Source organism: Cellulomonas gilvus ATCC 13127, assembly GCF_000218545.1.
GTDB lineage: Bacteria > Actinomycetota > Actinomycetes > Actinomycetales > Cellulomonadaceae > Cellulomonas > Cellulomonas gilvus.
Window position 1 is genome coordinate 1,253,014 of the sequence record NC_015671.1, and the last position, 228,337, is coordinate 1,481,350.

The window sequence follows — 228,337 nt, forward strand, 5'->3', positions numbered from 1 at the left end:
CGCCCGCGCAGATCGTCGAGGGCTTCCTGCTCGCGGGGAGCGCGGGTTTCGTCGGGGAGTTCGTCACGGCGCGCGAGTACCTGACCGGTGAGGCGCGCCAGTCCTGGCAGCCGCGCGACGGCGTCGTCGTCACGGGGTCGTTGCCCGCCCCGGTGGTCGAGGAGCAGCGCGTGACGTACGAGGTGCCCGTGGTCGCGCGCATCGACGCGGACGGGCGCTACACCGAGGCGCCCGCGGGTGCGCAGGAGTCCGTGACGTACGAGCTCGAACGGACCGTGGCGGGGGAGTGGCGGATCGCCACCGCACCGCAGGGCCTGCTCCTGGCGCAGGCGGAGTTCGACCGGCAGTTCCGCGCCGCGCCGCTGTACTTCCTGTCCTCGGACGCGCAGTTCCTGGTGCCCGACATCCGGTGGTTCCCGGCGCTCAACCAGCAGACGTCGATCGCGCGTGCGCTGCTCGCGGGCCCGTCGCCGTGGCTGCGGGACGCGGTCGCCACGGCGATCCCGGAGGGCGCCCAGCTCAACGCGCAGACCGTCGTGATCGGCGACGACGGCGTGGCCCAGGTGGACCTCGAGCTCGCGAGCACCATGACGCTCGACGCGCGTGCGCTCATGCTCGCGCAGCTGCAGGCGAGCCTCGGCGGCGTGCCCGGGGTCCGGTCGGTCCAGGTCACCGCGGACGGCGTCCCGATCGACGGCCCCGCGACGCTCGAGCGCGGCGGGCTGCCGGACGGTCCGGTGGAGATGGTCCGGGACGGCGTGCTGACGACGCTCGACGCCGACGGCCTCGCGCCGGTCCCGGGCGTGGCCGCGCTCACGCCCGGTGCGCACGCTCCGGCGCGTGACGAGTCGGGTCAGGTCCGCGTCCTGCTGGACGCGAGCGGTGACCTGGTCACGGTGGCGCGGGAGGACGACGAGCCCGCGGTGCTGCTTGAGGGCGGCCCGCTGCTGCCGCCGTCGGTGGACCGCTTCGGGTGGGCGTGGACCGCACGCCCCACGCAGGGTCTGGTGGCCGCGCGCGAGGGTGCCGAGCCCGTCGCGGTCACCGCGGAGTCGCTCGACGGGCGCACGGTCGTCGCGGTGCGCATGGCACGCGACGCGACTCGGCTCGCGGTGGTCTCGCGCGGTGCGGACGGCGTGTCGGTCGAGGTGTACGGCGTCGTCCGGGACGCGTCCGGCACGCCGCAGCGCGTCGGCGAGCCGGTGCGGGTGGGGGCGACGCTGGTCGAGGCGGGCGAGGTCGTGTGGCTCGACGAGTCGCTGCTCGGCGTGATCGGGCGCAGCACGGGCGCCACCGCCGTGCACCGCGTGCCCGTGTCGGGACCCACGCGCGCGCTGCCCGAGGTGCCGGACCTCGTCGCGGTCGCGGGCGGCAAGGTGCTCTACGCGGCCTCGGGCGACGGCCTGCTGCACAAGCTGGTCGGCGCGACGTGGGTCGCGGTGCCGGGCGCGGAGGAGATCAGCGACCCGGCGTACCCCGGCTGACGGTCCGACCTCAGCCCACGCGGTGCGCCGACGGTGCCCCCCGTGCGCGCGGTCGGCTGCGTGGGCCGCGGGCTCCGCGCAGCATGGGCAGGTATGAGCACGCATCCGCCGGCGCCGGGCCGGGGACGGCGCGCGCGCCTGCTGCGCGCCGCCGGTCACGAGCTGCTCACGCTCGTCCTGCCGGTCGAGTGCGCGGGCTGCGGTCGCCCGGACGTGGCGTGGTGCGTGCCGTGCCGGGCGTGGCTCGAGGGTGAGCCGTGGCGCTGCGAGGAGCGCGCGGGGCGGCTGGTCAGCCTGGTCCAGGACGCCCCGGTGATGCCCGTGCTGACCCTCGCGGACAACGTCGGTGCGGTGCGCGCGTCGGTGGTCGCCTGGAAGGAGCGGGGGCGCCGCGACCTCACGCCCGGCCTGGCCGCGGGCGCGCAGGTGCTCGGGCGGCACGTCGCGGACGCGCTCCCGCCCGGAGCGGGCGAGGTGCTCGTGGTGCCCGCGCCCTCCACGTCCGCCGCGCGACGACGCCGCGGCTTCGCGCACGTGGAGGCGCTGGCCTCAGGTGTCGTCACGGGCCTGGCCCGGGCCGGTGTGCCGGCGCGGGTCGCCCCCGTCCTGCGACGCGCCGCCGGTGAGCAGGTCGGCCTGGGCGTGCGTGACCGCGGGCGCCTGGTCGGGCGGGTGCACGTCGCACGCGGCACGGCCCCGCTGGTGGGGCGGACGGCCGTGCTGGTCGACGACCTGCTGACCACCGGCGCGACGCTCGCCGCGGCCGCACGCGCACTCGTCGACGCGGGTGCGTTCCCGGCCGCGGCCGTGACGCTCGCGACGACACCGGGCCCGGGCGACCGGACGCACGCGGGGGCCGGGTCGCCGGGGTCCGGGCTCGCGGCGCCCGACGCGCCGATCACCTCCTGGACAGTGGAAACACGACCGCCGCGGGGTTAGCGTGAGCATCCGAGCCGACGGCGTCGCACAGGCCGATCGGGGGCACGGCCCCCGTCTGTCCTGGGGGCGTGTGAGGAGGTGGTGCCGACCGGGCCCGCGTGGCCCCGACCGAACGCACCGGGCGGCCTGCGCCGCCCCTCACCTCCCAGGAGGCTCACATGGAGATCGTGGTTGCCGGCCGGCACACCGAGGTGTCCCCGAAGTTCCGGGCACATCTGACGGACAAGCTCGCGAAGGTGGAGCAGCTGGCCCCCCGCGCCCAGCGGATCGACGTCCTCGTCTCGCACGAGACCAACCCGCGGCAGTCCGACAGCTCGGAACGCGTCGAGCTGACCGTCGTGGACAAGGGACCCGTCATCCGCGCCGAGGCGTGCGCCGACGACAGGTACGCCGCGCTGGACCTCGCGCTGGGCAAGCTGCTCGAGCGCCTGCGCCGCACGCGCGACCGGCGCAAGGACCACCGCAACCACGCCCCGATCCCGCCGGTGGACGTGCGTCCGCCCGCGGACGAGCCCGTCGACGAGCCCGCAGCGGCGCCGTCCGCGGACGGCGCCGTGGAGACCACGCTCGGCGACTCGCCCGTCGTCATCCGCGAGAAGGTCCACGAGGCGCTGCCGATGACCATCGACGACGCGCTGTACGAGATGGAGCTCGTGGGACACGACTTCTACCTGTTCGTCGACGCCGAGACCGCGCAGCCCGCGGTCGCGTACCGGCGTCGGGGCTGGAGCTACGGCGTGATCAAGCTCGACACCCCGGTGTCCACGGGCATCGCCGCCCGGACCGGGGGACAGGCCGCCGACGACGAGGTGCGCGTGGGCTGACCGCCCACCGGACGACGTCCGGGACCGACGACGCCCGGCCGGTGCACCGCACCCGCCGGGCGTCGTCGCGTCGGGCGGCGTCGGGTCACGTGCCGCGTCCGGCCGCGCGCCCAGTGGGCCACGTGCCGTGTCGGACGTGCGCGGCAGGATGTGGCGCGTGGTCACACGCGTCTTGCCGTCCGAGCGGTACACCCTGTCCCAGGCCCGGCGCATCGCGCTCGCGGCGCAGGGCCTGCACCGGCCCCGACCGCCCCGCTCGGGGCCCGCGACCGCACGGCACCTGCAGGCCGTGGTCGACCGGGTCGGGCTCCTGCAGATCGACTCCGTCAACGTCCTGGCGCGTGCGCACCTCATGCCCCTGTTCTCGCGGCTCGGCCCGTACGACCCGGCGCTGCTCGACCGCGCGGCGGGCCGGGCACCGCGCCGCCTCGTCGAGTCGTGGGCGCACGTCGCGTCGTACGTGCCGCCGTCCACGTACCGGCTGCTCGAGTTCCGGCGCCGTGCGGATCGCGTGCGCCTGGGCGCGCACCCGGTCGTCGACGGCGTCCCGCTGCGGGACTCGCCCGTGCTCGAGGAGGTGCGCGCGGTCGTCGCCGAGCTCGGACCGGTCTCGTCGGTCCAGGTGCACGAGCGCTTCGAGCACCGGTTCCCGCGCAGCGGTTCGGACTGGGGCTGGAACTGGACGGTCGCCAAGAGCGCGCTCGAGCTCATGTTCATCGCGGGTGACCTCGCGGTCGCGGGACGGACGTCGGCGTTCGAGCGCCTGTACGACCTGCCCGAGCGTGTGCTGCCCGCGGACGTGCTCGCCGCGCCGCCGCCGGACGACGCGGACGCGGTGCGTGAGCTGGTCGCGATCTCGGCACGTGCGCACGGCATCGGGACACCGCGCTGCCTGGGCGACTACTTCCGCCTGGGCATCGCGGCGACCCGTCGTGCGATCGACGAGCTCGTGGAGGCCGGCACGCTCGTGCCGGCGAGCGTGGTCGGCTGGGAGCGGGAGGTGTACCGGCACGTCGACGCGGCGCTCCCGCGCAGGGCGACCGGTGCCGCGCTGCTGAGCCCGTTCGACCCGCTCGTCTTCGAGCGCCGGCGTCTCGAGGAGCTGTTCGGCCTCCGCTACCGCATCGAGATCTACGTCCCCGCGGCCCAGCGGCGGTGGGGGTACTACGTGCTGCCGTTCCTGCTGGGCGACCGGATCGAGGCGCTCGTGGACCTCAAGGCCGACCGGGCGGGGCGGCGGCTCCTGGTCCAGGCGGCGCACCGGGCCCCGCGCGGACCCGAGGCGGCCGTCGTGCGGGGCTCGGCCCACGCCTCGGACGTGGAGGTCGCGCACGCGCTCGCGGGTGAGCTCGTGCTCATGGCCCGGTGGCTCGGGCTCGAGCGGGTCGTCGCGGGACCTGACGGGCTGGGCGGTGACCTGCTGCCCACGCTGCTGGACGCGCTGCGCACCCACGTGGACGGTGCGGCAGGATCGTCGGGGTGACACGTCGGGGCGACTTCGCGCTGGTCGCGGTCGCGGGCGTGCTCTGGGGGACGGGCGGCCTGGCGGGCGCCGAGCTCGCCGACGCCGCCGGGCTCTCGTCGGGTGCGGTGGCATCGTCCCGGTTGCTCGGGGGCGGGGGGCTCCTGCTGGTGACCGTCGCGCTGCGGGGTGGGCTGCGGCGCGTCCCCCGCACGCGTGCCGCGGGCGTCCAGGTGCTCGCGACCGCGGTGCTGATCGCGGTGTTCGAGGCCGCGTACTTCGCCGCGGTGGCACGTGCGGGCGTCGCGGTCGCGACGCTGGTCACGCTCGGCGCCGCACCCGTCCTCGTCGCGACGCTGTCCGCGGTGCGCGCCCGCACCTGGCCGGCACCCCGCACGGTGCTGGCGCTCGTGCTCGCGCTCGTGGGCCTCGCCGCTCTCGTGCTGGGGCGCGGTGCGCACGGGTCGGCCGACGTCGGCGGGATCCTCCTCGCGCTCGGTGCCGCGGTCGCGTTCGGCGGGCTCACGCTCGTCAACGCGCGCCCGGTCGACGGGCTGGGGGTGAGCAGCCTCACGGCGCTCGCGTTCACGCTCGGTGGTGCCCTGCTCGTCCCGTACGCGATGCTCGGCCCCGGCGGGTTCGCGCTGCCGCACGACGGTGCGGGCTGGTGGTGGCTCGTCTACCTCGCGGCGGTCCCGACCGCCGCGGCGTACGTCGCGTACTTCACGGGCCTGCGGACCGTGCCCGCCACGGTCGCGACGCTGCTGTCGCTCCTCGAGCCCGTGACCGCCGCGGTCCTCGCGACGCTCGTGCGCGACGAACGGCTCGGCGCGGCGGGCGTGCTCGGTGCGGCATCGCTGGTGGCGGCTGTGGTCGTCCTGCGCCCACGCGACGCACACTCGCCTACGATGGTCCGGCCCGGCGACGCCGCCGAGCACTCGCGCCACCCCGCGCTGACCGAGCACGGGGCGTCTATCCCAGGAGTCATGCGTGTCAGCGATCCTCGAGAAGGTCCTGCGGCTCGGTGAGGGCCGGATCCTCAAGAAGCTGTCGGGCATCGCCCAGCAGGTCAATGCGCTCGAGGACGCGTTCGAGGCGCTCTCGGACGCCGAGCTCCGTGAGGAGACCGACCGCTTCAAGGCGCGCCTCGCCGAGGGGGAGACGCTCGACGACATCCTCGCGGAGGCGTTCGCGGCCGTGCGGGAGGCGTCGCGCCGCACGCTGGGCCAGCGGCACTTCGACGTGCAGCTCATGGGCGGCGCCGCGCTGCACCTGGGGAACATCGCGGAGATGAAGACCGGTGAGGGCAAGACCCTCGTCGCAACCGCGCCCGCCTACCTCAACGCGCTGTCGGGCAAGGGCGTGCACGTCGTCACCGTCAACGACTACCTGGCCGAGTACCAGAGCGAGCTCATGGGCCGCGTGTACCGGTTCCTCGGTCTGACCACGGGCTGCATCCTGTCGTCGCAGACGCCCGCCGAGCGGCGCGAGCAGTACGCGGCCGACATCACGTACGGCACCAACAACGAGTTCGGGTTCGACTACCTGCGCGACAACATGGCGTGGAGCACCGACGAGCTGGTGCAGCGCGGCCACAACTTCGCGATCGTCGACGAGGTCGACTCGATCCTCATCGACGAGGCCCGGACGCCGCTCATCATCTCCGGCCCCGCCTCGGGTGACGCCAACCGCTGGTACGGCGAGTTCGCCAAGGTCGTGCGGCGCCTGCAGGCCGAGCGCGACTACGAGGTCGACGAGAAGAAGCGGACGGTCGGGGTGCTCGAGCCGGGCATCGCGCGCGTCGAGGACTACCTCGGCATCGACAACCTCTACGAGTCGCTCAACACGCCGCTCATCGGCTTCCTCAACAACGCGATCCGCGCCAAGGAGCTGTTCAAGCGCGACAAGGACTACGTCGTGATGAACGGCGAGGTGCTGATCGTCGACGAGCACACGGGCCGCATCCTGCCCGGGCGTCGCTACAACGAGGGCATGCACCAGGCGATCGAGGCGAAGGAGGGCGTGGCGATCAAGGCCGAGAACCAGACGCTCGCCACGATCACGCTGCAGAACTACTTCCGTCTCTACTCGCGCCTGTCCGGCATGACCGGTACCGCCGAGACCGAGGCCGCGGAGTTCCAGGGCACCTACGAGCTCGGCGTGGTGCCGATCCCGACCAACCGCAACATGCAGCGGATCGACCAGAAGGACCTCGTCTACAAGAGCGAGGCCGGCAAGTTCGACGCCGTGGTCGAGGACATCGTCGAGCGGCACGCCAAGGGTCAGCCGGTGCTGGTCGGCACGACGAGCGTCGAGAAGTCCGAGCTGCTCTCGGCCAAGCTGCGCAAGCAGGGCGTCCCGCACGAGGTGCTGAACGCCAAGCAGCACGCGCGTGAGGCCTCGATCGTCGCGCAGGCGGGGCGCAAGGGCGCCGTCACGGTCGCGACGAACATGGCGGGCCGTGGCACCGACATCATGCTCGGCGGCAACGCCGAGTTCATGGCCGTCGCGGACCTGGCCGAGCGTGGGCTCGACCCGGCGGAGAACCCCGAGGAGTACGAGGCCGCGTGGCCCGCCGCGCTCGAGAAGGCGCGTGAGGCCGTCGCGGCCGAGCACGACGAGGTGGTCGAGCTCGGCGGCCTGTACGTGCTGGGCACCGAGCGTCACGAGTCGCGCCGCATCGACAACCAGCTCCGTGGCCGGTCCGGCCGGCAGGGCGACCCGGGCGAGTCCCGGTTCTACCTGTCGCTGCAGGACGACCTCATGCGCCTGTTCAACTCGGGCATGGCGGAGTCGATGATGACGCGCGCCGGGTTCCCGGAGGACCTGCCGCTCGAGTCGAAGATCGTCACGCGCGGCATCCAGTCCGCGCAGTCGCAGGTCGAGGCGCGCAACTTCGAGATCCGCAAGAACGTCCTGAAGTACGACGACGTGATGTCCCGGCAGCGCGAGGTCATCTACGAGCAGCGTCGCCGCGTGCTCGAGGGTGAGGACCTGCACGAGCAGGTCGCGCACTTCCGCACGGACGTGCTCACCGCGTACGTCCAGGGCGCGACCACCGAGGGCCGTCCCGAGGACTGGGACCTCGAGGCGCTGTGGACCGCGCTGCGCGCGGTCTACCCCGTGACGATCACGCCCGAGGAGGTCCTCGAGGAGGCCGGCGGTGCGCAGCGGCTCACGCAGGAGCTGCTGCTGCGCGAGCTGCTCTCGGACGCGGAGGTCGCCTACGCCGAGCGCGAGTCGACCATCGGCTCGGCGAACATGCGGCAGCTCGAGCGGCGCGTGACGCTGTCGGTGCTCGACCGCAAGTGGCGCGAGCACCTGTACGAGATGGACTACCTCAAGGAGGGCATCGGCCTGCGCGCGATGGCGCAGCGTGACCCGCTCGTGGAGTACCAGCGCGAGGGGTACCAGCTGTTCAACGCGATGACCGACGCCATCAAGGAGGAGACGGTCGGGTTCCTGTTCAACCTGCAGGTGCAGGTCGGCGAGCCCGAGGACGCGCAGGACGCCCCCGTGGTGAGTGCGGACTCCGCCGCGGCCGCGGCGGGCTCCGGCCCGCGTCTGATCGCCAAGGGCATCGACGGGCCCGAGCAGCGCGCACCGCTGCAGTACTCGGCGCCGTCGGTGGATGGCGACGCGAGCCCGCTGGCGGACGCGGTCGCCGAGCCCGGCGACGTCGCCCCGCAGGCCGCACCCGCGGCGGCGAGCAACCGCGAGGAGCGGCGGCGCGCGGCCAAGCAGCAGCGCAAGCACTGAACCGGGCGGCCACGGGCCGCGCGACGACGAAGGCCGGGGCGCCCGTCCCGGCCTTCGTCGTGCCCGTGCCCACCGCCCGTGCCCACCGCCCGTGCCCACCGCCCTGCCCACCGCCCTGCCCGCAGGAGCCCGCGCCTGCCGAGCCGGTCGTCACCAGGTCGCGCGCGCCGGGCGAGGGGTCAGCCGATCTCCAGCGCCGTGACGCGCCAGGCGCGGCGGTGGACCTCCAGGCGCATCGCGACCGCCCGGATGCGGACGCCGTCGTCGACCACCGCGGTCGCCTCGACCACGCACGGCTCGATCCGGCACGTCCGCACGGTGCGCACGGCGACGCCCCGGCCGCTCACGCGGGGGCCGATCGCGCGCACGGTCACGTGCGCCCGGGCCTGCAGGAGGTCGAACACGCCGGGAGCGAGCCACCGCGCGAGCTGTGCCACCGGGCGTCGGCCCACGAGCGCCTCGACGCTCGCGAGCGCGAGCGTGCGTGCCAGCACGCGCGGGTCGCCGTCCGGGGGTGCGGAGACGGGCTCGTCGTCGCGCAGCGCGGCCTCGACGGGCGCACGATCGGCCGCGCGCAGCACCGCGATCCTGGTCCGGAGCGTGTGGGCCGGCGCGGGCGCCCCGGCGGACGACGGACGTGGCTGGACGGCCGGCTCCGGATCCACGAGCGGACGCACGCGGGGGAGCGAGGGGCGCGTGGGCGGCCCCGGGCGGACCCGGCCCGTGCGCAGGTCGTGCGCGAGCGCGCGCTCCAGCGGACCGACGGGCGCGACAGCCAGCGCGCTCATCGGGCGGCCTCCGCCGGGACCTGCAGCACCTGGCCGGGCCGGATGACGTCGGGGTCGGACCCGATCGTCTCCCGGTTGGCCTCCCACCACGCCGGCCACGCCTCGGCGATGCGCTCCGGCGTCGCGTCGTCGCCGAGGTGCGTGGCGGCGATCGTCCACAGCGACTCGCCCGCGCGCACGCGGTGCACCTCGCCGCGTGCGTCGGCGTGCGCCGTCGCGCGGAGGTGGCCGGGTGCGTCCGTGCGCGACTCCCCGTCGGTCACCGCGACCGACCACCCGAGCGCGGGCCCGTCCGCACCGCGCAGGTCCGCGGCGCCCGTCCCGGGCGACCACACGTGCGCGGTCGCGACCGTCCCGACCGAGGGGCCGGACGAGACCAGCGGCGGCGCCGTGGCGCCCGCACCGGTGGCCACGAGGCCCACGCCGATGCCGGCCCCCGCCACACCGGCCACCACCCGGCGCACCACCGCGGGAGCGCAGCGGCGCAGCGCGTCCTCGCCCGCGCGCCATCGCGCTCCGAGCACGCGGCCCGCGACGCACGCCGCGCCGAGGCCGCACGCGAGCGCGAGCCACGCGCACACGAGCGCTCCGAGCACGGCGACCGCGACGAGCACCACGTCGTCGACCCGCAGCGGGCCGCCGGAGCCGAGGCCTGCGCGCGCTGCCAGGCCCAGTGCCACGGCGCACGCCGCTGCGGATGCGCCGGCCAGCGCGAGAAGTGCGCCGGTGGTGGCGCCTCGTGTCCGGTGATGCATGAGGACCCCCTGAACGTTCAGATGATGCCGTTTGATGACGTTACGTGCGCCTAGGTGTACCGACATCTGAGCGGTATGTCCAGTGCCGAGGTCCGACGGCCTCGGTCGAACGGCCGACCCGTACGGTGGTCGGGTGCGATGGGAGTCGTTGTTCGCGGACATGGAGGCGCAGCTCGACGCGGCACGTGAGCAGGGGCTGCGTGACGAGGTCGCCGAGCTGACCCGCGCCGAGCGGGCTCAGGTCACGCTCGTCGACCGCCTGCGCGCGACGCGCGGAGGCACGTTGCGGGTGCTGCTCCGCGACGGTCAGACGGTGGGCGGCGCGGTGGTCGAGGCCGCGCCCCAGTGGGTGCTCGTGGCGTCCGACGCGACCAGGCGCGTGCTCGTGCCCGCGACGGCGGTCACGGGCGTCGTCGGCCTCTCCGCGCTCGCGGCGCCCCCGCCGGGCACGGCCGAGCGTGCGCTGTCGCTGGGCCACGCGTTGCGCGCGCTGGCCCGCGACCGTGCCGAGGTGCGTGTGGACGCGCTGGGGGTGCGTGTGGCGGGTCGGGTCGAGCGCGTCGGGGCGGACCACGTCGACGTGCTGCCGGCCGACGCGGGTCCGGGCGGCGCCGCGTGGGCGCTCAGGTTCGACGCGCTGATGGCGGTGCGGTCAGGCTGAGGCCTGCGCGTTCACTCCTCCTCGAACGACGCGCCGCTCGCGATGCGCTCACGCGTGCGCGCCTTCTGGCGGTCCACGTACGCGTCGAGGTCCTCGACGCCCACGCGCCAGATCTTGCGCCCGCCGAGCTGGAACGCCTCGAGCTCGCCCGTGGTCACCATCGAGCGGACCTGGCCCACGGAGACGCCGAGGATCTCGGCCACGTCGGCGAGGGAGAGGTACTGCTGCGGCATGCCCGCAGTCTGGCACGGGGGCGGACCCGCACCCGCTTCATCCACAGCGGCGCGGACACCCCTGATGTCCGGGTTGCCCGGTACGGCAGGATACGGGGGCCGGGACGTGCGCCGTAAGGGGGCGGCGTCCACGCGACGACGAAGGAGCCCGACGTGGACACTGCGCTGCTCGACCTCCCGGCGCCCACCGCGGCGCGGCTGCGCCGGCCCGGCTGGCGTGACCCGCGGCTGCTGGCGGGGATCGCGATGGTCGCGGCGGCCGTGGCGCTCGGCGCGTGGGCGGTGCGGACCGCGCAGGCCACCGTCGCGGTGTACGCGGTGCGGGACACGCTCGTGCCCGGCGCCACGCTGGATGCCGACGACCTCCTGGTGGTGGACGTGCGGGTGCCCGACGCGGCGCTCGCGGGCTACCTGCCCGCCGACGAGGCCGTGCCGCAGGACGCGGTGCTGCTGCGGACGGTCGGCGCGGGGGAGCTGCTGCCGCGTTCCGCCGTGGGTGCCGCGGCCGACGTCGCGGTCCGGCCGATCGCGGTACCCGTGGACTCGCGCCCGTCGGACGAGGTGGTCCCGGGTGCGGTGGTCGACGTGTGGTTCACACCCGCAGCGCCGACGGGTTCGGCCGCGCGGGACGCCGAGCCCGGCGCACCGCGCCTGCTGGCGGCGGGCGTCACGGTCGCGGAGGTCGCCACGCCCGACGGCGCGTTCTCCGCGGGCGGGTCGAGCGTCGTGCACGTGCTGGTGCCGCAGGACGGGCTGCCGGACCTGCTGACCGCCCTCGCGGCCGACGGCACGCTCGTGACCGTCCCGGTCCCCGGCTCGGGGCGCTGACGCGTGGCCACGACGGTGGGCGTGCTGTGCGCGGTCCGCGGCCCGGCCGAGGTGCTCGTGGTGCGCGCGCTCGACGACGACGCCGGCCTGCACGTGACGCGCCGGTGCGCGGACCTCGCCGAGCTGCACGCCGCGGCGGAGGCGGGCCTCGGCCGGGTCGCGGTCGTCTCGGGCGACCTCGACCTGCTCGACCTGACCGCCGTGGCCACGCTCAGGTCCGCGGGGGTCGCGCTCGTCGCGCTCCTGGACCCGGAACGCTCGTCGTCGGCGGACCGCGCACGCCTGGCGGGCGCTGACCTGGTCCTCGACCTGCCGACGGACGGGGCGGCCGCACGTGCGCTGGTCGAGCGCGTGCTCGCGCTCGCGGCCGAGGCGCAGACCGCCGGCCCGGACCCGTGGGACGCCACACCCGCACCGGCCGCCCGCACCGAGCGGGGCCGGGTCGTCGCGGTGTGGGGACCCACGGGTGCGCCCGGCAGGTCGACGGTCGCGCTGCACACGGCCGCCGAGATCGCCGCACAGGGGGTCCCGACGCTCCTGGTGGACGCGGACACGTACGGCGGCTGCCAGGCGCAGCTGCTGGGCGTGCTGGACGACGCACCGGGCCTCGCGGCCGCGGCGCGCAGCGCGGGGCAGGGCGTGCTCGACCTGGTGACCCTCGCGCGGGTCGCGCCGTACGTCGCGCCCGACCTGCGGCTGCTGTCCGGCATCCAGCGGCCGGACCGCTGGCCCGAGCTGCCCGGTCCGGCGCTCGACGCCGTGTGGGTCGTCGCGCGCTCGCTCGCGGCCGTGACCGTGATCGACTGCGGCTTCAGCCTCGAGCAGGACGAGGTGCTGAGCTACGACACGCGCGCGCCGCGCCGGAACGCGGCGACGCTCGGCGCGCTCACGGTCGCGGACGACGTGGTCGTGGTCGGCGCGGCGGACCCCGTGGGCATCCAGCGGCTCGTGCGGGCGCTCGGCGAGCTCGCCGAGCTGGGCACCGGTGCGCGGCGCCACGTGGTCGTCAACCGCGTGCGGGCGTCGGTCGCGGGTGCGCAGCCGGCCCGCGCGGTGGCGCGGGCGCTCGAACGGTACGCGGGTGTGCACGACGCGGTGCTGGTCCCGGACGACCAGGCGGGGCTCGACGCGGCGGTGCTCGAGGCCCGCACGCTGCGTGAGATCGCGCCGGGCTCGCCCGCTCGTCGCGCGCTCGCGGAGCTGGCCGGGCGGCTGGTCGCTCCCCGCACGCCCGCGCAGGAGACCGCGCCCGGCCTGGCCGGGGTCGCTCGGGCGTGACGACCGACGCACGCTGAGCGCGGCGCCCGGCCCGGTGCCGGGGGAGCGGGCAGGATGGACGCGTGCGCCTCTACCTGCCTGCGACCCTCGACGAGCTGACCGCGACGACCGAGGGCGACGCGCTGCTCGCCGGACGCACCGCGCACGCGGTGACGCAGGCGCTGCGCGCCGCGCTGCCCGACGAGGACGAGGAGGGCTGGGAGTTCGCCGCCCACCTGGCCGCGGCGGACGACAGCCTGGACCTGCTCCGGTCGCGGCCGGAGGCTCCCGCCCTGCGGCTCGTCGTCACGGTGGACGTGCCCGACGACGCGGTCGGCGTCGGGCCGCAGCCGGGCGCGACGCCCAGCGCGGTGCTGCTGACGCGTGCCGCGACCCTCGCCGAGGTCGCGTGCGTCCACGTGGACGAGCCGGCGGTCGCCGGCGACGTGCGGGCGGCGCTGTCGGGCGACGTCGCGGCGGACGAGCGCGTCGCCGAGGCGGACCTGCTCTGGTACGACGTCTCCGAGATCGGCGACATCCCGACCTGAGCCTCCGCGCCGGTGCGGAGCGGTCCACGAACCGGCGGGTTTGGTCGCAGGCAGGCGACCAGGTATCGTTCTCGGCCGGTACGACGTCCCATTCACGGGCCCTCCGGGGTCACGGAATAGGGGGACGGAATACCTCTTGGGGTATGGTGTAATTGGCAGCACGACTGATTCTGGTTCAGTTAGTCTAGGTTCGAGTCCTGGTACCCCAGCGCGAGCACCGCTGACCTGCGAGTTCGGAGCAGTCCGAAGGATCAGGTAGAGTGTTCACTCGTCCGCGAGGCCCCCGGGTCCCGCAGGCTGACAGGCCCCCGTTGTGTAGCGGCCTAGCACGCCGCCCTCTCACGGCGGTAGCGCCGGTTCGAATCCGGTCGGGGGTACGTCGAAAGGCCCGGTCACCCAGGTGACCGGGCCTTTGTCGTCGGTGGGTCCGGGACGCCCTGGGGCCGCCCGCACGGCGTGTGAGATGCGTCTCCCGGAGACGACGGAGGCCCGCCCGCACGTCGCGGACGGGCCTCCGGGGTCGGGACGGGCGGTCAGTCCGCGGTGCGGCGCAGCACCTCGGTCAGCCGGTTGGCGGCCGAGACCACGGCGGCGGCGTGCAGGCGCCCCGGCTGCCGGGTGAGCCGCTCGAGCGGCCCGGAGACCGAGACGGCCGCCACGACGCGCCCGGACGGGCCGCGCACGGGTGCGGACACCGACGCGACGCCCACCTCGCGCTCGGACACCGACTGCGCCCAGCCGCGGCGGCGCACGCCGGACAGGATCGTCGCGGTGAACTTGGCGCCCTGGAGACCGCGGTGCAGCCGGTCGGGCTCCTCCCACGCCAGCAGGACCTGGGCCGCGGAGCCCGCCTGCATGGTCAGCGTCGCGCCCACGGGGATCGAGTCGCGCAGGCCGATGGGACGCTCGGCTGCGGCCACGCAGATGCGCTGGTCGCCCTGGCGGCGGTAGAGCTGTGCGCTCTCGCCGGTGTGGTCGCGCACGGCCGCGAGCACCGGGCCCGCGGCGGCCAGGAGGCGGTCCTCGCCCGCCGCCGTCGCGAGCTCCGACAGGCGCGGCCCGAGCACGAACCGCCCCTGCATGTCGCGTGCGACCAGGCGGTGGTGCTCGAGCGCGACGGCCAGGCGGTGGGCCGTCGGGCGGGCAAGATGGGTGGCGGTCACGAGCTGCGCGAGGGTGGCCGGACCCGCCTCGAGCGCGCTGAGAACGGATGCGGCCTTGTCCAGCACGCCGACTCCGCTAGAGTTGTCCATAGGCCGATATTGGCGTCTCGCAGGCTGAGATGCAAGTACCGACGCGCGAACACCGCCCCGCAGGGCGGAACGACCCCGGGACAACCCCCACCCGGACGAGCAGAACAGGACCGCACAACATGGCCGGCACCTTGGCGGAGAAGGTCTGGGACGCACACGTCGTGCGACGTGGCACCGACGGAGCTCCCGACCTCCTCTACATCGACCTCCACCTCGTGCACGAGGTCACCAGCCCCCAGGCCTTCGAGGGCCTGCGGCTCGCGGGTCGGCCCGTGCGGCGGCCGGACCTCACGCTCGCGACCGAGGACCACAACACGCCGACGCTCGACATCGACCGCCCCATCGCGGACACCACGAGCAGGACGCAGATCGAGACGCTGCGCAACAACGCGCGCGAGTTCGGCGTGCGCATCCACTCGCTCGGCGACGCGGACCAGGGCATCGTCCACCAGGTCGGCCCGCAGCTCGGGCTCACGCAGCCGGGCCTGACGGTCGTGTGCGGCGACAGCCACACGTCCACCCACGGCGCGTTCGGTGCGCTCGCGTTCGGCATCGGCACGTCCGAGGTCGAGCACGTGCTCGCGACGCAGACGCTGCCGCTGGCCCCGTTCAAGACGATGGCGATCACGGTCAACGGCACGCTGCCGCAGGGCGCCACGAGCAAGGACATCATCCTGGCGATCATCGCCAAGATCGGCACGGGCGGCGGCCAGGGCTACGTCCTGGAGTACCGCGGCGAGGCGATCCGCGCGCTGTCGATGGAAGCCCGCATGACCGTGTGCAACATGTCGATCGAGGCGGGGGCCCGCGCGGGCATGATCGCGCCCGACGAGACCACGTTCGAGTACCTCAAGGGCCGCCCGCACGCACCCGAGGGCGCCGACTGGGACGCGGCGGTCGAGTACTGGCGCACGCTGCGCTCGGACGACGACGCGCAGTTCGACGTCGAGGTGGTCCTCGAGGCTGCGGACCTCGAGCCGTTCGTCACGTGGGGCACCAACCCCGGCCAGGGCCTGCCGCTCTCGGCGTCGGTGCCCGTCCCGGAGCAGATCGCGGACGAGAACGAGCGCGTCGCCGCGGAGCGCGCCATCGAGTACATGGGCCTGACGCCGGGCCAGCCGCTGCGCGAGATCAAGGTCGACACGGTCTTCATCGGCTCGTGCACCAACGGGCGCATCGAGGACCTGCGCTCGGTCGCCAAGGTGGTGCGGGGCAAGCGCAAGGCCGACGACGTGCGCGTGCTCGTCGTGCCGGCCTCGGCGCGCGTGCGCCTGCAGGCCGAGGCCGAGGGGCTCGACCAGATCTTCCTCGACTTCGGCGCCGAGTGGCGCAACGCGGGCTGCTCGATGTGCCTCGGCATGAACCCCGACCAGCTGGCTCCGGGCGAGCGTTCGGCGTCGACGTCCAACCGCAACTTCGAGGGTCGTCAGGGCAAGGGCGGCCGCACGCACCTGGTCTCGCCCCTGGTGGCGGCGGCGACCGCGATCCGCGGCACGCTCTCGTCGTACGGCGACCTCGGCACGGGCCTGCCCGCGCCGGACGGCACGCCGCTGACGGACCCCGCGGACCTCCAGACGGTCTGACCCGACGAGACGAGAGAGACAGACCCATGGAGAAGTTCACCCAGCACACCGGCGTCGGGGTCCCGCTGCGCCGCAGCAACGTCGACACCGACCAGATCATCCCGGCCGTCTACCTCAAGCGCGTGACGCGCACGGGGTTCGAGGACGCGCTGTTCGCGGCGTGGCGGGGCGACCCGGCGTTCGTCCTGAACCAGGACGCGTACCGCACCGGCTCGGTGCTGGTCGCGGGCCCGGACTTCGGCACGGGCTCGTCGCGTGAGCACGCCGTGTGGGCGCTCAAGGACTACGGCTTCAAGGTGGTGCTGTCCGCGCGGTTCGCGGACATCTTCCGCGGCAACTCGGGCAAGCAGGGGCTGCTGGCGGCGCAGGTCGCGCAGGAGGACATCGAGCTCATCTGGAAGATCCTCGAGACGCACCCCGGCACGGCCGTGACGGTCGACCTCGACGCGCGCACGGTGACCTGCGACGACGTCGTCGTGCCGTTCCAGGTCGACGACTACACGCGCTGGCGCCTCATGGAGGGCCTCGACGACATCGGCCTGACGCTGCAGCACGTCGACGAGATCCAGGCGTTCGAGGAGCGGCGTGAGCCGTGGCGTCCCGCGACGCTGCCGGCCAAGCACCTGCCGCCCGTCGAGATCAAGGCCGCGCGGCCGGTCGAGGTCGCGATCGGCACGCGTCCCGCCTGATCCGGGACCGCGGCTCGCACGGCTCGTGCGTGCGTGTCGTCGATCACGTCCCGCCCGGTCGTCCACGTCCCTGACGTGGGCGGCCGGGCGTCGTGCGTCGCGCGGGCGCCGCGGCCGCGGACGGTGCGACCGGTCCGGGGGAAGAAAGCACCCACCCGGTGACGCTGCACCCACGGGACCTCCGGCCGCGACGGACCCGGTGGGCTGGCGCGCGGCCGGTTGGTCTGTGAAGGTGTCGTGCGGACGCCTGCGCGAGCACGCGCATCGGCGCGCACGGCCCGTGACGTAGGCAAGGATGGGCGCGTGAACGATCTGCTGTACGTGAACGGTGGCACCCCGCTGCGGGGCGAGATCACCGTGCGAGGTGCCAAGAACTTCGTCTCCAAGGCGATGGTCGCCGCGCTGCTGGGCGAGACGCCCAGCGTGCTGCGCAACGTGCCGCAGATCCGGGACGTCGCGGTGGTGACGGGCCTGCTCGAGCTGCACGGCGTGCGCGTGGACGCGGACCCGGTGGCGGGCACGCTGCACCTGGACCCGACGGACGTCGAGACCGCGCACGTCGCGGACATCGACGCGCATGCGGGCTCGAGCCGCATCCCGATCCTGTTCTGCGGGCCGCTGCTGCACCGCCTGGGTGAGGCGTTCATCCCGGACCTGGGCGGCTGCCGGATCGGCGACCGGCCGATCAACTACCACCTGGACATCCTGCGGCAGTTCGGCGCGGTGGTGGACAAGCGGCCGCAGGGGATCTACCTGAGCGCCCCGCGCCGGCTGCAGGGCACCAAGATCGCGCTGCCGTACCCGAGCGTGGGCGCGACCGAGCAGCTCCTGCTCACGGCCGTGCGCGCGGAGGGCATCACCGAGCTCGCGGGCGCCGCGATCGAGCCCGAGATCATGGACCTCATCAACGTCCTGCAGAAGATGGGCGCGATCATCTCGGTCGACACCGACCGCGTGATCCGCATCGAGGGCGTCGAGCGGCTCGAGGGCTACCAGCACACCGCGCTGTCCGACCGGATCGAGGGCGCGTCGTGGGCCTCGGCGGCGCTGGCCACGGGCGGCGACATCTACGTGCGCGGGGCGACGCAGCCCGAGATGACGACGTTCCTCAACACGTTCCGCAAGGTCGGCGGCGAGTTCACGGTCGACGACGAGGGCATCCGGTTCTTCCACCCCGGCGGCGACCTGCGCTCGATCCAGCTCGAGACGGACGTGCACCCGGGCTTCATGACGGACTGGCAGCAGCCGCTCGTCGTCGCGCTCACGCAGGCCAAGGGCCTGTCGATCGTGCACGAGACGGTGTACGAGAACCGCTTCGGGTTCGCGGACGCGCTCGTCGGGATGGGCGCGACCATCCAGGTCTACAAGGAGTGCCTGGGCGGACGGCCGTGCCGGTTCGGGCAGCGCAACTTCTACCACTCCGCGGTGATCAGCGGCCCGACGCCGCTGTCGGCCGCCGACATCGAGGTCCCGGACCTGCGCGGCGGGTTCAGCCACCTGATCGCGGCGCTGACCGCCAAGGGGACGTCCGCGGTCCGGGGCATCAGCCTGATCGACCGGGGCTACGAGCACTTCATGGACAAGCTCGAGGCGCTGGGCGCCGAGTTCAGCCGCGACTGAGCATCGCGTGCACCGACGCCGGGGGCGGGCGCCCGGCGTCGGTGCCGCGGCCAGCAGGTAGCCTGCTCGTCGTGCGTCCCCCTGCCCGTTCCAACCGTGCCTACCGCAACGTCGCGCGCATCGTGCGGCCGCTGCTCAAGGCGATGACCACGCCCGACTGGCACGGCACCGAGCACTTCCCGGCCGGTCGCGGCTTCATCGTGGCGTCGAACCACATGACGAACATCGACCCGCTGACGTTCGCGCACTTCCTGTGGGACAACGGCGTGGCGCCCAAGATCCTGGCGAAGTCGTCCCTGTTCGGCGTCCCCGTGGTCGGTCCGGTGCTCCGCGCGACGGGGCAGATCCCGGTGTACCGGAACACGAGCGCGGCGGGGGAGTCGCTCAAGGCCGCGGTCGACGCGATCGACGGCGGCGACGTCGTGGCGGTGTTCCCCGAGGGCACGCTCACGCGTGACCCCGACCTGTGGCCGATGGTCGGCAAGACGGGCGTCGCGCGCCTGGCGCTCACCACGCGGGCGCCCGTGGTGCCCGTCGCGCAGTGGGGTCCGCAGCGGCTGCTCGGCCGGTACGCCAAGCTGCTCAAGCCGATCCCGCGCAAGCGCATCACGATCGTCGCCGGACCGCCCGTCGTGCTCGACGACCTGTACGACCGGCCGCTGGACGCCGTGACGCTGCGTGAGGCCACCGAGCGCGTGATGGACGCCATCACGGCGCTGCTCGAGGGCGTGCGCGGGGAGCAGGCGCCCGCGGTGCGGTTCGACATGCGCAAGCCCGACGAGCGCGCCGGCGGGGCGCCGCGCCCGGAGCAGCCGTGACGGCGACCTCCGGGGCGCCGCTGCGGGCGACCGTGCTCGGCACGGGCAGCTGGGGCACGACGTTCGCGGCCGTGCTGGCCGACGCGGGCTGCGACGTGACCGTGTGGGGGCGCAGCGACGCCGTGGTCCGCCAGATCGCCGACGAGCACCGCAACGAGGCCTACCTGCCCGGGATCGACCTCCCGGCGGGGATCACGGCCACCACCGACGCGCTCGCGGCCGTCGTCGACGCCGACCTGGTCGCGGTCGCGGTGCCGTCCCAGGTCGCGCGCGCCACGCTCGCGCCGCTCAAGGGTGCGCTGCGGCTCGACGCGGTCGCCGTCTCGCTGATGAAGGGCGTGGAGCTCGGCACGGACCGGCGCATGAGCGAGGTCATCGCCGAGTCGCTCGACCTCCCGGCGGAACGCGTGGCCGTGGTCTCGGGCCCCAACCTGGCGCGTGAGATCGCGCGGCGCCAGCCCACCGCCACGGTGGTGGCCGCGACGTCGGACGCGACCGCGCGGCTCGTGTCGGGGGCCGTCGCGTCGTCGTACTTCCGCCCGTACACCAACCCCGACGTCGTCGGGGTCGAGCTGTGCGGTGCGGTCAAGAACGTCATCGCGCTCGCGGTCGGCATCTCGCAGGGCCGTGGCCTGGGCTACAACACGATGGCCACGGTGATCACGCGCGGGCTCGTCGAGATCACGCGCCTGGGTCTCGCGCTCGGCGCGGACCCGGCCACGTTCCCGGGGCTCGCGGGGATGGGCGACCTCATGGCGACGTGCGCGTCGCCGGACTCGCGCAACCACACGCTCGGCGGCCACATCGGCCGTGGCATGGGCCTGGAGGAGGCCATCGCCGCCACGGGCGGGACCGCCGAGGCGGTCAAGACGTGCCGGCCCGTGCTCGAGCTGGCGCGCCGCCTCGACATCGACATGCCGATCACCGAGGCCGTGGTCAACGTGCTGTACGAGGGCCTGCCGGTGGACCAGCTCGCTCCGACGCTGCTGTCCCGCCCGCGCCGGTCGGAGGCCGTGCAGCGCTGACGGCCGCGGCGTCGGGCGACGCGCTCAGGCGAGCGCGTCCAGCCCCTGGGCCAGGTCGCGCCACAGGTCCTCGACGTCCTCGATCCCGACGCTGAGGCGCAGCAGGTCCTCGGGGACCGTGACCGACTCGGTGGCGAACCGCCGCCGCCGCTCGAGGCTCGACTCGACGCCCCCGAGGCTGGTCGCAGGGACCCACAGCCGCAGCGAGGCGACCAGGGCATCGCCGGCGTCCACGCCGCCCGCCGGGCGCAGGCCGATGATCGAGCCGAACCCGTCCATGAGCCGCGCCGCGCGTGCGTGGCCCGGGTCCTGGGGCAGGCCCGGGTGGCGCACGTGGGCGACCGCCGGGTGCGCCGCGAGACGGCGGGCGAGCTCGAGGGCCGAGGCCTGCGCGCGCTCGACGCGCAGCGCGAGCGTGCGCAGGCCACGCAGCGCGAGCCACACCTCGAACGGCCCGGCCACGGCGCCGTGCAGCGTGCGGTAGGCGTGCAGGCGCGCGTGGAGCGCGGGGTCGGCCGCCATCGCGGCACCCAGGACCACGTCGCTGTGTCCCGCGAGGTACTTGGTGACGGAGTGCACCACCACGTCGGCGCCGTGCTCGAACGGGCGCTGCACCAGCGGTGTGGCGAACGTGTTGTCCACCGCGACGAGCGCGCCCGCCGCATGCGCGCCCGCGACGAGCGCGGGCAGGTCCGCGACCTCGAGCATCGGGTTGGTGGGGGACTCGACCCACAGCAGGTCGGCCGGTGGGGTCCCGTCGCCGCCCCGCACCGCCGCGAGCACGGCGTCGGTGTCGTCGACGTCCACGAGCTCGACGCGGACGCCGCTGCGCTCGGCGAGGTCACGCGCGTAGCCGAGCGTCACCTGGTAGCAGTGCCGGGGCAGCACCAGCCGTCCGCCCGGGGGGACCAGCGAGAGCGCCGCGGCGATCGCCGCCATGCCCGAGCCCAGCACGAGCGCGGGGTGCGGGCAGCCCTCGAGCGCACCCAGGGCCTCCTCGAACGGGTGCCACGTCTCGGTGTCCATGCGCGCGTACAGCGGCTCGCCCGGCGCCGGGACGCCGCGTGAGACGTACGTCGAGGACAGCACGACGGGCGGGTTCACCGGCGCACCCTGCTCACGGGCCGGGCGACCGGCCGCGACGACGAGGGTGGCGGGCTGCAGCGGGTGGGCGGTCGGCTCGGGCACGAGCGCCAGGGTACGCGCGGCACGGCGACGGGTAGGGTGCTGCCCGATGAACGCCGTGCCGTCCCCCCAGTCCCTCGACGACGCCGTTCGTCGCCCCCGCGTCATGGTCCTGTTCGGGGGCAGGTCGGGCGAGCACGCGATCAGCTGTGCGACCGCGGGCGGCGTCCTGCGTGCGCTGGACCGTGAGCGCTACGACGTCGTGGCCGTGGGCGTCACGCCCACGGGTCGGTGGGTGCTCGCGGACGACGACCCCGACCGCTGGGCCATCACCGACGGGCGCCTCCCGCAGGTCGAGGACACCGCGTCGCACGTCGTGCTGCCCTCGGACACCGGCGACCGTGACGTCCTGGTGGTGCAGGACGGCGGCGCACCGCGGTCCATCGGCGAGATCGACGTCGTCTTCCCGCTCCTGCACGGGCCCTTCGGCGAGGACGGCACGCTGCAGGGCATGCTCGAGCTCGCCGACGTCCGGTACGTCGGCGCGGGTGTGCTCGCGTCGGCCGTCGGCATGGACAAGCACATGATGAAGGTGGTGTTCGAGGGTCACGGGCTACCGGTCTCGCCGTTCGTCACGGTGCTGCCCGGCGCGTTCGCACGCGACCCGGAGGGCATCACCGCGCGCGTCGCGGCGCTCGGGCTCCCGGTGTTCGTCAAGCCCGCTCGCGCGGGGTCGAGCCTGGGCATCTCCCGGGTGACCGACCTGGCCGACCTGCCGGCGGCGATCGCCGCGGCGCACGAGCACGACCCGAAGGTCGTCGTCGAGGCCGCGGTGGTGGGCCGGGAGATCGAGTGCGGCGTGCTGGGCGGACGGGGCGGTCGGCGACCGCGCGCGTCGCTGCCCGGCGAGATCGTCGTGGACCACGGCAAGCACGCGTTCTACGACTTCGAGGCCAAGTACCTCGACGAGTCGGCCGTGCGGCTCGCGTGCCCCGCCGACCTGTCGCCCGACGCGGTCGCGCGCGTGCAGGAGGTCGCGGTGCGCGCGTTCGAGGCGCTGGGCTGCGAGGGCCTGGCGCGGGTCGACGTGTTCGTCACCGAGGACGACCAGGTCGTCGTGAACGAGATCAACACCATGCCGGGCTTCACGCCGTTCTCGATGTACCCGCGCATGTGGCAGTCCTCGGGCCTGAGCTACCCCGAGCTGGTCGACGAGCTGGTGCAGCTCGCGCTCGAGCGGCCCACCGGGCTGCGCTGAGCCCTCACAGGCAGCCGCGCTCGCGCTCGGTGAGCTGTGCGGCGCGGCCCAGCCGGTCGAGGAACGACGACGGGTGCGTGCGCGCGATCTCAGCCGGCACCTGGACCTCGATCGCCGGGATGCGCCCGTACGTGGTGAACGTCCAGTCGCTCGACTGCTCGTCGTCCGGGTCGGACGCGACGATCACCCAGTCGACGGACGTGCCGTCGGCGGCGTCGACGGTCTGGCAGCGATCGGTCGTCGGTCCCAGGGGCTCGACGCCGCACCGCAGCACGACGGCCGCGCCGTCCGTCCCCCACGCGGTCGTGGCCTGTGCGGTCGTGTCCCGGCGCGGCAGGTCCTCGGCGAGCTCGTCGGGTGTGGCGAGCACCACCTGCGCGCACACGGGGTCGGTCGCGTACGGCCCCGGTGCGGTGCCGACGGCCGACGCGCAGCCGGCGAGCACGAGGCACAGCAGCGGGCCGAGGACCAGAGGGGTGGTGCGCACCGGTCCACGGTAGCCAGCGTGTGCCCGGCGCCGGTCCCGCGGGCGTGTGACGTGCGTCCACGTGCCGCGTGCGCCCGGCGGTCGACGAGGCGGCTAGCGTGGCCCGGTGCGCGTCGCCGACCTGACCGAGGAAGAGCTGCTGGCCCGGATCGTGCCCGAGCTCCCGGGGGGCGACGCGACGCTCGTCGGCCCGGGCGACGACGCGGCCGTGCTGGCCGCACCCGACGGTCGTTACGTGGTGACGACCGACGTGCTGGTCGAGGACCGGCACTTCCGGCGCGCGTGGTCGAGCGGTGCGGACCTCGGCCGGCGTGCCGCGGTGCAGAACCTCGCCGACGTCGCGGCCATGGGGGCCGTGCCCACCGCGCTCGTCGTGACGCTCGCCGTTCCGGGCGACCTGGCCGTGGACTGGGTCGTCGGGATCGCCCGCGGGCTCGCGCACGTGTGCGCGCCGCTGGGGGTCGGTGTGGTGGGCGGCGACCTGTCCGGTGCGCCGGTGGTCGTGGTGGGCGTGACCGCGCACGGCGACCTCGCGGGTCGCGCGCCCGTGCTGCGCTCGGGTGCGCGCCCCGGGGACGTGGTCGCGCACGCCGGCGTGCTCGGCCGATCGGCGGCGGGCCTGGCGCTGCTGGACGGGTCGGTCGCCGACCCGGACCCGGCACTCGTCGCGGCCTACCTGCGGCCGTCCTCACCGTTGGCGGCGGGTCCCGCCGCCGCTCGAGCCGGGGCGACCGCGATGCTCGACGTGTCCGACGGCCTGCTGAGGGACGCGGGGCGGCTCGCCCGCGCGAGCGGCGTCCGCGTGGACCTCGCGGCGTCCGCGCTGGGTGGCTCGGTCGACGAGCTCCGCGAGGCGGCCCGGCGGGTGGGTGCCGACCCGTGGGCCTGGGTCCTCGGCGGGGGAGAGGACCACGGCCTGCTCGCCGCGTTCCCCGCGGACGTGCCGCTCCCGGACCCGTTCCGGGCGATCGGCACGGTCGTGCCCGCGGATCCCACGGCGGCCGACGTCACGGTGGACGGTGCGCCGGCTCGCGTCGGTCCCGGGTGGGACCACTTCGCGGGCGGTCAGCCCCGGCGGTAGCGCACCTCGAGGAGGTCCTCGCCGCCGACGTCCTCGTACCGTTCCACGCCGTCGGGCTGGAAGCCGTGCCGTCGGTAGAAGTGGCGCGCGCGCTCGTTGGCCGCGAGCACCCAGAGCGTGAGCGGCGTCTGCTCGCCCGACTCGTTGATGAGCGTGCGCATGAGCTCACGCGCGACGCCGTGGCCCCACGTCCCGGGGTCCAGGTAGATCGAGTACACCTCGAGGTCACCGCGCCGCGCGTCCTCGTCGCGGCTCGGCCCCACGGACGCGAAGCCCAGGAGGCGCACGCCGTCCTGCGCGATCCAGGTCCGGACGCCGTCGTCGGGTCCGCGCTCGAGGTACCCCTGCCAGGTGGCCGTGCGCGCCGTCGCGTCGAGCGACGCGAGGTACGACGCGGACACGATGCCCGCGTACGCCTCCTGCCACGAGCGGATGTGCACCGCGGCGATCGCCCCTGCGTCGGCAGGACCCGCCGGGCGGATCGTCAGCTCGCCGATCTGCTCTGCCATGGGGTCACCCTGCCACATGGCAGGCACGACGCAAGGCCCGCGAGGTGAATCCTCGCGGGCCTTGCGATGATGCTGGGGTGTGCCGCGGGCGGCGGCTCAGCCGACGCGTCGACGCGTACGTCAGACGGCGCGCTGGACCTTGCCGGCCTTGAGGCACGAGGTGCACACGTTGAGACGCTTGGGCGTCCCGGCGACGACCGCGCGGACGCGCTGGATGTTCGGGTTCCAGCGACGCTTCGTGCGGACGTGCGAGTGCGAGATGCTGTGCCCGAAGCTCGGGCCCTTGGCGCAGACGTCGCAGGTGGCGGCCACGGTCTTCTCCTGTTGCTCTGGCGGGTCGTACATGGACAGCCGCGAAGGATCGCGGCCGAAGTCGGGGAGGGGGCAGTCCGTACGGCAGCCTCGCGGCATGCGGCGTCTCGTCCTGCATCTGGTCCCAGGCGCGCCCGAACCCGTCGGGCAACCGGTCAAGACTAGCCCATGCGCGGGGGCGTCCCAAATGTGGGCGGCGTGCGGCAGGGTGATGTGCGCCGCACCAGGATGGGACCGCGATGCAGCAGCGCTGCCGCTGAGCCGGTGCCCGCCGGCAGGTGACGGGCGTGGACGACGACGAGGGAGGCGCGCGTGGCGCTCGGGACGGCCGAGGTGACGGCGTGGGTGCAGGGCGCCCGCGCGGGGCTCGGCGACGCACGCGGGCGCATCGACGCGGTCAACGTCTTCCCCGTGCCGGATGCGGACACGGGCACCAACGCGTGGCTGACGATCGAGGGCGGGGTGCGCGCGGTCGATGCGCTGGACGCCCCGGGAGACGTACCGGTCGCGGACGTGCTCACCGCGCTGGCCCGCGGTGCGATGGTCGCGGCGCGCGGCAACTCGGGCGTGATCCTCAGCCAGTGGCTCGCGGGGTTCGCGCACGGCGCCACCGGCGCGGGGGGCGTCGGCACGGCCGACGGCGTGGCACCCGGACGCGTCGACGCCCGCGGGATCGCGCTCGCGCTGGGCTCGGCGGCGCGCGCGGCCCGGCTCGCGCTGGCCGATCCGCAGGAGGGCACCGTGCTCACGCTCGCGGACGAGGTCGCGCAGGCCGCGGCCGACGCGGCCGACGCGGGCGGGGACGGCACCGCGGTCGCCGCGCAGGCCGCCGCCGCGGGACATCAGGCGCTCGCCCGGATCTCCGCGTCGCACCCCGTGCTGCGCCGCGCGCACGTGCCGGACGCGGGCGCGTGCGCGCTCCTCGTCGTGATCGACGCGCTCGCGCTCGCGGCCGCGGGTGCGACGCGCGCCCCGGTCACCGACTGGCTCCCGGACCGGCACCCGGCACCCGGGCACGCGCAGGCGTGCGACGAGGCCACCGCGGGAGCCGCGCAGGGCGGTGCGTTCGAGGTCATGCTCGTGGTGCGGGACACCGCGCCCGGGCCCGCCGTGGGCGATCGGCTGCGCGCGGCGCTGGCAGCGGTGGGCGACTCGGTCGCGGTGGTCGGCGCCGACGGCTGGTGGCACGCGCACGTGCACACCGACGACCCGCAGGTCGCGATCGACGCATGCGCCGTGGGTCGGCGTGAACAGGTGGTGGTCCGGCGGCTCGACGTGCTCGAGGCGCCGCAGGACGCGGGCGCGGACGACTGGGGACTCGTGGTCGTCACGCGGTCCGCGGGCCTGGCGGCGTGGTTCGCCACGGCGGGCGCGGTGGTCGTGGTGCGCTGCCCCGAGGAGCCCGTGACGGCCGCGCACGTGCGCCGCGCGGTCGAGGACGCGGCGGCCCCGCACGTGCTCGTCGTGCCGGGTGACGCGATCACGCCCGACGAGCTCGCGACGGTGCAGGACGACCCCGGCGTCGAGGTGCTCGGTGCGGACGACGAGGCGCGCGCCGCGGTCGCCGTCCTGGCGTTCGTCACCGCGGGCGGTGCACCGGGCGTGCATGCCGCGGCGCTCGCCGCGGGGCGCGCGCGCGTCGCGGCGATCGACGTGGCCGGCGGTCCGGGCCGGGGCGTCGGAGCGCGCGCCGCGGACGTCGAGCACGCGGTCGCGTCGCTGGTCGCGTCCCCCGCGCCGCGGGGTGAGAGCCTGACGGTCGTGGTGCCGGGCACCGCCGACGATGCGGTCGTGGCCGAGGTCGAGCGGTGCGCCGCGCGGCACGGGCTCGAGCCGACGGTGCTCGGGGGTTCCGCCGGCCGGGCGGTCCTGGTCGCGGTCGACTGACGCGCCCGGGGTGACGGTGGTGACGACGAGTGGAGGACCGGCGGTGCGGTACGCGGACGGGGTCGCGGCGGCGGACGGCGCGCTGGACCGGCCGATCGGCAAGGTCGCGCCGCGCCTGGGCCCCAAGTTCGAGGCGCTCGGTGTGCACGTGGCGGGCGACCTGCTGCGCTACTACCCGCGGCGCTACGCGGACCCGAGCCGGCTGACGGACATCGCGGGGCTCGAGATCGACGAGAAGGCCTCGATCGTCGCGGAGGTGCGCTCGAGCTCGGGCGTGCTGCGCGCGCGCACGTCGGGCAAGCTCCGCGTCGAGGCGCAGGTCACCGACGGCCACGCGGTGCTGCACCTTGCGTTCTTCGCGCAGCGCGAGGGCATGGCCAAGGCGTTCGCGGCGCAGATGCGGCCCGGCCGGCGCGGTCTGTTCACCGGCAAGGTCGGCTGGTTCAACGGCCGCGCGCAGCTGGCCAACCCCGCGGTGGTGTGGTTCGACGCCGACGACGAGGGCGCCGCGATCGAGCACGCCGAACGCCCGATCCCGGTCTACCCGGCCAGCGCGACGCTGGACAGCGCCAAGATCGCCACCACGGTCCAGGTGGTGCTGGACGGCCTGCGGGACGGCGACGTGCCCGATCCCGTCCCGGCCGAGGTGCGGCAGGAGCGCGGGTACGGCGAGCTGCTGCCCGCGCTGCGCCGGCTGCACCGGCCCGAGACCGAGCAGGACTGGCGCGTCGCGCAGCAGCGGCAGCGGTACGAGGAGGCGTTCGTGCTGCAGGCCGAGCTCGCGCGGCGGCGCGTGCGGGCCGCGGCGCAGGCGGCAGTCGCGCGGCCACCGGTCCCGGGTGGCCTGCTCGACGCGTTCGACGCGCGCCTGCCGTTCGCGCTGACCGCGGGGCAGCGCGAGGTCGGGGAGCAGATCGCGCAGGAGATCGCCCGGCCCGTGCCCATGCAGCGGCTCCTGCAGGGCGAGGTCGGCTCGGGCAAGACCGTGGTCGCGCTGCGCGCGATGCTGCAGGTGGTGGATGCGGGCGGCCAGGCGGCGCTGCTCGCGCCCACCGAGGTGCTGGCCGCGCAGCACGCGCGTTCGCTGCGCGCGCTGCTGGGCGACCTGGCCGAGGGGGGCCTGCTGGGCGGGGCCGAGCACGGCACGCGCGTCACGCTGCTGACCGGCTCGGTGACGGGTGCGGCACGGCGCACGGCGCTCCTGGACGCGGCGTCGGGGGCCGCGGGCATCGTCGTGGGCACGCACGCGCTGCTGGAGAAGAACGTCCAGTTCGCCGAGCTGGGGCTCGTGGTGGTCGACGAGCAGCACCGGTTCGGGGTCGAGCAGCGCGACGCGCTGCGCGCCAAGGCGGCTGCGCAGCCCCACCTGCTGGCCATGACGGCGACGCCGATCCCGCGCACCGTCGCGATGACGGTGTTCGGCGACCTCGAGACGTCGGTGCTGCGTGAGCTGCCCGCGGGCCGGTCGCCGATCACGTCGTTCGTCGTGCCGGCCGACCTCCCGGCGTGGATGGCGCGCACGTGGGTGCGCGTGCGCGAGGAGGTGGACAAGGGAGGCCGCGCGTACGTGGTGTGCCCGCGCATCACGGGCGACGACGCGGACGGTGCCGACCTGGTCGAGCCCGGCGCCGCGACGCTCGGCGACCAGGGTGCCGCGGCACGGCGACCGCCGCGCGCGGTGCTCGAGGTGGCCGACGAGCTGCGCGGCCTGGACGAGCTCGCGGGCGTCGGCATCGGCGTGCTGCACGGCAAGCTCCCGCCCGAGGACAAGGACCGCGCGCTCGCGGACTTCGCCGCGGGCCGGACGCCCGTGCTGGTCTCGACCACGGTGGTCGAGGTCGGCGTCGACGTGCCCGAGGCGACCGCGATGGTGATCCTGGACGCGGACCTGTTCGGCGTCTCGCAGCTGCACCAGCTGCGCGGCCGGGTCGGCCGCGGGACGGCGCCCGGTGTGTGCCTGCTGGTCTCGGGCGCGCGCCCGGGGACGCCGGGGGACGACCGCCTGCGGACGGTGGCCGAGACGCTCGACGGGTTCGCGCTCGCGCAGTTCGACCTCGAGCAGCGGCGTGAGGGGGACGTGCTGGGTGCGTCGCAGTCCGGCGCCGCGTCGTCGTTGCGGCTGCTGCGCGTCGCGCGTGACGGCGACCTCATCGAGCAGGCACGCACGGATGCGCGTGCGGTGGTGGAGGCCGACCCCGAGCTGGTCGGGCACCCCGCGCTGCGTGCCGCGATCGACCAGCTCCTGGCGGGCGAGCGCGACGAGTTCCTGGACCGCGCATGAGCACGCCGGGGTCAGGGTCGGGGCACCGCCGTGAGAGGGTCGCAGCCGTGACCGGATCGAGGGCGGCCGCGTGACGCGGATCGTGGCGGGCAGCGTCGGAGGACGAGTGCTCACGGTCCCGCGCGCCGGCACGCGCCCCACCAGCGAGCGCGTCCGTGAGGCGCTGTTCTCGCGGCTCGAGCACCTCGACGCGGTCGACGGCGCCCGTGTGCTCGACCTGTTCGCGGGGTCCGGCGCGCTCGGCCTCGAGGCGGCGAGCCGGGGTGCGGCGGCCGTCACGCTGGTCGAGGCCGCGCGCTCCGCGGCGGACGTCTGCCGGCGCAACGTCGCGGCCCTCGGGCTCGCGGGCGTGGTCGTCGTCGCCACCGAGCGGGCCGAGCGGTTCGTGGAGCGCCCGGTGACCGCGTCCTGGGACCTCGTGCTCGTCGACCCGCCGTACGACCTGGCGGAGGCCGACCTCGCGGCGGTCCTGGCGGGGCTGACCGGAGCGCTCGCGTCCGGAGCGGTCGTCGTGGTCGAGCGGTCCACGCGTGCGCCGGAGCCCGCCTGGCCCGCGGGGCTGCACCGGTTCGACTCCCGCAGCTACGGCGAGACCGCGGTCTGGTTCGCCGAGCCCGACGCGACACCGTCTGCCACGGCCGACGACGCCGGGCCCGACGCATGAGGCTCGTCCGACAGGCGGGCCCCGCCGACGCGCCCGCGGTGCGCACCGTGCTGGCCCGCGCGTACCACGACAACCCGCTCATGCGCTGGGTGCTGCCCGACGAGGGCACGCGCGACGACGCGTGCGCGGCGTGGCTCGGTCCCTCGGTGGACCGCTACGTCGCGCTGGGCGGTGTGGACGTGCTCGTCGAGGACGGCGAGGTGCTCGCGGCGGCCGCGTGGCGCGAGCCGGGGCTCGACGCGCAGCACCCCGTGCTCCGCACGCTGCCGACCGGTCCCGGAGTGCTGGCGGCGCTCGTCGGGCGCGCACGTGCCGCGGACGTGCTGGCACGCCTCGGCGCCGCGGCGACGTGGGCGCCCGCGGCTCCCGCGCCGTACCTCAACTACCTCGCGGTCCGGCCCGAGCGGCAGGGCGCCGGCCTGGGTGCACGGCTGCTCGAGCACCGCCTGCGGCGGTACGACGCGGCGGGCGCGGCGACCTGGTTGGGCACCACCGACCCGCGCAACGTGCCGTTCTACTCCCGGCTCGGTTACGCGGTGGTCGGCGAGGCGGAGCTGACCCCGTCGTCCGTCGGCGCCGCCGGCCCGGGTGACGAGACCGCGGCGACCGTGCTGCGCGTGCTGCACCGCCAGCCGGCCGACCCGCTGGCCTAGGGTGGACGCGTGAGCCTCGCCGTGTGCCCCGGGTCGTTCGACCCCGTGACGCTCGGCCACGTCGACGTGGTGCGCCGCGCGCGCACGATGTTCGACGAGGTCGTCGTGGCCGTGGCACGCAACTCCGCCAAGTCGCCGCTGCTCGACGTCGAGAGGCGCGTCGCGCTCGCACGCGGGGCGTTCGCGGACGACGCCGGCATCCGCGTCGAGGTGGTCCCGGGGTTGCTGGCCGACTTCGTCCGGGACGTGGGCGCGTCGGCCGTGGTCAAGGGGCTGCGCGGCGGTGCCGACTTCGACGGCGAGCTGCCCATGGCGCTCATGAACCGGCACCTGTCCGGGGTGGAGACGGTGTTCGTCGTGGGGGACCCGGCGCTCGCCCACATCGCGTCGTCGCTGGTCAAGGATGTGGCGCGGCACGGCGGACCGGTCGGCGACCTGGTGGGCAGCGAGGTCGAGGCGGCCGTGCGCGAGGCCCTGGCCGCACGCGGCTGAGGCACGTGCGAGGCTGGACCACGACGAGAGGAGCGGTCGGTGAGCGAGGCGAACGAGCGGACCGAGGGTCTGACGGGCGTGCTGGACGCGCTCGAGCAGGCGGTCATGGCGGCGCGCAGCATGCCGATGTCGGCGTCGGTCCTGGTCAGCCGGGCCGAGCTGCTGGACCTGGTGGCGCAGGCGCGTGAGGTGCTGCCGGACCAGCTGACGCGCGCGGACCAGGTGCTCGCGGACGCCGACGCCGCACGCGCGGCCGCGCAGCAGGACGCCGAGCGGATCCTGGAGCGGGCGCGGCGCGAGGCCGCCGAGCTCGTGGCGCAGGAGGCCGTGGTCACGGCCGCGCACGAGCGCGCGGCACAGGTCGTCGCGGATGCCGAGCAGGTGGCCGACGAGCTGCGGCGCGACGCCGACGACTACTGCGACCGCAGGCTCGCGGACTTCGAGATCGACCTGGGCAAGGTGCTCGCGCAGGTGCAGGCCGGGCGGGCCAAGCTCGCGGGCAGGCTCGCGCCGGAGGAGTGAGGGTGCGGAACGTCACGTCCGGTGCGCCCGGGACGTGCCCGACGGATTTGGGCGGGCCGCGCGCGGACCTGTAGAGTTGCCCGTTGGTCCTGCCGGTCTGGCGGACCGAGATCCAGGAACTCGACGAGGGGACGGCTGTGCAGCGCCCGGTTCACCTCGATCCCCGTTCGCCGCTCGTGCTCGACACCCTCGAGCTCGGCCGACGTCCGGGATCGACGCGAACGGCCCAGCGCACGGTCGCCGCTCCGGCGGATCTCGGTACCGACGTGATCGGCATCCCCGAAGGGAGCGATCTCGAGCTGGACCTCCGGCTCGAGGCGGTCATGGAGGGGGTCCTGGTCACCGGTTCGGTCCGGGGTCGGGCGGTCGGGGAGTGCGTGCGCTGCCTGGGCGAGGTCGTCGACGACGTCGACGTGTCGCTCACGGAGCTGTACGTGTACCCCGAGCGTGCGACCGCCGCTGCCGAGGCGGGCGACGACGAGGAGGACGTGCGTGAGCTCGAGGGCGACCTGGTCGACCTGGAGCCCGCGCTGCGGGACGCGGTCGTGACGGCACTGCCGTTCCGTCCGTTGTGCCGGCCCGACTGCCCGGGACTGTGCTCCGAGTGCGGAGCGCCCCTGGCGGACGACCCTGACCATTCGCATGAGACGCTTGACCCTCGCTGGTCCGCCCTGAGCGGCCTGGTGAGCCCGGTCGACGAGACGAAAGAGAGCTAGCCGTGGCGGTTCCGAAGCGCAAGATGTCGCGCAGCAACACCCGTGCGCGTCGGTCGCAGTGGAAGACCACTGCCACGACGCTCAGCACCTGCCCGAACTGCAGGGCCGACAAGCGGCCGCACACGGCGTGCCAGTCGTGCGGCACGTACAACGGCCGTCAGTACGCCGAGGCGCTGCGCAGCGAGTTCGACGCCCGCTGACGCGGGTGTCGTTCCTGACGGCGCCGTCGGCCCGCACCACGCGATGAGCGCGGCAGCCACCGACCTTCTCGAGAAGCTCGGGGTCCACCTGGACCCCGAGCTTCTCGTGCTCGCGCTGACGCACCGGTCGTTCGCGCACGAGGCGGGTGGCATCCCCACCAACGAGCGCCTCGAGTTCCTGGGGGACACCGTGCTCGGCCTGGTCGTCACGGAGTCGCTGTACCGCCGCCGCCCCGACGAGCCCGAGGGCGCGCTCGCCAAGATGCGCGCCGCGACGGTGTCGCAGCGCGGCCTGGCCGCGGTGGCGCGCGAGCTCGACCTGGGCCGGTACGTGCTGCTGGGCAAGGGCGAGATCGCCACGGGCGGCCGGGACAAGGACTCGATCCTGTCCGACACGCTCGAGGCCCTGTTCGGCGCGGTGTACCTCACGCACGGGCTCGAGCACGCGCGCACCGTCGTCGAGAAGCTCGTGGGTCCCACCCTCGAGGCCGCGGCCGGGCTCGGCGCGGGCCTGGACTGGAAGACGTCGTTGCAGGAGCTCGCGGCCGCACTCGGGCTCGGGGCACCCTCGTACGAGGTCACGGGGACCGGCCCGGACCACGCGCGGACGTTCACGGCGCACGCGGTCGTGGGCGGTGAGGTGCACGGCACCGGGACGGGCCCGGCCAAGAAGGTCGCCGAGCAGCAGGCCGCCGAGGCCGCGTTCCTGGCCCTGCGCGCGCGGGCCGACGAGCCCTGCCCGCAGGACGCCGAGGTCGAGCAGCGCTCGACGTCGACGCGCTGACGCCGCACGGCACGTGCCCGAGCTGCCCGAGGTCGAGACCGTCCGCGACGGCGTGGAACGCCACGTCGTGGGGCGTACGGTCACGGACGTCGAGGTGCTGCGCGCCTACAGCGTGCGTCGGCACGTGGCCGGACCGGCGGACCTCGTCGGGCGGCTGCGGGGCCGTCGGCTCGCCGCCGCCGTGCGACGCGGCAAGTTCCTGTGGCTGCCGCTGGCGGCCGCGGACGGTGTTCCCGACGAGGCGGTCCTGGTCCACCTCGGCATGAGCGGGCAGCTGCTGGTGCGCTCGGCGGCGACGGTGGGCACCGACCCGCCGCACGTGCACCTGCGTGTCCGCCTGCGGCTCGACGACGGGGGCGCGCTCGACTTCGTCGACCAGCGCACCTTCGGCCACCTCAGCGTCCAGGACCTGGTCCCGACGCCCGACGGCGCGCCGGGCGGTCGCGGCTCGGCGCTCGCCGCGGTGCCCGAGCCCGTCGCGCACATCGCACGCGACCTGCTGGACCCCGCACTCGACCGGGCGGCGCTCGTCGCCGCGGTCCGTGCCCGGCGCACGGGAATCAAGCGCGCGCTGCTGGACCAGACGCTCGTCTCCGGCGTGGGCAACATCTACGCCGACGAGGCGCTGTGGCGCGCGCGTGTGCACTTCGCGCGCCAGACGGGTGCGCTGCGGCGGATCGACGTGCAGCGCGTGCTCGACGCCGCGGCCGACGTGATGACCGAGGCGCTCGCGCAGGGCGGCACGAGCTTCGACGCGCTGTACGTCAACGTCAACGGCGCGTCGGGGTACTTCGACCGCAGCCTGGCGGTCTACGGGCAGGAGGGCCGGCCGTGCCCGCGGTGCGGCACACCCGTGCGCCGCGTCGAGTTCATGAACCGCAGCGCGGCCTTCTGCCCGCGCTGCCAGCCCGCGCCCCGGCTGCCGCGCGCCTGAGCCGACCGCGGCGGGTCACCGGGGGCGCGCCGGGTCGTCAGCCCACCAGGTTGGGCAGCTCCTCGCCCGCGTCGTACGTGCGCAGCGCCGCGGTCAGGAACGCACCCGCGTGCTGCGGCCGTCCGCCGGCCGCGTGCGGGCTCACGAGCACGCGCGGCTCGGCCCACAGCGGGCTCGACGCGGGCAGCGGCTCGCGGTCGAACACGTCCAGCGCGGCGGCCGCGAGCCGGCGCGTGCGGACCGCGTCGAGGAGCGCGTCCTCGTCGAGCGTGCTGCCGCGGCCGACGTTGACGACGACGGCGTGCGACGGGAGCGCGGCGAGCATGGTCCGGCCGATCGCGTGCCGGGTGGCGGCCGTCGCCGGCAGGATGCCGATCAGCACGTCGGCGCCCGGCAGCAGGTCCGGCAGGGCGTCGGGCGTGACGACCGGGACGCCGGCGCGCTCGCCCGCGCTGCGCGCGACGCCCGTGACCCGCGCACCCAGTGCGCCGAGCAGGGGAGCCAGGCGCGCGGCGATGGAGCCGAAGCCCCACACCACGACGTGCGCGCCCGCGAGCGTGCGGAACGCGGTGTCGTGCACCTTCTGCACACCGCCCAGCTCGGACGCCCAGCGGCGCTCGTCCTGCGAGCGCACCATGTCCGGCACGCGTCGGGCGCACGCCAGCACGAGCGCGAGCGTGTGCTCGGCCACCGGGCCGTCGTGCAGCCCCCGGCCGGACGTGACCTGCACGTGCGCGGGGAACCCGGCCTCCTCGACCGCGTCCGTGCCGGCCGCGAGGCACGCCACCCACCGCAGCGACGTGAGGCGTTCCGCGGCCTCCGCGAGGCTCGCGCGCCGGTTGCCCCACACGACGAGGACCTCGGCGTCGGACGCGAACGCGGGCAGCGGCAGGGCCGGGTCGTAGGGCACGGAGCGCCACCCGGCGGGCAGGTCGACGGGCTCCTCGAGCGTGGTGGGCAACAGGATCGTCCTCATGCCTGGCTACGATGCCATCGTGCCGAACCTCGACGCCGGGAAGCAGGGACCGATCACGGTCATGATCGTCGACGACCACGAGGTCGTCCGCCGAGGGATCGCGGAGGTGGTGGAACGCACGGAGGGCATGACGGTCGTCGCGGAGGCCGGTTCCGTGGCCGACGGCGTCCGCCGCGCCACGCTGGTGCACCCGCAGGTCATGCTCGTCGACCTGCAGCTCCCGGACGGGACCGGGATCGACCTCATGCGCCAGGTGCGCGAGACGCAGCCGGACGCGCGGGCGATCGTCCTCACGTCGTTCGACGACGACGACGCGCTCGCCGCGGCGCTCGAGGCGGGTGCGGTCGCCTACCTGCTGAAGTCCGTGCGCGGCGCGGAGATCACGGACGTGATCCGCAGCGTCGCCGCGGGCCGCACGCTGCTCGACGAGCGCACCGTGACGCGCCGCCGCGCGGGCCACGACGACCCGACCGAGAACCTCACGCCGAGCGAGCTGCGTGTGCTCGACCTCATCGGCGAGGGCCTGTCCAACCGGGAGATCGCCGAGCGGCTGGGCGTCGCGGAGAAGACCGTGAAGAACCACATCACGTCGCTCCTGGCGAAGATGGGCCTGCAGCGCCGCACACAGGTCGCCGCGTGGGTCGCGTCGCGCAAGCACTCCGGCTGGCGGGCCGAGCCCGGCCACTGAGCCGGGTCCCGGCGGTCAGCCGAGCGGCGCCTGCCAGGTCAGGAGCGTGCCGTGCCCCTCGGGCGCGGTGCCCAGCGTGAACGTGCCGCCGTGCTGGCGGGCCCGGGACGCGAGGTTGCCCGTGCCGGACCGCCGGTCCCGCACGGCGGGCAGCCCGACGCCGTCGTCCTGCACCTCGACCTCGACGGCGCCCAGGGGACCCTGACCGCGCACGTTGATCCGCACGGTCACCGACGACGCGTGCGCGTGCCGGGCCGCGTTCGCCAGGCCCTCGCGGACCACGGCGACGACGTCGTCGGTCAGCGCGGTGCCCACGCGCTCGTCGAGGCGGTCCTCGTCGAGCCCGTCGTCGGACAGCGGCGCGCCGTCGAGCGTCACGACGAGCGACGGGGCGAACCCGAGGCCCGTGCGGGCCAACGAGGCCTCGCGCCGCAGGCGCTCGGTGAGCGCGGTCGCGGCGTCGGGGTCGCGCAGCGCGTGCACGATCTGACGGATCTGCCGCACTGAGGAGTCGACGTTGTCGAGCGCCTCCTCGACGATCGTCGTGAGCTCGGTCGCGTCGACGCCGCGAGCGGCGCGGCGGCGCACCGTCTCGAGCTGCATGCCGGTGGCGAACAGCTGCTGGATCGCCAGGTCGTGCAGGTCGCGTGCGATGCGCTCGCGCTCGTCGAGCAGCGCGGCGATGTCCTGCGCGTGGCGGGCCTCGGCGAGCACGAACGCGAGCGCGGCCTGCGACGCGAACGACTCGGCGGTGGCCAGGTCGCTCTCCTCGAACGGGAGGCTGCCGATGCGGCGCAGCAGCACCAGGACGCCGACGCCGCGGCCCGAGGTCTGCAGCGGGGCGAACATCGCCGGACCGAACGCCCGCATCTCCTCGAGCTTGACGTTGCGGGATGCGGACAGCGACGGCGTGAGCAGCCCGCGGCCCTCGGTCATCACGGTCCACGCGCGTCCGCCCTGCGGCATCGCGACGCCCACGAGCTTGTCCGCGTCGTGCCCGTCCGCGAGCTCGATGAGCAGCTGACCGCCCATGCCGGGCAGCGCGAGCGCGGCGGTGTCGGCGCCCGCCACGGCGCGCGCGGTCGCGGCGATGTGCTCGAGCGCCTCCTCCTCGTCGATGCCCTCGAGCAGCATCGTCGTGATCTCCTGGCCCGCGCGCAGCCAGTGCTCGCGGCGCGCCGACTCGGCGTACAGCTGCGCGTTGGCCACGGCCACGCCCGCGGCCGCGGCGAGCGCGATCACGGTCTGCTCGTCGGAGTCGGTGAACCCGCCGGCCTTCTCCGAGAGGTACAGCTGGCCGAAGATGTGGTCGTCCACGCGCACCGAGGCGCCCAGGAACGAGCCCATCGACGGGTGGTGCGAGGGCCAGCCCTGGAACGCGGGGTGGTCGGTCAGGTCGTCGAGCCGCAGCGCGCCGATGGCCGGGATCTGGCCCAGCACGCCGCGCGCGTGCGGCGCGTGGCCCATCATGCGGGCCACGGGGGTGGGCACGCCGGTGTAGACGAACGTCGTGGACACGCCGTCGGCGTCGAGCACGTTGATCGCGCCGTAGCGTGCGCCGGTCAGCTCGGCGCTCACCTGGACGAACCGGTTGAGGACCGCGGGCAGGTCCAGCTCGCCCGCGACCGCCAGGATCGCGTCCAGCAGGTCGGTGAGCGCATCACCCGTGAGCGGCACGGGGGACGCGTGGTGGTCGGACATGACGCCGCCCGTGAACGGCGTCCCGGCCACCGGGAACAGGCCTTCGCCGGGCCGCGTGCCGTCGTCGTCCAGGTCCGGCCCGCCGGGGCCCGTCGTCGTGTTGGTCATCGTCCGTCCTCGCGCTCGTGCCGCACGGCCTCACGGTAGCCCGCGTCGTGCGACAGGAGGTGCGCGTGCGACCCGCGCGCGACCACGCGTCCGTGCGCGATGCGGATCACCTCGTCGACCGCGGCCAGGCCCGTGAGCCGGTGCGTGACCACGAGCACGCCGCGCGCGGGATCGCCCGTCAGCGCGTCGAGCGCGGCGTCGGCACCCGCCCGGTCCAGGTGCTCGGTGGGCTCGTCGAGCAGGAGCAGTGGCGCGGGGGAGACGAGCGCACGCGCGAGCAGCAGCCTGCGGCGCTCGCCGCCCGAGACCGTGCGTGCGTCCGGACCCAGGAGCGTGTCGAGCCCGTCGGGCAGTGCCGCGAGCCATGCGCCGAGACCCGCGCGGTGCAGCGCCGCGGTCGCCGCGTCCGGGCCGAGGTCGCCCCGCGCGACGCGCAGGTTCTCGAGCACGGTGGTCCCGAAGACGTGCGCGTCCTCGGGCACGACGACGACGGCGTCACCCGGTTCGCCGTGCAGCGCGGCGCCGCCGAGCGTGAGCCGCCCCGCGCGGGGCGGCAGCAGGCCGCCGAGCGTGAGCAGCAGCGTCGTCTTGCCCGCACCGCTCGGGCCGACGACGGCGATCGAGCGCCCCGGCCGCAGCTCGAGGTCGAGGCCGCTCACCAGGGCGGGGCCACCGGGCCAGCCGACCGTGAGCCCCGTCGCGCGGAGCACCGGCTCGCGCGCCACCACGTCGGCGGGTTCAGCGACCCTGGCGGACGGTCCGGCGCCCGGGTCCGCCGCGTCGTCGTCGGTGCCCGCCGCGTCGTCGAGCAGGGCCAGGACGCGGGCCGCCGCGGCGCGCGACCGGTGCACCTGGACGGCGGCCGCGGGCAGCAGCGACGTGGCCTCGAACGCCGCGAGCGGCGTCAGCACGACGACCGCGAGCAGCACGGGGTCGAGCGAGCCGGCGCCCACCGCGGGCACGCCCGTGACGAGCGCCGCGAGCACCGCCAGGCCGGTGGCCAGCTGGCCGAGCCCCGCGGCGAGAGCGGCGGGGCCCGCACCCGCGTCGACCGCCGCCTGAGCGCCGTCGTCCGCGGCGCGCAGCGCGGCGAGGCGCTCGGGCACGCGACCGGCGACGGTGAGCGGCCCCGCGTCGTCGAGCAGGGCGAGCGCCTCGGCGCCGACGCGGGCGCGTGCCTGCGCACCGGCGCGTTCGGTGGTGCGCGCGGCGCGCCCCGCGAGCCACGGCGCCACGACGCCCGCCAGGACCAGGCACACCGCGAGCGCGGCGGCGGCGGGCGGGAAGAACGCCGTCATCGCACCGACCGTCGCGAGCCCCAGCACGGTCGCGACGGCCGCGGGAAGCAGGCCGCGGACCACCAGGTCGCCCACCGCGTCGACGTCGGCGCCGACACGCGCGAGCAGGTCACCGCGGCGCACCCCCAGCACGGCCCGGCCGCGGCCCGCCGCGAGCCGGTCGTACACCGTGGTGCGCAGCGTCGTCATCCCGGCGAGCGCGAGGTCGTGCGAGACGAGGCGCTCGACGTACCGCAGCACGCCGCGGCCGATGCCGAAGGCGCGCACGCCCACGGTGGCCACCGACAGCGTGAGCACGGGGGGCATCTGCGACGCGCGCGCGATGAGCCACGCGGACGTCGCGGCCAGCGCGACCGCGCAGCCGAGCGCGAGCGTGCCGAGCAGCACGGCCAGCGCCAGGCGGGACCGGTCGACCTCGAGCAGCGCGAGGGCCCGCCGCAGCGTGCCCCGCGGGGGGCGCAGGGGCAGGCTCGTCGTCGTCGGTGCGGTCACGGCGCGACCGCCGCAGCGGTTACGTCGGCCGGCAGGTCCGCGACCTCGACCACCTCGTCGGCGCACGCGAGCAGCGCGGGCCGGTGGGCCACGAGCAGCACGGTCCGGCCCGCCTCGCGCAGCGCCGCGACGGTCTGCAGCAGCACCTGCTCGGCGTTCACGTCCAGGTGCGCCGTGGGCTCGTCGAGCACGACGAGCGCGGCGTCGCCCACCAGCGCACGGGTCAGCGCGACGCGCTGCGCCTGGCCCACGGACAGCCCGTGACCGCCCCGGCCGACCGGTGTGTCCCACCCGTCGGGCAGCTCGTCGACCACGGCGTCGAGCCCGGTGACCCGGGCGGCATGCGTGCGCGCGTCGGCGTCGCCGCCCACCGTGGCCACGAGCGTGCCCGGTTCGATCACGGCCCGCTGCGGGACCCACGCGACCTGGCGCCACAGCGACGCGCGCACCACGTCGGGCGCGCCGTCGGCGTCGGCGACGGTGACCCGCGCGGCACCGTCGTCGAGCGTCACGCGTCCCGTGGTGGGACGCAGCAGCCCCAGCAGCACCTCGACCGTGGTGGACTTGCCCGCTCCGGGCGGGCCGGCGAGCGCGGTGACGCGGCCGGGGGCCAGCGTGAAGGACACGTCGTGCGGGGCGAGCCCGCGTGCCGACGCGACGCTCACGTGCTCGACGTGCAGGCGTGCCGCGCGCAGGTCGGGGGCCGGGCGCGTGCCGTCGTGGTCGTCGGCGGGCTCGTCCAGGATCGCGAACGCCGCCTCGGCGGCGGCGACGCCGTCGGTGGACGCGTGGAACTGCGCACCCACGGCGCGCAGGGGCGCGAAGACCTCGGGCGCGAGCACCAGCACCGCGAGACCGGTCACCAGGTCGAGGTGGCCGTCGACCAGTCGGAGCCCGATGCCGACGGCCACGAGCGCGATGGACAACGTCGTCAGCAGCTCGAGCACCATGCCGGACAAGAACGCGATGCGCAGCGTGCCCATGGTCGCGCGCCGGTGCGCGTCGCCCAGGGACCGCACGCGGGCCGCGGGACCGGCCTCGCGGCCCAGCGCGCGCAGCGTCGGCAGGCCCGCGAGCAGGTCGAGCACCTGGGCCGAGAGCCGCTGCATGGTGGCCAGCCCGCGCTCGGACCTGCCCTGCGTGAGCCGACCGACCAACCACATGAAGATCGGCACCAACGGCAGCACCGCGACCAGGATCACCGCGGACACCCACTCCTGGCCCAGGATCACCAGCAGCGTCGCGGGGGTCACGGTCGCGGCGAGCACCAGCTGGGGCAGGTACCGCACGAAGTAGGGCTCGAGCGCGTCGAGGCCGCGCGTCGCGAGCGCGACGACGTGCGGCCCGCGGCCGTCGCCCAGGCGGCGCGGACCCTGCGCGACGGCGCGCGCCACGACGGCCTCCCGGAGCTCGCCGATCGCGCGGACCGCGGCGCGGTGCGCGTACCGCTCCTGGAGCGTGGTCACGAGCGTGCGCGCGAGCACCACCGCGGCGAGCCAGCCCACCAGGGGAGCGGCCGTCGACCACGCGCCGTCGCCGAGCGCCGCGCCGTCGCTGACCGCGGTGCCGAGCACGCGGGCGAGCAGCAGCGCCTGCGTCACCACGAGCGCGGCCGTGAGCAGGCCGAGCGCGACCGTCAGGGCGAGGTAGCCGCGTGCGGCACGGGCGTACCGCAGCAGGCGGGGGTCGAGCGGCTTCACGCCTCCAGTGAACCCGATGCGCCCGTGGGAGCCGTCGGCGCGGGCTGCGGGCGCGTGAACGTCAGGCCCGTGGGGGCGGGGATGTCCGCGGTCGACAGGCGCTTGCGGAACACCCAGTACGTCCAGCCCTGGTACAGCAGGACGAGCGGCGTGAGGATCACGGCGACCCACGTCATGACCGTCAGCGTGTAGTCGGTCGAGGACGCGTTGTCCACGGTGAGCGAGTTCGCCACGTCGAACGCGGGCATCACGTCGGGGAACAGCGAGCCGAAGATGAGCACGACGGCGGCGACGATCGCCACGGCCGAGGCGATGAACGCCTGCCCCTCGCGGCGCAGCCGGGTCGCGACGACGACGCCGACCAGCGCGACCGCGGCGACCGCCACGGCGGCCCAGGTCCACGCCTGGTCGGAGAAGGCGAGCTGCAGCCAGACCGCCCACGCACCGGCGACGACGACCGTGACGATCGACAGGCGTGCCGCGAGGTCGCCCGCGCGCCGGCGGATGTCCCCGTCGGACTTGAGCGCCAGGAAGATCGCGCCGTGCGTGAGGAAGATGAGCGTGGTCACCGCACCGCCGAGCAGAGCGAACGGGTTGAGCAGCGCCCAGAACCCGCCCACGTACTCGTGCGCCGCGTCGAGCTCGACGCCGCGCACGATGTTGGCGAACGCGACGCCCCACAGCGCCGACGGCAGCCACGAGCCGAAGATCAGCGCGCGGTCGGCCCACGCACGCCACCGGTCGTCGTCGATCTTGCCGCGCCACTCGAACGCGACGACGCGCACGATGAGCGCGACCAGGATGAGGAACAGCGGCAGGTAGAAGCCCGAGAACAGCGTCGCGTACCACTCCGGGAACGCCGCGAACGTCGCGCCGCCCGCGGTGAGCAGCCACACCTCGTTGCCGTCCCAGACGGGGCCGATGGTGTTGATCATGACGCGGCGCTCGCGCTCCTTGTCCTCCTTCTTCGGCAGGATGCCCAGGAGCATGCCGACGCCGAAGTCGAAGCCCTCGAGGACGAGGTAGCCGGTCCACAGGACCGCGATCAGCACGAACCAGACGGTCGTGAGCTCCATGGTGTGGTCTCCGTCTCGGGCTCAGTAGGCGAAGGACAGGGGGGCGTCGTCGTCGGACGCGTCGCTCCGGGCGGCGCGCGCCTCCGGGGACGGGTCCTTCTCGCTCGCGGCCACGCCCTCGATCGTGTAGCGGTGCATGAGCCGGTACCAGGCGACGGCCAGCACGCCGTACAGCAACGTGAAGCCGATCAGCGAGACGAGGATGTTCGTCGCGCTCGCCTGGTCGGAGATCCCGCGCGCGGTCAGCAGCCACACGCCGTCGACGCCCGAGGCGTTCGGGTTCGGCGCGACCACCCACGGCTGGCGGCCCATCTCGGTGAAGATCCAGCCGAACGCCGAGGCCAGGAACGGCGTCGCGATCGCGGCGATGCCGAGCCGGCCGAACCACGGCTTGTCGGTGGTCGAGCCCTTGCGGCGCAGCAGCCACAGCGCGGCGAGCGAGAGCGCGGCCGAGCCGATGCCGAACCCGATCATGAGGCGGAAGGACCAGTAGGTGATCAGGAGGTTCGGGTAGAAGTTCGTGGAGTCGTCGAACGTGGGGGCGACGCCGTTCTCCTGCTCCCAGTCGCTGACCCACTGCGCGTAGTAGTCCTGCAGCTCGTCCACGCCCCGGATGCGGGAGTCGAAGTCGCCGGTCGCCAGGAACGACGTGAGGCCCGGGATCTCGATGACGTGCGTGACGCCGTCGCAGTCGTTCGACAGGTCGCCGATCGCCAGGATCGAGAACGACGCTCCGTCGGTGGACTCGCACAGGCCCTCGGCCGCGGCCATCTTGGCCGGCTGCTGGTCGAACATCAGCTTGGCCTGCCAGTCGCCCGAGAGCGCGACGCCCGCACCGGACACGAGCATCGTGACCAGGCCCAGGATCACCGCGGGGCGGTACACGTCACGTGCGGTCGCGGCGTCACCCGAGCGGACCTTCTTGACCATCCACCAGGCGGCGATGCCCGCGACGAACGTGCCCGCGGTCAGGAATGCGGCGCTGATGGTGTGCGGGAACGCGGCCAGCACGGTCGGGTTGGTCAGCACGGCGCCGATGTCGGTCATCTCGGCGCGACCGGTCTCGAAGTTGTACGTCGTGCCGACGGGGTGCTGCATCCACGAGTTGGCCGCGAGGATGAAGAACGCCGAGAGGTTCGTCGCGATCGCGACCGCCCAGATGCACGCGAGGTGGATCTTCTTGGGCAGGCGGTCCCACCCGAAGATCCACAGGCCCAGGAACGTGGACTCGACGAAGAACGCGGCGAGCGCCTCCATCGCGAGCGGTGCGCCGAACACGTCGCCGACGAACCGCGAGTAGCTCGGCCAGGCCATGCCGAACTGGAACTCCTGGACGATGCCCGTGGCGACACCGATCGCGAAGTTGATGAGCAGCAGCTTGCCGAAGAACTTGGTGAGGCGCAGCCAGCGCTCGTTGCCGGTGCGCAGCCACGCCGTCTGCATGATCGCGACGAGCGGCGCGAGGCCGATCGTCAGCGGCACGAAGATGAAGTGGTAGACGGTGGTGACACCGAACTGCCAGCGGGCGAGGTCGAGGGCGTCCACAGGGTTCTCCGAGCGTGCGAGCGGCGAGCGGGGGTCGTGCCTCACGGGTGTGGCGGGCGGTGCGGGGGCCGGTCGGCGGCGTCTGTACGCGGCACGCGACGTGACCTGAGGGAACGCTAGGAAACCGGCCCCGGTCCGCGGCGGGACCAAGGTCCCGGGTGCTGACGCGGCGTCGTGAACGTGACCGCCGACTCACCCGGTCGTCACGGGGGCCGGATCGGACGCTCTGTGCGATACTGACCGCGGTTCGACGAGCGACCACACCGCGAGGCGAACCCGTGAGCTCGCACCCAGTGCGTCGCGCGCGTCAGCCGCCGCTCGACATCCCCGAGGCCCGAACAGGCCCGTGCGGATGGAGCAGGCGATGGTGCGCGCCGGCCCGGTGTGCGGCCGCGTCCGACGACTTCCGTCGCCACGTGCTGCGTGAGCGATGACCGACCGACCGAGGACCGCCACTGGTGTGGACGGTGGTTCGCGGTACCCAGGAGACGTTCGCGTGACCGAGCAGAGCACCCCCGAGAACGCAGTCCAGGCTGGCACGACCGGCGTCACCGCGGGGGGTGAGCCCACCGCGGCCCCGCCGCGCCGCCGCCGCGCGTCGCGCCCTGCGGCGGCACCCGAGGCCGTCGTGACCGACGCCGCGTCCACCGACGCCGTGGCGTCCGACCAGCCGACCGCGTCGCCTGAGTCCCAGGCGGACGCCCCGCCGGAGGCGGCCCCCGAGGCCGCCAAGGCACCGGCCAAGCGCCGTCGGGCGACGCGGTCGAAGGCCGCGCCCGAGGTCGAGGCAGCCGCGCCCGCGGCAGAGGTCGAGGGCGCTGCCTCCGAGCCGCTCGCCGACGAGGCCGCGCCGGCCGTGCCGACGGAGGCCGTGACGCCCGCTGCCGCCGAGAAGCCCGCGCGCCGCCGCCGTGCCGCGAGCCGCCCCGCGGCGGCGCCGACGGCCGACGACGAGCAGGCCGCGCCGCAGGGTGCGCCCGCCGAGCCCGCCGCGCCGGCGGCCGACGTGCCGGCCGTGGAGGCTGCCGCCGAGACGCCCGCACCGGCCCGCCGCCGCAGCCGCCGCGCCACCACGGCGCCCGCGATCGAGCAGCCCACCCCGGAGCCTGCCGTCGAGGACGCGCCGCAGGAGGTCGCGTCGGCTCCCGTCGCCGAACCCGCCGCACAGCCCGCCGCGCCGGCGCCGAGCACCGGCAGCCCGCGCCTGGCCACGACGGCACTGCTGTTCCAGGCGCCGGACCCGACGCAGGCGCGTCAGCGTCGGCGTCGTGTGACGTCGAGCGCGGGCTCGCCCGAGGAGATCTCGCAGGCGGCCCGCCTCGCGCAGGAGGCCGAGCAGGCCGCCGCGCTGCAGGCCGCTGCCGAGGTGGGCGAGGACGAGCTCGACGAGGCCGCGCTCGCGGAGGCCGAGGCCGCCGCGCCGACCGCGGAGCCCGACGAGCCCGCCGAGGGCACGGACGCGCGTGGCGGTCGCCGGCGCAGCCGCCGCGGTCGCGGTGGCCGCGGTCGCGGCGCGTCCGCCGACCGTGACGAGGACGCCGAGGAGTCCGACGACGCTGCCCAGGCGCAGGGCGCGGACGACGTCGTCGTGCCCGCGGAGGCCGACGAGACGACGGACGCCGACGAGGCCACGGACACGGACGACGAGTCCGACGCGGGTGACGACCAGCCGCGCCGCCGCCGTCGCCGGGGCGGGCGTGGGCGCCGCAAGAACGACACGGACCGCGACGACGAGACGACGGATGCCGACGCGGGCGAGCCCGCGGCGCAGGACGCGCCGGACGACGCGGACGACGAGTCGGGCGAGGGCTCGAGCCGGCGCCGTCGGCGTCGCCGTCGTGGTGCGCGCACGGGTGAGGCCGAGAGCGAGCCGCGTCGCCGCGGTGGCGACGAGGTCACCGCGCTGCGCGGCTCGACCCGCCTCGAGGCCAAGCGGCAGCGCCGGCGCGAGGGGCGCGACGCGGGACGGCGTCGTCAGATCATCACCGAGTCCGAGTTCCTCGCCCGGCGCGAGTCGGTGGACCGCTCGATGATCGTGCGCGAGAAGGCCGGTCGCACCCAGATCGCGGTGCTGGAGGACGGCGTCCTCGTCGAGCACTACGTCTCGAACCAGCAGCAGGCGTCCATGGTGGGCAACGTCTACCTGGGCCGCGTCCAGAACGTCCTGCCGAGCATGGAGGCGGCGTTCGTCGACGTGGGCAAGGGTCGCAACGCGGTGCTGTACGCGGGTGAGGTCAACTGGGACGCGGCGGGCCTCGACGGCCAGCCGCGCCGGATCGAGCAGGCGCTCAAGTCGGGTGACGCGGTCCTGGTGCAGGTCACCAAGGACCCGATCGGCCACAAGGGCGCGCGCCTGACCTCGCAGGTCACGCTCGCCGGCCGCTACCTGGTGTACGTGCCGGGCGGCGGCATGACCGGCATCAGCCGCAAGCTCCCGGACACCGAGCGCAACCGCCTCAAGAAGATCCTGCGCGAGGTCGTGCCGGACTCCGCGGGCGTGATCGTCCGCACCGCGGCCGAGGGGGCGAGCGAGGACGAGCTGCGCGCCGACATCGCGCGGCTCCAGGGGCAGTGGGAGGCCATCGAGAAGAAGGCCAAGACCGCGTCGGCGCCCGCGCTCCTGCAGGGCGAGCCGGACATGGCCATCCGCGTGGTCCGCGACATCTTCAACGACGACTTCGGCGCGCTGCAGGTCCAGGGCGACGAGGCATGGTCGACGATCTCGTCGTACATCGACGAGCTCGCGCCCGACCTCGCGCAGAAGGTCTCGAAGTACACCGGCACGGGTGACGTGTTCGCGGCGCACCGGATCGACGAGCAGCTGGTCAAGGGCATGGACCGCAAGGTCTGGCTGCCCTCGGGCGGGTCGCTGGTGATCGACCGGACCGAGGCGATGACCGTCGTCGACGTCAACACCGGCAAGTTCACGGGTTCGGGCGGCACGCTCGAGGAGACCGTGACGCGCAACAACCTCGAGGCCGCCGAGGAGATCGTCCGTCAGCTCCGGCTGCGGGACATCGGCGGCATGATCGTCATCGACTTCATCGACATGGTGCTCGAGTCCAACCGTGACCTGGTGCTGCGTCGTCTGGTGGAGTGCCTGGGCCGGGACCGGACCAAGCACCAGGTCGCCGAGGTGACGTCGCTCGGCCTGGTCCAGATGACGCGCAAGCGCGTGGGTCAGGGCCTGGTGGAGGCGTTCTCCGAGACGTGCGAGCACTGCCACGGCCGCGGCTTCATCGTGCACGACGAGCCGATCGAGAAGGGTGCCCGCCCCGAGGCGGCGCCGACTCCCGCGGCCGCGGCGGACGAGCCCAAGCGCGCGCGCCGCAAGCGCGGCGCCAAGGAGCCCGCGGCGCCCGCCGCGCACCCCGTGGTGCCCGTGCTGCCCGAGGAGCGCTCGGCGGTCAAGGCGACGCTCGCGACCATCGCGGCGGCCGCGGCGCACGCGCACGAGCTGCACGACCAGCACGCGTCCGAGGCGCCCGAGGCGGACGCGCAGGCCCCCGAGCCCGCGGCGTCGCCGGTCGCGGACGCACCCGTCGACGAGCCCGTCGTCGCGGCCCCGGTGGACGTCCCGGCCGGGACGGAGGCCGTGGTCGCCGAGCCGGTGGCCGAGGCGCCCGTGCTGGACGTGTTCGCGGAGTTCGCGGGCCGCCGTCCCGGGTCCGACGAGCCCGACCAGCTCGAGCTCACGCCGGTCGACCCGTCGGTCTTCGTGACGTTCGACTCGGACGACGACGAGACCTCGGTGTGACGTGCATCGCTCCGCGCCTGGCGCGGGGCGATGACGGGCCGTGGAGTTTGACCCACCGGGTCACGGTCCGTACCCTGGGACGTCGGCGCGCCGCGTGCGCGTCGACGTGCGTGCCCCGCAGTCGACCTCGTCGAGGCCGATGCGTCGGAGCTGACGCGACCCCCTCACTGGCGGCCTCGGCCGAGGTGTGCGGCGGGCGCGCGGAGCCGAGCGGGGTGCACGAGCATTCGACGTGATCTATCGACGAGCAGAGATGAGCAGCAACGTGGTGTACGCGATCGTGAAGGCCGGCGGCCGCCAGGAGAAGGTCGCCGTGGGCGACGTCGTCGTCGTCGACCGTCTCGCCGCCCAGGCGGGTTCGACGGTCGAGCTGCCGGCGCTGCTGCTCGTCGACGGCGAGAAGGTGACGACCGACGCGGCTGCGCTCGCCAAGGTCAAGGTCACGGCGGAGGTCGTCCGGGACGAGAAGGGCCCGAAGATCGACATCCTCAAGTACAAGAACAAGACCGGCTACCGCAAGCGCCAGGGTCACCGTCAGCAGCTGACCCGCCTGAAGGTCACCGGCATCAAGTGATGTCGCGGCCACTGCGATGTGGCCCGCAGCCCCTTTTCTGAGCAACCCGAGAGCAGGTTCGTCATGGCACACAAGAAGGGCGCGAGTTCCTCGCGCAACGGTCGCGACTCGAACGCCCAGCGCCTCGGCGTCAAGCGCTTCGGCGGTCAGGTCGTCAAGGCCGGCGAGATCCTCGTCCGCCAGCGCGGCACGCACTTCCACCCCGGCAACAACGTGGGCCGTGGCGGCGACGACACGCTGTTCGCCCTCGCCGCCGGCGCCGTGCAGTTCGGCACGCGTCGTGGCCGCAAGGTCATCGACATCGTCACCGTCGAGGTCTGATCTTCCCGCTGGCACTCGTCAGCACGCGAAGGGGCGCACCGGTTGGTGCGCCCCTTCGTCATGTAGCCGATCATCGAGTCATCACCGACATCCAGGAGGTCCACCGTGGCGACGTTCGTCGACCGTGTGGTGCTGCACGCGACCGGTGGTGACGGCGGGCACGGCTGCGCGTCCATCCACCGCGAGAAGTTCAAGCCGCTCGCCGGCCCCGACGGGGGCAACGGCGGCAACGGCGGCTCGGTGATCCTCGAGGTCGACCCGCAGGTGACCACGCTGCTCGAGTTCCACCACCTGCCGCACCGGCACGCACCCTCGGGCACGCAGGGGATGGGCGACCACCGCGCGGGCTCCACGGGCGCGGACCTGGTGCTGGGGGTGCCGGACGGCACCGTGGTGAAGTCGCCCGACGGCGAGGTCCTGGCGGACCTGGTCGGCACCGGTGCGCAGTACGTCGTCGCCGCGGGTGGTCGGGGCGGGCTCGGCAACGCCGCGCTCGCGTCGCAGCGCCGCAAGGCCCCCGGTTTCGCGCTGCTGGGCGAGCCGGGGGAGAGCGCGGACATCGTGCTCGAGCTCAAGTCGATCGCCGACGTGGCGCTCGTCGGCTACCCGAGCGCGGGCAAGTCGAGCCTGGTGGCCGCGATCTCCGCGGCGCGGCCCAAGATCGCCGACTACCCGTTCACGACGCTCGTGCCCAACCTCGGCGTCGTCCAGGCGGGCGACGCGCGCTACACGGTCGCCGACGTCCCGGGCCTGATCCCGGGCGCCTCCGAGGGACGTGGGCTGGGGCTGGAGTTCCTGCGGCACGTCGAGCGCTGCGCGGTGCTCGTGCACGTGCTCGACTGCGCGACCCTCGAGCCCGACCGGGACCCGGTGTCGGACCTGGAGATCATCGAGGCCGAGCTCGCCGCGTACGCGGGCGACCTGGGCATCGAGGGCGGACGGGTGCCGCTGACGGAGCGTCCGCGCGTCGTGGTCCTCAACAAGATCGACGTGCCCGAGGCGCGCGAGCTGGCCGATCTGGTCCGCCCCGACCTCGAGGCGCGTGGCATGCGCGTCTTCGAGGTGTCCACCGCGAGCCACGAGGGACTGCGCCCGCTGACGTTCGCGCTCGCCGAGCTCGTCGAGCAGGCTCGGCGTGACGCGCCCGCTCCCGAGGCGACGCGCGTCGTGCTGCGCCCGCGGGCCGTGGACGACGCGGGCTTCACCGTGACGCGCCGCGAGGGCGGCGGCGCGGTCTGGTTCGCGGTGCGGGGCGAGAAGCCCGAGCGCTGGGTCCGCCAGACGGACTTCAGCAACGACGAGGCCGTGGGCTACCTGGCCGACCGCCTCGCGCGGCTCGGCGTCGAGGAGCGCCTGTACGCGGCGGGCGCCGTCGCGGGCGACGAGGTGCGGATCGGCCCCGACACCAACGCCGTGGTCTTCGACTGGGAGCCGACGCTCGTCACCGGCGCTGAGCTGCTGGGCTCGCGCGGCACCGACGCGCGCCTGGACGACCACTCGCGGCCGACGCGTGGCGAGAAGCGCGTCGAGTACAAGGAGCGCATGGACGCCAAGGCCGCGGCGCGTGCCGAGCTGTGGACCGAGCGCGAGCAGGGCGTCTGGACGGACCCCGAGCAGGACTGAGCCGACGGCCTGCGGCCGGGCCCGCGCGCGCGGGATCCCGGTCGCTGGTCGCGGCCACGGCCGCGGGCCCGTGCGGGGCAGAATGCGCACGTGACCGCCGCCGCACTGCAGGAGCGCTCCGAGCTGGCCTCGGCCGCGCGCATCGTCGTCAAGGTCGGGTCCTCGTCGCTCACCAGCCCGGACGGCCGGCTCGACCCCGAGCGCCTGCGCGCGCTGGTCGACGTGCTCGCGGCGCGCCGCGCCGCCGGGGGCCAGGTCGTGCTGGTCTCGTCCGGTGCCATCGCCGCGGCGATCGGGCCGCTCGGGCTCGCCGCCCGGCCGCGTGACCTCGCGACGCAGCAGGCCGCGGCGTCGGTGGGGCAGGGGCTGCTCGTCGCGCACTACACCAAGGCGTTCGCCGACCACGGCCTGCGCGTGGGTCAGGTGCTGCTCACCGCAGACGACACCGTGCGGCGCGGGCACTACCGCAACGCGCACCGCGCGCTCACGAGGCTGCTGGACCTGGGCGTGGTCCCCGTGATCAACGAGAACGACGCGGTCGCCACCGAGGAGATCCGGTTCGGTGACAACGACCGGCTCGCCGCGCTGGTCTCGCACATGGTCCACGCCGACGCGCTGGTGCTGCTGACCGACGTCGACTCGCTCTACACCGGCGCCCCGTCACGGCCGGGGTCGCGCCGCATCGCGCGGGTCGACGGCCCGAGGGACCTCGAGGGCATCGACGTGTCCCGCCGGGGCTCGGCGGTCGGCACGGGCGGCATGGTGACGAAGCTCGACTCGGTGGCGATCGCGACGCAGACCGGGATCCCCGTGGTGCTGACGTCGGCCGCGCAGGCCGCGCGCGCGCTCGCGGGCGAGGACGTCGGGACGTGGTTCTCGGCGACCGGGCGGCGCACGTCCATCCGGCTGCTGTGGCTCGCGCACGCCGCGCACACGCGCGGCCGCCTGCTGCTCGACGAGGGTGCCGTCCGCGCCGTGGTGGACCGCCGCACCAGCCTGCTGCCCGCCGGTGTGACGGGTGTCGAGGGCGAGTTCGACGCGGGGGAGCCGGTCGACCTGGTCTCACCCGAGGGCGTCGTCGTCGCGCGCGGTCTGGTGGCGTTCGGCGCCGACGAGGTGCCGGGCCTGCTGGGCCGCTCGACGCACGACCTGCGTACCGAGCTCGGCGCCGGGTACGACCGGGAGCTGGTGCACCGTGACGACCTGGTCCTGGTGCGCCGCCGCCGCTGAGCCACGCACGGGGAGGCCCGCGCCGGGCCCGGTGAGACGCGGGGCCCGGGCCGGGCGGCCGTGGTTAGGCTGAGCCGCATGAGCGTGGCAGTGGACGATCCCCGGTCGGTGAGCGCGTCGGACGGCGACGACGTGGTCGAGCAGGTCCGGGCGGTCGCGCGTCGAGCGCAGGTGGCCTCCCGCAGGCTCGCGACCGCGACGCGCGCGACCAAGGACGCCGCGCTGCACGCCATGGCGGACGCGCTCGTCGCCGCGAGCGCGCGGATCGTCGACGCGAACGCCCACGACCTCGAGCGGGGCCGCACCCAGCAGATGGCGCCGGGGCTCCTGGACCGGCTCGCGCTGACCGATGCGCGCATCGGCGCGATCGCCGACGCGCTGCGCGAGCTCGCCGCGCTGCCCGACCCGGTGGGGGAGGTGGTCCGCGGACAGACGCTGCCCAACGGGTTGCGGCTCCGGCAGCTGCGCGTGCCGATGGGCGTGGTCGGGATGATCTACGAGGCGCGGCCGAACGTCACGGTCGACGCCGCCGGCCTTGCGCTCAAGAGCGGGAACGCGGTGGTCCTGCGCGGCGGCTCGGCCGCGGCCTCGAGCAACGAGGCCGTCGTCGAGGTGTTGCGGGACGCGCTCGCGGGCGTCGGTCTGCCGCGCGACCTGGTGCAGACCATCGACCCGTGGGGCCGCCCGGGTGCCGTCGCGCTCATGCACGCGCGCGGCCTCGTCGACGTGCTCGTGCCGCGGGGCGGCGCGGACCTGATCCAGACCGTCGTCCGCGAGGCGACCGTCCCCGTGATCGAGACCGGCGTCGGCAACGTGCACGTGTACGTCGACGAGAGCGCCGACCTGGCCGTGGCGATGCCGATCCTGCTGAACTCCAAGACGCAGCGCGTCGGGGTGTGCAACGCGGCCGAGACCCTGCTGGTGCACCGCGCCGTCGCCGACGAGTTCCTGCCCGCCGCGATGGCCGCGCTGGCCGACGAGGGCGTGACGATCCACGCGTGCGACGAGACGCTCGCGCTCGCACCCGAGGAGGCGTCGGTCGTGCCCGCGACCGACGAGGACTGGGCGCGCGAGTACCTCTCGCTCGACCTCGCGGTGCGCGTCGTGGAGGACCTGGACGAGGCGATCGAGCACATCCACCGGTGGAGCTCGGGGCACACCGAGGCCATCGTCACCCGGGACCTGGCGGCCTCGGAGCGCTTCGTCGCCGAGGTCGACTCGGCCGCGGTCATGGTCAACGCCTCGACGCGGTTCACCGACGGCGGCCAGCTGGGCCTGGGCGCGGAGATCGGGATCTCGACGCAGAAGCTGCACGCGCGGGGCCCCATGGGCCTGGCCGAGCTGACGACCACCAAGTGGGTCGTGCACGGCGACGGCCACGTCCGGCCCTGACCCCGTCCACACGGTGTCGTGCGACAATCGACGCCGTTGCGGGATCGCGGTCCCGCTGAGCCCCACCCGTCCCCGACCCCGGAGGAACGCCGTGCACACCGCCCTGATCGTCGCTGCCGAGGAAGCCGCCGAGAAGGCGCACGAGCTGCCGTTCCCCCCGATCGTGTTCGGGGTCGGCGCGTTCGCCGGGCTGGTCGCGATGCTGCTGTTCACGTACGCCTTCCGTCTCGTCGGCACGCGTCACTGAGCACGTGCTAGGCGGCCCGATGACACGTCTCGGGGTCATGGGTGGCACGTTCGATCCCGTGCACCACGGCCACCTGGTGGCGGCCAGCGAGGTCGCCGCACGGTTCGGCCTCGACGAGGTCGTGTTCGTCCCGACGGGCGTCCCGTCCTTCAAGCAGCACCAGGACGTCACGCCGGCCGAGCACCGCTACCTGATGACGGTGATCGCCACCGCGTCGAACCCACGGTTCACGGTCAGCAGGGTGGACGTCGAGCGCGAAGGTGTGACGTTCACGGTGGACACGCTCCGGGACCTCAAGGCGGCCCGCCCCGGAGCCGAACTCTTCTTCATCACCGGCGCCGACGCGATCGAGCAGATCCTCACGTGGAAGGATGCGGAGGAGCTGTTCACGATGGCGCAGTTCGTGGCGGTCACCCGCCCCGGGCACACGCTCTCGGTCGAGGGGCTGCCGGTGGATCGGGTGCACGTCGTCGAGATCCCCGCGTTGGCGATCTCCTCGACGGATGTGCGCGCCCGGTCACGGGCCGGTCAGCCGGTCTGGTACCTCGTCCCCGACGGGGTGGTCCAGTACATCGGGAAACACCAGCTGTATCGAGGTCAGTCATGACGGAACCGGGAGCACGGCCGCGTCGCCGTGACCTCCACCGGAGCGACCAGGGCACCACCGGGTCGACACCGGTCGTGCCCGCGAGCCCGCAGCCGCAGGTGCCGCCGGGTGCGCCCGCCGCCGGCGCCCCGAGCTCACGGCGTGCGTTGCGCGAGCCCACCGGTGCGGGCCCCGAGGCGCCGCGGCCGGCCTGGGCGACGCCGCCCTCGGTGGCCCCCGCCGCTCAGCCCTCCCGCGTGCCGTCCCAGGCACCACCGCCCGCCCGGCCGTCGGCGACGCCGAGCGCCACGCCCCACCCCGGCTACACGCCACCCGCGTTCACGCACCCCGCGCAGCAGCCCGGCTCCGCACGCCCGGCCGCCGGCCCGCAGGTTCCCGGACAGCAGCACGCCGGTCCGCGACCCGGGGCACCGGCCGCCGCACCGCAGGGCCCCGGGATGCCGCGCCCCGCGGCGGTCCCCCCGCAGCAGCCCGCTGCGCCGCCGGCCGCCGCGCGGCGCTCGGCGCGGGACACGATGTTCGACCCGACGAGCTCGCGGTCGGTCGCCGCGCCCCCGGCCGGCGCCCCGCGCCCGACGCAGGCACCCGGCTGGCCCGCCGGGACCGGCCCGGACGCCTCTCCCGAGGTCCCCGCGGCGCGGACCTCCGCGTGGGGCACACGTGCCGACGGCGCGAGCGCGGCCGCGGCCGCACCGCTCGCCGCGGGCGGTCCCGCGCGTGCGCAGCAGGCACCCGCGGGCCAGGCACCCGCGGGCCATGCGCCCGCACCGCAGCAGCCGCAGGCGCGCCCGGTTCCGGTGCGCGGTGCCGCGCAGCCGACGGGCCACCCGGCCCCGGCGGGCCCGGGTCAGGTCCCCGGGCAGCACCCGGCGCAGGGCCCGGGCTGGGCGCCCGGCGGCTCGTGGCAGCCCACGGCCGCGCCCGCGGGTGCGCCGGCGGCGCAGCCGCCGACCGTGGCCCCGTCCGCGGCGTGGCCGAGCACCGACGCACGCGCGGCGGAGACCACCCTCACGCCTCCCGTGACGTCGTCTCCCGCGCCGCAGGCCGCCGCCGCCACGCCGGCGTGGTCGGCGGCCCCGGTGGCGACGCCCGAGCCGGCCGCGGCGGGCGGGGGTTGGAGCCCCACGCCGGTCCCGGCGAGCACCTGGGGCGCACCCGCCTCCTCCGACGAGGACGCGCGGCCGTTCGCCTCCGTCCCGGGTACCGAGGACGACGACGAGTACGACGAGGTCGACGAGCGACCCCGCCACCCGTACACGTGGCTGCACCTGATCGTGCTCGCGGTCGTCGCGTTCGTGCTGGGCTTCCTGATCGTCCTGCTCCTGAGCAAGGCCGGCGACGACGCGGCGGCCGCCGCCGCACCGTCCGTCACCACGACCACCACGCGAGCCGGCCCCAGCGCCTGAGCTCGTCCGCCCCACCCGAGGAGATCCGTGCCCGCCACCGAACGCGCCGTCGAGCTCGCCGTCGCCGCCGCCCGCGCTGCGTCCGACCGCAAGGCGCAGGAGATCATCGCGCTCGACGTCAGTGAGCAGCTGGTCCTGACCGACGTGTTCCTCATCGCGTCCGGCACCAACGAGCGCCAGGTCGGCGCGATCGTCGACGCCGTCGAGGAGGCGCTGTTCCACCTCGGCGCCAAGCCGGTCCGCCGCGAGGGCAAGGCGCAGGGGCGGTGGGTGCTGATCGACTTCGGCGACGTCGTCGTGCACGTGCAGCACGCCGAGGACCGCGTCTACTACGCGCTCGAGCGTCTGTGGAAGGACTGCCCGCTCATCGAGCTGCCCCCGGACGCCCGGGGTGGTGACGGCGCGGCGGAGGACGAGTGACCGTCGGCCGCCTGCTGCTCTGGCGCCACGGCCGCACCGCGTACAACGCGAGCGCGCGCCTGCAGGGTCAGGTGGACATCCCGCTCGACGACGTCGGCCACTGGCAGGCCCGCACGGCCGCCGCGGCCCTGCTCGCGCGGCACACGCCCACGCGTGTGGTCAGCTCCGACCTGAGCCGGGCGGCGCAGACCGCCACCGCGCTCGCGCGGATGGTCGGCCTCGAGGTCGAGCTGGACGCGCGCGTGCGCGAGCGCGGCTTCGGGGACTGGGAGGGCCTGACCGGCCAGGAGATCTCCGCGCGCTGGCCGCAGGACTACGCGCTGTGGCGCGGCGGCGGCGAGCCGAGCCGGGTGGGTGCCGAGTCGCGCGCGGCGGTGGCCGAGCGCACCGCGGCCGCGATCACCGAGCACGCGGCCGCCCTGGACCGGACGGACACGCTCGTCGTCGTCTCGCACGGCGCCGCGATCAGCTCCGCTGTCGCCGCGCTCATGTCCATGCCGGCGGACTGGCGTGCGATCGCCGGCATGCACAACGCGCACTGGGCCGAGCTCGTGCCGTCGTCGGGCTCCGTCGAGCCCGCGTGGCGGCTCGCGGCCTACAACCTGGGGCCGACCGACGCCTCGAGCGACTGGAACGCCGGCCCCGACCGCGACGCCGACGAGACCACGACGACGCGCGACCCCGACTGATCGGCGCAGGCCAGGGAGCCGATTGGCGTCCGGGGGCCGGATCGGCCTAGACTCTCCGAGCGCCCACGGGCGACGGGACACCTCGGTTCCCGTCGGACGGGGGCCGACAACTCAACACGGGGCTGTGGCGCAGCTGGTAGCGCACCTGCATGGCATGCAGGGGGTCAGGGGTTCGAGTCCCCTCAGCTCCACCATGGACGTGGCGGGACATCGTGCAGACGGTGTCCCGCTTCGTCGTCTCCGCGCGCTCCCGGCGGTGCGGGGTCGGCGCGTGCGGCGCATGATGGGGCGCATGGTCGCGCTGGCGCGGGTGTACGACGAGGTCACGGACGCAGGAGCGCTGCGTGTGCTCGTGGATCGGCTGTGGCCCCGGGGCGTGCGGCGGGACGACCCCCGGGTGGGGCAGTGGCTGCCCGAGGTCGCACCCTCGAACGAGCTGCGACGCTGGTACGGCCATCGGGCGGAGGAGTACGACGAGTTCGCGCGGCGCTACGCCCAGGAGCTCGCCGACGGCGACGCACGCATCGCGTTCCACCGGCTGGCGGCGCTCGCGCACGCCGAGCCGGTCACGCTCGTGACGGCCACGCGCGAGGTCGACCTGAGCCACCTGACCGTGCTGGCTGGGCTGCTGGACGCGCGCGACGACGCGTGACGGACGGGCCGCCTCACCCCTGCTCGAGGACGGTTCCCGTCGCGTCGGCGGTCAGGGAGTAGCTGCCGTAGTCGCCGCTGAGGAACACCCGGATCTGCACGGGAGCGCCCTCCTCGAAGCTCGAGCGCTCGACGCCGATGTGCTGGATGTGGCCGTCGAGCTCGTCGGAGGGGATGCCTGACGAGGCCAGCGCCCGCTCGTAGAGGGTGGGCAGCACCGACCAGTCGACCGTGGTGAGGTCGAACTCGTCGGTGGGCTCGGGCTGGATGGTCGCGGGGCGTTCGCGCGTGCTGCGCGTCGCCACGGCCCACCACGAGTCGTACGCGGTGCGGCCCGGCTCGGTGGGCGCCGTGAGGAGCACCTGGTCGTCGTACACGAGCACCTCGGTCACGGTGCTGCCGCCGCTGGCGCCGGTGAACGCCTCGACGGCTCGGGTGACACGGTCGGGGCCGCTGAGGTAGGACGCGTCGCCGTGGCCCACGCCGCCCGAGCGGATCCCCAGCAGCACGTCGTCACGGGCCTGCCACGTCGGCAGCAGCGCGCCGAGCGCTGCGACCAGCACGTAGACGACGACGCGGACGCCACGCCCGCGGCGTCCCGTGGGCAGCAGCGGGCGGCGCCGGCCGGGGACGCGTGCGTCGGGGTCGGCCTTCCAGATCGGGGCGTCGGGTGTGGCGTGCACGCGCACGGGCGGGGCGGGCTCGTCGACCACGACGACGTCGGGGGTGTCGGCGCCGAGCCGGACCACCGCGAGCACCGTGCCGGGCAGGCGTGAGGGCATGCGGGCCGCGTCGATCAGCTCGCGCACGGTCGTCCGGTAGGGGGAGCGGTCGCGCGGGTCCACGAGCAGCTCGAGCTCGTACTGCGGGACGTCGTTGATCTCGGTCCCGGTGCGGCGCAGGTCGACGACCTTCGCTCCCGCGAGGCGCCCGGCGGCCCGGGCGGCCTGGACCGCGGCGGGGTCGGCGGGCGCCATGCCCGCCACGGTGCGCGCGATCGTCAGGATCACGAAGCCGACGACGAGCACGGGCATCGCCGCCATCCACACCCATGCGTACCGGTCGTCCCCTGTGGACCAGTGCAGGACGGCGGCGCCGGAGCCGGCACCGAGGACGAGGGCGAGCAGCAGGCGGATCACGTGCCTCACGGTAACGCGGACGCGGCCTGACCTGCTGTGACGCGTGCGCCACGTCAGCCCGGCGGGCGGTCGCCGATCGCGGGCACCCAGGAGCTGCGCTCCAGGACGCGCAGCTCCACCACGGCGGGACCGTCGGGGTAGAGCTCGTCGTCCTGCCGGATCTTCTCGAACGCCAGGAGGCGTCCGTCCTGCGGGGAGACGATCAGCACCGAGACCTCGGTGGGACCGCCGTCGACGCGCTGCGAGACGTAGCCGACGGCTTCGCCCTCGCGGCCGAGCCGGTCGGTCACCCGGCCCAGGGCGCTCACGTCGTCGTCGGCCGCCAGCGCGGTCAGGAATGCCGCGTCGAGGTCGCCGGGCACCACCTCGACCGCGGCGAGCTCGACGAACGCGGCGCCCACGCACGCCACCTCCTCGGGGCAGGCGTCGCCCGCCTGGGCCAGGACCGTGGAGCGGAGCTCGGCGGCATCGCGTGGCAGGTCGGGGGCGAGCGGCCCGAACGAGCCAGCGGGCAGCTGGTCGACGAGCCGGTCCGTGGTCGTCTCGTCGGGCAGCACCAGGCGACCGGACGGCTCGAACCCGCCGCCGCGCAGCTCGACGGACCGGTAGGCACCATCCGCCTGCAACCACGTCTGCTGCCTGACGGGCTCGATGCGCGCCTCGGTGCCCCCCTGCTCGCCCGTGACGGTCTGGAACCAGTTGACGGACTCGACGTACTGGACCGGGCCGGCGGGGACGTCGGTGCGCGCGCCCGCCGCGTCGGCGAGCTCGAGCAGGACGTCCCGTGCGGGCGGCGTGCTCTCCTCGTGCAGGAGGTCGCCCGGCGACGACTCCTGGAAGTGCAGCATCGGCGGCCGGCTCGCGTACGCGGGCGCGCGGTCGCCGAGCATCGGGCCGACGACGGCGCCGACCGCGGCCAGGAGGCACGCGGCGACCGAGATCGTCGTCCAGCGGCGCCGCGCCGAGCGCCGCGGGACGAGGTGGCGGACGGTCGCGCGCGCGGGTCCCGCTCCGGCCGGGGGAGTCGCGGGCGCACCAGGTGCAGCGGACGCGGCGACCTCGCCCGGCCGGCCGGCCGGATCGTGAGCGGCGGAGGACGCGAGGATCGCGGCCAGGATCGCGCCGTCGCGCGCGTCGTCGTAGGCGTCGGCGGCGGTGGGCGTCGGGTCGTCGGGGACGGCGCCGAGGAGGGCGCGCAGGGCGAGGACGTCGTCGGACGCGTGCTCAGCGGACATCGTCGGCCTCCCCCCGCGTGGTCGTCGCGTCGCCGGACAGGAGGGGCTGCAGCCGTGCCCGGGCCCGCGACAGGCGGGAGGTCACGGCGCTCACCGAGCACGCGAGGCGCTCGGCGGTCTGCTCGACGGACAGGCCGTCGAGCACGACGCACGTCAGCGCGGCCCGCTCGGCGTCGGGCAGCCTGCGCAGGACCTCGACCACCGCGTCGGTGGAGTCGACGGTCGCGCTCGCATCGGGTGCGATGCCCGTGCCCGGCTGCGCGGCCCAGCGGTCGGCGCGCTCGCGCGAGCGCCGCGCGCGCTCGTGCTCCCGGCCGAGCGTGAACCGCGCCACGGTGTACACCCACGCACGGCGGGCGTCGGGCTCGGGCGGGACGGCGTCCCACCGACGCCACACGACCAGGAACGTGTCCGCGACGACGTCGTCCACCGCGGCCGCGTCGACGTGCCGGCGCGCGAACGCGCGGATCTGCGGCGCCATCGTCCGGAACAGGATCTCGAACTGCCTGGCCGGCGGCTCGTCGGTCACGGCGAGTCGCGTCCTCTCCGCGGGCTCGGACGCGCCGACCTGCGACGACGTCAACAGCTGGTCGTGACGAGGATACGCATCGACTCGGCGGGCACGTAGGTGGCGGCTCGTGACTCGTACGGGTCCACGCACGTCCACGAGCCCTGCCCGTCCGGCTCGCTGTACAGACGCGCCGCGAACGGCGTGCGGTTGCGGACGGATCGCGCCACCGCGAGTCCTGTGTCGCGGACCACCGTCGCGTCGGTCTCCGCGAAGGCCCCGGAGTACCGGGTCCCGGACCAGACGCACATGGTCCCCGCGGAGCACTGCTGGGCGGACGCCGGCCCGACGGCCCCGCCGGCCGAGGGCTCCGCACCCGCGGCGGGTGCTGCGGCCGCCGCCAGCGCGCACGCCGTCCAGAACGCGGTCTGGGGGCCGCGCCGACGTCGGGGGGCGGTGCTGCTGCGCATCGCGTCCCATTCTCGCGCACATGGGTGCAGGTGCACGTGCAGGTGCACACGGTCCTGCCATTCGCGATCACCTGACCTGCCCGTGCCAGGGGGAGTGTGGGTGTGAGGCGGGCGCGAGAGGCCCCTTGACTCCCGCGCCCGCCCTCGGTCGGCGTCCCCGCCCCTCCGGCGACGCCCACTGACTGGTACGTGCGCCGAGGGCCACGCGAGGTCACGTCCTCCCGATGTGACCTGCGTCACACTCCGAGACCGGCGAGGAACGCGAGCACGCGGTCCCAGGTCACGCGCGCCTCGACCGGCTGGTACTCGGCCGGGAGGGAGGCGTCGGTGAACAGGTGGCCGCTGCCGGGGTGGTGCAGCACCTCGGCGCGCCCGCCCGCCGCCTCGACGTCCGCCGCGAGCTGCTCGGCGAAGCCCTCGTCGCGCCACGGGTCGTCCACCGTCTCGTGGACCAGGACGGGGACGCCGGGCGGCCACGGGGCGCCCAGGTGCTCCACCGGGATCGCGCCGCCCAGCAGCACCGCCCCACAGACGTCCTGCGGGCGGGACGTGGCCAGGTGCTCGGCCAGGAGCACGCCGTGCGAGAAGCCCAGCACGGCGAACGGTCCGGGTACGGAGCGCGCCTGCTCGACCGTCGCGGCCAGGACGGCGGCGTGGTCGAGTGCCTCGATGCGGGCGACCGCAGCCGTGTAGTCGTCGTCGACCGGGACGCCGGTCGGGTGGAGCACGTGCACCACGTGCCCGTGCTCGCGCAGCAGCACGGCGGCGTCGAGCACGCCTTGCCGGAGGCCGAGGACGGACGGGAGCACCACGACGGTCGTCATGCTGCCGACGGTAGGGGTGACCGCCGACGCACGCACCCGCCCGTCGGCAGGGTGGCCCCGCCGCGGTGGCCGGGCAGGACCGTGGGGGTGGTTCCTCGGGGCAATCGGGTGACCCGTCCGGACGGCCGCGTGATGTGTCCGGATAGTCCGCTAGCCTCCCTGCGGGCCCGGCCGTTCCAGACGGTCGGGAGACACGTACCAGACGAAGGAGCGGATGCATGGGTGTGACGACGGGACTCGCGACGGTCGGTACGGGACGCAAGCGCCTGACGGCGCTGCTGGCGGGCGTGGCGCTGGTCGCGTCGGCCGCGGTGGCCGCGCCCGCGGGCGCGGCTGACGCGCAGCCCGCCGCGGTGACGGCGAGCATCACCATCGCCAGCGCGGTGTCGAAGAGCGCGACCGGGTGCAAGGACATCGTCTACAAGGTCAACCTGTCCGGGCTGGACCCGAACGAGTACTACTCGCTGAGCTCGAAGATCGCCTACGGCTCGGCCACGGTGAACGGCTACGCGGCCTCGACGCTCGTGAACGGTGCGAACCGGGTCGAGGCGTTCGTCTGCTCGTCCACGCTCAAGGCCGGCGCCTACCGCGTCTTCGCCACGATCAAGGCCGGCGGCACGACGGTCGCGACCGCGGCACCCAAGTCGTTCAAGCTCAAGGTCAAGCCCGTGTGGACGAGCCTGAGCGGCAGCGGGGTCGTCGGCGGCGCCGGGACCATCCGCGGCTCGCTCTCGCCGTCGATCGACGTCTCGGGCAAGGTCGTCAAGGTCTACTTCAAGAAGGCGGGCGCCTCCACGTACAAGGCGCTGGGCTCGACGCGCGTCAACAGCTCGGGCTCCTTCACCTGGAAGTGGAGCAAGGCGGCCGTGGGCAGCATGTACGTCAAGCTCTTCGGCAACACGTACGTGAGCACGGTCAAGTCCCCGACGATGGCGATCAAGCGCACCAGCTGACCGCCGCGCACCCACGCCGGCGGCTCGTCGGCGTCCTCCCAGTGGCTCCGGGCTGCACCTGCGCCCGGAGCCACTGGCGTACCCGGGCGCGGGTGCGCGTCGTCGGGCCGCGCGCCCACGGCCTGGACCACGGTCCCTTGACGAATCGTGCGTGGCCTATGTTGAGCGCGTGACAGCACCGCTCCTTCCCCGTGACGTCCCGCGAGGCCTGGCCAGCCATGAGGTGCCGGAGCCCCTGCGCAACGACGTGCGCGTGCTCGGCGAGTTCCTGGGCCGCGTGCTGCGCGAGTCCGTCGGTGACGACCTGCTCGCCGACGTCGAGCGCCTGCGCGAGCTCGCCATCAAGGCGCACGACGACCCGGAGAGCGACGCGCTGGCGCGTGCGGAGGAGCTCGTCGCGGGCTTCACGCTCACGCGTGCCGAGCAGGTGGCGCGCGCGTTCACGTGCTACTTCCACCTGGCCAACACGGCCGAGGAGTACCACCGGGTGCGCGTGCTGCGCGAGCGTGAGGCGCATGCCGACCCGCACGCGCTCACGCCCGACGACTCGCTGCCGGCCGCGCTGGCCCAGCTCTCCGACGAGGTCGGGCCCGACGAGGCACGGCGTCGGCTGCAGGAGGCCGAGTTCCGCCCGGTGCTGACCGCCCACCCGACCGAGGCGCGACGGCGTGCGGTGTCCCGCTCGATCCGCCGCATCGCCGAGCTGGTGGCCGAGCGCGACGTCCGTTCGGTGGGGGGCATGTCGCTCGCGGAGAACGACCGTCGCCTGCTGGCGGAGATCGACACGCTGTGGCGCACGGCGCCGCTGCGCCAGGCCAAGCCCAGCGTGCTCGACGAGGTCCGCACGGTCCTGTCGGTGTTCGAGTCGACGCTCGCGGACGTGCTGCCGGCCGTCTACCGCCGCCTGGACGACTGGATCCTCGACGGCGAGGCCGGCACGACGCCGCCCGTGGTGCGCCCCTTCGCACGCCTGGGCTCGTGGATCGGCGGCGACCGCGACGGCAACCCCAACGTCACGGCCGAGGTCACGCGCGCCGCCGCGCAGCTCGCGTCCGAGCAGGTGCTCGTGGCGCTCGAGCAGTCGGCGCGTCGCACGGCGGCGGGCCTGACGCTCGACGCGACCGGCACGCCGCCGTCGTCCGAGCTCAACGCGCTGTGGCAGCGCCAGCGCTCGCTCTCCGAGGAGATCGCGAGCCGCGTCGCGGCCGACTCGCCCAACGAGCCGCACCGGCGCGAGCTGCTGTTCGTCGTCGAGCGGCTCGGGGCGACCCGCGGCCGGAACGCGGACCTGGCGTACGGCTCGTCGGCCGAGCTCGAGGCCGACCTGCTGGTGGTGCAGCGCTCGCTCGTCGCGGGCGGCGCCACGCGCCAGGCGTTCGGCGACCTGCAGCGCCTGCTGTGGCAGGTGCAGACGTTCGGCTTCCACCTGGCCGAGCTCGAGCTGCGGCAGCACTCGCAGGTGCACGAGGGTGCGCTCGCGGACATCGAGGCGCACGGCATCGACGGCGAGCTCGAGCCGCGCACGGTCGAGGTGCTGGACACGTTCCGCACCATCGGCACGATCCAGAAGCGTTTCGGGCCCGAGGCGGCGCGGCGCTACATCGTGTCGTTCACGCAGTCGGCCGAGCACCTCGCGGCGGTGTACCGCCTCGCGGAGCTCGCGTACGGCGGGCCGGAGAACGTGCCGGTGATCGACGCGATCCCGCTGTTCGAGACGTTCGCCGACCTCGAGGCCAGCGTCGACATCCTGCAGGGCGCGCTCGAGCTCCCGCAGGTGCGCAAGCGGCTCGCGGAGAACGGCCGGCGCGTCGAGGTCATGCTCGGCTACTCGGACTCGTCGAAGGACGTCGGCCCGGTCTCGGCCACGCTCGCGCTCGACGACGCGCAGCGCCGGATCACGGCGTGGGCCCGCGAGAACGACATCGTCCTGACGCTGTTCCACGGCCGCGGCGGCGCGCTGGGCCGCGGGGGCGGCCCCGCCAACCGTGCGGTGCTCGCGCAGCCGCCGGGCTCGGTGGACGGCCGGTTCAAGCTGACCGAGCAGGGCGAGGTGATCTTCGCGCGGTACGGCGACGCGCACATCGCGGCGCGGCACATCGAGCAGGTGGTCGCCGCGACGCTGCTCGCGGGTGCGCCGAGCGTCGAGAAGCGCAACGCGGACGCGGCCGAGCGGTTCGCGGGCCTCGCCGCACGTCTCGACGAGGCGTCGCGCACGCACTTCCACGCGCTGGTCCGGGCCGACGGGTTCCCGCAGTGGTTCTCGGCCGTGACGCCGCTCGAGGAGATCGGCCTGCTGCCGATCGGCTCGCGCCCTGCGCGCCGCGGCCTGTCCGTCTCGAGCCTGGACGACCTGCGGGCGATCCCGTGGGTGTTCTCCTGGTCGCAGGCGCGCATCAACCTCGCCGGCTGGTACGGGCTGGGCACCGCGCTCGAGCAGGTCGACGACCTGGCCGAGCTGCGTGCGGCGTACGCGCAGTGGCCGCTGTTCGGCACGATGATCGACAACGTCGAGATGTCGCTGGCCAAGACGGACGAGCGGATCGCCGCGCGGTACCTGGAGCTGGGGGACCGCGACGACCTGGCCCGCGCCGTGCTGGACGAGATGGCGCGCACGCGGCGGTGGGTGCTGGCGATCACCGAGTCCGACGCGATGCTCTCGCGGCGGCGGATCCTGGGCCGCGCCGTGCAGCTGCGCAGCCCGTACGTGGACGCGTTGTCGCTCCTGCAGCTGCGCGCGCTGCGGGGCCTGCGCACGGGCGACGCGGTCGAGCACGCCGACGACCTGCGCCGCCTCCTGCTGCTCACCGTCAACGGCGTGGCCGCGGGCGTCCAGAACACCGGCTGACGCCGCGCGCGGGCCACGGGCGAGCCGTGGCCCGCGTCAGGCGGGCAGCGACAGGACGGCGGGCAGCGGGTCGCCCGCCGCGAGCGCGTCCAGCACGAGCCGCTCGTGCGGGACGACGTCGGGCAGTGCGCGCAGCGGGAACCACCGCATGTCCGCGTTCTTGTCGGGCTCGCGCCGCGTCGGCTCGCCCTGCCAGCGGCGCGCGACGAAGAACGCGTCCAGCCGCTGCTCGACCGCGGGCCCCGTGCGCTCGAACCGGTGCAGCGCCGTCAGCGGCTCCAGGTCGGCGACGTCGAGCACGACCCCGGCCTCCTCGAGCGCCTCGCGTGCCGCCGCCTCGTGGACGGACTCGCCCGGGTCCACGTGGCCTGCGAGCAGCGCCCACCGCCCGTCCATGTACCCGGTGCCCTCCCGCAGCTGGAGCAGCACCTCGTCGTCGCGCAGCAGCACGACGTAGGACGCGGCCACCAGCAGCGTGCGGTGGCCCAGATGGTCGTCGGTCCGGTAGCGCTCGGTCACGCGACGAGTCTGCCCGGTGCGCCGTGACCGAACCGATGCGGCGATGTTACTCACCGGTAAGACGGTGGTGATCCGCGTCACACACGTGTGCTACACAGGCCCCCATCACGTTCCCGGTCGGACTCCAGCCGACCCCCACGGAAGAGGTGACGGATGACCTCCGCACGCAACCGTCGTCGCGTCCTCGCGACGGCCGCAGGTCTCACGGTCGGTGCCCTGGTGCTCACCGCATGTGCGGGTTCGGGCGACGACACCTCGGACGACCCGTCGGGCGGCGGGGGCGGCGGTGGCGGCTCGCTCACGATCGGCACCACCGACAAGGTCACGACGCTCGACCCCGCGGGCTCGTACGACAACGGCTCGTTCGCGGTGCAGAACCAGGTGTTCCCGTTCCTGATGAACACGCCGTACGGCAGCCCCGACGTCGCGCCCGACATCGCGGTCTCGGCCGAGTTCACCGCACCCACCGAGTACACCGTGACGCTCAAGCCCGGCCTGAAGTGGGCGAACGGCCACGACCTGACGTCCTCGGACGTGAAGTTCACGTTCGACCGCCAGGTCGCGATCGCCGACGAGAACGGCCCGTCGTCGCTCCTGTACAACCTCGACAGCGTCGAGGCGGTGGACCCCACGACCGTCGTCTTCCACCTCAAGTCGGAGAACGACCAGGTCTTCCCGCAGATCCTCTCGAGCCCCGCCGGGCCGATCGTCGACGAGGAGGTCTTCGCGGCTGACGCGCTCACCCCGGACACCGACATCGTCGCGGGCAACGCGTTCGCCGGGCAGTACACGATCACGGACTACGACTTCAACAACCTGATCTCCTACTCGGCGTACGAGGGGTACCAGGGCGTCCTGGGCGCGGCCAAGACCGCCGAGGTCAACGTCAAGTACTACGCCGACGCCTCGAACCTCAAGCTCGACATCCAGCAGGGCAACATCGACGTCGCGTTCCGCAGCCTCACGGCGACCGACATCGAGGACCTGCGCGGGAACGACGACGTGCAGGTGGTCGACGGCCCCGGCGGTGAGATCCGGTACATCACGTTCAACTTCGACACGCAGCCCTACGGCGCGAAGACGGGCGAGGCCGACGCCGCCAAGGCGCTGGCCGTGCGGCAGGCGGTCGCGGACCTGATCGACCGGGACGCGATCTCCGAGCAGGTCTACAAGGGCACGTACACGCCGCTGTACTCCTACGTGCCGGCGGGCCTGACGGGTGCGACCGAGTCGCTCAAGCCGCTCTACGGCGACGGTGCGGGCGGGCCCGACGCGGCGAAGGCCGAGGCGAGGCTCACGGCAGCGGGGGTGACCACGCCCGTGGCGCTGAGCCTGCAGTACTCGAACGACCACTACGGCCCGTCGTCGGCCGACGAGTACGCCATGATCAAGGACCAGCTCGAGGCGGACGGCCTGTTCACCGTGGACCTGCAGACCACGGAGTGGGTGCAGTACTCCAAGGACCGCTCGTCCGACGTCTACCCGGCGTACCAGCTCGGCTGGTTCCCCGACTACTCGGACGCGGACAACTACCTCACGCCGTTCTTCCTGATCGAGAACTTCCTGGTCAACCACTACGACGACCAGGAGGTCAACGACCTCATCCTGCAGCAGGCGGTGACCGCGGACGCCGACGAGCGCACCGCGCTCATCGAGCAGATCCAGGACGAGGTCGCGGCTGACCTGTCCACCGTGCCGTACCTGCAGGGTGCGCAGGTCGCGGTCGTCGGCAAGGACGTGCAGGGCACGGCCGACACGCTCGACGCGTCCTTCAAGTTCCGCTACGGCGCACTCTCGAAGTGACCCCGACGGCCCGCTCCGCACCCGCGGGGCGGGCCGTCCGCCGCCCGAGAACGCCGAGCCACGGGACACCCACCTCATGACCACGACCCATGCGGACGCCACCCCCGCGCCCACGCCCACGCCCGGACGACGACGTCCGGGCGGCGGCCTGGGCAGCTACCTGGTGGTCCGGTTCCTGCTGATCTTCCCGACGATCCTCATCCTGGTGACGACCGTGTTCGTCATGATGCGCGCGACGGGTGACCCGATCACGGCCTCGCTCGGCGGGCGGCTGACGCCCGAGCAGCTCGACGAGCGGATCAGCGCCGCCGGCTACGACCGCCCGATCCTGGTGCAGTACCTCGACTACCTCGGGGGGATCCTGCGCGGCGACTTCGGCACGACGATCTCCGACAACCGGCCGGTGACCGAGGTGCTCGTCACGTACGGCACCGCGACGCTCGAGCTCGCGGTGTACGCGCTCGCGGTCGCGCTGCTGGTCGGCATCCCGCTGGGCCGTCTCGCCGCGGCGCGCCGCGACCGTGGCGTCGACGCCACGCTGCGCGTCTCGGCGGTGGTGGTGTACGCGACGCCGGTGTTCTTCGCCGGCATGCTGCTCAAGCTCGTGTTCTCGGTCTGGCTCGGCTGGCTGCCCGTCGCGGGGCGTGCGTCGACCGGCACGGAGATCGCGATGCAGCGCGACGGCGCGGGCACCGGGATCTACCTGGTCGACGCGATCAGCACGGGCGACCCCGAGGCGGTGTCGGACGTGCTCCAGCACGCCGTCCTGCCGGCGCTGGCGCTCGGCCTGCTCACCGCGGGCGTGTTCCTGCGGCTGGTGCGCACCAACGTCATCGGAACGCTCGCGACCGGCTACGTCGAGGCCGCGCGCTCACGCGGCGTGGGGGAGCGCAGGCTCCTGCGCAAGCACGCGTGGCGCCCGGCGCTCGTCCCGATCATCACCGTGATCGGCCTGCAGATCGCGATGCTGCTGGCCGGGGCCGTGCTGACGGAGACGACGTTCGAGTGGAAGGGGCTCGGCTTCCAGCTCGTGCAGTACCTGCTCGCACGCGACTACGTCGCGGTGCAGGGCATGGTGGCGATGCTCGCGGTGATCGTCGCGCTGACCAACTTCCTCGTCGACGTCGTCGCGGCGCTCGTCGACCCGCGCGTGAGGTACTGACATGGCGGTCGAACCGGTCGGCACGCCGATCCCCGCAACGCCCGAGCACGCACCGCGCTGGAAGCGCCTGCCCGTGGTGCACCAGCTGCGCACCAGCGTCGGTCTGCAGCGCACGATGCTGGTCACGGGGCTGACGCTCACCGCGCTGTTCCTGCTCACCGCGCTTCTCGCCCCCGTGCTCGCGCCGTACGGCTGGGCACAGCTGCGCGCCGACGGCGAGCTGTTCGGTGCGCACCTCGAGCCCGGGGGCGACCACCTGCTGGGGACGACCGTCGCGGGCTACGACGTGCTCTCGCGCGTGATCTGGGGCTCGCGCACCGCGCTGTACACGATCGTCATCGGCGTGATCCTGTCGATCGTGGTCGGCGTGGTCCTCGGCCTCGTCTCGGGGTACTTCGGCGGCTGGCTCGACCGCGTGCTCGTCGTCGTCGCGGACGCGGTCTACGCGTTCCCGTCCCTGCTCCTGGCGATCCTCGCGGCGATCGTGATCAGCGGGGGCCAGTCCTCGATGTGGGGCGGCGTGATGGCCACCGCCGTCTCGATCACGGTGGTGTTCATCCCGCAGTACTTCCGTGTGGTCCGGGCCGAGGTGGTCCGGGTCAAGTCGGAGGCGTTCGTGGAGTCCGCGCGCGTCGTCGGCTCGGGACACCTGCGGATCATGACGCGCCACGTGCTGCGCAACGCGACCCGCACGTTGCCGCTCATCATCACGCTCAACGCGTGCGAGGCGGTCCTCACGCTCGCGGGCCTGGGCTTCCTCGGGTTCGGCATCGAGCCGACCGCGGCCGGCGACTGGGGCTACGACCTGCACAAGGCGCTCGCGGACGTGACCAGCGGCATCTGGTGGACCGCGATCCCGCCCGGCCTCGCCATCGTGCTGACCGCGCTCGGCGTGACGCTCGTCGGGGAGTCGTTGAACGACCTGGCCGACCCGCGCCTGCGCACGCGCCGCCGCGCGGCCGTCGTCGCGGGTGAGGTCGGCTCGACGGTCGCCGTCCCGGGCGGCGTGCTGAGCGCCGGACCGGAGGGCGCCGACGGCATCGACGCGCTCGAGGGGCCGCCGCCCGACGTGGTGCCGGAGGTCGAGCCCTCCGCCGAGCCCGGGACCGCAGGACAGGAGCCCACCCGATGAGCCGTCCGGTCGTCGAGATCAACGACCTGCACGTCACGTTCGACACCGACGCCGGACCCGTGCAGGCGGTCAGGGGTGTGCATCTGGAGGTCGCGCCGGGGGAGGTGCTCGCGGTCGTCGGCGAGTCCGGCTCCGGCAAGACGGTGACCGCGCGCTCGATCCTGGGCCTGCTGCCGCAGACGGCACGGACCACGGGCGCCGTGCTCCTGTCCGGCCCCGGAGGCCAGGAGGCGTTGGACGTCACCACCATCTCGGCGGCGCAGCTGCGCCGCGTGCGGGGCCGGGACGCGGCCATGGTGTTCCAGGAGCCGTCCTCGGTGCTCAACCCGGTCTTCCCGGTCGGCTGGCAGATCGCCGAGGGGCTGCGCGCGCACGGCCGGCTGTCCCGGGCGCAGGCGCGCGAACGCGCGGTCGACGTGCTGCGCCGCGTGGGGATCCCCGACCCCGAGCATCGCGTGGACCACTACCCGCACCAGTTCTCGGGCGGGCAGAAGCAGCGGATCGTCATCGCCCAGGCCCTGGTGCTCAACCCCGGCCTGGTGATCGCGGACGAGCCGACCACGGCGCTCGACGTCACGGTCCAGGCGGAGATCCTGGACCTGCTGCGCATCCTGCCGCGCGAGCTCGACGCAGCGATCCTGCTCATCACGCACAACATGGGCGTGGTGGCGGACCTCGCGGACCGGGTCGCGGTGATGTACGGCGGCGAGATCGTCGAGCAGGCGGACGTGCGCACGCTGTTCGCGCAGCCGCAGCACCCCTACACGCGGCGCCTGCTCGACGCGGTGCCGCGCGTCGGGGGTGCCCGCCTGCGGCAGCGCGCGCGCGAGACGACGGACTCGTCAGCAGCACCCGTGGTCCGGGCGCGCGGGCTCGAGGTCACCTATCCCGGGCGGCTGCGTCGCCCCGGGTTCCGGGCGGTCGCGGGCGTGGATCTGCAGATCGCGCCGGGCGAGGTCCTCGGGCTGGTCGGCGAGTCGGGCAGCGGCAAGACGACGATCGGTCGTGCGATCGCGGGCCTCACGCACGTCACGGCGGGTTCGCTCGAGGTGCTGGGTGTCGAGATGAACGGGGTGCGTGAGCGCCGGTTCCGCCCGGTGCGCAAGCGGATCGGCTTCGTGTTCCAGGACCCGGCGACCAGCTTCAACCCGCTGCTCACGATCGCGCAGTGCGTGGCCGAGCCGCTGCTGGTGCACGGCGCGGCAGGGTCGGTCCGGGAGGCGCGGGCGCGTGTCGACGAGCTGCTCGAGGCCGTGCAGCTGCCGCGGTCGTTCGGGGCACGCTTCCCGCACGAGCTGTCGGGCGGGCAGCGGCAGCGCGCGTCGCTCGCGCGTGCGCTCGCGCTGGACCCCGACCTCCTGGTCGCGGACGAGCCGACGTCGGCGCTGGACGTCTCGGTGCAGGCCAGGGTCCTCGACCTGTTCGCACGGCTGCAGGCGGAGCTCGGCTTCGCGTGCCTGTTCATCAGCCACGACCTGGCGGTGGTGGACCTGCTCGCGGACCGGATCGCCGTGCTGCACCGCGGCGCGCTGGTGGAAGAGGGCACGGGCGACCAGGTGCTGGGCGCACCGCAGCACCCGTACACGCAGCGCCTGCTGGCGTCGCTGCCGGTGCCCGACCCGGTCGAGCAGGCGGAGCGTCGGGCGCGCTGGCTGGAGCTGCGCGGCGGCTGACGCGAGGACGCGGCGGGTCAGGCCTCCGACTTTCGCAGCGCCACGACGTCGCGCAGGACCGCGGTGTCGGCGGCATCCCACCCGTCGGGCGGTGCGATCGCCGCCCACCCGTCGGCGTACTCCAGGTGATAGTTGTGCCCGTGCCCGGCGGGGGCCTGGCCCGCCACGAACAGGTCGATCGTCGTCTGCCAGAACGTGACGAGCGGGACCCACCGCGTCGAGGGGAGCACGTCGGTCCCGCGGGGCTCGGCCAACCAGTCGGGCCGCTCCAGGATCAGGCGCGGCGACCACCACACCACGCCGTCGGACGCGTGCTGGTCGTAGACGACGCGCGGTCGCGACCAGTCGTCGCCGAGGGTCCACAGCTGACGGTCCGCGCCGGATGCGGGGCGGTTGGCGGACCGGACGGTGACGCCCTGGTCGACCACGGGCGCGATCTCGGGCGACCCCGCGTCGCGACCCTCGGTGACCTCACGCCACAGCGGCGTGAACCCCGGCGTGCCCACCCACAGCGCGCCGTCGGTGCGGGCCACCACGTCCTGGACGGAGGAGAACGCGCCCTGGCTGCCGTAGGAGCCGAGCGAGATGCCCGCGACGTACAGCAGCGGCCGGTCGTCCTCGGGCAGCTGCGACCAGCGGGCGTACACGGCCTCGAACAGCGCCTTGCCCGCGGCCGGCGGGGTGGAGCGGTCGCCGACGAAGCTGACCCACGACGGCAGGTAGGAGTACTGCATCGACGCGATCGCGGTGTCGCCGCCCCACAGCAGCTCGAGCGAGTCGGACATCGACGGGTCGATCCACCCGGTGCCGGTGGCCGTCACGACGGCCAGCACCGAGCGGTCCCAGGCGTGCGTCCGGTCCAGCTCGGCGACGACGACCTGCGCGACCTCCTCGAGGTCCTGCCCGGCGCCGAGCCCGGCGTAGACGCGGATCGGATCGACCAGCTCGCGACCGGTGAGGTCCGCGACGCGCTGCCGCTGGTCGAGGGGACGCCCGCCCGCGACGAACGACCGGCCTTGGAGCCCCAGCTCGTCCCACCGGGCGAGGGACGCGTCCGAACCGCTGCGCAGGGGGTCGGTCGGCTGCTCGACGCCGTCGGCGGTGCCGCCGTCCGCCGCCGCGGAGATCGCCCCGAGCGCGGCCAGCCCGCCGCGCACGACCGTGCCGTCGACCACGACGACGGCGAGCCACGCGACGAGCGCGACGGCCACCAGACGCGCCACGGGGGCCGGGACCCATCGGCCCACGACCTTGCCGAGGAGCCACGCGACGCCGCGCGCGATCCGCCGCAGGCCCCGGCCGACCTGCAGCAGGAGCACTGCCAGCACGAGCGCCAGCCCCAGCACGACGACCGGGTGCGACGAGTCCGCGGGCGGCTCGCCGAACAGCTCGAGCAGCTCGTCCTGCCACGTCGCGTTCCAGACCAGCGCGGCGGGCACGACGACCACGGTCGCGCCCAGGAGCGCGCGACGGAACCAGCGACTGCCGCGGCGCGACCACGGCACGCCGACGCGCCGCACGACCCAGGCCAGGAGCACGCCGAGCCCGTAGCCGATCGCGGCGCACACACCGGCCACCGCACCCTGGTAGAGCGCGGCGCGCGGCACGAGCGCGGGTCCGAGCGAGACGCCGAACAGCAGCAGGGCGCCGGCGAGCCCGGGCCCCGACAGCCGGCCGGGCCAGCGGCGCAGGGCGCGCAGCACGCGAGCGCCCACCGTCGGGCGGGTCCGTCCGGTGCTGGGTGCGACGGGGCCGGTCATGGCGTCCTCCCGCTCGGTCGGCGCGGCGGGCGTGCGTGCCCCCGGCCCGACCGTAGCGCTGCGCTGGTCAGCGCGGGGGGTGGTGCGGATCCGGCTGCGCGGTGACGGACCTCTGGTGCGTGTTCTTGAAGCGCCGCTCGACCAGCCAGTAGAAGCCGGCGCACGCGGCGAGCGCGAGGGGCACGGCGCCGAACGTCATGAGCAGGTACTGACCCCACGTCGGCAGGCCCCACCCCACGGTGAGCAGGTTCACGAGCGCGAGCAGCGGGCTGTGCAGCAGGTAGATGCTGTAGGACGCGAGCCCGAGGAGCATCACGGGCCGCGTCTGGAGGAACGCGACGGCGCCCCCGGGCGGCGCGCCGGACTGCGCGCGACGCCCCGCGAGCACGAGCGCGCACGCGACGACGACGCCCGCGAGCGTCTCCGACGCCCAGGGGCGCGAGTGCAGCGGCTGCCACCACAGCAGGAGGCAGAAGGCGCCCGTGGCGCCCAGCACCCAGGTGGTGGTGCGCAGGCCGCGCAGCGGCCAGTCGGTCCGGACCGTGGCCTGCGCGGCGAGCATGCCGCACGCGAAGAGCGCCACGAGCCACGGGTGCACGTGGCTCACGCGGTCGAACCCGAGGGCCGGGGGCAGGACGGTGGCCGCCAGGAGCGCTGCGACGACCACGCCGGGAGGGATGCGCCGCCACAGGGGGAGCAGCACCAGGGGCATCAGGAAGTAGATGTGCCACTCGACCGCGATCGACCACAGCGGGCCGTTGATCTGGCCGATCCAGTCGGGGCGCAGGTCGTGCAGGAGGAGCAGGTGGGAGGCGATGCCGCCGGGGGTCACCGGCAGCTTGGTGTCCCACTGCGTCCCGGAGCGCTCCTGCATGGCGGGGACCAGGGCGATCAGCAGGAGGCTCACGAGCAGGGCCGCGTAGTACGGCGGCAGGATCCGGCGTGCGCGCCGCCTGAGATAGCCGACGGCCCCGCCGGACAGCCGCAGCCCGGGATCGCGCACCACGGGCAGCATGAGCACGTACCCCGACAGCACGATGAACACGGGTACGCCGAGGTAGCCGTAGCCGAGCACCGCGCCGAGCTCGCCGAGGTCGCGGTAGGCGTCACCGCGCATGCCCGTCGAGAGGTACGCGTGGTACAGCGCGACGACGAGCGCGGCGACGCCGCGCAACCCGTCGAGGTAGGGCAGCTCGAGCCGCGGTTCCGGTCCCGGGCGCTGCCCGGCCGGCCGGTCGGCGACGTCCTGGTCGGCAGCCGTCACGGGCGACCCAGGTCGGGGCTCATCGAGGCACCGGATCTCCTCGGTGCCCGGGGCACCGCTCGTCGGTCGTCGCGGGTGCCGGACGGGACCCCCGGGCGCCCCGGCGGAGGGGGACGCGCGTCAGACATGATCGCATCCCCGCGTCCCGCGCCCGTCGCGACCCCGCGCGGAGGCCGCGGCCGTCTAGCGTGGGCACGTGAGCGACACGGGGTACGGCGACTTCGAGTTCGAGCGACGGTTCTGGGTGCGCGACCTGCCCGTCGGGGTCCTCGACGAGCAGCCCGCGGTCATCGTGCAGTCCTACTACCTGGCCGACGAGGGTTACGCGCTGCGCGTCCGCGTGCAGACCTCGGCCGGCGCGCCCGCGCTCGACCCCACGCTCGACCCGCTCGCCGCGCTCGACGCGTACTCCGACCGGTTCGACTTCTGCGCCGTGACCGTCAAGGGTCCGGTCAACGCGGGCACGCGGTACGAGGCCGAGCGTGAACTCGACCTCGACGTCGGCATGCAGCTGGTCCGGCGCGGCGGCGCCCGCATCGCCAAGACCCGGCACTCGGTGTGGCTGGGGACCGACGGCTGGGTGGTGGACGTGTTCGCGGGCGGGAACGCTCCGCTCGTCGTCGCGGAGGTGGAACGTGGCGGGCCCGTCACCGACCTCGTCGTGCCGTCGTTCTGCGTCACGGAGGTGACCGAGGACCCGCGCTTCTCGAACGACGCGCTCGCCCGGACGCCCTACGGCACGTGGGCCGCGGCGTACGAGGCCGAGCTCGACCGCACGGGCCCCCGGTTCCTGCGCGGCCTCGGCACGACGACGCGCGCCGAGGCCGACGACCTCTGACCGACCTGCGGGACGCGGTCAGGCCCGCGGCGCGCCGTGCTCGGCGGGCACGGCCTCGCCGGGCGCGACCGGCCCCGGGGGCGTCCCGTCGCCGAACGGTCGTCCGCCCAGCTCGTCCCGACGGTGTGGCGTCCACCAGCCGCGCAGGTCCGGCCCGCCCGGGATGATCCCGCTCGGGTTCAGGTCGCGGTGCACCACGTAGTAGTGCGCCTTGATGTGCGCGAAGTCGACCGTGTCGCCGAAGCCCGGCGTCTGGAAGAGGTCGCGCGCGTAGGCCCACAGCACGGGCATCGCGGCGAGCGTGCTCCGGTTCGCCTTGAAGTGCCCGTGGTAGACCGCGTCGAACCGGACGAGCGTGGTGAACAGCCGCACGTCGGCCTCGGTGAGCGTGTCGCCCACCAGGTACCGCTGCCGGCTCAGGCGGTCCTCGAGCCAGTCCAGGCGCGCGAACAGCCGTGCGTACGCGGCGTCGTAGGACTCCTGCGTGCCCGCGAAGCCGCACCTGTACACGCCGTTGTTGACGTCCCGGTAGACCAGCCCGGCGACCTCGTCGATCTGGTCCCGCAGCGCGTCCGGGTACAGGTCGGGCGCCCCCGGGCGGTGGTGCGCGGTCCACTGCGTCTCGAGGTCGAGCGTGATCTGCGCGAAGTCGTTGGTGACCACCTCGCCCGTCGGGACGTCGAAGATCGCGGGGACCGTGATGCCGCGCGGGTAGTCGGGGAACCGCCGGAGGTAGGCGTCACGGATGCGCTCGATGCCGAGGACCGGGTCCACGCCGCCGGGGTCGAGGTCGAACGTCCACGACCGCTCGTCGTGCGTCGGACCGCACACACCCATCGAGAGCACCGGCTCGAGGCCCAGCAGGCGCCGCACGATGATCGCGCGGTTCGCCCACGGGCACGCCCGCGCGACGACGAGGCGGTACCGCCCGGCCTCGACCGGGTAGCCGTCGCGGCCGTCGGCCGTGATGCGCGTCGTGATGTAGCGGGTGTCCCGCTGGTACTCGGTGCCCGGCTGCGAGTAGACGCCCGGGGTGTCGTGCGCGGTCATCCGTCGATCATGCCCCGCGACGGCGGGGGCGTCGTGCGGGGCGTCGCGGGGCAGCGACCGCCCGTAGAGTGACCCGACCTCGGACGGGAAGGGCAGCGGGTGCGGCGCAGGGCGGGTGTGGTCGGAGCGGCGGTGACGGGAGCGCTCGTCGTCGCGCTGGGTGTGGGGCTCGCGGTGGTCGCCGCCGACGAGAACGCGCCGCGTGACGCGGCCACCGGTGCGACGAGCACGCGCCCCGGCTCGGCGCGGGCACCGCGCCCGTCGGATGCGACGACGGTCCCGGCGGCGCCGGGCGCGTCGTCGGACCCGGCGGCGCCTCGGCGTGCGGCGCCGGACGACGCGGCCACGGTCCTGCCGGCACGTGACGGGGTCTCCGCCGCGGTGCAGGCCTCGCGTGCGGTCTTCGCGGCGTCGCCCGTCGTGGTGCTCGCGGCGCACGACGACCAGGCGGCGCAGCTCACGGGTGCGAGCGCCGCCGTGGCGCTCGGGGTCCCGCTGCTGCTGACGGACGACTCCGGCGCGGCGGCGACCGAGGTCACGCGGCTCGGCGCGCACGCCGTCCTGGCCGTGGGCGACCTCGGGCCCACCGGCCTGCCCGATGACGTGGTGGTCGCCCGCGTCGCGGCCCGCGCGGGTGCGGGCGAGCTGCGTGCGGTGACCGGCATCCCGTTCGGCCCACGCGTGGCGGTCGCGCCGGGCGCGCACGCGAAGGCGGTGCGCGCGCTGGGCGCCGACCCGGTCCCGGTCCTCGTCCCCCGGGGCAGCGGCGCCGCACCTGCGCCGACGGGCACGGCCGACGTGCTGCCTCGGGTCGTCCGCGCACCGCGCCTGCCCGGCGTCGTCGCGGCCACGGGGGTGGGCGTCGAACCAGTCGCCGCGCTCGCGACCGTGCGCGCCGCGTCCGTGCCCGTGCTCGACCTGCCGGGCGGCGACCCGCGCACGTCGGCTGCGTCCGTGCGTGCCGTGGCCCGCACCGCGCCGCAGCACGTGATCGCGATCGGCACGCGGTTCGGCCCCGCCGACGTCCTGGCCCGGCGCGTGGCGACCGCGGCGACCGGCGTGCAGGCACCGGGTGGCGGCCAGCTCGTGTTCCCGTCCGGCGAGGGCGTCGCGCGCAAGCGGTACGTCGCGCTGTACGGCACGCCGGGATCGGCCGCGCTCGGCCTGCTGGGCGAGCAGGACGTGCCCGCGACGATCGAGCGTGCCCGCGCGTTCGCGGCCAACTACGCCCGTCGCACGCACGACACGGTGGTCCCCGCGGTCGAGGCCATCGCGACGATCGCGTCCGCGGGTCCGGGACCTGACGGCGACTACTCACGCGAGCGGTCGGTCGCGGAGCTGCGCCCGCTCGTCGAGGCGGCGGGCGAGGCGGGTGCCCTCGTCGTGCTCGACCTGCAGCCCGGCCGGACCGACTTCCTCACGCAGGCCAAGCGCTACACCGAGCTGCTGGAGCTCCCGCACGTGGGGCTCGCGCTCGACCCGGAGTGGCGGCTGCGGCCCGACCAGGTGCACCTCGAGCAGATCGGCTCGGTGCGCGTCGACGAGGTCGACGCGGTCGGCGACTGGCTCGCCGACCTGACCGCGCGGAACCACCTGCCGCAGAAGATGTTCGTGCTGCACCAGTTCGCGTCGTCGATGATCAGCGGCCGTGGCCTGCTGGACGTCTCGCACGACGAGCTCGCGGTGGTCGTCCACGTCGACGGCCAGGGCACGCAGCGCGCCAAGCGCGGCACGTGGCGCACGCTGCGCGCGGACGCGCCCGACGTCCACTGGGGCTGGAAGAACTTCGTCGACGAGGACCGCCCGATGCTCACGGTCGAGCAGACGCTGCGCGTCCGGCCCGTGCCGGACCTCATCACCTACCAGTGAGCGCACGTGCGGCCGCGACTACCCTCGACGTGATGGACGAGGCACGCACCCACCGGCCCCCGTGGGAGCGGTGGGCCGTCCGCGGTGCGCTCGCGCTGGTCGTGGTGCTGTTCTCGGCGGCGGTCGGGCTGGTCACCGCGCACACGCAGGGCAGCTTCGGCCCGCACCTGGCCGACTACGCGGTCACCACGGACGGCACGGTCACGGTCGACCTCGGCCCGCTCGGGACGCTCGAGGTCGCGTCGCCCCTGCCGGTGGGGCTCGGGGCGCACGTCACGGTGCAGGAGATCCCGTCGTCGTTCACCGAGGTGAGCGACGCGAGCACGCTCGAGTCGTTGTCCGGCGACCTGCAGGTGTACGTGCAGTTCTTCTCGGGGCCGCAGGCCACGGTGGCCGACGTGACGCAGGGCATCCTGCTGGACGCGCTGCGTCGCGCGGTCGGTGTGCTCACGGCGATCGTGGTGGTGTCGTGGCTGGTGCGCCTCCTGCTGGGGGCGACCCGGCGGGCGGAGATCGCGCGGGCTCTCGAGCCGCACCGCGGGCACGTCGCCGTCGGCACGGTCCTGGTGCTGGTGGTGGTCGCGGCCTCCACGTCGAGCGCCGCGCCCGCGGCGCCCGTCGCGGACACGCGCGCGCTGTCGCACGTCTTCGACGGCACGCCGCTCGAGGGTGCACGCGTGACCGGACGGCTCGGCGGCGTGATCGACACGTACGGCGCCAAGGCGCTCGCGGCCTACCGCACGAACCAGGAGTTCTACGAGCGTGCGGACGCGTCCCTCGTGGCGTCCTGGGACCAGCGCGCGGCGCTCGAGGCCGCGACCGTGCCGCCGCGGCTCGAACCGGCGGCGCCGAGCGCGCCCGCGACCGCGCCCGCGACCGCGCCCCCGACCGGGCCGGGCGGCCCGCCGACCACCACGAGCCCGACGCAGAACCCCACGCCCACGCCTACGACCGCGCCCGAGGACCTCGTCGTCGCGCTCGTCGTGACCGACCTGCACTGCAACGTGGGCATGGCGCGCCTGCTCACGTCGCTCGCGGAGCGGGCCGACGTCGACGTCGTCCTGGACGCGGGCGACACCACGATGAACGGGACCGCGGTCGAGCAGTACTGCGTGACGACGTTCGCGCGCGCCGTCCCGGACGGGGTCGAGCTGGTCACGTCACCCGGCAACCACGACTCGGCGCAGACCTCGGGCGAGTACGCGGCCGCGGGCGCGCGCGTGCTCGACGGCTCGGTGGTCGAGGTCGACGGCCTGCGCATCCTGGGCGACTCGGACCCCAACGAGACGCGCGTCGGTGGCGGCACCGCCTCGCTCGGCGAGAGCCTGCCGGACACCGCCACGCGCCTGGCCGAGACGGCGTGCGACAACGAGGACGGCGTCGACCTCCTGCTGGTGCACACGCCCGAGGTCGGGGAGACCACGCTGGACCGCGGCTGCGCACCCGCACAGGTCTCCGGGCACCTGCACCGGCGGTACGGTCCCGAGCAGATCGGGCTGGGCATCCGCTACATCAGCTCGAGCACGGCGGGTGCGACGCTCGGCCAGCCGACGATCGGGCCGCTGCGGGGTGACGCCGAGCTCACGCTGCTGCGCTGGGACCCGGCTACGCGTCTGCTGGTCGACTACCGGATCGTCACCGTCCGGCCGGATGCGAGCGCGCTGGTCGGCCCCGCGGTGCCGTGGCCCGCGGTGCGCACCGTGCCGGACGAGGTGCCGCGCGTGCCGGGCGGACCCGCGCCGGTCTGACCGGTCCAGGTTCACCCGGGCCGTCCCGCGCGACCGGGCTTACCGTGGAGCGTGGTCGCGCGGCGCACCGGGGTGCCGTGGCGGAGCAGGTCGGCCGCCACGCTGGTGACGCTCGCCCTGACGGCCGTGCTCACCACCGGGCTGGCGCCCGGGGCGGCCGCACCCGCCGCCGCGGCGATCGACCCCACGGACCGCGCGCGCGAGGTGCGCGCACCGAGCCCGTCCCCGGCGGCGCCGGGTGACCGGCTGAGCCCCGGGCAGCGCGTACGCCCGGGGGGTTCGCTCGTCTCGTCGGGCGGCGCGGCCGTGCTGCTGGTGCAGCGCTCCGGCCGCCTCGCGCTGTACGGCGCGGACGGCGGGGTGGTGTGGTCCGCGGACGGCACCCCGGGTGCCGCGCTGGTGCTGGACGCGCGGGGGCGGCTGCGCCTGGTGGCCCCCGACGGCTCGACGGCGTGGGAGCCCGAGGGCGGCCCCGCGGCCCTCGCGAAGGGGCGGCTGCTGCTGCGTGACGACGGCGACCTGGTGCTGCAGGACCCGACCGGCGGCATCGTGTGGGCCACGGGCACCGGTGTGCGCCCGAGCAGGCTCGCTGCGGGCCGCTCGGTGACGGCGGACCGCCCGTTGGCCTCGGCCGACGGGCGGCACGTCCTGCTGGTGCGGCGGTCCGGCGACCTCGCGCTGCTGGGACCCGACTCGCGCGCGCGGTGGGTCGCGCCCACCGCGACGCCCGCCTCGTCGCTCGACCTGGCGCAGGACGGCACGCTCGCGCTGCACGACGACGCGGGCGCCGTGCTCTGGACGCCCGGGACCGCAGCCGTGCCGGGAGCGGAGCTGGTGCTGCGCGACGACGGCGAGCTGGTGCTCGTCGGGCCCGACGGGACGCTCCTCTGGACAAGCGGGACCGCGCTCGGACCCGCGGCGCTGCTGCGGGGTGAGGCGCTCGCCGTGGGTGAGCACCTGGACTCGTCCGACGGGCGCCTGCGCCTGAGCCTGGAGCCGGCTGCGCTGCTGCTGACGTACGACGGCACCGAGGTGTGGCGCGCGCCCGTCGTGCCGGGTGCGGGGGCCACCCTGAACATGCGGGTGGACGGGCGTCTGGTGCTGCGTGACGTGCGGGACCGCCCGGTGTGGTCGACCACGCTGCCCGACGAGCACTGGGCGACGCGTCCGTCGCTGCGGCTCGACCCGCTCGGGATGCTGCTCACGGCGGGCACGGGTCAGGAGGTGTGGCGCGTGGACGTCCCGCCCGACCTCGTGGAGCCCGCCGCGCCGCATGCGGACTGCTCGACGGTCGATGGTCCGGTGCCCGTGGCCGCCACGGTCCTCACCGAGGCGGGCGTCCGGGTGCACGCGTGCCTGGCGGACGCCGTGGACGCGATGGTCGCGGCCGCGCGCGCGGACGGGGTGCACCTGGTGGCCTCGGGCTGGCGGAGCCGTGAGCAGCAGATCGCCGCGCGTGCCCGCAACTGCCGGACCGTGGACGGCCGCGTGCGCTGCCACCCACCCACGGCCGTGCCCGGGCTCTCGCGTCACGAGTGGGGCCTTGCGCTCGACATCACCGACCGCGGCGCGCTGGTGCGGCTCGGCACGCCCGCGTGGGAGTGGCTCGTCGCGAACGCCGGGACGTACGGGCTGACGAACCTGCCGGGGGAGCCGTGGCACTGGAGCATCGACGGCTGGTGAGTCCGCGGCCCGGCGCCGACGCGTGCGGTCGCTGACTAGCCTGGGGCCGTGCCTGCACCCCTGGACCCCTCGTCGGCGCGCGAGGCGACGCCCCCGCTGACCGCCGTCGCGCAGGACTACCTCAAGGTCGTGTGGTCGGCCACGGAGTGGGCGGACGTGCCGGTCACGACGAAGATGCTGGCGGCGCGCCTGGGCGTGGGCGCCTCCACGGTCTCCGAGCAGGTCCGCCGGCTCGCGGACGCGGGGCTGCTCACGCACGAGCCGTACGGGGCGGTGGGCCTGACGGACGAAGGGCGCACGCATGCGCTCGCGATGGTGCGTCGGCACCGCCTGGTCGAGACGTTCCTGGTGGAGGTGCTGGGCTACGGCTGGGACGAGGTGCACGACGAGGCCGAGGTGCTCGAGCACGCGGTCTCCGACGTGTTCGTGGAGCGCGTCGCGGGGCTGCTCGGGCACCCCGTGCGGGACCCGCACGGGGACCCGATCCCGGGGCCCGACGGCAGCCTGCAGGTCCCCGACGCCACGGAGATGTGGGCGGTGGCGCCCGGCGCGTGGCGGATCGCGCGCATCAGCGACGCCGATCCGGACCTGCTGCGCTGGCTCGAGGAGGTCGGGCTGGTGCTCGACGCCGAGGTGACGGTCGTGGAGCGCCGGGAGGCGGTCGGGACCGTCGCGGTGCGGCTGGGCGACCGGCCCGTGGACCTGGGCGAGGTGGCCGCGCGCGCGATCTGGCTGACCTCCGCGGGCTGACCTGGACCGGACCGCGACGACGCGCTCCGCGATGCTGCCGTAGGCTGCCCGCATCCCTCTGGAGTGACGACGGCGCCCTCCGGACCGTGATCGAATCGATACGACGACCGCGTCGAGCGCGCCGCACCCGAGGAGGACCCGTGCGCACCACCGCCCGCAGCCCGCTGCTCCCGCTCGCACCCGGCCCCGCGCGCCTCGCGCTGCTCGCGCTCGCGCTCGGCGGGTTCGGGCTCGGCACCACCGAGTTCGCGACCATGGGCCTGCTCCCGGAGATCGCCGCGGACCTCTCGGCGTCCATCCCGCAGACCGGGTTCGCCATCACCGCGTACGCGCTCGGCGTGGTGGTCGGCGCCCCCACGCTCGCGGCGGTCGGCGCGCGGCTGGACCGCCGCACTCTGCTGCTCTGGCTGCTGGTGGCGTTCACCGTGGCCAACACCGCGTCGGCGTTCGCGCCGGACCTGCCGACGCTCGTCGGCGCGCGGTTCCTGGCCGGGCTGCCGCACGGTGCGTTCTTCGGCGTGGGCGCGGTCGTCGGCACCGCGGTGGTGGGCCCCGAGCGACGCGGGCACGCGGTCTCGATGATGATGGCGGGCCTGACGATCGCGTGCGCCGTCGGCGTGCCGGCCACGGCCGTGGTGGGTCACGCGATCGGCTGGCGGTGGTCGTTCGTGGGCGTCGGCGGAATCGGGCTGGTCACGTTGCTCGCCGTGCGCGCGTGGGTACCCGGCCTCGCGGCCGCCGCGGGGGCGAGCGTGCGGAGCGAGCTCTCCGCGCTGCGCAACCGCGCGCTGTGGATCGCGTTCGCCGCCGGTGCCATCGGGTTCGGCGGCATGTTCGCGGTCTACTCCTACGTCAAGCCGCTGCTGATGGAGGCGAGCGGGCTGTCCGTGGGCGTCGTGCCCGTGGTGCTCGCGCTGTACGGCCTCGGCATGACCGCGGGCACGCTGCTCGGCGGGCGCCTGGCGGACCGCTCGGTGCTGGGCACCGTGGTGCTCGGCATGGTCTCGACGATCGTCGTGCTGGTCGCGATCGCGCTGGTCGGCCGCGAGCCCGTGCCGGCGGTCGTCGCGATCGTGCTGCTGGGCGTGACGTCCCAGGTGCTGGGCCTGTCGTTGCAGACCCGCCTCATGGACGTGTCACCCGCCGCGCCCTCGCTCGGCGCCGCGCTGTGCCACTCGGCGCTCAACCTGGGCAACGCGTCGGGGGCGTTCTTCGGGGGCCTCGTGATCGACGCCGGCCTCGGGTACCTCGCGCCCGCCTGGGTCGGCGCCGGGCTCACGGCGGTCGGGCTCCTCGTCGTCGTGACCGTGGGGCGTGGCGCCGCGCCGGCCGTGCACCCGGGCCCGCAGGAGCACGCCGACGCACCGCACGCGCGCGTCGGCGTCGCCTGAGGCCGGTCACCGGCGCCGCGTGCCGAACACCGAGCGCGTGATCTCCCGGCCGAGCTGCGTGCCGACCGACCGCAGGATCGAGTCGAACGCGCCGCTGGTGCGCCGCGACGTCTTCGCCGCCGCGGACCGGGCCTCCTTCTCGCGCGTGCGGGCGACGCGCTCGGCCTCCTCGGCGCGCTCGGCCGCGTCATGCGCCGCGGCCCGGTCCGCCTCGGCCTGCGCGGCGCGGGCGGTGAGCATCTCGTACGCCGACTCGCGGTCCACCGCTGCGCTGTAGCGGGCCGTCAGCGAGCTCGCCGCGACGGCCGCCGTGAGCGTCGGGGCGGGTGCCGGCTCCATCGACGACTGGGGTGCGCGCAGGCGTGTCCACGCCACGGGCGTCGGGACGCCCTTCTCGCCCAGCACCGTCACGACCGCCTCACCCGTGCCGAGCGTCGTGAGCAGCTCCTCGAGGTCGTACGGCGAGGTCGGGAACGTGCGGGCGGCCGCCCGCAGCGCCGTCGCGTCGTCGGGCGTGTAGGCGCGCAGCGCGTGCTGCACGCGCGAGCCCAGCTGCGCGAGCACGTCCGCAGGCACGTCCTTGGGGCTCTGCGTCACGAAGAACACGCCGACACCCTTCGAGCGGATGAGGCGCACCGTCTGCGTGACCTGCGCCAGGAAGTCCTTCGACGCGTCGCGGAACAGCAGGTGCGCCTCGTCGAAGAAGAACACCAGACGCGGCTTGTCCGGGTCGCCGACCTCGGGCAGCACCTGGAACAGCTCGGCGAGCAGCCACATGAGGAACGTGGAGAACAGCGCCGGCCGGTCCTGCACGCCCGGCAGCTCGAGCGCGCTCACCAGCCCGCGGCCGTCCGGTGCGAGCCGCAGCAGCTCGGCCACGTCGAACGCGGGCTCGCCGAAGAACGCGTCCGCGCCCTGCGCCTGCAGCGCGACGATCTCGCGCAGGATCACGCCCGCGGTCGCCGCCGAGAGGCCACCGATGCCCTTGAGCTCGGCCTTGCCCTCGTCGCTCACCAGGTACGCGATGGTCGACTGCAGGTCCTTGAGGTCCAGCAGGGCGAGGCCCTGCCCGTCCGCCCAGTGCATGATCAGGCCCAGGCTGGACTCCTGCGTCGCGTTCAGGCCCAGCACCTTGGCCAGCAGGAGCGGCCCGAAGTCCGTCACGGTGGTCCGGATCGGCACGCCGGTGCCGATGCCGCCGAGCGTGAACAGCTCGACGGGCGACGCCGTCGCGGTCCAGGCCTGGCCGATGCTCGAGGTGCGGTCGGTCAGCTTGGGCGAGGCGGTCCCGGCCACGCTCAGGCCCGTCAGGTCGCCCTTGACGTCCGCGACGAACACCGGGACGCCCGCGGCGGACAACCCCTCGGTCATGACCTGCAACGTCTTGGTCTTGCCCGTGCCCGTGGCTCCTGCGACCAGGCCGTGCCGGTTGAGCATCGCGAGCGGGAGCCCGACCTGGACCGCGGGCACCGCGGCGCCGTCCTGCACGAGCGCTCCGAGCGGCAGCACCGCGCCGGCGAACGTGTACCCCGCGCGCACCTGCCCGGCGTGCTCGTCGAGCGGCGCGTCGTCGGGGCCGGGGCCGGGGCCGGGTGCCGGTGGGGCGGCCGGTGCGGCGGCCGGATCGGCAGCGGCCGGCGGTGCGTCGGCGGCGGGCTGCGCGGCGGCGGGCGCCTGCCGACCGGCGGCCGCCTCGGCCGCGGCGAGCGCGGCCTGCGCGGCCGCGGCCCGCGCCTCGGCGGCCTCCGCGGCGCTCTGCGCGGCCGCCGCACGCAGTGCGGCGAGCGTCGCGTCGTCGACCGGGGCGGGGCTGCTGGGGACGTCGCTGTCCGTCATGTCGCGATCGTAGGGCGCGGCACCGTCGCGCGCCGAGGGTGCGTGCGGACCGCTGCGCCCGGACGGTGCGACACCGCTCGGGCGCGGCCTGTCGGCTCGGTAAACTCACCGGGTGACCTCGACCCCAGCGACCGCCTCCCAGCCGACCGCCGACCGGGGCGACGACGTCCCGTTCCGGTACACCGCCGACCTCGCGCGCGAGATCGAGCTCCGCTGGCAGGACGAGTGGCAGGAGCGCGGCACGTTCCACGCCGCCAACCCCACGGGGTCGCTGACCGACGGCGACGGCCGCCACGCCGACCCGTCGCGCCGGTCGTTCTTCGTCATGGACATGTTCCCGTACCCCTCGGGTGCGGGCCTGCACATCGGCCACCCGCTGGGGTACATCGCGACCGACGTGGTCGCGCGGTTCCGGCGCATGCAGGGCGACAACGTGCTGCACGCGCTCGGCTTCGACGCGTTCGGCCTGCCCGCCGAGCAGTACGCGGTGCAGACGGGTCAGCACCCGCGCGTCACCACCGAGGCGAACATCGCGATCATGCAGCGGCAGCTGCGTCGCCTGGGCCTGGCCCACGACCCGCGCCGCTCGTTCGCGACCATCGACCCCGACTACGTGCGCTGGACGCAGTGGATCTTCCTCCAGATCTTCGGCGCGTGGTACGACGAGGACGCCGAGCGCGCGGACGGCGGACGCGGCAAGGCCCGCCCGATCACCGAGCTCGAGGCGGAGCTGGCCGCGGGCACGCGGCCGGTCCCGGCGGTCGCGGACGTCCCCGCGGGTGTCGCGTGGCAGGACCTGGACGCCGTGGCGCGCCGCCGCGTGCTGGACGCGCACCGGCTCGCGTACGTCTCCGAGACCCCCGTGAACTGGTGCCCGGGGCTGGGCACGGTGCTGGCCAACGAGGAGGTCACGTCGGACGGCCGCTCGGAGCGCGGCAACTTCCCGGTGTTCCAGCGCAGCCTGCGCCAGTGGAACATGCGGATCACGGCGTACGCGGACCGCCTGGCCGACGACCTGGACCACATCGACTGGCCCGAGAAGGTCAAGTCGATGCAGCGCAACTGGATCGGCCGCTCGTCGGGCGCGCGCGTCCGGTTCGCGGTCGAGGGCGGCAGCCAGGTCGAGGTGTTCACCACGCGTCCGGACACGCTGTTCGGCGCGACGTTCATGGTCGTGGCACCCGAGCACCCGCTGCTCGACGAGGTGCCGCCGAGCTGGCCCGACGGCACGCACGCGGCCTGGACCGGTGGGCACGCCTCGCCGGCCGAGGCGGTCGCGGCCTACCGGGCGGAGGCCGCGGCCAAGACCGCGGTCGAGCGGCAGGCCGACGCGGGCCGCAAGACGGGCGTGTTCACCGGGCACCTGGCGATCAACCCGGTCAACGGGCAGCCGCTGCCCGTGTTCACCGCCGACTACGTGCTCATGGGGTACGGCACGGGCGCGATCATGGCGGTCCCGGGCGGCGACGAGCGCGACTTCGCGTTCGCGCAGGCCTACGAGCTGCCGGTGGTCTACACGACCGCGGGCGACGTGACCGACGCCGCGCGCACGGGCGACGGCGTGGTCATCAACTCCTCGAACGACGAGCTGTCGCTCGACGGCCTGGGCGTGGCCGAGGCCAAGGAGCGCATGATCGCGTGGCTCACGGCCGCGGGCATCGGCGAGGGCACCATCACCTACCGCCTGCGCGACTGGCTGTTCAGCCGGCAGCGCTACTGGGGCGAGCCGTTCCCGGTGGTCTACGACGAGCACGACCTGCCGATCGCGCTGCCCGCCGAGCTGCTGCCGGTCGCGCTGCCCGACGTGCCCGACTACGCGCCGCGCACGTTCGACCCCGAGGACTCCGCGTCGTCGCCCGAGCCCCCGCTCGGCCGCAACGACGAGTGGGTCACGGTGACGCTGGACCTGGGCGACGGCCCGCGGCAGTACCGCCGGGACACCAACACGATGCCCAACTGGGCCGGGTCGTGCTGGTACTACCTGCGCTACCTGGACCCGACGTCCGACGAGGTGCTCGTCGACCCCGAGCTCGAGCGGTTCTGGATGGGCCCGGGCCACAACGGTGACCCGGCCGACACCGTGGGCGGCGTCGACCTGTACGTCGGTGGCGTCGAGCACGCCGTGCTGCACCTGCTGTACGCGCGGTTCTGGCACAAGGTGCTGTTCGACCTGGGCCACGTGAGCGGCGGCGAGCCGTTCCACCAGCTGTTCAACCAGGGCTACATCCAGGCGTACGCCTACACCGACGCACGCGGCGTGCACGTCCCCGCCGACGAGGTGGTCGAGGACGAGGCGTCCCCCACGGGCTTCACGTGGCAGGGCGAACCCGTCAACCGTGAGTACGGGAAGATGGGCAAGTCGCTCAAGAACATGGTGACGCCCGACGAGATGTACGCCGAGTACGGCGCGGACACGCTGCGCGTCTACGAGATGTCGATGGGCCCGCTGGACCTGTCGCGGCCGTGGGAGACGCGCGCCGTCGTCGGGTCGCAGCGCTTCCTGCAGCGCCTGTGGCGCAACGTCGTCTCCGAGGCGGACGGCACGCTCGTCGTGAGCGAGGACGCGCCGTCCGACGAGACGTCGCGCGTGCTGCACCGGACCATCGCGGACGTCACCGAGGACATGGCGGCCATGCGGATCAACACCGCGATCGCCAAGCTCATCGTGCTGAACAACCACCTCACGACCCTGCCTGCCGCACCGCGCGCCGCGGTGGAGGCGCTCGTGCTCATGACCGCGCCGATCGCGCCGCACGTGGCGGAGGAGATCTGGGCGCGCCTCGGCCACGAGCGCTCGCTCGCGTACGAGCCCTACCCGGTGGCCGATCCGGCGTTCCTGGTCGAGGAGACCGTCACGTGCGTCTTCCAGGTCGCGGGCAAGGTCCGTGGCCGGGCGGAGGTCGCGGTGGACTCGTCCGACGACGCGCTGCGCGAGCTCGCGCTGGCCGACGCGGGCGTGCAGCGCGCGCTCGACGGACGCGGCGTGCGCACCGTGATCGTGCGGGCGCCCCGGCTCGTCAACGTGGTGCCGGCCTGATCGGGCGTCGGGGCCGGCCCGCCGACGCGCCCGCGTCGGTCGCGGTCGTCACGGACTCCACCGCCTCGCTCCCGCCCGACGTGGCGCGCCGGTGGGGCGTCGGTGTGGTGCCGCTCGACGTGCTCGTCGGCGCGCAGCGCCACGTCGAGGGCGTGGACCTGACGTCCGCCGGGCTGCTCGCGGCGCTGCAGTCGGGCGCGCGTGTCTCGACGTCGCAGCCGCCGCCCGCGGCCTTCGCGGCCGCCTATGCGGCCGCCGCCGAGGCGGGGGCGCGCGAGGTCGTCTCGATCCACCTGTCCGGCGAGCTGTCGGGGACGGTGCAGGCGGCGCGGCTGGCCGCGCGGGAGGCGCCGGTGCCCGTGCACGTCGTCGACGCCCGCACCACCGTCATGGCGCTCGGCTGGACCGTGCTCGAGGCGGCCCGCTTCGCGCGTGACGTCACCGTCCCCGCGCTGCTCGAGGGACCTCCTGTCGCGCCCGAGCCCCAGCCGCTGGGCTTCGGGCGTCGCATCGGCCGCCTGCTCGCATCGCCCGAGCCCGTGGCGCCGCTGCCGGACGGTGCCGCGGTCGCCGCGCACGCGGGGGCGAGCGCCCGCGGCACGCGCGCCTGGTTCCTGGTGGACTCGCTCGACCACCTGCGCCGCGGAGGACGGCTGTCGGCACCCGCGGCCGCGCTCGGCACGGTCCTGGGACTGCGCCCGCTGCTCACGCTCGGCGACGGGCGCGTCGTGGTGGCCGAGAAGGTCCGGACCCGGCGCGCGGCCCGCGAGCGGCTCGAGCAGGCCGCGCGCACGCATGCCGCAGGCCTGGCGAGGACCCGGGTCACGGTGCACCACCTGGGCCAGGTCGACCTGGCCGCGGAGCTGCTCGCGCGCGTGCGGACGTGGCCGGGCGTGGTCGAGTCCGTCGCCGCCGAGACGAGCGCCGTGGTCGCCGCGCACGTCGGTCCCGGCCTGCTCGCGATCGTCGTCGCCGAGGCCTGACGCGCCACTGCGCAAAGGCGCCGGCGCGCCTCGGTGCGCCGCCCGACCCCAGGCCCGCGGTGGCCGTGGCCCGTCCGCAATGCGTCGGGTGCCGGGCGGGCCGGCCGGGGGCGCGCACCTACCGTGCCGGTCGTGACCCTGACCGAGCGCGACGCACCCCGCGCGGTCCGTGAGCGACTGGCCCGCCTGACCACCACCGACACGTCCCGGCACGGTCCGGGCGCGCCGGCCGCGGCGGCGCCGGGCCTCACGGCCGGGGCGCTCGCGGGCGCGGCGCAGCGCTACGCCGATGCGCACGGCGTGCTGCCGGGTCCCGAACCAGTGCCGCACCGGCTGCGGATCCGGATCACCCCCCGGGGCGTCCTGGTCGTCGCGCTCGCGGTCGCGCTCGTCGCGGGAGCGGTGGCGCTGCGCGCGGCCGCGACCCGTCCGGGCGTCGCGACGCCGCTGCCGGTCCCGGCGCCGTGGGCGTCCGCGTCTCCCGGAGCGGGCGACGGACCGCCCGGGGAACCGACCGGGGCGCCGGCTCCGGCCGAGCTCGTGGTCGACGTGGTCGGCGCCGTCGCGCGCCCGGGCGTTGTGCGGCTGCCGCCGGGCTCGCGCGTGGTGGACGCCCTCGACGCTGCCGGCGGCGCGCTCACCGACGCCGACGTCGCCCGGCTCAACCTCGCGCGCGTGCTCGTGGACGGCGAGCAGGTCGTCGTGCCGCGGCCCGGTGACCCCGTCGTGGCCGCGCCCCCGGACGCGGGCGGGGGAGCGGACGGGGGCAGCCTCGTCGACCTCAACACGGCCGACGAGGCCACGCTCGACACGCTGCCCGGCATCGGCCCCGTGCTCGCGGCACGCATCGTCGAGCACCGGGCGGCCGGGCCGTTCGCGTCGGTGGACGACCTGGTGGACGTGCCCGGGATCGGCCAGGCGCTCCTCGAGGACCTCCGTGACCTGGTCCGTGTCTGACGCGCGCGCACCCCGGGCGGCCGGCACCCGCACGATCGACCTGCGGCTCGCGCCGGCCGCGCTGGGCGCCTGGGCCGCGGCGCTGCTCGCGGTCCGCGTCGCGGCGGACGTGTCGCTCCTGGTCGCAGGCGCGGCGGTCGTGGTGGCGGGCACCGTGACGGCCGCGGTCGTCCGTCGCCGCTGGACGGCGTGGGCGGGCGAGGCGGGCGCGACGGCGTGGGCGCTCGCGCTCCTCGTCGGCGCGCTCGTGGCGCTCCCGACCGCCGCGCAGGTCCAGGGCCGGTCGAGCGGCCTCCTCCCACGGCTCGTGGCCACGGGTGCGGCGGCCGAGGTCACGGGGCGCGTCGTGGCACCGCCCCAGCTGGTGGCACCCGCATGGCCGGGCGCGCCGCCGCGCATGCGGTGGGCGCTGGCTGCGCAGCGCGTCCGGGAGCCGCCCGGTGCCGGAGCGCCGGGCCGGGCCGGGCGGGCCGTCGGCGACGTCGTCGTCCTGGCGACCACCGACCGGCCGGGTGCGGCCGACGCGCGGGGCGCGGGCGCGGACGTGCTCGAGGGGCCCGTGTTCGGCTCCACGGTGACGGTGACGGGGCGGCTGCGACCCGCCGAGCGCGGCGCGCGCGAGGTCGCCGTCCTGCTCGCCGCCGAGACGGTCGTCGTGCAGGGGCCGCGCGCGTGGGACCGCGCGGCTGAACGGGTGCGGCAGGGCGTGCGCGGGCTCGCGAGGGCGCTGCCCGGTGATGCGGGGGCGCTGCTGCCCGGCGTCACGGTCGGCGACACGTCACGTGTCGGCGACGACTTGCGGGGTGCGCTGCGCACGTCGGGGCTGACGCACCTCACGGCCGTGTCGGGCGCGCACTTCGCGCTGGTCGGCGCGCTCGTCCTGGCGCTCGGTGCGCTGCTGCGCGCACCCCCGCGCGCAGCGGCCACGGCGACCGCGGTCGCCGCCGTCGCGATGCTCGTGGTGGTGCATCCGCAACCGAGCGTCGTGCGCGCGGCGGTGATGGGCGCCGTCGGCGTGCTCGGGCTCGCGCTCGGCCGGCCCGCGCGCGCACCCGCGGCGCTCTCGACCGCCGTGGTCGTGCTGCTGGTGCTGGACCCGTGGCTCGCGGCCGAGCTGGGCTTCGCGCTGTCGGTGGCCGCGACGGCGGGTCTCGTGCTGCTGGGCGCGGCACTCACGCGCAGATGGGCGCCTCGCCTCGGCCGGCCGGCGGCCACGGCCCTCGCGGCACCCGTCGCGGCGCAGCTGGCGTGCGGACCGCTGGTGCTCGTCGCAGGTGGCGGGGTTGCGGGCTGGGGCGTGGTGGCCAACCTCGCGGCAGCCCCCGCGGTCGCGCCGGCCACGCTGCTCGGCCTCGCCGCGGCGGTCATCGCCCCGTGGTGGCCGCAGGGCGCGACGGTGCCTGCGGCGCTCGCGGGTGCCGCGTGCTGGTGGATCGGTGCGGTCGCGCGCACGGCCGCGGGCCTGCCGGGTGCGGCGCTGCCGTGGCTCGGGGGCCCGCTCGGCGTGCTCACCCTCACGCTCGCGGGACTCGCGACCGCGCGGCTGCTGCTCCACCGGGCCGGTGACGCGGTGCGCGAGAGGTGATCGCACGGGCACGCGGTGTCCGAGGCGCATGGCACGCTTGACCCGTGCCAGCCGCCACTCGATCCTCCGGAGCGCGCTCGGGTGCGCGCCGCACCGCCGCACCGGGTCTGACCTGGGAGGAGGCCGCTCCGGCGCCCGTGGTGCTGGTGCGCGGACCGGAGGGTCTGCTCGCGGACCGGGCGACGGACCGCGTCGTCGCGCTCGCGCGCGCGGCGGACCCGGACGTGGAGGTCACCCGGCTCGAGGGTGCGCAGTACGCCGCGGGCGTGCTCGGCGTGACCACGAGCCCGTCGCTGTTCGCCGAGGACAAGGTCGTGGTCGTCGGCGGCTTCGAGTCCGGTCCCGACGAGCTGTTCGCGGACGTCCTGGAGTACCTGGCGGCGCCGGCCCCCGGAGTCGTCCTCGTGCTGCGGCACGGCGGCGGTGTGCGCGGCAAGAAGGCCCTCGAGGCCCTGCGCGCGGCGGGCGTGCCCGAGATCGCGTGCGAGGCGGTGACGTCGGACTCGGACAAGACGGCGTTCGTCACCGCCGAGCTGCGCCGGGCGGGCCGACGTGCCGATGCGGGAGCCGTCCGCGCGCTGGTCGACGCGGTGGGCAGCGACCTGCGCGAGCTCGCGTCCGCATGCGCGCAGCTGGTCGCGGACACCACCGGCATGATCGGCGTCGAGGTCGTGGAGCGGTACTACGGCGGTCGCATCGAGGCGTCGGGCTTCCGGGTCGCCGACGCCGCGATCGCGGGTGACGCGGGTCAGGCGGTCGCGCTGCTGCGGCACGCGCTGGCCACCGGTCTGGACCCCGTACCCGTGGTCGCGGCGCTCGCGGCCAAGCTGCGCACGCTCGCCAAGGTCGCCGCGGTCCGCAGCCGTGGGCAGGCGGCGCTGCGCGAGCTCGGCATCGCGCCGTGGCAGGTGGACAAGGCCCAGCGCGAGCTCCGGCGGTGGACGCCCGAGGGGCTCGCGGCCGCGATCACGGCCGTGGCGCAGGCCGACGCCGAGGTCAAGGGCGAGAGCCGCGACCCGCGGTTCGCGGTGGAGCGCGCGGTGCTGCGCGTCGCGGCGGCGTCCGGTCTCTGATCGGCTCAGGCCGCGACGGTGGTCGCGGCGCCCAGCGCGTTGCCCTGCAGGAGGTCGAAACCCCACGCGCGGCACCGGTCCGCGAGCGCCTGCGTGCTGATCCGCTCCGCGACCACCTGCGCACCGCTGCGCCGCGCCACCTCGACCAGTCCCATGCCGTGCCGGAGCAGGTCACGGCAGTCGATCTTCACGTAGTCCGCGTACGGCAGCATCGCCAGCTGTGCGGAGGTCCCGGAGAAGTCGTCGATCGCGATGCGGTACCCGGCGGCGTGCAGGCGCGCGAGCCCGGCGAGCGCACGGGGATCGGCCGGCACGGACTCGACCACCTCGAGCACCAGCCGGTCGCGGTGCGGCGGGAGCGGGACGTCCTGCACGAGGAAGCCGCGCGTGACGTTGACGAACGCGCGGGTGCCCTCGACCGGCACGGTGCTGAGCTGCTGCAGCACCGAGGCCGTGGCACGCTCCTGGCGGTCCTCGCCCCAGCGGTCCACCCCGGCCGGCTGACCGGCGTGCGTGCGGTACAACAGCTCGAAGCCGTGCAGGGCGCCGGCCGCCGTCCAGATCGGTTGCCGCGCCACGAGGGGCCGTGACGGGTGCGGGGGCGTCGGCGTCGGGTGGTTCACATCTGGAGAGAGTGCGTGGGGCCGCCGCCATGACGCCGGTCGGCCCATCGGGTTCACACGTCCGGGTGACCCCGACGCGTTCGCGGGCGTGGCCGACTCAGTCGGCGAGGATGCGCGCGTCCGCGCGGTCCAGCACGCCCGCCCGCTCGAGCAGGTTGCCCTGGAACAACGTGAAGCCGAGCTCGCGCGCGTGGTTCATGGCGCTGGGCGTCTCCACGTACTCCGCGATCGGGCTCGCGCCGTACGACCGGGCGAGCGCGACCACCGGCTGACCTTCCAGGTCGAGGTCGCGCACGTCGATCTTGACGTAGTCCGCGTGCGGCAGCAGCCGACGCTGACCGGCGCTGCTCACGAACGACGGCAGCGCGATCCGGTAGCCCTCCGCGCGCAGCCGCCGGACGCCCGCGAGCACGGCGCCGTCGACCTCGACCGTGTCCGGGATCTCGACCACCAGGCGGTCGGGGCGGCGGGGGACGGGCAGGTCGCCCACCAGGTACGCGCGCGTGCACCGGACGAACAGCAGACGGCCCTGCGCGACGCGTTCGAGGTCGGCCCGGCCGAACGTCGCCGACAGCACGTGGGCGGTCGCGCGCTCGTGCTGGCGTGCGCTCCAGGCGGATGCGCCCGCGGTCGCCGCGTCGTGCGAGCGGTAGGACAGCTCGTACGCGACCACCTGGCCGGACGGGGTGAAGATGCCCTGCCGGCCGACCAGGACGGGACCGGCCGCGACGTGCTCGGCCCAGCGGGTGCGCAGGGTCGCCGGGATGGCCTCGTCGACCGCTGCGGCGAGGTGGCGGAGACCGCCGTCATCGAGCTCGTCGTTCACGTGAACATGACACCACAACGCAGGGTCCGACATGCCGGGTCTGCGGGTGGAATGACAGGCGGAATCGCCGCCCGGGATGTCCGGATCGCCCCCGGGTGGACGGGAGACGACTGAGGCGCCGCACCCGACCGGGTGCGACGCCTCAGGATGCTCGCGCGGGGCGAGCCGACGAGCGTGGGGCTCAGAGCGAGTTGACCGACTTCGCCAGGGCCGACTTCTTGTTCGCGGCCTGGTTCGCGTGGATCACGCCCTTGCTCACGGCCTTGTCGAGCTTCTTCGACGCCGTGCGCAGCGCGGTCGCAGCCGCGTCCTTGTCGCCACCGGCGACGGCCTCGCGGACGCGACGGATGTGCGTCTTGAGCTCGGACTTCACCGACTTGTTGCGCAGACGCGCCTTCTCGTTGGTCTTGATGCGCTTGATCTGGGACTTGATGTTCGCCACTGGTGGACTCTCTGGTGTGTGCGCCGAAGCGATCTGACAGGTCGTAGAGGGCGCGCGCAGCTCCGGGACTGGGGCGTGGGGACACCCGCGGAGAGGAGCTGGGCGAGTGCCCGCCGACCTGGGCGGACACGCAAGGAGCGATGCTACCCGACGAGGATGCCCTGGCCCAAAGCGGGCGGGCGCCCCACGGGCGGGTCGCGCGGCGCGTCAGGGCGTGCGCAGCTGCATGAGCGCCGACGTGACCAGGTCGAACCGTGCCCGGTCGAGCACCGCGCCCTCGCGACGCACGGTCGTGGGGTCCAGCCGCAGCACGCGGTCGAGCCGCACCTCGCTCTCGCGCCCCTGGGCGTCCCAGTCGCCGGCGCCGAGGTCGAGCCAGACCCGGCCGTACCGCGCCTCGCGTGCGGCGTCCCGCGTGTGGTCCTTGCTCGTCAGCATGAGCCCGAGCGCGACCGGACCGTCCCAGCCCACCACGAGCACGGGCCGGTCCTTGCCCCGGCTCGCGTCCTCCTCGAACGGGACCCAGGTCCAGACGATCTCCCCGGGGTCGGCGGCCCCGTCCGCCTCGGGTGCGTAGCCGATCCCGACCGGCCCCACGTGGTCGGGCAGGACGGCACGTCCCGCGCCCGGAGACGACGGGACGTGCGGTGGGGCGCCGGCAGGGGGAGTGCCGCGCGTGCGGCCACGACCGGCCGGTGGGCGGCCCGAGCGCGGCGGGCGCACCGCGTCGCGGACCTGCCGCAGCAGCGACCAGAGGCTCGTCGTCGAGGTCACGGGACGACCGTAGCGCGCGCCGCACGCGTCCCGACGGGTGCACCGGACCGGCTCCGCGGCCCGACCGCACGACGTAACGCGCCGGTGACACGGCAGGTCTACGTTCGGCTCATGGCGGACCTCTTCGACGACTACCCGGCGGGGGTGGCCTGGGACGAGATGCTCGAGCCGTCCGCCGGACCCCGTGCCGCGTACCGCCAGGTGCACGCCGCGCTCGCGCAGCTGTCCGCGGGTGAGCTGCGTGGCCGGGCCGACGCGCTCGCGCGGTCCTACCTGACGCAGGGCGTGACGTTCGACTTCGCGGGCGAGGAGCGGCCCTTCCCGCTCGACGTGGTGCCGCGGGTCATCGCGGGCGACGAGTGGGAGCACGTCGCCCCGGGCGTCGCGCAGCGCGTGCGTGCGCTCGAGGCGTTCCTGGCCGACGTGTACGGACCGCAGAACGCGGTCGCGGACGGCGTGCTGCCGCGTTCGGTGATCGTCTCCTCGACGCACTACCACCGGGCCGTGCGCGGCATCGCGCCGCCCAACGGCGTGCGCGTGCACGTCTCCGGCATCGACCTGGTGCGCGACTCGCTCGACGGCTGGCGCGTTCTCGAGGACAACGTCCGCGTGCCGAGCGGCGTCAGCTACGTGCTGTCCAACCGGCGCGCCATGGCGCAGTCGTTCCCGGAGCTGTTCGCGGCGCTGCGTATCCGGCCGGTGGCCGACTACCCGCGCCGCCTGCTCGCCGCGCTCATGGCCGCCGCGCCCGCGGGCGTCGACGACCCCACGGTCGTGGTGCTCACGCCCGGCGTGTTCAACAGCGCGTACTTCGAGCACTCGCTGCTCGCCCGGACCATGGGCGTCGAGCTCGTGGAGGGGCGTGACCTGTTCTGCTCGGGCGGGCGCGTGTGGATGCGCACCACGCAGGGCCGGCGCCGGGTCGACGTGATCTACCGGCGCGTGGACGACGAGTTCCTGGACCCCGTCACGTTCCGCGCCGACTCGCTGCTCGGGTCGCCGGGCCTCATGACGTGCGCACGCAACGGCACGGTGACGATCGCCAACGCGGTGGGCAACGGCGTCGCGGACGACAAGCTCGTCTACACGTACGTGCCCGACCTCATCCGGTACTACCTGGGCGAGGAGCCGGTCCTGGCCAACGTGGACACCTGGCGCCTCGAGGAGCCCGGCGCGCTCGAGGAGGTGCTCGACCGGCTCGACGAGCTCGTCGTCAAGCCCGTGGACGGCTCGGGCGGCAAGGGCCTGGTGGTGGGGCCTGCGGCGTCGCGCGACGAGCTCGCGGCGCTGCGGGCGCGGCTCATCGCCGACCCGCGCGGTTGGATCGCCCAGCCGGTGGTCCAGCTCTCGACGATCCCGACGCTCGTCGAGGACGGGCTGCGGCCGCGGCACACCGACCTGCGGCCGTTCGCGATCAACGACGGCACGGATGTGTGGGTCCTGCCCGGCGGTCTGACGCGTGTCGCGCTGCCCGAGGGCAGGCTCGTCGTGAACTCCTCGCAGGGCGGCGGGTCCAAGGACACGTGGGTGCTCGGGGACGCACCGCCGCGACGCGCCACCGCGGTGCCGCAGGCGCACCCGGTGCCCGTGAGCAATGCGGTGCCGATCGACGCGAACCCGCAGGACATCCGCGCGCACGTGATGCAGCAGCAGCAGGTCGGCTGGACCGTCGCGGACGGGGCGCGGCCGGACGTGCAGGAGGAGACGTGCTGAGCCGGATCGCCGAGTCGCTGTTCTGGATCGGACGGTACGTCGAGCGCGCCGACGACACGGCGCGGCTGCTCGACGTCCACCTCCAGATCCTGCTCGAGGACCCGTGGGCGGAGGAGGACCTGGCGTGCCGCTCGCTGCTGTCGGTCATGGACCGGCCCGCGCCGTCCGACGACACCGCGGTGGGTCGGCGCGCGGTGCTCGACGTGCTCGCGTACGACCGGTTCTCGCCGTCGTCGATCGCGGGTTCGCTCGTCGCGGCGCGGGAGAACGCGCGGCGCGCGCGTGAGGTCATCTCCACCGAGCTGTGGGAGTGCCTGAACTCGACGTGGAACCAGCTGCCGGCGCACCTGCGGCCCGCGCGGCCGCACGACTACTTCACGTGGGTGCGGGAGCGCGCGGCCGTGGTCGGCGGCATCATCGACGCGACGATCTCGCGCGACGACACGTGGGCCTTCATGGTGCTGGGCCGCTCGATCGAGCGGGCGGACATGACGGCCCGGCTGCTGACGACCCGCGCGCTCGCGGGCTCCGGCGGGCCGGGCTGGACCACGCTGCTGCGCTCGTGCGGTGCGCACGAGGCGTTCCTGCGCACGTACAAGGGCACCGCGTCCGACGAGCGGGCGGCGGGCTTCCTGCTGCTCGACCGCCTGTTCCCGCGGTCGATCGTGTTCGCGCTCAACCAGGCCGACGCGTGCCTGTCGGCCCTCGAACCGGTCGCGGACCGGGCGATCGTCGACGACGCGCGACGGCACATCGGCCTGGTCCGCACCAACCTGGAGTACCGGCCCCTGATCGACGTGCTCGACGCGCTGCCCACCGAGATGGAGCAGGTGCAGCGCGCGTGCGCGGCCGCATCCGACGCGGTGCGCGGCCGCTACTTCCCGTCCGCGCTGACGACCACGTGGGTGGGGGAGAACCTGTGAGCCGGCTGCACGTGGTGCACACCTCGACGTTCCGCTACACCGCGCCCGTGCAGGCGTCCTACAACGAGGCGCGCATGACGCCCGTGTCGCAGGCGGGTCAGACGGTCGTCTCGTCGCGCCTGGTGGTGCTGCCGCAGACCTGGTCGCACGAGTACCGGGACTACTGGGGCACCGCGGTCACGGCGTTCGAGGTCCTGGTCCCGCACGAGTCGATGGTGATCCGCGCCGAGCACGTCGTGGAGGTCGGCGAGCCGACGCCGCCGCGCCAGGTGCTCGACTGGGACGGCCTGGCCGCGCCCGACGTACGCGACCGGATGGCGGAGTTCCTGGCGGACACGCCGACGACGACGCCGCCGCCCGAGCTGGTGGAGGTCGCGCGGGCCGCGACCGCGGGCCTGCGGCCGGCCGAGGCCGCGGTCGCGGTGTGCGAGGCGGTGCGCGACCGCGTCGAGTACATCCCGGGCGTGACGGCGGTGCACACGCCCGCGACCGAGGCGTGGGCCGCGCGTGCCGGGGTGTGCCAGGACGTCGCGCACCTGGCGCTCGGCGCGCTGCGCGCGCTGGGGATCCCCGCCCGGTACGTGTCCGGCTACCTGCACCCCACACGCGGAGGGGAGGTGGGCGAGACGGTCACGGGTGAGTCGCACGCGTGGGTCGAGTGGTGGGTCGGGGACTGGGTCGCGTACGACCCGACGAACCGCGTGCCGGCCGGCGCGCACCACGTGGTGCTCGCCCGCGGGCGGTCCTACGACGACGTGGCGCCGCTGCGGGGCGTCTACGCGGGGGCCGGTTCGCAGGAGCTCGACGTGGAGGTGCGCATCACGCGGGAGTCGTGAGAGTCTCCCGGTGCCGAGACCTGAAGGGGCACCGTGAGCGAGCTGACGACCGACCTGACGACGATCGACCGGGCAGGTCAGGTGCTGGAACGCCAAGGCGGCCACTGCCGGGCGATGAGCACGCACCTGGAGGCGCACGGTTCGCTGCACGGCTCGCTCGGGCTGGTGCTGCTCGCGCTGCAGCCGCTCGCGGACGCCGCGCTGCTGACGGGGCGTACCGTCACCGACACTCTCGCGCGCGTCTGCGACACGACGGCCTACACGGCGGGCGCGACGTTCACGGCGTACGTCCGCACCGACGAGTCCGCGTTCGACCGCCTGCGACGGCTCGGGGCGGACCTCGACGCGGGGTGGGGCGGCGCGCCGCCGCCCGTCGGCGACTCGCCCCTCGGGCCGCCCGGCGCCTCGGCGCCGGAGTCCTGGGGATCGACCGACTCCTACCTGTGGGAGTCGATCGGCTCCACGCAGGAGTCGGTGACCGACCTCATCGACGGCGCCCGCGGCCTGCTCGGCGACGTGGGGCAGTGGGGTGGCGCCGGGGGACCGGTGACGGAGGCGGTCGACCCGGTCTCGTACCTGGTGACGCCCGTGGCGAGCGCGAACGTCATGGAGGACCTGAGGTGGAGCGCGGGGCTGCTGCTCGGCAGCGTCGACTGGGTGTTCCAGGAGCTCGTCGGGTACTCGATGCTCGAGGAGCTGATCTTCAAGCCGTTCGCGGGCGACCCGCGCGGCGTGGAGAAGGCGGCGCAGGCCTGGTCGAACGTGAGCGCGGCGCTGCAGGCCGTCGCCGTGAACCACGCGCACCTCGTGTCGACCACCGTGACCGGCTGGTCCGGCGCGGCGGGCGACGCGTTCCGGCTTGCGATGGCGGGTATCAGCGAGCGGCTCATGGCCATCGCGCCGCTCTTCGACTCGGTCGCCTCCGCCATGGGCGTCGTGGGTCTGCTCATCAAGGGAGTGTGTGCCGGGATCGGTTACGGCATCCGCAAGCTGTCGCAGATGCTCATCGAGATCGCCGCGGAGCTGTCCGTGCCCGGTGTCGGCTGGGGCGTGCTGCTCGCGACCGCCTACTGGAAGGTGGAGACCATCTTCGGCATCGTGCGGCTGGTCTACTCGCTCATCGAGACGCTGTTCGACGCGATCGCGTCGTTCGCGCAGGCGCAGGCGCAGGCGGTCGCGAGCCTGTCGATCGTCGAGGACGTCGCGGAGGGCGTGTTCCGACGCGCGGGGCAGGCCTCCGCGTGAGCGGGGGTGCGGCGCCCGGCGGGTCGTCGTCCGGGACGGCGGGTGAGGCGATGGCCGCGGCGTTCGCGCGCCTGAGGAGCCTGGACGACGAGCTCGGTCGTGTGGTGCGTGCGGCGGACGAGCGCAGCGCGCGCGAGTCGCCCGGTGCGCGTGAGGAGGCGGCCCGGCGCGGCGAGCTGGGGCCGCACTGGCAGCGCGCGCAGGTCCGCATCGACGCGGGTCTCACGACGCTGGAGGCCGTCATGGGTGGCGCGGACGGCTCGCCGGAGGCGGTGGCGATCCGCCAGGCTGCGCGCGCGCAGCTGCAGGCCTCCACCACGGCAGGCCCCGACGACGAGCTCACGCGGCTGCGCGACGAGGTCGGCGCGCTGCAGGAGACGCTCACAGCCGCCGCGCGGCGGCTGCGGCCTGACGGTGGTCGATGAGCGGTCCCGAGGTCGAACGCTGGACCAGCCGCCAGGCGGACGAGCCCCAGTGCGTCGTCGCGGCGGACGTCGAGGTGCCCGTGCTGCTGGAGGCGGTGGCGGCCGGCGCACGCTCGGCGGGGCTCGCGGCGCGGTCCGTGCCGGGCGGTCTCGACGCGTCCCGTGGGATCCGGGGCGGGTACCTGCTGTCCGAGGTGGTGCAGCTGCCGCTGATGGCGGTGCTGGCCAAGGTCGAGATCCAGGTCCGCGTCCTGGTCGCGGAGCCGGGGCGTGCGCGCGTGTCGGTGACGTGCGTGGCCGGCGCGCGGGAGCTGGGTGCGGCCAAGCGGGTCGCCCGCGCCCTGACCGACGCGCGGTCGCGGATGGAGGCCGCGGGTACCCCGCTCCGCATCAGCCCGTGGGCGGCCCTGTGGCAGCGCGGCACGGGCGGCCCCGAGGGGCCCGAGGTGGTCTGAGCGGCGCGGCCGTGGCCGCGCGTCGCGCGAACGACGTCATGGCGTGAGCGACTGGGCGAGCGCGTGGTCCAGCGCCGCGCGTGGCCCGTCCACCGCGACCGCGTCCGGGCCGAGGCGGCGCCAGACCAGGAGTGCGAGCTGCATGGCCGTGCCGCTCACCTGCACGGCGGAGGGGGTTCCCGGCGCCGCACCCGCGGCTGCAACGGGGGCCGCGCCGAGGAGCCACGAGCGACCGGTGTCGGTCGCGACCAGGCGGACGGGTGCCGGCAGCGGGGCCATGCGGCCCATCGCCTCCTGACGGGGCTGCATGACGGTGACCACCTCGTCGACCGTGTCCGCCCAGGCGTCCGGCTCGACGTCCACGTCGAGGCCTGACGACGCGCGCAGGTCCCACAGGTGGACGAGCGTCTCGTGCAGCTGGCGCCGCCGCCACCACGACGCCGGCCGGTCCCCGACGAGCGTCCAGGCGGGTGCGTCCCCGAGCCGGGCGAGCGTCTCGCGCAGCTCGGCCGCATGCGTCGCGTAGAACTCGTCGAGCACGAACGGGCCGCGTCCGAGCGGCGTCTCCTGGCGGCGCGCGGCCTGGCCTGCGGCCCAGTGGTGGATGCGGCCCAGGTGGACCACCAGGTCCCGCACGCGCCAGCGGCCGCACCACGGGATGCGGGTCCGGGGGTCCACGTGGGCGATCGTGGCCAGGAACTCGCCCTGCACGCGGGTCAGCAGGTCGAGGTGGTCGAGCGCGACGGGCTGGGGCTGCGTCATGGGACCATGGTGGGGCCGTGCGCCCGGCCCGACGAGGGCCGGACCGGCCACACGCCGGGCAGTTCCTGTCAGCCCGGCACCGACGCCCTCAGATCCCCGCCAGAACCGGAGCACCCACCGCGTGTCCCCGATCCCGAGTGCCGCAGGCGCAGCGCGTATCCACCCTGCCGCCACCGCGCCCGAGCTCCTGCGCAACTTCTGCATCATCGCGCACATCGACCACGGCAAGTCGACGCTGGCCGACCGCATGCTCCAGCTCACGGGCGTCGTGGACGCGCGTGCCATGCGCGCGCAGTACCTCGACCGGATGGACATCGAGCGCGAGCGCGGCATCACCATCAAGTCGCAGGCCGTCCGGATGCCCTGGGCCGTGGCCGACGCGGACGGCACGCTGCAGCCGTATGCGCTCAACATGATCGACACGCCCGGGCACGTCGACTTCACGTACGAGGTCTCGCGCTCGCTCGCCGCGTGCGAGGGGGCCGTGCTGCTGGTCGACGCCGCGCAGGGCATCGAGGCACAGACGCTGGCCAACCTGTACCTGGCCCTCGAGAACGACCTGCAGATCATCCCGGTGCTCAACAAGATCGACCTGCCGGCCGCGCAGCCCGAGAAGTACGCCGAGGAGATCGCGGGCCTGGTGGGCGGCGACCCCGCGGACGTCATGAAGGTCTCGGGCAAGACCGGGGTCGGCGTCGAGGCGCTGCTCGACCGGATCGTCGAGCTCATCCCCGCACCCGTGGGCGACGCCGACGCACCCGCCCGCGCGATGATCTTCGACTCGGTGTACGACACGTACCGCGGCGTCGTGACGTACGTGCGCGTCGTCGACGGGAACCTCAACCCGCGCGAGCGGATCGCGATGATGTCCACCAAGGCGACGCACGAGCTGCTCGAGATCGGCGTCATCAGCCCCGAGCCGGTCCCGACCAAGGGGCTGGGCGTGGGCGAGGTCGGCTACCTCATCACGGGCGTGAAGGACGTGCGGCAGTCCAAGGTCGGCGACACCGTGACCAACGCCGCGAAGCCCGCGGACGAGGCGCTCGGTGGCTACTCCGACCCCAAGCCGATGGTGTTCTCGGGCCTGTACCCGATCGACGGCTCGGACTACCCGGCGCTGCGGGACGCGCTCGACAAGCTCAAGCTCAACGACGCGGCGCTCAACTACGAGCCCGAGACGTCGGTCGCGCTCGGCTTCGGGTTCCGCGTCGGCTTCCTGGGCCTGCTGCACCTCGAGATCATCCGCGAGCGGCTCGAGCGCGAGTTCGACCTGGACCTCATCTCCACGGCCCCGAACGTCGTCTACGACGTGGTCATGGAGGACCGCTCCGAGGTGCACGTCACCAACCCGAGCGAGTTCCCGGGCGGCAAGATCCGCGAGGTGCGCGAGCCCGTGGTCAAGGCGACGATCCTGGCGCCCAGCGAGTTCGTGGGCGCGATCATGGAGCTCTGCCAGGCGAAGCGCGGCGACCTGCAGGGCATGGACTACCTGTCCGAGGAGCGCGTGGAGATGCGGTACACGCTGCCGCTCGCCGAGATCGTGTTCGACTTCTTCGACCAGCTCAAGTCCCGCACGCGCGGCTACGCGAGCCTCGACTACGAGCCCGTCGGCGAGCAGGTCGCGGACCTGGTCAAGGTCGACATCCTGCTGCAGGGCGAGCAGGTCGACGCGTTCAGCGCGATCGTGCACAAGGACAAGGCGTACGGCTACGGCGTCATGATGACCGCCAAGCTCAAGGACCTCATCCCGCGGCAGCAGTTCGAGGTGCCGATCCAGGCGGCCGTCGGCAGCCGCGTGATCGCGCGCGAGACCATCCGCGCCATCCGCAAGGACGTCCTGGCCAAGTGCTACGGCGGCGACATCACGCGCAAGCGCAAGCTGCTCGAGAAGCAGAAGGAGGGCAAGAAGCGCATGAAGACGATCGGCCGGGTCGACGTGCCGCAGGAGGCCTTCATCGCCGCGCTGTCCTCGGACGCCGCCGCGCCCAAGGACGCCAAGAAGAAGTGACCGTGCAGCGCCGGTGCCGGGCATGAGCCCCGCCCTGCCCGACGGCGACGCCGCACCGAGCGACGGCGCGCTGCCGCCGTCGGTCGCCGCGGGCGCGCAGGACCGCGCGTTCGGCGTCTACCTGCACGTGCCGTTCTGCACGGTGCGGTGCGGGTACTGCGACTTCAACACGTACACGGCCGTCGAGCTCGGGGGCGGTGCGAGCCAGTCGTCGTACGCCGCGACCGCGGTGCGCGAGATCGCGCTGGGCGCACGGGTCCTGACCGGGGCGGGCCTGCCCGCGCGTCCGGTCTCGACGGTCTTCGTCGGGGGCGGCACCCCGACCGTGCTGCCGGCCGACGACCTCGTCGCGATGCTGCGCGCGGTCGACGACGCGTGGGGCCTGGCCGACGGCGCCGAGGTGACCACCGAGGCGAACCCGGACTCCGTGACGCCCGCCTCGCTCGCGGCGCTCGCGGCGGGTGGTTTCACCCGCGTGTCGTTCGGGATGCAGTCCGCGGTGCCGCACGTGCTGGCCACCCTCGAGCGCACGCACGACCCGGCGCGCATCCCCGACGTCGTGCGCTGGGCGCGCGACGCGGGCCTGGCGGTGTCGCTCGACCTCATCTACGGCACGCCGGGCGAGTCGCTCGCGGACTGGCGGACGTCGCTCGAGGCGGCGCTCGCGACGGGTGTGGACCACGTCTCGGCGTATGCGCTCGTGGTCGAGGAGGGCACGCGCATGGCCGCGCAGGTGCGCCGTGGCGAGCTCGTGCTCCCGGACGCCGACGACCAGGCGGCCAAGTACGAGCTCGCGGACGACCTGCTGACCGGTGCGGGTCTGGGCTGGTACGAGGTGTCGAACTGGGCGCGCACGCCCGCGCACGCGTGCCGGCACAACCTCGCGTACTGGCGCGGCGACGACTGGTGGGGCGTGGGCCCCGGCGCGCACTCGCACGTGGGCGGTGTGCGCTGGTGGAACGTCAAGCACCCGCGTGCGTACGACGCGCGGCTCGCGGCAGGCCTCAGCCCCGCGGCGGGCCGCGAGGTGGTGGACGCCGAGGGCGCCGCGCTCGAGCGGCTCATGCTGGGCGTGCGGCTCGCGCAGGGCATGCCGCTGGAGTCCCTGACGTCCGCCGAGCGGCGCCGCGTGGCAGGTCTGGTGGCCGACGAGCTCGTCGACGGGCGGGCACTGCTGGCCGAGCGGCGGCTGCTGCTGACCCGACGCGGTCGGCTGCTGGCCGACCTCGTGGTGCGTGAGCTCGCGGGCTTCGGCTCCTGAGACGCGCCGACGGCCGCCCGCGGTGCGGACGGCCGTCGGGTGCTGCGGACTACTTGATGAAGCGGATCGACGCCGGGTAGCGGTACCACTCGAACTTGCTGGCCGCGATGGCCGCCATGATCTGGAACACGATCTGTGCGATCGCGGCCGCGAAGATCACGACGATGCCGATCAGCACGAACGTCAGGATCCCGCCGACCACGTACGCGATGAGCAGCGTGATCTGGAAGTTGAGCGACTCCTTGGCCTGGTGCTCGAGGTACGCGCCGCGGCCCTTGAACACGAGCCAGATGATGAGCGGCGCGAGGAAGCCCGCGACGAACGGGAGCAGGTGCGCCAGGAGCGCCCAGGTCTTCTCCTCGTCGGGGCGCAGCGGGGGTGCGGCCGCGGCGTACGGCTGCGCGGGGGGCGGGGGCGCGCTCCAGCCCTTGTCGTCGGGCGGGGGAGTCGTGCTCATGGCTCTCTCCTCGTGTGCGTGCCGGCCGGGTGCCGGTCTCTGCACGCAGGCTACTGGGTCAGGCGTCCACAGGTCCTGCACGAGTTCTTGACACCGGCCGTCCGCTTCGGTTCGCTTTGCCCGGGTCGGAGATCCGTCCCATGACTGAAGGAGACCCATGAGCGACACCACGCCTCCCGGCGGTGCCACCCCGCCGCCCCCGCCCGGCTACGGTCCCGCCTCGTACGGCAGCGCACCGGGTCAGGGCGTCGACGTGGTCGAGGCCTTCAAGTGGGGCTGGAAGAAGTTCACCGAGAACGTCAGCCCGATCCTGCTGGCGATCCTCGGGTACGTGGTCGCGATCGCCGTCGTGGTCGTGATCTGGTACGTGATCCTGGCGGCGGTCTTCCTCAAGACGAGCGACGACATCGTCATCCACGACGACGGCACGGTGAGCATGGGCTCGGGGCCGAACTTCCTCGCGGTGCTGTTCGTCGGCGCGCTCACGACGCTCGTCGCTGTGCTGCTGGTCTCGATCATGCAGGCCGGCTTCGTGCAGGGTGCGCTGCGGCTCGCGCGCGGTGAGGCGCTCACGCCGGACGCGTTCTTCAAGTTCAAGAACCTGCCCGGCGTCGTGCTGACGTCGCTGCTGGTCGCGATCCTCACCGCGGTGGGGTGCGCGCTGTTCTACCTGCCCGGAATCGCCGCGGCACTGTTCCTGCAGTTCACGCTGTACTACGCGATCGACCGCGGGCTGGGACCGGTGGATGCCGTCAAGGCGTCGTTCGAGCTGGTCAAGAACAACCTCGCGACCGCGGGACTGACGTTCCTCGGCCTGATCGTGGCCAACGCGGTGGGCTCGCTCGCGTGCGGCATCGGTGCGCTCGTCGCGCTCCCGGTGGGCCTGCTCGCGCAGGCGTACGTCTACCGCCGCCTGACCCACGAGCCGGTCGCGGCCTGACCCACGCGCCGACGTCACGCAGGGCCCCGCACCGCTCGGTGCGGGGCCCTGCGTGCTCAGGCGGTGACGAAGTCGATCAGCTCCTCGACCCGGCCGAGCAGAGCCGGCTCGAGATCGGCGTAGGAGCGCACCGAGCCCAGGATCTTCTTCCAGGCGCGCGCGACGTCGGCCTGGTCGTCGGCGGGCCAGCCCAGCTCGCGCAGGATCCCGTGCTTCCACTCGGTGCCCCGCTCGATCGTGGGCCAGGCGGTCAGCCCCACGCGCTGCGGGCGTACCGCCTGCCAGACGTCGACGTAGGGGTGACCCAGCACCAGGACGGTGCCTGCGGGTGCCGTGCGCATCGCCTCCTGCGCGATCCGGGACTCCTTGGTGCCGGGCAGCAGGTGGTCCACCAGCACGCCCACGCGGCGGCCCGGCTCCGGCGCGAAGTCCCGCACGGCGTCGAGCAGGTGGTCGACGCCGTCGAGCAGCTCGACGACGACGCCCTCGAGACGCAGGTCGTCGCCCCAGACCTTCTCGACGAGCTCGGCGTCGTGCCGGCCCTCGACCCAGATGCGGCTGCCGCGGGCCACGCGCGCGGCCGCGCCGTGCACGGCACGCGAGCCCGACGCGGTGCGCTCGGGTGCGCGGGGCGCGGTCGTCGTGACGGGCGCGGTGAGCAGCACGGGCTCGCCGTCCACCCAGAACCCGGGACCCAGCGGGAACGTGCGCGTCCGGCCACGTCTGTCCTCGAGCACGACCACGTGCTGCCCGCCGGACTTCTCGACGCGCACGACGGCGCCCACCCACCCGGTGGTGACCTCCTCGACGACGAGACCGCGCTCGGCCGCCTGCGGGCGCGAGACCCGCGGCGCCCGGTGGTGCTCGGCCCGGCCCCCGCCCAGCACGTCCGACCCGTACCGATCCATCCGCCCGTCTCCGATCCGTCCGCCGTCTCCTGCGGTCCGCCACCCTAGGTGGCGGCAACCGACGCCTCGCGCGACACGCCTGCGGGGCCGGCCCGATGGCGACCGGCGAGCCTGCGCGCGGTCGTCGTACGATTGGCACTCGGCAGGGGTGAGTGCTACCCAGCGAGGCATGAGGAGGCAGCGGATGAGCGACGACCGTCGGCTCGACGTGCTCCGCGCGATCGTCGAGGACTACGTCCAGACGAGCGAGCCCGTGGGTTCGCGCGCGCTGGTCGAGCGGCACCACCTGGGCGTCTCGCCCGCGACGATCCGCAACGACATGGCGGCGCTCGAGGAGGGCGGCTACATCGCCCAGCCCCACACGTCCGCGGGCCGCGTGCCCACGGACAAGGGCTACCGCATGTTCGTCGACCGCCTGGCGACCGTGAAGCCGCTCTCGGCGCCCGAGAAGCGCGCGATCGGGCAGTTCCTCGAGGACGCGGTGGACCTGGACGACGTCGTGGCGCGCGCGGTGCGCCTGCTCGCGCAGCTGACGCACCAGGTCGCCGTGGTGCAGTACCCGTCGCTGCGCCGCTCGGCGCTGCGGCACATCGAGCTCGTCCCCGTGGGCGCGCGGCACCTGCTGGTGGTGCTCATCACGGACACCGGCCGCGTCGAGCAGCGGACGATCGAGGCGGACGCCGAGGTCGACGAGGAGGTCGTCACGCGGCTGCGCACCACGCTCAACGCGCACGTCGCGGGCCGCCGCCTGGCCGAGCTGCGCACGGTCGTCGAGGACCTCGCGGACACGCTCGCGGTGGACGACGGCCCGCTGCTGCGGCAGGTCGTGGCCGTCGTGGCCGAGACGCTCGCGCAGGAGAGCGAGGAGCGCGTCGTGCTCGCCGGCACGGCCAACCTGGCCCGTGGGGGCAACCAGGACTTCGCGCGCAGCATCGGCCCGGTGCTCGAGGCGCTCGAGGAGCAGGTGGTGCTGCTGCGCCTGCTGAGCGACATGGCCGAGGACGCCGCGACCGTCACGGTCCGCATCGGCCGCGAGACCCGGCACGACGGCCTGGTCGAGACGAGCTTCGTGACCAGCGGGTACGGCGACGAGGGCGGCGCGATCGCCCGCGTCGGCGCGATCGGCCCGCTCCGCATGGACTACCCGGGCACGATGGCGTCGGTGCGCGCCGTCGCCCGGTACCTCACCCGCATCCTTGCGGGCTGACCACCCGATCCCGCACCACGCGGGGGTCACGGCCGCGTGACCCCGACGAGCCCGCCAGGAAAGCGAGCGCATGACCGACTACTACGAGGTGCTGGGCGTCCCGCGTGACGCCACGACCGAGCAGATCAAGAAGGCGTACCGCAAGCTCGCGCGCGAGCACCACCCCGACGTCGCGGGCGCCGACCCGAAGGCCGAGGAGCGGTTCAAGGACGTCTCGCGTGCGTACGAGGTCCTCGGCAACCCGGACAAGCGGCGCCAGTACGACCTGGGCTCCGACCCGTCCTCGCCCGGCGGCGGCATGGGCGGCGGGTTCGGGTTCCAGGACATCTTCGAGACGTTCTTCGGCGCGGCCACGGGTGCGTCCGCGCAGCGCGGACCGATCCCGCGCGCGCGCCGCGGCCAGGACGCGCTGGTGCGCCTCGACCTGGACCTGGCGGACGTGACGTTCGGCACGCACCGCGAGATCCAGGTCGACACCGCGGTGGTGTGCCCCACCTGCACGGGCACGTGCTGCGCGCCGGGCACGTCCCCGCGCACGTGCGAGGTGTGCCACGGGCTCGGCATGGTCCAGCGCGTCGCGCGCTCGTTCCTGGGCCAGGTCATGACGAACCAGCCGTGCGCGGCGTGCCACGGGTTCGGCACCACGATCCCCGAGCCGTGCACCGAGTGCGCGGGCGAGGGCCGCGTGCGCTCGCGCCGCACGCTCGCGGTGGACGTGCCCGCGGGCGTCGACACCGGCACGCGCATCCGGCTCACGGGCCAGGGCGAGGTCGGCCCGGCCGGTGGCCCGGCGGGCGACGTGTACCTCGAGGTGCGCGAGCGCCGGCACGAGGTGTTCACACGCGACGGCGACGACCTGCGCGCGACGCTGTCGGTGCCCATGACCGCGGCCGCGCTCGGGACGGTGCTCACGCTCGAGACGCTCGACGGCCCGCAGGAGATCGACCTGCGCCCGGGCACGCAGCCCGAGCAGGTCGTCACGCTGCGCGGGCTCGGGGTCGGGCACCTGCACGTGGGCGGACGCGGCGACCTGCACGTGCACGTCGACGTCGAGGTGCCCACGGACCTGGACGACGAGCAGGCCGAGCTGCTGCGGCGCCTCGCGGCGCTGCGCGGCGAGGAGCGTCCCGACGCGCGGCTGGCCGCGCACCACCAGGGCGTGTTCGGCAAGCTGCGCGACAAGCTCGCGGGTCGATGACCGCGCCCGTGTTCGTCGTCGAGCCGGGGCGGCTCGACGACGTCGCGGCGGGGGACACGTTCCTGCTCGACGGCGCCGAGGGCCGGCACGCGGGTGTCGTGCAGCGCCGAGGTCCGGGTGAGCGCGTGGACGTGGTCGACGGCCGGGGCGTGCGCCTGGTCGGCGTGGTGGCCGACGTGCACGCGCAGGGTGTGCTGCTGCGCGCCGAGCACGTGCTGCGCGAACCGGAGCCCGAGGTCCGGCTGGTCCTAGTGCAGGCGCTCGCCAAGGGCGACCGCGACGAGCTCGCGATCGAGGCCGCGACCGAGGTGGGCGTGGACGGCGTGGTGCCGTGGCAGGCGGAGCGCTCGGTCGTGGTGTGGCGCGGCGAGCGTGCCGCCCGGTCGCGGCAGCGCTGGCTCGGCACGGTGCGCACGGCTGCCAAGCAGGCGCGCCGCGCGTGGGTCCCCGACGTCGAGACGGCGCTCGACTCGCGCGCGCTCGCGGCGCGGACCGCCGACGTGGTGGCCGGCGGGGGAGCGGTCCTCGTGCTGCACGAGGAGGCGACGACGCCGCTCGCCGACGCCCCGTTGCCCGCCGCGGGCGACGTGCTCGTCGTCGTCGGCCCGGAGGGTGGCATCGGCGACGACGAGCTCGCCCGTCTGACGCAGGCGGGCGCGCACCCGGTGCGGCTCGGCCCGCACGTGCTGCGCACGTCCACCGCGGGACCCGTGGCGCTCGCGCTCCTGGCGACCCGCCTGTCCCGCTGGTCCTGACACCGCACCCTGCGCCGGATGTGACCGCGGCGCCGGTCCGTGAGCACGACCTCCCGGACCGGCGCCGCTCGGGCACCTCAGCGGGTGTCCGCCAGCGAGCTCACCGCCGCGCGGCCGGCCTCGAGGCGGGCCACCGGCACGCGGAACGGGGAGCAGGAGACGTAGTCGAGCCCGGCCTGGTGGAAGAACCGGATCGACTCCGGGTCGCCGCCGTGCTCGCCGCACACGCCCAGGTGCAGGTCGGGCCGGGCTGCGCGGCCCTCCTCGACCGCGATCTTGACCAGGCGGCCCACACCGCGCACGTCGACGGTCTCGAACGGCGACACCGCGAGCACGCCGTTGGCGGTGTACTGCGCGAAGAACGCGCCCTCGACGTCGTCGCGTGAGAAGCCCCACGTGGTCTGCGTGAGGTCGTTCGTGCCGAACGAGAAGAACTGCGCCTCGCCGGCCAGGCGGTCCGCGGTGAGCGCCGCACGCGGCAGCTCGATCATGCAGCCCACCGGGAGGTCGAGCTGCTGCCCGGTCTCCTGGCTCACCTCGGCCATGATGCGCAGCGCCTCCTCGCGGACCAGGCGCAGCTCCTGCACCGAGCCGACCAGCGGCACCATGATCTCGGGCCGCGGCGACGCGCCCTGCGCGAGCAGGCGAGCGGTCGCCTCGCACACCGCCCGGATCTGCAACGCGAAGAGCCCGGGGATCACCAGGCCCAGCCGCACGCCGCGCAGGCCCAGCATCGGGTTGGCCTCGTGCATGCGGCGGACCGCACCCAGCAGCGTGACGTCGTGCGGGTCCTCCTCACCGCGCGCGGCGGCGAGCGCGACCTTGACCGACAGCTCGGTCAGGTCCGGGAGGAACTCGTGCAGCGGCGGGTCGAGCAGCCGGATGGTGGTGGGCAGGCCGTCCATCTCGTGCAGCAGGCCCACGAAGTCCTCGCGCTGCACCGGCAGGAGCGCGTCGAGCGCGGCCTGCCGCTCGCCGTCGTCCGCGGCCAGCACCACGCGCTCGACCAGCACGCGGCGCTCCCCGAGGAACATGTGCTCGGTGCGGCACAGTCCGATGCCCTGCGCGCCGAGCCGGCGGGCGCGCGCCGCGTCCTGCGGCGTGTCGGCGTTGGCCCGGACGCGCAGCCGGCGCACGTCGTCCGCGTGCGTGAGCAGGCGGTCGACCGCGACGACGAGCTCGCGCGTCTCGTCGTCGTCGGCCTGGGCGAGCGCGGCCTCCAGGCCCTCGTCGAGGTAGCAGCTGACCGGCGACGGCTTGACGGGGACGGCGCCCAGGAACACCTGACCCGTGGTGCCGTCGATCGCGATGACCTCGCCCTCGTGCACCGTGCGGCCCGCGGCGTGCATGCGGCGTGCCACGGGGTCCACCTCGATCGACTCGGCGCCGACCACGCACGTGCGGCCCATGCCACGCGCGACGACCGCGGCGTGCGACGTCTTGCCGCCGCGCGCCGTCAGCACGCCCTGCGCGGCGATCATGCCGCCCAGGTCGTCGGGGTTGGTCTCGCGGCGGACCAGGATCACGTCCTTGCCCTCGGCGGCCCAGGCCTGCGCGGTCGTCGAGTCGAACACCGCCATGCCCACGGCCGCGCCCGGTGACGCGGCCATGCCGCGCGCGAGCAGGTCGCGGTCCGCGTCCGCGTCGAACTGCGGGAACAGCAGCTGCGAGAGCTGCGCGCCCGTGACGCGGTCGAGCGCCTCGTCGAGCGTGATGAGGTGCTCGTCGACCAGCTGGACGGCCACGCGGAACGCCGCCGGTGCGGTGCGCTTGCCCACGCGGGTCTGCAGCATCCAGAGCCGGCCGCGCTCGACCGTGAACTCGATGTCGCACAGGTCGCGGTAGTGCGTCTCGAGGCGGCGCATCGCACGCCGGAGCTCGCCGTACGCCTCGGGGTCCAGACGTTCGAGCTCGGTCAGGCCCGAGGTGTTCCGGATGCCCGCGACCACGTCCTCGCCCTGCGCGTTGGCCAGGTAGTCGCCGTAGACGCCCGAGCGGCCGGTCGCGGGGTCGCGTGTGAACGCGACGCCCGTGCCCGAGGTGGGGCCCAGGTTGCCGAACACCATCGCGCACACGTTGACCGCGGTGCCCAGGTCGTCGGCGATGCGCTCCTTGCGCCGGTACAGCCGCGCACGTTCGGTGTTCCAGGAGTCGAACACCGCCGAGATCGCCAGGTCGAGCTGCTCGCGCGGCGACTGCGGGAAGTCCCGGCCGGTCTGCTCGTGCACGATCGCCTTGTACGCGCCCACGAGGTCGCGCAGGTCGTCGGTGCCGAGCTCGACGTCGGTCGCCACGCCGCGGGCGGCCTTGGCCTTGTCGAGCGCGTCGGAGAACTCCTCGCCCGCGATGCCGAGCACCGTCCGGCCGAACATCTGGATGAGGCGGCGGTAGGAGTCCCACGCGAACCGCTCGTCACCGGTGAACGACGCGAGGCCGTGCACCGTGAGGTCGTTGAGCCCCACGTCCAGGACGGTCTCCATCATGCCCGGCATGGAGAACTTGGCCCCCGAGCGGACCGAGACGAGCAGCGGGTCGGCCGGGTCGCCGAAGTGCCGTTGCATCGCGTCCTCGAGGCGGCGCATCGCCATGGTGACCTCGACCCGCAGCTCGGCCGGCACGTGCCCGTCCCGCATGTACTCGCGGCACGCCTGCGTCGTGATCGTGAACCCCGGCGGCACCGGCAGGCCCAGGCGGGTCATCTCCGCGAGACCGGCCCCCTTGCCGCCCAGGAGGTCCTTGGCGTCCTTGTCGCCTTCGCTGAAGTCCCACACGTAACCCACCACGGCGCACCTCCATGCGAACGACCGGGCCCCGTTGCCCGGTCGGTCTCCCCAGTGTTGTCCCGGATCGTGGACAAGCTCCCAGGACCAACGTCCGCCCTCGCGTCCATCGTCGTCTGCTGGCCCCCGGACCGCGCGCCGGGCGCGGCCGGGAAAGGCGTGGCCCCGGCACGTAGGATCGGCGGGACGGACCACCGACCGTCGAGACCGATCCACGAAGGAGCCACGGCGCACGCCGAGCACATGGCCGAGACGACCCCCACGGGGACCCCTGCACGCGGCGCGACGAGCGCGCCGGCACGCACGGCCACCGGGCCCACGCCGCCACCCGCCCGCGTGGAGCACCTCATCTCGGTGCCGGGCGACGTGTCGATGGTCGAGCTGCTCGGGCTGCGCGACGAGGTGCTGCGCGAGATCGAGGCGGGCTTCGCGGGCGTCGACGTGCACGTGCGGGGCAACGAGGTCCGGCTCGCGGGCCCGGCGGGCGACGTCGCGCTCGTCGCGCGGCTCGTCGAGGAGCTCGTGGAGATGACGGCCGCGGGCACGCCCCTGACGCCCGACGTGGTGCGCCGCACCGTCGCGATGCTGACCGCCGGCTCGCACGCGCGGCCCGCGGACATCCTCACGTTCAACATCCTGTCCACGCGCGGCCGCACCATCCGGCCCAAGACGTCCGGGCAGAAGGAGTACGTCGACGCGATCGACCGGCACACCGTGACGTTCGGCATCGGTCCCGCGGGCACCGGCAAGACGTACCTGGCGATGGCCAAGGCCGTGCAGGCGCTCAACGACCACAAGGTCAGCCGGATCGTCCTGACGCGCCCCGCGGTCGAGGCGGGGGAGCGGCTGGGCTTCCTGCCCGGGACGCTCGCGGAGAAGATCGACCCGTACCTGCGTCCGCTGTACGACGCGCTGCACGACATGGTGGACCCCGAGTCCATCCCGCGGCTGCTCGAGGCGGGCACCATCGAGGTCGCCCCGCTGGCGTACATGCGCGGCCGGACGCTCAACGACTCGTTCATCATCCTGGACGAGGCGCAGAACACGTCCGTGGAGCAGATGAAGATGTTCCTCACGCGCCTGGGCTTCGGCAGCCGTGTGGTGGTCACGGGCGACGTGACGCAGGTGGACCTGCCGTCCGGCACCACGTCGGGCCTGCGCGTCGTGGAACGCATCCTGGCGGACGTCGACGACGTCGCGTTCTGCCGGCTGACCTCGTCGGACGTCGTCCGGCACCGCCTGGTCAGCGCCATCATCGACGCGTACGCGCGCTGGGACGAGGACGGGAGCACGGGCCGCCGATGAGCATCGAGGTCAACAACGAGTCGGGGTTCGAGGTCGACGAGGCGGAGTTCGCCGCGCTCGCGCGGTACGTGCTCGACGAGATGCACGTGCACCCGCAGACGGACCTGTCGATCATGCTCGTCGGCACGGAGGTCATGACCGAGCTGCACGTGAAGTGGATGGACGAGCCGGGCCCGACCGACGTGCTCTCGTTCCCGATGGACGAGCTGCGCCCGGGCCGGGACGGCGAGGTCACGCCCGCCGGCCTGCTCGGTGACGTGGTCCTGTGCCCGGAGGTCGCCGCGCAGCAGGCCGTCACCGCGGGGCACTCGACGGTCGAGGAGCTCCTGCTGCTCACGACGCACGGGATCCTGCACCTGCTGGGCTTCGACCACGCCGAGCCCGAGGAGGAGAAGGAGATGTTCGCGCTGCAGCGGCGGCTGCTGCTGACGTTCCTGGCGGGCCGGTGACCGACGTCCCGGTCGCGCTCCTCGTCGTCGTCGCGGTGCTCGGCACCGCAGCCGCGGGCGTGGTGTCCGCGGGAGAGGTCGCGGTGCTGCGCGTCACGCGCGCGGCCGTGACCGAGCTGGTCGCGCAGCGGCACCCCGCGGCCGAGCGCGTGCGCCGTCTGGTCGAGCACCCGCGCCGCGTCGCCGCGGCCGCCGCGTTCTTCCGGCTGCTCGCGGAGATGGTCGCGACCGTGTGCCTGACGATCGTCGTCGCGTCCGGGGACCTGCCGTGGTGGGGTGTGCTGCTCGGCGCGGTGGCGCTGTGCGTGGGTGTCGCGTTCCTGCTGGTCCGCGTCAGCCCGCGCACGCTGGGCCGACGCAACCCGGTGCGGACCCTCACGCTGCTCGCGGCGCCGCTCACGGTGGTGACGCGGCTGGCCGGCCCGGTCGCGCGCCGTGCGCCCGCGGGCGGTCCCACCGAGCAGGACGAGGACGAGCTGCGGGACATGGTGCAGCGCGTGAGCGAGTCGGAGGCGATCGAGGACGACGAGCGCGAGCTGTTCCGCTCGGTGTTCGAGCTGGGTGACACGCTCACGCGGGAGGTCATGGTCCCGCGGACGGACATGGTCACCACGGACGTCGACACGCCGCTGCGCAAGGCGCTCGCGCTGCTGCTGCGCTCCGGGTTCTCCCGCGTGCCCGTGGTGGGCGACTCGGTCGACGACCTGCGCGGCGTGCTGTACCTCAAGGACGTGGTGCGGCGCGTGCCGACCACGCCGGGTGCCGAGGACGACGACGCGCTCGACGCCCCCGCGTCGAGCATCGCGCGGCCCGCGGTGTTCGTGCCGGAGTCGAAGCCGGTCGACGAGCTGCTGCGCGAGCTGCAGGAGGGCTCGTCGCACCTGGCGATGGTGGTCGACGAGTACGGCGGCATCGCGGGCCTCGTGACGATCGAGGACGTGCTCGAGGAGATCGTCGGCGAGCTCACCGACGAGCACGACCCGAGCGCGCCGCAGGTCGAGGACCTGGGCGACGGCACGTTCCGCGTGCCCGCGCGCCTGGGCCGCGACGAGCTCGGCGAGCTGTTCGGCCTCGCGGTCGACGACGAGGACGTGGACTCCGCCGGCGGCCTGCTGGCCAAGGCGCTCGGTAAGGTTCCCCTGCCGGGCTCCGTGGGCGAGATCCACGGGCTGCGCCTCGTCGCGGAACGCGTGGAGGGCCGCCGACGCCGCCTGGCGACCGTCCTCGTCACCCGGGTGGAGCCCGGTGACGACGACGCCCTCGACGACGACGAGCACGGAGCCACCTGATGACGCACCCGCAGCCCCCGGCCGACGGCCCGTTCCGATCGGGGTTCGCGTGCTTCGTCGGACGCCCGAACGCGGGCAAGTCGACGCTCACCAACGCGCTCGTCGGGCAGAAGGTCGCCATCACGTCGGGCCGGCCGCAGACCACGCGGCACACCATCCGCGGCATCGTGCACCGCCCGGACGCGCAGCTGGTGCTCGTGGACACCCCGGGCCTGCACCGGCCCCGGACGCTGCTGGGAGAGCGCCTCAACGGGCTCGTCAAGGACACGCTGAGCGAGGTCGACGTGGTGGGCTTCTGCCTGCCGGCCGACCAGAAGGTCGGCCCGGGGGACCGGTTCATCGCCGAGCAGCTCGCGGACATGCACCGCGACGGCCGCGGCACGCCCGTGGTGGCCGTGGTCACCAAGTCCGACACCGTCTCGCGCCAGCGCCTCGCCGAGCAGCTGCTCGCGGTGCAGGCGCTCGGCGAGTGGGCGGACATCGTCCCCGTCTCGGCCGTGGACGGCTACCAGGTCGAGCTGCTCGCGGACGTGCTCGTCGGGCACCTGCCGCCGGGCCCCGCGCTGTACCCCGAGGGCGAGCTGACGGACGAGCCCGAGGAGGTCATGGTCGCGGAGCTGGTGCGCGAGGCCGCGCTCGAGGGCGTGCGGGACGAGCTGCCGCACTCGCTCGCGGTGGTGGTCGACGAGATCGTGCCGCGTGAGCGCGCCGCGGCCGACGGCACGCCCATGCTCGACGTGCGCGTGCACCTGTTCGTCGAGCGCGACAGCCAGAAGGCCATCGTGATCGGCCGGGGCGGCGCGCGTCTGCGCGACGTCGGCAGCGAGGCGCGCCGCGGCATCGAGGCGCTGCTCGGCGCGCGCGTCTACCTGGACCTGCACGTCAAGGTGGCCAAGGACTGGCAGCGCGACCCCAAGCAGCTCGGCCGCCTCGGCTTCTGATGACGGTGACCCGCCCCGCGCCCGCCACCGACGCCACCGCCCCAGGCGTCGGCGCCCCCCGGCGGGACGCACGTGAGCACCACCTGAGCGGCGGCTACCGCGTGCTCGCCAGCACCGTGCTGGGCATCGTGGTGCTCGCCGCGCTCGGCGCGCTCATGGGCCCGCAGTGGGACCCGGTCCCGCTGACCGACCCGCTCGTGGTCTCCTCGCGCGACACCGCGATCGGCTCGGCGCCCGCGCTGCCCACGTACGACGTGCGCACGCGCGTGGTCACGGTGCAGCTCGACGGTGCGACGGTGCGCGCGCAGGTCAACGAGCCCGTGGGTGCGCCGCCCGGACCGGGCGTGGTGTTCCTGCACGGCGCGGGCACGGGCTCCTACACCGAGGCGTTCGTCGAGCAGGCGCGTGCGCTCGCGACCGCGGGCGTGGTGACGCTCGTGCCGGACAAGCGCCTGGACACGTACAGCGCGCGGTACCGCGACTACGTGGGGATGGCGCGCGACTACCAGCGCTCGGTCGAGCTCGTGCGGTCGCTGCCGACCGTCGACCCCGACCGCGTGGGCGTCTACGCCGAGAGCGAGGGCGCGTGGATCGCGCCCGTGATGGCCGCCGCGGACGAGCGGCTCGCGTTCGTCGTGCTGGTCTCGGCGCCCGTGGTGCCGCCGCGCGAGCAGGCGGCGTTCGCCGCGGACAGCTACCTGCGCAACACGGGGGTGCCGCACGGCGTGTTCCGGGCGATCCCGCGTGCCGTGGGCATGGCCATCCCGGGGGGCGGGTTCGAGTACGTCGACTTCGACGTCACCTCCTACCAGCGCCGCATGTCGCAGCCCGTGCTCATGGTCTACGGCACGGGCGACGCGTCGATGCCGATCGTGCAGGGTGCCGAGCAGGTGATCCGGGACACCGCGATCGCGGGCAACGGCGCGGTGACCGTGCGCTACTACGCGGGTGCGACGCACGGCATCAAGGTCGACGAGCAGATCGTGCCCGCGTTCCTGCGGGACATGACCGGCTGGGTCGTGGGGCTGCCCGCGACGGCGCACGCCGAGCCGAAGATCGCGGGCGACCAGCCCGAGCAGCAGTACCTGGCGATGCCCGTGCCCGAGCCGCGGTGGCTGCACAACGGGGACGTGGTCGCGCTCATCACGATCGCGGCGATCGCGGGCATCGTGCTCGCGGGCATGGTCGGCGGCGTCGCCCGTGGCGTGCGCACGCTGACGGTGCGCCGGACGGGGGTCCCCGCCCCTGCCGGTGCACCGCGGTTCGCCGGGGGAGTCGTGCGGTGGGCCACCGCGCTCGGGGTGGGGGCGGTCGCGACCGTCGTCGCGCTGGTCTGGTACATCTTCGCGATCGCGCGGCTCGCGCTCGAGTACGAGCACAACGCGTGGGTGGTGCAGGGCGGCTGGGTCGCGGTGCGGCTGCTGGGCATCGCCGTGGTGGGCGCCGCGGTGCTGCTGTCCCGTGCCGTGGTCCGCGCCCGCACCAGGGGTGTGCCCGCGGCGCCGGGTGCCGTCCGCGTCGTCGTCCTCGGGCTCCTGCTGGTGTGCTCGTCGGTGCTGCTCGTCGTGCTCGCGTACTGGGGCGTGTACCAGCTCGGCATATGAGGGCACCCGTCGCACGGCGCAGGCCGCGCGACGGCCTAGGATGCCTCGGGCGCACACGCGATCGGACGAATGCCCGTACACCGGGCGCCGACCTCCGTCCCGGTGACGCGTGAGGCACCATGTGGGACGAACGACGAGACGGCCGACCGGCCGGACCAGGAAGGGGGGCCGGGTGCGCACCTCGTGGGGCTCTGCGACCGACCGCGGCCTGGTCCGTGAGGTGAACGAGGACGCGCTGCTGGCCTACCCGCCGGTGTTCCTGGTCGCCGACGGCATGGGCGGGCACGACGCGGGCGACCTGGCGAGCCGCATCGCGGTCGAGGAGTTCGCGCAGCTCGCGGGGCAGGCCGCCGCGACGGCCGACGACATCCACTCGTGCTTCGCCCGGACCTCCGCACGGATCCGTGGCGAGTTCACCGGCGGCCGCCAGGGCGGCACCACCGTGGCGGGCGTCGCGGTCACGGTGCACGACGACACGTCGTACTGGCTGGTCTTCAACGTGGGCGACTCGCGTGTGTACCGCTGGGCCGACGACGTGCTCGAGCAGGTCAGTGTCGACCACTCGGTGGTGCAGGAGCTGCTGGACCAGGGACGCATCGAGCCCGCGGACGCCTCCACGCATCCCGAGCGGCACGTCCTCACGCGTGCGCTGGGCACGGGGCAGGAGCCCGAGCCCGACTACTGGCTGCTGCCCGCGGGCCTGACCGACCGCCTGCTGATCTGCACCGACGGTCTGACCCGCGAGCTCGGCGACGCCGCGATCGCGGGTGTGCTGGCCCGCGTCGCGGACGCGCAGGACGCCGCGAACGAGCTGGTGCACCACGCGCTCGAGGCCGGCGCACGTGACAACGTCAGCGCCGTGGTCGTCGACGTCGCGACCTCGGCCGGGGCTCTCGACGACGTCCACATCACCGTCCCGCGCGCGGGCGCGCACCTCGGTCCGCACCTGTGGGACGAGATGCTGCACGGCGCGACCGTGCCCCGCTCCGCTCGACCGTCCGCGCGTGGCGAGGACGCCCGCCCGGACGCCGACCCCGCATCCCAGGAGGCCAGCCCATGAGCGTCGCCGAGTACCTGCCCGGCGGGTGGACCGCAGCGGTCCGCCCCGGCTTCGTGGCGCTCGTGTCGCCGCTCGCGCCGCCGCGTACGGCCCGCGGGCTGTGGGCCGCCGCCGACGACGGTCTCGTCGCCTGCCTGGGCGTGATCGCGCACGACGGGTTCGCGGGTCTGCCGTCGTTCGCGCTCGTGCACGTCGACGGCGGGCGCGCGCACCTCGCGCTGCGCGGCGACGTCGCGGTGCACGTCTCGACCGCGGACGGCACGCGCGTCGTGCGCTCGGGCGACGTCGGCACGTGGTCGGAGCAGGTGGTCGACGACGTGCTGCGGCTGAGCGTGGTCGCGGACGCCTCGGCTGCGACCTCGTCCGACGCGGAGGACGACGACGCGGCGCGCCCGCTGGCGGACGGCGTCGTCACGGCGGGTGCCGTGCGCCTGGTCGTGGCCGACGCACCCGAGCCGGACCCGGGCACGTCGCAGGACGCCGAGGTGCGGCACGACGACGCGCCCGTCGCGTACCCGCCGCTCGTCGCCGCGCCCCCGCTCGACGAGCCCGTGAGCGTGCCCGTGCCGGCCGAGGCGACCGCACCGCCCGCACCCCCCGCACCGCTCGTGGCCGACGCGCCCGCGGGCACCTCCGCCGAGCCGCTCGGCGCGCCGCAGGCTGACCCGCTGACCGACCCGCTCGTCGTCGTGCCGGCCGACGCACGCGCCGAGAACCTCCCGGCGGCCGAGCCCGAGGACGCCCCGCCCGCCGAGCCGGCGACCGCCCCGCTGCTCGTCAAGGAGCCGGTCGCCGACGTCCCGCTGCCGCACGAGCCCGTGGAGCCCGCGGCGCCGTTCCTGTCGCTCGTGCCGGACCGTGCGGACGACGCGCTGCTGCACGCCGCTCCCGAGGACGGCGCGCCCGCAGGGCTCGTCCCGCTCGGCGACGTGCCGGCCGAGGTCGAGTCGACGGTCGACGACGTGCGCACGCTCGTGGGTCCCGCCTCGCCCGACGACCACGACGGCATGACCATCCTGTCCTCCGACCTGGCCCAGATCCGCGAGCAGCTGCCCGCCTGGGCCGCGCAGTGGCCCGACGAGGGCGCGACCCCGGGACCGTTCGCGGTGCCGACGACGGCGACGCCCGAGCACCCCGCGGCACGCATCGTGCTCTCGACGGGCCTGGACGTGACGCTGGACCGCACGGTCCTGCTCGGACGCGCACCGCAGGTCGCGCGCGTGACCAACCGCGAGCTGCCGCGCCTGGTCGCGGTGCCGAGCCCGCAGCAGGACATCTCGCGCACGCACGCCGAGGTGCGGGCCGAGGGCGACCACGTGCTGGTCACCGACCTGCACTCGACCAACGGCGTGCACGTCTCGCGGCCGGGCGAGGGCGCGCGCCGGCTGCACCCGGGTGAGCCGAGCGTCGTCGCGCCCGGCGAGACGGTGGACCTCGGTGACGGCGTGACGTTCGTGGTGGAGCGGGGTCTGTGAGGAGGATGCACCGATGACGGCGAGGCGTGAGGCGTCCGCGCCGCCTGCCCTGCCCGGCTACGAGCACGTCCGGACGCTGGGGCTGGGCGGCTTCGCCGACGTCTTCCTCTACCGGCAGGACCTGCCGCGGCGCGAGGTCGCGGTCAAGGTGCTGCTCGCGGGGAGCCTGGACGACGAGGTGCGCCAGCGGTTCCAGACCGAGGCCAACCTCATGGCCCAGCTCTCGCACCACCCGTCGATCGTCACGGTCTACCAGGCGTCGATCGCCGCCGACGGCCGGCCGTACCTGGTCATGGAGTACTGCTCGCGGCCGGGACTCGCAGAGCGCTACCGCGTCGAGCGGATCGCGGTGGCCGAGGTGCTGCGCATCGGCGTGCGCCTCGCGTCCGCGGTCGAGACCGCGCACCGCGCGGGCATCCTGCACCGGGACATCAAGCCCGCGAACGTGCTGACCACCGACTTCGGCTGGCCCGCGCTCGCGGACTTCGGCATCGCGGCGACCACCGGCCACGGCGCGGGTGTCGCGGTCGGCATGTCGATCCCGTGGTCGCCGCCCGAGCTGCTCGCCGAGCACCCCCGTGGCGACGAGCGGTCCGACGTGTACTCGCTCGGCGCGACGCTGTACTCGCTGCTCGCGGGACGCACGCCGTTCGAGATCCCCGGCGGCCAGAACGGCGCGCAGCAGCTCGTCGCGCGCATCGAGCGCCAGCCGCTGCCGTCCACCGGACGCGACGACGTGCCGCCGCAGCTGCAGGCGGTCCTCGAGCGCTCGATGGCCAAGGTGCCCGCGCTGCGGTTCGGGTCGGCGGCCGAGCTGGGCCGTGCGCTGCAGCAGGTCGAGGCCGAGCTGCGCCTGCCCGTGACGCCGCTCGACCTCCTCGACGAGGGCGTGCCCGGACCGGATGCGGGCGGTCCCGTGATCGACGTCGCGGACGCCACGCGCCTGCGCTCGATCGTCGCGATCCCGGACGCGCAGCCCGCACCCGCGGGTGAGCAGGAGCCGACGCGCGTGCGCGGCCCGGTCACGGTCGACGCGCAGCGCGCGCGGCCGGGCTTCGTCGCACCGCCCGAGCAGGCGCCCGAGCTGCCGTCGCTCGGTGAGCCCGAGCCGGTCGAGGACTCGTCGGCGCGGCGCGGTCGCACCGTCGCCGCGGTCGCGTCGGCCGCCGTGGTGCTCGCCGCGATCGTCGCGATCGCGACCGCCGCGACCTCCGGGCGGGACGAGCCGCGCCCGGGCGACACCGACTTCGCTCAGGAGCCCGTCACGCACCAGGCCGTGGTGCCCGCACCGCACACGCTCAAGGGCGAGCGCGCGCAGGACGGCTCGGTGCGGTTCACCTGGGTCAACCCCGACCCGCAGCCCGACGACGCGTACCTGTGGTCCGTGCTCCAGGTCACGGGCGAGCCCGAGATCGAGCGGATCGAGGAGCCCGCGGTGACCATCCCGGCGGCCCGGGCGGGGGACGAGGTCTGCATCGAGGTGTCGATCGTGCGGTCCGACGGCCGCGCGACCGCTCAGCCCGCGGAGGCGTGCGCATGATCACGGACACGGTGCGACGCCGCGCCACGACGACGGCCGCGGTGGTCACGGTGCCCGCGGTCGTCGCGGTGCTCGCGCTGCTCAACCCCGGCTTCCCGCTCGCGCAGGTCGAGCTCAACGACGGCGCGGTGTGGCTCACGGCGACGCAGGCGCAGAAGGTCGGCCGGTACAACGTGCAGGTCGACGAGCTGAACGCCGGCCTGGTCACGACCTCGTCGACGTTCGACGTGCTGCAGGACGAGGGTGCGGTCGTCGTGGTCGAGTCCGGGGCGGTCTCCGTGGTCGACCCCGCGTCGGTCGCGATGACCACCAAGGTCAGCGTGCCCGGCGTGCAGCCCACCGACCTGCCCGGCGGACCGGCCTCGATGGCCGCGGGCGTGCTCGCGGTCGTCGACACCGACGGCGACCTGTTCGTGCGCACGCTGGCCGAGCTCGGCGGGCTGCGGCCCACCGAGGACGACCCCGACGTCGCGCTCGGCGAGGACGGACGCGCGGTCGTCGGGCGCGACGGCGTGGTGCACGCGGTGGACGCGAAGGGCGCCGTGACGCAGGTGGACGTGACCGCGGGTGCGGGACGGACCTCGGCCGACGGCTCGTTCAGCCCGGGGGCGCTCGACCAGCTGACGGTGGTGGGCGACGAGCCGGTGGGTCTGCGGGGAAGCACGGTGGTCACGCGCGACCGCGACATCGAGGTCGAGGGTCAGGACCTGGTGCTCCAGCAGCCCGGCCCGGACTCGTCGCGCGTCCTGGTGGCGAGCAGCACCGCGCTGCTCGAGGTCCCGCTCGACGGCGGCGACGTGATCGAGCACCCGACGCAGGGTTCGGGCATGCCGGCCGCACCCGTGCAGGTCGACTCGTGCGCGCACGGCGCCTGGGCGTCCGCGGTGGGGTCCTACCAGCGGCTGTGCGAGGGCGAGGCCCCGCAGGTCGAGGCGCTCGAGGAGATGTCCGCGCAGGACGACCTGGTCTTCCGCGTGAACCGGTCGATGGTGGTCCTCAACGACACGCTGCGCGGCCGCGTGTGGGAGCCGCAGGAGGACACCAAGCTCCGCGTCCTCAACTGGGAGGACATCCAGCAGAAGGAGGACCCGGAGCAGGACGACACGACGTCCGACCAGACGACGACCACGCAGGAGCTCGTCGAGGAGTGCTCGTCCGACTCCGCGAACCCGGTCGCGACGAGCGACGAGTTCGGCGTGCGGCCCGGGCGCACGACGGTCCTGCCGGTGGTGGCGAACGACTCGTCGTCCGACTGCGGCATCCTCGCGGTCCGCACGTTCGACCAGCTCCCGCGCAGCTTCGGCAAGGTCGAGACGATCTACGGCGGACGCTCGCTCCAGGTCGAGGTGGCGCCGGGCGCCTCCGGCACCGAGACGTTCACGTACACGATCGACGACGGTCGCGCGACGTCCACGCCGTCGACCGCGACCGTGACGCTCTCGGTGCACGGTGACGGCACCAACGCCCCGCCCGTGCAGGACCGCGTGGGCACGCTCCAGGTGGAGCAGGGCGGGCAGGCGCGGTACGACGTGCTGTCCAACTTCCACGACCCCGACGGCGACGACCTGCTGCTGGTGGACGCGTCGACGGACTCGGTGTCCGGCACGGTGCGGTTCCGCCAGGACGGCACGGTGACGTTCCGCGCGGACGGTGCCGAGCTCGGCCGCACGATCGTCACGGTCCTGGTCTCGGACGGCTCCGACGACGAACCGACCGAGGGCCGCCTCGAGGTGGACGTGCGGCCCGCGGGCTCGGTGCCGCCCGTGATCGACCCCGTGCACGCGGTGACGTACGTCGACCAGACGGTCGCGCTCGAGCCGCTCGCGGCCGTGCGCACGTCGGGGTCCGAGCCGTCGAGCCTCGCCGCGGTCGACGACGTCCCGGGCGCGACGGTGACGCCCGACCTCGACGCGGGGACGTTCACGTTCAGCGCGCCGCGCGTCGCGACGTACTACGTGCCGTTCCTGGTGGTCTCGGGCACGCAGCAGGCCACGGGACTCGCCCGCATCGACGTACAGGCGTGGCCCGAGGAGGCGCAGCCGCCGGTGGCCGTGCGGGACCGCGCGTTCCTGCCCACGGGCGGCGAGGTGACCATCAACCCGCTCGCGAACGACAGCGACCCCGCGGGCGGTGTGCTCGTCCTGCAGTCCGTGGACACGAGCGACGCCGCGGGGCTGAGCATCGCGGTGCTCGACCACCAGCTGGTCCAGGTCCGGTCCGAGCGCACGCTCGACCACGCCGTCGTGCTGCCGTACGTGGTCTCGAACGGCCATGCGAGCGCGACCGGGCAGATCGTGGTGCAGCCGCTCCCGCCGTCGGCCTCGACCCAGCCACCGGTCGTCGAGAACGTCGAGGTCACCGTGCGCGCCGGCGGGGTGGTGACCATCCCGGTCCTCGAGTCCGCGTACGACCCCGACGGGGACACGCTCACGCTCAAACGTCAGCTCGCGGTGGGGCTCGCGGCCGACGAGGGGCTGCTGTTCGTCTCGGGTGACGTGCTGCGCTACCAGGCGCCCGCGCGACCGCTGACCGCGCGCGCCACGTTCGTCGTCGAGGACTCGACGGGCAACGAGGCGTCCGGGACGGTGACCGTGCGCGTGCACGAGTCCGATGCGTCGAACAAGCCGCTGCCGCGTCCGCGGGACCTGCAGGCCCGCGTGTTCGCGGGGGAGAAGGTGCGCATCGAGGTGCCGCTGGTCGGCATCGACGCGGACGGCGACGGCGTCGCGCTGCTCGGGCTCGCGAGCGCTCCGGCCGAGGGACTCGTGACGCAGGTCGGTGCGGACTGGCTCGAGTACCAGGCGGACGTGGCCGGCGCCGGGACCGTCGAGTTCCAGTACGCGGTCGAGGACTGGGTCGGGCAGCGGGCCGTGGCGACCGTGCGCGTGGGCGTGAGCCCGCGTCCGCTGGACGCGGCGCAGGTGGTCGCGCGCGACGACGAGGTCACGATCCGCCCGGGTGAGCGTGTCGAGGTCCGGGTCCTGGCGAACGACGTCGACTCCTCGGGGGACGACCTCGAGCTCGAGCCCACGCTCAGCATGGAGGAGGGCGTCGCCGCGCAGGTGCGCGGCCGGCGCATCGCGGTCACGGCGCCCGAGCAGGAGGCGGTGCTGCAGATCGGCTACGCCGCGACCAACTCACGCGGCGGACGCGACCACGCGGTGCTCACCGTGAAGGTCGACGAGGACGCGCCCGTGCTCCCGCCGATCGCCGAGGACGTGATCGTGCCCGCGATCGAGACGTTCGGGCTGACCGAGGTGGCGGTCGACGTCCTGGAGACCACGCAGAACCCCTCCGGCCCGCCGTCCGACCTGCGCGTCACGGTCCCGGACTCGGTCGCCGGGGTCGCCCGGGTCAACGACCAGCAGATGGTCGTCGTGACGCTGACGGACCAGACGCAGACGCTGCCGTTCGAGGTCAGCAACGTGCGCGACCCGGAGAACGCGACGTCCTACGCGTTCGTCACCGTGCCGCCGCTCGGGTTCATCCGCCCGACCCCGCGTCCGGGCGCACCCGACCTGCGCGTCTCCTCGGGTGAGGAGCTGGTGATCTCGCTCGACGAGCAGGTGCAGGTCGCCCAGGGCCGCCGGCCGACGGTCGCGAACCCGCTCGAGGTGACCGCGACGCGCGGCACGGTCAAGGTCAGCGAGGGCGGCGAGAGCCTGACGTTCGTGTCCGACGAGGACTTCGCGGGTCAGGCGTCGGTGACGCTGCCCGTGACGGACGCGACGGATGCGAACGACACGACCGCGCGCACGTCGTTCCTCACGTTCCCGATCGAGGTCCTGGCCGTCGAGGACCACCCCCCGACGTTCGCGCCCTCGGAGATCACGGTGGGGCCCGGTGAGCCCGCGAACGACATCGACCTGCGCAAGATCACGACGACGCCCGAGGGCACCACGCCCGAGGAGGGCCGGTACTCCTACCAGATCACGTCCGCGATCCCCGCAGGGTTCATCGTGTCCATCGAGGGGTCGGTGCTCTACGTCGCGGCCGAGCAGACGGCGCGCAAGGACACGCGCGGGCTGATCGAGCTGCGCATCGGGTTCGGCAAGTCCGGTCGGCTCGACGTGCAGCTGCCGTTGCGCGTCACGGCCTCCAACCGCGAGACGGCGCGCGTGCTGGACCGCACGGTCCCGGACGCCGTCGAGGGTGAGCCCGTGACCCTCGACGTGCTCGAGGGCGCGTTCAACCCGTTCGCACCGACGCCGCTGCGCGTGATCGGCGCCTCGGTGCTGACGCCCGGTGCCGGGACCGCGACGTCCAGCGCCTCGAGCGTCACCGTGACCCCCGCGATGGGCTTCATCGGCTCGATGCAGGTCCGGTACCGCGTGCAGGACGCCACGGGCGACCCGGACCGCGTGGTCGAGGGGCGCATCGCGCTGACCGTGCAGGGCCGCCCGGACGCGCCCGGGCGGCCGCAGGTGGTCGAGACCGGGGACGGCGTGGTCCGGCTGCGCTGGGACGCGCCCAACAACCGCGGGAGCAAGATCACGGGCTACCGGCTCACCGCGTCGTCGGGCCAGCAGGCGCAGTGCGCGACGACGACGTGCGACTTCACCGGGCTGCCCAACGGCAAGGCCGTGACGTTCACGGTCGCCGCGCAGAACGGCGTGGGCTGGTCCGACGAGAGCGTCGCGTCCAGCCAGGCGATCCCGGACGCCGTGCCGGACGCGGTCGGCTCGATCCGGTTCGACGGCCGCGGCGACGGTTCGCTGACCTGGTCCTGGGACGTGCCGCCGTCGAACGGCACGCCCATCCGCGAGTACGTCATCAAGCTGCTGCCGGCCGAGGCGGGCGTCACGTCGGTGGTCACGCGCAACGTGACGTCCTGGACGTTCACGGGGCTGACGAACGGCAAGCGCTACAGCATCTCGGTGCAGCCGTTCAACGACCTGCCGACGGGCGGTCCGACGACGCGCAGCAGCGAGCAGTACCCCGCGGCGCCGCCCGGGGCCCCGGGCGACCTGCAGGCGCGGCGCGCGAACACCGCCACGGGTGGGCAGATCGACGTGACGTGGAGCGACGCCGCGAACAACGGCGACCCCGTGTCCGAGTACCAGATCGTCGTCGACGGCCCGGGTGGTGGCACGTTCGGCCCGACCGGACCCAACTCGTTCACGTTCCGGAAGGCCGAGAACGGCGTCGAGTACACGTTCCGCGTCCGCGCGAAGAACATCACGGGCTGGGGCCCGTACGCCGAGAAGACCGCCCTCACGTACGGCGTGCCCCTGACGCCGGGCGGGCTGTCCGCGGACGCGCCGGCCGGCGCGGGCGAGGTGCGACTGTCCTGGAACGCCGTGGACCGCAACGGCTCGCCCAACCCCGTGCGCTACACGGTGTTCGACGGCGGGACGGAGGTCTACTCCGGGCAGAGCACGTGGTTCTGGCACTCCGGGCTGGCGGGCGGCAGCGAGCATCGCTACACGGTGATGGCGACCAACGACGCGGGCAGCAGCGACCGGAGCGGTCCCGTCTCGGCCACGCCGACGACCCCGCCGGGCCAGCCGCAGGGTCTGAAGATCGAGAAGACCGCGCCCGCGGATGCGAGCCATCCGCAGACGGTCGCGGTCTCGTGGGATGCCGTGTCCAGCGGGGGCGGGGCGGACCTGCGGTACGAGTACAAGCTCTCGACGCGGCGCGGCGACGACACGAACTGGATACCGACGACCGGGACCTCGGACAACGTGACGGTGACCGACTGGGACATCCGCCCCGACGGGACGACGTTCACGCTGCGGGTGCGCGCGATCACGAGCATCGGCCAGTCCGAGGCGAGCCAGGTGAAGGACATCGGCTACGGCGAGAAGCCGTCCGAGCCGACGTCGCCCACGCTCACGCTGGCGACGGGCGACGCCGGGAACGTCCTGACGGCCGACTGGGGCGAGCCGACCTACCTGGGCGGCCTGCCCGTGCGGTACGAGTACTGCTGGCGTGTCGACGACCGCAAGGCGCAGTGCACCGACACGGGCAGCCACGACCCGGTCTCCCGGTCGTTCGGGTCCTTGGGCGTCGACGCCGACGAGGACCACACGTTCCGGTTCTCGGTCGTCGCGTACAACGACCGCGGCTCGTCGGCGACCGTGAACGCACCCGACGTGACGTACCAGCCGACCCCGCCGCCCGATCCGCCCGCCTCGGGTGGCGGTGCGGCGGACGTGGGCGTCGCGGCGCTCCCGACGACGGCGTGGCGCATGACGCGCCGTGCGGCGCGTCGCGAGCCCGGGCGGCGCACCCGGTCGGCCACACTCGGCACCCGCGCCGCACGCACGCGCACGACACCCACCCCCGACGGACGACCCACGGAGAGCAGCACATGACGCCCGAGCAGAGCACCTGGTTCGCGGAGACGTTCACGGCACTGGTGGACAACGTCGGCCGCGCGCTGCTGGGCAAGGAGGCGACCGTGCGGCTCGCGCTCACGGCGATGGTCGCCGAGGGGCACCTGCTGCTCGAGGACGCACCGGGCACGGGCAAGACGTCGCTGGCCAAGGCGCTCGCGGCGACCGTGCAGGGCACGCACCACCGCATCCAGTTCACGCCGGACCTGCTGCCGTCCGACGTGACGGGCGTGACGATCTACGACCAGGGGACGGGTCGCTTCGAGTTCCACCCCGGGCCGATCTTCGCCTCGGTGGTGCTCGCGGACGAGATCAACCGCGCCTCGCCCAAGACCCAGGCCGCGCTGCTCGAGGTCATGGAGGAGGGCAACGTCACGGTCGACGGCGTGAGCCACTCCGCGGGCCGTCCGTTCATGGTCATCGCGACGCAGAACCCGATCGAGCAGGCGGGCACGTACCGGCTGCCGGAGGCGCAGCTGGACCGGTTCATCATCAAGACGAGCCTGGGCTACCCGGACCGCGCGTCGGCGATCGAGATCCTCGCGGGTGCCAAGGACCGCACGCTCGGCCTGACGGCACGCATCACCACCGAGGCGGTCGGCACCATGGCCGACCTCGCCCAGACGGTGCACATCGACCCCGTGGTGCTCGACTACGTCGCGCGCATCACCGAGGCGACGCGTGACGACTCGCAGACCGCGCTCGGCGCGAGCGTGCGCGGCGGTCTCGCGCTGGTGCGGTGCGCCAAGGTGTGGGCGGCCTCGCAGGGCCGCGAGTACGTGCTGCCGGACGACGTCAAGGACCTCGCCCAGCCCGTGCTGGCCCACCGTCTGGTGCTCGACGCGGAGGCGGAGTTCGCCGGGGTGACCGCGACGGACGTGCTGGCCCGCCTGCTCGACCAGGTCGCACCGCCGGCGCTGCGGGCGGCCTGACGTGCGGATCTCGGCCCTCGGCTGGGGGACCGCGTTCGTCGCGGCCGTCGGCCTGGTGCTCGGCCGGCTGCTCGGCTGGGTCGAGCTCGCCGCGCTCGGCGCCGGCGCGGCCGCGGTGGTGCTGCTGTCGCTCGTGATGACGCTCGGGCGCGCCCGGTACGCGGTCACGCTCGACATGGCCGACAACCGCGTGAAGATCGGGGAGCGCGCGGTCGGCCGCCTCGAGATCCGCAACGCCGCGCGCCGGCGCTCGCTGCCGTCGCGTCTCGAGCTGCCGGTCGGGGCGGGGCTGGCCGAGCTCGGCGTGCCGTCGCTCGCACCCGGTGCCGCGCACGACGAGCTGTTCGCCATCCCGACCGCGCGCCGTGCGGTCGTCGTCGTCGGCCCCGTCCGGTCGGTGCGTGGCGACCCCCTCGGGATCGCGCGGCGCGCGGTGCTGTGGACGCGACCCGTGGACCTGTACGTGCACCCGGCGCTCGTCGCGCTGGGCGGCGCGAGCGCGGGCCTGCTGCGGGACCTCGAGGGCCAGGCCACGCGCGACCTGTCCGACTCCGACATGTCCTTCCACGCGCTGCGCGACTACGTCGCGGGCGACGACCGGCGGTACATCCACTGGCGCACGACCGCGCGCCGCGGGCAGCTCATGGTCAAGCAGTTCGAGGACACGCGCCGCACGCAGACCGTCCTGGCGCTCGCGACCGACCCCGCTGACTACGCCGACGACGACGAGTTCGAGCTCGCGGTCTCGACCATCGCCTCGATCGGCGTCCAGACGCTGCGCGACGAGCGCGACCTCGAGGTGCTCGCGGGCGCGGGTTCGCTGCGCGTGACCACGCCGCCCGTGCTGCTGGACGACTGCGCGGGCGTCGAGATGTCGCCCTCGGGTGCCGGCGTCACGCTGCTCGGCCGCCGGATCGTGCGCGAGGCTCCGCAGTGCTCGGTGGCCGTGCTGGTCACGGGTTCGGCGCCGAGCGACACCGATCTCCGCCTCGGCGCGCGACACCTCCCGGCGGGCACGCGCACGCTCGTCGTGCGGTGCGACCTGGGCGCGGACGTGAGCGTGCGGACGCAGGGGCTGCTCACGCTCGGCACGCTCGGCGCGCTCGACGACCTGCCCCGGCTGCTGCGGCGCGTGGTCTCGTGAGCCCGGCACCTCCCGCACGGCCGTTCGCGCGCGCCGTCGTCGACGCGGTCGTGCTCGTCGGCGTCCTGGCGCTCGTGCTGTACCCGCTGCTCGACGTGTACGGCGGCACGGTCGCGCTGCCCGCGATCGCGGGCGGCCTGCTGCTCGGCTCGGGGCTCGCGCTGGTCGCGGCGTGGCGCCGCTGGTCGGCGCTGGGCGTCGTCGCGTCGGCCGTCGCGGTGTACGTGCTCGCGGGCGGCGCGCTCGCCGCGCCGACGACGACGCTCGCGGGCGTGGTGCCGAGCGCGCAGACGTTCGTGGCGCTCGCGCGCGGTGCGGTCACGTCGTGGGCGCAGGTGGTGACGCTGCAGCCCCCGCTGGGCCGGTCCGGCACCGTGCTGGTGGCCGCGCTGCTGCTCGCGTTCGTCGGGTCGCTCGGTGCGGTCGCGACCGCGACGCGCCTGCGCGGTGCCGCGGCGTCGGCCGCCGCCGTCATCCCCGTGGCCGTGCTCGTCGTCGTGATCCTGCTCGGCACCGCGAACCCCACCGTGCCGCCGCTCGTCACGGGTCTGGTGACGGTCGTCGTGCTGCTGGGCTGGGCGGCCTGGCGCGCGGGGACCTTGCGGGCCCGCAGGTTCGTGGCCGCGGGCGCGCTCGTCGCGGTCGCGCTCGGTGCGGGTGCCGCCGGAGCGCCCGCGGTGGTCGCCGACGAGCCGCGGTTCGTGCTGCGCGACGTGCTGACCCCGCCGTTCGACCCCCGCGACTACGCGAGCCCGCTGTCCGCGTACCGCAAGTACCTCAAGCAGCTCGACGAGAAGACGCTGTTCACCGTCTCGGGCCTGCCGCAGGGTGCGCGCGTGCGCCCGGCGACGCTCGACCACTTCGACGGCGTGGTGTGGAACGTCGCCGCGGGCGGCGCGGAGAGCTCGGGGGAGTTCCGCCGCGTGGGCGGCGAGAACCCCGTGAGCGTCCCGGGCGCACCCGCGCACGTCGAGTTCACGATCGACGCGCTCACGGGCGTGTGGCTGCCCACCGTGGGCCTCGCGAGCGGCTTCGACCTCGGGTCGCGTGCGTCGCAGCTGCGCTACAACGACGCCACGGGCGCCGCCGTGATGACGGGTGGGCTGTCCGCGGGCATGCGGTACGAGCTCGACGTCGTGGTGCCGCGCGTGCCCGAGGACGCCGAGGTCGGCACGGCCGAGCCCGCCGACCTGCAGCAACCGTCGATGCAGGCCGTGCCCGACGTCGTGGGCACCACCGCGGCGGACGTGGCACGCGACGCGGGGCAGGCGGTCGAGGTGGCGCGCGCGCTGTCCCAGTTCCTCATCGACGACGGCTTCTACAGCGACGGCGAGGGTGACCAGCTCAGCCTGTCCGGGCACGGGTCCGACCGGATCGCGACGCTGCTGGGCGACCAGATGATGATCGGCAACGGCGAGCAGTACGCGTCCGCGCTCGCGCTCATGGCGCGCGAGATGGGGCTGCCCGCGCGCGTCGTGCTCGGGTTCGTCCCGGCCGAGGAGGACGTCGCGTCCGACGAGCCGGTGGCGGTCACGGGTGACGACGTCGAGGCGTGGGTGGAGATCGCGTTCCAGGGGCACGGCTGGGTGCCGTTCGACGCGACGCCGCCGCGTGAGCAGACGCCCGACAACAAGGACCAGGAGACCGAGCCCGAGGACGAGCCGCAGGTCGTGCAGCCGCCGCCCCCGCCGCCGGACTCGGTGACGCCCCCGGACGTCGACACCGAGCAGCCGGCACCCGAGCCGGGTGACGAGGAGGCCGGGTCGAGCGCGCTGTGGCGCACCGTCGCGGTCGTCGCGGCGAGCGTGCTGCTGCCCCTGCTGGTGCTCGCCTCCCCGTTCCTGGTGATCGCCGCGATCAAGGCGCGTCGTCGCCGGCGCCGGCGACGGCGGGGCGATGCGGTGACGCGCGTGGCGGGCGGCTGGGCCGAGGTGCTGGACACCGCGACCGACCTGCGTCACCCCGTGCCCGCGCTCGCCACCCGCAACGAGTCCGCGCGTGCGCTCGCGGCCGCGTTCGCCGCGCACGCGCAGCCGACCTCACGGCGGCACCCCGACGTCGCGGGGCAGGTCACCACGCTCGCGCGGTCGGCCGACCGCGCGGTGTTCGGCCCCGGCGAGCCCGCGCCCGAGCACGTGCAGACGTACTGGGCCGAGGTGGACCGCACCGTGGCCGCCATGTGGCGCGCCGTCGGGTGGCGCCGCCGCGTGCGCGCACGCCTGTCCATCGCGTCGCTGCGGCGCGGGGGCCGGGTCCGCCGTGCGCACCGTGCGGGACTCGCACCCGAGCCCGCTGTCACGCCCGCGCGGCGTGCTCGAGAGGAGAACCGGTGAACCGACCGAACACCGCGGCGCCGGTGGCCGGCCTGGGCCGTCGCGCGGCCGCCGTGCTGCTGGACGGCCTCGTGGCCGTGCTCGCGGGCGGCTGGCTGTGGCTGGCCACGTCCGCGCAGGCGGGCCTGCGTGCGGTGCAGGGCCGGGCCGCGGACGGCGCGGGCCCGGACGTCCCGGGCTGGCTCGTCGCTGCGTGCGGCGCGGCGCTCGTCGTCGTGGTGCTCGTGCAGTGGGTGCTGCACGGTCGGCTCGGCTGGACGCTCGGCCGGCGCGCGCTCGGCATCAGGACCGTCGACGAGCGGACGCGGCGCCCGATCGGCATGGCGCGTGTGCTCCTGCGCGGTCTGGTGGTCGCGGCCGGCTCGCTCGCGCTCGGCGTCGGTCAGCTCGTGGTGCTGATCTCGCCGCTGTTCGACTCCTCGGGCCGGCGCCGCGGGTGGCACGACCAGGCGGCGCGCGCGCTCGTGGTGGACGTGCGCGGCCCCGCGGGCACCGGGACGCCCCCGCCGCCGCGTCCGGAGGTCGCGCAGGCGCCGACGGCGCTCGCGTGGCGCGGACCCGCCGGCGCGACGTCGGCGCCGGCCGGCCGGCCCGCCGAGACGCCGTGGACCGCACCCCCGCCCCCGCCCGGCCCCCCTGCTGCGCCGCCGCCCGCCGGGCAGGGTCGCCACGTGGACGCGCCGCCGGCGCCCGCCGTGCCGCACCCGCCGACCGCGCCCCTGGTGCTCGCGCCGCTCGCGCAGCACCGCGCCGGGCCCGACCTCGACACGCGCGCGATGCCGATCATCGCCGCGAGCCCCGCGGCGGTGGCGGGGGCCACGCCGCCCGTGCCGCCTCCGCCCGCTGCTCCGGACCCCGTGACGCCGGTGCCCGCCCCGCCCGCCTCCGCGGGGGTGACGGCGGACGCGCCGCGCCCGGGCCGGCCCGCGTTCCTCGCGGGTGTGCCGGGTGCCTCGGTGCCGCCGCCGGCCGACGAGCTCGAGGACGTCGAGGCCACGCGCCGCCACGTGCCCGGTGTCCGTCCCGGTGACGTACCCGAGCCCGAGCCCGGTCCCGCCGGTGCGGTGGTGGAGATCAGCGACGGGCAGCGTGTCCTGGTGCAGCACACCGCGCTCGTCGGGCGGAACCCCGCAGCGGCCGCCGACGGCGTCCAGCTGGTGCGCGTCGTCGACCCCACGCGCTCGGTCTCCAAGACGCATCTGCAGCTCGCGGTCGAGCCGTCCGGGGTGTGGGTGGCCGACCGTGGCTCGACCAACGGCACCGTGGTGACGCTGCCCGACGGCGCGCAGGTGATCTGTCCGGTGGACCAGCCGGTGCGGCTGCGCGTCGGCGCGGTCGTGGTGTTCGGCGACTGCGCGCTGCGGCTGGTCGAAGCCACCGTCTGATCACCCACGGCCGGGCCGTCCCGGGCCTACGCTGGCGGGATGGCACACGCGGGCCGTGCTGCGTCGTTGCAGCCGGTCGAGGTGGTGGAGTCCTCGACCGACGACGTCCGCGCGCGCCCCGACCGGGGGAGCGACCCGGAGGGCGGGTCGGACGCCCAACCGCGGCGGTGGTCGCGGTCACGCGTCCTCCTGCTGGTCGTCGTCGTGCTGGTGCTCGTGGTCGCGCTGCTGGCCGTGCTGGACGGGCAGCGCCGGGCCGCGGCACGCCGCGACGCGCTCGCGGTGCCGGGTCTCCTGCTGCCGGTCGACGGGCCCGTGCACGAGCAGTGGCGCGTCCGGGCCGAGCAGGGCGCGGGCGCCGTGCTCGTCGGGAGCGACGCGGTCGTCGCGGTGACCGCCGATGCGGATGCCTGGCGCCTGACCGCGTACGACGAGGAGTCGGGCGAGCCGCGGTGGACGGCCGAGGTCGCGGCACAGGGCCCCGGCATCGAACGCGGCGACGTGATGTGCCCGAGCCACCTGGGGCGCCGCGTCGACTCGCTGGTGCTGTGCGTGCGGGTCGAGCCCGGCGCGGTGTACCAGGACCAGGCGCCCGACGAGATCGTCGCGACCGACGTCGTCGACGTGCTCGCGTACGACCTGACGTCGGGACGGCGCGTCGGCACCTGGCGGGTCGAGGGCGAGTTCCTGGACGCCGAGCGCGTGGACGACGACCTGGTGGTCGCGATGTCGGACGCCGAGGGCCGCACGCACGTCGAGCGCCGGGCGGGCACCGACGGGACCGTGCGCTGGGCGTACGTCTCCCGCACACGGCTGTTCAGCCAGCTCGACGTGAACCAGGTGACGATCGAGACGACCGAGCAGGTGGCGGTGGTGCGCGGGGCCGACATCGCGGTGCTGCGCCTGAGCGACGGCCATGCGCACGAGGTCGCGTCGCGGCTGGTCCCGCTCGCCGTCGCGCCGTTCCGCGACGGCTACGCGACGTGGACGCCGCTGCACGGCGGCGTCGTGGTGGACGCGCGCGGCGACGAGGTCGCGCAGGTGCCCGCCTTGCCGACCCGGCTGCGGGTCGACGACGGCTCGGGCGACGGGTACGCGCTGACGATGACCGGCTCCGCCGTCGTGGCGGTGGGCCTCGCCACCGGCGACGAGGCGTGGCGGCTGGTCACCAACCAGCGCCCCGTGGGCGTCGTGGACGGGACCGCGGTCGTCGCGGAGGGCCCGCGGGTGAGCGTCCTGGACGTCGCTCGGGGCACCGAGCTGTGGTCCTACGAGATCGAGCAGTGGCTGCCCTGGGAGCCCGTGTCCGACGGCGCGCTGCTGCTCGTGCCGGGCGACCCGGCCGGGCTCGGCGGCCCGTGGGTCGTGGTCGCGTGCGACGTGCGGGACGGTCAGCGGGTGTGGCAGGTCGAGCTCCCGCGCGACGTGCGGTCGATCACCGCGGTCGGCGGTCTGCTGCTGGGCCGCACACCCGACGGCGTCGCGCTGCTGCGGTGACGCCGGGCGGACGGGTTGCCTGTGGCACGTGCGGGCGTTGTAGTGTGGCCGACGTGCTGGGCAACCTCCTTCTTCGCTGCCGCGGCGAGGCCTTCTAGGCCGGATCCTCGCCGCGGTGTTCGTCGTGCCGGCTGATCCCTTGCCGAGTCGAGCAGCAACGAAGGACACGCACCCATGAGCGTCAACCCCGTGCAGAGCAGCCCCACGAGCGGCGGCTACCACGCGTCGAACCCGCAGCAGCCGTCGGGCATGCCGGTCCACAAGTACCGGCCGTTCCACGAGCAGATCCGCGTCGACCTGCCGGATCGTCGGTGGCCCGACGCGAAGGTCACGCACGCACCGCGCTGGTGCGCGGTGGACCTGCGGGACGGCAACCAGGCCCTGATCGAGCCGATGAACCCCGCGCGCAAGCTCGAGATGTTCGAGCTGCTGGTGGACATGGGCTACAAGGAGATCGAGGTCGGGTTCCCCGCGGCGTCGCAGACCGACTTCGACTTCGTGCGGATGCTCATCGAGGAGGGGCGTATCCCCGACGACGTGGTCATCCAGGTGCTGACGCAGGCGCGCGAGCACCTGATCGAGCGGACGTACGAGGCGATCGCGGGTGCCAAGCAGGCGATCGTGCACCTGTACAACTCGACGTCGGTGCTGCAGCGCGACGTCGTGTTCCGGTCCGACGAGGACGGCATCGTCGACATCGCGGTCTCGGGTGCCCGGTTCTGCAAGAAGTACGAGGAGATGGTCCCGGACACCGATGTCTTCTACGAGTACTCGCCCGAGTCCTACACGGGCACCGAGCTGGAGTTCGCGCTGCGGATCTGCAACGCCGTGCTGGAGGAGCTGCAGCCGACCCCCGACCGGCCGGTGATCGTCAACCTGCCGGCCACGGTGGAGATGGCCACGCCGAACGTGTACGCCGACTCGATCGAGTGGATGAGCCGCAACCTGCGCTACCGCGAGTCCGTGGTGCTGAGCCTGCACCCGCACAACGACCGGGGGACCGCGGTCGCGGCCGCCGAGCTCGGCTACCTGGCGGGCGCCGACCGCATCGAGGGCTGCCTGTTCGGCAACGGCGAGCGCACCGGCAACGTCTGCCTGGTCACCCTCGGCATGAACCTGTTCAGCCAGGGCATCGACCCGCAGATCGACTTCTCGGACATGGAGCGCATCCGCCGCACCGTCGAGCGCTGCAACCAGCTGCCGGTCGGAGAGCGGCACCCCTACGGCGGGGACCTGGTCTTCACGGCGTTCTCGGGCTCGCACCAGGACGCCATCAAGAAGGGCCTGGACGCGCTCGAGCAGCGCGCCGCCGCGTACGGCAAGACGGTCGACGACGTGGTGTGGGCCGTGCCGTACCTGCCGATCGACCCCAAGGACGTCGGCCGCTCGTACGAGGCGATCATCCGCGTCAACTCGCAGTCCGGGAAGGGCGGCATCAGCTACCTGATGAAGTCCGAGAAGGACCTGGACCTGCCGCGCCGGCTCCAGATCGAGTTCTCGCAGGTGGTGCAGCGGCACACCGACCAGCACGGCACCGAGGTCACGGCCGACGACCTGTGGCGCATCTTCGTCGACGAGTACCTGCCGGTAGAGGCGGCGAAGGTCCACACCTCGGCGCAGGACTTCGGGGACCTGGTGCCGTGGGGCCGGTTCTCGCTGCAGGGCACGCGCGCGACGAGCGCGCAGGACGGTCCCGACACGCTCGAGGTCGACGTGGTGGACCGTGGCGAGGTGCGCACGCTCACGGGTGCGGGCAACGGCCCCGTCGCCGCGTTCGTGACCGCGCTCCAGGGCGTCGGCGTGGACGTCGCGGTGCTCGACTACGCCGAGCACGCGCTGTCGTCGGGTGGCGACGCGACCGCGGCCGCGTACGTGGAGTGCGCGATCGGCGACCAGATCCTGTGGGGCGTGGGCATCGACCCGTCGATCACGACCGCGTCGCTCAAGGCGATCGTCTCGGCCATCAACCGCCACCTGCGCTGAGCCTCCGGCGCCGCCGGTCCTGCGGGGCACGGCGGCGCCGGACGCCGGTGCGTGGGTGGCGTGGGGGAGGATGGGGCCGTGAGCCTCTACCGCGACGAGGCGATCGTGCTGCGCACCCACAAGCTGGGCGAGGCCGACCGCATCATCACCCTGCTGACCCGGCAGCACGGCAAGGTGCGTGCGGTCGGCAAGGGCGTGCGGCGCACCACGTCGCGGTTCGGCTCGCGGCTCGAGCCGTTCATGCACGTGGACCTGCAGCTGTCCACGGGCCGCAACCTGGACATCGTCACGCAGGCGGAGACGCTCGGCCCGTACGGCCGCGCGATCGCCGAGGACTACGCGCTCTACACGGTGGGCACCGCGATGCTCGAGACCGCCGAACGGCTGGTCGAGGCCGAGCACGAGCCCGCGCTGCAGCAGTACTGGCTCCTGGTGGGTGCGGTCCGTGCGCTGGCGTCACGTGACCACACGCCCGGGCTGGTGCTCGACTCCTACCTGCTGCGTGCGCTCGCGGTCGCGGGCTGGGCGCCGAGCTTCGCGGACTGCGCGCGGTGCGGCGAGCCCGGTCCGCACCACGCGTTCAACGTGTCCTCGGGCGGCGCGGTGTGCCCGGCCTGCCGCCCGCCCGGGTCCGCCTCGCCCGCCCAGGAGACGTTCGCGCTGCTCGCGGCGCTCCTCGCGGGCGACTGGGCGGTCGCGGACTCGAGCGCCGAACGGCACCGGGGCGAGGCGGCGGGGCTCGTCGCGGCGTTCAGCCAGTTCCACCTGGAGCGGCACCTGCGGTCCCTGCCGCACGTGGAACGGGTCTGACGCGCGGCACAATGTCCGACGTGCCGCAGCCCGTCGCCCCGTACCCGCACCCGTCGGGTGCCCGCCCGCCCGCGATCCCGCGGCAGTTCGTGCCGCGGCACGTGGCCGTGGTGATGGACGGCAACGGACGGTGGGCGAACGCACGTGGCCTGCCCCGCGTCGAGGGCCACAAGGCAGGTGAGGCGTCGCTGCTCGACGTGGTCGCCGGCGCGATCGAGGTGGGCGTCGAGTACGTCTCGGCGTACGCGTTCTCCACGGAGAACTGGAGCCGGTCGCCCGACGAGGTCCGGTTCCTCATGGGCTTCAACCGGGACGTGCTGCGCCGCCGGCGCGACCTCATGGACTCGTGGGGCGTGCGTGTGCGGTGGGCCGGGCGCCGCCCGCGGCTGTGGCGTTCGGTGATCGCCGAGCTCGAGGAGGCCGAGCGGCGCACGCGCCACAACACGGTCTGCACGCTGACCATGTGCGTGAACTACGGCGGCCGCGCGGAGGTCGCGGATGCGGCCGCGGCGCTCGCCAAGGACGTCGCGGCGGGGCGGGTCAACCCGGACCGGATCTCGGAGAAGGTGTTCGCGCGCTACCTCGACGAGCCGGACCTGCCGGACGTGGACCTGTTCCTGCGCTCGTCGGGTGAGCAGCGGACGTCGAACTTCATGATCTGGCAGGCCGCGTACGCCGAGCTCGTGTTCCTCGAGGAGGCCTGGCCGGACGTGGACCGCCGGCACCTGTGGCGCGCGGTCGAGGAGTACGCGCGACGGGACCGCCGGTACGGGGGAGCGGTCGACCAGCCGACCACCTGATGCCGTCCTCCGCCAGGGGGACGCCCCGGGTCGCGCCCCCCCGCCGGGGGTCGTACGCCCGCCGGCGGGCGCGCGACCCGCGGGGGACGCCGCGCGGTGGGCCGGACGCCCAGTGTGGTCGCATGAGCGCTCCCGGTCTGCGACACCGTCCCGAGCCGGCGACGACGGCTGTCGCCGCGTGGTCCACGCCGCCCGCGCGCGTGCGTCCGCCGCGGCTCGCGGGCCGGGGCCTGGTCAAGCACTTCGGCCCCACCGCCGCGCTGGCGGGCGTCGACCTCGAGATCGGCGAGGGCGAGTCGCTCGCCATCACCGGTCCCTCCGGGTCCGGCAAGTCGACGCTGATGCACGTGCTGGCGGGGATCCAGGTGCCCGACGCGGGAGTCGTCACGCTCCGCGGTCGCCAGGTGCAGGGGTTCTCGGAGCGGCAGCGTTCGGTCCTGCGGCGCGGCCGGTACGGGTTCGTGTTCCAGCACGGCCAGCTGCTGTCCGAGCTCACCGCGCTCGAGAACGTCGCGGTGGCCGCGATGCTCGACGGCGAGCCGCGTGCGGACGCCGAGCACCTCGCGCGCCAGTGGCTGGCGCGGCTCGGGCTCGCCGGGTGCGCGCAGCGCCGACCTGGCGAGCTGACCGCGGGAGAGGCGCAGCGCGTGGCGGTGGCCCGCGCGCTGGTGACGCATCCGGACGTCGTCTTCGCCGACGAGCCGACCGGCTCGCTCGACCACGCGACGGGCTACGAGGTGATGCGCCTGATCGTCGCGACGACGCGGGACGTCGAGGCCGCGCTCGTCGTCGTGACGCAGGACCCGCGCGTCGCCGCGTGGTGCGACCACAGCGTCGAGCTGCGGGACGGCCGCGTGGTACCCGCACCCGCGGCCGCGCCTGTGCCCGACCTCGCACCGTGAGCTCGCTCCTGGTCCTCGCGCCGCGCCTGCTCGTCGCACCCGGTCGGGACGGGCGGACGCCGACGGTGCTCACGGTCGCGGCGTCCGGCCTCGTCACGGCCACGGCCGCGGGCGCGCTCGCGACGGCGCTCGCGTTCGCCGGGCGTGCCGCGCACCCGGCGTCGTCGCTCCAGCAGGACCTGGGCGGTGCGTACGCGCTCCTGGCGTGCGTCGCGCTGCTCGCGCTCGCGCTGCCGCTGGTCACGGTGGTGCGAGGGGCCGCGCGGCTCGCCGTCGTGCACCGTGAGGAGCGGATCTCCACGCTGCGGCTGCTGGGGGCGACGCCGCGTGAGGTGACGGCGCTCGTCGTCGTGGAGACCGCCGGCCAGGCGGCGCTCGGCGGGGTGCTCGGTGCGGCGTCGTACGGCGCGCTCCTGCCGCTGGGTGCCGCCGTGCCGTTCCAGGGGGCGTCGCTGTCCGTGCGGGAGCTGTGGGTGGGCCCGGGTGTGCTCGCGGCGGTCGTGGTCTCCGTGTGCGCGGCCGCGGCCGTGCTCGCGGCCGTGGAGTCGCGCCGTGCGGGACGTCCGCGGCCGGGGCCCGCGTACCGGCCGGCGCCCCGCCGGTACCGGCCGGCGCGCGCGGCGGTCGCGCTCGGTGCGGCGCTCGGCACGTTCGTGGTGACCACGTTTCTCGAGCTGTTCGCCGCGGCGGCGATCGCGGCGCTGCTCGGCTGCCTGCTCCTGGCGTCGGTGGCGTTCGACGCCGTGGGCCCGTGGCTCCTCGCGGCCCGCGCGCGCCGCGGCGCGCGCCGTGCGCCCGGGCTGCCGCAGCTGCTCGCGGCGCGGCGGCTGCTCGACGACCCGCACGCGGCCTGGGCCGCGGTGCGCGGTGTCGCCACCGCGTCGTTCGTGGTGGGAGCCGTCGTCGGGGTGCCCGCGGTGGCGACCCAGGACGGTGAGGCGCACGCCCGCGTGCTGACGGCCGACCTGCTGACGGGGGCGCTGCTCGCGCTCGGGGCCACGTTCGTGCTCGCGGCGGGGTCGGCCGCCGTCACGCAGGCCGTCGAGGTGCTCGAGCGGCGGCGCGAGCTGGTCCTGGCCGACCGCGCGGGCGTCCCCGCCGCCGCGCTCGACGCCGCACGGCGGCGTGCCGTCCTGGGGCCGCTGCTGCAGGCGTCCGCGGTCTCGACGCTGCTCGCGCTCGTGCTGCTGGCTCCGTTCTTCGGCACGGCGGCGCTCACCCGGCCGGGCGCGCTGGTGGCGATCGGGGGCGTCGTGGCCGGGGGCGCCGTGCTCGTGGCCGCGGCCACGTGGACCACCCGACCGCTGCTGCGCCGTGTGCTGGCCCAGGATGCGCGCCCGGCTGTCGGAGGCCACCGGTAGCGTCGCGCGTATGGCACTCACGGTGGAGATGATCACGTTCGACACGACCGATGCGCCGCCGCTCGCGGCGTGGTGGGCGCGGCAGCTGGGCGGGACGGTCGAGGACGAGTCGCAGGGCATGTTCGTGGTGGTCAAGGACGTGCACGGCGTGGCCCGGCTGGGGTTCCAGGCGGTGCCCGACCCGACGCCGGACAAGAACCGCGTGCACCTGGACCTCGCGTCCGACGACGCGGCGGCGGAGGTGGAGCGACTGGTGTCCGAGGGCGCGAGCCTGGTGGCCCGGCACGACGAGTGGGGCTTCGCGTGGACCGTCCTCGCGGACCCGGAGGGCAACCAGTTCTGCGTCGCGCAGGGGTGAGCCCGCCGCGCTGCTGAGCGGCGGCGGTGACGCGCCTCCGAACAGGTGGGCGACGCGCCTCAGGACGGGTGGGCGTCGTGGTCGGCGGCGCCCACCCGGTGGGTGGCGTGCGTGGGCCGCGGCTCGGCGGTCGCTGCGTCGACCCCGGCCAGGCCGGGGTCCGCGAGCAGGTCGTCGACGGACCTGACGTGCCGGCCGTGCTCGTCGTACTCCTGGTGCCGGTGGTGCTCGGCGCGCTCGTGGTAGCCGTCGGCGGGGCCGGACGGTGCCGGGGCTCCGGCGCGCGTCCGGCGTCGGCGCAGCGCCACGCCGACGAGGGCGGTGGCGGCGGCCGTCAGCGCGGCCGCCGCCCACGGCGACGACGCGACGAGGCGGACGGCCCCCCACACGGCGGACAGCCCGACGGTCGCCCAGATCACGGCCCACGCGGCCGCACCCGGGATCGTCGCGACGGCGAACCGCACGTACCGCATGCGCACCAGCCCGGCCGAGACGAACACCGCCGTCTGCACGCCGACCGTGAGGAACGCGAACGTCACGGCGACGGGACCCCAGCGGCGCACGCGCTCGAGCCCGCGCACCGCGGTGCGCGAGGAGGTCCACGCCTGCAGCCGGGCCGTGGCCGCGCGTGCGGGGGCGCCGTCACGTGCCGCGGGGTGCACGGCGCGTGCTCCCCGGGCCAGCCCGCGCCCGACCCAGTACGTGGCGTGCGAGCGCGCCAACGCGATGACGAACAGCGCGGCGAGGGCGACCCCCAAGGACGCCGCACCGAGCCCGAAGGCGCTGAGCGGGTCGTCGTCCACGCCTCATCCTAAGGAGCGGCGTGCGTGCGACCCGCGTCGGTCCGGGCCGCACGCCCGCTCCTACTCCGCGGCGAAGAACACCTCGTCGCCGAACAGTGCCTCGACCGACCAGGCGCCCGTCCGCGCATCGGCCTCGGGGATCTCGAACACGATCGAGGCCGTGGCGCGCGCGTCGCCGTACATCTCACCGAGGTCCATGAAGTCGTCCTCGAGGCCTGTGCCGGGCTCGCTCTCGATCGTGACGCCGTCGGCGGTGACGTAGCTGAGGTCCAGCTCGGTCCACGGCGTGCCCGCGTCGGTCCCCTCCTTGGTGAGCTCGACCTCGACCTTGACGAAGTGCGAGCCCGCGTCGGGCGTCTCGGCGAACTCGTCGGCGGTGCGCACGGCCTCGTCGACGTCCCAGTCGACGGCGACGACGTCGACGGTCCAGTCCGGGTCGCCCATGCTGCTGAACGTGACGCCGCCCCCGTCGAGCGCGAGCGGGTCGGACCGCGTCCCCGTGCCGGACGTCGTGTGCACCTGCGTCTCGGAGAACTCGTCGATCGCGCGCTCCGCCGCTCGGCCGAACACGACCAGCGCCAGGATCGCCGCGACCGTGCCCACCAGGCTGAGCAGCGAGACCACCAGGCCCCCGATCGCCAGGCCCCGGCCATCGGTGCCCTCGCGCTTGGTCTTGCCCATGCCGATGATCGACAGGACCAGCCCCGCGGGCCAGAACACGAACGCGAAGACCAGCCCGAGGATCGCGGTCGGCTCCGTGCGGCGGGGCGCGACCGGCGGGTACGGCTGCGGCGGGTAGGGCTGGCCCGGGTGCTGCGGCGGGTACTGGCGCGGGTCGTAGGACATCGCAACTCCTGGTGGACGGGTGTGGGTGGAAGGGCGGGCGTGGCTCGCCGGGCAGGGTAGCGAGGTTCGGCGAACTCGGGGCGAACCCGCCCACACCGGGCGGCGGCGCTGCGGCGCGCACCGGACCGGGCCCGCCCCGCCGGGCCCGGTCCGGTGCGCTCTCCCGGTAGCCTGGGCGCGCTCCGCGGTCCCGCCGCCGAGCAGAGTCGCACCGACTCGCACCCCAGCCCGCGGCACCCAGCGGCGGGCCCCGAGCACTGGAGAGCATCGTCGTGGCAGCACCCTCGCGTCTGGATTCCGTCGTCTCCCTCGCCAAGCGGCGCGGCTTCGTCTTCCCGAGCGGGGAGATCTACGGCGGTACGCGTTCCGCGTGGGACTACGGACCGCTCGGCGTCGAGCTGAAGGAGAACATCAAGCGTCAGTGGTGGCGCTCGATGGTGACCAGCCGCGACGACATCGTGGGCCTCGACTCCTCGGTCATCCTGCCGCGTCAGGTGTGGGTGGCCTCGGGCCACGTGGGCGTGTTCACCGACCCGCTCACCGAGTGCCTGTCCTGCCACAAGCGCTTCCGCGAGGACCAGCTGCTGGAGGAGTTCGAGGAGCGCAAGGGGCGCGCCCCCGAGGGCGGCCTCGCGGGCGTGCCGTGCCCGAGCTGCGGCACCAAGGGCGAGTGGACCGCTCCGCGCGACTTCAACATGATGCTCAAGACGTACCTGGGCCCGGTCGAGGACGAGTCCGGCCTGCACTACCTGCGGCCCGAGACCGCGCAGGGCATCTTCGTGAACTTCAAGAACGTGTACACCGCGGCGCGGATGCGTCCGCCGTTCGGCATCGGCCAGATCGGCAAGTCGTTCCGGAACGAGATCACGCCCGGCAACTTCATCTTCCGCACGCGCGAGTTCGAGCAGATGGAGATGGAGTTCTTCGTCGAGCCCGGGACCGACGAGACCTGGCACCAGTACTGGATCGACCACCGCACCGACTGGTACGTGGACCTGGGCATCGCGCGGGACAACCTGCGCCTCTACGAGCACCCGGCCGAGAAGCTCTCGCACTACTCCAAGCGCACGGTCGACATCGAGTACCGGTTCGGCTTCCAGGGCAGCGAGTGGGGCGAGCTCGAGGGGATCGCGAACCGCACGGACTTCGACCTCAGCACGCACTCCGAGCACTCCGGCCAGGACCTGTCGTTCTTCGACCAGGCCAAGAACGAGCGCTACGTGCCGTACGTGATCGAGCCCGCCGCGGGCCTGACCCGCTCGCTCATGGCCTTCCTGGTCGAGTCGTACGCCGAGGACGAGGCGCCCAACACCAAGGGCGGCGTCGACACGCGCGTCGTGCTCAAGCTCGACCCGCGGCTCGCGCCCGTCAAGGCGGCCGTGCTCCCGCTCTCGCGCAACGAGCAGCTCTCGCCCAAGGCGCGTGACCTGGCCGCCGAGCTGCGCAAGCACTGGAACGTCGACTTCGACGACGCGGGCGCGATCGGCCGCCGGTACCGCCGGCAGGACGAGATCGGCACGCCGTTCTGCATCACGGTGGACTTCGACACGCTCGACGACCAGGCCGTGACGATCCGGCACCGCGACGACATGTCGCAGGAGCGCGTCGCGCTCGACCAGGTCACGTCGTACCTGGCCCCGCGCCTGCTCGGGTCCTGATCGCGTCGACGGAGGGCGGGCACCGCATCGGTGCCCGCCCTCCGTCGCGTCACGTCGGGTCAGCGCCACGCCGCCCTGACGTCGTCGACGACCCCCGGGCGGCCCGCTGCCTCGCACTCGGCCTCGCCGAGCCCTTCGCAGCCCTCCACGACGACCTCCCCGTCCGGTGACACCCAGGCCGAGACGCCGTTCGACGGGTCGACGAGCTCCGAGGGCGCCTGCGCGAGCAGCGCGGTCACCCGTCGGCCGCGCAGCTCCACGGTGGGCAGCTCGACCGCGCCGCCGCCCCGCGCGGCGGCGGGCGGCAGCCACACGAAGGCGCGCCAGGCGCCCGCACCGGGCGAGACCCCGAGCCGGACGACGCCGCGTCCGCCGTCGAGCGCAGCGGTGGAGCTGCTCGCCCCCGGTGACGTCAGGTCGCGCTCACCCGGCTGACCCTGCTGGAGCGCGTCGCCCCGGAAGAGCAGCGGAGCCCACGTGTCGCCGAACGTGCGTGCCCGCAGCCACACCCGCTCGCCGTCGAGCTCGCCCAGGTCGAGGACGTCGTCGTCGCGAAGCTTCGTCGCCGCCGATGTGCCGTCCGCCACGGTCGTCGCGGACGACGGTCCCGCGGGCGGCGTCACGCCGGCGCCCGGCTCGGCCCCGGTGAGGTCCGCGCCTGCGGACCGTAGTGCGGCCAGGAGGCCCGCGCCGCCGTCCGGCTGCGCGTCGAGGCACTCGCGGGACAGGCCGCGGCAGCTGCCGCTCATGGAGAACACGTCGCCGTCCGTGGGGTCGACCGCGAGCACCAGGGCGTCGAGCAGCCCTTCGGGGTCGTGCCGCACCGCGGCTTCGTCGAGCTGGACCGCGTACAGGCGCGCCCCGCTGCCGGACGGGTCGTCGAACGTGGGCACCTCGACCGCCTGCACGCGCGTCCCGTCGTCGGCCACCAGGCCGCGTGGGAACCACATGAGGACGCGCCCCTGCGCCATCCACGCCGGGACGGCGCCGACCAGCACGCGGAGGTCGTCGTCCATCGCCCAGCTCAGGGAGCCCGGGTAGTGCGAGCCCGGCGCGAACCGGTCGGGTGAGTCGTCGGCGGACCAGGTGATGACATTGCCCGCACCGGAGAGCGGATCGACCGTGACCCGCAGGCCGTGCTCGGCCGGCACGCCCCAGGTGCCCTCGGCCGCGTCGAGCTCGGCCGACGTCGCGCGGGACAGCTCGACGTGGCCCGTCGACCCACCGGTCCGGGGGACGTCGAGCCCCGTCGGCCAGGTGACGCCGCCGACGCCGAGCCGGGTGGTGGTGGCCGCACCCGGTGCAGGGCTGGTGGTCTGCGCGCGGTCGGGCTCCGTGCGGAACGCGTCGATCGCGGCGACGAGCCCGGGCACCTCCTCGATCGCGGGGCAGCCCTGCGTCTCGTCGGCCGGTTCGCACGGTGCCTCGACCACGCGCCCGTCGGTGCCGACGAACACGACGCCCGTCGTGGACTCGGCCATCGACTGTGAGAGTGCGGTGTCCGCGAGCGTCGCGGCGAGCAGCTGGCCGCCGGGTGCGGCGAACGTCGGCAGCTCGACCGCGACCTGCTGGCCGCCGGCCCGGTCGGTGAACCCGCCCGTGCTCCAGAGCAGCACGTGCGGACGCGGCATGCTCGTCGGGACGACCACGACGTCCGAGGTCCGGCCGTCGCGCGCCTCGGTGGTGAGACGTCGGCCCTGGCGCATTGTCTGGGCGTCCCACGTCCACGTGCCGCCGCCACGCGTGGTGATCCAGCTGCCGTCCTCCTCGTCGGCCGCCACGAAGCCGGCCCAGCCCGACGCCGGGCCGGTGTCGTCGGTCCCGGTGAGCAGCACGAGCTCGCGCACCCCGGCCGTGAGGCCGAGGTCCATCCGCATGTCGGCGTCGGGCCGGACCTGGCGGACCGCACCCGTCGCGGCCACCGGTGGCGCCGGACGGTTCACGGCCGACAGGCCCTGCGCGACGAGTGTGACGGGTCCGGTGCCCAGCGGGCGTGGCGCGGTGGTCACGCGCGGTGCGGGCGTCTGGGCGGGATCCGGGGAGCGCTCCAGCCGCGGCACGGTGACCGCCGCGGCGGCGACGACCGCGACCGCGGCGATGCCCGCCCCGACGCGCACCGCGGCGCGCCGACGCACGTGGCGGTGCGCGGCGTCCAGCAGCGCACCGGGGTCCAGCGACATCGCGGGCGTCACGCGTGCGGCATGCTCGGCGAGCTCGCGGTCGGGACGCAGGTCGGTGCTCATCGGGTGACCTCCTGGCCGGCGGCGGTGGACAGAGCGGTGCGCAGCGTGGACAGGCCGCGCGACGCGGTGGACTTGACGGTGCCGATGCTCACGCCGAGCTCGGCGGCGACCTCGGCCTCGGGCAGGCCGACCATGTGCCGCAGCACCACGATCCGGCGCTGCCGCGGGGTCAGCAGCGCGAGCGCGCGGACCAGCTGGTCGCGGTCCTCGGTGCGCGCGTGCTCGTCGGACCCCACGCGCACGGTGTCGGTCTCGGGCAGGTCCTCGGGTGCGGTGAGGACCTCGCGCCGACGGCGCCGCCACGTGTCGACGCGCAGGTTGGCCAGGACACGCCGCGCGTAGGCGAGCGGCTCGTGCGTGCGCGGCCAGGCGGCGTACGTGCGGACGAGGGCCTGCTGCGTGAGCTCCTCGGCACGGTGCGCGTCACCGCACAGCAGCCATGCGGTGCGCAGCAGGTCCGCGCCGTGGCGGGCGACGAACGCGCTGAACTCGTGGTCGATCTCGGCCCGCGTGCGGGCGGTGCGGGTGCCGACCGCGACGACGGTGAGCGACTCGGCGTGTGCCGGGTCGTCGTCGTCGCGGGCCCCTGCGGTCATGGTGGTCACACCGTAGGAGACGCGCGGGCCTCGCCGAAGGTTGAGTCGGGCGGCTGCGCCGATCGGGTGAGGCGGGCTCGGGCGCGGGCCGATGGGATGATCGTGCGGTGACCGTGACGAACCAGCCGACCGACGACCGTGCGCCGGGTGCGGTGCTGCCCCCGCTGCGGATCGGTCCGCTGCGCATCGACACGCCCGTGGTGCTCGCACCCATGGCGGGCGTGACCAACGCGGCGTTCCGGCGGCTGTGCCGCGAGTCGGGTGCGGGCCTGTACGTCGCGGAGATGGTGACCAGCCGCGCGCTGGTGGAGCGCGGCGAGGAGTCCTTCCGGATCATCTCCCACGAGCCCGATGAGCGGCCACGTTCGGTCCAGCTGTACGGAGTGGACCCCGCGACGGTGGCCGCCGCGGTGCACCTGGTCGCGAGCGAGGACCGGGCCGATCACGTGGACCTCAACTTCGGCTGCCCCGTGGCCAAGGTGACGCGCCGCGGCGGGGGAGCCGTGCTGCCGTGGAAGCGGGACCTGTTCCGCGCGATCGTCACGCAGGCGGTGGCCGCGGCCGCGCCGTACGGCGTGCCCGTCACGGTCAAGATGCGCAAGGGCATCGACGACGACCACCTGACGTACCTCGAGGCGGGTCTCGTCGCGCAGGAGGCGGGTGTCGCCGCGGTCGCGCTGCACGCCCGGACCGCCGCCGACTACTACTCGGGCACGGCCGACTGGGAGTCCATCGCGCGGCTCAAGGAGACGGTCACCGACATCCCGGTGCTCGGCAACGGGGACATCTGGTCCGCCGAGGACGCGCTCGCGATGGTCGCGCAGACGGGCTGCGACGGCGTCGTGGTCGGGCGGGGATGCCAGGGCCGGCCGTGGCTGTTCGCGGACCTCGCGGCGGCGTTCGCGGGCTCCGACGAGCGCGTGCGTCCGGGCATGCGGCACGTCGCGGCGACGGTCCGGCGTCACGCGGAGCTGATGGTCGAGCACTTCGAGGACGAGGACAAGGCGCTGCGCGAGATGCGCAAGCACATGGCCTGGTACTTCAAGGGCTACGTGGTGGGCGGCGAGCTGCGCGCACGGTTCGGCCTGGTGTCCAGCCTCGCCGAGCTCGACGACCTGCTCGCGCTGCTCGACCTGGACCAGCCCTACCCGGGTGAGCCCGCGGAGGGTCAGCGCGGGCGTGCGGGAGCGCCCAAGCGCCCGATCCTGCCGTACGGGTGGCTGGACTCGCGCGAGCTCTCGGACGAGTTCCGCCAGGACCTGCACGAGGCCGAGCTGAGCGTCTCGGGCGGCTGACCGGTCACCGGACGCGGGTGACGCGCACGCCGTCGGCCAGCGCGACGACGGCGGCGGGCTCGGCCTGCGGTGCGCCGAGCCCCGCGGTCGTCACCGCGATCGCACCGACCGCGGCCGCCTCGGCGAGCGCGCGCCCGTGCGGTGCGCCCGCGAGCGTCGCGCGCAGCAGGCCCGCGAGGAACGCGTCACCCGCGCCCTCGGTGTCGAGCACGGGTCCGGCGTGCGCGGCCTCGACCTCCCACCAGCCGTCGGCGTCGCGGGCGAGCGCGCCGGCCGCACCGCGCGTGCAGACCGCGAGCGTCGTCCCCGCCACCACGGCGGCGTCGAGGTACGCGGCCGCGTCGGGCAGGCGTGCGCCGGACACGACCAGGACGTCGGCGGCGGCGACGAATGCGCGCGCGTAGGGCGCGGCTCCGTCGTCGTCGTGCACGTCGCACCACACCGGAACGCCGGCCGCGCGTGCGACGTCGAGCAGGGGCCTTGAGGAGTCGGCCAGGTCGAGCACCGCGGCGCGTGCCGTGCGCACCAGGCCGAGCACCTCGTCGTCCGGGGGCGGTGCGGACGGCAGCTCGAGATACACCGACAGCCGCGCCCCGTCCCGCGCGACGAGGTTGACGTGCCGCTCGGTGCGGCCCTGCACCGCAGGCCTGGGCACCACGCGCAGCGCATCGCCGCCCCGCCCCGCGTGCAGCGCACGGCGCACGAGCGCGGCCTCGTCGTCGTCACCCAGGGTCGTGACGAGGGTCGTCGGGACCCCGAGCGCGGCGAGTGTGACGGCCTTGCCCGCGGACGTGCCGCCCAGGCCGTCGTGGTGCTCGCGCGCCAGGACCATGTGCGGACGCGGCTCGGGCAGCGCGTCGAGGTGGACGACGGTGTTCCAGGACGCGGGTCCGTGCACGACGACGTGGCTCACGGCTCGCCAACCTACGGCCCGGGACCCGTACTCTGGTACCCCTGACCGAAAGTTGCAGCAAGGCCTTGCAGTATCGGGCCCGAATCCCGGTGGTGACGATGACGCACCTGCTCCGCCGCACGTCCGGCGCGATCGCGCTGACCGCGGCGCTCCTGCTCACGGGCTGCACCGGCGGCGAGCCTGCCGACCCGGCCGCGCAGCCCGCCGCCGACGGCTCGGGCCACGACGTGGGCGTGCAGCTGTTCCAGTGGACGTGGGACGCGATCGCCGCCGAGTGCACCGACCAGCTGGGCCCCGCGGGGTACGCGTGGGTGCTCACGTCGCCGCCGAACGAGCACATCACGGGCGAGGCGTGGTGGACGTCCTACCAGCCCGTGAGCTACCGGCTGGAGTCCCGGCTGGGCACGCGCGAGCAGTTCGCCGCGATGGTGCGCACGTGCCACGCCGCGGGTGTCGACGTGCGCGTGGACGCCGTGCTCAACCACATGACCGGCCAGGACGAGCCGGGAACGGGCTGGGCGGGCTCGTCGTACGAGCACGACTCCTACCCGGGGCTGTGGACACCGGCGGACTTCCACCGCTGCGGCCTGACGCCGAGCGACGACATCGCGAGCTACGCCGACCGCGCCCAGGTGCAGACGTGCGAGCTGCTCAACCTCGCCGACCTCGACACCGGGGCGCCGCACGTCCGTGCCCGCCTGACCGCGTACCTGCAGGACCTGGTGTCGCTGGGCGTCGACGGCTTCCGCATCGACGCCGCCAAGCACATGGCCGCGCAGGACGTCGGCGCGATCCTCGAGCCCCTGCCCGACGACGTGGCGGTCATGCAGGAGGTCATCCGCGGCACCGCCGAGCCGGTCCAGCCCGACGAGTACGTCCCGCACGGTCAGGTGTACGAGTTCACCTACGGCAAGGAGATGCTGGGCGTGGTCGCGGGCTCACCCGGGCTGGCGCTCGAGCTCGGCACCGCGACCGCGCGCTACCTGCCGTCGGACGACGCGGTCGCGTTCGTCGAGAACCACGACACCGAGCGCAACGGCTCGACGCTGTCCTACCGCGACGGCACCGACGACGCGCTCGCGACCGTGCTGCTGCTGGCGGGCACGTACGGCACGCCGCAGGTGTACTCGGGCTATGCGTTCGACGACGTGGACGCCGGCCCGCCGCAGGACGCGACGGGCCGGGTGCAGGACGCGACGTGCGGGACGGCCCCGGGACCCGGTGCCTCGCTCGCTCCCGGCGACTGGGTGTGCCAGCACCGCTGGCCCCAGGTCGCCGGCATGGTCGGGTGGCGCGGCGTCGTGGGGGACGCGCCGGTGGTCGACGCGTGGTCGCAGGGTGACGCGGTCGCGCTCGGGCGCGGCGAGCGCGGCTTCGTCGTCGTGAACCTCGGCGACGCCGAGCTCCGCGTGACGCTTCCGACGAGCCTGCCGGACGGCGGCTACTGCGACGTCCTGACCGCGGGCGGCACGTGCATGCAGTCCACGGTCCGCGACGGCGCGGTCAGCGTCGTGGTGCCGCCCGGCGCCGCGCAGGCATGGGACGTCGCCCACCGCGCCTGAGTGCAGGCGGCGTCACGCGCGCCGCCGCGCGAACGGCCGCTCGATCGGGACCTCCACGAGGGCCGCGCGCAGCGCCGAGGCATCGTCGTGGCCCGCCCGCGCGAGGATCGCATCGCCCAGCTCGGAGCGTTCGAGACCCCGGCTCACGGCGATGGCCACGACGTCGGCCACCACGTGCGGCACCACGTCCGACGCGGTGGCGAGGCCGTGCACCACGGCCGCCACTCCGGGCACGTCGTCCGGCAGGTCCAGGACCAGCAGGTCCCGTCCGACCTCCCAGGAGCCCTCCACCGGGTCGCCCTGCCGGAAGCGCGCGACGACGTCCTGCCATGTCGCGCTCAGCTGGGTCGTGCAGCTCAGGACCCACGTGCCTCGGTCCTGGTGCGACCAGACCTGCGCGAGGCCGACGGCGTGCACGTCGGTGTGCGAGACGAGAGTGCCGGTCTCCTCGCGGACCTCTCGGGCGATGGCACGGATCGGGTCGGGCAGGCCCATGGCGTCGAAGTCGTGCCCGACCTTGCGCCGCGCCCGCAGGTCCAGGTTGCCGGTCGCGAACGCGCTCACGGCACCCGGGCGGTGCTCGAGACGTTCGTCGCGGCGCGACAGGAGCAGGCGACCGCCCGCGTCCACCGGGGTGCATGACAGGGTCAGGAGACCCGTGGGTGGGAGCGTCGCCGGCTGGTCACCCCACTGGGCCAGGCGTGCGGCGTTGATGCCCCGGAAGCGGTAGTAGGTGGTCTGGGAGAACGCCAGGTGCAGGCGCGGGCGGCCGTTGGTGGCGTCGGTCTCCAGGCGCGTCCCGGTCAGCCATGGCAGCCACCCGTCGTAGGACCGGCCGAGGACCGCGGGCGGCTGGTCGACTGCGGACTCCGACTCGGGGTGTGGCGTCGCGCGGTAGGCGACGGCGACGTCGCACGGCCCCGGGGTCCGGACGAGGTCCAGGCGGAAGCCCGTGCCGACGAGCGTGAGGACGGTCGGATCCGGGTCAGGGCCCGGGTGGCCCGACGGGACACCGTCGATCGCGGACTGCACCACCTCGGCGACGTCGCGCGCGAGCGCGATCTGGTGGTCGCCCCACGGGTGCGACCCGCGGCGGCTCAGCGTGGCGGCGTACCGGCGGTACGCGTCGCGGAGGTCTTCCGCCTCGGCCGGCAGCAGTGCCGCGTCCGGCCCGTGCCCCACCAGGAAGGAAGGTGCGTGGCGGAACAGCCCCAGGATGTCGCTGACCTCCTGAGCCGCGTCGCGGTCGAGCGACCCGTGCCCCGTCGCGCGCTCCCGCATGGCCCTGAGCCGGTCGGGGTCGACGTGGCGGGCCCCACGCAGCGACTTCTGGACGGTGCGGCGCCAGGTGCTCGCCGCGCGTGACCTGACCCACCGCAAGCTTCCGACGACGAGCACGACGAGGGCCAGCACCGTCGCAGCCACCGTCGAGACGTCGATCAGCACCGCGAGCACGTCGCTCCTCCCGTCGGACCTGAGCATCCTCGCAGACGGGGCCTTCGCGCGGGGTCCGGGCTGGGTGGGCCGGTGCGTCGGGTCCCGGTGGAGGCGTCACCGGGACCCGACGCGGCGTGCGTGGGTGGGCGTCAGGCGCGCACCCACACGGTCGTGTCGCCCGGGACGACGAGCGCGCCGTCGGACGCGTGCGTGACGGGCCCCGACGCGAGCAGCAGCGTGGAGCCGACCGGCAGCGTGACCGGCTCGGCCCCCAGGTTGGCGACCACGCGCACGTCCCGGTTGACCAGGTCGAGCACGTCGTCGGCGCTCTCGAGCCAGGCGAGGCCGCCCGAGCCGAGCGCCTCGGCGCGGCGCACCGCGAGCGCCTCGCGGTAGGTCTCGTACGTCGAGCCGGGGACGCCGCGCTGCGCGTCGGCGGCGTAGGAGCGCCAGGCCGCCGGCTGCGGCAACCACGTCGCGCCCGTGGGGGAGAAGCCGAACCCGGGCTCGTCCGCGGCCCACGGCAGCGGGACACGGCAGCCGTCGCGGCCGCGCTCGGCCCCGCCGGTCCGGAAGAACGCCGGGTCCTGGCGCACGTCGTCGGGCAGTGCGGTGTGGTCCGGCAGACCCAGCTCCTCGCCCTGGTACAGGTAGGCCGAGCCGGGCAGGCCGAGCATGAGCAGAGTCGCGGCGCGCGCGCGGCGCAGGCCCAGCTCCTCGTCGGGCTGCTCGTCGTCCGGGCCGATGCCGTTGGGCCGCGAGCCCGGCACGGGCAGGCCCAGGCGCGAGGCGTGCCGCACCACGTCGTGGTTGGACAGCACCCACGTGGTCGGCGCGCCCACGGAGTCCGACGCCCGGTAGGACGCGGTGATGACGTCGCGCAGGGACGGCGCGTGCCACAGCGTGGCCAGGAACGCGAAGTTGAACGCCTGCTGCATCTCGTCGGGACGCACGTAGCGGGCCAGGCGGGACAGCGGCTCGACCCACGCCTCGGCGACGAGTGCGCGGTCGCCGTCATACGCGGCCAGCACGCGGTGCCACGCCCGGTAGATCTCGTGCACGCCGTCCTGGTCGAACATCGGGCCCTGGTTGCCCGCGCCCGTGACCTCCTCGACGCGGTCGCCTGCGTGCTCGTGCAGCTCGTGCTCGGCGGTCTCGTGCGCGAGCTCCGAGCCCTCGATCATCGACACGTGCCCGGCCCAGTCCGGCAGCCCGGGCGCCTTGACCATGCCGTGCGCGACGTCGATGCGGAACCCGTCCACGCCCCGGTCCAGCCAGAACCGCAGCACGTCCTCGAACTCGGCCCGGACCTCGGGGTGCTCCCAGTTGAGGTCCGGCTGGCGCGTGTCGAACAGGTGCAGGTACCACTCACCGTCGGGCAGGCGCGTCCATGCGGGACCGCCGAAGATCGACTGCCAGTTGTTCGGGGGCAGCTCGCCGTGCTCGCCGCGCCCCTCCCGGAACAGGTAGCGCTCGCGGGCCGCCGAGCCCGGGCCCGCCGCGCGCGCCTCGACGAACCACGCGTGCTCGTCGGACGTGTGGTTGGGCACCAGGTCGACGATCACGCGCAGTCCCAGACCGTGCGCGCGCGTCAGCAGCGCGTCGAAGTCCTCGAGCGTGCCGAACAGCGGGTCGACGTCGCGGTAGTCCGCCACGTCGTAGCCCGCGTCGGCCTGCGGCGAGCGGTAGAACGGTGAGAGCCAGACGGCGTCGACACCGAGCGCCGCGAGGTGGTCCAGGCGCGCGGTGATGCCGGGCAGGTCGCCGATCCCGTCACCCGAGCCGTCCGCGAACGACCGCGGGTACACCTGGTAGATCACGGCGTCGCGCCACCACTCGCCGGTGGGCGATCCGGGCTCGTGCACGAGGGTGCGGGGGGCGTCGAGGGTCGTCACAGGGCATGCCTCTTTCCGGGTGGCCGCGCGTGGCGGCGCTGGGGGAGCGGTGGCGCGCGGCGGCGCCCGTCCCGCGCACGAGCGCGGGGACGCGGGGGGTCAGGACAGCGGGTGGGCCGCGGCGTTCGCCAGGGCGGGCACCGGCGCGGCGCCGGTCGAGCCGCGCACGATGAGCTCGGGGTGGAACTTGAGCTCGATGCGCGAGGCCGGCACGTCGTTGATCTCGGCGACGAGCGCCGAGACCGCCGCGTGGCCCATGGCCAGCACCGGCTGGCGGACGGTCGTCAGCGGCGGGTCGGTGAACGCGATGAGCGGCGAGTCGTCGAAGCCGACCACCGACAGGTCGTCCGGGACCTGGAGCCCGCGTGAGCGGGCCGCGCGGATCGCGCCGAGCGCCATCATGTCCGAGCCGCACACGATCGCGGTGTGGTCCGACGCGATGAGCTCGAGGGCGGCCGCCTGGCCGCCCTCGACCGTGAAGAGCGTGGACACGACGTGCTCCTCGGCGTCGGTCACGCCCAGGTGCCGTTCGAGCTGCGTGGCGAACGCCTCACGCTTGCGCCGGGCCGGCACGAACCGCTCGGGGCCGATCGCGAGGCCGATCCTGCGGTGCCCGAGCGAGACCAGGTGCCGGAACGCGAGCTCGAGCGCGGCCTCGTCGTCGGTCGAGACGAACGGTGCGTCCACGCCCTCGGCGAAGCCGTTGACCAGCACGACCGGCATGCCCCGGCTGCGGAGCCGGTGGTAGCGGTCCTTGCTCGCGGACGAGTCGGCGTGCAGGCCCGAGACGAAGATGATCCCGGCGACGCCGTGCTCCAGGAGCATCTCGACGTACTGGTCCTCGGTGGTGCCACCGGGGGACTGCGTGCACAGCAGCGGCGTGTAGCCGCGCTCGGTCAGCATCGACTCGATGACCTGCGCGAACGCCGGGAAGACGGGGTTGGCCAGCTCGGGCACGACGAGGCCCACGAGTCCGGCGGAGCGCGTGCGCAGCTTCTCGGGGCGCTCGTAGCCGAGCACGTCGAGGGCGGCGAGCACGGACTGCCGGGCCTGGGCCGACACGCCGTGCTTGCCGTTCAGCACGCGGGACACGGTCGCGGTGCTGACACCGGCCTGCTCCGCGAGATCCGTCAAGCGGGTACGCACGGGGGGCAGCGTAGGGGACACAGGACCTCCTCGTCCTCGGCCATTCAGGGGTCGGTACGGCGGTTGCACCGATTCCTGGACGACCGCCTGAAACCGTTGCCTGAAAGTTACCGTAACGACTTGCAGGCACGTGTGCAACGACGTTAGCGTCATGGCATCAGGCCAGAGTCGGCAGGAGATGCCGACGACGGGCTACGCCTCGGAAGACCCAGGAGAACCACGATGCGACGGAGCATCCCGGCCCTCGCGGCCGCAGTCGGCCTCGCGATGGCGCTCACCGCCTGCGGCGGCAGCAGCACCCCGGAGTCGGAGTCCACCAACGAGCCCACGACGGCGGAGACCACGGCTCCCGCCCTCACCGGGACCCTGACGATGTGGGTGGACGAGACCCGCATCGACATCATGAAGCCGATCGTCAAGGAGTTCCAGGACCAGACCGGCGTCAAGGTCGACCTGGTGCAGAAGGTGTCGGGCGACATCCGCACCGACTTCGTCTCGCAGGTGCCCACGGGCCAGGGCCCGGACGTCATCATCGGCGCGCACGACTGGACGGGTGAGTTCGTCACCAACGGTGTGGCCGCCCCGATCCAGCTGGGCGACAAGGCCGGCGGCTTCGCACCGTCCGCGATCCAGGCGTTCACGTACGAGGGACAGGTGTACGGCGCGCCGTACGCGATCGAGAACATCGCGCTGGTCCGCAACAACAAGCTGGTCGCGGACACCAAGGCGACCACGTTCGACGAGCTGATCGCGGAGGGCAAGGAGTCCGGCGCCAAGTACCCCGTGCTGATCCAGCAGGGCGACCAGGGCGACGCCTACCACCTGTACCCGCTGCAGACCTCGTTCGACGCCCCGATCTTCGTGCAGGACGACACGGGCTCGTACACCACCGAGCTGGGCCTGGGCGGCGCCAACGGCGACAAGTTCGCCGACTACCTGGCCAAGCTCGGCAAGGACAAGGTCATCGACCCCGCGATCGACGGGCAGAAGGCGCTCGAGGCCTTCCAGGCCGGTGACGCCGCGTACATGCTCACGGGTCCGTGGAACACCACCACGTTCACGGATGCGGGCATGGACATCTCCGTGCTGCCGATCCCGAGCGCGGGCGGCGCCGAGGCCAGGCCGTTCGTCGGCGTGCAGGGCGCGTTCATCTCCGCCAAGTCGGAGAACCCGGTCCTCGCCAACGAGTTCGTGGTCAACTTCCTCACCTCCGAGGCCGTGCAGACCGAGCTGTACCAGGCGGGCGGCCGGCTCCCGGCCCTGACCGCGGCGGCCGACAAGGTCGACGACCCGGTGCTGGCCGGCTTCAACGAGGCCGGTGCGGGCGGCGCCCCGATGCCGTCCATCCCGGAGATGGGTGCCATGTGGCAGTTCTGGGGCACCACCGAGGTGCAGATCATCGACGGCCAGGCCAAGGACGCGGCGGGCGCCTGGAAGACGATGGTGACCAACATGCAGGACGCGGTCGACAAGGCGTGACCTCCCCGGCCGCCCGCACCCCCCTCCCGGTGGTGCGGGCGGCCGCACCCGTTCCCGGACGTCACGAACCGGGCGCACCGATGCGCCCAGCGAAGGAATCACGATGTCGCAGCAGACGAGGGCTGCGGACGAGCTCGCACCGCCCGTCTCACCACCCCCGAACTCACCCCCCGGCCGCCGCGGCGGCGCGGACGGCTCACCCGCCCGGAACATCAGCAAGGGCTTCCTGCTCAAGCTCGGACTCGTCGCGGTGATCGACGCCGTCACCGTGTACGGCATCCTGAGCGCGGTCGCGGTCCAGCAGTGGGCCATCGTGGTCTCGCTCGTCGTCGCGCTCGTCGCGGTGAATTGGGCGTACTTCTCCAAGCGCGCGCTCGCGGCGAAGTACCTGCTGCCTGGCCTGGTCTTCCTGCTCGTCTACGTCATCTTCACCGCGGCGTACACGGGCTACGTCGCGTTCACCAACTACGGCGACGGCCACAACTCCACCAAGTCCGACGCGGTGGCCGCGATCCTCGCGCAGAACGAGCAGCGCGTGGAGGGCTCGGCCGCGTACCCGCTGACCATCGTCACGCAGGACGGTGACCTGGGCTTCGCGATCGCGCAGGACGGCGTCGCCCAGGTCGGCACGGCCGACCAGCCGCTCGCTGCCGTCCAGGACGCCACGGTCGACGGCGGCAAGGTCACCGAGGTCCCCGGCTGGGAGGTGCTCGACTTCGCGACGATCGCGCAGCGTCAGGCCGAGATCGTCGACCTGCGCGTGCCCGTGTCCGACGACGTGGCCGACGGCTCCATCCGCACGCAGGACGCCTCGACCGGGTACGTCTACGAGTCGGTCCTGGTCTACGACGAGGCCGCCGACACCATGACCAACACGGTCACGGGCGTCGTCTACACGCCCGACGCGACCGGCAACTTCCGTGCGGAGGACGGCACGGCCCTGACCCCGGGCTGGAAGGTCGCGGTCGGGTTCGACAACTTCACGCGCGCGTTCACGGACGACCGCCTGCGCGGCCCGTTCGTCGAGGTGTTCGTCTGGACGTTCGCGTTCGCGCTGCTCTCGGTGCTCACCACGTTCGTCCTGGGTCTGTTCCTCGCGATCGTGTTCAACGACCCGCGCGTGCGCGGGCGCAAGGTGCTGCGCGCGCTGCTGATCCTGCCGTACGCGTTCCCGGCGTTCCTGTCCGCGCTCGTGTGGAAGGGCATGCTCAACGACAGCTTCGGCTTCGTCAACGAGCGGATCCTCGGCGGTGCGGACATCGGCTGGCTCACCGACCCGTGGCTCGCCAAGCTCTCGGTCATCCTGGTGAACCTGTGGCTGGGCTTCCCGTACATGTTCCTGGTGTGCACGGGCGCGCTGCAGTCCATCCCGGGCGAGGTCTACGAGTCGGCGCGCATGGACGGCGCGAGCGCGTGGCGCGTGCACCGCTCGATCGTGCTGCCGCTGCTCATGGTCTCGGTGGCGCCGCTGCTGGTCGCGTCGTTCGCGTTCAACTTCAACAACTTCGCGCTGATCTACATGCTCACGGGCGGCGGGCCGAACTTCGTCGGGACACCCGTCGTCGTCGGGCACACCGACATCCTCATCTCGATGACCTACTCGGTCGCGTTCGAGAGCGGGCTCAAGCAGTACGGGTTCGCGAGCGCCCTGTCGATCCTCATCTTCGTCATCGTCGGCGCGATCTCCTGGTGGGGTTTCCGTCGCACTCGTCGCCTCGAGGAGCTGTGATGAGCACCCTGAACACCGGGACCCGGCCGGCCAAGGCCGCGACCACGCGCGCACGGCGGCAGGGCACCACGGGCGGGCGGTGGTGGCGCGAGGTGTCGTGGCGCTACCTCGTCGCGCTCGTGATGATCGCGATCTGCGTGCTGCCGCTGCTGTACGTCCTGTCGGCGGCGCTCAACCCGGGCGGCACGCTCGTCGGCTCCAACGACCTGTTCCGCACGGTCTCGGGCGACAACTTCGCGGCGCTCGCGGACCGCGGTTTCTGGGGCTGGCTGCGCAACTCGCTCGTGGTCTGCACGTTCACCGCGGTCGGGACCGTGCTCATGGGCGCCGCGGCCGCGTACGCGTTCTCGCGGTTCCGGTTCCAGGGCCGTGAGAAGGGCCTGACGGGCCTGCTGCTGGCGCAGATGTTCCCGCAGACGCTCGCGTTCGTGGCGATCTTCCTGCTGCTGCTCACGCTCAAGGACGTGTTCCCGGTGCTGGGCCTGGACTCGCTGATCGGTCTGATCTGCGTGTACCTGGGCGGCGCGCTGGGCGTGAACACGTTCCTCATGTACGGGTTCTTCAACACGGTCCCGCGTGAGCTCGACGAGGCCGCCAAGATCGACGGCGCGTCGCACGCCCAGATCTTCTGGACGATCGTGCTGCGGCTCGTCACGCCGATCCTCGCGGTCGTCGGGCTGCTGTCCTTCATCTCGTCGTTCGGCGACTTCCTGATCGCCAAGGTGGTGCTGCAGCACCAGGACAACTGGACGGTCGCGGTGGGCCTGTACTCGATGGCCGCCGACGAGCGCACCGCGCCCTGGGGCCTGTTCGCGGCCGGTGCGGTGGTCGCGGCGGTGCCGATCGTGCTGCTGTTCCTGTTCCTGCAGAAGTACGTGGTCGGCGGCCTGACGGCGGGGTCGGTCAAGGGATGACCGCTGGGCACCACGGCGGGCACCTGCTGGACCGGCCGCACCACGACGGGTCGGAGCTGTACGTCGAGCGCGGCACGCCGCGGCTCGGGGACGTCGTACCCGTCCGGGTGCGCGTCCCCGCGTCGCGGGCTGAGCGCGCGGTGCACGTGCGGGTGGTGCGCGACGGCGAGCCCCGGTTCGTGCCCGCCCGCCTCGACCGGTCCGACGAGCACGACCGCTGGTACGTCGCGGACGTGCCCGTGCACAACCCGGTGACGCAGTACCGGTTCCTGCTCGACGAGCCCGACGGCTACCGCTGGCTCGACGGGCGCGGCCTGCACGCACGTGACGTCCCCGACGCGGCCGACTTCCGGCTGTCGGTGCACGCGCCCGCGCCGCGCTGGCTCGACGACGCCGTGGTGTACCAGGTGTTCCCGGACCGGTTCGCGCGCTCGACCGGTCACGACGGGCCGCCGCGGGGACCGCTGCCCGACTGGGCGCTGCCCGCCGCGTGGGACGACGAGCCGATCGCGGCCGGCCGTGGCGTCGCCCAGCAGCTGTTCGGCGGTGACCTGGGCGGCGTCGAGGCCCACCTCGACCACCTGCAGCGCCTCGGCGTCGACACGCTGTACCTGACGCCCGTCTTCCCGGCCCGCTCCAACCACCGGTACGACGCGACGTCGTTCGCCCGAGTCGACCCGCTGCTCGGCGGCGACGCCGCGCTCGCGTCGCTCTCGGCCGCGGTGCACGCGCGCGGCATGCGGATCATGGGTGACCTGACCACCAACCACACGGGTGCGGGGCACGAGTGGTTCGCGCGTGCGCGTGCCGATCGCACCAGCCCCGAGGCGCAGTTCTACTACTGGACCGAGCAGGACCCGGGGTACGTCGGCTGGCTCGAGCACGCGTCGCTGCCCAAGCTCAACTACAACGCGCCCGAGCTCGCGGCGCGCATGGTCGAGGGCGACGCGTCCGTCACCGCACAGTGGCTGCGCCCGCCGTTCTCGCTGGACGGGTGGCGCATCGACGTCGCCAACATGACGGGCCGCTACCGCGCCGACGACCACGCGCACGCGGTCGCCCGGGCGATCCGGGCGACCATGGCGCGGATCAACCCGCAGGCCGCCTTGGTCTCGGAGCACTTCCACGACGCCGCGGCGGACCTGCTGGCCGGTGGCTGGCACGTCAACATGAACTACTCGGCGTTCACGCGGCCGGTGTGGACGTGGCTCGCCGAACCGGGGACGGAGCTGCCGTTCCTCGGCATGCCCGTGCCGCTGCCGCGCCGCGACGCGCGCTCGATGGTCGCGACCATGCGGGACTTCGACGCGACCGTGCCGTGGTCGGTCACGCGGCACCAGTGGAACATGCTCGGCTCGCACGACACGGCGCGGATCCGCACCGTCGTCGGCTCGCGGGAGGCGGTCGAGGTCGCGGCGGCGCTGCTGCTCACGTACCCCGGCACCCCGGTCGTGTTCGCGGGCGACGAGGGCGGGCTCACCGGGACGAACGGCGAGCACGCGCGCGCCACGATGCCGTGGGCGCAGGTCGCGGCGGGCGGGGGACCGCGCTGGGACGGTGCGACGTTCGCGACGTACCGGCGGCTCATCGCGCTGCGCCGCTCGTCCCGTGCGCTGCGCGAGGGCGGTCTGCGCTGGGCGTTCGTCGAGCCCGACGCCGTGGGCTACCTGCGCGAGACGGCCGACGAGCGCGTGCTCGTCGTGCTCGCGCGCGACGCCTGGCCGGGCACGCGGCTGCCGCGCGCGCTCGGGGTCGCGGGGGAGGTGCTGCACGGCGGCGCGGCTCTCACGACGGGCCCCGACGGGCTCGTCGTGCCCGCGACCGACGGCCCGTGCGCGCGGGTGTGGCGTCTGACGTGACCGGTCACGCCCCTAGGCTGGGGCCGTGACCATGCTCGAGCACCTCGACGTCGACGGCTACGTCGACGTCGACCGCGAGCGGTGGGTCGCGGAGTCGGCCAAGTCCAAGGGGCGCACGCCGTTCGAGCGCGACCGCGCGCGCATCGTGCACTCGTCCGCGCTGCGCCGGCTGGGCGCCAAGACGCAGGTGCTCGGACCGTCGTCGGACGACTTCGTGCGGACGCGCCTCACGCACACGCTCGAGGTCGCGCAGGTGGGCCGCGAGATCGCCAAGGCGCTCGGCTGCGACCCCGACGTCGTCGACACGGCGTGCCTGGCGCACGACCTGGGGCACCCGCCGTTCGGGCACAACGGCGAGCGCGCACTCGCGGCGCTCGCGCGCGGCATCGGGGGGTTCGAGGGCAACGCGCAGACGCTGCGCCTCCTGACCCGGCTCGAGCCGAAGGTCGTCGGGCCCGACGGCGCGTCCGTGGGGCTCAACCTCACGCGCGCGTCGCTGGACGCGTCGGTCAAGTACCCGTGGCGCTACCTGAGCGGGCCGGTCAGCCCCGCGAGCGGCCGCCCGACGCACAAGTTCGGCGTGTACGAGGACGACCTGCCGGTGTTCACGTGGCTGCGCAAGGACGCCCCCGAGGGGCGCAAGTGCCTCGAGGCGCAGGTCATGGACCTGGCCGACGACATCTCCTACTCGGTGCACGACGTCGAGGACGCCGTGGTGGGCGGACGCCTGGACCTCGCGGTCCTCACGCAGCCCGACGAGCGTGCGCGCGTGGTCGAGGCCGTGCAGACCTGGTACGGCGACGCGATCGACGAGGCGGGGCTGCTGGACGCGATGGACCGGCTCCTGCGCGCCCGGCTGTGGGCCACGGGGTTCGACGGGTCGCGCGGTGCGCTGGCCATGCTCAAGGACGCCACGAGCCAGCTCATCGGCCGGTTCGCCAAGGCGGCGCAGAAGGCGACGCGCGCGCAGTACGGCGACGGCCCCCTCACGCGGTACGCGGCCGACCTGGTGGTGCCCGTGGGCACGCAGGCCGAGATCCTGGTGCTCAAGGGCCTCGCGGTCGCGTACGTGATGGCGCCGCGTGAGCTCGAGCCGCTGTACCAGCGGCAGCGCGAGATGCTCACGGACCTGGTCGCGATCATGTCCGACCGGGCGCCTCTCGCGCTCGAGCCTCCGTTCGCGGCCGACTGGGCGGGCGCGGGCGACGACGCCGCGCGCCTGCGCGTGGTGATCGACCAGGTCGCGTCGCTGACCGACGTCTCGGCCGCAGCCGCGCACGCCCGGCTGGTCCGGCCGCCGCGCCACTGACGCACGCCTGCGCCTGCTACGGGATCTCGTCCCGTTTCTCCCGAATCGTTGACCCGTTTCACCTGCGCTCGTTACCGTCTGTGTGTGAGGGATTTGTGAATATCCCTTACTAAATACCGCACTTCCCATCGCTCAGGGAGGCAAGGCATGCAGCAGCACGGACCAGGAGCCGGCGACGTGGCCGGACCCGCACGCACCACCCCGCCCCAGCGACGACGGCGCACCGCCGTCGCCGCACTCGCCGCCGCGGCGGCCCTCGTCGCGGCCGGTCTGGTCGCCGCGCTCCCGGCGACCGCCGCGGGCTCGTTCACGGCCACCTTCACGTCGGCCGGCGACTGGGGGACCGGTCACCAGGCGTCGGTGAAGGTCGTCAACGGCTCCACCGCGACGGCGTCGTCGTGGACCCTGGAGTTCGACCTGCCGTCCGGCACCGCGATCACCAGCTCGTGGGATGCGGACGTGACCCGCACCGGCAACCACTACAAGGTGACCTCGAAGAGCTGGGCCGGCCCCTTCGCCCCGGGCGCCACCCAGACCTGGGGGTACGTGGGCAGCGGCCCGTTCGCGCAGCCGACGGGCTGCACGATCAACGGCGCGGCGTGCACCGGCGGCACCCAGCCGACCAGCACGCCCACGGGCCCGACGACGAGCCCGACGCCCACGACGAGCCCCACGCCGACCCCCACGCCCACCGGTCCGGTGGACCCGTCCGGGCGCAAGGTCGTCGGCTACTTCGCCGAGTGGGGCGTGTACGGGCGCAACTACCACGTGAACAACATCAGGACGTCGGGCAGCGCGGCCAAGCTCACGCACATCCTGTACGCGTTCGGGAACACCACCGGGGGCCGCTGCTCGATCGGCGACTCCTATGCGGCGTACGACAAGGCGTACACAGCCGACCAGAGCGTCGACGGCGTGGCCGACACGTGGGACCAGCCGCTGCGCGGCAACTTCAACCAGCTGCGCAAGCTCAAGGCCGCCAACCCGAACCTCAAGGTGATCTGGTCGTTCGGCGGCTGGACATGGTCCGGCGGCTTCACCGCGGCCGCGGCCGACCCGGCGGGCTTCGCCAGCTCCTGCTACGCGCTGCTCAACGACCCGCGGTGGGCCGGCCTGTTCGACGGCATCGACATCGACTGGGAGTACCCCAACGCGTGCGGCCTGAGCTGCGACTCGTCCGGTCCGCAGGCGTTCGACCGCGTCATCACGGCGCTGCGCAACAAGTTCGGCCAGAGTGCGCTCATCACCGCCGCGATCACCGCCGACGGGAGCGCGGGGGGCAAGATCGACGCGACGGACTACGCGAGCGCGGCGACCAAGCTCAACTGGCTGATGCCCATGACGTACGACTACTTCGGCGCGTTCAACCCGACGGGACCCACGGCACCGCACTCGCCGCTCACGTCCTACGCGGGCATCCCGCAGGCGGGCTTCAACTCGGAGGCGGCGGTGAACAAGCTGATCGCCAAGGGGATCCCGGCCAACAAGATCCTGCTCGGGATCGGCTTCTACGGCCGCGGGTGGACGGGCGTCACGCAGTCCGCACCGGGTGGCGCCGCCACGGGTGCGGCGCCGGGCACGTACGAGGCGGGCATCGAGGACTACAAGGTCCTCAAGAACCGCTGCCCGGCCACGGGCACCGTGGGCGGCACGGCGTACGCGAGGTGCGGCAGCGAGTGGTGGAGCTATGACACCCCCGCGACCATCGCGTCCAAGATGGCGTGGGCCAAGGGCAAGGGTCTCGGCGGCGCCTTCTTCTGGGAGCTGTCCGGCGACACCGCCAACGGCGAGCTGATCTCGGCCGTCAAGGCGGGCATCGGCTGATCGCACGGTGGGGTCGGGGGGTCGGCGCACGTCGTCGGCCCCCCGGTCCGTGCCAGCGGTCGGCCGCGTCCCCGTGCCCGACCCGACGACCGGGTGCGACGACCTAGACTCACGGCGTGGCGGGACGCATCCGGCGGGAGGACGTGGAGGCGGTCCGCGAACGCGCACGCATCGAGGAGATCGTCGGTGCGCACGTCCAGCTCAAGACCGCGGGCGTCGGCTCGATGAAGGGCCTGTGCCCGTTCCACGACGAGCGGTCGCCGTCCTTCCACGTCCGGCCGCAGGTCGGCCGCTACCACTGCTTCGGGTGTGGCGAGGGCGGCGACGTCATCGACTTCGTCATCAAGGTGGACGGCCTGGGCTTCACCGAGGCGGTCGAGTACCTGGCCGGCCGCGTGGGCCTGCAGCTGCGCTACGAGGAGGGCGGCGGCCCGGGCCGGCCCGCCGAGGAGCCGGGTCGGCGTCGGCGTCTGCTCGACGCGCACCGCGTGGCCGAGGAGTACTACCGCGAGCAGCTCACCACTCCCGGCGCCGCCGCGGGCCGCGCGTTCCTGGCGGAGCGCGGGTTCGACCGGTCGGCCGCCGAGCAGTTCGGCGTCGGCTTCGCGCCCACCGGGTGGGACCACCTGCTGCGGCACCTGCGCGGCCGGGGCTTCACCGAGCCCGAGCTCGTCGCGTCCGGCCTCGTGAGCCAGGGCCAGCGAGGCGTGTACGACCGGTTCCGGGGGCGGCTGGTCTGGCCCATCCGGGAGGTGACCGGCGACACCATCGGTTTCGGTGCGCGCCGCCTGTTCGACGAGGACAGCGGCCCCAAGTACCTCAACACCCCCGAGACCCCGCTGTACCGCAAGTCGCACGTGCTGTACGGGCTCGACCTCGCCAAGCGGGAGATGCAGCGCGCGCGGCAGGTGGTGGTCGTCGAGGGGTACACCGACGTCATGGCCATGCACCTGTCCGGCGTCGGCACCGCGGTCGCCACGTGCGGCACCGCGTTCGGCTCCGACCACGCGCGCATCGTGCGGCGCCTGGTGGGCGACTCGGGTGCGAGCAGCGGCATCCAGCTCGCCACGGGCACGTCGGTCGGTGGCGAGGTCATCTTCACGTTCGACGGCGACGAGGCCGGGCAGAAGGCCGCGCTGCGCGCGTTCGGCGAGGACCAGACGTTCGCCGCGCAGACGTTCGTCGCGGTCGAGCGCAGCGGCATGGACCCGTGCGAGCTGCGGCAGAACCGCGGGCCCGACGCGGTGCGCGCGCTCGTCGCGGGCCGCCAGCCGCTGTTCGCTTTCGTGCTGCAGACGAGCCTGCGCAGCTACGACCTGGCGACCGCCGAGGGCCGCGTCGCGGCGCTGCGCGCGGTCGCGCCCGTGGTCGCGGGCATCCGGGACACCGCGCTGCGGCCCGAGTACACGCGTCTGCTGGCCGGCTGGCTCGGCATGGACGACGTGGGTCCGGTGGCGCGCGCGGTGGCCGACGCGGGCCGTCGCGGCGGTCCGGGCGCCGCGGCCGGACGTCCCGGCGACCGTGCGCAGCCGCAGCGGCCGGGGCCCGCCGACCCGGTGCTCGCGGTCGAGCGGACCGCGCTCGAGGTGGTGCTGCAGGCCCCCGCCCTGGTGCCCGACGAGTTCGACGAGCTGGGCGGTGACGCGTTCGCCGCGCCCATGCACCGGGCGGTGCACGAGGCCATCCGTGCCGCGGGTGGCATCGCTGCGGGCCGCGCGTCGGTGGGTGCCGACGGTGCGTCGACCGCCTGGGTGGGTGCGGTGCTCGACGAGGCCGCGGACGCCGTGCGCCCGCTGGTGACCGAGCTCGCGGTCGCGCCGATCCCCGAGGACCGGCCCGAGGCGGTCGCGGGGTACGTGCGGGGCATCGTGCTGCGTCTGGTCGAGGTCGGCTTCACGCGGCAGATCGCCGAGCTGCGGGGGCGCCTGCAGCGGATGTCCGAGCAGGACGAGGGGTACCGCGCGACGTGGGCCGAGCTCGTCGCGCTCGAGGGCCGCCGCCGCACCCTCCGCGAATCCGCCTGACCCCCCTCTCCGCTGGGGGAGGGTCGCGTGTGGCGGTTAATGAGAACGGGTCGCGTTATCTGCTAGCGTTCCGGTGCTCGAGCACGCTCGACGCCGACGGCCCCTGGGCCGGGACGGCGTCATGCCCGCACGCCCACCGACCAGGAAGGAGGGGCCGCCCCGGTGGCCCCGCTCACCCGATGACCACGCACACCGCACCCCAGCACCGCCGCCGCGCACCCCGCGCGCTCGTGCTCGCGCTGCCCCTCGCCCTGCTCGCCGCGTGTGGCGGCACCGACCAGCCCGCCGCACCCGGCGCCGCCTCGACGGCCCCGACCGCGGCGAGCACCGCGCCGACCGAGCGTGAGGCCGCCGCCCCGCGCCTGGTGCTCACGTACGACGGCGGGCTCGTGGTGCTCGACGCGACCACGCTCGAGACCGTCGGCAGCGCGCAGCTCGACGGGTTCACCCGCGTCAACCCCGCCGGCGACGGCCGGCACGTCTACGTCTCCACCACGGGCGGCTTCCGCGTCCTGGACGCCGGGACCTGGGCCCAGCCGCACGGCGACCACGCGCACTACTACACCGCGGCACCCGTGCTCACGGACCAGCTGGTCCCGGCCCAGGAGCCCGGCCACGTCGTCGTGCACGAGGGTCGCACCGCGTTGTTCGACGACGCGACGGGTCACGTCGTGGTGCACGACTCCGACGCCACCGGCGACCCGGACCGCGCGGAGCGTGAGCACACCACACCCACCCCGCACCACGGTGTCGCGGTCGAGCTCACCGACGGCACGCTCGTGGTCTCCGAGGGCACCGCCGATGCGCGGACCGGCGTGCGCGTGCTCGACGCCGACGGGTCCGAGACCGCCGCGTCCGATGCGTGCCCGGGGGTGCACGGCGAGGCCGTCGCGGCCGACGAGGCCGTGGTCGTCGGGTGCGAGGACGGCGTGCTCGTGCTGCGCGACGGCACGCTGACCAAGGTCGAGGCCCCCGACGCGTACGGGCGCATCGGCAACCAGGCGGGCACCGAGGCCTCGCCGATCGTGCTGGGCGACTACAAGTCCGACCCGGACGCCGAGCTCGAGCGGCCCACCCGGGTGTCGCTGGTGGACACCCGCGACGCGTCGCTGCGGCTGGTCGACCTGCCCGCGAGCTACACGTTCCGCTCGCTGGCCCGCGGCGAGGACGGTGAGGCGCTGGTGCTCGGCACCGACGGCGCGCTGCACGTGATCGACCCGCAGACGGGTGAGCTGGTCCGCTCCGTCCCGGTGGTCGAGCCGTGGGAGGAGCCGACCGACTGGCAGCAGCCGCGGCCCGCGGTCAAGGTGCTCGGCGGCACGGCCTACGTCACGGATCCCGCGCGCTCCATGGTGCACGCGGTCGACGTGCTGACCGGTGAGGTGTGGCGCTCGGTCACGCTCGACGTGGTGCCCAACGAGCTCGCGGTCGCCACGGGGGAGGCGGCGCACGCGCACGAGCACGAGCAGGACGAGCACGCGCACGACGACGAGCACGCGCACGACGAGCACGCCGACGACGAGCACGCCGACGACGAGCACGCGCACGACGAGCACGCCGGCGACGAGGGTGCCGGCGCCTGAGACGCCGCGGCCCCGGGGTGCACCACGGCACCCCGGGGCTCCCGCCCCACCGCGAACCTCCGGGAGCCACCATGAACCGCCCCCCGACGACCGTGGCCGCGCTGGCGGCCCTGGCCGGTGTGCTCGCGCTCGGCGCGTGCGCACCCGCATCCGCCGACGACCCGGGCCGCGTGCCCGTCGTCGTCTCGTCCTACCCGCTGCAGTACGTCGTCGACCGCGTGGGCGCGGGCCGCGTCGACGTGACCAACCTGACCCCGCCCTCGGCCGACCCGCACGGGTTGGAGCTGACCGTGCGTGACACGGCCGCGATCGCCGACGCCGCACTCGTCGTGCACCTGCCCGGCGGCTTCCAGCCCGCCGCGGACGCGGGGCTCGTGGACGTCCCGGCCGAGCGCCTGCTGGACGTCACCACGGCGGCCGCGCTGCGCGACGAGGACCCGCACTTCTGGCTGGACCCGCTCCGGCTGGCCGACGTGGCCGACGCCGTCGTCGAGCGGCTGGCCGCGCTCGACCCCGCCGACGCGGCGGCCTACCGGGCCGACGGTGCCGCGCTCGTGGCCGACCTGGCCGACCTGGACGCGCGGTACGCGGCCGGGCTGGCCCCGTGCGCGGGTGCCACGCTGGTGACGTCGCACCAGGCGTTCGGCTACCTCGCGGAGCGGTACGGCCTGCACCAGGTGGGCATCGTCGGGGTGGACCCCGAGGTCGAGCCGAGCCCGGCCCGGCTGCGTGAGGTGACCGCGGTCGTCGACGCGCACGGTGTGCGGACGCTGTTCTTCGAGCGCGCCGCCGGACCCGGCGTGACGCAGTGGCTCGCCGAGCGTGCGGGCGTGACCACGGGCGTCATCGACCCCGTCGAGTCCCACGGCGAGGGCGACCCCGACTACCTCGAGGCGATGGAGACCAACCTCGACGCCCTCGTCGCGGGCCTCGCGTGCGGCTGACGCTCAGCGCAGCACGCGGGGTGCGAGGCCGTCGTCCGGGGCGAGGTCTGCGTCGCACGTGGCCGTGACGGTCATCGACCGCAGCGTCAGGTTCCCCCCGTAGGAGGACAGGAACGCGGTGTCGGTGGCGTCACGGCCGGTCGCGATGCGCAGCATGCCGTCGCGCGGCGCGAGCCGGGTGGCGTCCAGCAGGCACCACGCGCCGTCGACGTAGGCCTCGGCGACGGCATGGAAGTCCATGGGCCGGAGCCGCGGTGCGTACACCGAGACCAGGCGTGCGGGCAGGTCGCACGCGCGCAGCAGCGCGACCACCAGGTGCGCGAAGTCGCGGCACACGCCGCGCCGCTTGAGCAGCGTGTCGGTGGCGCCGTCGGTCGGCAGGCTCGCACCGGACAGGTACGTGACGTGCGCGCTGACCCACGCGACCACCGCCTGCGTCAGATCGGTCGCGCTCAGGCCGCGGAACTGGTCGCGCGCGAACGCCAGGAGCCGGTCCGACTCGGCGTAGCGGCTGGGCCGGCGGTACTCCACCAGGTCCAGGTCCTCCACCGGGGCCACGTCCGCGAGCCCGGTCACCGCGGCCTGGTAGTCCACCACCACCTGGCCCGCGGGTGCGAGCACGCGGTGGATCCGGGCGCCGTGCGCGGACTTGATCTCGAGCACGTCCAGCGGGCCGTCCTCGTGCCGGACGACGAGCTGCTCGGTGCGGTCGTAGGCGCCGTCGGCGACCGCGACGGACAGGAACATCTCGAGCGGGCTGCGCACGTCGAGCGAGAGGTGGCAAGAGACGGTGCGCAGCACGGCCGGCGGTCCTGTTCCCCGGCCGTCGGTGGCCGGAACCATGGGGGAGCAGCGCAAGTGTGAGGCTCGCGGGGCGGTTCGACAAGCCCGGTCCCGGCGGGCGTCGAACCGGCAGGTCAGGGGCGTGCGGGGACCCGCGGTCGGGCGTCGGCCGGCCGGCGGTGCGGGCTTCCGGTCGCGGCCCGCGCCGACCGCTGCCAGCATGTGTCCACCCCCGCCGGGGCCCGCCCCGAGCGAGCCGCAGCCCCGTCCTCCGCACCCCCCGGGAGAGGTATGTCCAGCGTCGCCCACATGGCCGGAAGCACCCACGACGCGTGGGAGAAGGCGGCCCGCGCGGGCTACCTCGTGAGCGGCCTGCTGCACGTGCTGATCGGCGTCCTCGCGTTCCAGCTCGCGTTCGGCGACTCGTCCCGTTCGGCGGACCAGTCGGGCGCGCTCGCCTCGGTCGCCGACGAGTCGTTCGGGGCGGCGATCCTGTGGTTCGCGTTCGTCGCGTTCCTCGCGCTCGGCGCGTGGCAGGCCGCGAAGGCCGCGCACGTCGGGGGAGCGGGACGCGCCGGCTCGTCGGGCGACCGTGCCAAGGCCGTGGGGCGCGCCGTGATGTACCTGGCGCTCGCCGTCCTGACGTTCGCGTGGGCCCGCGGGGGCGGCTCGTCGAGCAAGGGGCAGACGCAGGACTTCACCGCGGACCTCATGAAGGCGCCGTTCGGCCAGGTGCTGGTCGCCGCGCTGGGCATCGCCGTCGTCGTCATCGGCATCTACCACGTCGTCAAGGGCTGGCGGGAGAAGTTCCTCGAGGACCTGACGGGTCTGCCCCGCGGTTCGGCCGGACGCGGGACGCGTCTGGCGGGCAAGGTCGGCTACATCGCCAAGGGCGTCGCGCTCGCGATCGTCGGCGGGCTGTTCGTCGTCGCGGCGCAGCAGTCGGACGCGTCCGAGGCGACCGGGCTGGACGGTGCGATGCACACCCTCAAGGAGGGGCCTGCGGGCACGGTGCTGCTCGCGCTCGTCGCGGTCGGGCTCATGGCGTTCGGCGTGTACTGCTTCGTGCGCGCACGGTACGGTCGGCTCTGACGCGTCAGCGCGCGGGGCGCCCGCGGCGCAGCGCGGCACGGACGGACGGCACCACGACGCCGTCGCGCGCCATCGCCGCGCGTGTGCGGCGGCGCTGGTGCAGCACGCCGCCCACGCCCAGCGCCCACGGCACGACGAGGACCGCGAACGCCCAGCGGTAGGCGTCGAGCGTGTAGGTGGTCGCGCCCGGTGGGGAGACCACCTGCAGCGTGACCCCGACGGCGAGCACGCCGACGATCGTCGAGACGAACCCCCCGGTGTTGACGAAGCCGGAGGCCGTGCCGAGGCGGTCCGCCGGGGTGAACGTCCGCGCGTAGTCCATCCCCACCAGCGAGACGGGACCACCCGCACCCACCACGGCCGCGAACACGACCAGCTGGCCGAGGGGCCGGGGCGTGTCGGGGACGAGCAGGGCCGCCCAGGCGACGAATGTCGCGGCGCACGACGCGAGCACCACCCACGAGCGCCGCAGGGGGTGGCGCCCGGTGAACCGTCCCACGAGCGGTCCGGAGACCATCGCGGTCACGGTGAGCACCGTGAGCAGGGCGCCCGCCTCGGCCGTCGACCGGCCCTGCGCCGTGACGAAGAACGGCACACCCCACAGGAGCGAGATCACGTTCGCGCTGAACGGGGTCGCGAAGTGGCTCCACCAGCCCAGCCGCGTGCCGGGCGACTCGGTCGCCAGCCGCACGGCGCGCACGAAGGACGTGGGCGCATCCGGGCCCGCCGTCGCCACCGGCTCGGCCGCGGGTTCGCGGATGCCGGCGAACGCGATGCCCGTCGCCAGCACACCGACCGCGGCGAGCACGCCGAACGAGGGCGACCAGCCGTGGTGGTGCAGCAGCCACGCGAGCGGGATCGCGGACGCGAGCTGGCCGGACTGCCCGATCAGGCCCGTGACCTGGACGAGCACCGGCACGCGCCGGGCGGGGAACCACTGCGCGACGAGCCGGATCGCCGAGATGAAGATGCCGGCGTCACCCGCACCGATGAGGACGCGGGCCAGCAGGGCCACCGGGACCGTGTCCGCGACCGCGAGCACCAGCTGCCCGCCCGCCATGACGGCCGACCCGGCGCCGATCACCGTGCGCGCCCCGAACCTGTCCAGCAGCCGGCCCGCGGGCAGCTGCATCGCCGCGTACACCGCGAGCTGGACCACCGAGAACAGCGCGAGCGTGGTGGCGCCGATCCGGAACCGGTCGAGCGCCTCGACCCCGGCGACCCCGAGCGCGGTGCGGTGCAGCACGGCGACGAAGTACGCGGCGACGGCGGCGGCGTAGACGACCGTCGCGCGACCGCCCGGGGGTGCCGCCGACGACCGCACGGGATGCGGCTCGGCGGTCATGCGGTCCTGCTCCGTCCCGGTGGAGGTACGGCCTGATCGGCCCCCGCAAGCCTACGTGGAGCCGGTCCCGGCTTCGTGGCCGGAGGTCCCCGGCGTGCGTGCGCCCGACGGGGCCCGGTGCGGGAACGACGAAGGCCCTGACCACGTGTGGTCAGGGCCTCGTGTGGCTCCCCCGACTGGACTCGAACCAGTAACCCTTCGATTAACAGTCGAATGCTCTGCCAATTGAGCTACGGGGGATCGCGCTGCAGAACTCTAGCAGCCGAACGGGGGTGGTTCCGACCGCCGGCAGCCGCCGTCGGCCGTCGTCAGCCTGGCAGGCCGGCGGCGGACCGGACCGCGGACTCGGCACGGTCGACCGCCGCGGTCACCGCGGGATCGGCCAGGTCGACCCCGTCGTCCGCGACCACCTGCGTGAACAGCTCACCGTCCTCGTCGCGACGCAGCGCGACGCGCGCCTGCCCGCCCGCGGGGAGCGGCACGGATGCGGCGTGCACCACGGAGGACTGGACGCGCTCCCGGAACGTCTGCGTGAAGGCCACGGAGCCGCGGTCGCTCGTGAACACGAACGCGTCGCTGGCGCCCCACACCCACCGGACCGTGAGCGTGCGCGTGGTCGCGTCGAGCGACCCGCGGTCGACGTCGGCCCACGGCGTCCGGGCCGTCGACGCGTCGGACAGCACGTGCAGCGCCAGGCGCGTGGCGACCGCACGGCGCCCGTCCGCGAGCGTCGTCGCCACGAGCACGCGGTCCCCGCGCCGCAGGTCCAGCCGGCGTCGGTCGTTGCCGGTCAGCGCGCGTGCGGGGGAGAAGGCAGCCACCGGCCCACGGTACCGGTCGCGGCCGTGCGCGCCGACGCCCGTCTGCACCGCGCGGCCTGCGAGGTCGCTAGCCTTGCGGAGCATCCGGGGCAGTAGCTCAGCCGGTCAGAGCAGCGGACTCATAATCCGTCGGTCGTGGGTTCAAGCCCCACCTGCCCCACCACCTGTGACCTGCACAGACATGCTGCCCGCGCTCGGGAGTGCCGCGCACGGGCAGCATCCGGGCAGCAGAGTTCGACCGCAGCCGGTGGCCTTGTGCCCCGTCGCACTATGACTCGACCTTGTGCGAGAGTCGCTGGACGTCGGTCGAGTCCAGCCAGACTCCGTGGAACCGACGACGCCGGTCGGACGTCCTGACGAGTACGGCCCGGCCCGCCCAGTGCGTGGCCATCGTCTCGATGATCTCCTCGCCGTCCCGTTCCCACACCAGGCGCGCGCGCACGGGAATGGGCGCGGTGAGCCTGCGCTGGCGTGAGCTGGGCGGGATCTCCCGCTCGTTCAGGAGTGCCTGCCACCGGTCCGCGCCCGCCCACGGCCCGTCTGCCGCGCTCCCCATGCGAACAAGTGTACGAGTCGGCAGATGGGTAAACCTCACCACCGTGCTTGTCGGTTAGCAAGTTCGAGGATAGAATCTACTTGTCAACGAGAGAGGAGGTGGAGAAGATGGACAAGGACCTGCGGAGGCTCCTCAAGGCGATCACCGCCGCTGGGTACGTGGTGGTGATCAACCGCAAGGGGCACCCCGAGGTGTACACCGCGGACGGCGTGTGGATCACGACGTTCGCCGGTACGCCGAGCGACCACCGTGCGCACCTGAACGCGCTGGCACCGCTCAAGCGCCGCGGGTTCCGGTGGCCGCCTAGGCGGTGACCGGCCGGGGCCGGGAGGTAGAGCAAGTACCTCCCGGCCCCGGGACTCCATCATCCACCGGGAGGGAACAGCACCATGAGCACGAGCTACAACGCGCGCGTCGACCTCGACCGCCCCGCGCCCCGCGGGCACGACGACCCCTGGGTCGACCAGGTGATCGCCGAACTCGACGGCTACGGGCCGGCAGTCTCGAGGTCCTGGGACGGGCGCACCAGCATCGACCTGACCCTGCCCGCCACCGACGTCCGACAGGCCGTCACGACCACCCTCGCGCTCGTCGCGCACGCCGCCGGCGCGGTCGCCGTCACCGGGCTCGAGGTCCTCACGACCGAAGCCCTCGACCGACGGCCCGCCACCAAGCCGATGCCCGACCTGCTGTCCGTCACGGAGGCCGCAGAGCAGCTCGGCGTCAGCCGCCAGGCCGTGCTGCAGCGCATCGAGGCGGGCAAGCTCGCGGCCGCGCGCGTCGGCACCACCTGGGCAATCCCTGCGGACGCCGTGGCCGTACTGCAGGCGGAGCGGCCCGACCCTCGGTGACGCACCCCACCCAGGCGAACCGCCCCCACTCGAGGCGTGACACCAGCCACGAGGCGGGAGCACCCTGGACTCGTCCTGCTGACCAAGCAACGGAGCGAACGATGGGCACCCGACGGGACGCGTACAAGGCCGCAGCGATCAAGGCCGAGCGGGCGGTAGAAGACGCAGAGCAGTACTCCGAGGCGGTCAAGGAGCTCGGCAACGCGGCGCACGACTACATCCCCAGGCAAGACGACGACGAGCCCGGCGACGGCTCACCTCGCCCTCGGGCATGACGAACGAGCCCCTCCCCGCACATGCGGAGGAGGGGCTCGTTCGAGCGGCTGGTGGCCGTCAGGTGAGGATCTTCCCGAGCGCGGTGACCGCCGGGTCGTCCGGGGTGCTGTCGTCCGCGAGCGCGGCGTGGAGCTGCTCGAGGTGCGTGCGCTCGGCCGCGCTCAGCGCGGGCGCCGCGAGCTCGAACTCGCCGAACTCCGCGGCGCCCGTGGGCGTCTCGGGCAGGTAGGCCATGAGGGTGCGCACGAGGGTCGTGAGCGCGGCGCCGGCCACGGCGGTGCCGGTGATGTGCCAGTCGACGTCGGTCAGGACCACGGAGCCGACGAGGTTCGCAGCCAGGGTCTGCGCGCTGGTCTTCGTGACGCGGACGAGCACAGCGATCCACGGCGAGGTGTCGCGGCCGGTGACCTCGGGCAGGCCTGCCAGTGACGTCGCGAGCGAGGCGAGCAGCGCGAGGGCGACGACGAGCAGGACGTAGAGGACGTCGACGTCGCCGGCGATGAGCAGCGCGGCGAGGGGCAGCAGCGCGGCGAGCGCGGTGTAGGCGGCGCGCTGGCCGGCGGCGGTCCACCAGTCCAGGGTGAGCAGGTCGTGGGTCATGCGGGGTCTCCTTCGGCTCAGAGCTGGGTGGGGCGGGTGGGCGGCGGTGGTGGCCGGCGCCGGTAGACGTGGTCGACGAGCAGGCGTGTCCATGCCTCCTCGAGGCGGAGCTCGCGCTCGGCGGACAGCCGGCCGTCGCGTTCGGCGTCGCGCTCGGCCTGCAGCTGGTCGATGAGTGCGTCGCGGTCCGCGACGGTGTCGCGACGTGCGGTCTGCTCCTGGGCTCGGGCGGTGCGTTCGTCGCCGCGCACGCCCAGGCGCCACGTCGCGATCGCGGTGATCGCAGCGCCGAGGACGGTCGAGCCGAGCCCGGCGCCCACGAGCGCGAGGACGGTGTTGGTGTCAGGCACGCAGCCTCACCCCGCCGCGGGTGTGGATCACCGCGGCGGACGTGCGGATCGCGAACACCGTGAGGTCGAGTGTCCGCAGGAGACACGCGAGCGCTGCGATCGTGATGCTCGCGGCCGCGGCGACGCGCACCGCTGACTCGTCGACCGTCGACCAGACGCCGATCGCGCGGGCGGCGAGCGCCAGGCCGAGGGCTGCCGACGCGACGTACTCCCAGCGCCATCGCCACGCGGCGACCGCGAGGAGGCCCACGACACCGGCGGTGGTCGCGATCCAGGCCCACATGTGCATCCACGGAGGCTGCACCGCGTCGAGGATCACGGGCGATGGTGCGTTCAGGTCCGCGAGACCGACGACGATGCCGAGGGCGTATACCGCTGCCCGCAGGATCCGGCCGGTGATGCGCGCCCAGACGGGCAGTGCGCGGTCGGGGGACATGCGGGTCACGACGCCAGGCGCTTGCGCAGGAGCTCGACGGTCGCCACGGCGATCGCCGACGGGTCGGTGCCGGCGGCCACCGCCTCGCGAACGGTGTCCTCGAGGTCGTCGGCGAGCTGCTCGACGACCTCGGCTGCGAGCGCCTTGGTGTCGATGGGCTGGCCCAGGGTCCGCTTCAGGTCGGCGATCTGGAGCAGGACCTTGGCGTTGTCGCGCCGGTTCTGCCGGTAGTCCGCGGCGGCGTACCCGAGCATCCCGCCGAGGGTCAGTTTGGTCGTTCCGAGGACCTTGGCGGCCTCACCCTTGACGGGGATCCTCTGCTCCGGGTCGAGCGGCATGTCGTCGTCCTCCTCGATGCGTGCGACGAGCGCGGCCACGTCGGCCGCGGTCTTGCCCTTGGCGATGTCGAAGTGCATGGCGTCGCGCCAGCCCGGTGTGAAGTCGAGGCCCCACGCGAACAGGCCGTCAGCCTCGGCGAGGATCGCGCGCACCGTGCGCACGCCGCCCTCGCCCCACCCGCCCGTGCCGTAGGACGCGTTGAGACGTCCGGCCTCGTACGGGTGCAGGTGGCCGTTCACGTCGAGCGCGGTCCCGGAGATGTGGTTCGACCCGCGCGCGCCGCCGACCTGTCGGTTGTAGGCCGCGGACCGCCACCCGTTGACCTTCGTGACGCGCTCGACCCGCGCGTGGATCTGCTCGACGAGCCACGACAGCGCGGCCGCCACGTCGCCGCTGCGAACCAGCGCGCCGTCGGGGTCGTCGGCCAGGTGGACGCGCGTGACGGACGACTCGCCGACGACCGGCCAGCCGTTGTTGGTGGTCGTCACTGGCCCGCTCCCTTCGTTCCGCCGGCGCCGCCGGCGGGAGGGGTGGCGGGCGTGAGTGCAGCGACCGCTTCGGCGAGCGCGGCGACCACCTCGGCCAGCCCCATGAGGACGTCGAGGGTGGCCGCATCCCCTTCGTGGACCCGGCGGCGCATGTCGGCGAGCCGAAGCATGGCCGGGTCGGAGATTCCCCGGCTCATGGGATCTCGTACTCGAACTCGAGCCATCCCCAGCCGCCGGCTGCCCACGCCGCGGGCACGGACGCCGACAGCGAGGTGAGCAGACCGGCGGTCCCTGGGCTGCGGGGGCGGAACGTGGAGGCGTTCAGGGAGCTGGCGGTCAGGACGTACTCCGCCGACCCGGCAGGTCTACATGTGCCCGACGCGTCGATGCGCGCGCTCAGTGCGGTGACCGGGACGCTGATCTGCGGGTCGGACGGAAAGACGAACCCTGAGCCGAGCGTGAAGTCCACTCGCCCCCTGATCGTCTTGCCGATCTGGGTGTAGCGGCCCGTGATGCTGCCGCCACCACCAGGCGCGCTGAGGGTGATGTTCGTGGTCGGGGTGTACGCGACCCACGTGCCGGACCCGAGCGGGAAGATGCCCGAGATGAGGCCGTCGATGTAGGTCCAGAGGTCGGCAAAGTACTTCTTGAAGCCGTTCGCCGGACCCGGCGTCGCGGGCGATCCGGGGACCGTCAGGGACGATCCGGTGGGGGCTGGCATCACAGACCTCCGAGCCGCAGCAGGTAGTTGTCCAGGTCGTCGAAGGTCGTGACGCCCTGGCTGATGAGGTACGTGTCGAGCTGGTCGAAGGTCGTGATGCCCTCGGCGACGAAGAACCGGTCGAGGTCGTCGAACATCGTCGAGAGCACGACGAGGCGCAGGTACAGGGCGAGCGCTCCGGGCGACGCCTCGTGTCGCGTGCCGGCCACCAGCACCTTGGTCGAGATGCCCGTGTAGGTCGGGTCGACGAGGGTGCGCACGTCGCCGAGGCGGATGGTCGAGTCGGGCATGACCTCGACACCCTCGAGCATCGGCGCGGGGGTGGAGGTCATCGCCCGCAGCCAGTCGAGCATCTCGGCCGCGACCGCCGCGTCCTGCACCCATGGTCCGAGGTTCACGCTCAGCGCGTTGCGCGCGACCTCGGCCGCGGCGCCTGCGGCGATCGTGACCGCCTCGCCCGGCGTCGCGTGGACGTTCGCCCGCAGCACGAGGGTCGGAGCGCCCGTGCCGTCCACGGTCCACAGGGTCGTGGCAGTCGTGTTCCGGATCGAGAGGCGGACCTGCGTGGTCGACAGCGGCTCGATGGTCACGACGAGCGCGCCGCTTGCGGGCGACGCGCCGCCGCCGGATGCGGACGTCGCTGCGGCCCAGCGCGAGTAGGTCGCCGTGTCGGTCGGCCCGGCCCACAGCGCGTAGAACGGCGCGAAGTCCGACGCCGCGGCGCTCTCCAGCTGCGCGATGACCTGCACCGTCTTGCCGGCCGGGACCCGGATCGCGGCATCCGCCTGCCACACGGTCAGCCCGTAGGTGCTGGACGTCGCGATGTTCGCGGGCTGGTACGTCACCTCGACCCGGTCCGCGACGTCGGCCGTCGAGATCGACCACGGGAGGTCGACCACCCCGTCGGCGGTCACTGTCCCGGACGACGCGCCCGCGCCGCGCATCGTGTCCCGCGCGCGGTAGATGAGGTGCCCGAGCTCGTCGATCCAGACCGCACCCATCGTGGCCGCGGCGACTTCCTGAATGAGGTCCCACGCGTCGCGCTGCCCGACGCCCACGATCGCGTCGAGCGGCGATCCGGACGCGGCGATGTACGCGCTCGGGGCGGCGAACAGGGCGGGGTCGTCGGCCGTGGTGACCTGCAGCCCGTTCATCGACTCCGGGTTCACGATGGTCCAGTCGCCCATCGCGGGGTGTGTCAGCGTGACCGGCGTGCTCCACGGCGCGGTGTTGATCCCTCGCAGAGAGACGCGCGTCTGTGTGCTCGACAGACGCTCGACGCGGAACTCGACCCGCCACTCGTCGACCGTGTTGGCGGTCCGATCCCACGTGCCGAAGACCTCAGATCCGCCGGAGGCGGCGACTCGGAACGTCCCGTAGAGCGGCAGCAGGTGCAGGTACGAGCCCCCCGTCACCGTGCGCACGTGAAGGGAGGACGACCACCCGTACCTCGATGACGAGGTCCACGTGAAGTACGTCGTCGAGCCGACGGCGATCGGCGACGTCGGGACCAGGTCGGCACCGATCTCGACCGCGCCGATCTTGCCCGCCAGGCCCGTGTCCCACTGCCAGCCCGACGCGACGATGTTCGCGATGCCGCCGACCTCGGGCACCGCGCTGCCGCACAGCGACGCCGCGAGGATTGCCGACGGCACCGGGGGCGGGACGGCGTGCCGACCGCCCGCGCGGGCTGCCGTGAAGATGACCCACGCCGCGTCGGTGTACGCCACGTCCGTGCCGCTGCTCGCCACGAGCAGGGACGACGGCACGGTCACGGGCGCGCGCATGGACGTGATGTCGTCGACCAGGTCGAGCATCCGCTCCGACGCGTGTGCCGACGGGGACGACATCGCGGTCGCGACCATGCGGGCGATGGGCGCGCCCTCGTCGTCGATCCGGTTCCCGTCGGGGTCGGCGTCGATCTCGACCGACCCGCCCGGCAGGATGCGCGACGTCGACCACGGCGTGCGTGCGGCGGCATCGCGGATCACGACCTGACCGGAGCCGACAGCGAACCCCGTGGCGGCGCGGACCTGTCCCGGCAGAGCCGTTCCCGACAGGTCGCGCTCGACCGCCCAGTCGGCAGCCTCGACCTCCGCGAGGCCCGCCCCCAGGTCGGCCCGGACCGTTGAGTCAGGTGTCGTCACGTACGCGACCACGTCACGCCACCCCCGGGATGCCGACCTCGCGGAGCGTGACCGTGTAGTCGGACAGGCCGTGACCCAGGAGGGGCAGCATCTGCAGCACCCGCGCCGGGTCGACGACCTGCACGCGGCACGGCGTGCCCTGCCCCGGCAGGAAGCCGCCCGTGTCGGCGAACGTGGTCCCACTCACCGCCTGCGCCAGCCGCAGGCCGGCGACCAGGCCCGACGTTATGGCGATCTCCACCTGCGGGTAGGTCGGAGCGAGCGACACCGTGAACGGGCGGGCGCCAGTTCCTGCCGGCGCGACGATGTTGACCGGGCTGCCGTAGTCGGTCCGCGTCGTGCCGAGGACGGCCCCCGCGGCCGCCTTGGTCACGCCCGTCAGCCGGTAGCGCACGCCCGACCTGCAGTAGACCGTGAACGCTGTCGGGGTCGGCAGCTCCTTGAAGTCGGGGTAGCCGCTGACCTGGACCCACTCGCCGACGACGCCCGCGGTGAACTCGGGGGCGAGCATGTTCGCCCGCGCGCCCGCCTCGTCGAGCAGCCACGCCTCGTCGAGCAGGCCCTGCGCGGCCACAGTCAGGGTCCCCACCACGGACGGCGGGGACCACGGCGACAGCGCGACCTCCCACGTGCGCGCGGCCCGCTTGGCCGTCTGCACATACCGCGAGCCCGACAGCATCACGATGTCGCGCGACGGGCGCTCGGACGACACGGAGACGCCCGCCTGCACCTCGGGCAGTGCGATCATGTTCGACGCAGAGCCGAACCGGAACCCACTGGTGGTCATCGCTGGCCGAGCCCTTCGTAGGCGATCTTCCCGGACTGGTAGAGCCGCCCAACCTCACGCCGGTCCGGGGCGTAGATGGCGCGCGGCGGGTGCTGCACCCACGCCTCCTTGAGCTGGTTGCCCATGCGGTCGCCCATGCGGTCGATCTGCGCGTCGGTGAACGTCCCTGCGCCGGCAGACGCCGCAGGGACGGGCATCGCGACCGGCGACATCGGCCGAGGCGCGGACGCCACCGCGACCCCCGCTGAGGTCGCGCTGCTCGAGCCGATCGACCCGCTGATCTGCCGGGGCAGCGGGTCGAGGCCCAGCGCCCGACGGATCGCGTCCGCGTTCTGCCGGGCGAGACGCTCGATCTTCTTCGCGATCTTGTCCGCGTCGCGCTCGAGCCCGTCGACCACACCCTCGGCCGCGGACAGGCCGCCGTTGTAGAAGCCGCGCGTGACGATCTCGCCCGCCTGGTCGGAGTACTTCTTGATGTCCCCGAACGCGGTCGTGAGCTCGGTCGCCTCCCGCTGCGACAGCGACAGGATCCCGTCGGCCGCGACCGTGCCCTGCTCGACGCCCAGGCCGATGAGCTCCTGCAGGATGACGCCCGATGCGGGGCCGAGCTTCTTCTGCACCGCCGACAGCTTGCTGCCGAACGCACGGAGCTTGGACGCGTACTGCTTGGCGCCCGCCAGGATCGAGCGGCCCGTGACCGGGACGTCGTACCCGTAGGCGTCCTTCTGCCCGAACATGCCCGACAGCCCGAAGCCGCCCTGCAGCGCCGACGACGCGGACGCCTTGATCGACGAGAGCTCCTGCACCCGGTCGCGCGCCGCGGCCAGTCGCTCCTCGATGCGGTCCGCCTGGCCGTAGAGCTTCTTGAACGCCGCCTCGGCCTGGTTCGCGCGGCGGGCGAATGACTCCCGCTGCGACTTCGACAAGTCCTCGTTGCCGGCGAGCCCACGCAGTTGGTCGACGAGGCCGTACGCGCCGGACAGGCCGCTCGTGGCATCGCTCATCGTGTCGCCGCGACGTGCGTCCACGATCGCTTCCTGCCGCTGATCGAGCAGTCGCTCGAGGCGCTCCACCGCGGCGAGCCACCGCTCGCGCGCCGCGGTCCACGCCTCCATGTCGGCGTCCCGGCCGGACGACTTGTACTTGCGCCACGCCGCGTCACGGGCAGCGTCAGCCGACGACACCGCGCGGCGCGCATCACCCACCGCGCCGCCCGCCGCGAACCGCAGCAGCCCGCCCTGGATCGCGGCGCGCAGACGGTAGATCGCCCCCTGTCCGCCGGCCTTCTCGACGTCGGACGCCGTGAGCACGTGCTCGCCGTTCGACAGCATCGCCGGGATGGAGTCCGACGTGCCCGTGCCGGGGCCGAGGATCGCGCCGCCCGTCGCGTTGAACCGGACATCGGTGCCCGGCACGCGGTACTCGCGTCCACCCTGGGCGTCCACGTAGACGCGGATCCGCTGGCCGTCGTTCTTGATGAGCCAGTCGTTGATGTACCGGGTCGCGCGAGTCGTGTCGACCGCGACCTGGACGTCGATGCTCTCCGGGATCAGCCCGAGCTCGTCGGCCAGATCCTCCGCGGCCGACTTCGACATGCCCATCGCCGACGCCTGCTTGAGGAACTGGTCGCGGACCTTCTGCACCTTCGCCTGCAGGTCCTCCTGCGACGAGCCCGACTCGCGCATCGAGTCGATCAGGTCCCAGCCGGACTCGGCGATAGCGTCCAGCGCCGCAGCGTTCGCGCGGCCCTTCTCCGTCGTCGAGTCGAGCGTGTTGCCGTTCTCCTTGGCCGCGGCCGCGGCGGCGTCGATCGCCTCCTGGTAGGAACGCTGGGCGTCGCGCGTGGACAGGACGACCCCGGCCGCCTCGCGCTGCTGCTCGACCAGTTCCTTGAGTGCGTCCGTGTAGCCGTCGACCGCGAACGTGCCCGCGTCCTGGGCCGCGACGAGCCTGTCGACGGCCGAAGCGTTCTCGTCGGTCGCGGCCGCCGCGCCCTGTGCCGCCGGGCCGACCTCGCCGAGCGCGATCGCGAGGAGCGTCGCGTCGTCGGTCGCCAGGCCGGACGAGTCGGCGACGCCGATGAGCTCGTCCTTGAGCGCCGGCATGAGCTTGAGCAGCTGCTGGCCGTCCGCCGCCGTGCCGCCCGCCTGCTCGAAGAGCTCGCGGAACGCGGCTGACGCGCTCGGCAGGTCGGTCGACGCGAGCGTGCCCAGCTCGTCACCGAACGCCTGCAGCGTGTCGTACTGCTTGGTCCACTCCGTGCGGATGTCGGCGCCGACAAAGAAGTCGGCGAGGCCCTCGGTGACGCCGGTGAAGCCTTTCTCCAAGCTCTGCAGCCACCCGGTCTGCGACGCCTGGTCGATGAACTTCGAGAAGTCGTCGACCGCGTTGTCGCCCGAGAAGAAGCCCCACGCGCCGTTCTCGGTGTCGATCCTCGAGAAGATCGAGTCCACCACCGCGGCGCCGTCGGCCACCTTCCCGAGGTCCGCCGCGAGCTCCTTCGTCCCCTTGCCCGCGTCGTCGGGGCGCGAGGACATCGCGAGGAACGCCCCGCCGATCGCCAGCGCGGCGCCACCTGCGACCTTGGCCGCCTTGCCCATGTTGCGCGAGACGGCCGCCGCCGTCGTGCTCGACATGAGGTTCAGCGACTGCATGGCCGCGATGGTCTCGACCGTCGCCACGGACAGCTTCGCCATTCCGGCCACGCCGAGCAGCACCAGGCCGCCGCCGCCGACGATCGCCATCGTCGCCGCCTGCACGCCACTGGGCAGGCTCGAGTACGCGTTCACGACGTCGGTGACGCCCTGCACCAGGTCGCGGAGGGGGCCGTTGGCGGACTCGCCAGTCTTGATGAGCGCCGTGTCGAACGCGCCGCCGAGCGCCTCGATGTCGCCCTTGAGGTTGTCGAGCTTGGTGGCGGCCGTCTCTGCCGCGTAGCCCTGGTCGTCGACCTGGTCGGTCCAGTCGCGGATGGCGTCCGCGCCCTCCGCGTACAGGATCCGCGCCGTCGTGATCTGCTCGTTGCCGAACATGCGGCCGAGCGCGGCCGAGCGCTCCGCTTCGGTGAGCCCGCCGAGGCGCTGCTGCAGCTGGCCCGCGAGGGACTCGAGCCCGACGAACTTCCCCTGGGCGTCGAACGCCGAGATGTTGTACTTGTCCAACTCCTTCTGTGCCGCCGCCGTCGGGGACGTGAGCGCCATGAGCACGCCACGCAGGCCGGTCCCGGCGGAGTCCGCGAGGATGCCGTTCTGCGCGAGCAGCGCGAGGGTGCCGCTCGTCTCCTCGAGCGAGACGCCCAGCTGGGACGCGACCGGACCGACGTACTTCATGGCGAGCCCGAAGTCGCCGACCTCGCCCGCAGCCTTGCCAGCGGACGCGGCGAGCACGTCCGCGATGCGGGTCGCCTGGTCGCCCTCGAGGTTGAACTGGTTCATCGTCTGCGAGGCGATCTCGGCTGCCTTGGCGACCTCGATGCCCCCCGCCGCCGCCAGGTCGAGAGCTCCATCCAGGCCGCCAGAAAGGATGTCTGTGGCCGAGACGTTCGCCTTGGCGAGCTCGGTGATCGCGTTCGCCGCCTCGGTCGCCGAGAAGACGGTGCGCTCCCCGGCCTCCATCGCGGCGGCCCGCAGCGCGTCGATCGACTTGCGCGCGTCCTCGCCCGTGGCCGCGACCCCGGACATCGCCTGGTCGAAGTCCGCGAACTTCTTCACCGCCAGCCCGGCGATGCCCGCGAGGCCGGCGCCGAGGGCGCCCACCCGGTTCGCCAAGGTGTCGATCTGAGCCGAGTTCTGCTGGATGCTGCGGCCGAGCTGCGTGCCGAACTGCCGCGCCGAGCTCGCGGCCGCCGTCATCTGCGCACGGAAGCCCGTCACGTTCGCGTTCAGCTGCACGCTGACGGTGCGATCGGCCACAGGTTCACCCCTCCCCGGATCGGTTCGTGCGGTTGGATGCAGGGATGAGCGACGAGCAGAAGCGACGCCGGAACCCGCTAGCCCGCTGGTGCCTCGCCGTCGGCGCGGCAGTGAGCGTCATGGGTCTGGCGTTGGCCGCATCGCCCGACGGGGCCGAGCCCGTGGCGGCCATCGGCGGCGTCCTGCTCGGGCTCGGCGTCTTCTGGTCGAACTAGGGCCGCAGCGCCGCGGTCCACAGCAGCGCGTCCTCGTGCGTGGCTGTGGCGCCATACTTCGCGCGGCGTTCGACCTGCGCGCGCCGGATCGCCGTGGTGACGTGGCACCGCGTCGGGGCGGGGACGATGAGCCGGTTCTCGGCCGTGGGGTCCTGGCACACGTCCTTGTCCATGCCGCACAGCGGGCACAGGTGCGCCGACCGGTAGGCGGCGAGCGCGAGCATCCACTGCTGCTCGACGTCGTCCCACTCGACCTCGGGCCGGGATGAGACGATGCGCCCCTCGCTGTCGTGCTCGTAGACGGTCGCCGGCTCCCAGCCCTTGAAGCGCTTGTAGGAGACCCCGAGCGCCTCGGCCCGCTCGAGGTCCGCCCTCAGCGAGGCGTCGCGAGCGATGCGGTCAACGAGAAAGGGGCGGCCGTCACCCCGCGGTTCAGGGCGAGGAGTGCGAGGGCGAACACCTGGAACTGGGCGTTCGACATCTCGTCGGCGAGGCTCATCCAGTCGGTGGCCGGGTCGAAGTCGACGGGCGAGCCGTCATGCTTGTGCGTCACCGAGACGATGCTCTCGGGCATGACCGCGTCCACGAACGTCGAGAGGTTGACGCTGTACGCCTCGTCGGCGGCGTCACCCTTGCGCGGCGGGTGCGCCGCCTCGTGCTCGGCCCAGCGCTTGTTCGACAGCGCGCGCAGGACGAACACCACGGTCGACTCGGCCATCTGCCGCTCGAGGTCCCGCAGCTGTGCGACCAGCTCGGCCTCGGAGTGCGAGGCGAGGGTCTGGCGCTTCTTGCGGACGTCGCCCAGCTCGGCGTCGAGCTGCTCGTGACGGGCGGTCAGGGCGAGGTCGGTGCAGAAGTCGATCGCCTTCTCGGCGCGCTTGATGGTCAGGCTGCTCACGGTGGTGGGGTCCTTCCGGTGGTCACGGTGGTCACGGTGGAGCCCCTGGCGCCCACTCCACCGTGTCGGCGGGCGCCAGGGGTGATGAGGGGTCAGGGGCCGGCGACGACCGCGACCGGCCCGGCGAAGTCCTGCACGAAGGTGTTGAAGACGGACCGCGTGTAGGAGTTGGCCTCCGGCGCCATCGGGATCTTCTGGCCGACCTTGAACTTCACGATGTAGACCTCGTCGTCGGCCGCGTGCGCCGCGTCCCACGCCTTGCCGTAGCGCATGGAGAAGTACAGGACGGTGCCCTCGACGAGCATCTCGGCGAACTTGTTGCTGTCGGTCGCCGCGGCCGAGTTGGTGTTGTCGACGGCCGTCATGCCGAGCGTCACCGTCTTGCGGCCCGGCTCGTTCCGGTCGACGGTCTGGCACAGCAGCTGGACGGCGATCGAGGCCTGCTCGATCCCGATCAGGGCCGAGTCGGCGGTGAGGTAGCACGAGGCGTTCAGCCCGGCGGCTGCGTTGAGCTCGGTGTCCGCCGGGGCGTCGATGTTCGCGATCGTCGACAGGATGTCGATGCGGACGTTCCCGTCGACCGGGGTGACCGGGAGGTCGGGGGTGCCAGTGGCCATGTCAGGACTCCTTCGTGGTGGCCGTCTCCGGGACCGCGGTCGCGGCCGCCGGCTCACGCGAGACATGGCCCGCGAGGTCGATGTGGTGCTTGGCAGGTCGCTGCCACGGCGACGGCGGGTAGCGCTTGGACTTCACGAGCTCGAGCGACACGCCGATGCGCTTGTCGCCCTCCGGCACGTCGAACTCGTGCCGCGTCTCGAGGTCCTTGACCCGGACGTACGTCGTCATGGCTGCCTCCAGGCACGCTCACGCGCCCGCGCGTCGGCGGGTGCAGGGTTCGGTCGTTCGGTCAGGGCGTAGGGGACGCGGCGACGGTCAGCCCGAAGTCGAGCACCGTGAAGAAGGCCGAGGTGTTCGTCGCCGGGAGCGTCACCTGCGGGTCGCGGGTGATCGGCCGAGACGACACGTGCATGAGCGGGCCGCACGTCACCTCGTCCGCCGCGGGAGTCACGAACTCGAGGGCCGCGACCACCTGCGCGGCGAGGATGTGGCACGCCTGGTGGTTCGCCGCCGCGACGGTCACCCGCACACGCGCACGCCGCGTGTGGACCGGGCCAGCGAGCGCACGCCGCACCGGCGTCGGCACGTCGATCGTGACGACTCGCCACGGCAGCGTTGCGCTAGCCGGAGCTTCGCCCTCGAACGTGCCGGCGGGCAGCAGCGCCAGGACCGCCTCACGCAGGCTCGTCACAGCAGCCCCTGAAGTGCCTGCGCCAGCGACGTGACCAGCCGCGGCTCCTCGTCGGCGAGGGGCGCGTCCAGATCCAGCGTGCCGCCGCCGCGGGGCGTGCCGAAGTACGCGATGTTGCCGAGCGCGCCGCCTCGGAGATCCTTGTCCGGACCGATCTCGTAGCCCACGCGGGACGCGAAGCCGGTTCGGTCGTACGTGATCGACCCGGCCATTCCCTTGAAGTGCGGCGACGAGCGCGCGTCGTCGACGAGCGCCGTCTTGATGTTCTGGGCACCCCGCTTCAGCACGGACTCGACGACGTCGATCGAGCGCGATGCTGCGCGGGACAGATCGGCTGTGAGGTCGCGCAGGCCGGACGTGTTCACCGTGAAGCCGTCGCTCACCTCGTCACCTCCTGGACACCGAGCCGGTACGCAGTGGCCTGGGACTTGTGGAGCAGGGCGACAACCCGGAACGTCCGTCCCGCGAGGTGCTCGTCGTCGACCGCGTCCACGATGGTGATCACGTCGCCGACCGCGGGCTCGAACGCCGCGACGGGGACGTGCACCGTGTAGCGCTGCAGCGTCATGGTGTGCTCCGCGAGCGACGCCGTCTGCTCCTGTGCGGCGGTCGCCTGCACGCGGCATTTCCCGGCGTGCGGTGCCAGGCCGGGTCCGTACACGGGCTCGGAGAGCGTCGGCGTCACGTTGCCCGCGGCGTCGGTCGCTGTGCCCGTCACGCGGCGCACGGCGCACGTGTCGCGCATCCTGGCCTCTGCTTCGGCGCGCAGGCCGGGCAGTTCGGCCGCGATGGCGTCCCCGAGGATCACCACTGGCCCGACCGCCACGCGCGCTCGCCCTGGCATGCCAGCCAGCCCGGCTCGTACCGCAGCCGGATCGACGCAGCCTCACCGAGCCCCACGGGTGCGAGGAGGTCCCACTCGTCGTCGGTGATGCGCAGCGCACCGTCCGACGTCGCCTGGTCCCGGGTACGGGTCACCGACCCGTCGTCGACGGTCACGGTGACGGCGCGCAGCCCCTCGGGGTTGCGCAGCACGCGGACGACCGCGTTCGCCTCGACCATCACGACGACGTCGAGGAAGCCCGGCTCGTCCGCGACGCGCGCAGCGAGGTCAAGCACCCGCGAGCGGATCAGGACCTCGGCGTCCCTGAGGAGGGCTACGGCCTGCGCCGGGTCGGTCAGGGGGCGGCCGAGACGGACCTCCACGTCGTCCGGCGTCGCGTAGGTCGTCACGGCCGCCCGCCCCCTTCTACTGCTGCGCCGCGGCGACAGCGGTGCGGATCTCGTCCTTCGTCGCGTCCTCGGCGTGCTCGACGCCGTGCGCGGCGGCCCACAGCGCCCACGCGTCGCGGCTCGAGCGTCCGTTCGGAGGCGTCAGCGGGTCGGCCGGCTCGTCGTCCTCGGTCGGATCCTGGTCGTCGTCCTGCTTGTCGGCACCGGCCGTGGCGCCCTGCTCGGCGGCCGGGCCGAGCTCGGCCGGGTTGCCCGGCGTGAGAGGGACGACCGAGGTGGGGTCGGGCGGCGGCGTCGGGCCGGTGCGCTTCGTGGAGGAGGAGGCGAGCAGGTGCTCGCCGACCTTGGCGCCCTTCGGGACGTCGTCCCCGGCGCGGAGCTGGACGGCGAGGCCGTCGATGTGCACGAACGTGACGCCCTCGAGGTCGTCACGGATCTTCTTCTGGGCCACGATCGGCCCTCCCTTCGGTGGGTCGGGCAGGCGGGTGCCGGCGGTGCGGCCGCCGCCCGGGGGAGGCGGCCGCACCACGGGGGTCACGCCAGGACGGTCGCCTTCAGCGACAGGTCCGCGTTGGCCAGGACCGGCATGCCGACCGCGTCGCCGTTGACCTCGGCGATCATCGGCGGCTTCTCGTTGCGGTACACGCCCGCCACGATGCCGGGCTGCTCGGCGTCCTCGATGGCCCAGTCGTCGGCCGTCGAGGAGAGGGTCTGCCCCCAGAAGGACGCCCCCAGCTGGGTGCCCTGCCAGTCGTCCGGGTCCACCGGCTCCGGGAGCAGCAGCAGCTCGTTGTCGGGCAGGACGAGGCCCGCGGCGGTGCGGCGCGTGTAGACCTCGATCGGCGGCAGCCCGGCGCCCGCGACGATCGCGTTCACGTCCTCGATCGTCGCGGGACGCGAACCCCCACCGACCAGGGAGGTCTTGAACTCGTCGCCCTGGGCCATGACGCGCAGGACGCGACGCGAGACGAGGATGACGCCCGGCGGGACGCCGTTCGTCGCCTCGTACGTGTCGGACCACGCCTGCAGGTCCGCCAGACGGGAGACCGACGTCGCCGAGGACCACAGCGCGGCCGCCGTGACGGTGTGCGATGCGCTGCGCCCGAACGAGTCCGCCGTCGCGAGCTCGGGGATCGTGGCCACACCCGTGCGCAGCACGATGCCGCGCAGCCGCTCCATGCGGTCCGCGATCGCCTGCACGACCTGGGTGGACGTGGACAGGATCTGGTCGAGGATGACCTCGTCCGACGCGCCGCGCGTGCGCAGCTGGTCGTACTCCGAGACCGGGATGACCTGCCCGATCGCGGGCAGCTCGAGGATCGTGCGCTTCCCGCCGGGCTTCTTGCCGACCGTCGGCTCCGCGTCGAACGCACGGAACTCCGCCTCGGCGACGAGGCCGGCCTGGCCCGCGACGAACCGGACCTGGATGTCCGGGACGATGCGGTTCGGCAGGAACCGGGCGAGGTTGCCGCGGCGCTGCTCGACGGCGGACAGGGCCTCCCGGACGTACCCCGTCAGGGTCGCCGGGTCGATGAGATCGGTCCAGAGTGCCATGAGCCGATACCCCCTCTCAGATGAAGACGAACGTGGTCGCGGCGCGCTTCGCCGCGGCCGTGGGCGCGGTGAAGGCGATGGGCAGCTTGGCCGTGCGGATCCGGCCGTGGTCGAGCAGCGGCACACCGAAGTCCGCCGTGCCGACCACGCGCTGGTCGGTCAGCACGAAGCCCGCGAGAACGCCAGCCCCCGTGACCGTGGCCTCCGTCGCGTCGTAGGGGACGAGGACGCCCCCCACCTTCGCGACGGGCAGACCGGCCGGGATGAAGCCGTTCGGGTAGTGGGTGCCGGCGGTGAAGGCGGAGATGTCGAGGACCTCGGTGCGCGCGTTGGCGATGCCGTGCGTCGAGCCGAGCCAGGACTGGTCTCCACCGCCGAACGTCTCGGTCGTGAGACGGGGCATGGTGATCCCTCCTCAGGGAGTCGTGGTCAGGTCTTGGACTTGCTGGGGTGCCGCTCGGCGAACAGCGAGCGGCCCGCCGCGACGGACGTCGCCTTGTCGGCGCCCCCACCGCCGCCCTGCGACGGGTCCGGCTTCGGCGTGGGCGCCGTCGTCGGGATGAGGGCCTTGAGCGCCTCGGCGTCGGCCTCGAGCTCCGCCTTCGTCGCGCCCGTCAGACGGGGCGCGAGCTGCAGGTCGAGGCCCTTGGCGGCGGCGACCTCGTACCGCAGTGCCCGCAGATCGGCGGCCGCAGCGTCGCGCTGCGCCTGCGCCAGATCGTCGGCTGCCCTCTGCTCGGCGGACTTCTTCGAGTCCTCGATCTCCTTGCGGAGCTGGGCAAGGTCGGCCTCGGCCTTCGCGCGGGCCTCCCGCTCGGCGACCAGGGCCTTCTTGCCGGGCTCGCCCAGCGGCTCGTCGCCGCTGTCCGAGGGCACGCCGTCGTCAGTGCTCGGCGCCGGAGCCGGCGTGGCCGGCGTGCCCGTGCCAGGGGTGCCGTCCGGTGCGGCCGGGTCCGTGACGAACCGGAGCCGCGCGAACCGGGCGGGCGTGCCGGGGGAGTGGGTGAGGGGCCACGCCATCGCAGCGGGGGCCTTGGTCGTCGTCATCGTGCGGTCTCCGAATCGCTCGGGAGGGGCCCGACCGCATCGCGCGGCGGGAGAACTGGTGGAGCTGGCTACAGGACCCAGCCATAGAGCCGCAGCAGGCGCAGCGCGTCGGCGCGGTCGATCGCGATCGCGTAGATCGACTCGGGCATCAGCCGCGGCGCCCGCAGCGAGCGGTACCGGCCGGCGCGCTCCGTGCCCTGGTCGCGGACGCTCCGTGCCTGCGACATCCGCCGGTAGGCGATGCCGCGGCGCGTGACCCCCTCGGTGGAGTACTTCACGGTCCGGTCGAACACCTGGGCGGACCGGACTCCGCCGCTGGCGCGGTAGGCGTTGATCAGCTGGTTCACGTCGGCGCCGTCGATGTAGGCCTGGGCGTTCGCGCGCGAGCCGAGCGCCTTGCGCAGGCCCTCCTCGTCGAGCGACCCGAGGTACTCGGCCGCGTTCACCGTCAGGTCATCGGCGATCGCCTCGGCGGCCGGGATGTTGTGGCAGTCGCAGCCGGGGTGACGGTCGAACGCCGTCGCCTCTCCTGTCGTTCGGCCGGCCAGGATCACGCACCGCCCGCAGGACGGCGGCGTGAGCATCCGCACGTACCGCACGGGCCCGCGCGCGTTCCCGGCCATCCGCTCGGCCGTACGGCCCGTGTCCGACAGCAGCGTGCCCGCGGCCGCGGTCAGCCAGGCGCCGGCGCCCGCGAGTGCTCCGCGCCAGTCCGCACCCTCGCCTGCGAGCGACTTCGCACGCAGGACCGCGCCGTAGGCCATCTCGTCGGTGCCGAAGCCTGCGCCCGTGGTGCCGACGAGCGCCGCCGGGTCGACGGCGTACTCGGCGCGACGGACAGTGCGGCTCGTCTGCGCCAAGACCTCGGGCACGTACTCGAGCGCGCCAGCCGTGATCCGCTCCTGGGCTGTGTCGAGCGTGAGCAGCAGCTGGCGTTCGATCTGGGCCCATGAGGCGTCGAAGTCCTCGCCCATCCGGGACCACAGGCGCCGGACCGCAGCGACCGCGGCCCCCATCTCGGCGCGCTGCGAACGCGCGTACGGCTCAGCTGCCGGCGGCAGGGCCTGCAGCGCCACCGGCCAGCTCCTTCACGCTCAGCGCGCTCAGGTACGGGTCGGCGTCCTGACGCTCGAAGTACTCCCGCTCACGCTTCTTGCGGGGCTCCGACCACCCGAGCTCGTCCCAGGCGCCCTCACGCGAAAGGATCGGCACCCCGCCTGCGAGCTTCTGGATCGCGTCGGCGCGCTGGGCGAAGGTCGGGGTCGCCGCGTCGTGCCACAGCGTGCGGATCGGGTTGCCGGCGGCCCACTCACCCGTGGTGAAGCGGCGCGACAGGCCCATGACCCAGCCCCAGGAGTCGCCCCAGTCCAGACCCTTGCCCTCGGCGTTCTTGATCAGGCGGGACTCGTCGGCGCGGATCGCGCCCTCTGCGGCTGGGTTCGCGGTGGAGACGACGAAGTACCGGATCGGGAGACCAGAGATCGAGGCCAGCAGACCGCCGTAGTGCTGCACCGTGTCGGTGATGTTCTTCAGGTCTGCGGCCTGGAACTGCCCGGCGGTGACGCCGGTGCCCGCGTAGGCCATGAGTGCCGTGTAGTACGCCTCCCAGACCGTCAGGGGCTCGCCCGTCTTCGCGTCGACCATCTTCGAGGGGTCGACCCCGAAGACGTAGCGCGCGGGCACGGCGTGCGACTCCTGCGCGACCTGGAGGTTCGTCAGGGAACGTGCTGCGGCGTCGACGAGGGGGATTGCGTCGGCCATCTCCGACGTGCCCCACCAGTCGCCCGGACGGCGCCGGTTGAGGAACATCACGACCGGGACCCGGCCGAGACGGTGCTCGTCACGGCCGACGACCGTCCAGCCCCGGGCGGTGGGCTCGAGCCACAGCGTGCCGTTCGGCGTGTACAGCGTGCGGCGCCGCTGCTTGTCGAAGTCGAGGTACTGGCGCAGGCACCCCGCCATCTGCCGCTTGCGGGTGTCGACGGCCGCGACCATCTGCCGGGACGGCTCGACCGAGATGATGGGGTGCTCCCGGTCGTCCTCGTTGGTCCCGACCGTGACGAAGCCGCGGCCGAACTTCGCGGTCTCCGTGTGCAGCATCGGGGCGCCCGAGTCGAGGTTGTTCGCCTCCCACTGCTCGCGCAGTTCGTCGGACGTCTGCTCCTGGCCGGCCTCGACGAACCCGCGGACGTCCAGGCGGCGGACCGGCTCGTCGACCACGATGCGCGACCAGTTCACGACCGTCTCGAAGCGGCGCAGCTCGGGCGGCACAGCGAGACCGATCTGAGCCAGGCGCTGCGTGCCCTCGTAGTAGCGCTCCATCAGCGCGTCGTGCTTGCTCCTGGCGGCCGCGGCCTTCACCAGGCGGCCCATCAGGCGCTGCTCGTCGTCTGTCAGCTGGTGCTCCTTCAGCAGCGAGACCACGAGCACCCCCTCACCGGAACATGTACATGCGGGACTCGGACTCCTGCGGGCGGCGCAGCACACCGTCGAGCGCGGTCACGGCGGCTTGGATCCCGTCGATGCGGGCCGTGGACTTCTTGCGGTCTGGCTTCACCGGCCGGATGTTGTCCAGCCCGTCGTTCTTCACCTCGACGACCGAGGCCATCCAGCGCAGCACCGGGTGCCCGCCGTGGCGCATCGCCCGCGCGCCGATCAGTCGCTCGAGCTCCTTGGACGCCGGCGACAGGCCCATGAAGGTCTGCGCGACGGCCGTGATGTCCACCTCGAGCTCGGCGTCGAGCTCCTGGACGAACTGGCCAGCGAACATGCGGTCGTACGACACGCGCTGCATGTCGAAGTGCCGGCAGTCGCCGATCACCGCCGACTTCACCGCGTTGTAGTCGATGACGTCGCCGTCGGTTGTGTGCACCAGACCCTGCTCGATCCACTGCTCGAGCGGGATCAGCAGCTGCCGCTGCAGGTCTTCGACCCTGTCGCCGGGCACCCAGAACCGTGTGAGCAGGTCGTACTCGGCACCGGGCCGGTTCGACTCGACCCACACCGCCCACGCGGTGAAGTCCGACACCGCCGACAGGTCCAGGCCGCCCCACGCGCGGCGGCCCCGCAGACCTGCGCGGTCGATCGCGCCGTCGAGCTCGTCCCACCGGTCCAGATCCAGCCACCGTGACTGCTCGCGGCGGCGCAGGTTCAGCGTGAGGCGGCAGTAGGTCGGGAAGTACGACGGGGTCTGCCGGGCCTTGTTCGCCTCGCGGTGCAGGTACGCCCAGGTGGGGGACTTACCCGCGCCCGGGTTCGCCTTCGCGAGGGTCTCGTCGGCGAACGGGTCGTCGTCCTCGTCTGCCGCCCAGATCACGCCGTAGAAGCCCGTGTCCTGCACGACGTCGTTCGCGACGTTCCGCACGTACGTGTGCTTCTCGTCGTAGATCGTGCCGTCCTCGGCCTCGTCGGCCGTGGTGATGAACACGATGAGCGGCTGGTCCCGCGCGCCCGTGCCCGTCTCGATCGCCTCGACCAGCGCCCGGCGCAGGCGCAGCGTGTGCACCTCGTCGATGACCGCGCCGGACACGTTCAGCCCATGAGCGGTCTCCGCGACCCGTGAGAGCACCCGCAGGATCGAGCCCGTGCGCGGGACGCGCACGACCTCCTTGAGTGGCTCGACCCGCGAACGCGCCGCGGGGGACGTCGCGAGCATCCGCTTCGCGTCCTCGAAGACGCGACCGGCCTGCGTGGTCGAGCCGGCGGCGTTGTACACCTCGGCACCAGGCTCCCGGTCGGCCAGGAGCAGCACGTTCGAGATGCCGGACAGCAGGGTGCTCTTGCCGTTCTTGCGGGGCACCTCGACCCACGCCGTGCGGATGACCCGCACCACGGCGTCGATCTCCGCGTCGTGGTAGACCCAGCCGAAGATGGGAGCGATGACCCACACGACCTGCCACGGGTCCAGGCCCTCGCCGAGGCGAAGTCGCACGCCCGCCCAGCGGCCCTTCGTGTGGCGGAACTGCGCCAGTGCACGCAGTGCGCGCTGGGCTCGCTGGACGTCGTACCAGGCGCCCGGGTGCCGGTCCGCCTGGAACGCGACCACCGCCGGCGCGTGGGCGAGCGCGTCGTCGACCTGCTCGTCGGTCAGGCCCAGCTCGAGCAGAGCGTCGCGGGGGACCGGCAGCCGGCTAGTCGAAGATGTCGTCCTCGTCGTCGCCATCGCCACCTCGCGGACTCACGCGCGTCGCCGCGGACGGGGACAGCCCGAGCTCCCCGATCAGCGAGCGCAGGTGAGAGCGGTACTGGTTGAGGAGCGTGCTCCACGGGTTCTTGACGTTGCCCCGCTCCGTGCTCGCGATCGGCCCCTCCATCGACAGCGCCCGCTCACCCTGCTGGATGCGGGCCCACGTCACGCAGTAGTCGATCAGGACCTCGCGCTGCTCGTTCACCAGCCCGGCCGAGCGGGCCAGCGACGGGGCCAGGCGGTCCCACAGCTCGGTGGCCGTCTGCCGGGCGCGGAGCTCCGGGCGGCTCGAACCGGGGAAGTACTCCGACCACCGCGGGGCGACCGGCACAGAGGGCGGGAGTTTCACGCCCTCCTTGACCGGACGCCGGCCGGGGTTGCCCTCGCGGACCACCGCGAGCGCCGGGCGCGGCTTCGGGCCTGGCTGAGCCACGGTCGCAACCCCCTTACGTATCGAGCAGGAGCGTGTTCCCGCTGGTCAGCGAGGTGGATGGCCAGGACGCTGGCTCCACAGAAACGGTCGAACCTGCGCGCCGGGGCGTAGCCCTCCCCGGCGGTCCGGCGCCGATCGCCCTCGGGGGTACCCCCCTGGGTGTCAGCGGCGGTTGGCCGCCGCCGCTCCGCGTGCACCGCCGTCGCTGCGGTTGCACCGCGTGCACTGCGGGCCGCGGTAGCGCGTCCGGTCGTCCGTGTGGCCGAGATCGAGCGTGCGCTCCGTCAGCTGCACCGTGCACGTCACGCATGCGACGACCTCGCCGGCTCGGATCCGCTTCACGATCGCGAGTCGCAGGCGGTCGTGCTGCGTCCCGTAGCCGCGCTGCTGTCGCGTTCCGCGTCGCGCCTCGTACTCGGCCAGGTGCGTCGGGCAGTAACGGTCGCCAGCCGTGACCAAGGCGGGGCACGTCGGAGATCCGGTGCAGCGTCGGCGAAGCTGACGCGGCATCTGGATCACCTCGCAACGAGTTCAGGGCCGGCGCCGTCGGGCCGCTCGACGGTTCGACCGAACGGATCACGTCCTCGCCGACCCCAGCACCGGCCCACCCGACCGGACGACCTGCACCCCACCGCGGCCGCGTCGCGTGCGTTCGACGCTGCCCGGGAAGCACGAAGGCCCGAACCGTGTGCGGTCCAGGCCTCGACGTGGGCATGACGAACCCACCGAGGTGCACGTTAGCAGAGTCGGCTCGCCTCGGGTAGTGAGAGGCGACGTTCGCGTGTCGGTCGCGGAGTGCCGAGCAGCGATGCGACGCCCTCGGGCAGGGGGCCATCCGAGGGCGTCGCATCGTGGAGCCTACGGCGTGCGAGGCGAAGACCATGCCGGGCGTTGGCTCAGTCACCCTTGACGTTGACGATCTGCCGCAGCGTGTGCCGGATCTCGACCAGGTCGGCGGCGTCCGCCATGACCTGGTCGATATCCTTGTAGGCAGCCGGGATCTCGTCGATGAACGCGTCCGTGTCGCGGTACTCGATGCCGACCATCGCCTGCCGCAGTTGCTCGTGCGTGAATGTCCGCCGCGCGGCGGATCGGGAGTACTCGCGGCCTGCGCCGTGCGGCGAGGAGTTCAGCGACAGCCGATCACCCTTGCCGACGACCACGTACGACGCGGTTCCCATCGACCCCGGGATCAGGCCCGGCCGGCCCTCGTCGGCCTGAATCGCGCCCTTGCGCGACACCCACACCTTCTTGCCGAAGTGGCTCTCCTGCTCGGTGAAGTTGTGGTGGCAGTTGATCCGCTCGGACTCGATGACGCTCTCGGCCATGTGCTCGGTCATCGCTGCTACGACGCGATCCATCATCTCCTCGCGGTTCAGGAGAGCGAAGTGCTGGGCCCAGCGCAGCTGCCGCACGTATGCCCAGAACTCCTCGGTGCCCTCCACGAGGTACGCGAGGTCGGGGTCGGGCAGTGCGATCCACCAGCGGCGGCACAGCTCGGTCGCAACCTTGATGTGGTGCTGGGCGATCTTGTTCCCGACCCCCCGGGAGCCAGAGTGCAGGAACAGCCACACGCCTCCGGTCTCGTCGACCGAGACCTCGATGAAGTGGTTCCCCGAGCCGAGCGTTCCCAGCTGCAGCGGCCAGTTCGCGGCGAACGTCGCCGGGTCGAAGCCATTCCTGCTGGCGAGGGCCTCGAGCTGGGCGACCCGCTTGGCTGCAGTCGGCGTCAGCGACGTGTTGTAGACCCCGGCCGACAGCGGCACTCGCGCCTCGATCGACTCCCTCAGCGGGGCAAGCGGGCCGCGCGCCCGGACCTGCTCCTCGGTCCACTGAGTGCGCACCGCGATCATGCCGCAGCCGATGTCGACGCCGACCGCGGCCGGGATGATCGCGCCGAGGGTGGGGATCACGGAGCCGACGGTCGCGCCCTTGCCGAGGTGCGCGTCCGGCATCAGCGCGAGGTGCGGGTAGATGAACGGCATCGACGCCGTGCGGACCGCCTGGTCCGCGGTGGCCGGCTCGATGATCGACGCCCACGAGATGAGGGACTTGGAAAGGTGCTGCCTGGTCATGGTGGGGGATCCTCTCAGTGGGCGGGCGAACTCGTCGTGGGGATTGCGTCGGCTCGGACCGCGGGCTCGTCGGGGATCGGGTCGGCGAGCATGATGCGGACGTGCTCGCCGAGGATGCCGATCGTCGTTGCGTCCCACGCCGCCCCGCACGCCAAGCAGGCCGCGAGCAACGGATCCGTGTGGATGCGGAGCTTGCCGCGGACGTCGCAGTTCATGCACGGGACGTGGGGCTTGAGCGGTGCGGTGTCCCAGGTCGTGACGATGCGTGCACGGGCCCACCAGCGCAGCACGTCGCGATCGATGTCGCGCACGTCGTCACGGTCCAGGGTCGGCAGGCGCGCGATCAGGTCACGCACGACCTGCTCGACTTCGCCGGCCGTCGGGCGGTTCGTGATCGCGGAGATCCAGAAGCGCACGCCCTGGTGTACTGCGGTCCACGCGTCGAGCGCCTCGAGGTTCGCGGTCGGTCGTGACCCGGGACCGCTGCTGCCGGCCGTTCCCGCGGTGGAGCCGACCACCGCCGTGTGGAGCTGCTCGAGCAGGGGCGCGTGCTCGACGATGTGCGCGCGCTGGACGAGCCGCTGGCCGCCGCCGTCGCGGAGGGCGAAGCCGCACCTCGTGCAGGTGGGGATCCCGCGGTGCTCGGGGGTGAGCAGGCGGAGCCGCTCGGCGTAGTCGGTCCGCGGCGCGACGGGGGCGGGCGGGCAGGGCCCGGCGTGCTCGCGCACCCACGACGGCTCCGAGGTGGTGCGCGGTTCCACGAGCTCCCGCAGGCGTTCGGCGATCCGGTCGACGCGGACCGTCGAGGCGGCGCGCTCGTCGGTGCGGTGCTGGGCGTGGGTGGTGGTCATCGGGCGTCGCCTCCGGTCGGGCACTTGCGGCATGGCTCGGGCAGGTGGTGGTTCGGACAGTGGGTCTCGTCACCCATCGGGTCGCGAGGACCCCGGTAGCCGTGCCAGGGGGAGCCGAACCTCCCGGGCTCCGGGGGCGGCTCGGGGGCGGGTCCTGCGTCGAGGGTCGGGGGAGGTCCGCCGGTCCGGCCGCCCTTGCCTCGGCGTCGGCGCGGGCGAGAGCGCGGGGCCGACCCTGGGGCGTCACCCGTGGGCTGACCCTCACCCAAGACCTGACCCTGACCCTGACCCTGACCCGGACGTGCACCCAGGCGCGTACCCGTACGCGCGCCCGAGGACACGATCGGCGGTTGCTTCGAGCTGTGCTCAGAGCTGTGATGCGAGCTGTGCTCCGACGTCCGTCCCTGCGTGCCCTCGGCGGCCGCTGACGGCGCAGAGGGCGCGGGCGGGACCTCAGCGGCGAGCGCGGTGCTCGGCGAGGTCTCAGCGGCCGCGGCGGCCTCCTGGGCGGGCGTCAGCGGTCGGGGAGCGGGCCGCAGGGTCATGCCGGCGTCGGCGGGCGTGCGGCGGCCCTTCGAGCGGTTGCAGCCGCCGCACGCCACGACGAGGTTCCGCACGCCCTTGGCCTTCGTCGGGTCGACGTGGTCCAGGGTCGGCTTGGCGTTCTCGTCCTTCGACGAGCGGTCGTACCGCTTCACCAGTCGGCCGCAGTACCGGCAGTGCGCCTGGTTCTTCAGCACCGGGTCGAGGGGGTCGACGCAGTCGCGCAGCCACACCGCGTTCACCGTCGGCGGGTCCTGCAGCTCCGCGCGCTTCGCGCGGGTCTCCCGCACGACGGCTGCGCGGTCGTACTTCATCGCGAACCAGTCGTGGAAGCGCCAACACGGCTGCTCCACACCCGAGACAGGGTCAGCCGGTGGCACTGGCTCGCAGCGGTCGCAGTCGTGACCACGCGCGTGCCAGAGCCCAGCGTCCACCAGCAGGTGGGCGAGCTCGAGCGCGGCCGCACGGTCGAACAGGAACGACATCAGCGACTGCAGCGAGACCAAGCCGTCCGTCCCGACGTCCTGCGACATCGAGCCAGCCAGCGTCCACACACCGAGCGCGGCCACACCGCGGTCATCGCCGACGAGCATCAGGCCCGTCAGCGCGCGCGCCTTGCGGTTCGCGTGCAGGTGGTCATCGACCTGGAAGAAGGGCACCAGGGGTCCTCTCGGGGGAAGTCAGTCGGAGCAGCGGCACTCGCCGGTGTACGGGTTGATGACGCCGCCGCAGGACGGGCAACGCTCGGGTGCGGGCATCGGGCTCACCTCCCTCCGCGGTCGTCGGGCCACGTGGTCGCGGGCGGGTCGACCGTGAAGCCGATCCGCCGCTCGTCCGCACGCTCAGCCAGCGAGTCCAACTGGGACTCCCGCTCCGGCGCCTGCACGTCGCGACGGGACCGGTCGACGTCGAACGTCAGCGCCAGTCGGATCCTCAAGACACCACCCCCAGGAGCTCGGCCGCGACGCGGTCACCCAGCCAGTCCGACGGACGCCACACCGCGGCGTCCGCACCGGCCTCCGCGAGCGCTGTCAGCCACTGACGCTGCTCAGGGCGGATGCGTCCCGTCTCGGTCTTGAGCTCCCGGTACAGGACGGTGGCCCGGCGGGCGTGGACGAGCACCAGGTCGGGGAAGCCAGGCTGGGAGCGCCGGGAGTCGTGCGTGTGGTAGACGAGCCAGCCCGTGGTGCGGGCAAGGGTCAGGACGTGCGCCTGCAGGGCCTTCTCCGTCATCTGCGACGCGATGAGCGTCCGATGCTGCGCCGGCGTCAGGGACCGGCGTGCGGACGCGGTCATCGGGCGCCCTCGACCTGTGTCTTGAGTTGCTCCACCGCGGCCCGTGCCGCGTCAGGCTTCCTGCAGCCGATCGCGCCTGGCTGCCCGAGCGCCTTCCAGACCGTCTCCCACCTGTCCAGCACGTCGAGGGCCTCGGCCTTCCAGCGTGCAAGCCGGTCGACCTCGGACGTGAGCCGGTCGCGGTCGGCCAGCAGCCACCGTCGATCCATCTCCGCCTGCAGCAGCGGGTCGCCTCCGGGCGGCATCATCCGAGGCACGACCTCGGCGTCCCGTGCACGGATCGCGGTCACAGTGGTCGTGACGGGCTGGGGCGAGCGGGCGGCGAGGATGGCGCGGAGGTCGCTCGCGATGCCGCTGAGCATGGTCGCGACGTCGCGGGCGTCCTCCGCGTACCACCGCCCGCCCTCGTCCTCGGCTCGCGCTGCCGACCCGGCGTAGTCGCGGTACCTGATCTCGACCCGCTCGACGAGGCGCCGCAGCGCCTCCCGGTCCTCGGCAGCCGGAGCCGTCATCGCTGCACCCCGCCGATGTCGAGACGGCCCATCGCCGCGTCCCACCCGGCCGTGAACGCCACGTGCTGCTCGGCAGTGGCCCCGTACTCCTTGCGGTAGTCGGACCAGTCGCAGGCGCGGATGATGCTCTCCTGCTCCGCGCTCACGGTCGGTGCGGGCTGGGGCGAGCGGGCGGCGAGGTCCGCGAGGGCTCGAAGGTCGTCTGTCGTGAACCGCCCGGCCGGGCACCCGGCGTGAGCGGCCCACTCGTCCATGATCGGGCCGTCGCCAAGCCTGTCGTGGCAAGAGGCGAATGCGCGAGCACGCGCGGCGAGGTCCGCCAGCGCCTCACGGCCCTCGTCAGCCGGGGCGGGCGCGGGGGCGTCGGGGCGCGTCAGGTCGCCCGGGTCGGGCTGCCCTGCCCGCGCGGCTCGTCGTGCGTCCCTCAGGTCGGCGGTGCGCGCGGTGGCGACGCCCCGCCAGTAGTCCCGGTTTGCGCGAAGCCCTTCGGCGTCGCACTCGGAGCCGTACGCCGACTGCGCCCTCGCCGCCGGGACGGGTGCTGGTGCGACGGTGAGGCCCGACAGGTGCTCGAGCGCGTCGTCGAGGCTGACGGCGATGTGGTCGGCCATCTTCGCCATGAGCTCGGGCTGTTCGCCGTCGCGCGTGATGACGACCGTGTGCTTGCCCGCGCCGACCGCCCACCCGAGCTCGAGGTGCGCGGAGCGGCCGCACGGGAGCACCAGGACGAACGTGTCCGCCCACCGCATCGCGTCGAAGTCGCTCGCGAACCCCGCGACCGCCAGGGGGTGGTCGAGCGCAGCGATGTACTGCTCGGCCGTCCACGACTCCCACTGGGGGTCGATCGACGACCAGGCGAAGCCCGAGCGCCCGGGCGGGTTCCGGAAGTCGTACACCTCGAAGCCGCGAGCGCGCAGCGCCGCCACCACGGCGGGCTGGTCCGGGTTGCGCCAGGACGAGGCGACGTAGACGCGGCGGGGGCGGCGCGTGGCGATGAGCTCAGCCACGGGTCGCCTCCGCGCGGTCGAGGGTGTCGATCGCGGCGACCAGCAGCGCCGCGGCCTTCACCAGGCCCTCACGGTCGTACGACCCGGGCCGGGTCGCGTGCACGCGGTAGGCGTAGCGCCACGCCAGCTCGACGAGATGGTTCGCGCCGTGCTCGTCGTCGTGCGCACGTGTCCAGCCGCGGCCGTCGTGGGTGCGGCGCTCCGCCGCGACGTCCGCGAGCGCGCGGGAGTCGCCGTCCGCCCAGACGACCGCGAGCACGTCCTCGAGGGAGTCCGGGTCGTAGGGGTCGATGCCGGCGTTGATGCCGTAGGCCGTGGTGTGGGTCGGCAGCGTGTCGGCGTCGTCCTCCGTCGGGACGCGGGTCGAGTGCCAGTCGCCCTCGGCGTCACACCAGAGGGTCACGGGGCCGAGGGGCGTCTCGACGACGAGGGTGCTGACGTTGCCGAGCAGGTGCTCGAGCTGGGCGCCGATGGTGTCAGCCACGGGGGTCCTCCTTCTTGACGGTCAGGTGCTGCGCCTTGTCGTCGCAGCGGGTGCAGATCGGGACGTTGCCGAGCACGGGGTGCCGGCGGGTGGTCGTGGCGGGGTTCGTGCAGAGCGCGAACCACTCGCAGAGCTGGACGGTCACGCGGTTCTCCTGGCGCGGGTGCGGTGGTCTTGGGCGGCTTTCACGGCCTGGAAGGTCGCGGTCGTCGAGCGGCGCTTGCCAGAGGCGATAGCGCGGTCGTCGATGACCGTCGACGTTGGCGGCGAGTACGAGGTCGGCGTCGTGCCGCGCGCGGCGCGCAGGCGCTGCAGCTCGCACGGCTGGCCCGGGACGCGGTTCGGGTCGGAGGAAGTCAGGCCACGGCGGCCCCACGGGGAGTGCTCGTCGCACCACCAGCCCGACGGGTAGAACGACGTCGACGCCGCTACGCACCCCGGAACCCGGCACGCGCCAGCACGCGCCGGACCAGCGACCCGCGGCGCCGTCGCGGGCACGGCGGGTGGCTGCGCCGCGAGCGCCTGGTGGACGAGGTGCCAGGTGTCCTCGGAGGGGGAGCGGTCGAGGCCGGCCTCGCGCCAGACGGTTCGGCGCTGGCCGCCGCCGATCGCGATGCCGTCGGTCGTGATCCCGAGGCGTCGTGCCGTCGCGGCGAGAGTCGCGGCCTTGCGGTCGCGGTTCTCGCGAGCGGTGCGGGTGTGGGCGTAGTCGATCGTCACGGGCGTGCCTCCCGTGCGGTGCGGATGTGCCAACGGTTCGAGGTCGGGCAGCGGTACGGCTCGAGGCGCATGCCACGGACACGGCTGCTGCGGACGGCCCACTGGACCGCCGCAGCGCGGGAGCGGTGCTGCTGCTTCGGGGAGCCGAGGTGGTTGCGGCAGCGGCACCTGCTCGACGACTTCGACCAGGCGGGGCCCTTCGCGCGGCGGGTCATCGGGACTCACCGCCGGTCGGGATGACCTCGAGGTGGGTCGGGTGGACGTCGGACCCCCAGACGTCGGCGCCGTCCCAGTGAACGTGGACCGCTGGCGCCCCCAGCGTCGCGGGACACGACGTCACGGTGCCCAGCACCCACGCGCCACCGAAGCGCATCCGCACTCGCGTCCCCGGCTTCATGCCGCACCCGCCCTCGCCGCGTACACCGCGCGGACCAGGACCAGTTCGCCCTCGGTCGGCGTCCGCGACACGTCAGCGAGCGCGCGGAGCGCGGCGAACGCGCGCGGGGAGAGCAGGACCACGCCGGGCAGGGCGACCACGTGCGTGAGCTCGCCAGGACGCGGGCCCACGGGCTCGCCCAGCCAGGCCAGGACATCCGCCAGGCCGTGTCGCACGATCCGGCGGCCGTCCTCACCAGGTGACGGGTGCAGCGGGAGGAGCGGACTGACCCGTACCTGGACGTCGCCCAGGCGGCCCGCGGGCCGGGCGCGCCACGAAGACGGGACGCGGGGCATCACGGCGCACCGGCCGTGAGCTGCAGCAGGCCGCTCGTGTCGCCCGTTGCGTACGCCTGCTCCACCGCGGGCGCGACCACGTCGAACACCGACCGGCCGCCCGGCAGCACCATGTGCGCGAGGAACTCCTGCTCGAACGTGACGATCCCCGCCTCGACGGCCTCGAGCTTCGCCTTCACCACGAGGGCCAGCGCCCGCCACCGCTGCCGCACCGCCTGCTCGTACGCGGCCTCAGCCGCGGACGCCGTGCGCGCACCCCGCGAGTGGTGGGTGAACTCCCGGTCGTGCCGGTCCGGCAACGTCAGCACGAACCGCACCTGACGGCCCTCGATCACGAACGCGATCACCGCTCGCTCCCGCGACGCCATGTACGCGAACTGGTCCGCGCCGTACCGCGTCAACGTCCGCTCGATCTCCGCACGCGACCGGTCCGACGAGACGTCCGTCGCCGCGGCGTACCGGGCGCTCATCGCGCGCACCCGCACTCGACACGGACGTCCGGGAGGGGCGCACCTGAGACGGCGGCCTCCAGCTCCGCGGTCGTCGCGTCGCCGAGCGCACGGCCGCAGCCGTTGCAGACGCGCTGCACCGTGAGCCGCCTCCCGCCCTCGGCCGTCCGCTGCGGAGGCGTCGACGGGCGGGTCACGCTGCCCACCTCGACTCCACGCCCAGCCGGCCGCGGATCCGGAAGACGGTCCGGTCGGTCGTCCGGCACAGGGCAGCGATCTGCCGGTCCGACATGCCGCCCGCCGCCAGGACCGGGACGAGACGCTCACGCTCCGCGACGGTCGTCGCGTGCGCAGTGCCGGCGAGCACGAGCCGGATCACCGTGTCGTCGACGTCGTCGTGCACGGACTGCGTGGGCGGGGCGGCCGCCGGGTGTGCAGCCGGGTCGTCGATCGCGTCGTCGTCCCAGGCGAGAGGCGGGACCCACCCTGCGGCGGCCGCACGCTTGCGGGCCTTGGTCGCACCCGCGCCCGTCGGCGCCGAGTCCCACAGCTCGTCGTACGCCCGACGGACGTCGATCGCGGTCCGCGCCAGGCAGCGAGGCTCGCCCGCGGCGAGCCGGTCGAGCGCCTGCCGGCCGAGCCCCGTCCGAAGCTCGAGCGCCCGGACGGACCAGCCGATCGCGACGAGCGCACGCACACGCCGCATCGCGCCCGTGGCGTCCACGACCGCGCCCGAGCCCAGGTCAGCGAGCGTCGGCATCGGCACCGCGAGGATCGCCTCGACCGTCCTGCGGCGCGCCTTCGTGCGCGGCACGCCAGCCGCTCGGCCGGGGCGCCCGTAGAGCAGCGGGTAGACCGTGGACGACTGGAGGCCAGCCGCGGCCGCCGCGCGCTTCCAGCCCATGCCTGCAGCCGACAACGCGCGCAGGTGCTCGGTGGCAGGGGTCGCGTCCACGTACGCCGGCCGGCCGTAGGCGCGTTCGCGAGTGCGGGAGTTCTCGTACGCCCGCGCTGCAGCCCTGCAGTCGTCGCAGCGGCACCGGTCGAACACGTACGCGGCGTGCGTCCCGTGACGGTGGTTCGCGCGCGGGTGCTCGCACCCACGGACCGTCCGGTCCATCACCGCCTCCCGTGCCAGCCGCCGCTCACGCGCCTGCTGCCGGGCGCGGTGCCGGTCACAGGAGTGGCGTCGCAGCGCCTTCGCGGCCTGCCCAGCCGACTGGCACGTCGACTCGTAGCCGCAGTCCGGGCACTCCGCCTGCGCGCTCACAGGTCGACCGTCCCGTCGTCGTCGCGGGTCGCGTCGCGATCGGTGTCGCGGCCCAGGACCACCTGCAGGTCGACGAACCCTGCACCGTCGCGCAGCAGCGACGCCGCCTGGGCGCGCAGCCCGTCGACCACGACTGCAGGGACGTCGACCTCCTCAGGGCGGCGCAGCGGGGCGAGGCCCTGCGACCAGTCCCGCAGCTGCACGCGCTCGTCGGCCAGACCGTTCGCGGTCAGAACCGAGGCGGGCACCATCCCAAGGACGTGCTCACCGATCCGGACCAGGACCACAGCCGGGGACTCCACGCCGTGGAGCCGGACGTGCGCTCCGTGCCACGCCGCGACCGACACGAAGCGCGCCACGTGCTCGGCCCGCGCCCGGTACGCCGGACCGTGGGACGGCGCAGCGGTCAGCGCGTCGAGGAGCATCCGAGGGACGTCCGGGTACCTGTCCGCCTGGTTCGCCGGCACGATCCGGTTCACCTGCAGCGAACGGCCGTTGACGAGCTGCCCGACCTCCGTCATCACGACGTGCTCGCGCGTCACTTCCAGGCGCAGCTGCTCGTCGCACCAGTGCATTCGGGCGTCGCCCGCCGGCGGCTTGAACACCGCCAGCGCCGCGCGGACCGCGCCGAGCGGCAGGTCGAAGCACGCGAGCTCCGCGTCCAGATGCTCGGTCACCACCGCCCGGGCCGTGACCGACGTCGCGAAGTCCGTGCACCACGCGTGCAGGTGCGAGCCCGTCGGCACGAACCGCACCCGGCCCAGCAGCGGCGTGTCATCGGTCTCCCGGCCAGCGTGCGGGGCCGTCGCCAGGAGCAGGGCCCGCAGGTCGCCGCGCGAGAGCGTCAGGGCCGTCACAGTGCCGGCCCCTGCCCGCTGCGTGCCTGGTCCAGCTCCGCCTGGCCGATCAGGAACATCCCCGCGAGCGCGAGCACGTTCACGCCGGTGGATAGCTCGTCGGCCGGGCGTCCGCCTGCGCGGGCGGTCAGGACGATCGAGCCGAGCGCCGCGGACGCCACGATCAGGCTGTGTCCGACCGCGGCCGCCTCACCAGGGGAGCGAGCGACCGTCGTGTGGAGGCACTCGCCCAGGGCGGAGCCCTCGTCGACGGTCGCCGCGACGACGCGGTCGTGCTCGGCGAGGGGCAGCACTTCCTCGGCGAGCTTGCGGACCTGCTCCTGCACGAACGCCGACGCCTCCGCAGGGTCGCGGGGGCGCATCACGCGGTCACCACCGCGTCGCTCGTCGTCACCGGTGCGCCCGGGGCGACCCGGACGCCCGAGGACGGCTGACCGCACAGGGCGCACTCACCACGGCGCGCGGAGTGCTCGTGCAGCGCAGCCTTCTCGTCGGCGCGGATCACGGACTCCCAGCAGCTGCCACACGCCGTGTCACCCAGGCGGGTCCCGCGGGGGTGCTCGAGCTTGTTGCAGCGAGCCCGCGCCCGGGAGGCGAGCCGGTGGGTATCCGCGAGGTGCCAGCCCGAACCCTTCGGCCGGTTGCGGACCTTGCCGGCCTTCACGCGGCCCTTCTGGATCGCGCGCCCCAGGGTGCGCTGCCCGGCGCGGATCTCCTCCTGCTCGGCCGGGTCCAGGTTCAGCAGCGCGAGCCGCCCCGAGACATGAGCCTGGTTGCGGCCGACCCGCTCGCCGACCTGCTGGTCCGTCAGCCCGTGCTGCAGCTTCAGCCGGGAGAACGCGCGCGCCTCCTCGATCGGGTCGAGCATCACCCGCTGCTGGTTCTCCGACAGCATCGCGACGAGGACCTGGTCCGCAGGCATCTCACGGCGCACCACGACGTCGACGTCACGCCAACCCAGGCGCCGCAGCGCCGCCAGACGGCGATGCCCGCACACCACCACCAGTCGGTCTCCGTCGCGACGCGCGATGATCGGCTGCAGCAGGCCGACCTGCTCGATCGACGCGGCGAGCTCGGCGATCTCCGACTCCACGTCGCGGGGGTTGTCCGGGTCAGGGTGCAGGTCCGTCAGCAGCACCCGCTGCAGCACCGGCGCCGGCGCGGCCACGCGTGTGCGAGGCGTCGGCGCGATCCGCGGGCCCGCGACAGCGTCCAGCGCCGCCGCGAGCGCGTCGCTCGTGTCTGTGGTCATGGGTCAGTCCTCCGAGGTCGAATCGGTGGTGGTGGTGGTGTCGTCGTCACGCACGAGTGGGGCGCCCGTCCACGCCACCCGCTTCGGCAGGCCGTGTGCGCGCTGGATCCGCACGCGATCGGCCTCCGTGGTGCCGCCCCAGATCCCGTGCACCGCGTGCGTCAGCGCGAACGTCAGGCAGTCGCGGCGGGCAGGGCAGCCCGCACACACACGCTTGGCCGCCTCCGCCTGCGCGACATGCAGCGACGAGGCCGGGAAGAACAGCTCCGGGTCGTCACTGCACGCCGGCGGCGCGCTCAACGTCGGGATCTCGGTCGCGAGCACGTCACGCCACCTGAGCGGCGTTCTCGTCGTCGACGTCGCCGTCGTTCTCCGGGTCGTCCGGGCCGTCCTCGACGACGAGTGCGGCGTGCTCGGCGTCGGAGACCGTGTAGCCGAGGCGCTCGAGCAGCTCGTACCAGCGGGCCGTGGTGACCGAGCGGCCGCCCCACCGCCACGTGTCCTCGCTGATCGGCTCGAGCGCGGCCGCGAGCGCAACGAGGAGCCGCTGCGGGGCGCTCAGCCCCGCGGCCGCGGCGGTGACGAGCGGGAGGAGCTCGTGGCGGTGGTAGGTGAGCTTCTGGTCCGCCGGCAGGCCGACCCGCAGCCACGTCGCGAGGCCGTCCGCGTCTTCGGTGTCGTACGGCACGGGGTGGTGCCGGTACGTGCCACCGACGTAGGTGCCATCCCACGGGCCCTCCGCGAGCGCGGTGGCCGTGTAGTCGAGGAGGTGCGCGACCTGGTCCTTCGTGAGGGCCTTGCGGCCGTGGATCAGGTGCTCGAGGAACTCACGGCGGGTCTCCGCGGTGATGGACGCGAACTCCTCACGGACCGCGCGATCCGCCCTCGCCTTCTCGGCGTGCTCCTCGCGCTCCGCGTCCCACGCCGCGCGCTTCTCGGCCGCCTTGGCGGCCTCCTGCGCCTCCTCGAGGGTCTGCGGGCGGTACACGAGGACCTCGCCGTAGTACCAGCGCCACGACCAGCCAGGACCCACCTGCCCCGCGATCGACGCGGCGAGCTCAGCGGCCTGCGCGGGGCGCCCCCGCGCAGCCACGATCGCGCCCGGCTCCGCCCAGACGTTGCTGGGCAGCTCCGGGGCGTTCGCCGCGGCGAGCACGTCGAGCAGTGGCGTGACCTGCTCCTCCCGGCGCAGCAGGTCACGCGCCCGGGCCATCTCGTGCTGGAAGTTCGACGTCCCGACGGTCTTGAGCACCGGCGCCTGCAAGTGCTCCGGCAGGTCCGCGAGCGCGGCCGCGTCCTCGAGGGTGACGCTGCGGGCGTGGATCGCGGTGCGGGCCTCCTCGGGCAGGGTGACCAGGCGCAGCCGGGATCGGACGGTGGACTCCGAGCGGCCGATGCGGGTCGCGATCGTCGCGACGTCCGTGCCGAGGTCGAGCAGGCCCTGGTAGGCGTCGGCCTCCTCGACGGGGGTCAGGTCCTGGCGCTGGACGTTCTCGAGCAGCATGATCTGCAGCTGGTCCGCGGACGTGAGCGACGGGTCGACGACTGCCGGCAGGTGCGTGACTCCGGCGAGGCGCGCGGCGGCGGTGCGGCGGTGCCCGATCACGATCCGCAGGTCGCCCGGGTTGTCGGGGTCGGGCACGACGAGGAGGTTCTGGCGGACGCCGTGCGCCCGGATCGAGTCCGCGAGCTCGGTCACGTCGCCGACGTCCCGCCGCGGGTTTGCCGGGTGCGCGGTCAGGTTCGCGACCGCGACGAGGGTCGTGCGCACGAAGCCCTCCTGGTCGGGGTGGGTCATGCCGTGCGTGAGCTCGTCGAGCGCGGCCGACGAGGAGGTCGCGGGCGCGACGTCGGGGACGGGGGTGCGGCTGCGGCCGCGGGGCTTGGTGCTGCTGGTGGTCGCCATGGGGTTGCTGCTCCTGACTGCCGGGGTGGGCGGCGGTGGTGGTGCTCGCGGGAGGTTCAGGCGGGGGCGCCGAGGAAGTGCCGGGGCGTCCAGGTGCGCCACACGCGGGCGTAGCGGTCCTCGAGGAGCCGGGCCGCGAGCTCGTAGTCCCGGCCCAGAGCGGGGTCGTCGTGGTGCCAGTACGCGGCCTCGGTGTGCGCCCGCGACGCGGCCGACGCGACGAGGTCGACGCGACGACCCGAACCGTTGGGGCGCGCGGCGGCGCGCTCCTGGTGCAGCAGGACGGCGGCCAGACGGCGCGGGCGCAGGACCGGGGGAGCGGTCCGGGACACCGGGCACGTCGCGAAGTGCGTCAACGCCGCGTGCTCGTGTGGCGCGAGGGGGTGCTCGGTGGTCAGCGGCCGGCACGTCGTGCGCCCCGCGGACAGGGCGTGCGACGGCGCGATCCGGGACGTCGCCGGGTCGAACCCCGGGTCCAGCGGGATGTGCTTGCGCGTCGCGCCCTTGCGGGGGTGCTCCGGCACCACCAGCACCAGGGCGATCGGCTGCCAGCACCGCTCGCACGGCTTCACGTGCTTGAGGTGCGTCACGACGCCCACCTCGCCTCGGGGCTGTCGCTCGCGTCGAGGTCACGGGAAGCGAGCTCGCGGGACCGGCGGGCGATCGACCAGAAGCCCTCGTCGACGAACGCCGGCGGCCCAGCGAGCAGGCCGTGCCCTGCGGTCCCGTCACCGGCGACGAGCAGCGCCCGGTCCAGCGGCACACTCATCGCCCCGCCCGTGGCCACGAGCGACTGACGAGCCGTGAACGTCTCCTCCGGGGTTACCGCCGCGGCCTGGGAGAGCAGCGCCTCGGTGGCCGTGACCCGGCCATGCTCAGGGAACGACCGGCACCGCCGGCACAGCAGCACCCGCTCCACCGGCACGAGGTCCGCTCGGGGCGTCGGGTGGCCACAGCCGCCCTGGCACACCTGCGCGGTCATCGCACACCGCCTCGACGGTGCAGACCCCACACGATCACGCCAGTCATCACCAGCAGTACCGCGATCACGAACAGCACCCCCGAGGAGGCGCCCGTCACGGCGAGCTCAGCCTGGACGGGGGCACTCGTCGACGACGGAGAAGGTGACACGGGCCCCGGCCCGCCGGTGGCGGTCGGCGCCGACGTCGGCGACGGCAGCACCGAAGGGTGCGCCGACGGTGAGGGCGACGAGCTCGGCGAGGCGGACGGCGTGTCGGAAGGCGCGGGCGTCGGCTGCAGCGTCGGCGACGGCAGCCCCGTGGGCTGCGACGTCGGGGAAGCCGAAGAGCTGGGCGAGACGCTCGGCCGCGGGGTGGAGGTCCGGGTCGGCGTCGGCGTCGGGCTGGGACTCGGGCATGGCGTCTCCATCTGCGTCGTCAAGCACACCGGGTCCTGCCCGGCCTCACCGAAGTGCTCGTCAGCGCCCGACCACTGCACCCACGCCACGCACCCGTCGACCACACCGAGCGCCGACCACGGCACGAACGACGCACCGATCCACGCAGCGCCCGGCTGGTCGGGGTTCGGGTCCAGGTGCAGGCCGAAGGACCGCCCGTCGACCAGGCGGACGTTGACGTGACCGTGCGCGACCAACGGCGCCGGGAACGCGATGCCCGCTGCCGTCACGTCGAACGGCGTCGGGTCGTCCGAAGCCGCCCGGGCCGAGACCGCCGCGACAACGCCCACCCACGCGAGCACCGCAACCGCGGCCCAGACCAGCAGCTGCCGGCGCAGCACGCGCGTCGTGCGCCACCCCTCGTCCATCCGCCGGTCCCGCGCGTGGCGTGGGCCCCCGCCAGCCGGCGCCCCGTCGGAGCGCACCCGCGGGCTCACGCCGACACCTCGAACGTGCAGGCGTTGAAGTGCGCAGCGACCTGCTCGTCGTGCACACGCCGCTCCTCGACGTCCGGGTCCTCACCCGCCGGGCCGGCCGTCAGCCACGCCCGGAAGCCGCACGGGCAGACGGCCATCGCACAGACGTTCGCCGCGAGCCACGGCTCCTCCGCGTCGGCGGGCTCGAGCGCCGGGACGACCAGCGGCACCGGGAGCGTCGCGACCTGCGCGAGCAGCTTGATGAGCGGCGGGTATACCGTCGCCCCATCGCGGTGGAAGTCCGACCGGACCGACCCGTGCGCCGCGGAGTACTCGTGCTCAGCGGCGAGCACCGCGGCGTGCTCGAGCGTGTCGACGAGCGCGTCGAGGTTCAGCGGTGCGGCGGGACCGTCGTAGTCCAGGACCCGCTCGGCGGCCTCGTGCAAGACCGACGACAGCAGCGGCTTCATCGCGGGCTCCCCGAGTAGGACGGGCGGCGCGCCGGGAACCGGCGGACCGACGCGAACGTCAGCGACTGCTCGGTCACGACCTGCTCGTCGCCGGGGGCGGTCCACCTGTCGACCGGGTGCGGGTCGCGGGCGTGGCACGGCGTGCACACCCGTCCGTGGTGCGGACCGCGGTCAGCGAGGGTGGACCGCTCCTGCCCGCACACCTCACAGGTGAAGCGCGCGGACCCGTGCCCGTTGGGCTCGCAGGCCGGCTCGCACGCGACCGTCCACTGCGGCGTCGTGATGACGCCGTCGGCGGCACCGTGGTCGTCGACCTCGTCGGCCACCGCGGCGAGCACCGCCTCGTACGACTCCGGGTCGGGGCCCGCCACGGCGGCCAGAGGCTGATAGGCGGCCAGGATGCCAGCCCAGCGGAGGAGCGCCTCGCTGACCTGACGGGACTCCGCACCGTGCAGCTCGATCAGCGACTGGATGCGACGCCTCGCGGCCGCGTCCATCAGCGACGGAGGGGTCGTGCCCGGGAACGCGACACCCTCGCGCAACGACGCGAGACCCGCGGTGCTGGACGACCTGCGGTCCAGCGGGATGACAGTGGTGGTGCTCATCGGTAGTGCCTCCGTGTCGGGTGGGAACAGCGGGGTGGCGAAGATCAGGACTGCGGCTCGGCGGCGAGTCGCGTCAGCGCCCTCGCGAGGGGGCGTGGACCGGGGAAGGAGGCGCGAAGCTCGCGCGCTGCCCGCTCGAACTCGAGACGGAGCTGGTGCTGCATCTCGTCGTCGCACTCGGGGCAGCAGTGCGAGAGGCCCGCACCTGGTGCCGGGCGAGGGCGGCGCAGGGGGTCGCCACCCTCGCCCGGGGTCTTGAGGGCGCGGCGAGGCGCGAGCACGAGCATCAGGAACATCAGCGCCGTCGCCGCGAGGGCCACAGCTGCCGGCGCGTGACCCGAGCACCACGCCGCCGTTGCGGCACCCGCCGCGGCACCGGAAGCCACCGTGAGCGACGGCCACCCGATCACGGCGATGGGGCCGGTCGGACGGCGGGTCACGACGCGCTCCGGTCGCGGAACGGGACGACGTTCGACTTCTGCTCGTGGTGCGCACACGCCTCGCCCGACTCCCAGGCGGCGAGGCACGCCGGCTCGACCAGCCAGCGGCCCTTCCGGGTCCGCTGCTTGCCGTGCAACGAGCCGTCCGCGAGCGCCCGGCGGATCGTGTCCGGGTGTCGGCCCGACGCTGCAGCCGCCTGGTCAGCGGTCAGGTCGCCGATCACGAGGCGCGCCGGATGGTGTGGGAGGTGGCGCTGACGTCCTCGTGGACAACGTCGAACGCCTCGTCGAACGTGACGGCGAACGTCGTGAGCACAGCGCCGATGAACCGAGGGCCCGCCTCGGACTTCCCGCGCAGGTGACGGGATGCGGTTCCCTTGTCGACGCCAAGGGCAGCGCCGAAGGCTGCGACCCCGCCGCACCCGGTCTTCGTGCGCTCGGCCCACTCGGCGTTCAGGCGGATCGTGGCGATCTCGGCCACACGAGCCTCCCGGTTGCTCACGTCCAACGCTGCTGTTGGACGACTGCAACCGACCTTAGGCGGAGAGTTGTGGTTGCGCAACCCACAAGTTGGGGTGGCGCTACGCCTTGCGCCGGTTGCGGTTGCGCAACTACCGTGGGTGCCATGGTCGAGACCAGTTGGTGGACGTACGTTCAGGAGTTGATCGGCGACGACTCGCCCGCCGAGGCGGCCGCGCGCGCCGGGTTCGACAAGTCCGCCTTCACGCGCTGGAAGAAGGGAGCGAACGCAGACCCGGCGTTCGTCGTCCGTCTGGTGCGCGCCTACGGCGGCAGCGTCCTCGAGGGCCTCGTGGCGGCAGGCACGATCACGAACCGAGAGGCCGGCCTCATGGGACGCGCCCCGTCGCCTCGGATCGCGCTGCAGGCGGCGCCCGACGACCTACTACTCAGCGAGGTTCAGCGGCGAATGGGCCGCGCCGACCTCAGCTGGCCCCGTGACTCGTCTGCTGCCATCGAGTACGACGACGGCGAGCTCGGCCACCTGATCACGCTCAACCCGGCGGCGTCCGACGCCGATGCAGATCACGACCCCGACGCCGAGGTCGAAGCACAGCAGAGCGAGCCGTGACAGGGGGTCCGGTGGAGGACATGCTCGACGTCGCCCGCGAGCGCGGGGTGCGGGTCGCCTGGCGTGACCTGGGCCGGCGCAATGGGGAGTACCACTCGACGGGTCTGATCGTGCTCAACCCGAAGCGGAGCCTGACGGTGCAGCGGGTCACGCTCGCTCACGAGCTCGGGCATGCGCGGTACGGGCATACGTGGACCGAGGATGCGGCGGCGCACCGACGCAACGAGCGTCTCGCTGACGAGCATGCGGCTGCGCTGCTGATCGGGGTGGGGGAGTACGCGGCGGCGGAGCGGACCGTGGGCCCGCACCTCGGTGCGCTGGCGCGGGAGCTTGGCGTCACGGCGCAGATCGTCGAGGCGTGGCAGCGCCTGGCGCAGCGAACGCGGAGGATCGCATGAACTGTCAGGCTGGCCACAGCACAGGCCCGGCGGGTCGCGTCGGCGACAGGCGGCTTCCGCCATCGCTTGATGCAGACGGGGCGACGCGATGAGCGCCTTCGAGATCGTGCGCCCCTTCGGAGACCGAGCCACTCGTACGGGCGGGTCCTGGGCGTACTGTCAGGTAGATGGTCGACGGCACCTCGACGTGGAGCTCGAGGCGATCGGGCGCGAGATGGCCAAGGCTGACGCGATCATGCTCGGCGCGGAGCTCGAGGAGAAGATGGCGAGGGCCGCGCGGGGAGCGCTGCGGTACGGGGAGCGCGCCGACGTTCAACACATGGCGTGCACACGTTCGATCCTCGAACTCCGATTTCGGACACGTCGGGGCAGCGGCGGGGCGCGGCTCACTCGGCTCTACTTCACCGAGCCAGCGCATCTCGACCGGGCTCTGATCTCTGCGCTCCTTGCCTCCAAGCAACCCGGCAGGGCGGGGCTGAAGGCGCAGGACAAGCAAGCGAAGTCTGCGCAGCGACGTGTTGATGCTCACGTCCGTTCGCCCGCGTGATCGCCTTGGTTGGACCGCCCCGCTCAACTTCTTGTGCAACTATGCCGTATAGCGCACAGGGGTTGTGTGCCCATCGTCGCCGCACGACCCTCCCGTGCTCGATAGACAAGGACGCACTATGACCGCCATCGAAGTCTTCGGTGACTCGCTCGACCCCGACGTCGGCCTGGCTCGCAGTCTCGTCCGCGCCGATCGCGACTTCCTCGAGAGCCTCATCAAGATCCGCTGCAACCACGGCCTCTCGCAGACGGAAGTGGCCGAGCTCATGGGAGTGAGCCCGAGTGCGGTGAGTCGCATCGAGAGCGGTATGCGCGATCTCCGACAGTCCACCCTGCGACGCTACGCGTTCGCCGTTGGAGCGGAAGTGGACCACGTCACACGCGGGTTCGACCGCGATAAGTGGGAGAAGCGCATGGCGGGGAGTCGGGCGCTTCCGTCGGCCGCATCGCTTTGGCGCTCGGAGTGGAGCGAGGAGCCAGACGCCGTAGTCGCGTCCGCGAAGGCGAAGGCGAAGGCCAGTGTCTGAGTTCAGTCCGGTGGTGATCCCCGACGATGCGCCCGACGTGATCATCGGAGCGGTCGACGTACTCCGCTCGATCCTTCATCCGACCGAACGGCCCGACGCGTTCCGCTGGCAGGTCTGGGCAGAAGGTTCAGTCAGGCCGGATGGCAGGGTCTTGAAGCTGTTCGGGGATCTGACGGTGACGCAGGGTGGCTGGTTCGGGGGATCAACGAGCTACGTCGTCGTCACCTTCCGCGGATCCTCGACCCCGGGCGACGCCGTTACTGATGACGAGATGCTCGCGAGGTACGGGCCGTGGGCTGCGCACGTGCTTTGGGATCTGGCCACGATGAACCTGCGGACAGTGGCCGCAGGGTCCGCGGGTATCGGGTTCGAGCTGCCCTCGACGACCCCCGTGCCCCTACTCCGGTTCGATCGTGATGCTGGGGATGAGCAGGAAGGCGCCGACTGAGCGGCGGAGGCCGATGACGCAAGCACCTCCGCGAGCCCCGACCTGAAGGAGCCGCACATGGCGTGGACTCGGCGCCGATCGTCCGGGATGTACCAGGGGCTATACCGGGATGCGAGCGGTCGCGTACGCACCGCAGAGGGCGGGCCCTGGTCGCGCAAGGCGGAAGCGATGCGCCGCGCCGGCGAGGCCGAGGCCGCGGCGCGAGCGCTCGGATGGCGTGACCCCGCGGCCGCGGGCGAGCGGTGGGGAACCTGGCGCCTCGAGTGGGAGAGGTCCCGCACGGTCGAGGCATCGACGAAACGGTCCGACGACGGACGTCTCGCCAAGCACCTCGAGCCGCGGTGGGGGAGCGTGCCGCTCGTCGACATCACCCGGCACGACGTGAAGACCTGGTACGCCCAGCTGCAGCGCGACGGGCTGTCACCCGCCACCGCACAGCGCTGCGTGCACCTGCTGTCCGCGTCGCTGAACGCCGCCGTCGACGCCGGCATCCTGTCCGCGAACCCCGCCGCACGGCTGCGGCTGTCCGTCCCCGCACCATCGACCGAGCGGTACCTCACCCACGCCGAGTTCGACGCCATCGTCGCGCAGCTCGAGGAACCCTGGGCCAGGATGGCCAGGCTCCTCGTCGGGACCGGGCTGCGATGGGGCGAGGCAGCGGGCCTCCACGCACACCGCGTCAGCGCCACGTGGGTCGAGGTCGTCGAGGTCTGGGACCAGCACGGCCGGCAGATGAAGGCCTACCCCAAGGGCAAGAAGCGCCGCCAGGTCCCGCTGCCCGACTGGGTCCAACTCGATGCCGCGAGCGCCACATGCGGCATGCGGCACGCGCGTGGAGCCTGCCGCGGCGGGCTCGTCGTTACCTCCGTTGAAGGGTCCGTCATGGACTCCGCGCGGTTCCGCACCCAGTGGGACGCCGCCTGCCGGGCCGCCGAAGCCGGACATGTGCGGGTGCACGACCTGCGGCACACGTACGCCTCATGGCTGCTGCAGGCCGGGGTCTCGCTCGCCGAGGTCGGGCGGCTGCTCGGGCACACATCGCCCCTCACGACACAGCGGTACGCGCACCTCGCGGAGACGCCGTCGGAGGCCGTCCTCGCCGCGCTGGGAGCGCACGGTGGGCAACCCGACGCGCGCGACCGACGAGCGCGTCTCCGTCTACTCGGGAGCAGGTAGCGCGGCGCAACGGCAGGGCTGCTAGTCGGGGAGCTGCTCGATGCCCTTCGCGGTGTACCGCACGGTCACCTCGCCCCCGGGCTTGCGGACTTCCACGGTGTCCGCGATGACACGGACGCGGCTGCCCCAGCGGATGCCAGCGAGGGCGTCTGGGGGAAGGCGAGAACCTCGTACGTACTCCCACGCGCCGTCGTCCGTCTCGATCGCGAGTGCGGTCTTGTCGGACACGGTGTGGATTACTCCTTCGATGACCGCTTCGCCATGGTCGAGCTCGCGTGACGCGATCAGCGAGAAGAGCCGTGCCGCATCCTGAGCAGGCAGGGTCGTCCGTCGCGTAGGTTCTCCGGGCTGTCGCCAGGATAGGTCTGTCTCGAAGTCGCTCGTCGCGAGTGTCTTCGCGAACTCTCGCAGCGCTGCAGCTACACGAGGGCCTCGACCGACAAGGTCCTCGACAAGTGGGGACTCGTCGACGTCGGCGCTGAGGTCCTGGGCCGCCTGCAGCATGTTGATCACCTCGACGACGGCTTCGTCTGCGCGCTGAGTCCTCGGTTCGTCGATGAGCGGAACCCCGACTCGGCCGTAGAGCTCGTCGGCAGGAGGAACCTCAGGCATGAAGTCGAGGACGACTGATCCCAGGCGAGGGCTGGCGATCAGGCGGAGTTGCGTCTTGGCGAGGAGCGCCGCGGGAAAGGTGCCGCGCAGGGCAGTGAAGCCCTCTTGTGCGGCGCCGACAGCGGTCACCAGGCGCTGGAACGTGGTCATGACTTCACCGATGGCGGACATCCGGGCAGCCGAGCCGGTGACCCCGTCTCCCGCCATGTGCAGCGTGCCGAGCGAGATCATCTGCCTGCCTGGCGCTGGCTCGTCGGCGACCGCTTCCATGGACTGACGCGCGAGGTCGCCGGGCGTGCTCCACGTCACCTCAATCGGCGTCGACGCGAGCTGCTGTTCGATGAGGCGAGCGCGGTCACTAGTAACCATCGAGCGTCACCTCCAGGTATCCGCGCCGCGGGATCGAGTCAAGTCGCACGGGCGACGCACCCTTCGTGCCCGCGCGCTGACGGAGCCACAGATCGTCCCAATAGCCGCGCTCCTGGCAGTACGCCACGTCGTTCGCGTCCCGGGGCGCGGCAGTAGGATTCGACACCCAAGGTACGACATAGGCGTCGACGCGCAGCCCGTGGCTCTTGAGGACGCCCGGCATGCTGAAGAGTTGAAGCACACGAGCCGACTCCGGCGAGTCGCGGGCCTCGACGAGTTGGCTGTCCTCGACCCAGTACACGACGTCGATGTCAGCCGGCGCTGGCTTCGTCGTGGTGAAGGAGCCTCCGATCCAGGCGACGGCGACCGGGACGTGTTGACGCAGCACCGCGGTCGCGTCGATCCACTCGCTCCAGATCTCCTGCCGCGAACTTGCAGTGCCGAAGGGCTCGACCAAGGCGCCGTGTACCTCGGCGATCGTCGCTGGGAAGCGCCCGCACGGCAACGCGTCCGTCGAAGCATCGAATCCCGGGATCACGGTCGGCCCTCTCGCTGCGCCCCCACAGCGTGATGATCGGCAGGTTGGCACGGGCACTTGAGTCGCGTTGGCGGGCAGCACCTGGGCAGCAAACTGCCGCCGGATGCGAGCGTACGTGGTCGCATAAGCACCGACGGCTGACGCCGACGATCGGGCTGTGGCCTGCTCGACTGTGGCGTGGCGTCGCTCGGGAGCGCACGTGCGCGCGTAGCGCTGGCTGGACTCATAATCCGTCGGTCGTGGGTTCAAGCCCCACCTGCCCCACCTCAGCTCGTGGTGCCTGAGCCGCTCGCGGCGGTCTGTCGGGTCCGTCCCGGTTCGGTCCGTCCGAATTTCACCCGAATGCCCGTGATCGGTTGTTGCACATCTGTCCAGTTTCGGGCATAGTTCTCACTTGTCAGCGACAACGGCAAACCCTCCGCAAGGAGGGGACGCAAAGCCAACGGGACCCACGCAGGTCAGCCGAGCTACCGAACGACAGGAGAGATCGATCATGGCGATCACCACCTCGCACACCGAGTCCCAGCTGCAGCAGGGCGCCCTTCTGACCCCCGGTGAGGTCGCGGTGCTGTTCCGCGTCGACCCGAAGACGGTCACGCGTTGGGCGCAGGCCGGCAAGCTCTCGGCGGTCCGGACCCTGGGCGGCCACCGCCGCTTCCACGAGGCCGAGGTCCGTCAGCTCCTGCAGGGCGTGCCCCAGCAGCGCGTCAGCGAGTGAGCGTCGCGGGCCCGTCCCGCAGCCCGACCGCCACGAAGCCCCGGTGACCTCGGTCACCGGGGCTTCGTGCTGCACTGCGTCGGTCTGACGGCGGGCGGGGGGCTACCGCGTCACGCGAGCGTCGTGAGCACCGCGGCCGCCACCTCGTCGAGCGACCGGTCCGGCTGGAACGCCAACCACTCGAGACCCGTGACCAGCGTCGCGCCGAACACCGCGGCCGCCGTGAGCCACGGGTCGCGCTGGGGCCAGGCCTGCGCCACCACGGTGGTGAACGTGCCCATGGACTCCTCGCGCACCTGGCGGATCGAGTCCTGCCAGAGCCGGCCCGTGCGGAACGACTCGGCCACGATGACCTTGGAGAAGTCGGGGTGCGCATGGATCTGCTGCAGCAGCGCGGTCACCATGGCCTCGAGGGCCGCGCGGCCCTCGAGGCCCGCGGCGGCCTCCTGCAGCGCCGCGGTGAGCCGCGCGACACCCTCGGCGAGGATCTCCTCGATCAGCCCCGCCTTGGACCCGAAGTTGTAGAACACGCTGCCCTTGGCGACGCCCGCGGCCGCCGCGATCTCGTCCACCGAGGTGGCGCTGATCCCGCGGTCGGCCACCAGCCCGAGCGCGGCCTCGACGATCTGGCGGCGTGTGTCGTTCATGGTCCGCACCCTAGAGGGACAGGGCCGGGTGCAGGCGCTCGAGCGTCCACGTGCGCATCCGGCCGGCGCGCCACGCGGTCACGGCGAGCGACCCGACGAGCACGGCGGCGAGCACCGCGACGGACAGCCACAGGCGGGCGTCGCCCGTGCCCGTGATCACCTGACGCAGCCCCGACACCGCGTAGCTCATGGGCAGCAGCGGGTGGATCACCCGGAAGAACGCGGGGGTCGTCTCCACGGGGTAGGTGCCGCCCGACGACGCGAGCTGCAGCATGAGCAGCGCGAGCACCGCGACCTTGCCCGCGGCGGGGCCGAGCACCGCCATGAGCATCTGCTGCAGCGCCAGGAACGTGGCGGCGACCAGCAGCGTGAAGCCCACGGTGCCGAGGACCGAGCTCATCTGCAGGCCGACGCCGTAGTGGATGACCGCGAGCATGACCGCGACCTGGGCGACGCCGAGCAGCAGAGCGGGCAGGTAGCCCGCGAGCGTGGCGCGCCAGCCCGAGGCGGGCGTGGCCAGCGCGCGCGTCGGCAGGGGCCGGAGCAGGAGCCACGTGATGAGCGACCCGACGAACAGCGCGAGCGGGACGAAGAAGGGTGCGAAGCCCTCGCCGAAGCCCTCGGCCTGCGTCACGTGCGTCTCGTCGAGACCGACGGGCGAGGCGATCGTCGTGGCGCGCTCGGGGCTCGCGACGTCCGCGGGGATCGCATCGGTGCCGTCGCTCAGCCCGTCGGCGAGCGTGCCCGCGCCGTCGGTGATCTTGCCCGCGCCGTCGGCCACCTGGTGCGCACCGTCGGCGAGCGTCGCGGTGCCGTTCGCCAGCTCGCCGGCGCCGTCGGCCAGCGTGCCCGTGCCCGTGGCGAGCGCGCTCGCGCCCGTTTCGAGGTCGTCCGAGCCCGTGGCCAGTGCGTGCAGGCCGTCCGCGAGCGTGGTCGTGCCGGCGGCGAGCGTGCCTGCCCCGGTCGCGGCCTTGGCCGTGCCGGTCGCGACCCGGTCCGCGCCGGACGCGAGGTCCGCCGTCCCGTCGGCGAGCGTGCCCGCCGCCGTGGCCAGCGTGTCGGCGCCCGTGGAGAGGGTGTCGAGGCCGGTGGCGACGCCGTGCGCGCCCTCGGCCAGGCTCGAGCCGCCCTGCTGGAGAGTGCTGAGCCCGGTGGCGAGGTCGGCCGCACCGCTCGCCGCCGTGCCCGCGCCCGAGTCGAGCGCGGTCAGGCCGTCCGCGAGCCGGCCCAGGTCGGCGTCGCTGGGCAGCGACCCCGCCGCGGACCCCAGGCCCTGGAGCAGCTGCGCCGCCGTGGTGTCACCGGACTGCGCACGTGCCGTGAGGTACGCGCTGACCTGGCCGAGCCCGGACCGCAGCGTGGGCACCGCGCTGACCAGCGGCGTCAGCTCGTCGTGCAGCGTGGTCACGCCCTGCGCCACCTGCTGGACCCCGTCCTGCAGGCGGGCCGCACCGGTGGACGCGCTCGAGAGCCCGGCCGCGACGCGCGCCGCGCCGGTGTCCACCTGGTCCGCGCCCGCGGCCGCGCGGCGCAGGCCGTCCGCCAGCGAGTCGGCACCCGTGGCCAGGCGCGTGGCGCCGTCGTCGAGCGCGGACGCGCCCGTGGCGACCTTGCCGCTGCCGGTCCGCAACGTGTCGAGACCGTCCGCGAGCGTCGCGGCGCCCGCCGCGGCCGAACCCGCGCCCGTGGCCGCCGTGCCCGCGCCGTCGGCGAGCGCGTGCGCACCGTCGGCCACCTTGACGGCACCCGAGGCGGCCGAGCCGGCGCCGTCGGCCAGGCGCGTGGCGCCGTCCGCTGCGTCGTCGGCACCGTCGGCCACGCGGCTCGCGCCGTCGGTCAGGTCACCCGCGGCGGTGCGCAGCGTGAGCGCGCCGTCGGACGCCTGGGCGAACCCGTCGCGTGCGTCGCCGAGCCCGACGAGCACGCGGTCGACCGCCTGCTCGCCGACGCTGGCCGAGACGGCTGCCTCGACCTGGACCATCGCGCTCCGGCCGAGCGTCGAGGCGAGGAACGAGTTGGCGTCGTCGTACGTGACCTCGAGCTGCGCGGCGGTGGGGTGCTCGCCTCCCGCGGAGGCGATGTCGGCCGAGAAGTCCGCGGGCACGGTCACCGCGAAGTAGTAGGTGCCGTCCGCGACGCCGTCGGCCGCGTCCTGCGCGCTGGTCACGCGCCAGTCGAGGTCGGCCGAGTCGGTGAGCCGCTGCGTCACGTCGGCGCCCGCCTCGAGCCGCTCGCCGTCGAGCGTCGCACCCTGGTCGGCGTTGACGAGCGCGACCGGCAGGCGGTCCAGGTTGCCGGTGGGGTCCCAGAACGCCCACAGGTAGAGCGCGCCGTACAGCAGCGGCACCAGGATCATCGCGGCGACCGCGAGGCGCGGCAGACGGCCGCGGCGGAACCGGCGCAGCTCGGTGCCGGTGGAGGTGAGGGCAGGCATGACGAGTCCTTCGGTGGGTGGTGGCTCAGGCCGCGTCGGGCGCGGGGACGGCGTGCGGGCCGGTGGCGAGGGTGACCTGGTGGGGCTGACGCGCCCAGCGTGTGCGTGCGACCTCGTCGAGCGAGGAGACCGACGCGATCACGGTGGTGCCCGTGGCGGCGACCGCCTCGAGGCGCGACCAGACCGTCGAGCGGCGCATCGTGTCGCGGACCTGGTCCACGTCGTCGACGACGAGCAGGCGCGGGCGCTGCGCGAGCGCGAGCGTGAGGCGCAGCAGCATCGCGTCGACCTCGTCGAGGTCCCACACCACGCTCTCGACGCGCGGCAGCGGCCGTTCGCCGAACACCGGGAGCGCGAGCTCCCGGAACGTGCGCTGGTCGACCCGCGGCACGCGGCGGTACCAGGGTGCGAGCCACGACAGGCGCTCGCGGACCGTGTCGCCCACGGTCACGCCGTCGTCGAGCTCGTCGATCCCCGCGAAACCCGCGATGGCGGCCGCGCGCTGCACGGCCCGGCGCTCGGCGGGCAGGCGGTGGCCGAGCACGCGCAGCTCGCTCGACGCGTCGGGCACCATCCGTCCCGCGAGCGTCAGCAGCAGGCTCGAGCGGCCGGCGCCCTGCGGGCCCTGGATGACGGTGAGCGCTCCGGCGGGCAGGGTGAGGTCCACGGGGCCGTAGACGAGCCCGCGTGCGCCGTGCAGCGCGAGGCCCCGTGCGGTCACGGCGTCGGTGCGCGGCGGCGTCCCGGTCCCGGTGCGCACCGGTACGGGGGCGGTGGCGGCGTTGGTCGGGTTCGACTCGGACATCGTTCCTCCTGACTGACTGGTCAGTACAAACGATACGCCCGTCGGAGCGGCGGGACCCGCTCGTCGCATGTCTGCCGTGTCACATGCGGCGAGCGCCGGGTGCCGCGCGACGTGGGAGGATCAGCGCATGGCGATGCGAGAGATCCGGACCGTCGGCGACCCCGTGCTGCGCACCCCGTGCGACCCGATCACCACGATCGACGACCGCGTGCGCTCGCTCGTCGAGGACCTGCTCGAGACCGTCGACCACGACGGCCGCGCCGGGCTCGCCGCGAACCAGATCGGCGTGGGCCTGCGCGCGTTCTCGTGGAACATCGACGACGAGATCGGCTACGTCCTCAACCCGAAGATCGTCGAGCTGTCGCAGGACGAGTACCAGGACGGTGACGAGGGCTGCCTGTCCGTGCCCGGCCTGTGGTACCCCACGCACCGCGCCTGGTACGCACGCGTCGTCGGGACGGACCTGGACGGCAAGGAGGTCGTCGTCGAGGGGACCGAGCTCATGGCGCGCTGCCTCCAGCACGAGGTGGACCACCTCGACGGCCTGCTCTACCTGGACCGCCTCGAGCGGTCCGTGCGCAAGAAGGCGATGCGCGCGATCCGCGAGCAGATCTGACGCGGCCGTCGCTGACGGCGCCCGACCTGCTCGTCGGACGCCGTCAGCGGCGCAGGTACCTGCGCGAGAGCCGGTTGCCGAGCGCCTGCGCGACCTGCACCAGCACGATGATCACCACGACCGTGATCCACACGACCGCGAAGTTCCACCGCTTGTACCCGTAGTCGAGCGCGAACGCGCCCAGCCCGCCGCCGTCGATGATGCTCGCGAGCGCGGACATGTCGACCACGGCGACGAACACGAACGTGTAGCCCAGGATCAGCGGCCCGAGGGCCTCGGGGACGACGAGCGTCGTGATGATCCGCCACCGGCTGGCACCCGTGGCGCGGGCCGCCTCGATCACGCCCGGGTCGATCGCGACGAGGTTCTGCTCGACGATGCGTGACACGCCGAACGTCGCGGCGAACGACATCGCCACGACCATGGCCGAGCTCCCGAGCCGGGTGCCCAGGAGGGTGACGGTCACGGGCGCGATGATCATCAGCAGGATGAGGAACGGGATGGGCCGGAAGACGTTGACCACGAGGTTGAGCGCGAAGAAGACGCCGCGGTGGGCCAGCAGCCCGCCCCGCCGCGTGGTGTAGAGCGCGAGGCCCAGCACGAGCCCGAGGGCGCCGCCGATCAGCAGCGTGGCGCCCACCATGTACAGCGTCTGGCCGAGCGACTCGACCAGCTTGGGGCCGTGCAGGTCCCACTCGAACCCCGCGGCGGGCAGCAGTGCGGCGCTCATCGTGCCTCCTCGACGGTGGTGACCTCGCGCAGCCGACCGACCAGGCGGTCGACGTCCGCCGGCTCGCCGTCGAGCGCGAGCGTGAGCGACCCGAACGACCGGTCCTGCAGCGTGCCGATGCCGCCGTAGACGATCTCGAACGTCACGCCGAGCTCGCCCGCCGAGCCCAGCACGGCACCGACGCGGCTGCCGTCGAGCACGTCGGCCGTGACGATCCGGCCGTCGTGCGTCCGCCGCAGCCGCGCGAGGTCGGCGGTGCGCGGTCGGTCGTGCAGCACGGTCCCGACGAACCGGCGGGTCACCTCGGCCTTCGGACGCGTGAAGACGTCGAACACCGAGCCGAGCTCGGCGACCTTGCCGTCCTCCAGCACCGCGACACGGTCCGCGATCGAGCGGACCACGTCGAGCTCGTGCGTGATCACCACGATCGTGACGCCCAGCTCGGCGTTGACCTTGCGCAGCAGCCGCAGGACGTCCTGGGTGGTCTCGGGGTCGAGCGCGCTGGTGCACTCGTCCGCGAGCAGGATCGAGGGCTGCGCGGCGAGCGCGCGCGCGATGCCCACGCGCTGCTTCTGGCCGCCCGAGAGCTGGCTCGGGTGGTCGTGCGCTCGGTCGAGCAGACCGACGAAGTCGAGCAGCTCGGCGATGCGCCGGTCACGGTCGGCCTTGGGCCAGCCGGAGACCTTGAGCGGGAAGCCCACGTTCCCGGCGACGGTGCGCGACGAGAACAGGTTGAACTGCTGGAAGATCATGCCGATGTGCCGGCGCTTGAGCTCGAGCTGCCGTTCCGAGAGCCGGGTGACGTCGTCGCCGTCCACCACGAGCCTGCCCGACGTGGTGCGCTCGAGGCCGTTGATGAGCCGCACCAGCGTGCTCTTGCCCGCACCGGAGTAGCCGATCACGCCGAAGACCTCACCGCGCTCGATGGTGAGGTCGATGCCGTCGACCGCGCGCACGGGGCCGGACGGTGACTCGAACACCTTGGTGACGGCGTCGAGCTCGATGATGGGGGACATGCGTGACCTCTCGGGTCGGACGGGCGAGCCGTGGTCCCGCTCACGCGGGGCGGGACCACGGCGGGGGATCAGCCGGCGGCCGTGAGGTTCTCCTGCGTGGTCGCCAGGATCTCCTGCAGCCGCGCGGTGTCGTAGCCCTCCACGATCACCGCCGTGCCGCCCGAGGACTCGACGACGGACTCGAGCACGGCCGGGTCGTGGTACAGCTCGACGATCCGCTGGTAGACGGGGTTGTCGACGTCCTCGGGCCGGGCCGCGATCACGTTGATGTACGGCTGCGCGCCCACCGACTCGGGGTCGTCGGCGTACACGTAGCCGTCCAGGTCGAAGCCCGCGTCCGTCGCGAAGTTGTTGTTGACGACGACGCCCGCGATGTCCGGGTCACCGATGAGCCCCGCGGTCTGCGACGCCTCGACGGGCCGCACGACGACCGTCGAGGCCGCGGTGTCGACGTCGTCGGGCGTGGGCACGCCGGGGTCGCCGGTGAACGTCACCAGCCCTGCGGCCTCGAGCACGAACAGCGCGCGGGCCTGGTTGGTCGAGTCGTTGGGGATCGCCACCTGCTCGCCCTTGGTGAACTCCTCGACCGTGTCGTGCTTCTCGGAGTACAGCGGCAGAGGGACGATCAGCGTCGAGCCGATCGGCTGCAGGTCGTCGCCCGTGTTGTTGTTGTGGTCGGCCAGGTACAGCACGTGCTGGAACGCGTTGAGGTCGATCTCGCCGTCGGCGAGCGCGGGGTTCGGCTGCGTGTACTCGGAGAAGCCCACCAGCTCGAGGTCGATGCCCTCCTTCGCGGCGAGGTCCTTGAGGATCTCCCAGTGGGGCTGCGCGATGTCGGTGGTGCCGAGCTTCACGACCGTGG

General features: G+C 74.1%; 216 protein-coding genes, 5 tRNA genes and 1 riboswitch (2 of these 222 running past the window's edge). Of the genes, 118 read left to right on the plus strand and 103 right to left on the minus strand.

Features of this window, described 5'->3' with window-relative positions; all coding sequences use genetic code 11:
* From CELGI_RS05755 to secA, 6 genes are all read left to right on the plus strand, one after another.
* Positions 1-1,484 carry the 3' portion of an LpqB family beta-propeller domain-containing protein gene (locus CELGI_RS05755; protein ID WP_013883172.1) on the plus strand. The gene continues 190 nt to the left of window position 1, outside the view, so 1,484 of the gene's 1,674 nt are visible here — the last part of the coding sequence; its start codon lies beyond the left edge, outside the window; the stop codon is at positions 1,482-1,484.
* A gap of 93 nt (positions 1,485-1,577) precedes the next feature.
* Positions 1,578-2,423, plus strand: coding sequence for a ComF family protein (locus CELGI_RS05760; RefSeq protein WP_013883173.1), 846 nt, complete (start codon positions 1,578-1,580; stop codon positions 2,421-2,423).
* Positions 2,424-2,581: 158 nt separating this feature from the next.
* On the plus strand, positions 2,582-3,247 hold the full coding sequence (gene hpf, locus CELGI_RS05765; protein ID WP_013883174.1) for a ribosome hibernation-promoting factor, HPF/YfiA family: 666 nt from the start codon (positions 2,582-2,584) through the stop codon (positions 3,245-3,247).
* 148 nt (positions 3,248-3,395) lie between these two features.
* Positions 3,396-4,730: a winged helix-turn-helix domain-containing protein gene (locus CELGI_RS05770; RefSeq protein WP_049785609.1), complete on the plus strand. Its 1,335-nt coding sequence runs from the start codon at positions 3,396-3,398 to the stop codon at positions 4,728-4,730.
* Positions 4,727-5,737, plus strand: a complete 1,011-nt coding sequence (locus CELGI_RS05775; protein ID WP_013883176.1) for a DMT family transporter — start codon at positions 4,727-4,729, stop codon at positions 5,735-5,737. Before CELGI_RS05770 ends, CELGI_RS05775 begins: the two co-directional genes overlap by 4 nt.
* A complete protein-coding gene (gene secA / locus CELGI_RS05780) occupies positions 5,700-8,468 on the plus strand; it encodes a preprotein translocase subunit SecA (RefSeq protein WP_013883177.1) in 2,769 nt (922 codons plus the stop codon). Before CELGI_RS05775 ends, secA begins: the two co-directional genes overlap by 38 nt.
* Positions 8,469-8,647: 179 nt before the next feature.
* Here secA and CELGI_RS16380 read toward each other — a convergent pair whose 3' ends face one another.
* Both CELGI_RS16380 and CELGI_RS17065 read right to left on the minus strand, forming a co-directional pair.
* Complete coding sequence (locus CELGI_RS16380; RefSeq protein WP_013883178.1) at positions 8,648-9,256, minus strand: Rv3235 family protein; 609 nt, start codon at positions 9,254-9,256, stop codon at positions 8,648-8,650.
* Complete coding sequence (locus tag CELGI_RS17065; protein WP_041574120.1) at positions 9,253-9,936, minus strand: LysM peptidoglycan-binding domain-containing protein; 684 nt, start codon at positions 9,934-9,936, stop codon at positions 9,253-9,255. Before CELGI_RS17065 ends, CELGI_RS16380 begins: the two co-directional genes overlap by 4 nt.
* A gap of 208 nt (positions 9,937-10,144) precedes the next feature.
* On the opposite strand from CELGI_RS17065, the gene CELGI_RS05795 reads away from it, so the two are divergent.
* Positions 10,145-10,672, plus strand: coding sequence for a hypothetical protein (locus tag CELGI_RS05795; protein WP_013883180.1), 528 nt, complete (start codon positions 10,145-10,147; stop codon positions 10,670-10,672).
* 11 nt (positions 10,673-10,683) lie between these two features.
* Here the strand turns inward: CELGI_RS05795 and CELGI_RS05800 are convergent, their stop codons facing one another.
* A complete protein-coding gene (locus tag CELGI_RS05800; RefSeq protein ID WP_013883181.1) occupies positions 10,684-10,905 on the minus strand; it encodes a helix-turn-helix domain-containing protein in 222 nt (73 codons plus the stop codon).
* A gap of 153 nt (positions 10,906-11,058) precedes the next feature.
* On the opposite strand from CELGI_RS05800, the gene CELGI_RS05805 reads away from it, so the two are divergent.
* The 5 genes from CELGI_RS05805 (at position 11,059) to CELGI_RS05825 (ending at position 13,915) form a co-directional block, all read left to right on the plus strand.
* Positions 11,059-11,733, plus strand: coding sequence for a hypothetical protein (locus CELGI_RS05805; RefSeq protein ID WP_013883182.1), 675 nt, complete (start codon positions 11,059-11,061; stop codon positions 11,731-11,733).
* 3 nt (positions 11,734-11,736) lie between these two features.
* Positions 11,737-13,011 carry an AAA family ATPase gene (locus CELGI_RS05810; protein WP_013883183.1) on the plus strand — a complete coding sequence of 425 codons (1,275 nt, stop codon included), beginning with the start codon at positions 11,737-11,739 and terminating at the stop codon, positions 13,009-13,011.
* Positions 13,012-13,073: 62 nt separating this feature from the next.
* The gene (locus tag CELGI_RS05815; protein ID WP_013883184.1) at positions 13,074-13,538 is read left to right on the plus strand and encodes a DUF6912 family protein; all 465 of its coding nucleotides are present in this window, start codon (positions 13,074-13,076) and stop codon (positions 13,536-13,538) included.
* Positions 13,539-13,675: 137 nt separating this feature from the next.
* Positions 13,676-13,747: transfer RNA gene (locus CELGI_RS05820), tRNA-Gln, on the plus strand.
* Between the two features lie 95 nt (positions 13,748-13,842).
* Positions 13,843-13,915: transfer RNA gene (locus CELGI_RS05825), tRNA-Glu, on the plus strand.
* A gap of 156 nt (positions 13,916-14,071) precedes the next feature.
* Here the strand turns inward: CELGI_RS05825 and CELGI_RS05830 are convergent.
* Positions 14,072-14,791, minus strand: coding sequence for an IclR family transcriptional regulator (locus CELGI_RS05830; RefSeq protein WP_013883185.1), 720 nt, complete (start codon positions 14,789-14,791; stop codon positions 14,072-14,074).
* 119 nt (positions 14,792-14,910) lie between these two features.
* Between CELGI_RS05830 and leuC the strand changes: the two genes are divergently transcribed.
* From leuC to CELGI_RS05855, 5 genes are all read left to right on the plus strand, one after another.
* Positions 14,911-16,374, plus strand: coding sequence for a 3-isopropylmalate dehydratase large subunit (leuC, locus tag CELGI_RS05835; protein ID WP_013883186.1), 1,464 nt, complete (start codon positions 14,911-14,913; stop codon positions 16,372-16,374).
* A gap of 26 nt (positions 16,375-16,400) precedes the next feature.
* Positions 16,401-17,063 (plus strand): 3-isopropylmalate dehydratase small subunit, encoded by a 663-nt coding sequence (leuD, locus tag CELGI_RS05840; RefSeq protein WP_013883187.1) that lies wholly within the window; start codon positions 16,401-16,403, stop codon positions 17,061-17,063.
* Positions 17,064-17,366: 303 nt separating this feature from the next.
* The gene (gene murA, locus CELGI_RS05845; protein WP_013883188.1) at positions 17,367-18,683 is read left to right on the plus strand and encodes a UDP-N-acetylglucosamine 1-carboxyvinyltransferase; all 1,317 of its coding nucleotides are present in this window, start codon (positions 17,367-17,369) and stop codon (positions 18,681-18,683) included.
* A gap of 71 nt (positions 18,684-18,754) precedes the next feature.
* Positions 18,755-19,501: a lysophospholipid acyltransferase family protein gene (locus tag CELGI_RS05850; RefSeq protein WP_013883189.1), complete on the plus strand. Its 747-nt coding sequence runs from the start codon at positions 18,755-18,757 to the stop codon at positions 19,499-19,501.
* A complete protein-coding gene (locus tag CELGI_RS05855) occupies positions 19,498-20,526 on the plus strand; it encodes an NAD(P)H-dependent glycerol-3-phosphate dehydrogenase (protein ID WP_013883190.1) in 1,029 nt (342 codons plus the stop codon). The genes CELGI_RS05850 and CELGI_RS05855 overlap by 4 nt, the downstream gene beginning before the upstream one ends.
* Before the next feature lie 24 nt (positions 20,527-20,550).
* Here CELGI_RS05855 and CELGI_RS05860 read toward each other — a convergent pair whose 3' ends face one another.
* Positions 20,551-21,714 (minus strand): trans-sulfuration enzyme family protein, encoded by a 1,164-nt coding sequence (locus CELGI_RS05860; RefSeq protein ID WP_013883191.1) that lies wholly within the window; start codon positions 21,712-21,714, stop codon positions 20,551-20,553.
* A 46-nt stretch (positions 21,715-21,760) separates the two neighbouring features.
* On the opposite strand from CELGI_RS05860, the gene CELGI_RS05865 reads away from it, so the two are divergent.
* Positions 21,761-22,909 (plus strand): D-alanine--D-alanine ligase family protein, encoded by a 1,149-nt coding sequence (locus CELGI_RS05865; protein ID WP_013883192.1) that lies wholly within the window; start codon positions 21,761-21,763, stop codon positions 22,907-22,909.
* A gap of 4 nt (positions 22,910-22,913) precedes the next feature.
* On the opposite strand, the gene CELGI_RS05870 is transcribed toward CELGI_RS05865, so the two are convergent.
* Positions 22,914-23,396, minus strand: coding sequence for a DUF3515 family protein (locus tag CELGI_RS05870; RefSeq protein WP_013883193.1), 483 nt, complete (start codon positions 23,394-23,396; stop codon positions 22,914-22,916).
* Positions 23,397-23,502: 106 nt separating this feature from the next.
* On the opposite strand from CELGI_RS05870, the gene CELGI_RS05875 reads away from it, so the two are divergent.
* A complete protein-coding gene (locus CELGI_RS05875) occupies positions 23,503-24,477 on the plus strand; it encodes a thiamine-phosphate kinase (protein ID WP_013883194.1) in 975 nt (324 codons plus the stop codon).
* Here the strand turns inward: CELGI_RS05875 and CELGI_RS05880 are convergent.
* Both CELGI_RS05880 and rpmB read right to left on the minus strand, forming a co-directional pair.
* A complete protein-coding gene (locus CELGI_RS05880) occupies positions 24,462-24,986 on the minus strand; it encodes a GNAT family N-acetyltransferase (RefSeq protein ID WP_041574470.1) in 525 nt (174 codons plus the stop codon). The genes CELGI_RS05875 and CELGI_RS05880 overlap by 16 nt on opposite strands.
* 120 nt (positions 24,987-25,106) lie before the next feature.
* On the minus strand, positions 25,107-25,298 hold the full coding sequence (gene rpmB, locus CELGI_RS05885; protein ID WP_019136706.1) for a 50S ribosomal protein L28: 192 nt from the start codon (positions 25,296-25,298) through the stop codon (positions 25,107-25,109).
* A gap of 312 nt (positions 25,299-25,610) precedes the next feature.
* Here rpmB and CELGI_RS16385 point away from each other — a divergent pair, with 312 nt between their 5' ends.
* The 10 genes from CELGI_RS16385 to mutM all read left to right on the plus strand — a co-directional run bounded on the left by CELGI_RS16385 (position 25,611) and on the right by mutM (position 34,431).
* Complete coding sequence (locus CELGI_RS16385; RefSeq protein WP_013883197.1) at positions 25,611-27,185, plus strand: DAK2 domain-containing protein; 1,575 nt, start codon at positions 25,611-25,613, stop codon at positions 27,183-27,185.
* Positions 27,186-27,228: 43 nt separating this feature from the next.
* Positions 27,229-29,466 (plus strand): ATP-dependent DNA helicase RecG, encoded by a 2,238-nt coding sequence (locus tag CELGI_RS05895; RefSeq protein WP_013883198.1) that lies wholly within the window; start codon positions 27,229-27,231, stop codon positions 29,464-29,466.
* Positions 29,467-29,536: 70 nt separating this feature from the next.
* Positions 29,537-30,130: a 16S rRNA (guanine(966)-N(2))-methyltransferase RsmD gene (gene rsmD, locus CELGI_RS05900; RefSeq protein ID WP_013883199.1), complete on the plus strand. Its 594-nt coding sequence runs from the start codon at positions 29,537-29,539 to the stop codon at positions 30,128-30,130.
* Positions 30,127-30,783, plus strand: coding sequence for a GNAT family N-acetyltransferase (locus tag CELGI_RS05905; RefSeq protein ID WP_013883200.1), 657 nt, complete (start codon positions 30,127-30,129; stop codon positions 30,781-30,783). Before rsmD ends, CELGI_RS05905 begins: the two co-directional genes overlap by 4 nt.
* Before the next feature lie 9 nt (positions 30,784-30,792).
* Positions 30,793-31,275, plus strand: coding sequence for a pantetheine-phosphate adenylyltransferase (coaD, locus tag CELGI_RS05910; RefSeq protein ID WP_013883201.1), 483 nt, complete (start codon positions 30,793-30,795; stop codon positions 31,273-31,275).
* A gap of 39 nt (positions 31,276-31,314) precedes the next feature.
* On the plus strand, positions 31,315-31,797 hold the full coding sequence (locus CELGI_RS05915) for a hypothetical protein (RefSeq protein ID WP_013883202.1): 483 nt from the start codon (positions 31,315-31,317) through the stop codon (positions 31,795-31,797).
* Between the two features lie 137 nt (positions 31,798-31,934).
* Complete coding sequence (locus CELGI_RS05920) at positions 31,935-32,513, plus strand: YceD family protein (protein ID WP_013883203.1); 579 nt, start codon at positions 31,935-31,937, stop codon at positions 32,511-32,513.
* A 2-nt stretch (positions 32,514-32,515) separates the two neighbouring features.
* Positions 32,516-32,713: a 50S ribosomal protein L32 gene (gene rpmF, locus CELGI_RS05925; protein ID WP_013883204.1), complete on the plus strand. Its 198-nt coding sequence runs from the start codon at positions 32,516-32,518 to the stop codon at positions 32,711-32,713.
* Between the two features lie 43 nt (positions 32,714-32,756).
* Positions 32,757-33,497, plus strand: coding sequence for a ribonuclease III (rnc, locus tag CELGI_RS05930; protein ID WP_013883205.1), 741 nt, complete (start codon positions 32,757-32,759; stop codon positions 33,495-33,497).
* Positions 33,498-33,510: 13 nt separating this feature from the next.
* A complete protein-coding gene (mutM, locus tag CELGI_RS05935; RefSeq protein ID WP_013883206.1) occupies positions 33,511-34,431 on the plus strand; it encodes a bifunctional DNA-formamidopyrimidine glycosylase/DNA-(apurinic or apyrimidinic site) lyase in 921 nt (306 codons plus the stop codon).
* Positions 34,432-34,468: 37 nt separating this feature from the next.
* Here the strand turns inward: mutM and CELGI_RS05940 are convergent, their stop codons facing one another.
* Entirely contained in the window at positions 34,469-35,407 is a 939-nt protein-coding gene (locus CELGI_RS05940) for an NAD(P)-dependent oxidoreductase (RefSeq protein WP_041574121.1), read from the minus strand.
* On the opposite strand from CELGI_RS05940, the gene CELGI_RS05945 reads away from it, so the two are divergent.
* On the plus strand, positions 35,406-36,095 hold the full coding sequence (locus tag CELGI_RS05945) for a response regulator (protein WP_013883208.1): 690 nt from the start codon (positions 35,406-35,408) through the stop codon (positions 36,093-36,095). The two genes, CELGI_RS05940 and CELGI_RS05945, sit on opposite strands and share 2 nt — an antisense overlap.
* Before the next feature lie 15 nt (positions 36,096-36,110).
* Here the strand turns inward: CELGI_RS05945 and CELGI_RS05950 are convergent, their stop codons facing one another.
* Genes CELGI_RS05950 through CELGI_RS05970 form a run of 5 tightly spaced genes read right to left on the minus strand, consistent with a single transcriptional unit; the run spans position 36,111 to position 44,015 of the window.
* Positions 36,111-37,904: a sensor histidine kinase gene (locus tag CELGI_RS05950; RefSeq protein WP_013883209.1), complete on the minus strand. Its 1,794-nt coding sequence runs from the start codon at positions 37,902-37,904 to the stop codon at positions 36,111-36,113.
* Positions 37,901-39,694, minus strand: a complete 1,794-nt coding sequence (gene cydC, locus CELGI_RS05955; protein WP_013883210.1) for a thiol reductant ABC exporter subunit CydC — start codon at positions 39,692-39,694, stop codon at positions 37,901-37,903. The genes CELGI_RS05950 and cydC overlap by 4 nt, the downstream gene beginning before the upstream one ends.
* Entirely contained in the window at positions 39,691-41,394 is a 1,704-nt protein-coding gene (cydD, locus tag CELGI_RS05960) for a thiol reductant ABC exporter subunit CydD (protein ID WP_013883211.1), read from the minus strand. The genes cydC and cydD overlap by 4 nt, the downstream gene beginning before the upstream one ends.
* Positions 41,391-42,470, minus strand: coding sequence for a cytochrome d ubiquinol oxidase subunit II (gene cydB / locus CELGI_RS05965; RefSeq protein WP_013883212.1), 1,080 nt, complete (start codon positions 42,468-42,470; stop codon positions 41,391-41,393). Before cydB ends, cydD begins: the two co-directional genes overlap by 4 nt.
* A gap of 21 nt (positions 42,471-42,491) precedes the next feature.
* Complete coding sequence (locus CELGI_RS05970) at positions 42,492-44,015, minus strand: cytochrome ubiquinol oxidase subunit I (protein ID WP_013883213.1); 1,524 nt, start codon at positions 44,013-44,015, stop codon at positions 42,492-42,494.
* Between the two features lie 496 nt (positions 44,016-44,511).
* On the opposite strand from CELGI_RS05970, the gene CELGI_RS05975 reads away from it, so the two are divergent.
* The 13 genes from CELGI_RS05975 (at position 44,512) to CELGI_RS06030 (ending at position 56,933) form a co-directional block, all read left to right on the plus strand.
* Complete coding sequence (locus CELGI_RS05975; protein ID WP_013883214.1) at positions 44,512-47,772, plus strand: Rne/Rng family ribonuclease; 3,261 nt, start codon at positions 44,512-44,514, stop codon at positions 47,770-47,772.
* Positions 47,773-48,037: 265 nt separating this feature from the next.
* Positions 48,038-48,346 (plus strand): 50S ribosomal protein L21, encoded by a 309-nt coding sequence (gene rplU / locus CELGI_RS05980; protein WP_211206563.1) that lies wholly within the window; start codon positions 48,038-48,040, stop codon positions 48,344-48,346.
* 63 nt (positions 48,347-48,409) lie between these two features.
* Positions 48,410-48,667 (plus strand): 50S ribosomal protein L27, encoded by a 258-nt coding sequence (gene rpmA, locus CELGI_RS05985; protein ID WP_013883216.1) that lies wholly within the window; start codon positions 48,410-48,412, stop codon positions 48,665-48,667.
* Between the two features lie 105 nt (positions 48,668-48,772).
* Complete coding sequence (obgE, locus tag CELGI_RS05990) at positions 48,773-50,290, plus strand: GTPase ObgE (protein ID WP_013883217.1); 1,518 nt, start codon at positions 48,773-48,775, stop codon at positions 50,288-50,290.
* A 90-nt stretch (positions 50,291-50,380) separates the two neighbouring features.
* The gene (gene proB, locus CELGI_RS05995; RefSeq protein ID WP_013883218.1) at positions 50,381-51,520 is read left to right on the plus strand and encodes a glutamate 5-kinase; all 1,140 of its coding nucleotides are present in this window, start codon (positions 50,381-50,383) and stop codon (positions 51,518-51,520) included.
* A 78-nt stretch (positions 51,521-51,598) separates the two neighbouring features.
* Positions 51,599-52,912, plus strand: coding sequence for a glutamate-5-semialdehyde dehydrogenase (locus CELGI_RS06000; RefSeq protein WP_013883219.1), 1,314 nt, complete (start codon positions 51,599-51,601; stop codon positions 52,910-52,912).
* A 91-nt stretch (positions 52,913-53,003) separates the two neighbouring features.
* Entirely contained in the window at positions 53,004-53,159 is a 156-nt protein-coding gene (locus tag CELGI_RS17310; RefSeq protein WP_013883220.1) for a hypothetical protein, read from the plus strand.
* A 19-nt stretch (positions 53,160-53,178) separates the two neighbouring features.
* The gene (gene nadD, locus CELGI_RS06005) at positions 53,179-53,766 is read left to right on the plus strand and encodes a nicotinate-nucleotide adenylyltransferase (protein WP_041574122.1); all 588 of its coding nucleotides are present in this window, start codon (positions 53,179-53,181) and stop codon (positions 53,764-53,766) included.
* A gap of 437 nt (positions 53,767-54,203) precedes the next feature.
* Positions 54,204-55,172, plus strand: a complete 969-nt coding sequence (locus CELGI_RS06010; protein ID WP_013883222.1) for a hypothetical protein — start codon at positions 54,204-54,206, stop codon at positions 55,170-55,172.
* Positions 55,173-55,199: 27 nt separating this feature from the next.
* Complete coding sequence (gene rsfS / locus CELGI_RS06015; RefSeq protein ID WP_013883223.1) at positions 55,200-55,592, plus strand: ribosome silencing factor; 393 nt, start codon at positions 55,200-55,202, stop codon at positions 55,590-55,592.
* Positions 55,589-56,281 (plus strand): histidine phosphatase family protein, encoded by a 693-nt coding sequence (locus tag CELGI_RS06020; protein WP_013883224.1) that lies wholly within the window; start codon positions 55,589-55,591, stop codon positions 56,279-56,281. The genes rsfS and CELGI_RS06020 overlap by 4 nt, the downstream gene beginning before the upstream one ends.
* Before the next feature lie 118 nt (positions 56,282-56,399).
* Positions 56,400-56,475 (plus strand) — tRNA-Ala (locus tag CELGI_RS06025).
* A gap of 98 nt (positions 56,476-56,573) precedes the next feature.
* Positions 56,574-56,933, plus strand: coding sequence for a DUF488 domain-containing protein (locus CELGI_RS06030; RefSeq protein WP_169315136.1), 360 nt, complete (start codon positions 56,574-56,576; stop codon positions 56,931-56,933).
* 13 nt (positions 56,934-56,946) lie between these two features.
* On the opposite strand, the gene CELGI_RS06035 is transcribed toward CELGI_RS06030, so the two are convergent.
* The 5 genes from CELGI_RS06035 to CELGI_RS06060 all read right to left on the minus strand — a co-directional run bounded on the left by CELGI_RS06035 (position 56,947) and on the right by CELGI_RS06060 (position 61,144).
* Positions 56,947-58,071 carry a hypothetical protein gene (locus CELGI_RS06035; protein WP_013883226.1) on the minus strand — a complete coding sequence of 375 codons (1,125 nt, stop codon included), beginning with the start codon at positions 58,069-58,071 and terminating at the stop codon, positions 56,947-56,949.
* A gap of 53 nt (positions 58,072-58,124) precedes the next feature.
* Positions 58,125-59,306, minus strand: a complete 1,182-nt coding sequence (locus CELGI_RS06040) for a CU044_5270 family protein (RefSeq protein ID WP_013883227.1) — start codon at positions 59,304-59,306, stop codon at positions 58,125-58,127.
* Positions 59,296-59,835: an RNA polymerase sigma factor gene (locus CELGI_RS06045; protein WP_013883228.1), complete on the minus strand. Its 540-nt coding sequence runs from the start codon at positions 59,833-59,835 to the stop codon at positions 59,296-59,298. The genes CELGI_RS06040 and CELGI_RS06045 overlap by 11 nt, the downstream gene beginning before the upstream one ends.
* 50 nt (positions 59,836-59,885) lie before the next feature.
* The gene (locus CELGI_RS17810) at positions 59,886-60,284 is read right to left on the minus strand and encodes a peptidase inhibitor family I36 protein (protein WP_013883229.1); all 399 of its coding nucleotides are present in this window, start codon (positions 60,282-60,284) and stop codon (positions 59,886-59,888) included.
* 236 nt (positions 60,285-60,520) lie between these two features.
* A complete protein-coding gene (locus CELGI_RS06060) occupies positions 60,521-61,144 on the minus strand; it encodes a dienelactone hydrolase family protein (RefSeq protein WP_049785528.1) in 624 nt (207 codons plus the stop codon).
* Between the two features lie 182 nt (positions 61,145-61,326).
* On the opposite strand from CELGI_RS06060, the gene CELGI_RS06065 reads away from it, so the two are divergent.
* Together CELGI_RS06065 and CELGI_RS06070 are read left to right on the plus strand one after the other, a co-directional pair.
* Complete coding sequence (locus CELGI_RS06065; protein ID WP_013883231.1) at positions 61,327-62,061, plus strand: hypothetical protein; 735 nt, start codon at positions 61,327-61,329, stop codon at positions 62,059-62,061.
* A 169-nt stretch (positions 62,062-62,230) separates the two neighbouring features.
* Positions 62,231-64,906, plus strand: coding sequence for a phosphoenolpyruvate carboxylase (locus CELGI_RS06070; protein ID WP_169315137.1), 2,676 nt, complete (start codon positions 62,231-62,233; stop codon positions 64,904-64,906).
* A 36-nt stretch (positions 64,907-64,942) separates the two neighbouring features.
* Here the strand turns inward: CELGI_RS06070 and CELGI_RS06075 are convergent, their stop codons facing one another.
* Positions 64,943-65,425 (minus strand): NUDIX domain-containing protein, encoded by a 483-nt coding sequence (locus tag CELGI_RS06075; RefSeq protein ID WP_013883234.1) that lies wholly within the window; start codon positions 65,423-65,425, stop codon positions 64,943-64,945.
* Positions 65,426-65,578: 153 nt separating this feature from the next.
* Here CELGI_RS06075 and CELGI_RS06080 point away from each other — a divergent pair, with 153 nt between their 5' ends.
* The 4 genes from CELGI_RS06080 to CELGI_RS06095 all read left to right on the plus strand — a co-directional run bounded on the left by CELGI_RS06080 (position 65,579) and on the right by CELGI_RS06095 (position 71,195).
* Complete coding sequence (locus CELGI_RS06080) at positions 65,579-67,228, plus strand: ABC transporter substrate-binding protein (protein WP_013883235.1); 1,650 nt, start codon at positions 65,579-65,581, stop codon at positions 67,226-67,228.
* A 76-nt stretch (positions 67,229-67,304) separates the two neighbouring features.
* Complete coding sequence (locus tag CELGI_RS06085; RefSeq protein ID WP_013883236.1) at positions 67,305-68,390, plus strand: ABC transporter permease; 1,086 nt, start codon at positions 67,305-67,307, stop codon at positions 68,388-68,390.
* 1 nt (position 68,391) lies between these two features.
* A complete protein-coding gene (locus CELGI_RS06090) occupies positions 68,392-69,522 on the plus strand; it encodes an ABC transporter permease (protein ID WP_013883237.1) in 1,131 nt (376 codons plus the stop codon).
* On the plus strand, positions 69,519-71,195 hold the full coding sequence (locus CELGI_RS06095; protein ID WP_013883238.1) for a dipeptide ABC transporter ATP-binding protein: 1,677 nt from the start codon (positions 69,519-69,521) through the stop codon (positions 71,193-71,195). Before CELGI_RS06090 ends, CELGI_RS06095 begins: the two co-directional genes overlap by 4 nt.
* A 17-nt stretch (positions 71,196-71,212) precedes the next feature.
* Here the strand turns inward: CELGI_RS06095 and CELGI_RS06100 are convergent, their stop codons facing one another.
* Both CELGI_RS06100 and CELGI_RS06105 read right to left on the minus strand, forming a co-directional pair.
* Positions 71,213-72,955 (minus strand): alpha/beta hydrolase, encoded by a 1,743-nt coding sequence (locus CELGI_RS06100; RefSeq protein WP_013883239.1) that lies wholly within the window; start codon positions 72,953-72,955, stop codon positions 71,213-71,215.
* Positions 72,956-73,022: 67 nt separating this feature from the next.
* Positions 73,023-74,219 carry an acyltransferase family protein gene (locus CELGI_RS06105; protein ID WP_013883240.1) on the minus strand — a complete coding sequence of 399 codons (1,197 nt, stop codon included), beginning with the start codon at positions 74,217-74,219 and terminating at the stop codon, positions 73,023-73,025.
* A gap of 196 nt (positions 74,220-74,415) precedes the next feature.
* Between CELGI_RS06105 and CELGI_RS06110 the strand changes: the two genes are divergently transcribed.
* A complete protein-coding gene (locus tag CELGI_RS06110; protein WP_013883241.1) occupies positions 74,416-75,057 on the plus strand; it encodes a CYTH domain-containing protein in 642 nt (213 codons plus the stop codon).
* 18 nt (positions 75,058-75,075) lie between these two features.
* On the opposite strand, the gene CELGI_RS06115 is transcribed toward CELGI_RS06110, so the two are convergent.
* Positions 75,076-76,107: a glutathione S-transferase family protein gene (locus tag CELGI_RS06115; RefSeq protein WP_013883242.1), complete on the minus strand. Its 1,032-nt coding sequence runs from the start codon at positions 76,105-76,107 to the stop codon at positions 75,076-75,078.
* A gap of 132 nt (positions 76,108-76,239) precedes the next feature.
* Between CELGI_RS06115 and CELGI_RS06120 the strand changes: the two genes are divergently transcribed.
* The 5 genes from CELGI_RS06120 (at position 76,240) to CELGI_RS06140 (ending at position 83,548) form a co-directional block, all read left to right on the plus strand.
* On the plus strand, positions 76,240-77,976 hold the full coding sequence (locus tag CELGI_RS06120; protein WP_013883243.1) for a hypothetical protein: 1,737 nt from the start codon (positions 76,240-76,242) through the stop codon (positions 77,974-77,976).
* Positions 77,977-78,008: 32 nt separating this feature from the next.
* Positions 78,009-79,724 carry a metallophosphoesterase family protein gene (locus CELGI_RS06125; protein WP_013883244.1) on the plus strand — a complete coding sequence of 572 codons (1,716 nt, stop codon included), beginning with the start codon at positions 78,009-78,011 and terminating at the stop codon, positions 79,722-79,724.
* Between the two features lie 51 nt (positions 79,725-79,775).
* Positions 79,776-81,407, plus strand: a complete 1,632-nt coding sequence (locus tag CELGI_RS16390) for a D-alanyl-D-alanine carboxypeptidase family protein (protein ID WP_013883245.1) — start codon at positions 79,776-79,778, stop codon at positions 81,405-81,407.
* A 48-nt stretch (positions 81,408-81,455) separates the two neighbouring features.
* Complete coding sequence (locus CELGI_RS06135; RefSeq protein WP_013883246.1) at positions 81,456-82,157, plus strand: metal-dependent transcriptional regulator; 702 nt, start codon at positions 81,456-81,458, stop codon at positions 82,155-82,157.
* A gap of 140 nt (positions 82,158-82,297) precedes the next feature.
* Positions 82,298-83,548 (plus strand): MFS transporter, encoded by a 1,251-nt coding sequence (locus CELGI_RS06140; protein ID WP_013883247.1) that lies wholly within the window; start codon positions 82,298-82,300, stop codon positions 83,546-83,548.
* Between the two features lie 6 nt (positions 83,549-83,554).
* On the opposite strand, the gene CELGI_RS06145 is transcribed toward CELGI_RS06140, so the two are convergent.
* On the minus strand, positions 83,555-85,384 hold the full coding sequence (locus CELGI_RS06145; RefSeq protein WP_013883248.1) for a helicase HerA-like domain-containing protein: 1,830 nt from the start codon (positions 85,382-85,384) through the stop codon (positions 83,555-83,557).
* Between the two features lie 112 nt (positions 85,385-85,496).
* Between CELGI_RS06145 and leuS the strand changes: the two genes are divergently transcribed.
* The 5 genes from leuS (at position 85,497) to holA (ending at position 93,019) form a co-directional block, all read left to right on the plus strand.
* Complete coding sequence (leuS, locus tag CELGI_RS06150; RefSeq protein ID WP_013883249.1) at positions 85,497-88,421, plus strand: leucine--tRNA ligase; 2,925 nt, start codon at positions 85,497-85,499, stop codon at positions 88,419-88,421.
* Positions 88,421-89,404, plus strand: a complete 984-nt coding sequence (locus CELGI_RS06155; RefSeq protein WP_081465420.1) for a DegV family protein — start codon at positions 88,421-88,423, stop codon at positions 89,402-89,404. The genes leuS and CELGI_RS06155 overlap by 1 nt, the downstream gene beginning before the upstream one ends.
* Before the next feature lie 132 nt (positions 89,405-89,536).
* Complete coding sequence (locus CELGI_RS06160; RefSeq protein ID WP_049785529.1) at positions 89,537-90,361, plus strand: ComEA family DNA-binding protein; 825 nt, start codon at positions 89,537-89,539, stop codon at positions 90,359-90,361.
* Complete coding sequence (locus tag CELGI_RS06165) at positions 90,342-91,946, plus strand: ComEC/Rec2 family competence protein (protein WP_013883252.1); 1,605 nt, start codon at positions 90,342-90,344, stop codon at positions 91,944-91,946. Before CELGI_RS06160 ends, CELGI_RS06165 begins: the two co-directional genes overlap by 20 nt.
* A gap of 44 nt (positions 91,947-91,990) precedes the next feature.
* Positions 91,991-93,019 (plus strand): DNA polymerase III subunit delta, encoded by a 1,029-nt coding sequence (gene holA / locus CELGI_RS06170; protein ID WP_081465341.1) that lies wholly within the window; start codon positions 91,991-91,993, stop codon positions 93,017-93,019.
* A gap of 5 nt (positions 93,020-93,024) precedes the next feature.
* Here the strand turns inward: holA and CELGI_RS06175 are convergent, their stop codons facing one another.
* The 4 genes from CELGI_RS06175 to CELGI_RS06190 all read right to left on the minus strand — a co-directional run bounded on the left by CELGI_RS06175 (position 93,025) and on the right by CELGI_RS06190 (position 95,684).
* Positions 93,025-93,597 (minus strand): EAL domain-containing protein, encoded by a 573-nt coding sequence (locus CELGI_RS06175; protein ID WP_245528181.1) that lies wholly within the window; start codon positions 93,595-93,597, stop codon positions 93,025-93,027.
* A gap of 142 nt (positions 93,598-93,739) precedes the next feature.
* Complete coding sequence (locus CELGI_RS06180; protein ID WP_041574124.1) at positions 93,740-94,468, minus strand: EAL and HDOD domain-containing protein; 729 nt, start codon at positions 94,466-94,468, stop codon at positions 93,740-93,742.
* 181 nt (positions 94,469-94,649) lie between these two features.
* Positions 94,650-94,910: a 30S ribosomal protein S20 gene (rpsT, locus tag CELGI_RS06185; RefSeq protein ID WP_013883256.1), complete on the minus strand. Its 261-nt coding sequence runs from the start codon at positions 94,908-94,910 to the stop codon at positions 94,650-94,652.
* Positions 94,911-95,117: 207 nt separating this feature from the next.
* Complete coding sequence (locus CELGI_RS06190; RefSeq protein ID WP_245528182.1) at positions 95,118-95,684, minus strand: type II toxin-antitoxin system PemK/MazF family toxin; 567 nt, start codon at positions 95,682-95,684, stop codon at positions 95,118-95,120.
* 111 nt (positions 95,685-95,795) lie between these two features.
* Between CELGI_RS06190 and CELGI_RS06195 the strand changes: the two genes are divergently transcribed.
* From CELGI_RS06195 to CELGI_RS06220, 6 genes are read left to right on the plus strand one after another with little or no spacing between them, the layout of a single operon-like run.
* On the plus strand, positions 95,796-97,397 hold the full coding sequence (locus tag CELGI_RS06195) for a circularly permuted type 2 ATP-grasp protein (protein WP_013883258.1): 1,602 nt from the start codon (positions 95,796-95,798) through the stop codon (positions 97,395-97,397).
* Positions 97,391-98,320 (plus strand): alpha-E domain-containing protein, encoded by a 930-nt coding sequence (locus CELGI_RS06200; protein WP_013883259.1) that lies wholly within the window; start codon positions 97,391-97,393, stop codon positions 98,318-98,320. Before CELGI_RS06195 ends, CELGI_RS06200 begins: the two co-directional genes overlap by 7 nt.
* On the plus strand, positions 98,317-99,156 hold the full coding sequence (locus CELGI_RS06205; RefSeq protein ID WP_013883260.1) for a transglutaminase family protein: 840 nt from the start codon (positions 98,317-98,319) through the stop codon (positions 99,154-99,156). Before CELGI_RS06200 ends, CELGI_RS06205 begins: the two co-directional genes overlap by 4 nt.
* 33 nt (positions 99,157-99,189) lie before the next feature.
* Positions 99,190-100,401, plus strand: a complete 1,212-nt coding sequence (locus CELGI_RS06210) for a WXG100 family type VII secretion target (RefSeq protein ID WP_013883261.1) — start codon at positions 99,190-99,192, stop codon at positions 100,399-100,401.
* Entirely contained in the window at positions 100,398-100,826 is a 429-nt protein-coding gene (locus tag CELGI_RS06215; RefSeq protein WP_013883262.1) for a hypothetical protein, read from the plus strand. The genes CELGI_RS06210 and CELGI_RS06215 overlap by 4 nt, the downstream gene beginning before the upstream one ends.
* The gene (locus CELGI_RS06220; RefSeq protein ID WP_013883263.1) at positions 100,823-101,281 is read left to right on the plus strand and encodes a hypothetical protein; all 459 of its coding nucleotides are present in this window, start codon (positions 100,823-100,825) and stop codon (positions 101,279-101,281) included. Before CELGI_RS06215 ends, CELGI_RS06220 begins: the two co-directional genes overlap by 4 nt.
* Before the next feature lie 36 nt (positions 101,282-101,317).
* Here CELGI_RS06220 and CELGI_RS06225 read toward each other — a convergent pair whose 3' ends face one another.
* Positions 101,318-102,043 carry a maleylpyruvate isomerase family mycothiol-dependent enzyme gene (locus CELGI_RS06225; protein WP_013883264.1) on the minus strand — a complete coding sequence of 242 codons (726 nt, stop codon included), beginning with the start codon at positions 102,041-102,043 and terminating at the stop codon, positions 101,318-101,320.
* Between the two features lie 121 nt (positions 102,044-102,164).
* On the opposite strand from CELGI_RS06225, the gene lepA reads away from it, so the two are divergent.
* Both lepA and hemW read left to right on the plus strand, forming a co-directional pair.
* Positions 102,165-104,051, plus strand: a complete 1,887-nt coding sequence (gene lepA / locus CELGI_RS06230) for a translation elongation factor 4 (protein ID WP_013883265.1) — start codon at positions 102,165-102,167, stop codon at positions 104,049-104,051.
* Between the two features lie 22 nt (positions 104,052-104,073).
* A complete protein-coding gene (gene hemW / locus CELGI_RS06235; protein WP_013883266.1) occupies positions 104,074-105,312 on the plus strand; it encodes a radical SAM family heme chaperone HemW in 1,239 nt (412 codons plus the stop codon).
* Between the two features lie 49 nt (positions 105,313-105,361).
* Here the strand turns inward: hemW and CELGI_RS06240 are convergent, their stop codons facing one another.
* The gene (locus CELGI_RS06240) at positions 105,362-105,769 is read right to left on the minus strand and encodes a DUF4870 domain-containing protein (protein ID WP_013883267.1); all 408 of its coding nucleotides are present in this window, start codon (positions 105,767-105,769) and stop codon (positions 105,362-105,364) included.
* A gap of 157 nt (positions 105,770-105,926) precedes the next feature.
* Here CELGI_RS06240 and CELGI_RS06245 point away from each other — a divergent pair, with 157 nt between their 5' ends.
* Positions 105,927-106,709, plus strand: coding sequence for a hypothetical protein (locus tag CELGI_RS06245; RefSeq protein WP_013883268.1), 783 nt, complete (start codon positions 105,927-105,929; stop codon positions 106,707-106,709).
* Between the two features lie 56 nt (positions 106,710-106,765).
* Here the strand turns inward: CELGI_RS06245 and CELGI_RS06250 are convergent, their stop codons facing one another.
* Positions 106,766-107,617: a DUF3097 domain-containing protein gene (locus tag CELGI_RS06250; RefSeq protein WP_013883269.1), complete on the minus strand. Its 852-nt coding sequence runs from the start codon at positions 107,615-107,617 to the stop codon at positions 106,766-106,768.
* A 184-nt stretch (positions 107,618-107,801) separates the two neighbouring features.
* Between CELGI_RS06250 and hrcA the strand changes: the two genes are divergently transcribed.
* From hrcA to CELGI_RS06265, 3 genes are all read left to right on the plus strand, one after another.
* Entirely contained in the window at positions 107,802-108,824 is a 1,023-nt protein-coding gene (gene hrcA / locus CELGI_RS06255; RefSeq protein WP_013883270.1) for a heat-inducible transcriptional repressor HrcA, read from the plus strand.
* A 70-nt stretch (positions 108,825-108,894) separates the two neighbouring features.
* On the plus strand, positions 108,895-110,022 hold the full coding sequence (gene dnaJ, locus CELGI_RS06260) for a molecular chaperone DnaJ (RefSeq protein ID WP_013883271.1): 1,128 nt from the start codon (positions 108,895-108,897) through the stop codon (positions 110,020-110,022).
* Complete coding sequence (locus tag CELGI_RS06265) at positions 110,019-110,777, plus strand: 16S rRNA (uracil(1498)-N(3))-methyltransferase (protein ID WP_013883272.1); 759 nt, start codon at positions 110,019-110,021, stop codon at positions 110,775-110,777. The genes dnaJ and CELGI_RS06265 overlap by 4 nt, the downstream gene beginning before the upstream one ends.
* Before the next feature lie 77 nt (positions 110,778-110,854).
* Here CELGI_RS06265 and ppdK read toward each other — a convergent pair whose 3' ends face one another.
* On the minus strand, positions 110,855-113,560 hold the full coding sequence (gene ppdK / locus CELGI_RS06270; protein ID WP_013883273.1) for a pyruvate, phosphate dikinase: 2,706 nt from the start codon (positions 113,558-113,560) through the stop codon (positions 110,855-110,857).
* 240 nt (positions 113,561-113,800) lie between these two features.
* Here ppdK and CELGI_RS06275 point away from each other — a divergent pair, with 240 nt between their 5' ends.
* From CELGI_RS06275 to CELGI_RS06370, 20 genes are all read left to right on the plus strand, one after another.
* A complete protein-coding gene (locus tag CELGI_RS06275; RefSeq protein ID WP_013883274.1) occupies positions 113,801-114,862 on the plus strand; it encodes a PhoH family protein in 1,062 nt (353 codons plus the stop codon).
* Positions 114,859-115,311 carry an rRNA maturation RNase YbeY gene (ybeY, locus tag CELGI_RS06280; protein WP_013883275.1) on the plus strand — a complete coding sequence of 151 codons (453 nt, stop codon included), beginning with the start codon at positions 114,859-114,861 and terminating at the stop codon, positions 115,309-115,311. Before CELGI_RS06275 ends, ybeY begins: the two co-directional genes overlap by 4 nt.
* A complete protein-coding gene (locus CELGI_RS06285) occupies positions 115,308-116,600 on the plus strand; it encodes a hemolysin family protein (RefSeq protein ID WP_013883276.1) in 1,293 nt (430 codons plus the stop codon). The genes ybeY and CELGI_RS06285 overlap by 4 nt, the downstream gene beginning before the upstream one ends.
* A complete protein-coding gene (era, locus tag CELGI_RS06290; protein ID WP_013883277.1) occupies positions 116,600-117,541 on the plus strand; it encodes a GTPase Era in 942 nt (313 codons plus the stop codon). Before CELGI_RS06285 ends, era begins: the two co-directional genes overlap by 1 nt.
* Positions 117,541-119,145, plus strand: a complete 1,605-nt coding sequence (locus CELGI_RS06295; protein ID WP_013883278.1) for an alpha/beta hydrolase family protein — start codon at positions 117,541-117,543, stop codon at positions 119,143-119,145. Before era ends, CELGI_RS06295 begins: the two co-directional genes overlap by 1 nt.
* Before the next feature lie 172 nt (positions 119,146-119,317).
* Complete coding sequence (locus tag CELGI_RS06300; RefSeq protein WP_013883279.1) at positions 119,318-120,205, plus strand: PP2C family protein-serine/threonine phosphatase; 888 nt, start codon at positions 119,318-119,320, stop codon at positions 120,203-120,205.
* Complete coding sequence (locus CELGI_RS16395) at positions 120,202-121,680, plus strand: FHA domain-containing protein (protein WP_013883280.1); 1,479 nt, start codon at positions 120,202-120,204, stop codon at positions 121,678-121,680. Before CELGI_RS06300 ends, CELGI_RS16395 begins: the two co-directional genes overlap by 4 nt.
* Positions 121,681-121,693: 13 nt before the next feature.
* Positions 121,694-123,220 (plus strand): serine/threonine-protein kinase, encoded by a 1,527-nt coding sequence (locus tag CELGI_RS06310; RefSeq protein WP_013883281.1) that lies wholly within the window; start codon positions 121,694-121,696, stop codon positions 123,218-123,220.
* The gene (locus tag CELGI_RS06315) at positions 123,217-129,540 is read left to right on the plus strand and encodes a fibronectin type III domain-containing protein (RefSeq protein ID WP_013883282.1); all 6,324 of its coding nucleotides are present in this window, start codon (positions 123,217-123,219) and stop codon (positions 129,538-129,540) included. Before CELGI_RS06310 ends, CELGI_RS06315 begins: the two co-directional genes overlap by 4 nt.
* Positions 129,537-130,493, plus strand: a complete 957-nt coding sequence (locus CELGI_RS06320) for an AAA family ATPase (RefSeq protein WP_013883283.1) — start codon at positions 129,537-129,539, stop codon at positions 130,491-130,493. The genes CELGI_RS06315 and CELGI_RS06320 overlap by 4 nt, the downstream gene beginning before the upstream one ends.
* Before the next feature lies 1 nt (position 130,494).
* Complete coding sequence (locus tag CELGI_RS06325; RefSeq protein WP_013883284.1) at positions 130,495-131,637, plus strand: DUF58 domain-containing protein; 1,143 nt, start codon at positions 130,495-130,497, stop codon at positions 131,635-131,637.
* Positions 131,634-133,970 (plus strand): transglutaminase-like domain-containing protein, encoded by a 2,337-nt coding sequence (locus CELGI_RS06330; protein WP_013883285.1) that lies wholly within the window; start codon positions 131,634-131,636, stop codon positions 133,968-133,970. Before CELGI_RS06325 ends, CELGI_RS06330 begins: the two co-directional genes overlap by 4 nt.
* Entirely contained in the window at positions 133,967-135,355 is a 1,389-nt protein-coding gene (locus CELGI_RS06335) for an RDD family protein (RefSeq protein ID WP_013883286.1), read from the plus strand. Before CELGI_RS06330 ends, CELGI_RS06335 begins: the two co-directional genes overlap by 4 nt.
* 39 nt (positions 135,356-135,394) lie before the next feature.
* A complete protein-coding gene (locus CELGI_RS06340; protein ID WP_013883287.1) occupies positions 135,395-136,852 on the plus strand; it encodes an outer membrane protein assembly factor BamB family protein in 1,458 nt (485 codons plus the stop codon).
* Positions 136,853-137,026: 174 nt separating this feature from the next.
* On the plus strand, positions 137,027-138,835 hold the full coding sequence (gene leuA / locus CELGI_RS06345) for a 2-isopropylmalate synthase (protein WP_013883288.1): 1,809 nt from the start codon (positions 137,027-137,029) through the stop codon (positions 138,833-138,835).
* A 78-nt stretch (positions 138,836-138,913) separates the two neighbouring features.
* Entirely contained in the window at positions 138,914-139,645 is a 732-nt protein-coding gene (gene recO / locus CELGI_RS06350) for a DNA repair protein RecO (RefSeq protein WP_013883289.1), read from the plus strand.
* An 11-nt stretch (positions 139,646-139,656) separates the two neighbouring features.
* Positions 139,657-140,445 (plus strand): isoprenyl transferase, encoded by a 789-nt coding sequence (locus tag CELGI_RS06355; RefSeq protein WP_013883290.1) that lies wholly within the window; start codon positions 139,657-139,659, stop codon positions 140,443-140,445.
* Positions 140,446-140,567: 122 nt separating this feature from the next.
* Positions 140,568-141,347: an ABC transporter ATP-binding protein gene (locus tag CELGI_RS06360; RefSeq protein WP_013883291.1), complete on the plus strand. Its 780-nt coding sequence runs from the start codon at positions 140,568-140,570 to the stop codon at positions 141,345-141,347.
* Positions 141,344-142,708 (plus strand): FtsX-like permease family protein, encoded by a 1,365-nt coding sequence (locus tag CELGI_RS06365; protein ID WP_013883292.1) that lies wholly within the window; start codon positions 141,344-141,346, stop codon positions 142,706-142,708. Before CELGI_RS06360 ends, CELGI_RS06365 begins: the two co-directional genes overlap by 4 nt.
* A gap of 10 nt (positions 142,709-142,718) precedes the next feature.
* Positions 142,719-143,066: a VOC family protein gene (locus CELGI_RS06370; protein WP_041574491.1), complete on the plus strand. Its 348-nt coding sequence runs from the start codon at positions 142,719-142,721 to the stop codon at positions 143,064-143,066.
* Positions 143,067-143,125: 59 nt separating this feature from the next.
* Here the strand turns inward: CELGI_RS06370 and CELGI_RS06375 are convergent, their stop codons facing one another.
* Both CELGI_RS06375 and CELGI_RS16400 read right to left on the minus strand, forming a co-directional pair.
* The gene (locus tag CELGI_RS06375; RefSeq protein WP_013883294.1) at positions 143,126-143,869 is read right to left on the minus strand and encodes a DedA family protein; all 744 of its coding nucleotides are present in this window, start codon (positions 143,867-143,869) and stop codon (positions 143,126-143,128) included.
* Positions 143,870-143,929: 60 nt separating this feature from the next.
* Positions 143,930-144,715: a DUF4190 domain-containing protein gene (locus CELGI_RS16400; RefSeq protein WP_013883295.1), complete on the minus strand. Its 786-nt coding sequence runs from the start codon at positions 144,713-144,715 to the stop codon at positions 143,930-143,932.
* Positions 144,716-144,987: 272 nt separating this feature from the next.
* On the opposite strand from CELGI_RS16400, the gene CELGI_RS06385 reads away from it, so the two are divergent.
* Positions 144,988-146,373, plus strand: coding sequence for a glycine--tRNA ligase (locus tag CELGI_RS06385; protein ID WP_013883296.1), 1,386 nt, complete (start codon positions 144,988-144,990; stop codon positions 146,371-146,373).
* A 59-nt stretch (positions 146,374-146,432) separates the two neighbouring features.
* Here the strand turns inward: CELGI_RS06385 and CELGI_RS06390 are convergent, their stop codons facing one another.
* Together CELGI_RS06390 and CELGI_RS06395 are read right to left on the minus strand one after the other, a co-directional pair.
* The gene (locus CELGI_RS06390; RefSeq protein ID WP_013883297.1) at positions 146,433-148,616 is read right to left on the minus strand and encodes a hypothetical protein; all 2,184 of its coding nucleotides are present in this window, start codon (positions 148,614-148,616) and stop codon (positions 146,433-146,435) included.
* On the minus strand, positions 148,613-149,212 hold the full coding sequence (locus CELGI_RS06395) for a SigE family RNA polymerase sigma factor (RefSeq protein WP_013883298.1): 600 nt from the start codon (positions 149,210-149,212) through the stop codon (positions 148,613-148,615). Before CELGI_RS06395 ends, CELGI_RS06390 begins: the two co-directional genes overlap by 4 nt.
* 107 nt (positions 149,213-149,319) lie before the next feature.
* On the opposite strand from CELGI_RS06395, the gene dusB reads away from it, so the two are divergent.
* The gene (gene dusB, locus CELGI_RS06400) at positions 149,320-150,507 is read left to right on the plus strand and encodes a tRNA dihydrouridine synthase DusB (RefSeq protein ID WP_013883299.1); all 1,188 of its coding nucleotides are present in this window, start codon (positions 149,320-149,322) and stop codon (positions 150,505-150,507) included.
* Between the two features lie 4 nt (positions 150,508-150,511).
* Here dusB and CELGI_RS06405 read toward each other — a convergent pair whose 3' ends face one another.
* Positions 150,512-151,420: a carbohydrate kinase family protein gene (locus tag CELGI_RS06405; protein WP_013883300.1), complete on the minus strand. Its 909-nt coding sequence runs from the start codon at positions 151,418-151,420 to the stop codon at positions 150,512-150,514.
* A gap of 98 nt (positions 151,421-151,518) precedes the next feature.
* Between CELGI_RS06405 and CELGI_RS06410 the strand changes: the two genes are divergently transcribed.
* Complete coding sequence (locus CELGI_RS06410; RefSeq protein ID WP_013883301.1) at positions 151,519-152,982, plus strand: alpha-amylase; 1,464 nt, start codon at positions 151,519-151,521, stop codon at positions 152,980-152,982.
* A 12-nt stretch (positions 152,983-152,994) separates the two neighbouring features.
* Here CELGI_RS06410 and CELGI_RS06415 read toward each other — a convergent pair whose 3' ends face one another.
* The 3 genes from CELGI_RS06415 to CELGI_RS06425 all read right to left on the minus strand — a co-directional run bounded on the left by CELGI_RS06415 (position 152,995) and on the right by CELGI_RS06425 (position 157,460).
* Positions 152,995-154,437, minus strand: coding sequence for a hypothetical protein (locus CELGI_RS06415; RefSeq protein ID WP_013883302.1), 1,443 nt, complete (start codon positions 154,435-154,437; stop codon positions 152,995-152,997).
* Positions 154,438-154,568: 131 nt separating this feature from the next.
* Complete coding sequence (locus tag CELGI_RS06420; protein ID WP_013883303.1) at positions 154,569-156,314, minus strand: glycoside hydrolase family 13 protein; 1,746 nt, start codon at positions 156,312-156,314, stop codon at positions 154,569-154,571.
* A 99-nt stretch (positions 156,315-156,413) separates the two neighbouring features.
* The gene (locus CELGI_RS06425) at positions 156,414-157,460 is read right to left on the minus strand and encodes a LacI family DNA-binding transcriptional regulator (RefSeq protein WP_245528184.1); all 1,047 of its coding nucleotides are present in this window, start codon (positions 157,458-157,460) and stop codon (positions 156,414-156,416) included.
* A 222-nt stretch (positions 157,461-157,682) separates the two neighbouring features.
* On the opposite strand from CELGI_RS06425, the gene CELGI_RS06430 reads away from it, so the two are divergent.
* The 9 genes from CELGI_RS06430 (at position 157,683) to CELGI_RS06470 (ending at position 171,125) form a co-directional block, all read left to right on the plus strand.
* Positions 157,683-158,939 (plus strand): sugar ABC transporter substrate-binding protein, encoded by a 1,257-nt coding sequence (locus CELGI_RS06430; protein ID WP_013883305.1) that lies wholly within the window; start codon positions 157,683-157,685, stop codon positions 158,937-158,939.
* A gap of 103 nt (positions 158,940-159,042) precedes the next feature.
* A complete protein-coding gene (locus tag CELGI_RS06435; RefSeq protein WP_013883306.1) occupies positions 159,043-160,668 on the plus strand; it encodes an ABC transporter permease subunit in 1,626 nt (541 codons plus the stop codon).
* Entirely contained in the window at positions 160,668-161,582 is a 915-nt protein-coding gene (locus CELGI_RS06440; protein WP_013883307.1) for a sugar ABC transporter permease, read from the plus strand. The genes CELGI_RS06435 and CELGI_RS06440 overlap by 1 nt, the downstream gene beginning before the upstream one ends.
* Positions 161,579-163,441, plus strand: a complete 1,863-nt coding sequence (locus CELGI_RS06445) for a glycoside hydrolase family 13 protein (RefSeq protein WP_013883308.1) — start codon at positions 161,579-161,581, stop codon at positions 163,439-163,441. Before CELGI_RS06440 ends, CELGI_RS06445 begins: the two co-directional genes overlap by 4 nt.
* 31 nt (positions 163,442-163,472) lie before the next feature.
* Positions 163,473-164,750, plus strand: coding sequence for a deoxyguanosinetriphosphate triphosphohydrolase (locus tag CELGI_RS06450; RefSeq protein ID WP_013883309.1), 1,278 nt, complete (start codon positions 163,473-163,475; stop codon positions 164,748-164,750).
* A gap of 147 nt (positions 164,751-164,897) precedes the next feature.
* Positions 164,898-166,574: a glycosyl hydrolase family 18 protein gene (locus CELGI_RS06455; protein ID WP_013883310.1), complete on the plus strand. Its 1,677-nt coding sequence runs from the start codon at positions 164,898-164,900 to the stop codon at positions 166,572-166,574.
* Positions 166,575-166,690: 116 nt separating this feature from the next.
* On the plus strand, positions 166,691-168,598 hold the full coding sequence (gene dnaG / locus CELGI_RS06460) for a DNA primase (RefSeq protein WP_013883311.1): 1,908 nt from the start codon (positions 166,691-166,693) through the stop codon (positions 168,596-168,598).
* Between the two features lie 179 nt (positions 168,599-168,777).
* The gene (gene aztD / locus CELGI_RS06465) at positions 168,778-170,181 is read left to right on the plus strand and encodes a zinc metallochaperone AztD (RefSeq protein WP_013883312.1); all 1,404 of its coding nucleotides are present in this window, start codon (positions 168,778-168,780) and stop codon (positions 170,179-170,181) included.
* Positions 170,182-170,252: 71 nt separating this feature from the next.
* Entirely contained in the window at positions 170,253-171,125 is an 873-nt protein-coding gene (locus CELGI_RS06470; RefSeq protein ID WP_013883313.1) for a metal ABC transporter substrate-binding protein, read from the plus strand.
* A 3-nt stretch (positions 171,126-171,128) separates the two neighbouring features.
* Here the strand turns inward: CELGI_RS06470 and CELGI_RS06475 are convergent, their stop codons facing one another.
* Positions 171,129-171,926 (minus strand): transglutaminase-like domain-containing protein, encoded by a 798-nt coding sequence (locus CELGI_RS06475; RefSeq protein WP_013883314.1) that lies wholly within the window; start codon positions 171,924-171,926, stop codon positions 171,129-171,131.
* 291 nt (positions 171,927-172,217) lie between these two features.
* On the opposite strand from CELGI_RS06475, the gene CELGI_RS06480 reads away from it, so the two are divergent.
* Positions 172,218-173,000 carry a DUF1206 domain-containing protein gene (locus tag CELGI_RS06480; RefSeq protein WP_150104676.1) on the plus strand — a complete coding sequence of 261 codons (783 nt, stop codon included), beginning with the start codon at positions 172,218-172,220 and terminating at the stop codon, positions 172,998-173,000.
* 4 nt (positions 173,001-173,004) lie between these two features.
* Here the strand turns inward: CELGI_RS06480 and CELGI_RS06485 are convergent, their stop codons facing one another.
* The 3 genes from CELGI_RS06485 to CELGI_RS06495 all read right to left on the minus strand — a co-directional run bounded on the left by CELGI_RS06485 (position 173,005) and on the right by CELGI_RS06495 (position 175,166).
* Complete coding sequence (locus CELGI_RS06485; protein WP_013883316.1) at positions 173,005-174,345, minus strand: MFS transporter; 1,341 nt, start codon at positions 174,343-174,345, stop codon at positions 173,005-173,007.
* A 164-nt stretch (positions 174,346-174,509) separates the two neighbouring features.
* Positions 174,510-174,585: transfer RNA gene (locus CELGI_RS06490), tRNA-Asn, on the minus strand.
* Positions 174,586-174,653: 68 nt separating this feature from the next.
* A complete protein-coding gene (locus tag CELGI_RS06495; protein WP_041574500.1) occupies positions 174,654-175,166 on the minus strand; it encodes a hypothetical protein in 513 nt (170 codons plus the stop codon).
* Positions 175,167-175,252: 86 nt separating this feature from the next.
* Here CELGI_RS06495 and CELGI_RS06500 point away from each other — a divergent pair.
* Positions 175,253-175,329, plus strand: a tRNA-Ile gene (locus tag CELGI_RS06500).
* A gap of 105 nt (positions 175,330-175,434) precedes the next feature.
* On the opposite strand, the gene CELGI_RS06505 is transcribed toward CELGI_RS06500, so the two are convergent.
* Positions 175,435-175,722 (minus strand): hypothetical protein, encoded by a 288-nt coding sequence (locus CELGI_RS06505; RefSeq protein ID WP_013883318.1) that lies wholly within the window; start codon positions 175,720-175,722, stop codon positions 175,435-175,437.
* 98 nt (positions 175,723-175,820) lie between these two features.
* Here CELGI_RS06505 and CELGI_RS06510 point away from each other — a divergent pair, with 98 nt between their 5' ends.
* From CELGI_RS06510 to CELGI_RS17320, 3 genes are all read left to right on the plus strand, one after another.
* Entirely contained in the window at positions 175,821-176,036 is a 216-nt protein-coding gene (locus tag CELGI_RS06510) for a hypothetical protein (RefSeq protein ID WP_041574125.1), read from the plus strand.
* A gap of 75 nt (positions 176,037-176,111) precedes the next feature.
* Positions 176,112-176,573, plus strand: coding sequence for an excisionase family DNA-binding protein (locus CELGI_RS17465; protein ID WP_013883320.1), 462 nt, complete (start codon positions 176,112-176,114; stop codon positions 176,571-176,573).
* 101 nt (positions 176,574-176,674) lie between these two features.
* The gene (locus tag CELGI_RS17320) at positions 176,675-176,848 is read left to right on the plus strand and encodes a hypothetical protein (protein WP_013883321.1); all 174 of its coding nucleotides are present in this window, start codon (positions 176,675-176,677) and stop codon (positions 176,846-176,848) included.
* Positions 176,849-176,906: 58 nt separating this feature from the next.
* On the opposite strand, the gene CELGI_RS06520 is transcribed toward CELGI_RS17320, so the two are convergent.
* Genes CELGI_RS06520 through CELGI_RS06560 form a run of 9 tightly spaced genes read right to left on the minus strand, consistent with a single transcriptional unit; the run spans position 176,907 to position 186,628 of the window.
* On the minus strand, positions 176,907-177,449 hold the full coding sequence (locus CELGI_RS06520) for a hypothetical protein (protein WP_013883322.1): 543 nt from the start codon (positions 177,447-177,449) through the stop codon (positions 176,907-176,909).
* Positions 177,450-177,466: 17 nt separating this feature from the next.
* Entirely contained in the window at positions 177,467-177,799 is a 333-nt protein-coding gene (locus CELGI_RS06525; RefSeq protein WP_013883323.1) for a hypothetical protein, read from the minus strand.
* Positions 177,792-178,235, minus strand: a complete 444-nt coding sequence (locus tag CELGI_RS06530; RefSeq protein WP_013883324.1) for a hypothetical protein — start codon at positions 178,233-178,235, stop codon at positions 177,792-177,794. The genes CELGI_RS06525 and CELGI_RS06530 overlap by 8 nt, the downstream gene beginning before the upstream one ends.
* A gap of 5 nt (positions 178,236-178,240) precedes the next feature.
* On the minus strand, positions 178,241-179,062 hold the full coding sequence (locus CELGI_RS06535; protein WP_013883325.1) for a D-Ala-D-Ala carboxypeptidase family metallohydrolase: 822 nt from the start codon (positions 179,060-179,062) through the stop codon (positions 178,241-178,243).
* Positions 179,059-179,259 (minus strand): hypothetical protein, encoded by a 201-nt coding sequence (locus CELGI_RS06540; protein WP_013883326.1) that lies wholly within the window; start codon positions 179,257-179,259, stop codon positions 179,059-179,061. The genes CELGI_RS06535 and CELGI_RS06540 overlap by 4 nt, the downstream gene beginning before the upstream one ends.
* Entirely contained in the window at positions 179,256-179,783 is a 528-nt protein-coding gene (locus CELGI_RS06545) for a hypothetical protein (protein WP_013883327.1), read from the minus strand. The genes CELGI_RS06540 and CELGI_RS06545 overlap by 4 nt, the downstream gene beginning before the upstream one ends.
* Positions 179,783-181,930, minus strand: a complete 2,148-nt coding sequence (locus tag CELGI_RS06550; RefSeq protein ID WP_150104677.1) for a hypothetical protein — start codon at positions 181,928-181,930, stop codon at positions 179,783-179,785. Before CELGI_RS06550 ends, CELGI_RS06545 begins: the two co-directional genes overlap by 1 nt.
* A gap of 13 nt (positions 181,931-181,943) precedes the next feature.
* Complete coding sequence (locus CELGI_RS06555; RefSeq protein ID WP_013883329.1) at positions 181,944-182,717, minus strand: hypothetical protein; 774 nt, start codon at positions 182,715-182,717, stop codon at positions 181,944-181,946.
* Positions 182,714-186,628 (minus strand): phage tail tape measure protein, encoded by a 3,915-nt coding sequence (locus CELGI_RS06560; protein WP_013883330.1) that lies wholly within the window; start codon positions 186,626-186,628, stop codon positions 182,714-182,716. The genes CELGI_RS06555 and CELGI_RS06560 overlap by 4 nt, the downstream gene beginning before the upstream one ends.
* Positions 186,629-186,672: 44 nt before the next feature.
* On the opposite strand from CELGI_RS06560, the gene CELGI_RS17325 reads away from it, so the two are divergent.
* Positions 186,673-186,843, plus strand: a complete 171-nt coding sequence (locus CELGI_RS17325) for a hypothetical protein (protein ID WP_013883331.1) — start codon at positions 186,673-186,675, stop codon at positions 186,841-186,843.
* On the opposite strand, the gene CELGI_RS06565 is transcribed toward CELGI_RS17325, so the two are convergent.
* From CELGI_RS06565 to CELGI_RS06775, 41 genes are all read right to left on the minus strand, one after another.
* Positions 186,840-187,067 carry a hypothetical protein gene (locus CELGI_RS06565; RefSeq protein ID WP_013883332.1) on the minus strand — a complete coding sequence of 76 codons (228 nt, stop codon included), beginning with the start codon at positions 187,065-187,067 and terminating at the stop codon, positions 186,840-186,842. The genes CELGI_RS17325 and CELGI_RS06565 overlap by 4 nt on opposite strands.
* Positions 187,068-187,216: 149 nt before the next feature.
* Positions 187,217-187,741 (minus strand): hypothetical protein, encoded by a 525-nt coding sequence (locus CELGI_RS16885; protein WP_013883333.1) that lies wholly within the window; start codon positions 187,739-187,741, stop codon positions 187,217-187,219.
* A 92-nt stretch (positions 187,742-187,833) separates the two neighbouring features.
* Positions 187,834-188,358: a phage tail tube protein gene (locus CELGI_RS06575; protein WP_013883334.1), complete on the minus strand. Its 525-nt coding sequence runs from the start codon at positions 188,356-188,358 to the stop codon at positions 187,834-187,836.
* Position 188,359: 1 nt separating this feature from the next.
* Positions 188,360-188,587 carry a hypothetical protein gene (locus tag CELGI_RS06580; protein ID WP_013883335.1) on the minus strand — a complete coding sequence of 76 codons (228 nt, stop codon included), beginning with the start codon at positions 188,585-188,587 and terminating at the stop codon, positions 188,360-188,362.
* 61 nt (positions 188,588-188,648) lie between these two features.
* Positions 188,649-189,050, minus strand: coding sequence for a tail completion protein gp17 (gp17, locus tag CELGI_RS06585; protein ID WP_013883336.1), 402 nt, complete (start codon positions 189,048-189,050; stop codon positions 188,649-188,651).
* Positions 189,047-189,433 carry a hypothetical protein gene (locus CELGI_RS06590; RefSeq protein WP_013883337.1) on the minus strand — a complete coding sequence of 129 codons (387 nt, stop codon included), beginning with the start codon at positions 189,431-189,433 and terminating at the stop codon, positions 189,047-189,049. The genes gp17 and CELGI_RS06590 overlap by 4 nt, the downstream gene beginning before the upstream one ends.
* Positions 189,430-189,894, minus strand: a complete 465-nt coding sequence (locus CELGI_RS06595; RefSeq protein ID WP_265338695.1) for a DUF6093 family protein — start codon at positions 189,892-189,894, stop codon at positions 189,430-189,432. Before CELGI_RS06595 ends, CELGI_RS06590 begins: the two co-directional genes overlap by 4 nt.
* On the minus strand, positions 189,855-190,283 hold the full coding sequence (locus CELGI_RS06600; protein WP_013883339.1) for a Gp19/Gp15/Gp42 family protein: 429 nt from the start codon (positions 190,281-190,283) through the stop codon (positions 189,855-189,857). The genes CELGI_RS06595 and CELGI_RS06600 overlap by 40 nt, the downstream gene beginning before the upstream one ends.
* A 16-nt stretch (positions 190,284-190,299) precedes the next feature.
* Positions 190,300-190,734 (minus strand): hypothetical protein, encoded by a 435-nt coding sequence (locus CELGI_RS06605; protein ID WP_013883340.1) that lies wholly within the window; start codon positions 190,732-190,734, stop codon positions 190,300-190,302.
* Between the two features lie 83 nt (positions 190,735-190,817).
* Positions 190,818-191,837 (minus strand): major capsid protein, encoded by a 1,020-nt coding sequence (locus CELGI_RS06610; RefSeq protein WP_013883341.1) that lies wholly within the window; start codon positions 191,835-191,837, stop codon positions 190,818-190,820.
* Positions 191,838-191,853: 16 nt separating this feature from the next.
* The gene (locus CELGI_RS16405; protein WP_013883342.1) at positions 191,854-192,240 is read right to left on the minus strand and encodes a hypothetical protein; all 387 of its coding nucleotides are present in this window, start codon (positions 192,238-192,240) and stop codon (positions 191,854-191,856) included.
* 26 nt (positions 192,241-192,266) lie between these two features.
* Positions 192,267-192,884, minus strand: coding sequence for a hypothetical protein (locus CELGI_RS16410; protein ID WP_013883343.1), 618 nt, complete (start codon positions 192,882-192,884; stop codon positions 192,267-192,269).
* A gap of 68 nt (positions 192,885-192,952) precedes the next feature.
* The gene (locus CELGI_RS06625) at positions 192,953-193,960 is read right to left on the minus strand and encodes a hypothetical protein (protein WP_013883344.1); all 1,008 of its coding nucleotides are present in this window, start codon (positions 193,958-193,960) and stop codon (positions 192,953-192,955) included.
* Entirely contained in the window at positions 193,929-195,308 is a 1,380-nt protein-coding gene (locus tag CELGI_RS06630) for a phage portal protein (protein WP_013883345.1), read from the minus strand. The genes CELGI_RS06625 and CELGI_RS06630 overlap by 32 nt, the downstream gene beginning before the upstream one ends.
* A 10-nt stretch (positions 195,309-195,318) precedes the next feature.
* Entirely contained in the window at positions 195,319-197,046 is a 1,728-nt protein-coding gene (locus tag CELGI_RS06635; protein WP_013883346.1) for a terminase large subunit, read from the minus strand.
* Positions 197,015-197,503, minus strand: coding sequence for a phage terminase small subunit P27 family (locus CELGI_RS06640; protein ID WP_013883347.1), 489 nt, complete (start codon positions 197,501-197,503; stop codon positions 197,015-197,017). The genes CELGI_RS06635 and CELGI_RS06640 overlap by 32 nt, the downstream gene beginning before the upstream one ends.
* 896 nt (positions 197,504-198,399) lie before the next feature.
* Positions 198,400-199,578, minus strand: coding sequence for an RtcB family protein (locus tag CELGI_RS06650; protein WP_013883349.1), 1,179 nt, complete (start codon positions 199,576-199,578; stop codon positions 198,400-198,402).
* A 14-nt stretch (positions 199,579-199,592) separates the two neighbouring features.
* On the minus strand, positions 199,593-200,429 hold the full coding sequence (locus CELGI_RS06655) for a DUF7341 domain-containing protein (protein ID WP_013883350.1): 837 nt from the start codon (positions 200,427-200,429) through the stop codon (positions 199,593-199,595).
* Positions 200,426-201,631 carry an HNH endonuclease gene (locus tag CELGI_RS06660; protein WP_013883351.1) on the minus strand — a complete coding sequence of 402 codons (1,206 nt, stop codon included), beginning with the start codon at positions 201,629-201,631 and terminating at the stop codon, positions 200,426-200,428. Before CELGI_RS06660 ends, CELGI_RS06655 begins: the two co-directional genes overlap by 4 nt.
* A gap of 104 nt (positions 201,632-201,735) precedes the next feature.
* Positions 201,736-201,909, minus strand: coding sequence for a hypothetical protein (locus CELGI_RS17330; RefSeq protein ID WP_169315140.1), 174 nt, complete (start codon positions 201,907-201,909; stop codon positions 201,736-201,738).
* A complete protein-coding gene (locus CELGI_RS06665; RefSeq protein WP_041574508.1) occupies positions 201,906-202,205 on the minus strand; it encodes a VRR-NUC domain-containing protein in 300 nt (99 codons plus the stop codon). Before CELGI_RS06665 ends, CELGI_RS17330 begins: the two co-directional genes overlap by 4 nt.
* A 59-nt stretch (positions 202,206-202,264) precedes the next feature.
* Positions 202,265-202,780, minus strand: a complete 516-nt coding sequence (locus CELGI_RS06670; RefSeq protein ID WP_013883353.1) for a hypothetical protein — start codon at positions 202,778-202,780, stop codon at positions 202,265-202,267.
* Positions 202,777-203,787, minus strand: a complete 1,011-nt coding sequence (locus tag CELGI_RS17470) for a hypothetical protein (protein ID WP_013883354.1) — start codon at positions 203,785-203,787, stop codon at positions 202,777-202,779. Before CELGI_RS17470 ends, CELGI_RS06670 begins: the two co-directional genes overlap by 4 nt.
* Complete coding sequence (locus CELGI_RS06680) at positions 203,780-204,271, minus strand: hypothetical protein (protein ID WP_013883355.1); 492 nt, start codon at positions 204,269-204,271, stop codon at positions 203,780-203,782. Before CELGI_RS06680 ends, CELGI_RS17470 begins: the two co-directional genes overlap by 8 nt.
* Positions 204,264-204,416 carry a hypothetical protein gene (locus CELGI_RS17335; RefSeq protein ID WP_013883356.1) on the minus strand — a complete coding sequence of 51 codons (153 nt, stop codon included), beginning with the start codon at positions 204,414-204,416 and terminating at the stop codon, positions 204,264-204,266. Before CELGI_RS17335 ends, CELGI_RS06680 begins: the two co-directional genes overlap by 8 nt.
* Positions 204,413-204,991 carry a hypothetical protein gene (locus CELGI_RS06685; RefSeq protein WP_013883357.1) on the minus strand — a complete coding sequence of 193 codons (579 nt, stop codon included), beginning with the start codon at positions 204,989-204,991 and terminating at the stop codon, positions 204,413-204,415. The genes CELGI_RS17335 and CELGI_RS06685 overlap by 4 nt, the downstream gene beginning before the upstream one ends.
* A 393-nt stretch (positions 204,992-205,384) precedes the next feature.
* Positions 205,385-205,603 (minus strand): hypothetical protein, encoded by a 219-nt coding sequence (locus CELGI_RS06695; protein WP_041574130.1) that lies wholly within the window; start codon positions 205,601-205,603, stop codon positions 205,385-205,387.
* Between the two features lie 119 nt (positions 205,604-205,722).
* Positions 205,723-206,193, minus strand: a complete 471-nt coding sequence (locus tag CELGI_RS06700; RefSeq protein ID WP_013883360.1) for a hypothetical protein — start codon at positions 206,191-206,193, stop codon at positions 205,723-205,725.
* 172 nt (positions 206,194-206,365) lie between these two features.
* A complete protein-coding gene (locus CELGI_RS06710; protein ID WP_049785533.1) occupies positions 206,366-207,442 on the minus strand; it encodes a helix-turn-helix domain-containing protein in 1,077 nt (358 codons plus the stop codon).
* The gene (locus CELGI_RS06715) at positions 207,439-208,299 is read right to left on the minus strand and encodes a hypothetical protein (RefSeq protein ID WP_013883363.1); all 861 of its coding nucleotides are present in this window, start codon (positions 208,297-208,299) and stop codon (positions 207,439-207,441) included. Before CELGI_RS06715 ends, CELGI_RS06710 begins: the two co-directional genes overlap by 4 nt.
* Complete coding sequence (locus CELGI_RS06720) at positions 208,296-208,664, minus strand: hypothetical protein (RefSeq protein ID WP_150104679.1); 369 nt, start codon at positions 208,662-208,664, stop codon at positions 208,296-208,298. The genes CELGI_RS06715 and CELGI_RS06720 overlap by 4 nt, the downstream gene beginning before the upstream one ends.
* Positions 208,661-209,551, minus strand: a complete 891-nt coding sequence (locus CELGI_RS16415; protein ID WP_013883365.1) for a ParB/RepB/Spo0J family partition protein — start codon at positions 209,549-209,551, stop codon at positions 208,661-208,663. The genes CELGI_RS06720 and CELGI_RS16415 overlap by 4 nt, the downstream gene beginning before the upstream one ends.
* A 3-nt stretch (positions 209,552-209,554) precedes the next feature.
* Positions 209,555-209,875, minus strand: a complete 321-nt coding sequence (locus tag CELGI_RS06730) for a WhiB family transcriptional regulator (protein ID WP_013883366.1) — start codon at positions 209,873-209,875, stop codon at positions 209,555-209,557.
* Position 209,876: 1 nt separating this feature from the next.
* Positions 209,877-211,457: a ParB/RepB/Spo0J family partition protein gene (locus tag CELGI_RS16420; protein ID WP_013883367.1), complete on the minus strand. Its 1,581-nt coding sequence runs from the start codon at positions 211,455-211,457 to the stop codon at positions 209,877-209,879.
* A gap of 56 nt (positions 211,458-211,513) precedes the next feature.
* The gene (locus CELGI_RS06740; RefSeq protein ID WP_013883368.1) at positions 211,514-212,047 is read right to left on the minus strand and encodes a hypothetical protein; all 534 of its coding nucleotides are present in this window, start codon (positions 212,045-212,047) and stop codon (positions 211,514-211,516) included.
* Positions 212,044-212,439 (minus strand): hypothetical protein, encoded by a 396-nt coding sequence (locus tag CELGI_RS06745; RefSeq protein WP_013883369.1) that lies wholly within the window; start codon positions 212,437-212,439, stop codon positions 212,044-212,046. Before CELGI_RS06745 ends, CELGI_RS06740 begins: the two co-directional genes overlap by 4 nt.
* Before the next feature lie 105 nt (positions 212,440-212,544).
* Complete coding sequence (locus CELGI_RS17075) at positions 212,545-212,835, minus strand: hypothetical protein (RefSeq protein ID WP_150104680.1); 291 nt, start codon at positions 212,833-212,835, stop codon at positions 212,545-212,547.
* 472 nt (positions 212,836-213,307) lie between these two features.
* Positions 213,308-213,760, minus strand: a complete 453-nt coding sequence (locus tag CELGI_RS06755) for a hypothetical protein (protein ID WP_013883371.1) — start codon at positions 213,758-213,760, stop codon at positions 213,308-213,310.
* Positions 213,757-214,365 (minus strand): hypothetical protein, encoded by a 609-nt coding sequence (locus CELGI_RS06760; RefSeq protein WP_013883372.1) that lies wholly within the window; start codon positions 214,363-214,365, stop codon positions 213,757-213,759. The genes CELGI_RS06755 and CELGI_RS06760 overlap by 4 nt, the downstream gene beginning before the upstream one ends.
* A gap of 436 nt (positions 214,366-214,801) precedes the next feature.
* Positions 214,802-215,029 (minus strand): hypothetical protein, encoded by a 228-nt coding sequence (locus CELGI_RS06770; protein ID WP_013883374.1) that lies wholly within the window; start codon positions 215,027-215,029, stop codon positions 214,802-214,804.
* The gene (locus tag CELGI_RS06775; protein ID WP_013883375.1) at positions 215,026-215,286 is read right to left on the minus strand and encodes a hypothetical protein; all 261 of its coding nucleotides are present in this window, start codon (positions 215,284-215,286) and stop codon (positions 215,026-215,028) included. Before CELGI_RS06775 ends, CELGI_RS06770 begins: the two co-directional genes overlap by 4 nt.
* A gap of 135 nt (positions 215,287-215,421) precedes the next feature.
* Between CELGI_RS06775 and CELGI_RS06780 the strand changes: the two genes are divergently transcribed.
* From CELGI_RS06780 to CELGI_RS06805, 6 genes are all read left to right on the plus strand, one after another.
* Complete coding sequence (locus CELGI_RS06780; protein ID WP_150104681.1) at positions 215,422-215,895, plus strand: hypothetical protein; 474 nt, start codon at positions 215,422-215,424, stop codon at positions 215,893-215,895.
* A gap of 20 nt (positions 215,896-215,915) precedes the next feature.
* Positions 215,916-216,293: an ImmA/IrrE family metallo-endopeptidase gene (locus CELGI_RS06785; RefSeq protein WP_049785534.1), complete on the plus strand. Its 378-nt coding sequence runs from the start codon at positions 215,916-215,918 to the stop codon at positions 216,291-216,293.
* An 88-nt stretch (positions 216,294-216,381) separates the two neighbouring features.
* Entirely contained in the window at positions 216,382-216,840 is a 459-nt protein-coding gene (locus CELGI_RS06790) for a hypothetical protein (protein ID WP_150104682.1), read from the plus strand.
* Positions 216,841-216,958: 118 nt separating this feature from the next.
* On the plus strand, positions 216,959-217,366 hold the full coding sequence (locus CELGI_RS16425) for a helix-turn-helix domain-containing protein (RefSeq protein ID WP_013883378.1): 408 nt from the start codon (positions 216,959-216,961) through the stop codon (positions 217,364-217,366).
* 13 nt (positions 217,367-217,379) lie between these two features.
* Positions 217,380-217,814, plus strand: a complete 435-nt coding sequence (locus CELGI_RS06800) for a hypothetical protein (protein ID WP_150104683.1) — start codon at positions 217,380-217,382, stop codon at positions 217,812-217,814.
* A 57-nt stretch (positions 217,815-217,871) separates the two neighbouring features.
* On the plus strand, positions 217,872-218,990 hold the full coding sequence (locus tag CELGI_RS06805; protein WP_013883380.1) for a tyrosine-type recombinase/integrase: 1,119 nt from the start codon (positions 217,872-217,874) through the stop codon (positions 218,988-218,990).
* 21 nt (positions 218,991-219,011) lie between these two features.
* On the opposite strand, the gene CELGI_RS06810 is transcribed toward CELGI_RS06805, so the two are convergent.
* Together CELGI_RS06810 and CELGI_RS06815 are read right to left on the minus strand one after the other, a co-directional pair.
* Entirely contained in the window at positions 219,012-219,971 is a 960-nt protein-coding gene (locus CELGI_RS06810; protein ID WP_013883381.1) for a hypothetical protein, read from the minus strand.
* A complete protein-coding gene (locus CELGI_RS06815; protein ID WP_013883382.1) occupies positions 219,961-220,509 on the minus strand; it encodes a DUF6932 family protein in 549 nt (182 codons plus the stop codon). Before CELGI_RS06815 ends, CELGI_RS06810 begins: the two co-directional genes overlap by 11 nt.
* A gap of 398 nt (positions 220,510-220,907) precedes the next feature.
* A riboswitch (cyclic di-GMP riboswitch) is annotated at positions 220,908-220,984 on the plus strand.
* An 18-nt stretch (positions 220,985-221,002) separates the two neighbouring features.
* On the opposite strand from CELGI_RS06815, the gene CELGI_RS06820 reads away from it, so the two are divergent.
* A complete protein-coding gene (locus tag CELGI_RS06820) occupies positions 221,003-221,227 on the plus strand; it encodes a BldC family transcriptional regulator (RefSeq protein ID WP_013883383.1) in 225 nt (74 codons plus the stop codon).
* Between the two features lie 110 nt (positions 221,228-221,337).
* Here the strand turns inward: CELGI_RS06820 and CELGI_RS06825 are convergent, their stop codons facing one another.
* From CELGI_RS06825 to CELGI_RS06835, 3 genes are read right to left on the minus strand one after another with little or no spacing between them, the layout of a single operon-like run.
* Complete coding sequence (locus tag CELGI_RS06825; protein WP_013883384.1) at positions 221,338-221,874, minus strand: TetR/AcrR family transcriptional regulator; 537 nt, start codon at positions 221,872-221,874, stop codon at positions 221,338-221,340.
* A 10-nt stretch (positions 221,875-221,884) separates the two neighbouring features.
* Entirely contained in the window at positions 221,885-224,308 is a 2,424-nt protein-coding gene (locus tag CELGI_RS06830; protein WP_013883385.1) for a YhgE/Pip family protein, read from the minus strand.
* A gap of 25 nt (positions 224,309-224,333) precedes the next feature.
* A complete protein-coding gene (locus CELGI_RS06835) occupies positions 224,334-225,113 on the minus strand; it encodes an ATP-binding cassette domain-containing protein (RefSeq protein WP_013883386.1) in 780 nt (259 codons plus the stop codon).
* 127 nt (positions 225,114-225,240) lie between these two features.
* Here CELGI_RS06835 and def point away from each other — a divergent pair, with 127 nt between their 5' ends.
* On the plus strand, positions 225,241-225,729 hold the full coding sequence (gene def / locus CELGI_RS06840; protein WP_013883387.1) for a peptide deformylase: 489 nt from the start codon (positions 225,241-225,243) through the stop codon (positions 225,727-225,729).
* A gap of 43 nt (positions 225,730-225,772) precedes the next feature.
* Here the strand turns inward: def and CELGI_RS06845 are convergent, their stop codons facing one another.
* From CELGI_RS06845 to CELGI_RS06855, 3 genes are all read right to left on the minus strand, one after another.
* On the minus strand, positions 225,773-226,459 hold the full coding sequence (locus CELGI_RS06845; protein WP_013883388.1) for a methionine ABC transporter permease: 687 nt from the start codon (positions 226,457-226,459) through the stop codon (positions 225,773-225,775).
* Positions 226,456-227,475, minus strand: coding sequence for a methionine ABC transporter ATP-binding protein (locus CELGI_RS06850; RefSeq protein WP_013883389.1), 1,020 nt, complete (start codon positions 227,473-227,475; stop codon positions 226,456-226,458). Before CELGI_RS06850 ends, CELGI_RS06845 begins: the two co-directional genes overlap by 4 nt.
* A gap of 68 nt (positions 227,476-227,543) precedes the next feature.
* Positions 227,544-228,337 carry the 3' portion of a MetQ/NlpA family ABC transporter substrate-binding protein gene (locus CELGI_RS06855; protein ID WP_013883390.1) on the minus strand. The gene runs 169 nt beyond the window's last position, so 794 of the gene's 963 nt are visible here — the last part of the coding sequence; its start codon lies beyond the right edge, outside the window — the gene reads right to left on this strand; its stop codon occupies positions 227,544-227,546.

Excerpts from the sequence above, each read along its gene's own strand:
- CELGI_RS05760 (WP_013883173.1), top strand. The coding sequence starts at position 1,578 with ATGAGCACGCATCCGCCGGCGCCGGGCCGGGGACGGCGCGCGCGCCTG.
- hpf (WP_013883174.1), top strand. The coding sequence starts at position 2,582 with ATGGAGATCGTGGTTGCCGGCCGGCACACCGAGGTGTCCCCGAAGTTC.
- CELGI_RS05770 (WP_049785609.1), top strand. The coding sequence starts at position 3,396 with ATGTGGCGCGTGGTCACACGCGTCTTGCCGTCCGAGCGGTACACCCTG.
- CELGI_RS16380 (WP_013883178.1), bottom strand. The coding sequence starts at position 9,256 with ATGAGCGCGCTGGCTGTCGCGCCCGTCGGTCCGCTGGAGCGCGCGCTC.
- CELGI_RS05800 (WP_013883181.1), bottom strand. The coding sequence starts at position 10,905 with ATGCCGCAGCAGTACCTCTCCCTCGCCGACGTGGCCGAGATCCTCGGC.
- CELGI_RS05830 (WP_013883185.1), bottom strand. The coding sequence starts at position 14,791 with ATGGACAACTCTAGCGGAGTCGGCGTGCTGGACAAGGCCGCATCCGTT.
- leuC (WP_013883186.1), top strand. The coding sequence starts at position 14,911 with ATGGCCGGCACCTTGGCGGAGAAGGTCTGGGACGCACACGTCGTGCGA.
- leuD (WP_013883187.1), top strand. The coding sequence starts at position 16,401 with ATGGAGAAGTTCACCCAGCACACCGGCGTCGGGGTCCCGCTGCGCCGC.
- CELGI_RS05865 (WP_013883192.1), top strand. The coding sequence starts at position 21,761 with ATGAACGCCGTGCCGTCCCCCCAGTCCCTCGACGACGCCGTTCGTCGC.
- CELGI_RS05880 (WP_041574470.1), bottom strand. The coding sequence starts at position 24,986 with ATGGCAGAGCAGATCGGCGAGCTGACGATCCGCCCGGCGGGTCCTGCC.
- CELGI_RS05905 (WP_013883200.1), top strand. The coding sequence starts at position 30,127 with ATGAGGCTCGTCCGACAGGCGGGCCCCGCCGACGCGCCCGCGGTGCGC.
- rnc (WP_013883205.1), top strand. The coding sequence starts at position 32,757 with ATGAGCGCGGCAGCCACCGACCTTCTCGAGAAGCTCGGGGTCCACCTG.
- CELGI_RS05945 (WP_013883208.1), top strand. The coding sequence starts at position 35,406 with ATGCCTGGCTACGATGCCATCGTGCCGAACCTCGACGCCGGGAAGCAG.
- CELGI_RS05940 (WP_041574121.1), bottom strand. The coding sequence starts at position 35,407 with ATGAGGACGATCCTGTTGCCCACCACGCTCGAGGAGCCCGTCGACCTG.
- CELGI_RS05950 (WP_013883209.1), bottom strand. The coding sequence starts at position 37,904 with ATGACCAACACGACGACGGGCCCCGGCGGGCCGGACCTGGACGACGAC.
- cydB (WP_013883212.1), bottom strand. The coding sequence starts at position 42,470 with ATGGAGCTCACGACCGTCTGGTTCGTGCTGATCGCGGTCCTGTGGACC.
- rpmA (WP_013883216.1), top strand. The coding sequence starts at position 48,410 with ATGGCACACAAGAAGGGCGCGAGTTCCTCGCGCAACGGTCGCGACTCG.
- CELGI_RS06000 (WP_013883219.1), top strand. The coding sequence starts at position 51,599 with ATGAGCGTGGCAGTGGACGATCCCCGGTCGGTGAGCGCGTCGGACGGC.
- nadD (WP_041574122.1), top strand. The coding sequence starts at position 53,179 with ATGACACGTCTCGGGGTCATGGGTGGCACGTTCGATCCCGTGCACCAC.
- CELGI_RS06010 (WP_013883222.1), top strand. The coding sequence starts at position 54,204 with ATGCCGCGCCCCGCGGCGGTCCCCCCGCAGCAGCCCGCTGCGCCGCCG.
- CELGI_RS06030 (WP_169315136.1), top strand. The coding sequence starts at position 56,574 with ATGGTCGCGCTGGCGCGGGTGTACGACGAGGTCACGGACGCAGGAGCG.
- CELGI_RS06040 (WP_013883227.1), bottom strand. The coding sequence starts at position 59,306 with ATGTCCGCTGAGCACGCGTCCGACGACGTCCTCGCCCTGCGCGCCCTC.
- CELGI_RS17810 (WP_013883229.1), bottom strand. The coding sequence starts at position 60,284 with ATGCGCAGCAGCACCGCCCCCCGACGTCGGCGCGGCCCCCAGACCGCG.
- CELGI_RS06065 (WP_013883231.1), top strand. The coding sequence starts at position 61,327 with ATGGGTGTGACGACGGGACTCGCGACGGTCGGTACGGGACGCAAGCGC.
- CELGI_RS06080 (WP_013883235.1), top strand. The coding sequence starts at position 65,579 with ATGACCTCCGCACGCAACCGTCGTCGCGTCCTCGCGACGGCCGCAGGT.
- CELGI_RS06085 (WP_013883236.1), top strand. The coding sequence starts at position 67,305 with ATGACCACGACCCATGCGGACGCCACCCCCGCGCCCACGCCCACGCCC.
- CELGI_RS06090 (WP_013883237.1), top strand. The coding sequence starts at position 68,392 with ATGGCGGTCGAACCGGTCGGCACGCCGATCCCCGCAACGCCCGAGCAC.
- CELGI_RS06095 (WP_013883238.1), top strand. The coding sequence starts at position 69,519 with ATGAGCCGTCCGGTCGTCGAGATCAACGACCTGCACGTCACGTTCGAC.
- CELGI_RS06100 (WP_013883239.1), bottom strand. The coding sequence starts at position 72,955 with ATGACCGGCCCCGTCGCACCCAGCACCGGACGGACCCGCCCGACGGTG.
- CELGI_RS06115 (WP_013883242.1), bottom strand. The coding sequence starts at position 76,107 with ATGACCGCGCACGACACCCCGGGCGTCTACTCGCAGCCGGGCACCGAG.
- CELGI_RS06125 (WP_013883244.1), top strand. The coding sequence starts at position 78,009 with ATGGACGAGGCACGCACCCACCGGCCCCCGTGGGAGCGGTGGGCCGTC.
- CELGI_RS06145 (WP_013883248.1), bottom strand. The coding sequence starts at position 85,384 with ATGACGGACAGCGACGTCCCCAGCAGCCCCGCCCCGGTCGACGACGCG.
- CELGI_RS06195 (WP_013883258.1), top strand. The coding sequence starts at position 95,796 with ATGGCGGACCTCTTCGACGACTACCCGGCGGGGGTGGCCTGGGACGAG.
- CELGI_RS06220 (WP_013883263.1), top strand. The coding sequence starts at position 100,823 with ATGAGCGGTCCCGAGGTCGAACGCTGGACCAGCCGCCAGGCGGACGAG.
- CELGI_RS06225 (WP_013883264.1), bottom strand. The coding sequence starts at position 102,043 with ATGACGCAGCCCCAGCCCGTCGCGCTCGACCACCTCGACCTGCTGACC.
- hemW (WP_013883266.1), top strand. The coding sequence starts at position 104,074 with ATGAGCCCCGCCCTGCCCGACGGCGACGCCGCACCGAGCGACGGCGCG.
- CELGI_RS06240 (WP_013883267.1), bottom strand. The coding sequence starts at position 105,769 with ATGAGCACGACTCCCCCGCCCGACGACAAGGGCTGGAGCGCGCCCCCG.
- CELGI_RS06245 (WP_013883268.1), top strand. The coding sequence starts at position 105,927 with ATGAGCGACACCACGCCTCCCGGCGGTGCCACCCCGCCGCCCCCGCCC.
- CELGI_RS06250 (WP_013883269.1), bottom strand. The coding sequence starts at position 107,617 with ATGGATCGGTACGGGTCGGACGTGCTGGGCGGGGGCCGGGCCGAGCAC.
- hrcA (WP_013883270.1), top strand. The coding sequence starts at position 107,802 with ATGAGCGACGACCGTCGGCTCGACGTGCTCCGCGCGATCGTCGAGGAC.
- dnaJ (WP_013883271.1), top strand. The coding sequence starts at position 108,895 with ATGACCGACTACTACGAGGTGCTGGGCGTCCCGCGTGACGCCACGACC.
- CELGI_RS06265 (WP_013883272.1), top strand. The coding sequence starts at position 110,019 with ATGACCGCGCCCGTGTTCGTCGTCGAGCCGGGGCGGCTCGACGACGTC.
- CELGI_RS06275 (WP_013883274.1), top strand. The coding sequence starts at position 113,801 with ATGGCCGAGACGACCCCCACGGGGACCCCTGCACGCGGCGCGACGAGC.
- ybeY (WP_013883275.1), top strand. The coding sequence starts at position 114,859 with ATGAGCATCGAGGTCAACAACGAGTCGGGGTTCGAGGTCGACGAGGCG.
- era (WP_013883277.1), top strand. The coding sequence starts at position 116,600 with ATGACGCACCCGCAGCCCCCGGCCGACGGCCCGTTCCGATCGGGGTTC.
- CELGI_RS06295 (WP_013883278.1), top strand. The coding sequence starts at position 117,541 with ATGACGGTGACCCGCCCCGCGCCCGCCACCGACGCCACCGCCCCAGGC.
- CELGI_RS16395 (WP_013883280.1), top strand. The coding sequence starts at position 120,202 with ATGAGCGTCGCCGAGTACCTGCCCGGCGGGTGGACCGCAGCGGTCCGC.
- CELGI_RS06310 (WP_013883281.1), top strand. The coding sequence starts at position 121,694 with ATGACGGCGAGGCGTGAGGCGTCCGCGCCGCCTGCCCTGCCCGGCTAC.
- CELGI_RS06315 (WP_013883282.1), top strand. The coding sequence starts at position 123,217 with ATGATCACGGACACGGTGCGACGCCGCGCCACGACGACGGCCGCGGTG.
- CELGI_RS06320 (WP_013883283.1), top strand. The coding sequence starts at position 129,537 with ATGACGCCCGAGCAGAGCACCTGGTTCGCGGAGACGTTCACGGCACTG.
- CELGI_RS06340 (WP_013883287.1), top strand. The coding sequence starts at position 135,395 with ATGGCACACGCGGGCCGTGCTGCGTCGTTGCAGCCGGTCGAGGTGGTG.
- leuA (WP_013883288.1), top strand. The coding sequence starts at position 137,027 with ATGAGCGTCAACCCCGTGCAGAGCAGCCCCACGAGCGGCGGCTACCAC.
- CELGI_RS06355 (WP_013883290.1), top strand. The coding sequence starts at position 139,657 with ATGTCCGACGTGCCGCAGCCCGTCGCCCCGTACCCGCACCCGTCGGGT.
- CELGI_RS06360 (WP_013883291.1), top strand. The coding sequence starts at position 140,568 with ATGAGCGCTCCCGGTCTGCGACACCGTCCCGAGCCGGCGACGACGGCT.
- CELGI_RS06370 (WP_041574491.1), top strand. The coding sequence starts at position 142,719 with ATGGCACTCACGGTGGAGATGATCACGTTCGACACGACCGATGCGCCG.
- CELGI_RS16400 (WP_013883295.1), bottom strand. The coding sequence starts at position 144,715 with ATGTCCTACGACCCGCGCCAGTACCCGCCGCAGCACCCGGGCCAGCCC.
- CELGI_RS06390 (WP_013883297.1), bottom strand. The coding sequence starts at position 148,616 with ATGAGCACCGACCTGCGTCCCGACCGCGAGCTCGCCGAGCATGCCGCA.
- CELGI_RS06395 (WP_013883298.1), bottom strand. The coding sequence starts at position 149,212 with ATGACCGCAGGGGCCCGCGACGACGACGACCCGGCACACGCCGAGTCG.
- CELGI_RS06410 (WP_013883301.1), top strand. The coding sequence starts at position 151,519 with ATGACGCACCTGCTCCGCCGCACGTCCGGCGCGATCGCGCTGACCGCG.
- CELGI_RS06430 (WP_013883305.1), top strand. The coding sequence starts at position 157,683 with ATGCGACGGAGCATCCCGGCCCTCGCGGCCGCAGTCGGCCTCGCGATG.
- CELGI_RS06435 (WP_013883306.1), top strand. The coding sequence starts at position 159,043 with ATGTCGCAGCAGACGAGGGCTGCGGACGAGCTCGCACCGCCCGTCTCA.
- CELGI_RS06440 (WP_013883307.1), top strand. The coding sequence starts at position 160,668 with ATGAGCACCCTGAACACCGGGACCCGGCCGGCCAAGGCCGCGACCACG.
- CELGI_RS06445 (WP_013883308.1), top strand. The coding sequence starts at position 161,579 with ATGACCGCTGGGCACCACGGCGGGCACCTGCTGGACCGGCCGCACCAC.
- CELGI_RS06450 (WP_013883309.1), top strand. The coding sequence starts at position 163,473 with ATGCTCGAGCACCTCGACGTCGACGGCTACGTCGACGTCGACCGCGAG.
- CELGI_RS06455 (WP_013883310.1), top strand. The coding sequence starts at position 164,898 with ATGCAGCAGCACGGACCAGGAGCCGGCGACGTGGCCGGACCCGCACGC.
- aztD (WP_013883312.1), top strand. The coding sequence starts at position 168,778 with ATGACCACGCACACCGCACCCCAGCACCGCCGCCGCGCACCCCGCGCG.
- CELGI_RS06470 (WP_013883313.1), top strand. The coding sequence starts at position 170,253 with ATGAACCGCCCCCCGACGACCGTGGCCGCGCTGGCGGCCCTGGCCGGT.
- CELGI_RS06480 (WP_150104676.1), top strand. The coding sequence starts at position 172,218 with ATGGCCGGAAGCACCCACGACGCGTGGGAGAAGGCGGCCCGCGCGGGC.
- CELGI_RS06485 (WP_013883316.1), bottom strand. The coding sequence starts at position 174,345 with ATGACCGCCGAGCCGCATCCCGTGCGGTCGTCGGCGGCACCCCCGGGC.
- CELGI_RS06505 (WP_013883318.1), bottom strand. The coding sequence starts at position 175,722 with ATGGGGAGCGCGGCAGACGGGCCGTGGGCGGGCGCGGACCGGTGGCAG.
- CELGI_RS17465 (WP_013883320.1), top strand. The coding sequence starts at position 176,112 with ATGAGCACGAGCTACAACGCGCGCGTCGACCTCGACCGCCCCGCGCCC.
- CELGI_RS17320 (WP_013883321.1), top strand. The coding sequence starts at position 176,675 with ATGGGCACCCGACGGGACGCGTACAAGGCCGCAGCGATCAAGGCCGAG.
- CELGI_RS06520 (WP_013883322.1), bottom strand. The coding sequence starts at position 177,449 with ATGACCCACGACCTGCTCACCCTGGACTGGTGGACCGCCGCCGGCCAG.
- CELGI_RS06530 (WP_013883324.1), bottom strand. The coding sequence starts at position 178,235 with ATGTCCCCCGACCGCGCACTGCCCGTCTGGGCGCGCATCACCGGCCGG.
- CELGI_RS06540 (WP_013883326.1), bottom strand. The coding sequence starts at position 179,259 with ATGAGCCGGGGAATCTCCGACCCGGCCATGCTTCGGCTCGCCGACATG.
- CELGI_RS06545 (WP_013883327.1), bottom strand. The coding sequence starts at position 179,783 with ATGCCAGCCCCCACCGGATCGTCCCTGACGGTCCCCGGATCGCCCGCG.
- CELGI_RS06555 (WP_013883329.1), bottom strand. The coding sequence starts at position 182,717 with ATGACCACCAGTGGGTTCCGGTTCGGCTCTGCGTCGAACATGATCGCA.
- CELGI_RS17325 (WP_013883331.1), top strand. The coding sequence starts at position 186,673 with ATGAGCGACGAGCAGAAGCGACGCCGGAACCCGCTAGCCCGCTGGTGC.
- CELGI_RS06565 (WP_013883332.1), bottom strand. The coding sequence starts at position 187,067 with ATGCTCGCGCTCGCCGCCTACCGGTCGGCGCACCTGTGCCCGCTGTGC.
- CELGI_RS06575 (WP_013883334.1), bottom strand. The coding sequence starts at position 188,358 with ATGGCCACTGGCACCCCCGACCTCCCGGTCACCCCGGTCGACGGGAAC.
- CELGI_RS06580 (WP_013883335.1), bottom strand. The coding sequence starts at position 188,587 with ATGACGACGTACGTCCGGGTCAAGGACCTCGAGACGCGGCACGAGTTC.
- CELGI_RS06595 (WP_265338695.1), bottom strand. The coding sequence starts at position 189,894 with ATGCCAGGGCGAGCGCGCGTGGCGGTCGGGCCAGTGGTGATCCTCGGG.
- CELGI_RS06610 (WP_013883341.1), bottom strand. The coding sequence starts at position 191,837 with ATGGCACTCTGGACCGATCTCATCGACCCGGCGACCCTGACGGGGTAC.
- CELGI_RS16405 (WP_013883342.1), bottom strand. The coding sequence starts at position 192,240 with ATGCCCCGTCTCACGACCGAGACGTTCGGCGGTGGAGACCAGTCCTGG.
- CELGI_RS16410 (WP_013883343.1), bottom strand. The coding sequence starts at position 192,884 with ATGACGACGACCAAGGCCCCCGCTGCGATGGCGTGGCCCCTCACCCAC.
- CELGI_RS06635 (WP_013883346.1), bottom strand. The coding sequence starts at position 197,046 with ATGGCGACGACGAGGACGACATCTTCGACTAGCCGGCTGCCGGTCCCC.
- CELGI_RS06650 (WP_013883349.1), bottom strand. The coding sequence starts at position 199,578 with ATGACCAGGCAGCACCTTTCCAAGTCCCTCATCTCGTGGGCGTCGATC.
- CELGI_RS06655 (WP_013883350.1), bottom strand. The coding sequence starts at position 200,429 with ATGACCACCACCCACGCCCAGCACCGCACCGACGAGCGCGCCGCCTCG.
- CELGI_RS06665 (WP_041574508.1), bottom strand. The coding sequence starts at position 202,205 with ATGACGGAGAAGGCCCTGCAGGCGCACGTCCTGACCCTTGCCCGCACC.
- CELGI_RS06670 (WP_013883353.1), bottom strand. The coding sequence starts at position 202,780 with ATGACGGCTCCGGCTGCCGAGGACCGGGAGGCGCTGCGGCGCCTCGTC.
- CELGI_RS06700 (WP_013883360.1), bottom strand. The coding sequence starts at position 206,193 with ATGAGCGCCCGGTACGCCGCGGCGACGGACGTCTCGTCGGACCGGTCG.
- CELGI_RS16415 (WP_013883365.1), bottom strand. The coding sequence starts at position 209,551 with ATGACCACAGACACGAGCGACGCGCTCGCGGCGGCGCTGGACGCTGTC.
- CELGI_RS16420 (WP_013883367.1), bottom strand. The coding sequence starts at position 211,457 with ATGGCGACCACCAGCAGCACCAAGCCCCGCGGCCGCAGCCGCACCCCC.
- CELGI_RS06745 (WP_013883369.1), bottom strand. The coding sequence starts at position 212,439 with ATGACCGCGCAGGTGTGCCAGGGCGGCTGTGGCCACCCGACGCCCCGA.
- CELGI_RS17075 (WP_150104680.1), bottom strand. The coding sequence starts at position 212,835 with ATGCCCGAGTCCCAGCCCGACGCCGACGCCGACCCGGACCTCCACCCC.
- CELGI_RS06755 (WP_013883371.1), bottom strand. The coding sequence starts at position 213,760 with ATGAAGCCGCTGCTGTCGTCGGTCTTGCACGAGGCCGCCGAGCGGGTC.
- CELGI_RS06760 (WP_013883372.1), bottom strand. The coding sequence starts at position 214,365 with ATGAGCACCACCACTGTCATCCCGCTGGACCGCAGGTCGTCCAGCACC.
- CELGI_RS06785 (WP_049785534.1), top strand. The coding sequence starts at position 215,916 with ATGCTCGACGTCGCCCGCGAGCGCGGGGTGCGGGTCGCCTGGCGTGAC.
- CELGI_RS06790 (WP_150104682.1), top strand. The coding sequence starts at position 216,382 with ATGAGCGCCTTCGAGATCGTGCGCCCCTTCGGAGACCGAGCCACTCGT.
- CELGI_RS16425 (WP_013883378.1), top strand. The coding sequence starts at position 216,959 with ATGACCGCCATCGAAGTCTTCGGTGACTCGCTCGACCCCGACGTCGGC.
- CELGI_RS06805 (WP_013883380.1), top strand. The coding sequence starts at position 217,872 with ATGGCGTGGACTCGGCGCCGATCGTCCGGGATGTACCAGGGGCTATAC.
- CELGI_RS06810 (WP_013883381.1), bottom strand. The coding sequence starts at position 219,971 with ATGGTTACTAGTGACCGCGCTCGCCTCATCGAACAGCAGCTCGCGTCG.
- CELGI_RS06820 (WP_013883383.1), top strand. The coding sequence starts at position 221,003 with ATGGCGATCACCACCTCGCACACCGAGTCCCAGCTGCAGCAGGGCGCC.
- CELGI_RS06825 (WP_013883384.1), bottom strand. The coding sequence starts at position 221,874 with ATGAACGACACACGCCGCCAGATCGTCGAGGCCGCGCTCGGGCTGGTG.
- CELGI_RS06830 (WP_013883385.1), bottom strand. The coding sequence starts at position 224,308 with ATGCCTGCCCTCACCTCCACCGGCACCGAGCTGCGCCGGTTCCGCCGC.
- CELGI_RS06835 (WP_013883386.1), bottom strand. The coding sequence starts at position 225,113 with ATGTCCGAGTCGAACCCGACCAACGCCGCCACCGCCCCCGTACCGGTG.
- def (WP_013883387.1), top strand. The coding sequence starts at position 225,241 with ATGGCGATGCGAGAGATCCGGACCGTCGGCGACCCCGTGCTGCGCACC.
- CELGI_RS06845 (WP_013883388.1), bottom strand. The coding sequence starts at position 226,459 with ATGAGCGCCGCACTGCTGCCCGCCGCGGGGTTCGAGTGGGACCTGCAC.
- CELGI_RS06850 (WP_013883389.1), bottom strand. The coding sequence starts at position 227,475 with ATGTCCCCCATCATCGAGCTCGACGCCGTCACCAAGGTGTTCGAGTCA.